The organism is Actinomycetospora cinnamomea (assembly GCF_003096675.1).
GTDB classification, from domain to species: domain Bacteria; phylum Actinomycetota; class Actinomycetes; order Mycobacteriales; family Pseudonocardiaceae; genus Actinomycetospora; species Actinomycetospora cinnamomea.
In genome coordinates, this window is the sequence record NZ_QEKW01000005.1 from 56,456 (window position 1) to 282,093 (window position 225,638).

General features: G+C 73.8%; 230 protein-coding genes, 7 tRNA genes and 1 pseudogene (2 of these 238 running past the window's edge). 156 read left to right on the forward strand and 82 right to left on the reverse strand.

What is annotated here, in order from left to right:
- From C8D89_RS11425 to C8D89_RS29160, 5 genes are all read left to right on the forward strand, one after another.
- Positions 1-1,367, forward strand: partial view of a glycosyltransferase family 2 protein gene (locus C8D89_RS11425; RefSeq protein WP_207787179.1) — the 3' portion only. The gene continues 604 nt to the left of window position 1, outside the view; the window shows 1,367 of its 1,971 coding nt (coding positions 605-1,971); its start codon lies beyond the left edge, outside the window; the stop codon is at positions 1,365-1,367.
- A complete protein-coding gene (locus C8D89_RS11430; protein ID WP_133251880.1) occupies positions 1,322-2,275 on the forward strand; it encodes a hypothetical protein in 954 nt (317 codons plus the stop codon). Before C8D89_RS11425 ends, C8D89_RS11430 begins: the two co-directional genes overlap by 46 nt.
- An 86-nt stretch (positions 2,276-2,361) precedes the next feature.
- Positions 2,362-3,735, forward strand: coding sequence for an NADP-specific glutamate dehydrogenase (gene gdhA, locus C8D89_RS11435; RefSeq protein ID WP_116708262.1), 1,374 nt, complete (start codon positions 2,362-2,364; stop codon positions 3,733-3,735).
- 10 nt (positions 3,736-3,745) lie between these two features.
- Positions 3,746-5,314, forward strand: a complete 1,569-nt coding sequence (locus C8D89_RS11440) for an acyl--CoA ligase family protein (protein WP_116708263.1) — start codon at positions 3,746-3,748, stop codon at positions 5,312-5,314.
- 89 nt (positions 5,315-5,403) lie between these two features.
- Entirely contained in the window at positions 5,404-5,928 is a 525-nt protein-coding gene (locus C8D89_RS29160) for a hypothetical protein (protein ID WP_165825659.1), read from the forward strand.
- 28 nt (positions 5,929-5,956) lie between these two features.
- On the opposite strand, the gene C8D89_RS11450 is transcribed toward C8D89_RS29160, so the two are convergent.
- Positions 5,957-6,340: a YbjQ family protein gene (locus tag C8D89_RS11450; RefSeq protein WP_243418031.1), complete on the reverse strand. Its 384-nt coding sequence runs from the start codon at positions 6,338-6,340 to the stop codon at positions 5,957-5,959.
- Between the two features lie 41 nt (positions 6,341-6,381).
- Positions 6,382-6,951: an SACE_7040 family transcriptional regulator gene (locus C8D89_RS11455; RefSeq protein ID WP_116708265.1), complete on the reverse strand. Its 570-nt coding sequence runs from the start codon at positions 6,949-6,951 to the stop codon at positions 6,382-6,384.
- Positions 6,952-7,002: 51 nt separating this feature from the next.
- On the opposite strand from C8D89_RS11455, the gene C8D89_RS11460 reads away from it, so the two are divergent.
- The 3 genes from C8D89_RS11460 to C8D89_RS11470 are packed head-to-tail and all read left to right on the forward strand — an operon-like array spanning position 7,003 to position 11,776.
- Positions 7,003-8,625 carry an acyl-CoA carboxylase subunit beta gene (locus C8D89_RS11460; RefSeq protein WP_116708266.1) on the forward strand — a complete coding sequence of 541 codons (1,623 nt, stop codon included), beginning with the start codon at positions 7,003-7,005 and terminating at the stop codon, positions 8,623-8,625.
- Positions 8,626-8,630: 5 nt separating this feature from the next.
- On the forward strand, positions 8,631-10,610 hold the full coding sequence (locus C8D89_RS11465; protein WP_116708267.1) for an acetyl/propionyl/methylcrotonyl-CoA carboxylase subunit alpha: 1,980 nt from the start codon (positions 8,631-8,633) through the stop codon (positions 10,608-10,610).
- Positions 10,607-11,776: an acyl-CoA dehydrogenase family protein gene (locus C8D89_RS11470; RefSeq protein WP_423716963.1), complete on the forward strand. Its 1,170-nt coding sequence runs from the start codon at positions 10,607-10,609 to the stop codon at positions 11,774-11,776. The genes C8D89_RS11465 and C8D89_RS11470 overlap by 4 nt, the downstream gene beginning before the upstream one ends.
- On the opposite strand, the gene C8D89_RS11475 is transcribed toward C8D89_RS11470, so the two are convergent.
- The gene (locus C8D89_RS11475) at positions 11,773-12,123 is read right to left on the reverse strand and encodes a DUF2834 domain-containing protein (protein ID WP_116708268.1); all 351 of its coding nucleotides are present in this window, start codon (positions 12,121-12,123) and stop codon (positions 11,773-11,775) included. The two genes, C8D89_RS11470 and C8D89_RS11475, sit on opposite strands and share 4 nt — an antisense overlap.
- Positions 12,120-13,106, reverse strand: coding sequence for a hypothetical protein (locus tag C8D89_RS11480; protein WP_243418032.1), 987 nt, complete (start codon positions 13,104-13,106; stop codon positions 12,120-12,122). The genes C8D89_RS11475 and C8D89_RS11480 overlap by 4 nt, the downstream gene beginning before the upstream one ends.
- A gap of 47 nt (positions 13,107-13,153) precedes the next feature.
- On the opposite strand from C8D89_RS11480, the gene C8D89_RS11485 reads away from it, so the two are divergent.
- Entirely contained in the window at positions 13,154-13,801 is a 648-nt protein-coding gene (locus C8D89_RS11485) for a MerR family transcriptional regulator (RefSeq protein WP_116708269.1), read from the forward strand.
- Positions 13,802-13,811: 10 nt separating this feature from the next.
- Positions 13,812-14,723 (forward strand): LLM class F420-dependent oxidoreductase, encoded by a 912-nt coding sequence (locus C8D89_RS11490; RefSeq protein ID WP_116708270.1) that lies wholly within the window; start codon positions 13,812-13,814, stop codon positions 14,721-14,723.
- Between the two features lie 35 nt (positions 14,724-14,758).
- Here C8D89_RS11490 and C8D89_RS11495 read toward each other — a convergent pair whose 3' ends face one another.
- Positions 14,759-15,130, reverse strand: a complete 372-nt coding sequence (locus C8D89_RS11495) for a VOC family protein (RefSeq protein ID WP_116708271.1) — start codon at positions 15,128-15,130, stop codon at positions 14,759-14,761.
- Between the two features lie 59 nt (positions 15,131-15,189).
- Between C8D89_RS11495 and C8D89_RS11500 the strand changes: the two genes are divergently transcribed.
- The gene (locus C8D89_RS11500; protein WP_207787180.1) at positions 15,190-16,980 is read left to right on the forward strand and encodes an MFS transporter; all 1,791 of its coding nucleotides are present in this window, start codon (positions 15,190-15,192) and stop codon (positions 16,978-16,980) included.
- 68 nt (positions 16,981-17,048) lie between these two features.
- A complete protein-coding gene (locus C8D89_RS11505; RefSeq protein ID WP_116708511.1) occupies positions 17,049-17,222 on the forward strand; it encodes a CsbD family protein in 174 nt (57 codons plus the stop codon).
- 53 nt (positions 17,223-17,275) lie between these two features.
- Here the strand turns inward: C8D89_RS11505 and C8D89_RS11510 are convergent, their stop codons facing one another.
- Complete coding sequence (locus C8D89_RS11510; RefSeq protein ID WP_116708272.1) at positions 17,276-18,136, reverse strand: hypothetical protein; 861 nt, start codon at positions 18,134-18,136, stop codon at positions 17,276-17,278.
- Between the two features lie 89 nt (positions 18,137-18,225).
- Between C8D89_RS11510 and C8D89_RS11515 the strand changes: the two genes are divergently transcribed.
- The 9 genes from C8D89_RS11515 to C8D89_RS11555 all read left to right on the forward strand — a co-directional run bounded on the left by C8D89_RS11515 (position 18,226) and on the right by C8D89_RS11555 (position 24,235).
- Entirely contained in the window at positions 18,226-19,020 is a 795-nt protein-coding gene (locus C8D89_RS11515) for a phosphatase PAP2 family protein (protein ID WP_116708273.1), read from the forward strand.
- A gap of 145 nt (positions 19,021-19,165) precedes the next feature.
- Positions 19,166-20,392 (forward strand): FAD-dependent monooxygenase, encoded by a 1,227-nt coding sequence (locus C8D89_RS11520; protein ID WP_116708274.1) that lies wholly within the window; start codon positions 19,166-19,168, stop codon positions 20,390-20,392.
- A gap of 27 nt (positions 20,393-20,419) precedes the next feature.
- Positions 20,420-21,289, forward strand: coding sequence for an alpha/beta fold hydrolase (locus tag C8D89_RS11525; protein WP_243418033.1), 870 nt, complete (start codon positions 20,420-20,422; stop codon positions 21,287-21,289).
- Between the two features lie 5 nt (positions 21,290-21,294).
- Positions 21,295-22,539 (forward strand): serine hydrolase domain-containing protein, encoded by a 1,245-nt coding sequence (locus C8D89_RS11530; RefSeq protein ID WP_116708513.1) that lies wholly within the window; start codon positions 21,295-21,297, stop codon positions 22,537-22,539.
- Between the two features lie 304 nt (positions 22,540-22,843).
- Positions 22,844-23,089, forward strand: coding sequence for a hypothetical protein (locus C8D89_RS11535; RefSeq protein ID WP_116708275.1), 246 nt, complete (start codon positions 22,844-22,846; stop codon positions 23,087-23,089).
- 79 nt (positions 23,090-23,168) lie between these two features.
- Positions 23,169-23,888 (forward strand): TetR/AcrR family transcriptional regulator, encoded by a 720-nt coding sequence (locus C8D89_RS11540; protein ID WP_116708276.1) that lies wholly within the window; start codon positions 23,169-23,171, stop codon positions 23,886-23,888.
- Positions 23,889-23,962: 74 nt separating this feature from the next.
- Positions 23,963-24,035, forward strand: a tRNA-Glu gene (locus C8D89_RS11545).
- A gap of 21 nt (positions 24,036-24,056) precedes the next feature.
- Positions 24,057-24,130: transfer RNA gene (locus C8D89_RS11550), tRNA-Asp, on the forward strand.
- 31 nt (positions 24,131-24,161) lie between these two features.
- Positions 24,162-24,235 (forward strand) — tRNA-Phe (locus C8D89_RS11555).
- Positions 24,236-24,314: 79 nt separating this feature from the next.
- On the opposite strand, the gene C8D89_RS11560 is transcribed toward C8D89_RS11555, so the two are convergent.
- The 8 genes from C8D89_RS11560 to C8D89_RS11595 form a co-directional block, all read right to left on the reverse strand.
- Positions 24,315-25,544: a tyrosine-type recombinase/integrase gene (locus C8D89_RS11560; protein WP_116708277.1), complete on the reverse strand. Its 1,230-nt coding sequence runs from the start codon at positions 25,542-25,544 to the stop codon at positions 24,315-24,317.
- Positions 25,544-25,729: a helix-turn-helix domain-containing protein gene (locus C8D89_RS11565; RefSeq protein ID WP_116708278.1), complete on the reverse strand. Its 186-nt coding sequence runs from the start codon at positions 25,727-25,729 to the stop codon at positions 25,544-25,546. Before C8D89_RS11565 ends, C8D89_RS11560 begins: the two co-directional genes overlap by 1 nt.
- A gap of 3 nt (positions 25,730-25,732) precedes the next feature.
- A complete protein-coding gene (locus tag C8D89_RS29165; protein ID WP_165825660.1) occupies positions 25,733-26,083 on the reverse strand; it encodes a hypothetical protein in 351 nt (116 codons plus the stop codon).
- Positions 26,080-26,310, reverse strand: a complete 231-nt coding sequence (locus C8D89_RS11575) for a hypothetical protein (protein ID WP_116708279.1) — start codon at positions 26,308-26,310, stop codon at positions 26,080-26,082. The genes C8D89_RS29165 and C8D89_RS11575 overlap by 4 nt, the downstream gene beginning before the upstream one ends.
- Entirely contained in the window at positions 26,310-27,572 is a 1,263-nt protein-coding gene (locus C8D89_RS11580; RefSeq protein ID WP_133251881.1) for a hypothetical protein, read from the reverse strand. The genes C8D89_RS11575 and C8D89_RS11580 overlap by 1 nt, the downstream gene beginning before the upstream one ends.
- Positions 27,569-27,928: a WhiB family transcriptional regulator gene (locus tag C8D89_RS30740; protein WP_116708281.1), complete on the reverse strand. Its 360-nt coding sequence runs from the start codon at positions 27,926-27,928 to the stop codon at positions 27,569-27,571. Before C8D89_RS30740 ends, C8D89_RS11580 begins: the two co-directional genes overlap by 4 nt.
- A complete protein-coding gene (locus C8D89_RS11590) occupies positions 27,925-28,335 on the reverse strand; it encodes a hypothetical protein (protein WP_116708282.1) in 411 nt (136 codons plus the stop codon). The genes C8D89_RS30740 and C8D89_RS11590 overlap by 4 nt, the downstream gene beginning before the upstream one ends.
- Positions 28,336-28,440: 105 nt before the next feature.
- Complete coding sequence (locus C8D89_RS11595) at positions 28,441-29,217, reverse strand: GntR family transcriptional regulator (protein WP_207787181.1); 777 nt, start codon at positions 29,215-29,217, stop codon at positions 28,441-28,443.
- 75 nt (positions 29,218-29,292) lie between these two features.
- On the opposite strand from C8D89_RS11595, the gene C8D89_RS11600 reads away from it, so the two are divergent.
- The 4 genes from C8D89_RS11600 to C8D89_RS11615 all read left to right on the forward strand — a co-directional run bounded on the left by C8D89_RS11600 (position 29,293) and on the right by C8D89_RS11615 (position 35,201).
- Entirely contained in the window at positions 29,293-29,742 is a 450-nt protein-coding gene (locus C8D89_RS11600) for an NUDIX hydrolase (RefSeq protein WP_116708284.1), read from the forward strand.
- 26 nt (positions 29,743-29,768) lie between these two features.
- Positions 29,769-30,443 carry a Shedu anti-phage system protein SduA domain-containing protein gene (locus C8D89_RS11605; protein WP_133251882.1) on the forward strand — a complete coding sequence of 225 codons (675 nt, stop codon included), beginning with the start codon at positions 29,769-29,771 and terminating at the stop codon, positions 30,441-30,443.
- 394 nt (positions 30,444-30,837) lie between these two features.
- On the forward strand, positions 30,838-31,515 hold the full coding sequence (locus C8D89_RS11610) for a hypothetical protein (RefSeq protein WP_165825661.1): 678 nt from the start codon (positions 30,838-30,840) through the stop codon (positions 31,513-31,515).
- A gap of 653 nt (positions 31,516-32,168) precedes the next feature.
- Positions 32,169-35,201, forward strand: a complete 3,033-nt coding sequence (locus tag C8D89_RS11615) for a DEAD/DEAH box helicase (protein ID WP_165825662.1) — start codon at positions 32,169-32,171, stop codon at positions 35,199-35,201.
- Here C8D89_RS11615 and C8D89_RS11620 read toward each other — a convergent pair.
- The 3 genes from C8D89_RS11620 to C8D89_RS11630 all read right to left on the reverse strand — a co-directional run bounded on the left by C8D89_RS11620 (position 35,130) and on the right by C8D89_RS11630 (position 37,932).
- Positions 35,130-36,263 (reverse strand): rolling circle replication-associated protein, encoded by a 1,134-nt coding sequence (locus tag C8D89_RS11620; RefSeq protein ID WP_133251883.1) that lies wholly within the window; start codon positions 36,261-36,263, stop codon positions 35,130-35,132. The genes C8D89_RS11615 and C8D89_RS11620 overlap by 72 nt on opposite strands.
- A gap of 1,039 nt (positions 36,264-37,302) precedes the next feature.
- Positions 37,303-37,569, reverse strand: a complete 267-nt coding sequence (locus tag C8D89_RS11625; protein ID WP_116708289.1) for a GlsB/YeaQ/YmgE family stress response membrane protein — start codon at positions 37,567-37,569, stop codon at positions 37,303-37,305.
- A 36-nt stretch (positions 37,570-37,605) separates the two neighbouring features.
- Positions 37,606-37,932 carry a DUF3040 domain-containing protein gene (locus C8D89_RS11630; protein ID WP_116708290.1) on the reverse strand — a complete coding sequence of 109 codons (327 nt, stop codon included), beginning with the start codon at positions 37,930-37,932 and terminating at the stop codon, positions 37,606-37,608.
- A gap of 160 nt (positions 37,933-38,092) precedes the next feature.
- On the opposite strand from C8D89_RS11630, the gene C8D89_RS11635 reads away from it, so the two are divergent.
- The 3 genes from C8D89_RS11635 (at position 38,093) to C8D89_RS11645 (ending at position 40,165) form a co-directional block, all read left to right on the forward strand.
- Entirely contained in the window at positions 38,093-39,289 is a 1,197-nt protein-coding gene (locus C8D89_RS11635; protein ID WP_116708291.1) for a MarP family serine protease, read from the forward strand.
- Positions 39,290-39,366: 77 nt separating this feature from the next.
- Positions 39,367-39,789: a hypothetical protein gene (locus tag C8D89_RS11640; RefSeq protein WP_116708292.1), complete on the forward strand. Its 423-nt coding sequence runs from the start codon at positions 39,367-39,369 to the stop codon at positions 39,787-39,789.
- Positions 39,790-39,949: 160 nt separating this feature from the next.
- On the forward strand, positions 39,950-40,165 hold the full coding sequence (locus C8D89_RS11645; RefSeq protein WP_116708293.1) for a hypothetical protein: 216 nt from the start codon (positions 39,950-39,952) through the stop codon (positions 40,163-40,165).
- On the opposite strand, the gene C8D89_RS11650 is transcribed toward C8D89_RS11645, so the two are convergent.
- From C8D89_RS11650 to C8D89_RS11660, 3 genes are all read right to left on the reverse strand, one after another.
- Positions 40,155-40,982: a serine protease gene (locus C8D89_RS11650; protein WP_116708294.1), complete on the reverse strand. Its 828-nt coding sequence runs from the start codon at positions 40,980-40,982 to the stop codon at positions 40,155-40,157. The two genes, C8D89_RS11645 and C8D89_RS11650, sit on opposite strands and share 11 nt — an antisense overlap.
- A gap of 82 nt (positions 40,983-41,064) precedes the next feature.
- Positions 41,065-41,838 carry a coniferyl-alcohol dehydrogenase gene (locus C8D89_RS11655; protein WP_116708295.1) on the reverse strand — a complete coding sequence of 258 codons (774 nt, stop codon included), beginning with the start codon at positions 41,836-41,838 and terminating at the stop codon, positions 41,065-41,067.
- A gap of 26 nt (positions 41,839-41,864) precedes the next feature.
- Positions 41,865-42,848, reverse strand: a complete 984-nt coding sequence (locus tag C8D89_RS11660; protein WP_116708296.1) for a Rossmann-fold NAD(P)-binding domain-containing protein — start codon at positions 42,846-42,848, stop codon at positions 41,865-41,867.
- A gap of 200 nt (positions 42,849-43,048) precedes the next feature.
- On the opposite strand from C8D89_RS11660, the gene C8D89_RS11665 reads away from it, so the two are divergent.
- Together C8D89_RS11665 and C8D89_RS11670 are read left to right on the forward strand one after the other, a co-directional pair.
- Complete coding sequence (locus C8D89_RS11665) at positions 43,049-43,861, forward strand: E3 ubiquitin ligase family protein (protein WP_165825663.1); 813 nt, start codon at positions 43,049-43,051, stop codon at positions 43,859-43,861.
- A gap of 41 nt (positions 43,862-43,902) precedes the next feature.
- On the forward strand, positions 43,903-44,742 hold the full coding sequence (locus C8D89_RS11670) for a PhzF family phenazine biosynthesis isomerase (RefSeq protein WP_116708514.1): 840 nt from the start codon (positions 43,903-43,905) through the stop codon (positions 44,740-44,742).
- 66 nt (positions 44,743-44,808) lie between these two features.
- On the opposite strand, the gene C8D89_RS11675 is transcribed toward C8D89_RS11670, so the two are convergent.
- Both C8D89_RS11675 and mycP read right to left on the reverse strand, forming a co-directional pair.
- Positions 44,809-45,666, reverse strand: a complete 858-nt coding sequence (locus tag C8D89_RS11675; RefSeq protein ID WP_116708298.1) for a nitrilase-related carbon-nitrogen hydrolase — start codon at positions 45,664-45,666, stop codon at positions 44,809-44,811.
- A gap of 70 nt (positions 45,667-45,736) precedes the next feature.
- A complete protein-coding gene (mycP, locus tag C8D89_RS11680; protein WP_243418034.1) occupies positions 45,737-47,191 on the reverse strand; it encodes a type VII secretion-associated serine protease mycosin in 1,455 nt (484 codons plus the stop codon).
- Between the two features lie 175 nt (positions 47,192-47,366).
- Here mycP and C8D89_RS11685 point away from each other — a divergent pair, with 175 nt between their 5' ends.
- The 4 genes from C8D89_RS11685 (at position 47,367) to C8D89_RS11700 (ending at position 52,472) form a co-directional block, all read left to right on the forward strand.
- A complete protein-coding gene (locus C8D89_RS11685; protein ID WP_116708299.1) occupies positions 47,367-48,335 on the forward strand; it encodes a hypothetical protein in 969 nt (322 codons plus the stop codon).
- On the forward strand, positions 48,332-49,279 hold the full coding sequence (locus tag C8D89_RS29170; RefSeq protein ID WP_165825652.1) for a hypothetical protein: 948 nt from the start codon (positions 48,332-48,334) through the stop codon (positions 49,277-49,279). Before C8D89_RS11685 ends, C8D89_RS29170 begins: the two co-directional genes overlap by 4 nt.
- An 80-nt stretch (positions 49,280-49,359) precedes the next feature.
- Positions 49,360-51,024 carry an FAD-dependent oxidoreductase gene (locus C8D89_RS11695; protein ID WP_207787183.1) on the forward strand — a complete coding sequence of 555 codons (1,665 nt, stop codon included), beginning with the start codon at positions 49,360-49,362 and terminating at the stop codon, positions 51,022-51,024.
- The gene (locus C8D89_RS11700; RefSeq protein WP_116708301.1) at positions 51,021-52,472 is read left to right on the forward strand and encodes an ATP-binding protein; all 1,452 of its coding nucleotides are present in this window, start codon (positions 51,021-51,023) and stop codon (positions 52,470-52,472) included. The genes C8D89_RS11695 and C8D89_RS11700 overlap by 4 nt, the downstream gene beginning before the upstream one ends.
- Before the next feature lie 13 nt (positions 52,473-52,485).
- On the opposite strand, the gene C8D89_RS11705 is transcribed toward C8D89_RS11700, so the two are convergent.
- The gene (locus C8D89_RS11705; RefSeq protein ID WP_116708302.1) at positions 52,486-53,895 is read right to left on the reverse strand and encodes an FAD-binding oxidoreductase; all 1,410 of its coding nucleotides are present in this window, start codon (positions 53,893-53,895) and stop codon (positions 52,486-52,488) included.
- A gap of 13 nt (positions 53,896-53,908) precedes the next feature.
- Entirely contained in the window at positions 53,909-56,953 is a 3,045-nt protein-coding gene (locus C8D89_RS11710; RefSeq protein WP_133251885.1) for an ATP-binding protein, read from the reverse strand.
- 596 nt (positions 56,954-57,549) lie between these two features.
- Here C8D89_RS11710 and C8D89_RS11715 point away from each other — a divergent pair.
- From C8D89_RS11715 to C8D89_RS11735, 5 genes are all read left to right on the forward strand, one after another.
- Positions 57,550-58,812, forward strand: coding sequence for a DUF445 domain-containing protein (locus tag C8D89_RS11715; protein ID WP_423716991.1), 1,263 nt, complete (start codon positions 57,550-57,552; stop codon positions 58,810-58,812).
- A gap of 123 nt (positions 58,813-58,935) precedes the next feature.
- Positions 58,936-59,418: a helix-turn-helix domain-containing protein gene (locus C8D89_RS11720; protein ID WP_116708304.1), complete on the forward strand. Its 483-nt coding sequence runs from the start codon at positions 58,936-58,938 to the stop codon at positions 59,416-59,418.
- A 39-nt stretch (positions 59,419-59,457) separates the two neighbouring features.
- The gene (locus C8D89_RS11725) at positions 59,458-60,180 is read left to right on the forward strand and encodes a hypothetical protein (protein ID WP_116708305.1); all 723 of its coding nucleotides are present in this window, start codon (positions 59,458-59,460) and stop codon (positions 60,178-60,180) included.
- Positions 60,181-60,310: 130 nt separating this feature from the next.
- On the forward strand, positions 60,311-60,610 hold the full coding sequence (locus tag C8D89_RS11730) for a DUF2516 family protein (protein WP_116708306.1): 300 nt from the start codon (positions 60,311-60,313) through the stop codon (positions 60,608-60,610).
- Positions 60,607-61,164, forward strand: a complete 558-nt coding sequence (locus C8D89_RS11735; protein ID WP_243418036.1) for a YbaK/EbsC family protein — start codon at positions 60,607-60,609, stop codon at positions 61,162-61,164. Before C8D89_RS11730 ends, C8D89_RS11735 begins: the two co-directional genes overlap by 4 nt.
- A 284-nt stretch (positions 61,165-61,448) precedes the next feature.
- Here the strand turns inward: C8D89_RS11735 and purU are convergent, their stop codons facing one another.
- Positions 61,449-62,345, reverse strand: coding sequence for a formyltetrahydrofolate deformylase (purU, locus tag C8D89_RS11740; protein WP_116708307.1), 897 nt, complete (start codon positions 62,343-62,345; stop codon positions 61,449-61,451).
- A gap of 2 nt (positions 62,346-62,347) precedes the next feature.
- Positions 62,348-62,848 carry a DUF2505 domain-containing protein gene (locus C8D89_RS11745; protein WP_165825664.1) on the reverse strand — a complete coding sequence of 167 codons (501 nt, stop codon included), beginning with the start codon at positions 62,846-62,848 and terminating at the stop codon, positions 62,348-62,350.
- A gap of 84 nt (positions 62,849-62,932) precedes the next feature.
- On the opposite strand from C8D89_RS11745, the gene C8D89_RS11750 reads away from it, so the two are divergent.
- Positions 62,933-64,003: a UDP-N-acetylmuramate dehydrogenase gene (locus tag C8D89_RS11750; protein ID WP_116708519.1), complete on the forward strand. Its 1,071-nt coding sequence runs from the start codon at positions 62,933-62,935 to the stop codon at positions 64,001-64,003.
- A gap of 9 nt (positions 64,004-64,012) precedes the next feature.
- Here C8D89_RS11750 and C8D89_RS11755 read toward each other — a convergent pair whose 3' ends face one another.
- From C8D89_RS11755 to C8D89_RS11765, 3 genes are read right to left on the reverse strand one after another with little or no spacing between them, the layout of a single operon-like run.
- Positions 64,013-67,030, reverse strand: coding sequence for an FtsW/RodA/SpoVE family cell cycle protein (locus C8D89_RS11755; RefSeq protein ID WP_116708308.1), 3,018 nt, complete (start codon positions 67,028-67,030; stop codon positions 64,013-64,015).
- The gene (locus C8D89_RS11760; RefSeq protein ID WP_116708309.1) at positions 67,024-67,680 is read right to left on the reverse strand and encodes a hypothetical protein; all 657 of its coding nucleotides are present in this window, start codon (positions 67,678-67,680) and stop codon (positions 67,024-67,026) included. Before C8D89_RS11760 ends, C8D89_RS11755 begins: the two co-directional genes overlap by 7 nt.
- 39 nt (positions 67,681-67,719) lie before the next feature.
- Positions 67,720-68,700, reverse strand: coding sequence for a rod shape-determining protein (locus C8D89_RS11765; protein ID WP_116708310.1), 981 nt, complete (start codon positions 68,698-68,700; stop codon positions 67,720-67,722).
- A 223-nt stretch (positions 68,701-68,923) separates the two neighbouring features.
- Between C8D89_RS11765 and C8D89_RS11770 the strand changes: the two genes are divergently transcribed.
- Positions 68,924-70,069, forward strand: a complete 1,146-nt coding sequence (locus C8D89_RS11770; RefSeq protein WP_116708311.1) for a L,D-transpeptidase — start codon at positions 68,924-68,926, stop codon at positions 70,067-70,069.
- Here C8D89_RS11770 and C8D89_RS11775 read toward each other — a convergent pair.
- Positions 70,058-70,843, reverse strand: coding sequence for an SDR family NAD(P)-dependent oxidoreductase (locus tag C8D89_RS11775; RefSeq protein ID WP_243418037.1), 786 nt, complete (start codon positions 70,841-70,843; stop codon positions 70,058-70,060). The two genes, C8D89_RS11770 and C8D89_RS11775, sit on opposite strands and share 12 nt — an antisense overlap.
- 153 nt (positions 70,844-70,996) lie before the next feature.
- Here C8D89_RS11775 and mshA point away from each other — a divergent pair, with 153 nt between their 5' ends.
- The 5 genes from mshA (at position 70,997) to C8D89_RS11800 (ending at position 75,587) form a co-directional block, all read left to right on the forward strand.
- Positions 70,997-72,286: a D-inositol-3-phosphate glycosyltransferase gene (gene mshA / locus C8D89_RS11780; protein WP_116708521.1), complete on the forward strand. Its 1,290-nt coding sequence runs from the start codon at positions 70,997-70,999 to the stop codon at positions 72,284-72,286.
- Positions 72,283-72,780, forward strand: coding sequence for a type III secretion system chaperone family protein (locus C8D89_RS11785; protein ID WP_116708312.1), 498 nt, complete (start codon positions 72,283-72,285; stop codon positions 72,778-72,780). Before mshA ends, C8D89_RS11785 begins: the two co-directional genes overlap by 4 nt.
- Before the next feature lie 290 nt (positions 72,781-73,070).
- Positions 73,071-74,657, forward strand: coding sequence for an AMP-binding protein (locus tag C8D89_RS11790; RefSeq protein WP_116708313.1), 1,587 nt, complete (start codon positions 73,071-73,073; stop codon positions 74,655-74,657).
- Between the two features lie 311 nt (positions 74,658-74,968).
- The gene (locus C8D89_RS11795) at positions 74,969-75,181 is read left to right on the forward strand and encodes a helix-hairpin-helix domain-containing protein (protein ID WP_116708522.1); all 213 of its coding nucleotides are present in this window, start codon (positions 74,969-74,971) and stop codon (positions 75,179-75,181) included.
- Between the two features lie 19 nt (positions 75,182-75,200).
- On the forward strand, positions 75,201-75,587 hold the full coding sequence (locus C8D89_RS11800) for a hypothetical protein (protein WP_116708314.1): 387 nt from the start codon (positions 75,201-75,203) through the stop codon (positions 75,585-75,587).
- A gap of 7 nt (positions 75,588-75,594) precedes the next feature.
- Here the strand turns inward: C8D89_RS11800 and C8D89_RS11805 are convergent, their stop codons facing one another.
- On the reverse strand, positions 75,595-76,266 hold the full coding sequence (locus C8D89_RS11805; RefSeq protein ID WP_116708315.1) for a DUF899 family protein: 672 nt from the start codon (positions 76,264-76,266) through the stop codon (positions 75,595-75,597).
- A gap of 83 nt (positions 76,267-76,349) precedes the next feature.
- Between C8D89_RS11805 and C8D89_RS11810 the strand changes: the two genes are divergently transcribed.
- Positions 76,350-76,778, forward strand: a complete 429-nt coding sequence (locus tag C8D89_RS11810; RefSeq protein WP_133251886.1) for a trypco2 family protein — start codon at positions 76,350-76,352, stop codon at positions 76,776-76,778.
- A gap of 5 nt (positions 76,779-76,783) precedes the next feature.
- Here the strand turns inward: C8D89_RS11810 and C8D89_RS11815 are convergent, their stop codons facing one another.
- The 8 genes from C8D89_RS11815 to C8D89_RS11850 form a co-directional block, all read right to left on the reverse strand.
- Positions 76,784-78,289, reverse strand: a complete 1,506-nt coding sequence (locus tag C8D89_RS11815; RefSeq protein WP_116708317.1) for a hypothetical protein — start codon at positions 78,287-78,289, stop codon at positions 76,784-76,786.
- A 21-nt stretch (positions 78,290-78,310) separates the two neighbouring features.
- Positions 78,311-78,508: a hypothetical protein gene (locus C8D89_RS11820; protein ID WP_116708318.1), complete on the reverse strand. Its 198-nt coding sequence runs from the start codon at positions 78,506-78,508 to the stop codon at positions 78,311-78,313.
- A 129-nt stretch (positions 78,509-78,637) separates the two neighbouring features.
- Positions 78,638-79,075 (reverse strand): OsmC family peroxiredoxin, encoded by a 438-nt coding sequence (locus C8D89_RS11825; RefSeq protein WP_116708319.1) that lies wholly within the window; start codon positions 79,073-79,075, stop codon positions 78,638-78,640.
- A 52-nt stretch (positions 79,076-79,127) separates the two neighbouring features.
- The gene (locus tag C8D89_RS11830) at positions 79,128-79,607 is read right to left on the reverse strand and encodes a MarR family winged helix-turn-helix transcriptional regulator (protein WP_116708320.1); all 480 of its coding nucleotides are present in this window, start codon (positions 79,605-79,607) and stop codon (positions 79,128-79,130) included.
- 44 nt (positions 79,608-79,651) lie between these two features.
- Positions 79,652-79,969: a GlsB/YeaQ/YmgE family stress response membrane protein gene (locus C8D89_RS11835; RefSeq protein WP_243418038.1), complete on the reverse strand. Its 318-nt coding sequence runs from the start codon at positions 79,967-79,969 to the stop codon at positions 79,652-79,654.
- Between the two features lie 69 nt (positions 79,970-80,038).
- Complete coding sequence (locus C8D89_RS11840) at positions 80,039-81,004, reverse strand: sucrase ferredoxin (RefSeq protein WP_133251887.1); 966 nt, start codon at positions 81,002-81,004, stop codon at positions 80,039-80,041.
- A 69-nt stretch (positions 81,005-81,073) separates the two neighbouring features.
- Positions 81,074-82,387 carry a cupin domain-containing protein gene (locus C8D89_RS11845; protein ID WP_116708322.1) on the reverse strand — a complete coding sequence of 438 codons (1,314 nt, stop codon included), beginning with the start codon at positions 82,385-82,387 and terminating at the stop codon, positions 81,074-81,076.
- A gap of 7 nt (positions 82,388-82,394) precedes the next feature.
- Entirely contained in the window at positions 82,395-82,844 is a 450-nt protein-coding gene (locus C8D89_RS11850; protein ID WP_116708323.1) for a BatC protein, read from the reverse strand.
- 199 nt (positions 82,845-83,043) lie between these two features.
- On the opposite strand from C8D89_RS11850, the gene C8D89_RS11855 reads away from it, so the two are divergent.
- The 11 genes from C8D89_RS11855 to C8D89_RS11910 all read left to right on the forward strand — a co-directional run bounded on the left by C8D89_RS11855 (position 83,044) and on the right by C8D89_RS11910 (position 93,167).
- Complete coding sequence (locus C8D89_RS11855) at positions 83,044-83,814, forward strand: phosphoglyceromutase (protein WP_116708324.1); 771 nt, start codon at positions 83,044-83,046, stop codon at positions 83,812-83,814.
- 155 nt (positions 83,815-83,969) lie between these two features.
- Positions 83,970-85,229, forward strand: coding sequence for a sensor histidine kinase (locus C8D89_RS11860; protein WP_116708325.1), 1,260 nt, complete (start codon positions 83,970-83,972; stop codon positions 85,227-85,229).
- Entirely contained in the window at positions 85,226-85,939 is a 714-nt protein-coding gene (locus tag C8D89_RS11865) for a response regulator transcription factor (RefSeq protein WP_116708326.1), read from the forward strand. Before C8D89_RS11860 ends, C8D89_RS11865 begins: the two co-directional genes overlap by 4 nt.
- 20 nt (positions 85,940-85,959) lie before the next feature.
- A complete protein-coding gene (locus C8D89_RS11870) occupies positions 85,960-86,952 on the forward strand; it encodes a Ppx/GppA family phosphatase (RefSeq protein WP_116708327.1) in 993 nt (330 codons plus the stop codon).
- A 5-nt stretch (positions 86,953-86,957) separates the two neighbouring features.
- On the forward strand, positions 86,958-88,220 hold the full coding sequence (locus C8D89_RS30745; RefSeq protein WP_165825665.1) for a hypothetical protein: 1,263 nt from the start codon (positions 86,958-86,960) through the stop codon (positions 88,218-88,220).
- Between the two features lie 46 nt (positions 88,221-88,266).
- Entirely contained in the window at positions 88,267-89,049 is a 783-nt protein-coding gene (locus C8D89_RS11885; protein ID WP_116708330.1) for a sugar phosphate isomerase/epimerase family protein, read from the forward strand.
- A 318-nt stretch (positions 89,050-89,367) separates the two neighbouring features.
- Entirely contained in the window at positions 89,368-90,261 is an 894-nt protein-coding gene (gene proC / locus C8D89_RS11890) for a pyrroline-5-carboxylate reductase (RefSeq protein WP_116708524.1), read from the forward strand.
- A 221-nt stretch (positions 90,262-90,482) separates the two neighbouring features.
- A complete protein-coding gene (locus tag C8D89_RS11895; protein ID WP_116708331.1) occupies positions 90,483-90,719 on the forward strand; it encodes a helix-turn-helix domain-containing protein in 237 nt (78 codons plus the stop codon).
- Positions 90,720-90,834: 115 nt separating this feature from the next.
- A complete protein-coding gene (locus C8D89_RS11900; protein WP_010241351.1) occupies positions 90,835-90,936 on the forward strand; it encodes a 30S ribosomal protein bS22 in 102 nt (33 codons plus the stop codon).
- Between the two features lie 58 nt (positions 90,937-90,994).
- Positions 90,995-92,047, forward strand: a complete 1,053-nt coding sequence (locus C8D89_RS11905) for an NAD-dependent epimerase/dehydratase family protein (protein ID WP_116708332.1) — start codon at positions 90,995-90,997, stop codon at positions 92,045-92,047.
- 64 nt (positions 92,048-92,111) lie between these two features.
- Positions 92,112-93,167 carry a lysophospholipid acyltransferase family protein gene (locus C8D89_RS11910; RefSeq protein ID WP_116708333.1) on the forward strand — a complete coding sequence of 352 codons (1,056 nt, stop codon included), beginning with the start codon at positions 92,112-92,114 and terminating at the stop codon, positions 93,165-93,167.
- A gap of 7 nt (positions 93,168-93,174) precedes the next feature.
- Here C8D89_RS11910 and C8D89_RS11915 read toward each other — a convergent pair whose 3' ends face one another.
- The 4 genes from C8D89_RS11915 to C8D89_RS30750 all read right to left on the reverse strand — a co-directional run bounded on the left by C8D89_RS11915 (position 93,175) and on the right by C8D89_RS30750 (position 97,014).
- Positions 93,175-94,245 carry an HAD family hydrolase gene (locus C8D89_RS11915; protein ID WP_423716992.1) on the reverse strand — a complete coding sequence of 357 codons (1,071 nt, stop codon included), beginning with the start codon at positions 94,243-94,245 and terminating at the stop codon, positions 93,175-93,177.
- Positions 94,246-94,410: 165 nt separating this feature from the next.
- Positions 94,411-95,709 (reverse strand): DUF5667 domain-containing protein, encoded by a 1,299-nt coding sequence (locus C8D89_RS11920; protein ID WP_116708334.1) that lies wholly within the window; start codon positions 95,707-95,709, stop codon positions 94,411-94,413.
- Positions 95,710-95,833: 124 nt separating this feature from the next.
- Positions 95,834-96,424, reverse strand: a complete 591-nt coding sequence (locus C8D89_RS11925) for a sigma-70 family RNA polymerase sigma factor (RefSeq protein WP_243418057.1) — start codon at positions 96,422-96,424, stop codon at positions 95,834-95,836.
- A 461-nt stretch (positions 96,425-96,885) separates the two neighbouring features.
- Positions 96,886-97,014, reverse strand: coding sequence for a hypothetical protein (locus tag C8D89_RS30750; protein ID WP_279323380.1), 129 nt, complete (start codon positions 97,012-97,014; stop codon positions 96,886-96,888).
- Between the two features lie 249 nt (positions 97,015-97,263).
- Between C8D89_RS30750 and C8D89_RS31105 the strand changes: the two genes are divergently transcribed.
- From C8D89_RS31105 to C8D89_RS12000, 15 genes are all read left to right on the forward strand, one after another.
- Positions 97,264-97,632, forward strand: a complete 369-nt coding sequence (locus C8D89_RS31105) for a glutaredoxin family protein (protein ID WP_423716978.1) — start codon at positions 97,264-97,266, stop codon at positions 97,630-97,632.
- Entirely contained in the window at positions 97,629-98,216 is a 588-nt protein-coding gene (locus C8D89_RS11935; RefSeq protein WP_116708335.1) for a ferritin-like domain-containing protein, read from the forward strand. The genes C8D89_RS31105 and C8D89_RS11935 overlap by 4 nt, the downstream gene beginning before the upstream one ends.
- Before the next feature lie 41 nt (positions 98,217-98,257).
- Positions 98,258-98,923: a ferritin-like domain-containing protein gene (locus C8D89_RS11940; protein ID WP_165825666.1), complete on the forward strand. Its 666-nt coding sequence runs from the start codon at positions 98,258-98,260 to the stop codon at positions 98,921-98,923.
- Between the two features lie 345 nt (positions 98,924-99,268).
- Positions 99,269-100,066, forward strand: a complete 798-nt coding sequence (locus tag C8D89_RS11945; protein ID WP_165825667.1) for a redox-sensing transcriptional repressor Rex — start codon at positions 99,269-99,271, stop codon at positions 100,064-100,066.
- Positions 100,063-101,460 carry a glutamyl-tRNA reductase gene (locus C8D89_RS11950; protein WP_116708338.1) on the forward strand — a complete coding sequence of 466 codons (1,398 nt, stop codon included), beginning with the start codon at positions 100,063-100,065 and terminating at the stop codon, positions 101,458-101,460. The genes C8D89_RS11945 and C8D89_RS11950 overlap by 4 nt, the downstream gene beginning before the upstream one ends.
- Positions 101,457-102,533, forward strand: a complete 1,077-nt coding sequence (hemC, locus tag C8D89_RS11955) for a hydroxymethylbilane synthase (RefSeq protein WP_116708339.1) — start codon at positions 101,457-101,459, stop codon at positions 102,531-102,533. The genes C8D89_RS11950 and hemC overlap by 4 nt, the downstream gene beginning before the upstream one ends.
- A 23-nt stretch (positions 102,534-102,556) precedes the next feature.
- Positions 102,557-104,203, forward strand: coding sequence for a bifunctional uroporphyrinogen-III C-methyltransferase/uroporphyrinogen-III synthase (locus C8D89_RS11960; protein ID WP_116708340.1), 1,647 nt, complete (start codon positions 102,557-102,559; stop codon positions 104,201-104,203).
- 98 nt (positions 104,204-104,301) lie between these two features.
- Positions 104,302-105,291 carry a porphobilinogen synthase gene (gene hemB / locus C8D89_RS11965; protein WP_116708341.1) on the forward strand — a complete coding sequence of 330 codons (990 nt, stop codon included), beginning with the start codon at positions 104,302-104,304 and terminating at the stop codon, positions 105,289-105,291.
- A gap of 2 nt (positions 105,292-105,293) precedes the next feature.
- On the forward strand, positions 105,294-105,725 hold the full coding sequence (locus C8D89_RS11970; protein ID WP_116708342.1) for a hypothetical protein: 432 nt from the start codon (positions 105,294-105,296) through the stop codon (positions 105,723-105,725).
- Positions 105,722-106,189, forward strand: a complete 468-nt coding sequence (locus tag C8D89_RS11975; RefSeq protein ID WP_116708343.1) for a DUF3093 family protein — start codon at positions 105,722-105,724, stop codon at positions 106,187-106,189. The genes C8D89_RS11970 and C8D89_RS11975 overlap by 4 nt, the downstream gene beginning before the upstream one ends.
- Positions 106,186-106,647 (forward strand): hypothetical protein, encoded by a 462-nt coding sequence (locus C8D89_RS11980; protein ID WP_116708344.1) that lies wholly within the window; start codon positions 106,186-106,188, stop codon positions 106,645-106,647. Before C8D89_RS11975 ends, C8D89_RS11980 begins: the two co-directional genes overlap by 4 nt.
- A 296-nt stretch (positions 106,648-106,943) precedes the next feature.
- A complete protein-coding gene (gene hemL, locus C8D89_RS11985; RefSeq protein WP_243418040.1) occupies positions 106,944-108,296 on the forward strand; it encodes a glutamate-1-semialdehyde 2,1-aminomutase in 1,353 nt (450 codons plus the stop codon).
- Entirely contained in the window at positions 108,293-108,928 is a 636-nt protein-coding gene (locus C8D89_RS11990) for a histidine phosphatase family protein (RefSeq protein ID WP_116708346.1), read from the forward strand. The genes hemL and C8D89_RS11990 overlap by 4 nt, the downstream gene beginning before the upstream one ends.
- 2 nt (positions 108,929-108,930) lie before the next feature.
- Positions 108,931-109,512: a TlpA family protein disulfide reductase gene (locus tag C8D89_RS11995; protein ID WP_243418059.1), complete on the forward strand. Its 582-nt coding sequence runs from the start codon at positions 108,931-108,933 to the stop codon at positions 109,510-109,512.
- Positions 109,513-109,538: 26 nt separating this feature from the next.
- Positions 109,539-109,904, forward strand: coding sequence for a zinc-ribbon domain-containing protein (locus tag C8D89_RS12000; protein ID WP_207787184.1), 366 nt, complete (start codon positions 109,539-109,541; stop codon positions 109,902-109,904).
- A 43-nt stretch (positions 109,905-109,947) separates the two neighbouring features.
- Here the strand turns inward: C8D89_RS12000 and C8D89_RS12005 are convergent, their stop codons facing one another.
- Positions 109,948-110,133, reverse strand: a complete 186-nt coding sequence (locus C8D89_RS12005) for a hypothetical protein (protein WP_116708347.1) — start codon at positions 110,131-110,133, stop codon at positions 109,948-109,950.
- Between the two features lie 375 nt (positions 110,134-110,508).
- Between C8D89_RS12005 and C8D89_RS12010 the strand changes: the two genes are divergently transcribed.
- From C8D89_RS12010 to C8D89_RS12025, 4 genes are all read left to right on the forward strand, one after another.
- Complete coding sequence (locus tag C8D89_RS12010; protein ID WP_116708348.1) at positions 110,509-111,348, forward strand: cytochrome c biogenesis CcdA family protein; 840 nt, start codon at positions 110,509-110,511, stop codon at positions 111,346-111,348.
- A 23-nt stretch (positions 111,349-111,371) separates the two neighbouring features.
- Positions 111,372-113,162, forward strand: a complete 1,791-nt coding sequence (resB, locus tag C8D89_RS12015; RefSeq protein ID WP_116708349.1) for a cytochrome c biogenesis protein ResB — start codon at positions 111,372-111,374, stop codon at positions 113,160-113,162.
- On the forward strand, positions 113,152-114,153 hold the full coding sequence (gene ccsB / locus C8D89_RS12020) for a c-type cytochrome biogenesis protein CcsB (protein ID WP_116708350.1): 1,002 nt from the start codon (positions 113,152-113,154) through the stop codon (positions 114,151-114,153). Before resB ends, ccsB begins: the two co-directional genes overlap by 11 nt.
- A 109-nt stretch (positions 114,154-114,262) precedes the next feature.
- Positions 114,263-115,675, forward strand: coding sequence for a MinD/ParA family ATP-binding protein (locus tag C8D89_RS12025; RefSeq protein ID WP_116708351.1), 1,413 nt, complete (start codon positions 114,263-114,265; stop codon positions 115,673-115,675).
- A gap of 74 nt (positions 115,676-115,749) precedes the next feature.
- On the opposite strand, the gene C8D89_RS12030 is transcribed toward C8D89_RS12025, so the two are convergent.
- Positions 115,750-116,013 carry a hypothetical protein gene (locus tag C8D89_RS12030; RefSeq protein ID WP_207787185.1) on the reverse strand — a complete coding sequence of 88 codons (264 nt, stop codon included), beginning with the start codon at positions 116,011-116,013 and terminating at the stop codon, positions 115,750-115,752.
- Between the two features lie 165 nt (positions 116,014-116,178).
- Positions 116,179-116,382: a BldC family transcriptional regulator gene (locus C8D89_RS12035; RefSeq protein WP_116708352.1), complete on the reverse strand. Its 204-nt coding sequence runs from the start codon at positions 116,380-116,382 to the stop codon at positions 116,179-116,181.
- A 243-nt stretch (positions 116,383-116,625) separates the two neighbouring features.
- Here C8D89_RS12035 and C8D89_RS12040 point away from each other — a divergent pair, with 243 nt between their 5' ends.
- Positions 116,626-116,988, forward strand: a complete 363-nt coding sequence (locus C8D89_RS12040; protein WP_243418041.1) for a DUF4229 domain-containing protein — start codon at positions 116,626-116,628, stop codon at positions 116,986-116,988.
- A 38-nt stretch (positions 116,989-117,026) separates the two neighbouring features.
- Here C8D89_RS12040 and C8D89_RS12045 read toward each other — a convergent pair whose 3' ends face one another.
- Together C8D89_RS12045 and C8D89_RS12050 are read right to left on the reverse strand one after the other, a co-directional pair.
- Positions 117,027-117,899: a 1,4-dihydroxy-2-naphthoate polyprenyltransferase gene (locus tag C8D89_RS12045; RefSeq protein ID WP_116708353.1), complete on the reverse strand. Its 873-nt coding sequence runs from the start codon at positions 117,897-117,899 to the stop codon at positions 117,027-117,029.
- A 21-nt stretch (positions 117,900-117,920) separates the two neighbouring features.
- Positions 117,921-119,183 (reverse strand): hypothetical protein, encoded by a 1,263-nt coding sequence (locus tag C8D89_RS12050; protein WP_116708354.1) that lies wholly within the window; start codon positions 119,181-119,183, stop codon positions 117,921-117,923.
- A gap of 413 nt (positions 119,184-119,596) precedes the next feature.
- On the opposite strand from C8D89_RS12050, the gene menD reads away from it, so the two are divergent.
- From menD to C8D89_RS12175, 25 genes are all read left to right on the forward strand, one after another.
- Positions 119,597-121,396: a 2-succinyl-5-enolpyruvyl-6-hydroxy-3-cyclohexene-1-carboxylic-acid synthase gene (menD, locus tag C8D89_RS12055; protein WP_116708355.1), complete on the forward strand. Its 1,800-nt coding sequence runs from the start codon at positions 119,597-119,599 to the stop codon at positions 121,394-121,396.
- Between the two features lie 83 nt (positions 121,397-121,479).
- Entirely contained in the window at positions 121,480-124,341 is a 2,862-nt protein-coding gene (locus C8D89_RS12060; protein ID WP_116708356.1) for a Na+/H+ antiporter subunit A, read from the forward strand.
- A complete protein-coding gene (locus C8D89_RS12065) occupies positions 124,338-124,859 on the forward strand; it encodes a Na(+)/H(+) antiporter subunit C (RefSeq protein WP_116708357.1) in 522 nt (173 codons plus the stop codon). The genes C8D89_RS12060 and C8D89_RS12065 overlap by 4 nt, the downstream gene beginning before the upstream one ends.
- Positions 124,856-126,688, forward strand: a complete 1,833-nt coding sequence (locus tag C8D89_RS12070) for a Na+/H+ antiporter subunit D (RefSeq protein ID WP_116708358.1) — start codon at positions 124,856-124,858, stop codon at positions 126,686-126,688. The genes C8D89_RS12065 and C8D89_RS12070 overlap by 4 nt, the downstream gene beginning before the upstream one ends.
- Complete coding sequence (locus C8D89_RS12075) at positions 126,685-127,263, forward strand: Na+/H+ antiporter subunit E (protein ID WP_116708359.1); 579 nt, start codon at positions 126,685-126,687, stop codon at positions 127,261-127,263. Before C8D89_RS12070 ends, C8D89_RS12075 begins: the two co-directional genes overlap by 4 nt.
- A complete protein-coding gene (locus C8D89_RS12080; protein WP_207787186.1) occupies positions 127,260-127,544 on the forward strand; it encodes a monovalent cation/H+ antiporter complex subunit F in 285 nt (94 codons plus the stop codon). Before C8D89_RS12075 ends, C8D89_RS12080 begins: the two co-directional genes overlap by 4 nt.
- On the forward strand, positions 127,541-128,095 hold the full coding sequence (mnhG, locus tag C8D89_RS12085; RefSeq protein WP_243418042.1) for a monovalent cation/H(+) antiporter subunit G: 555 nt from the start codon (positions 127,541-127,543) through the stop codon (positions 128,093-128,095). Before C8D89_RS12080 ends, mnhG begins: the two co-directional genes overlap by 4 nt.
- Positions 128,092-128,703 carry a DUF3592 domain-containing protein gene (locus C8D89_RS12090; RefSeq protein WP_133251890.1) on the forward strand — a complete coding sequence of 204 codons (612 nt, stop codon included), beginning with the start codon at positions 128,092-128,094 and terminating at the stop codon, positions 128,701-128,703. The genes mnhG and C8D89_RS12090 overlap by 4 nt, the downstream gene beginning before the upstream one ends.
- Positions 128,700-129,419 carry a demethylmenaquinone methyltransferase gene (locus tag C8D89_RS12095; protein WP_116708361.1) on the forward strand — a complete coding sequence of 240 codons (720 nt, stop codon included), beginning with the start codon at positions 128,700-128,702 and terminating at the stop codon, positions 129,417-129,419. Before C8D89_RS12090 ends, C8D89_RS12095 begins: the two co-directional genes overlap by 4 nt.
- 260 nt (positions 129,420-129,679) lie before the next feature.
- Complete coding sequence (locus tag C8D89_RS12100; RefSeq protein WP_243418043.1) at positions 129,680-131,029, forward strand: geranylgeranyl reductase family protein; 1,350 nt, start codon at positions 129,680-129,682, stop codon at positions 131,027-131,029.
- Between the two features lie 163 nt (positions 131,030-131,192).
- Complete coding sequence (locus tag C8D89_RS12105; protein WP_116708363.1) at positions 131,193-131,558, forward strand: NADH-quinone oxidoreductase subunit A; 366 nt, start codon at positions 131,193-131,195, stop codon at positions 131,556-131,558.
- 2 nt (positions 131,559-131,560) lie between these two features.
- Positions 131,561-132,154, forward strand: coding sequence for a NuoB/complex I 20 kDa subunit family protein (locus C8D89_RS12110; RefSeq protein WP_116708364.1), 594 nt, complete (start codon positions 131,561-131,563; stop codon positions 132,152-132,154).
- A complete protein-coding gene (locus tag C8D89_RS12115; protein WP_116708365.1) occupies positions 132,144-132,959 on the forward strand; it encodes an NADH-quinone oxidoreductase subunit C in 816 nt (271 codons plus the stop codon). The genes C8D89_RS12110 and C8D89_RS12115 overlap by 11 nt, the downstream gene beginning before the upstream one ends.
- Positions 132,956-134,317 (forward strand): NADH-quinone oxidoreductase subunit D, encoded by a 1,362-nt coding sequence (locus C8D89_RS12120; protein WP_116708366.1) that lies wholly within the window; start codon positions 132,956-132,958, stop codon positions 134,315-134,317. Before C8D89_RS12115 ends, C8D89_RS12120 begins: the two co-directional genes overlap by 4 nt.
- Positions 134,318-134,427: 110 nt before the next feature.
- On the forward strand, positions 134,428-135,117 hold the full coding sequence (gene nuoE, locus C8D89_RS12125; RefSeq protein WP_243418060.1) for an NADH-quinone oxidoreductase subunit NuoE: 690 nt from the start codon (positions 134,428-134,430) through the stop codon (positions 135,115-135,117).
- Positions 135,114-136,445: an NADH-quinone oxidoreductase subunit NuoF gene (gene nuoF / locus C8D89_RS12130; protein WP_116708368.1), complete on the forward strand. Its 1,332-nt coding sequence runs from the start codon at positions 135,114-135,116 to the stop codon at positions 136,443-136,445. Before nuoE ends, nuoF begins: the two co-directional genes overlap by 4 nt.
- The gene (gene nuoG, locus C8D89_RS12135) at positions 136,442-139,117 is read left to right on the forward strand and encodes an NADH-quinone oxidoreductase subunit NuoG (protein ID WP_116708369.1); all 2,676 of its coding nucleotides are present in this window, start codon (positions 136,442-136,444) and stop codon (positions 139,115-139,117) included. Before nuoF ends, nuoG begins: the two co-directional genes overlap by 4 nt.
- Entirely contained in the window at positions 139,114-140,436 is a 1,323-nt protein-coding gene (gene nuoH, locus C8D89_RS12140) for an NADH-quinone oxidoreductase subunit NuoH (protein WP_116708370.1), read from the forward strand. Before nuoG ends, nuoH begins: the two co-directional genes overlap by 4 nt.
- Positions 140,436-141,002, forward strand: coding sequence for an NADH-quinone oxidoreductase subunit NuoI (gene nuoI / locus C8D89_RS12145; protein ID WP_116708371.1), 567 nt, complete (start codon positions 140,436-140,438; stop codon positions 141,000-141,002). The genes nuoH and nuoI overlap by 1 nt, the downstream gene beginning before the upstream one ends.
- Positions 141,003-141,052: 50 nt before the next feature.
- Positions 141,053-141,949 carry an NADH-quinone oxidoreductase subunit J gene (locus tag C8D89_RS12150; protein WP_116708534.1) on the forward strand — a complete coding sequence of 299 codons (897 nt, stop codon included), beginning with the start codon at positions 141,053-141,055 and terminating at the stop codon, positions 141,947-141,949.
- Positions 141,946-142,245, forward strand: a complete 300-nt coding sequence (gene nuoK, locus C8D89_RS12155) for an NADH-quinone oxidoreductase subunit NuoK (RefSeq protein WP_116708372.1) — start codon at positions 141,946-141,948, stop codon at positions 142,243-142,245. The genes C8D89_RS12150 and nuoK overlap by 4 nt, the downstream gene beginning before the upstream one ends.
- A 16-nt stretch (positions 142,246-142,261) precedes the next feature.
- Positions 142,262-144,274, forward strand: coding sequence for an NADH-quinone oxidoreductase subunit L (gene nuoL, locus C8D89_RS12160; protein ID WP_423716982.1), 2,013 nt, complete (start codon positions 142,262-142,264; stop codon positions 144,272-144,274).
- Positions 144,271-145,908, forward strand: coding sequence for an NADH-quinone oxidoreductase subunit M (locus C8D89_RS12165; protein WP_116708373.1), 1,638 nt, complete (start codon positions 144,271-144,273; stop codon positions 145,906-145,908). Before nuoL ends, C8D89_RS12165 begins: the two co-directional genes overlap by 4 nt.
- The gene (nuoN, locus tag C8D89_RS12170; protein WP_116708374.1) at positions 145,905-147,527 is read left to right on the forward strand and encodes an NADH-quinone oxidoreductase subunit NuoN; all 1,623 of its coding nucleotides are present in this window, start codon (positions 145,905-145,907) and stop codon (positions 147,525-147,527) included. The genes C8D89_RS12165 and nuoN overlap by 4 nt, the downstream gene beginning before the upstream one ends.
- A complete protein-coding gene (locus C8D89_RS12175) occupies positions 147,527-148,537 on the forward strand; it encodes a polyprenyl synthetase family protein (protein WP_116708375.1) in 1,011 nt (336 codons plus the stop codon). The genes nuoN and C8D89_RS12175 overlap by 1 nt, the downstream gene beginning before the upstream one ends.
- A 37-nt stretch (positions 148,538-148,574) precedes the next feature.
- Here the strand turns inward: C8D89_RS12175 and rarD are convergent, their stop codons facing one another.
- The 5 genes from rarD to C8D89_RS12200 form a co-directional block, all read right to left on the reverse strand.
- A complete protein-coding gene (gene rarD / locus C8D89_RS12180) occupies positions 148,575-149,498 on the reverse strand; it encodes an EamA family transporter RarD (protein WP_243418044.1) in 924 nt (307 codons plus the stop codon).
- 79 nt (positions 149,499-149,577) lie between these two features.
- Entirely contained in the window at positions 149,578-150,627 is a 1,050-nt protein-coding gene (locus C8D89_RS12185) for an MBL fold metallo-hydrolase (protein WP_116708537.1), read from the reverse strand.
- A 143-nt stretch (positions 150,628-150,770) separates the two neighbouring features.
- Complete coding sequence (locus tag C8D89_RS12190; protein WP_116708376.1) at positions 150,771-151,877, reverse strand: 2-oxoacid:ferredoxin oxidoreductase subunit beta; 1,107 nt, start codon at positions 151,875-151,877, stop codon at positions 150,771-150,773.
- A complete protein-coding gene (locus C8D89_RS12195; RefSeq protein WP_116708377.1) occupies positions 151,874-153,760 on the reverse strand; it encodes a 2-oxoacid:acceptor oxidoreductase subunit alpha in 1,887 nt (628 codons plus the stop codon). The genes C8D89_RS12190 and C8D89_RS12195 overlap by 4 nt, the downstream gene beginning before the upstream one ends.
- Positions 153,761-153,928: 168 nt before the next feature.
- Complete coding sequence (locus tag C8D89_RS12200; RefSeq protein ID WP_243418045.1) at positions 153,929-154,735, reverse strand: enoyl-CoA hydratase-related protein; 807 nt, start codon at positions 154,733-154,735, stop codon at positions 153,929-153,931.
- A 52-nt stretch (positions 154,736-154,787) separates the two neighbouring features.
- Here C8D89_RS12200 and C8D89_RS12205 point away from each other — a divergent pair, with 52 nt between their 5' ends.
- The 7 genes from C8D89_RS12205 to C8D89_RS12235 all read left to right on the forward strand — a co-directional run bounded on the left by C8D89_RS12205 (position 154,788) and on the right by C8D89_RS12235 (position 159,564).
- Positions 154,788-155,375: a PaaI family thioesterase gene (locus tag C8D89_RS12205; RefSeq protein ID WP_116708379.1), complete on the forward strand. Its 588-nt coding sequence runs from the start codon at positions 154,788-154,790 to the stop codon at positions 155,373-155,375.
- A 65-nt stretch (positions 155,376-155,440) separates the two neighbouring features.
- Positions 155,441-156,274 carry a zinc metalloprotease HtpX gene (htpX, locus tag C8D89_RS12210; protein ID WP_116708380.1) on the forward strand — a complete coding sequence of 278 codons (834 nt, stop codon included), beginning with the start codon at positions 155,441-155,443 and terminating at the stop codon, positions 156,272-156,274.
- A gap of 352 nt (positions 156,275-156,626) precedes the next feature.
- Positions 156,627-157,424, forward strand: coding sequence for a hypothetical protein (locus tag C8D89_RS12215; protein ID WP_116708381.1), 798 nt, complete (start codon positions 156,627-156,629; stop codon positions 157,422-157,424).
- A gap of 82 nt (positions 157,425-157,506) precedes the next feature.
- Complete coding sequence (locus tag C8D89_RS12220) at positions 157,507-158,157, forward strand: class F sortase (protein WP_116708382.1); 651 nt, start codon at positions 157,507-157,509, stop codon at positions 158,155-158,157.
- A 115-nt stretch (positions 158,158-158,272) separates the two neighbouring features.
- Positions 158,273-158,656 carry a VOC family protein gene (locus C8D89_RS12225; RefSeq protein WP_116708383.1) on the forward strand — a complete coding sequence of 128 codons (384 nt, stop codon included), beginning with the start codon at positions 158,273-158,275 and terminating at the stop codon, positions 158,654-158,656.
- A complete protein-coding gene (locus tag C8D89_RS12230; RefSeq protein ID WP_116708384.1) occupies positions 158,649-159,104 on the forward strand; it encodes a GNAT family N-acetyltransferase in 456 nt (151 codons plus the stop codon). The genes C8D89_RS12225 and C8D89_RS12230 overlap by 8 nt, the downstream gene beginning before the upstream one ends.
- 34 nt (positions 159,105-159,138) lie before the next feature.
- Positions 159,139-159,564: a Clp protease N-terminal domain-containing protein gene (locus tag C8D89_RS12235; RefSeq protein WP_479731920.1), complete on the forward strand. Its 426-nt coding sequence runs from the start codon at positions 159,139-159,141 to the stop codon at positions 159,562-159,564.
- Positions 159,565-159,567: 3 nt separating this feature from the next.
- Here the strand turns inward: C8D89_RS12235 and C8D89_RS12240 are convergent, their stop codons facing one another.
- Positions 159,568-160,914, reverse strand: a complete 1,347-nt coding sequence (locus tag C8D89_RS12240; protein ID WP_116708386.1) for an NAD(P)/FAD-dependent oxidoreductase — start codon at positions 160,912-160,914, stop codon at positions 159,568-159,570.
- A gap of 102 nt (positions 160,915-161,016) precedes the next feature.
- Here C8D89_RS12240 and C8D89_RS12245 point away from each other — a divergent pair, with 102 nt between their 5' ends.
- Positions 161,017-161,457, forward strand: coding sequence for a VOC family protein (locus C8D89_RS12245; RefSeq protein ID WP_207787187.1), 441 nt, complete (start codon positions 161,017-161,019; stop codon positions 161,455-161,457).
- A gap of 11 nt (positions 161,458-161,468) precedes the next feature.
- On the opposite strand, the gene C8D89_RS12250 is transcribed toward C8D89_RS12245, so the two are convergent.
- Positions 161,469-161,984, reverse strand: a complete 516-nt coding sequence (locus C8D89_RS12250) for a GNAT family N-acetyltransferase (RefSeq protein WP_116708387.1) — start codon at positions 161,982-161,984, stop codon at positions 161,469-161,471.
- Positions 161,985-161,989: 5 nt separating this feature from the next.
- Positions 161,990-162,481, reverse strand: coding sequence for a YajQ family cyclic di-GMP-binding protein (locus tag C8D89_RS12255; RefSeq protein ID WP_116708388.1), 492 nt, complete (start codon positions 162,479-162,481; stop codon positions 161,990-161,992).
- 107 nt (positions 162,482-162,588) lie between these two features.
- On the opposite strand from C8D89_RS12255, the gene C8D89_RS12260 reads away from it, so the two are divergent.
- The 18 genes from C8D89_RS12260 to C8D89_RS12330 all read left to right on the forward strand — a co-directional run bounded on the left by C8D89_RS12260 (position 162,589) and on the right by C8D89_RS12330 (position 173,107).
- Positions 162,589-162,672: transfer RNA gene (locus tag C8D89_RS12260), tRNA-Tyr, on the forward strand.
- Between the two features lie 420 nt (positions 162,673-163,092).
- On the forward strand, positions 163,093-163,680 hold the full coding sequence (locus C8D89_RS12265; RefSeq protein WP_116708389.1) for a hypothetical protein: 588 nt from the start codon (positions 163,093-163,095) through the stop codon (positions 163,678-163,680).
- A 128-nt stretch (positions 163,681-163,808) separates the two neighbouring features.
- On the forward strand, positions 163,809-164,033 hold the full coding sequence (locus C8D89_RS28725) for a hypothetical protein (RefSeq protein WP_133251891.1): 225 nt from the start codon (positions 163,809-163,811) through the stop codon (positions 164,031-164,033).
- A gap of 98 nt (positions 164,034-164,131) precedes the next feature.
- Complete coding sequence (locus C8D89_RS12275) at positions 164,132-164,419, forward strand: hypothetical protein (protein ID WP_116708391.1); 288 nt, start codon at positions 164,132-164,134, stop codon at positions 164,417-164,419.
- Positions 164,419-164,595: a hypothetical protein gene (locus C8D89_RS29180; protein ID WP_165825668.1), complete on the forward strand. Its 177-nt coding sequence runs from the start codon at positions 164,419-164,421 to the stop codon at positions 164,593-164,595. Before C8D89_RS12275 ends, C8D89_RS29180 begins: the two co-directional genes overlap by 1 nt.
- Positions 164,588-164,767 carry a hypothetical protein gene (locus C8D89_RS28730; protein ID WP_133251892.1) on the forward strand — a complete coding sequence of 60 codons (180 nt, stop codon included), beginning with the start codon at positions 164,588-164,590 and terminating at the stop codon, positions 164,765-164,767. The genes C8D89_RS29180 and C8D89_RS28730 overlap by 8 nt, the downstream gene beginning before the upstream one ends.
- Complete coding sequence (locus C8D89_RS12280; protein WP_116708392.1) at positions 164,767-165,246, forward strand: hypothetical protein; 480 nt, start codon at positions 164,767-164,769, stop codon at positions 165,244-165,246. The genes C8D89_RS28730 and C8D89_RS12280 overlap by 1 nt, the downstream gene beginning before the upstream one ends.
- Before the next feature lie 119 nt (positions 165,247-165,365).
- Positions 165,366-165,869, forward strand: a complete 504-nt coding sequence (locus C8D89_RS12285) for a hypothetical protein (protein ID WP_133251893.1) — start codon at positions 165,366-165,368, stop codon at positions 165,867-165,869.
- Entirely contained in the window at positions 165,866-166,849 is a 984-nt protein-coding gene (locus C8D89_RS12290) for a hypothetical protein (protein ID WP_116708394.1), read from the forward strand. The genes C8D89_RS12285 and C8D89_RS12290 overlap by 4 nt, the downstream gene beginning before the upstream one ends.
- Positions 166,850-166,913: 64 nt before the next feature.
- Positions 166,914-167,120 (forward strand): hypothetical protein, encoded by a 207-nt coding sequence (locus C8D89_RS12295; RefSeq protein ID WP_116708395.1) that lies wholly within the window; start codon positions 166,914-166,916, stop codon positions 167,118-167,120.
- 222 nt (positions 167,121-167,342) lie between these two features.
- Complete coding sequence (locus tag C8D89_RS12300) at positions 167,343-168,536, forward strand: ATP-binding protein (RefSeq protein ID WP_165825669.1); 1,194 nt, start codon at positions 167,343-167,345, stop codon at positions 168,534-168,536.
- A 414-nt stretch (positions 168,537-168,950) separates the two neighbouring features.
- The gene (locus C8D89_RS12305) at positions 168,951-169,523 is read left to right on the forward strand and encodes a hypothetical protein (RefSeq protein WP_133251894.1); all 573 of its coding nucleotides are present in this window, start codon (positions 168,951-168,953) and stop codon (positions 169,521-169,523) included.
- A gap of 5 nt (positions 169,524-169,528) precedes the next feature.
- Entirely contained in the window at positions 169,529-169,870 is a 342-nt protein-coding gene (locus C8D89_RS12310) for a hypothetical protein (protein ID WP_116708398.1), read from the forward strand.
- Between the two features lie 126 nt (positions 169,871-169,996).
- The gene (locus C8D89_RS29185) at positions 169,997-170,257 is read left to right on the forward strand and encodes a hypothetical protein (protein WP_165825670.1); all 261 of its coding nucleotides are present in this window, start codon (positions 169,997-169,999) and stop codon (positions 170,255-170,257) included.
- 29 nt (positions 170,258-170,286) lie between these two features.
- Positions 170,287-171,027, forward strand: a complete 741-nt coding sequence (locus C8D89_RS29190) for a recombinase family protein (RefSeq protein ID WP_243418062.1) — start codon at positions 170,287-170,289, stop codon at positions 171,025-171,027.
- Complete coding sequence (locus tag C8D89_RS12320) at positions 171,027-172,358, forward strand: tyrosine-type recombinase/integrase (protein WP_116708400.1); 1,332 nt, start codon at positions 171,027-171,029, stop codon at positions 172,356-172,358. Before C8D89_RS29190 ends, C8D89_RS12320 begins: the two co-directional genes overlap by 1 nt.
- Positions 172,359-172,383: 25 nt before the next feature.
- Positions 172,384-172,587, forward strand: a complete 204-nt coding sequence (locus C8D89_RS12325; protein ID WP_116708401.1) for a hypothetical protein — start codon at positions 172,384-172,386, stop codon at positions 172,585-172,587.
- 160 nt (positions 172,588-172,747) lie between these two features.
- Positions 172,748-173,107, forward strand: a complete 360-nt coding sequence (locus C8D89_RS12330) for a hypothetical protein (RefSeq protein ID WP_116708402.1) — start codon at positions 172,748-172,750, stop codon at positions 173,105-173,107.
- A gap of 62 nt (positions 173,108-173,169) precedes the next feature.
- Here C8D89_RS12330 and C8D89_RS12335 read toward each other — a convergent pair whose 3' ends face one another.
- The gene (locus C8D89_RS12335; protein ID WP_207787188.1) at positions 173,170-174,846 is read right to left on the reverse strand and encodes a DNA methyltransferase; all 1,677 of its coding nucleotides are present in this window, start codon (positions 174,844-174,846) and stop codon (positions 173,170-173,172) included.
- A gap of 139 nt (positions 174,847-174,985) precedes the next feature.
- Complete coding sequence (locus C8D89_RS12340) at positions 174,986-175,504, reverse strand: hypothetical protein (protein WP_116708404.1); 519 nt, start codon at positions 175,502-175,504, stop codon at positions 174,986-174,988.
- A gap of 564 nt (positions 175,505-176,068) precedes the next feature.
- On the opposite strand from C8D89_RS12340, the gene C8D89_RS29195 reads away from it, so the two are divergent.
- Positions 176,069-176,161: transfer RNA gene (locus C8D89_RS29195), tRNA-OTHER, on the forward strand.
- Between the two features lie 56 nt (positions 176,162-176,217).
- Here C8D89_RS29195 and C8D89_RS12345 read toward each other — a convergent pair.
- The 4 genes from C8D89_RS12345 to C8D89_RS12360 all read right to left on the reverse strand — a co-directional run bounded on the left by C8D89_RS12345 (position 176,218) and on the right by C8D89_RS12360 (position 178,532).
- Positions 176,218-176,691, reverse strand: coding sequence for a DUF4188 domain-containing protein (locus tag C8D89_RS12345; protein WP_116708405.1), 474 nt, complete (start codon positions 176,689-176,691; stop codon positions 176,218-176,220).
- Between the two features lie 90 nt (positions 176,692-176,781).
- Positions 176,782-177,099 (reverse strand): hypothetical protein, encoded by a 318-nt coding sequence (locus tag C8D89_RS29200; protein ID WP_165825672.1) that lies wholly within the window; start codon positions 177,097-177,099, stop codon positions 176,782-176,784.
- A 10-nt stretch (positions 177,100-177,109) separates the two neighbouring features.
- On the reverse strand, positions 177,110-178,039 hold the full coding sequence (locus C8D89_RS12355) for a sensor histidine kinase (protein ID WP_165825673.1): 930 nt from the start codon (positions 178,037-178,039) through the stop codon (positions 177,110-177,112).
- A gap of 175 nt (positions 178,040-178,214) precedes the next feature.
- A complete protein-coding gene (locus C8D89_RS12360; protein ID WP_243418063.1) occupies positions 178,215-178,532 on the reverse strand; it encodes a P-II family nitrogen regulator in 318 nt (105 codons plus the stop codon).
- Between the two features lie 113 nt (positions 178,533-178,645).
- On the opposite strand from C8D89_RS12360, the gene dprE2 reads away from it, so the two are divergent.
- Positions 178,646-179,377: a decaprenylphospho-beta-D-erythro-pentofuranosid-2-ulose 2-reductase gene (gene dprE2 / locus C8D89_RS12365; protein WP_116708539.1), complete on the forward strand. Its 732-nt coding sequence runs from the start codon at positions 178,646-178,648 to the stop codon at positions 179,375-179,377.
- A 49-nt stretch (positions 179,378-179,426) separates the two neighbouring features.
- Here the strand turns inward: dprE2 and C8D89_RS12370 are convergent, their stop codons facing one another.
- On the reverse strand, positions 179,427-180,422 hold the full coding sequence (locus C8D89_RS12370) for an aldo/keto reductase family protein (protein ID WP_116708540.1): 996 nt from the start codon (positions 180,420-180,422) through the stop codon (positions 179,427-179,429).
- Positions 180,423-180,703: 281 nt separating this feature from the next.
- On the opposite strand from C8D89_RS12370, the gene C8D89_RS12375 reads away from it, so the two are divergent.
- Positions 180,704-180,895, forward strand: coding sequence for a hypothetical protein (locus C8D89_RS12375; RefSeq protein ID WP_116708409.1), 192 nt, complete (start codon positions 180,704-180,706; stop codon positions 180,893-180,895).
- Between the two features lie 6 nt (positions 180,896-180,901).
- On the opposite strand, the gene C8D89_RS12380 is transcribed toward C8D89_RS12375, so the two are convergent.
- The 10 genes from C8D89_RS12380 to C8D89_RS12425 all read right to left on the reverse strand — a co-directional run bounded on the left by C8D89_RS12380 (position 180,902) and on the right by C8D89_RS12425 (position 196,669).
- Positions 180,902-181,249 (reverse strand): helix-turn-helix domain-containing protein, encoded by a 348-nt coding sequence (locus C8D89_RS12380; RefSeq protein ID WP_133251896.1) that lies wholly within the window; start codon positions 181,247-181,249, stop codon positions 180,902-180,904.
- Between the two features lie 80 nt (positions 181,250-181,329).
- A complete protein-coding gene (locus C8D89_RS12385) occupies positions 181,330-182,736 on the reverse strand; it encodes an alpha/beta fold hydrolase (RefSeq protein ID WP_116708411.1) in 1,407 nt (468 codons plus the stop codon).
- A gap of 157 nt (positions 182,737-182,893) precedes the next feature.
- Entirely contained in the window at positions 182,894-184,090 is a 1,197-nt protein-coding gene (locus tag C8D89_RS12390) for a DUF2254 domain-containing protein (RefSeq protein WP_116708412.1), read from the reverse strand.
- A 70-nt stretch (positions 184,091-184,160) separates the two neighbouring features.
- Entirely contained in the window at positions 184,161-185,318 is a 1,158-nt protein-coding gene (locus C8D89_RS12395; protein ID WP_116708413.1) for a CaiB/BaiF CoA transferase family protein, read from the reverse strand.
- A gap of 83 nt (positions 185,319-185,401) precedes the next feature.
- A complete protein-coding gene (locus tag C8D89_RS12400) occupies positions 185,402-186,496 on the reverse strand; it encodes a CapA family protein (RefSeq protein WP_165825674.1) in 1,095 nt (364 codons plus the stop codon).
- A 115-nt stretch (positions 186,497-186,611) separates the two neighbouring features.
- Positions 186,612-191,444, reverse strand: a complete 4,833-nt coding sequence (locus tag C8D89_RS12405; protein ID WP_116708415.1) for a multicopper oxidase domain-containing protein — start codon at positions 191,442-191,444, stop codon at positions 186,612-186,614.
- A gap of 23 nt (positions 191,445-191,467) precedes the next feature.
- Positions 191,468-192,259 carry a DUF2182 domain-containing protein gene (locus C8D89_RS12410; RefSeq protein WP_116708416.1) on the reverse strand — a complete coding sequence of 264 codons (792 nt, stop codon included), beginning with the start codon at positions 192,257-192,259 and terminating at the stop codon, positions 191,468-191,470.
- Between the two features lie 14 nt (positions 192,260-192,273).
- The gene (locus C8D89_RS12415) at positions 192,274-192,942 is read right to left on the reverse strand and encodes a DUF1326 domain-containing protein (protein WP_165825675.1); all 669 of its coding nucleotides are present in this window, start codon (positions 192,940-192,942) and stop codon (positions 192,274-192,276) included.
- A gap of 291 nt (positions 192,943-193,233) precedes the next feature.
- The gene (locus C8D89_RS12420; RefSeq protein WP_116708541.1) at positions 193,234-195,390 is read right to left on the reverse strand and encodes a 3-hydroxyacyl-CoA dehydrogenase NAD-binding domain-containing protein; all 2,157 of its coding nucleotides are present in this window, start codon (positions 195,388-195,390) and stop codon (positions 193,234-193,236) included.
- A gap of 58 nt (positions 195,391-195,448) precedes the next feature.
- Positions 195,449-196,669 carry an acetyl-CoA C-acetyltransferase gene (locus tag C8D89_RS12425; RefSeq protein WP_116708418.1) on the reverse strand — a complete coding sequence of 407 codons (1,221 nt, stop codon included), beginning with the start codon at positions 196,667-196,669 and terminating at the stop codon, positions 195,449-195,451.
- Between the two features lie 199 nt (positions 196,670-196,868).
- On the opposite strand from C8D89_RS12425, the pseudogene C8D89_RS12430 reads away from it, so the two are divergent.
- The 4 genes and pseudogenes from C8D89_RS12430 to C8D89_RS12445 form a co-directional block, all read left to right on the forward strand.
- Positions 196,869-197,156: pseudogene (locus C8D89_RS12430) on the forward strand (GMC oxidoreductase); the annotation flags it as partial.
- Entirely contained in the window at positions 197,153-197,860 is a 708-nt protein-coding gene (locus C8D89_RS12435; RefSeq protein WP_207787190.1) for an acetoacetate decarboxylase family protein, read from the forward strand. The pseudogene C8D89_RS12430 and the gene C8D89_RS12435, both read left to right, overlap by 4 nt.
- Positions 197,857-198,444, forward strand: a complete 588-nt coding sequence (locus C8D89_RS12440; protein WP_116708419.1) for a TetR/AcrR family transcriptional regulator — start codon at positions 197,857-197,859, stop codon at positions 198,442-198,444. The genes C8D89_RS12435 and C8D89_RS12440 overlap by 4 nt, the downstream gene beginning before the upstream one ends.
- A 64-nt stretch (positions 198,445-198,508) precedes the next feature.
- Positions 198,509-199,156, forward strand: coding sequence for a TetR/AcrR family transcriptional regulator (locus C8D89_RS12445; protein ID WP_116708420.1), 648 nt, complete (start codon positions 198,509-198,511; stop codon positions 199,154-199,156).
- 33 nt (positions 199,157-199,189) lie between these two features.
- On the opposite strand, the gene C8D89_RS12450 is transcribed toward C8D89_RS12445, so the two are convergent.
- Complete coding sequence (locus tag C8D89_RS12450; protein ID WP_116708543.1) at positions 199,190-200,230, reverse strand: LLM class F420-dependent oxidoreductase; 1,041 nt, start codon at positions 200,228-200,230, stop codon at positions 199,190-199,192.
- Positions 200,231-200,235: 5 nt separating this feature from the next.
- Positions 200,236-201,378, reverse strand: a complete 1,143-nt coding sequence (locus tag C8D89_RS12455; protein WP_116708421.1) for an acyl-CoA dehydrogenase family protein — start codon at positions 201,376-201,378, stop codon at positions 200,236-200,238.
- A gap of 162 nt (positions 201,379-201,540) precedes the next feature.
- On the opposite strand from C8D89_RS12455, the gene C8D89_RS12460 reads away from it, so the two are divergent.
- Entirely contained in the window at positions 201,541-203,103 is a 1,563-nt protein-coding gene (locus tag C8D89_RS12460) for a long-chain-fatty-acid--CoA ligase (RefSeq protein ID WP_243418046.1), read from the forward strand.
- Positions 203,104-203,115: 12 nt separating this feature from the next.
- The gene (locus tag C8D89_RS12465) at positions 203,116-203,793 is read left to right on the forward strand and encodes a LysE family translocator (RefSeq protein ID WP_243418047.1); all 678 of its coding nucleotides are present in this window, start codon (positions 203,116-203,118) and stop codon (positions 203,791-203,793) included.
- 39 nt (positions 203,794-203,832) lie between these two features.
- On the opposite strand, the gene C8D89_RS12470 is transcribed toward C8D89_RS12465, so the two are convergent.
- The 3 genes from C8D89_RS12470 to C8D89_RS12480 form a co-directional block, all read right to left on the reverse strand.
- Positions 203,833-204,597 carry a hypothetical protein gene (locus C8D89_RS12470; protein ID WP_116708422.1) on the reverse strand — a complete coding sequence of 255 codons (765 nt, stop codon included), beginning with the start codon at positions 204,595-204,597 and terminating at the stop codon, positions 203,833-203,835.
- Positions 204,594-204,974 (reverse strand): hypothetical protein, encoded by a 381-nt coding sequence (locus tag C8D89_RS12475; RefSeq protein ID WP_116708423.1) that lies wholly within the window; start codon positions 204,972-204,974, stop codon positions 204,594-204,596. The genes C8D89_RS12470 and C8D89_RS12475 overlap by 4 nt, the downstream gene beginning before the upstream one ends.
- A 131-nt stretch (positions 204,975-205,105) precedes the next feature.
- Complete coding sequence (locus tag C8D89_RS12480) at positions 205,106-205,660, reverse strand: nitroreductase family deazaflavin-dependent oxidoreductase (RefSeq protein WP_165825676.1); 555 nt, start codon at positions 205,658-205,660, stop codon at positions 205,106-205,108.
- 187 nt (positions 205,661-205,847) lie between these two features.
- Here C8D89_RS12480 and C8D89_RS12485 point away from each other — a divergent pair, with 187 nt between their 5' ends.
- On the forward strand, positions 205,848-206,261 hold the full coding sequence (locus C8D89_RS12485; protein WP_133251897.1) for a hypothetical protein: 414 nt from the start codon (positions 205,848-205,850) through the stop codon (positions 206,259-206,261).
- Positions 206,258-206,629 carry a hypothetical protein gene (locus C8D89_RS12490; protein ID WP_116708426.1) on the forward strand — a complete coding sequence of 124 codons (372 nt, stop codon included), beginning with the start codon at positions 206,258-206,260 and terminating at the stop codon, positions 206,627-206,629. The genes C8D89_RS12485 and C8D89_RS12490 overlap by 4 nt, the downstream gene beginning before the upstream one ends.
- Before the next feature lie 138 nt (positions 206,630-206,767).
- Here C8D89_RS12490 and C8D89_RS12495 read toward each other — a convergent pair whose 3' ends face one another.
- The gene (locus C8D89_RS12495; RefSeq protein WP_243418048.1) at positions 206,768-207,613 is read right to left on the reverse strand and encodes an alpha/beta fold hydrolase; all 846 of its coding nucleotides are present in this window, start codon (positions 207,611-207,613) and stop codon (positions 206,768-206,770) included.
- 168 nt (positions 207,614-207,781) lie between these two features.
- On the opposite strand from C8D89_RS12495, the gene C8D89_RS29205 reads away from it, so the two are divergent.
- Positions 207,782-207,946, forward strand: coding sequence for a hypothetical protein (locus C8D89_RS29205; RefSeq protein ID WP_165825677.1), 165 nt, complete (start codon positions 207,782-207,784; stop codon positions 207,944-207,946).
- 6 nt (positions 207,947-207,952) lie between these two features.
- Here C8D89_RS29205 and C8D89_RS12505 read toward each other — a convergent pair whose 3' ends face one another.
- Positions 207,953-209,503, reverse strand: a complete 1,551-nt coding sequence (locus tag C8D89_RS12505) for an acyl-CoA synthetase (RefSeq protein ID WP_116708429.1) — start codon at positions 209,501-209,503, stop codon at positions 207,953-207,955.
- A 148-nt stretch (positions 209,504-209,651) separates the two neighbouring features.
- Here C8D89_RS12505 and C8D89_RS12510 point away from each other — a divergent pair, with 148 nt between their 5' ends.
- Both C8D89_RS12510 and C8D89_RS12515 read left to right on the forward strand, forming a co-directional pair.
- A complete protein-coding gene (locus tag C8D89_RS12510) occupies positions 209,652-210,257 on the forward strand; it encodes a TetR/AcrR family transcriptional regulator (RefSeq protein WP_116708430.1) in 606 nt (201 codons plus the stop codon).
- A 108-nt stretch (positions 210,258-210,365) separates the two neighbouring features.
- Positions 210,366-211,244, forward strand: a complete 879-nt coding sequence (locus tag C8D89_RS12515; RefSeq protein ID WP_207787191.1) for a universal stress protein — start codon at positions 210,366-210,368, stop codon at positions 211,242-211,244.
- 65 nt (positions 211,245-211,309) lie between these two features.
- On the opposite strand, the gene C8D89_RS12520 is transcribed toward C8D89_RS12515, so the two are convergent.
- Positions 211,310-212,152: a crotonase/enoyl-CoA hydratase family protein gene (locus C8D89_RS12520; protein ID WP_116708432.1), complete on the reverse strand. Its 843-nt coding sequence runs from the start codon at positions 212,150-212,152 to the stop codon at positions 211,310-211,312.
- Between the two features lie 181 nt (positions 212,153-212,333).
- On the opposite strand from C8D89_RS12520, the gene C8D89_RS12525 reads away from it, so the two are divergent.
- From C8D89_RS12525 to C8D89_RS12555, 7 genes are all read left to right on the forward strand, one after another.
- Complete coding sequence (locus C8D89_RS12525) at positions 212,334-212,537, forward strand: ferredoxin (protein ID WP_116708433.1); 204 nt, start codon at positions 212,334-212,336, stop codon at positions 212,535-212,537.
- Complete coding sequence (locus C8D89_RS12530) at positions 212,534-213,802, forward strand: NAD(P)/FAD-dependent oxidoreductase (RefSeq protein ID WP_116708434.1); 1,269 nt, start codon at positions 212,534-212,536, stop codon at positions 213,800-213,802. Before C8D89_RS12525 ends, C8D89_RS12530 begins: the two co-directional genes overlap by 4 nt.
- Complete coding sequence (locus C8D89_RS12535; RefSeq protein WP_243418049.1) at positions 213,799-215,073, forward strand: cytochrome P450; 1,275 nt, start codon at positions 213,799-213,801, stop codon at positions 215,071-215,073. The genes C8D89_RS12530 and C8D89_RS12535 overlap by 4 nt, the downstream gene beginning before the upstream one ends.
- A 42-nt stretch (positions 215,074-215,115) precedes the next feature.
- The gene (locus tag C8D89_RS12540) at positions 215,116-217,428 is read left to right on the forward strand and encodes a glycerol-3-phosphate 1-O-acyltransferase (protein ID WP_207787192.1); all 2,313 of its coding nucleotides are present in this window, start codon (positions 215,116-215,118) and stop codon (positions 217,426-217,428) included.
- The gene (locus tag C8D89_RS12545; RefSeq protein WP_116708435.1) at positions 217,409-218,845 is read left to right on the forward strand and encodes a 1-acylglycerol-3-phosphate O-acyltransferase; all 1,437 of its coding nucleotides are present in this window, start codon (positions 217,409-217,411) and stop codon (positions 218,843-218,845) included. The genes C8D89_RS12540 and C8D89_RS12545 overlap by 20 nt, the downstream gene beginning before the upstream one ends.
- Entirely contained in the window at positions 218,842-220,290 is a 1,449-nt protein-coding gene (locus C8D89_RS12550; protein WP_243418050.1) for a wax ester/triacylglycerol synthase domain-containing protein, read from the forward strand. The genes C8D89_RS12545 and C8D89_RS12550 overlap by 4 nt, the downstream gene beginning before the upstream one ends.
- A 61-nt stretch (positions 220,291-220,351) precedes the next feature.
- Positions 220,352-221,179 (forward strand): alpha/beta hydrolase, encoded by an 828-nt coding sequence (locus C8D89_RS12555; protein WP_116708436.1) that lies wholly within the window; start codon positions 220,352-220,354, stop codon positions 221,177-221,179.
- Here C8D89_RS12555 and C8D89_RS12560 read toward each other — a convergent pair.
- On the reverse strand, positions 221,166-222,476 hold the full coding sequence (locus C8D89_RS12560; RefSeq protein ID WP_207787193.1) for a competence/damage-inducible protein A: 1,311 nt from the start codon (positions 222,474-222,476) through the stop codon (positions 221,166-221,168). The genes C8D89_RS12555 and C8D89_RS12560 overlap by 14 nt on opposite strands.
- 343 nt (positions 222,477-222,819) lie before the next feature.
- Between C8D89_RS12560 and C8D89_RS12565 the strand changes: the two genes are divergently transcribed.
- The 6 genes from C8D89_RS12565 to C8D89_RS12590 form a co-directional block, all read left to right on the forward strand.
- Positions 222,820-224,343, forward strand: coding sequence for a putative bifunctional diguanylate cyclase/phosphodiesterase (locus C8D89_RS12565; protein ID WP_116708437.1), 1,524 nt, complete (start codon positions 222,820-222,822; stop codon positions 224,341-224,343).
- 36 nt (positions 224,344-224,379) lie between these two features.
- Positions 224,380-224,452 (forward strand) — tRNA-Thr (locus tag C8D89_RS12570).
- Positions 224,453-224,525: 73 nt separating this feature from the next.
- Positions 224,526-224,601: transfer RNA gene (locus C8D89_RS12575), tRNA-Met, on the forward strand.
- 60 nt (positions 224,602-224,661) lie between these two features.
- Positions 224,662-224,826 carry a 50S ribosomal protein L33 gene (gene rpmG / locus C8D89_RS12580; RefSeq protein WP_116708438.1) on the forward strand — a complete coding sequence of 55 codons (165 nt, stop codon included), beginning with the start codon at positions 224,662-224,664 and terminating at the stop codon, positions 224,824-224,826.
- A 12-nt stretch (positions 224,827-224,838) separates the two neighbouring features.
- Positions 224,839-225,288, forward strand: coding sequence for an FAS1-like dehydratase domain-containing protein (locus C8D89_RS12585; RefSeq protein WP_116708439.1), 450 nt, complete (start codon positions 224,839-224,841; stop codon positions 225,286-225,288).
- Positions 225,285-225,638 carry the 5' portion of a MaoC/PaaZ C-terminal domain-containing protein gene (locus tag C8D89_RS12590; RefSeq protein WP_116708440.1) on the forward strand. The gene runs 66 nt beyond the window's last position, so only the first 354 of its 420 coding nucleotides appear in the window; it begins with the start codon at positions 225,285-225,287; its stop codon lies off the right edge, out of view. The genes C8D89_RS12585 and C8D89_RS12590 overlap by 4 nt, the downstream gene beginning before the upstream one ends.

The window sequence follows — 225,638 nt, forward strand, 5'->3', positions numbered from 1 at the left end:
TGCGTTCGCACGGGCAACTGGTGACGATCTTCGACGCGGAGGACCGGCCGGAGCCGCTGCAGCTGCGCCGCGCGGTGGTGGCGTTCACCCGTCTCGGGCCGCGCGTGGCGTGCCTGCAGGCGCGGCTGACCTACCACAACGCCGAGCAGAACCTGCTGACGCGCTGGTTCACCGTCGAGTACGACACGTGGTTCCGCTGGTTGCTCCCCGGACTCATGGCCACCGGCGCCCCCATCCCGCTGGGCGGCACGTCCAACCACATCCGCCGCGAGGCCCTCGTGGCGGTCGGCGGCTGGGACCCGTGGAACGTCACCGAGGACGCGGACCTCGGGCTGCGCCTGGCGCGCTGCGGCTACGAGGTGGCGATGCTCGGCAGCACCACCGAGGAGGAGGCCAACTCCGACGCCATCAACTGGGTCAAGCAGCGGTCCCGCTGGTACAAGGGCTACCTGCAGAGCTTCGCCGTGCACGTCCGGCGCCCCGTCGCCCTCACCCGCGAGATCGGGCTCCGCGGTGTCCTCGGCCTCGTGCTCTTCGTCGCCGCGACCCCCGTGCTCGCCATGGTCAACCCGGTGTTCTGGGGCCTGACCGCCCTGTGGATCCTCGCGCGGCCACCGGCCGTCGCCGCCGTGTTCCCCCGGTCGTGTACTACCCGGGGCTCGCGGTGTGGATGGTCGGCGGGCTCGCCGCGATCCTCGCCGGCGTCGCCAACGCGCGCGCGGCCGGCAAGCCCCACCTCGCCGCCGCCGCGCTCGTCGCGCCCCTGTACTGGGTCCTCATGTCGCTCGCCGCGATCAAGGCCGGGGTGCAGCTCGTCGCCGCGCCCTCCTACTGGGAGAAGACCACCCACGGCCTCGACGTCGCGCCCGAGAAGCCCGAGCAGGAGGTGGCCGCGTGACCGACCTCGCGACCCGCCCGCTCCTGCCCGGAGCCCTGCCGCCGGCGGAACGGACCCGCCCGCCCCGCCGGCGTCCGGGTGCCGCCGGCGCCTGGTTCCTCGCCGCCCTGGCCCTCTACGTCGCCGCCGGCGTCGTACTGGTCGGGGTCCACGACGGGGTCATGGAGGACGCGCTCGCGCGGCTGTCCGCGGCCTCGTCGGTGTGGTCGTCGAGCGACCCCGAGCTCACCGCCATCGGGTACGTCTGGACCCCGCTGCCGGCGCTGCTGATGGTCCCGTTCACGCCGCTGCGCGTGCTGTGGCCGGCACTGGTGTCGCAGGGCTACCTCGCGGCGCTGCTCTCCGCCGTCGCGAGCGCCGCCGCCGTCGCCACCACCTGGGGGCTCCTGGGCGACGTCCGGGTCCGCCCGTTCCGTGGGGCTCGTGGCCGGCCCGGTGGCGGCGGCGTTCGTGCTCTGGGCGCTCGTGAGCTGGCTGGTGGTGGGCTCGCCGTTCGAGCAGTTCACCTCCGCCTACGGCAACGCGACCCTGCTCGCGAGCGCCGACGCCGCCGCGGTGTCCGTCGCCCTGCCCGCGCGCCAGCTGCTGTGGCTGGCGCCCGCGCTGCTGCCCGTGCTGGTCCTCGTCCTCGCGCGGGCCCTGGGGCGGACCCGGCCCGCAGGGCGGGGCCGCGCGCTCGCCCTGGTCGCGGTGCCCGTGGTGCTGTTCGGCACGGTGCTGGCGTTCGAGTGGGTCACCTACCTGTCCGGGAACCTGCTCGGCTTCCTGCGCTACCAGATCACGGCCATCCCGCTGGTGGTCGTGCTGCTCGGCCTGCTGCTCGCCCGCGACGACGAGGACCGGGGTCGGGAGAGCGGACTCCTGCGGGCGTCGGCCGGCGGGCTGGTCGTGGTGGCCGTGCTCGGCGCGGGCATCGTCACCTCCGCGCGGGCGATGGTCGCCGAGCCGGTGGACGCCACGCAGGAGTACCACCGGGTCGCCCCGCTGGTCGGGGCCGCGGGTCCGGACGTGTCGGCCCTGGGGATGTGGGCCGAGGACCGCGAGGTCGCCGCCCGGATCGACGGGATGGACCTCCCCCCGGCGAGCGTGCTCGTCGACTCCGGCAGCGGCTTCGCCGTGGTCGCCGCGAGCCGGCACCCCGAACGCTTCCTCATCACCTCGGACGACGGCTTCGCGGCGGCCCTCGCCGACCCGCCGGGGCACGGCATCCGTGTCGTCCTGCGCTCCGAGGCCGGCGGCGTCGACGCGGTGCGCACCCGCTGGGCCTCCCTCGGCACGCCCGGGGCGCCCGCGTGGGCGCGGTCGCTCGGCGCGGTCGCACCGGCCACGCCGTTCTCCCCCACCTGGACGCTCTGGGCGGTGACCGGGCGCCCCTGACGGAGCGGACTCGACTGATGCGCTCTACCGGCGGGTACACGACGGACCGCACCCGAACGGACGACGACGTCGGTGGGAGAACCCGGATGGCGCGAGCACGCAGGAACGACGACCGGCGGCCCCCGGCCGAGGTCACGGCGCAGGTCCGGGAAGTGTGGCGCGACGTGCTGCGCCGGGACCCGCACCAGCGGCTGTTCCACGGGGACGTGCGCGGTGTGCTGACCAGCATCGGCCCGGTGCTCGCCGAGCATCCCGAGTACGTCGACGTGGTCGGGCGTCTGTGCGAGCCCGAGCGCCAGATCGTCTTCCGGGTGCCGTGGGTCGACGACGCCGGGCGCACGCGTGTCAACCGCGGCTTCCGCGTCCAGTTCAACTCCGCGCTCGGCCCCTACAAGGGCGGCCTGCGGTTCGCGCCGTCGCTGGACCTCGACACGGTCAAGTTCCTCGGCTTCGAGCAGGTGTTCAAGAACGCGCTGACCGGCCAGGACATCGGCGGCGGCAAGGGCGGCGCCGACGTCGACCCCAAGACCTGCTCGCCGGGTGAGCTGATGCGCTTCTGCCAGGCGTTCGGGACCGAGCTCGCCGCCCACGTCGGGGCCGCCACCGACGTGCCCGCCGGCGACATGGGCGTCGGGCCGCGGGAGATCGGCTGGATCTACGGCCAGTACCAGCGCATCATCGGCTTCCACGAGCCCGGCGCGTTCACGGGCAAGCCGTTCGTGCTCGGCGGGTCGGCGCTGCGGCCCGAGGCCACCGGCTACGGCGTCGTCTACTTCACCCAGCGCATGCTCGCCGAGCAGGGCCGCGACCTCGACGGCGCCCGCGTCGTCGTCTCCGGCAGCGGCAACGTGGCGACCTACGCCATGGACCGGGCGATCACCGCGGGGGCGACCGTCGTGGGCTGCTCGGACTCGCGCGGCGCGATCTCCGAGCCCGACGGTGTCGACGTCGATGCGCTGCGCGAGGTCAAGGCCCGGGGCGGCTCGGTGGCCGACTACGCCGAGAAGCGCTCGGGCGCCACGACCTCCTCGGCGTCGCCGTTCACGCTGGAGTGCGACGTCGCCCTGCCGTGCGCGACGCAGAACGAGATCGGCCCCGCCGAGGCGCGCACCCTCGTGGAGAACGGGTGCTGGGTCGTCGTCGAGGGCGCCAACGGGCCGGTCACCCCGGCCGCGCGCGAGGTGCTGCGCGACGCCGGCGTCGGCTTCGGTCCCGGCAAGGCGGCCAACGCCGGCGGCGTGGCCGTCTCGGCCCTGGAGATGCAGCAGAACGCCGGCCGCGAGCGCTGGCGCGCCGAGGACGTCGACGAGAGCCTCTTCCGGATCATGAGCGACATCCACGACCGCGCCCGTCACGCCGGCGAGCGCTACTGCGGCGACCCCACCGACTACGAGAACGGCGCCAACGCCGCCGGCTTCCTGCGCGTCGCGGACGCGGTGCACAGCCTCGGTGTGGTGTAGGACGGCACCCATGGAGCGCGTCACACCGGCCCCCTTCAGCTTCACCGAGCTGACGCCCACGGCCTTCCTCGACCGGTCGGCGCACGCGTTCGCCTCCCGCGACGCGATCGTCGACGAGGGAGTCCGCTTCACCTACGCCGAGTTCGGGGCGCGCTCGCGGCGGCTCGCCGGCGCCCTGCACGAGCTCGGTATCGAGCCGGGTGACCGCGTCGCGGCGCTGTGCACGAACAGCCACGTGATGCTCGAGTGCCACCACGGCGTGCCCTACGCGGGCGCGGTGCTCGTGCCGCTGAACACCCGGCTCTCGGTCGACGAGATCGTCCACATCGTCGAGCACTCCGGCGCGCGCCTGCTGATCGTCACCCGCGAGCTCGTGACGCAGGCGCGGGCGGTCGCCGAGCGGACCGGCGTGGAGCTCGTCGAGGAGGGCGAGCGCTACGAATCGATCGTGGCCGAGGCCCCGGAGCGGGTCGTGCCCGTCGGCGACGAGCGCGGTCTGCTCGCGATCAACTACACCTCGGGCACGACCGGGCGACCCAAGGGCGTCATGTACCACCACCGGGGCGCGAACCTGCAGGCCCTGGCCATGGCGTTCCACCTGCGGCTCGAGCCCGCCTCGCGCTACCTGTGGACGCTGCCGATGTTCCACTGCGACGGCTGGTGCTTCCCCTGGGCGGTCACGGCGGCCGGCGCGCTGCACGTGTGCCTGCGGGCGATCGACGCCGAGGAGATCTGGCGTCTCATCCGCACCGAGGGCGTCACCCACTACTGCGCGGCGCCCACCGTGCTGACGATGATCGCCCACGCGCAGGCCGCGAAGGAGGGCCCGGCGCCCGAGCGCGTCACGGTCGCGACGGGCGGGGCCCCGCCCTCCCCGACGCTGCTGGCGCAGATGGACGAGCTCGGCATGTCGATCACCCACCTCTACGGCCTGACCGAGACCTACGGCCCGGCCGCGGTCAACGACTGGCAGCCGGAGTGGGACCACCTCGACGCGACCGAGCAGGCGCGGCTCAAGGCCCGTCAGGGGGTCGGCAACGTGATCGCGCAGCGGCTGCGCGTGCTCGACGAGCAGACCGGCGTGGAGGTGCCGTCCGACGGCGAGACGATGGGCGAGCTCGTGCTGCGCGGCAACGACGTCATGCTCGGCTACTACCGCGACCCCGAGGCCACCGCCGAGGTGGATGCCAGAATTCCGGGAGAGCATGCCGATAGGGGGTGGTTCCGGACCGGTGACCTCGGCGTCGTGCACCCCGACGGCTACGTGGAGATCCGCGACCGCAGCAAGGACGTGATCATCTCCGGTGGGGAGAACATCGCGTCGGTCGAGGTCGAGCGCGTGCTGGACAGCCACCCCGCGGTCATCGAGTCGGCGGTGGTCGGCGCCCCGGACGAGCGGTGGGGCGAGGTGCCCGTGGCGTACGTGGCGGTGCGCGAGGAGGTCGCCCCGGACGAGCTGATCGCGCACGTGCGCACCCACCTGGCCCGGTTCAAGGCCCCGAAGCGGATCGTGTTCGGCGAGCTGCCGAAGACGTCCACCGGGAAGATCCAGAAGAACGTGCTCCGCGATCAGGGGTGAGGGTCGGTCCGCGCTGCGGTGTCGGCTTCCGTCCGGTCCGAGACGGGTGCACAGTGAGGGGCGTCACGGCACGTGAGGAGGGGTGCGCCATGGCGACCTCACGATGGGGCCGGCTCTTCGGCCGCGGATCGAGGGCCGGTCGCGACGACCGGGCGACCGACACCACGCCGCCCGCGTACACGGGCATCGGTGCGCCCCGCCCCTACGACCCGCCGCCCGGGGCGCCCGGCCCCCCGCCGCCGGCCGGACCGGCCGCACCGCGGCTCGCCGACCCGGCGCCGACCCGCGTCGGCCCACCGGTGCCCGGCCCGCGTCCCGCCCCGTCCCCGTACGAGCACGCCTCGACGGTGACGCGCGCGCAGTACGACGAGGCGGTCCGGCGCCGCCGGGCGGCCGACCAGCAGGTGGGCGTGTTCGAGCGCTTCGAGGCCAAGCTGACCGAGCAGATCCACCACGCGACCGAGCAGGAGCGGCACGACTACGTGCGCGAGCTGCTGAGCCGGCGCATCGCCGTGCGGTCGCGGCTCGAGGAGGCGACCCTGCGGCGCAACCGGCTCCTCGAGCGCGAGCAGGAGCTCGGCGCGGGCCTCGCGCCGTCGGCGGGGTGGCGGTGACGTCCTGCGCCGTCCTGGCGCCGGCGTCCTACCGCTGGGCGGTGGGCACCACGTAGACCGCGGTGCCGTAGGCGGCGATCTCGCTCGCGGAGTTGGCGATCTCGTTGCAGTCGAAGCGCATCGCCAGCACCGCGTTCGCGCCGCGCGCCAGCGCCTCCTGCGACAGCCGCGCCAGGGCCTCGTGCCGCGAGTCCGACAGCAGCTTCGACAGCCCCTTGAGCTCGCCGCCCGCCATCGCCTTGAAGCCCGCACCCATGGTCGAGAACATGTTGCGGCTGCGGACGGTGAGGCCGAAGACCTCGCCGAAGACGCGGACGACCTGGTAGCCGGGCAGGTCGTTCATCGTCGAGAGCAGGATCGGGTACTGCTGCCCCCCGTACTGGAACTGTTGGTCCTGCTGCTGCGGCTGCACGGCGCGGAGCGTAGCGGCGCGCGATCGCGCCCCGGGCGACGTCACCCCGGGCGGGCGTGCAGGGCCGCGCGCGTCATGGCGACGAGCACCGGCGCGGCGACCGCGGCGCGGGTGTGGCCCGCGCTGCGGGGGGTCGAGTTCATCAGCCCGAACGCCGCGTGCGCACCGACCCGCGCGGTCTCCTCGCCGGCCGCGAGCCCCGCGCGCCGCAGCGCGTCCACCCAGATCTCGACGTACGCCCGCTGCAGCCCCCGCACGCGGCGCCGGGCGGCGTCGGGGAGGTTGGCGAGATCCCGGTCCTGCACGGTGATGAGCTCGGGCTGGCGCAGCGCGAAGTCGGTGTGGAACGCGATGAGCGCGTCGAGCAGCGCGTCCGGGTCGCCGTGCTCGGCGGCGAGCTCCTGTCCGCCGGCGAGCAGGTGCTCGCTGATGCCGACGAGCATCTCGGCGAGCAGGCCCTCCTTCGACGGGAAGTGGCGGTAAAGCGCCGGGCCGCTGACGCCCACCGCCGCGCCGATGCCGTCGATGGACACCCCGTGGAAGCCGTGGCGGGCGAACAGCCGCGCGGCCTCGGCGAGGATCTGCTCGCGGCGGGACGTCGTGACGGGCACGCTCGCACCCTACGACCCCTTGCCAGGGGACGTGAACGAACGCTAACGTGAATGAGCGTTAACACGACGAGGAGGTCGAGCGTGGCCGCGCCGAGCACCGACCACGTGCGTGATCTTTCGAGCTATAGCTCAGAAGATCACGCACATAGGGGCCACCGCGCGCTCGTCGCCGACCTGCGGGAGCGGCTGGCCGCCGCGCGGCTCGGCGGGCCGGAGCGCTCGCGGGAGCGCCACGTCGAGCGGGGCAAGCTCCTGCCGCGCGACCGGGTGGACGCGCTGCTCGACCCGTCGAGCCCGTTCCTGGAGCTCTCGCCGCTTGCGGCGACGGGGATGTACGGCGACGCCGCGCCGGGCGCGGGGATCATCACCGGGGTCGGGCGCATCGCCGGGCGCGAGTGCGTGGTCGTCGCCAACGACGCCACCGTCAAGGGCGGCACCTACTACCCGATGACGGTGAAGAAGCACCTGCGCGCCCAGGAGGTGGCGCTGCACAACCGGCTGCCGTGCGTCTATCTCGTCGACTCGGGCGGGGCGTTCCTGCCCGAACAGGACCAGGTGTTCCCCGACCGCGAGCACTTCGGGCGCATCTTCTACAACCAGGCGACGATGTCCGGGCTGGGCATCCCCCAGATCGCCGCGGTGCTGGGCTCGTGCACCGCCGGCGGCGCCTACGTCCCTGCGATGAGCGACGAGGCGATCATCGTCCGCGACCAGGGCACGATCTTCCTCGGCGGCCCGCCGCTGGTGAAGGCGGCGACGGGCGAGGAGGTCACCGCCGAGGAGCTCGGCGGCGGGGTGCTGCACGCGCGCACCTCCGGCGTCGTCGACCACCTCGCCGACGACGACGCGCACGCCCTGTCGATGGTGCGCGACATCGTCGAGACGCTCGGGCCGCGACGGAACGGTCAGCCGCCCCCGTGGGAGCGCCGCCCCACCGTGGAGCCGCGGCACGACCAGACGGAGCTCTACGACATCGTCCCCGTCGACGGGCGCACCGCCTACGACGTGCACGAGGTGATCACGCGGCTGGTCGACGGGCCCTCGGGATCCTCCGCAGCGTTCACCCCGTTCAAGCCCGACTACGGCACGACGCTGCTCACCGGGTTCGCGCGGCTGCACGGGCACCCGGTGGGGATCGTCGCGAACAACGGCGTGCTGTTCCGCGAGTCGGCGCTCAAGGGCGCGCACTTCGTGCAGCTGTGCGACCAGCGCGGCATCCCGCTGGTGTTCCTGCAGAACATCACCGGGTTCATGGTGGGCCGCGAGTACGAGGCCGGCGGGATCGCGAAGGACGGCGCCAAGATGGTCACCGCCGTGGCCACGACGCGCGTGCCCAAGCTGACCGTGGTGATCGGCGGGAGCTACGGCGCCGGCAACTACGCGATGAGCGGGCGGGCCTACTCGCCGCGCTTCCTGTGGATGTGGCCCAACGCGCGGATCAGCGTCATGGGCGCCGAACAGGCGGCGACCGTGCTCGGGACGGTCGGGTCCTCCGACGCCGAGGGCGTGCGGGAGCAGTACGAGCGCCAGGGCCACCCCTACTACTCCACCGCGCGGCTGTGGGACGACGGCGTCATCGACCCCGCCGACACCCGCACGGTCCTCGGGCTGGCCCTGTCGGCGTGCGCCAACGCGCCCCTCGACCCGCCGCACTTCGGCGTCTTCCGGATGTGAGGGGCATGTTCTCCAGCGTCCTCATCGCCAACCGCGGCGAGATCGCCGTGCGGATCACGCGGACCCTGCACGCGCGGGGCCTGCGGGCGGTGGCCGTGTACACCGATCCCGACGCCGGCGCGCCCCACGTGGCGGCCGCCGACGTCGCGGTCCGCGTGCCCGACTACCTCGACGGCGCCGCCATCCTCGCCGCCGGGCAGCAGGCCGGCGCCGAGGCCGTCCACCCCGGCTACGGCTTCCTCGCCGAGAACGCCGCGTTCGCCCGCCAGGTCGAGCAGGCGGGCCTGGTCTGGATCGGCCCGCCCGCGGCGGCCATCGAGGCCATGGGCGACAAGATCCGGGCCAAGGCCACGGTCGGGCCGGCGGGCGTCCCGCTCGTGCCCGGCTCGTCCTCAAACGCTGACGGCACCGGCCTCGACGACGCCGCCGTCGCCGCCGCGGCCCGCGACATCGGCTTCCCCGTGCTGCTCAAGCCCAGCGCGGGCGGGGGCGGCAAGGGCATGCACGTCGTCACGGGCGACGCCGACCTCGACGACGCCATCGCCGCCGCCCGCCGCGAGGCCCGCGGCTCCTTCGGCGACGACACGTTGCTCGTCGAGCGCTACGTCACCGACCCGCGGCACATCGAGATCCAGGTGCTCGCCGACGCCCACGGCACGGTCGTGCACCTCGGCGAGCGCGAGTGCTCGCTGCAGCGGCGTCACCAGAAGGTGGTCGAGGAGGCCCCGTCGGCGGTGCTCGACGGGCGGCAGCGCCACGCGATGGGGGAGGCCGCGGTCGAGGCCGCCCGCGCGTGCGGCTACGTCGGCGCCGGCACGGTCGAGTTCGTCACGAACGCCGACGCGAGCGAGTTCTTCTTCCTCGAGATGAACACGCGCCTGCAGGTGGAGCACCCGGTCACCGAGGAGGTCGTGCGCATCCGCGGCCGCCGGCTCGACCTCGTCGCCGAGCAGCTGCGCGTCGCCGCCGGCGAGCCCCTGGACTACGACCAGGGCGACATCCGGATCGAGGGCCACGCCGTCGAGGTGCGCCTCTACGCCGAGGACCCGGCGCGCGGGTTCCTGCCCACCGGCGGGCGTGTGCTGGATCTGGTGTGGCCGGACGACGCACGGGTGGACGCGGGCGTCGCGGTGGGCACGGAGGTCGGGTCGCGCTACGACCCGATGCTCGCGAAGATCATCACCAGCGGCCCGACCCGCGCCGCCGCCCTCGACCGTCTCGACGCCGCGCTGGCGTCCACCACGGTGCTCGGGCTGCGCACCAACCTCGCGTGGCTGCGCACGCTGCTGGCGCACCCCGACGTCCGCGCCGGCCGCCTCGACACCGGTCTCATCGGCCGCCTCGACGCGCCGGCCGACACCGTGCCCGGCGACGTCCTCGCCGCCGCGGCGCTCGCCGGCCTGCTCGACCTGCCCGCCGGCGACGCCCCCTTCGACCGGCTCGGCGGCTGGCGTCTCGGCGCCGACCCGGCGCCCGCCCGCTGGCGGCTCGCCCCCGCGGCCGGGGCGAGCGGAGACCCCGTCGACGTCGCCGTCGCCGGCCCGGCGGACCAGGCACTCGTCACCGTCGACGGGCGCGACCGGCGGGCCTCCGCCCACCGCGACGGGGCCACTCTCGTCGTCACGCTCGACGGCGCCACCCGCGGCTACCGCACCGCGGTGGCGGACGGGGTCCGGTGGCTCGCCCGCGACGGTGACGCCTGGGCGCTGCGCGAGCAGGAACGGCTGCGCGCCGCCCGCACCGCCGGCGGCCACGCCGACGGTCCGCTGACCGCGCCGATGCCGGGCACGGTCACCGCCGTCGAGGTCGCCGAGGGCGACCACGTCACCGCCGGCCAACGCCTCGTCGTCGTCGAGGCCATGAAGATGGAGCACGTCGTGTCGGCACCGGTCGACGGCGTCGTGAAGGACCTGGCCGCGAAGCCCGGCGCCGCCGTCGCCCTCGACGCGCCGCTGGTCACCGTGGTGCCCGAACCGGGAGAATGATCATGCTGTTGTCCGACGAGCACGAGGCCCTGCGCGCGACCGTCGAGGAGTTCGCGCAGAAGGAGGTCGCGCCCGTCATCGGCGACCTCTACATCAAGGAGCGCTTCCCGTACGACCTCGTCAAGACCATGGGCGAGATGGGCCTGTTCGGCCTGCCCGTGCCCGAGGAGTTCGGCGGGATGGGGGGCGACTACGTCGCGCTGTGCGTCGCGCTGGAGGAGCTCGGGCGGGTCGACCAGTCGGTGGCGATCACCCTCGAGGCAGGGGTGTCGCTGGGGATCATGCCGATCCTGCGCTTCGGGTCCGACGAGCAGCAGCAGCGGTGGCTGCCCGACCTCGCCGCCGGCCGGACGCTCGGGGCCTTCGGGCTGACCGAGGCCGGAGGCGGGTCCGACGCCGGCGCCACCCGCACCACCGCGAAGCTCGACGGCGGTTCAACTGAGCACGCCGATAGGGGCTGGGTGATCAACGGGACGAAGGCGTTCATCACCAACTCCGGCACCGACATCACCTCCCTGGTCACGGTCACGGCGGTCACCGACCGCGGCGAGGACGGGAAGAAGGAGATCTCGGCGATCCTCGTCCCGTCCGGCACGCCGGGGTTCACGGTCGCGCCGAGCTACTCGAAGGTCGGCTGGAACGCCTCGGACACCCACGAGCTCGCGTTCGACGACTGCCGGGTGCCGGAGGAGAACCTCGTCGGCCAGCGCGGGCGGGGCTACGCCCAGTTCCTGTCGATCCTCGACGAGGGCCGTGTCGCCATCGCCGCGCTGTCCACCGGCGCGGCGCAGGGCTGCGTCGACGAGTCGCTGCGCTACGCCCGCGAGCGCGAGGCCTTCGGGGCGACGATCGGGACCTACCAGGGCATCCAGTTCAAGATCGCCGAGATGGAGGCCCGCACCGTCTGCGCCCGCCTCGCGTGGCACGACGCGGCGGCGAAGATGGCTGCCGGTCGGCCGTTCAAGAAGGAGGCCGCCGTCGCCAAGCTGGTGAGCTCCAACGCGGCGATGGACAACGCCCGCGACGCGACCCAGATCTTTGGCGGCTACGGATTCATGAACGAGTACCCGGTGGCCCGGCACTACCGCGACTCGAAGATCCTCGAGATCGGCGAGGGCACCAGCGAGGTCCAGAAGATCCTCATCGCCCGTCACCTGGGGCTCTAGCCGCGGCGAAGCCGCACCTCTCGCAGGGCCAGGAACAGCGGGAACGTGAACGCCACGGCGATGACGAAGCTCAGCACGACCAGCAGCCCGATCGTGACGGGGCGGAAGCCGAGGCGGCGGCCCTCGACGACGATGAGCACGCAGGCCGCGGCGCCCGCGACGAGGATGTCGACGGCCGCGGAGGAGCTCGCGGCGTTGGCGAACCACCCGCCGAGGTAGTCGCCGCCGCCGCCGAGGAAGAACGCGAGGTTGAACCACCACGTCCCGACCAGCCCGACGAGCGACAGGACGAGGTACACGCCGACGAGGGCCGGGCTGCCGGTGCGGGTGCGGGATGCGGTCGTCATCGGGGCTCCAGGACGGTCGGGGCCGGGCGCTGCGAGCGACGCGCACCCGTCCGCAGGACGGCGAGGGCGGCGCCGGCCGTCGCGACGAGCAGGGCGGCCGCCGCAGCGAGGGTGACGCCGTCCGGGGCGATGATCGGCTGGCCGCGCAGGGCCTGCCACACGAGCAGGAGGGTCAGCCCCGCCCAGGCGGCACCGGCGACCCCGATCAGCCGCGCTCGCACACGGACGTCGCGGAGCACGGGCACGCGGGGCGCGAGGAGGAGGAGCGCGAGCGCCAGCAGGGGCAGTCCCTGCAGCGCGTGCAGGCCCACGAAGTGCCCGATGCGCAGGTCGCCGCCGGTGGTGCTCCAGCCGAGCAGCGGCAGGCCGGGTCCGCCGTCGGGCACACCGACCGCGTGCGCGCCGACCGTCGGCATCGTGCCGGTGGCCCGGGCCGCCGCGATCTGCGCCCCCGTCGGGCCGGTCATGAGGAAGGCCGTGCCCATCCCGAGCAGGGTCACCCCCAGGCCGAGCCGGACGGCCCACGCGGTGTCGGCGCGCAGCGTGCGCTCGCGCAGCAGCAGGACCCCGATGGCGGCGGTGGCGACCCAGAGCACCACGATCGTCGTGCCCATGACCGCCCATGCCGCCGTGTCCAGTGGCGTCGCGACGTTGAAGTGGCTGGCCCGGCCCCGCAGCACCTGCCCGACGATCGCGACCATCTCGATCGTCCCGGCCACCGCGACGACGGTGCCGGCGCCGCGGGCCCACCGGCGTGTCCGTGGTGCGGTGACGAGGGAGATCATCCAGGCGAGGGTGGCGGAGTAGAGGACGAGGCTGATCGAGAACTTGAGCGGCTTGGCCCAGATCGGCTGGCCGCCGAGCTGGCGTGGGTCGAGCGCGAGCCCGGCCAGGCACACGAGGGTGAGGACGGCCGTGGCCCCGGTGAACGCGGCGAGGGTGCGGTGGTCCCGAACGACCGAGCGGATAGTGGAAGTATCCATAGATGGAGAGTAGAACTATCCGCAGTGGTCGTCCAGAGGGGAGCGGGATGCGGGTCGCCGAGCTGAGCCGCCGGACCGGCGTGAGCGTCGCGTCGATCAAGTACTACCTGCGCGAGGGCCTGCTGCCGCCCGGCGAGCGCACGAGCCCCAACCAGGCCTCGTACGGCGAGGAGCACGTGCGCCGGCTGCGCCTGGTCCGGGCGCTCATCGACGTCGGCGGGCTCTCGGTCGCGGGCACCCGCGACGTGCTCGCGGCCGTCGACGCCGACGACGTCGCGCTGCACCACGTGCTCGGCGCGACCCAGGACGCGCTGCTCGGCGAGCCCGCCGCCACCGACGACGACGCCACCGAGCGGGCCGGGAAGCTCCTCGACGACCTCGTCGCGCGGCGGGGCTGGCGGGTCACACCGACCAACCCCGGGCGGCGCGCCGTCGTCGAGATCCTCGCGACCAGCGAGCGCCTGGGCACCGACGTGCTCGCCGGCCTGCTCGACACCTACGCCGAGACGCTGGAGCCCCTGGCCCGCCGGGAGGTCGGCGCCGTCGTCGCGCGCAGCGACCGCGAGGACGTCGTCGAGAGCGCGGTCCTGGGCACCGTACTGGGTGCGGGGCTCATCTCGGCGCTGCGCACCATGGCCCACGAGTCCGCGTCGGCGGAGCTGGCCTCCGGTGCGGCGCCGCCACCGGAGGGTTAGCGTCCGGGCCGTGGCCGCACAGATCGACTTCTCGTCCCGCATCGGCGTCTGGTGGACCAGCGACACCTGGGCGATCCAGGACGCGCAGCAGGTCGCCCGGGACATCGAGGCGATGGGCTACGGCTCGCTGTTCTACGGCGAGGCCTACGGCAAGGAGACGCTGACCCAGGCCGGGGCGTTCCTCGCCGCCACCGATCGGCTCGTCGTCGGCACCGGCATCGCCAACATCCACGCCCGCGACCCCATCGCCGCCGAGAGCGGCGGGCGCACGCTCACCGCGCTGCACCCGGGGCGGTTCGTGCTCGGGCTCGGGGTCAGCCACGCGCCGCTGGTCGAACGCGGGCGCGGCGGGCGCTACGAGAAGCCGCTGGCCACGATGCGCGACTACCTGCAGCGGATGGCCGCGGTGCCCGAGCAGGTCGAGCCCGGCGCCGGGCGTCCGGCGCGGCTCGTCGCCGCCCTGGGCCCGAAGATGATCGAGCTGGCGGGGTCGGAGACCGACGGGGTGCACCCCTACCTCGTCACCCCGGAGCAGACCGCCACGACCCGCAAGGCGCTGGGCCCGGACAAGTGGGTGGTCTCCGAGCAGGCCGTGGCGGTCGGCGACGACGCCGACGACGCGCTGCGCCGGGCCCACCAGCACCTCGAGATCTACTCGGGGCTGCCGAACTACCGGAACTCGTGGCTGCGCCACGGCTTCGAGGAGTCCGACCTGGTCCGCGGGGGCTCCGAGCGGCTCGCGAAGGCGCTGGTCGGCATGGGCGACCTCGACACGGTCGCGGCGTCGGTGACGGCGCACCTCGACGCGGGCGCGGACCACGTGCTGATCCAGGCCCTGGGTGACCGGGCGGGCGGGGGACCTATGGCCGACCCCCGCCCGGCGCTGAAGGAGCTGGCGGGCGCGCTCGACCTACGTGCGTGATCTTCTGAGCTATAGCTCAGAAGATCACGCACATGTCAGCGGGTGTCGGTGCGGATCGGGTGGCCCGGGGGGATCTCGACGAGGACGATCGCGCGGCCGTCGGGGTCGGCGATCCAGCACTCGTCGAGCCCCCACGGCTCGCGGCGCGGCTCCCGGGTGATCGTCACCCCGCGTCCGCGGAGCTCGGCCACCGTGTCCGGTAGCGACCGCACCTGCAGCCACAGCGCATCGTCGCCGATCGTCACCGCGCCGGCCTTCGACAGCTCCAGGTAGCCCGTGCCGAGGAAGAACACGACGCCGCCGGGGAACTCGCGGGCCACCGCGAGCCCGAGGACCTCGGCGTAGAACGCGCGGGAGACCTCCCAGTCGCGCGGGCGCACGAGGATGCGGCTCGACAGGATCTCCACGCCAGGTCCCTCCGTCCGGGGTCACGATTGACCCGGCGGTCGGCGGGAAGACCCACCGCGTGAGTTCTCCCGAGCCCGACCCGCGACGCTGGCGCGCCCTGGCGGTCTGCCTCATCGCCGGGTTCATGACGTTGCTCGACGTCAGCATCGTCAACGTCGCCCTGCCCGCCATGCAGCGGGGGGTCGGCGCGTCGTCCGCCGAGCTGTCCTGGGTCGTCTCCGGCTACGCGCTGACCTTCGGCCTCGTGCTCGTCGCGTCCGGGCGCCTCGGCGACGACCGTGGCCGCAAGAAGATGTTCCTCATCTCGCTGGCGCTGTTCACGCTGACCAGCGCCGCGGCCGGGATCGCACCGAACGCGGAGACGCTGGTCGCCGCCCGCCTCCTGCAGGGCGCGGCCGGCGGCATGCTGAACCCGCAGGTCATCGGGTTCATCCAGCAGCTGTTCCAGGGTCGCGAGCGGGGCCGGGCGTTCGGTCTGTTCGGCGCGGCGATCGGCGTCTCCACCGCGATCGGTCCCCTGCTCGGCGGCCTGCTGCTCGAGTGGGGCGGGGAGGCGGACGGCTGGCGCTGGGTCTTCTACGTCAACGTGCCGATCGGCGTCCTCGCCCTCGTGCTGGGCGCGCGCCTGCTGCCCCGCGACACCGTCACCGGGGGTGAGCGGCAGCCCCTCGACGCGGTCGGCGCGCTCCTGCTCGGCGGCGCGGTGGTCTCGCTGATGATCCCGCTCGTGCTCTCCGAGCGGGACCCGGCGAGCGCGCCGTGGTGGTTGCTCGCGGCGTTCGTCGTCCTGCTCGTCGCCTTCGTGTCCTGGGAGCGCCGCGCCCGCCGCGTCCACGGGCACCCGCTGGTCGACTTCGCGTTGCTGCGCACCCGCAGCTACGCGCTGGGCACCTCCCTGGGCCTGCTCTACTTCGCCGGCTTCACCGCGATCTTCTTCGTCACCACGCTCTTCCTCCAGACCGGCCGCGGCTACACGCCCCTGCAGGCCGGCCTCGCCCTCACCCCGTTCGCGCTCGGCTCGGCCGTGTCGTCGGCGATCGGGGGACGGCTCGTGTCGCGGCTGGGCAAGCCGCTGGTGGTGGGCGGCCTCGTCGCCGTCGCGGTCGGGCTGATCGCGGTCGACATCGTCCTGCGCCTCGACCCGGAGCAGGTCGGCTGGGCGATCGCCGGACCGCTGCTCGTCGCCGGTCTCGGCAGCGGGTTCGTCATCGCGCCGAACCAGACGCTGGCGCTCGAGGAGGTGCCCGCCCGCGAGGGCGGTACGGCCGCCGGCGTCCTCCAGACCGGGCAGCGCGTCGGGTCGGCGATCGGGATCTCCGCGGTCGGCGCCGTGTTCTTCGGCCAGCTCGCGAGTACGGGCGGCGACTGGTCGCGCGCCATCAGCCTCGGCCTGCTCGGCGCCGTCGGCTTCGTCGTCCTCGCCCTCGTGCTCGGGGTGGTCGACCTGCTCGTCGGGCGACGCCGTCAGCCGTCGCCCGGCGCGGCGCCCGACGCGGAGCCCGACGCTGAGACCGCCGCTGAGACCGCCGAGGTCGGCGACGCCGACGCCGACGCGACCGACCAGGCGGCGCTCCCGCCGGGGCTCCACGGGCGGGTGACCGACGCGCAGGGCGCGGCGGTCGGCGGCGCGACGCTGACGCTGGTGGGTCGCGACGGCGACGAGGCCGCCGTGGTGACGACCGGCGACGACGGCGTGTTCCGGCTGGTGCCGCCCGCGACCGGGACCTACCAGCTGGTCACGCGCGCGGGGGAGCACCGTCCGGACGTGGCGTGGGTGGACGTGTCCACCGGCGGCCGGGTCGTGCGCGACGTCGTGCTGGCCGGCCCGCAGCGGTCCACCGCGGGTTGACCCGGACCGCCGCGGGTATTCACCCGTTCGACAGCGTGCCGGCCGCGGCGCGCGGTGAGGAGGCGGTCATGGCGCAGGAGCACAAGGTCGACAACAAGGTCCAGGAGATGAAGGGCAAGGTCAAGGAGGGCGTCGGCCGGGCCGTCGGCAATGAGCGGCTCGAGGCCGAGGGCAAGAAGGACCAGACCGTCGGCAACCTCAAGAACGCCGGCGAGAAGGTCAAGGACGCGTTCCGCGACTGAGCCGCGGCGTGCCGGGGGTCGTCGGTGTCCGCGCCGACGACCCCCGCGCGGAGCTACAGCCGCTTCAGCGGCGGCGGGGCGACGCCGTCGTCACCGGCCAGCGACGCCTGCGCCGGCGACCGCGCCAGCAGCACGACGCTGCCCAGGGCGAGCACGAGCCCCAGGACGAACCCCCACATCCAGCCCGGCCGGATGCTGTCGCCCAGCGCCACGAGGCCCAGCAGGCCCGGCGCCAGGGTCTCCGTGACCGCCAGCACCGCCACCACGGGCCCGACGTGGCCCCGGCCCAGCGCCACGGTGTAGAGCGCGAGCCCCAGCACCGCGAAGCCGAGCAGCGCCCACACCGCCGGGTCGGCCATCAACTGTTGGGCCATGTCGCCGAGCGAGCCGTGCACGTCGATCAGCCGCACGGCCACCGCGGTTCCTCCGAACGCCAGCCCGGCGAGGAACGAGACGAGCATCGCCCGCCGGCTGCGGACGGCCACGGGGACGCCGACCGCGACCAGCACCCCGAAGGTCGCCAGCAGCGCCACCAACGCCCCGGTGGTCGGCACGAGCGGCTCCTCGTCGACGCTGGCGCTCGCCACCAGCAGCGCGAGCCCGACCACGTTCGCCACCGCGGCGGCGAGGTCGAGCCGGCGCAGCGGGGTGTCGAACACCCAGTGCGACGCCACGACCGTGATGGCCACCTGGCCGGCCACGATCGCCTGCACCGCCACGATCGGCATGAAGCGCAGCGCCACCACGGTGAGCACCCAGCCGCCGATGTCGAGGGCGAGACCCGAGAGGTACATGGGGTGCAGGACGACCGTCGCGGGCCGGCTCGCCCGCCGTGCGGCACTGGCCTCGAGCAGGGCGGCGCCGGCGTTGGCCCCCGCCGCGGCCAGCGCGGCGAGGAGCCCCAGGAGGAGCACGCTCCCAGTCTGCCTTGGGATGATCGCAGGGGTGGTGCCGCCGGGGATGGGCGCGTCGCCCGCCCGTCCCGCACCCCGCAGGAGGACTCGTGGCCCTCGACGCCACCGCCGTGTCGCTGCTGGTCCTCGGACTGCTCCTCGGGATGGCGGTGCTGGCCGACCGGCTCGCCGGCGGCGCGCTGTCGGCCGTGCCCGGGGCGCTGCGCGACACGGCCGTCGTGGCTGTCCTCGTCGCGGCGGCCGGCGCGGTGTTCGCGCTGGTCGCCACCGATCAGGCCCTCGTCGCCGCCGACTCCCCGGTGCTGTCGTGGGCGATCGCGCACCGCACACCCGGGCTGACCACGACCGCCGAGGTGGTCTCGCTGGTCGGGGGCACGGTCGGCACGGGCGGGCTCGCCGTGGTCTCGGCGGTGGTGCTCTTCGCGCGCGGTCACCGCCGCACGGCGGTCGTGTGGGTGGCCGGCGTCGCCGTCGGTGCGCTCACCATCCGCCTCGTCAAGCTGGCCGTGGAGCGCCCGCGGCCGCCGGAGGTGACGCGACTCGCGGAGGAGACCACCGCCTCGCTGCCGTCGGGGCACGCGCTGATGGCGGCGCTCGGGCTGGGCCTCACGGCCGCGGCGGTGAGCGCGCTGAGCGTGGGCACGCCGCGCGCGGGCGCGATCCGCGCGGTCGCGGTCGTGCTGGCCGTCGTCGGCGCCGCCGTCATCGGCGCCAGCCGCGTCTACCTGGGCGTCCACTGGACCACCGACGTCACCGCCGGCTGGCTGCTCGGTGCCGCCCTGGCCACGACCTGCGTCGCGCTCGCCCGTGTCCTCGACGCCCGCGCCCGCCTCGGGGACGCCCCTGACCACGAGCCCTCCGCCCGGCTCGGCGACGGTCCCTGACGGCACGGGGTCGTCGGTCGGTGAGCCCTCCACCACCCGAGGGAGTGGTCCGTCCGTCCGGCACCTCACCAACCGGCGCGTGATTGCTCCGTCCGTGATGATCTGCTTAGGCTTTCCTCGTCCGTTGAGGTGAACGAGGTGAGCCGTGGTTGCGGTACCGCTGCTCGTGCTGGGGTCACGCTTCTCCGGCCTCGTGACCGCACTCTTCCTCGCCCACCAGGGCTTCCCCGTGCACGTCCTCGAACGCGACCGGCCCGAGGACGTCGACGCCGGCCTCGCCGTGCTCACCCCGTCGGCGCTGCGCGAGCTCGCCGTCCTGGGTCTGGCCGACGCCGTGACCGCCGAGGCGTGGGAGCCGCGGCGCCTCGTGCACGCCGACGCACGGTCGGGCGCGGTCCTGCGCGTCGCCGACCTCGGGCCGGCGGTGCGCGCACGCTTCGGGCGTCCCTACGTGCTCGTCCCGCACGCCGTGCTGCGGGCGCTGCTGGTCGCCGCGTGCACGGCCGACGAGATGGTCACGGTCGAGTGGGGCCGCCGGGCCGCCGCCGTGGAGGACCTCGGCGACGCGGTGCTCGTCACCGACGAGGCGGGCGCCTCCTACCGCGCCGAGGCCCTCGTCGGCGCCGACGGTCCCGGCAGCCGCGTGCGCCCCCACCTTGGCGGCGGCCACGCCGTCTCCGGGCCCTACCTGCTGCACCGGGCCGCGGGGCCGCCCCCGCCCGACGACGTGCTGCGGCTGTGGTCGGCGCCGTCGCTGCACGTCACGCAGTCCGCGGTCCCCGACGGCACGGGGCACGTGTCGGTGACCGTGCGCGTCGACGCCCTCGACGAGGTCCACCGCGAGGGGATGCCCGCGCTGCTGACCCGGCTGCTCGACGGCACCGCGCCGGAGGTCCGCGCCACCGCCGGCCAGGCCGTCGGGACGCGACCGGTGGCCGTCCACCGCCACCACGCACCCCTGCAGCACGGCACGCGACACCGGATGACGGTGGTCGGCGGCGCGGCGCAGCCGATGCTGCCGCACACCGCCCAGGCGGTGGCCCTGGAGGTGCTCGACGCCGCGGCGCTGGGCCGGGCGTTCGACCACGCCGACGGGCGGATCGTGCCCGCGCTCGACGAGTACGCCCACGTCCGCGCGGCCCCGCGCGCCGCCGTCGCCGCGCGCGCCCACGACTTCGCCATCCTGTGCCACGGCGACGGCCTGCTCCGCCGCATGCGCGACCGGCTCTGGCGCGCCGACGCGATCGACGCCACCGCCGCGGTGGTCGACGCCACCGGGCGGGGGTCCTCCGGCGGCCCGTCGGCCCCGTCCGGCGGGCGGGCGCGGGCCCGCGCGGACCCGGCGGACCGGCCCGGGCCGATCGCGGGCTGAGCCCGGTCGCGGGCAGGATGCGGCCGCGTGAGCACCCCTGCGCTGACCGCCGACACCGCCGCCGTCAACGGGATCCGGCTGCACTTCCGCCGCGGCGGGGAGGGCCCGCCGGTGGTGCTCCTGCACGGCTGGCCGCAGACGGGGCACTGCTGGCGCCACGTGGCCGGCCCGCTCGCCGCCGACCACACGGTGATCGTCCCCGACCTGCGCGGCTACGGGGCCAGCGACAAGCCCACGAGCGGCTTCGACAAGCGCACCATGGCCGCGGACATCTCGGCGCTGGTACGCCACCTCGGGTTCGAGCGGACGGCGGTGGTGGGCCACGACCGGGGCGGGCGGGTCGCGCACCGGTGGGCGCTCGACCGCCCCGACGAGGTCTCGCGGCTCGCCGTCCTCGACATCGCCCCCACCCGCGCGACGTGGCAGCGCATGGACGCCGAGCTCGGCGCCAAGTACTGGCACTGGCTGTTCCACCTGCAGCCCGACCTGCCCGAGCGGCTCGCCGGCGCCGACGTCGAGGGCTACCTGCGCTACTTCCTCGAGAAGTGGACCTACGCCCGCGAGGGCCTCGAGCCGGCCGCAATCGCCGAGTACGTCCGCGCGTTCTCCCAGCCCGGTGCCCTGCGCTGCGGCTTCGACGACTACCGGGCCGACGCCGTGGACTCCCGGCACGACGAGGACGACCACGCGGCGGGCCGGCGCGTCGCGCAGCCGCTGCTGGCGCTGTGGGGCGCCGAAGGCGTGATGGGCACGACGCTGTCGCTGCTGGACCTGTGGCGCGAGTACGCCGCCGACGTGCGCGGGCGCGCGGTCGAGCGCTGCGGCCACTTCGTGCCCGAGGAGCGGCCCGAGGAGGTCGTCGACGAGTTGCGGGCGTTCCTCACGGAGGCAGGATGAGGGTGATGAGCAGCCCCCTGAAGGTCGACGCCGATCCCGAGGAGCTGGGTTTCGACCCGGCGCGCCTGGCCCGCATCGACCACCACTTCGCCCGCTACGTCGACGACGGCCGCCTCGCCGGCTGGCACACCGTGGTGGCCCGGGACGGCCGGGTCGTGCACTCGTCGGTGGCCGGGTACCGCGACGCGGAGGCCGGCCTGCCGGTCACCGACGACACCCGCTGGCGCATCTACTCGATGACCAAGCCGATCACCTCGGTGGCGGCGATGATCCTGTGGGAGCAGGGCCGGTTCGAGCTCACCGACCCGATCAGCCGCTGGCTGCCGGAGTTCGCCGAGCCCCGGGTCTACGTCAAGGGCTCGTCCACCAAGCCGCTGCTCGAGGCCGCGACCGAGCCGATCCGCGTCTGGCACCTGCTGACCCACACCGCCGGGCTGACCTACGGCTTCCACCACGCCCACCCCGTCGACGAGCTCTACCGGGCCGCGGGGTTCGAGTGGGCGGCCCCGGCCGGGATCGACCTCGCCGGCTGCGTCGAGGCCTGGGCACGCATGCCGCTGGTCTTCCAGCCCGGCACGGAGTGGAACTACAGCCACGCCACCGACGTCCTGGGCCGGCTGATCGAGGTCGTCTCGGGTCAGCGCCTCGACGCGTTCCTCGACGAGCACGTGCTCGGCCCGCTCGGGATGACCGCCACCCGGTTCGTCGTCGACGACCCCGACCGGCTCGCGACCCTCTACGTCGCCAACCCGGCCACGGGCCGCTACCTCAGCGCCGAGGCCGCCGGCATGGGCTCGATGGGCCGGGACGCGCTGGAGGACACGTGGCTCTCCGGCGGCGGCGGGCTGGTGTCGACCGCGGCGGACTACCACCGGTTCACGCAGATGCTGCTCGGTCGGGGCGAGGTCGACGGCGTGCGCATCCTCGGCAGCCGCACCGTCGACTACATGGCGCAGAACCACCTGCCCGGCGGCGCCGACCTCGAGCAGGTCGGCCGGCCCCTGTTCGCGGAGATGCCGTTCCACGGGGTCGGCTTCGGGCTCGGCGTCGCGACGGTGATCGACCCCGTCCGGTACCGCACGGTGTCCAGCCGCGGCGAGCTCTCGTGGGGCGGCGCGGCGAGCACGGCCTTCTGGGTCGATCCCGCCGAGCGCATCACCGCGATGTTCTTCACCCAGTTGCTGCCCTCGAGCGCCCACCCGATCCGCACGCAGCTGCGCGGGCTCGTGTACCAGGCCCTCGTCGACTGACTCTGCGTCGACCCCGTCGGCACGCAGCGTGTGCTCGCGCGACGGCGACGGTCCGGCCGGGCCAGGGAGCACCCGAGTGGTCGCTCCCCGTGACCGCCTCGCGGCTGGACCGTCACCTGGCGCACACCTCGTCCGTCACTCGGAGAGGGGGCTGCATCGATGGGGGCGGCTGGGTAGCGTCGTCGCGACTCGGACGAGGGACGGACTCGGGCACGTGGAGTGACCGGGGGCGTCGCTCTCGCGGGTGATCCCGCCGCGTGATGTGTTGCAGCGGGTCGGGACCAGGCGGCCACCGGGAGCCAGCATGAACGCCACGTCAGGACCTCGCCGACGACCGAACGGACCGCACCCCGAGCGCGCCTCGGCGGACGAACCAGCGGTCCCCACGCAGCGCACCGCCGCCGACGTCTACGGGGTCAGCGAGGAGCAGGTGCACCGGGCCCGCATCGCGGTCGCCCGCAACTCCCTCGACTCCGACGACTGCCGCGAGCTGCTCGACATGCTCGGGCTCATCGGCGAGGGCGGCGACCCGCCCCCGGTCCGCCGCTGACCGCACCCAGATCGTCCGTGGTCTGACGACCAGCGTGGGCACCTGGTCCCGCGGCGTGACCGCGCTACCGTGATCCCCGATGTCCGAGCCCGACTTCCCTCCCCGCGACCCCGGGCCGCGTCCGGGCGGGCACCGTCAGGCCCGGGCGCTGGCCACCCGCAGCGCGATCCTCGCCGCGGCCGCCGAGGAGTTCGCGACCGCGTCCTACCACGAGGCGTCGCTGTCGCGGATCCTCGAGCGCAGCAAGGTCACCAAGGGCGCGCTGTACTTCCACTTCGTCTCCAAGGAGAGCATCGCCTGCGCCGTCGTCGACGAGATGGAGATGCTCTGTCGGGCGATGGTCGACCGCTGCCGCGGGCTCGGGCTCGATCCGCTGCGGACCGCCACGCAGGTCGTGCGCGAGATGCAGGACGCCCTCGACGGTCCGGTGCTGCGTGCCGGACAGCGCCTGTGCTCGGACGGCTTCACCGGCCCCGATCGGTCGGGGTGGCCGTTCCGGTTCTGGCAGGAGGTGTTCACCGCGCTGTTCGTCGAGGCCGCGGCCGCCCGGCTGCTGGTGCCGCGGGTGGAGCCGGCCTCGTTGGCGCGGACCGTCGTCGACGTCTCCGGCGGGGCCTTCATCGCCTCGCTCGCCGTCTCGGAGCTGTCCGACCTCGCGCAGCGCGTCTGCGAGAACTGGGAGCTCCTGCTGGGTGCGGTCGCCGACCCGGCCTGGCTGGAGGGCTTCCGGGCCGAGGGCGGCATGGGTGCCGTGCTCGGGCCGCACCTCGGGCGAGGGGGGTGGGTGGCGGAGGCCTGAGGGCCGTCGCCTATGCTTGGCCTCGCTCCCAACGGGTCTGCCGTTGCGGGTAAGGTCCTCAGCCAGAGGGTCGCGCCCCCATCGTTCAGCGGCCTAGGACTCCGCCCTTTCAAGGCGGCAACGCGGGTTCGAATCCCGTTGGGGGTACGCTGTACCGAGTACGATCAAGGCCCAGTGGCGCAGTTGGTTAGCGCGTCGCCCTGTCACGGCGAAGGTCGCGGGTTCGAGTCCCGTCTGGGTCGCTCTCCGGTCGAGGTGGTCCCTCGACCGTCCGGCCAGGTAGCTCAGTTGGTACGAGCGATCGCCTGAAAAGCGATAGGTCGGCGGTTCGACCCCGCCCCTGGCCACCGTCGCCCACCAGCGGAAACGCTCGGTGGGCGTTGTGCTTTCCGGGCCGTCTGCACCAGTCCCTGCACCAACGGGGCATCACAGGTCCTTCCACTCGATGGCGTCGAGCGCCTGGCGCATGGCGTCGAGGTTGGTGTGGGCGTAGATCGCCATCGTGATGTCGACGTGCGCGTGCCGGGCGATGGCCTGGACCACGTGCGGCGGCGTCCCGAGGTCCAGCAGCAGGCTGACCACGGTGTGACGCAGGTCGTGAAGCCTGACGTCGGGCAGCCCGGCCGTGACGCGCAACCCGTCGAAGTGACGGTTGAGGTTCCGTGGCTCCAGCGGCTTACCGATCGTTGAGGGGAACACGAGGTCGTGGTCCTCCCACCGGGCCGTCTTGGCTCGGTTCGCGTCCTGACGCCGGCGGTGCTCCTCGAGGACGCGGCGGGTGACCTTGGGCAGCGGGATCGTCGCCTCCGAGGCGTCCGACTTGGCCGGCCCGACGTAGAGCTGACCGGCCGCTCTCGCGACCGTCTGCGCGACGGTGAGCGTGGCGCGCTCGAAGTCGATGTCCTGCCAGCGCAGGCCCAGCAGTTCGCCGTGACGTAGCCCGAGCGTGGCGGCGGTGACGTAGAGCGCGTACCAGCGCGTCCCCTTCGCCGCGTCGAGCAGGCGCTTGGCCTGGGCCACGGTCAGGCCCTTGCCGACCTTGTACTTCGGTGTCGGGACCTTCACGAGCTTGGCGACGTTGCGCATCACCAGCTCCTCGCGCTCGGCGTTGCTCAGCGCGTTCCGGAGCACGGCGTGGACGTACTGGACCTGACGGGCTGTGGCCCGGCGCTCGCAGCACCGCAGGCCGGGCCGGCAGCACGCCGGCTGCTTCGGCTTCCGTCTCGCGTGACGTCCGTTGGTGCAGCACAGGCACTTGGCGCGGACGGTGCTGATGAAGTGGCGGACGTCGGCGCCGGTGAGTCGGTCGAGTCGCTTCGTACCAAGGCTCGGGACGATGTGCAGCCGGACCACGGACTCGTATCCGTGGTAGGTGGTGAGCCGGCGCTCGACCTTGACGATCGCGAGCCAGTGCTCCATGTACTCGGCCACCGACATCGACTTGTCCGGTATCGGGATGCCCTGATCGTTGTTCGACTGCAGCCGGACGAGCTCAGCGCGAGCGTCGTCGAAGCTGCGGGCGTACTTGCGCTTGCGCTCCAGGCGGCCCGACGCCGTGTAGACGTACGCCGAGGCGACCCACAGGCCGTCGCTGGAGCGCTGGAAGATGCTGCCCTCGCCGTTGACCTTCCGGCCCTTCTTGCGCTCGCCGGCCATCACACGACCGCCTGGGCGTCGACGAGCCGCGCGACGTACTCCTCCAGCGAGGCGCGGGGGATGCGCCGAGAGCCGCCGATCTTCACCGAGCGGAGGTCGTGGTTGCGGAGCAGGTCGTAGACCTTGCAGCGGCTGATCTTGAGCAGCTCGGCCGCTTCCTCGGCCGTGAACAGCAGCGCGTCCATGGGTCAGTCCTCCGAGAGCCGGCGGCCGAGGTGGCCGAGGTGGGTGCGGGCGTGGTCGAGCTGGTGGGCGAGGTCGTCGACCAGGCCGCGCGCGTCGCTGAGGTGGCCGTGCGCGCGGCAGAGCGCGCCGGCCGGGTCGGCGCCGCGGTCGTCGTAATGCTCGGTCGGATCGGCGCGGCGCAGCGACCGGGTGAGGAAGTCGAGGACCTGGGGGAGCCGGCGGACCAGCTCGGCGAGGTCGCCGACGGCGGCGGAGGCTTCAAGACCGTCGAGCACGCCGCGCCCGGTCGCGTGGTTGGCGCTGCGGATGGCCTCGGCGGCGCGCTCGATGTCGCGGGCGACGAGGTTGCTCATCGCTGCACCCCCTGTGGCGAGACGTCGGCAGCGCGGTCGGTGGCGGCACCGAGCTGGTGGGCGAACTCGCCGGCGCTGCTCGACACCGCGGGCCCGAGGGTCGGGAAGGCGGCGAAGAGCAGCACGAGGGTCACGACTCCGGAGACGAGCGCCGGCGCGGCCTTGTGGCTCTTGATCAGCAGGGCGGTGACCAAGCCGGCGATGATCACGATCGCGATGAGGTTCATCAGTGCGCCCGCCGTCCGTGCGCGGCGATCCGGTCGCAGTACTCGCCGTAGTCGCCGAGGTAGGGCACGCGGATGCGCTGGCAGTCCCTGCCAAGTCCTGACAGGTAAGCCACGCCGGGGTCGGCGTTGGCGTGCTCCTGCCCGAGCGAGCGGGCGTCGGTGCCGTGGAGCATCTCCAGCGAGTCCGCCGGCACCCGGAAGCTGAGCCTCAGGGCGAACTGGTCGCGGGCGTAGCCGCCGCCGACGGCGGTGGCCTCGAAGCGCTGGGCGAGCATCAGCACCCGGAACGCGGCCTTGCGGCCCTCGGAGAGCAGCCTCAGCACGGCTATGCGGATGCGGTCGCCGACCGGGATGCCTTCGCCGCGCTTGGGCTTCGGGAGTCCGTCAGCGGCCCGTAGGAGGCCGGGGAACTCCTCCAGCACCACGAGGACCGTCGGTGTCTGCGGCGACGGCTCGACCTTGTCGCGGCGCGGCGGGATCGTCGCCAGCCGGCGGTCCATCTCGGCGACCAGGTCCTCCAGCAGCACCGCGTGAGCGGCGATGTCGTGCGTCCCGGTGACCTGGTGAGGCCGGTGCACCGTGTCGTCCCAGGCGCGGCCGAGCAGAAGACCGGTGATGTCCGAGCCGGTGACGAGGACGTCCGGGGCGGCGGCGAGCTGGGCCAGCAGCCCGTAGGTGAACACCGACTTCCCGGAGCCGTTCATGCCCTGCACCGCGAGGTGGGCGGGGTCGGTGAGGGCGTGTCCGAGGGTGGTGGCGTCCTCGGTGCGCCCGAGGATCACCGAGTCCGACCCGGTCTCGACGGTGACGGGTGGGAGGCCGAAGCCGCCGCGCAGCGGGTCGGCATCGAGCAGGTGCAGCCGTACCCAGCGGCCCGCGATCGGTTCGACGCGCAGGGCGTGGGCGCCGAGGGTGTGGGCGAGGCGGGCGCCGTTCTCGCCCTTGGTGAAGTCAGCCGGCTCCTGGCCGGCCATCAGTTCGACGGTGAACGAGGTGGGTGGGCCGAGGCGGACCTCCCCGACTCGCGGGGTGCGGATGGTGACGCCTGCCGCGACCTGGACGTATTGGCAGAGGGCGATGCCGGTGCAGGCCTCCCGGAAGGCCGCCTTGAGCGAGGCGGCGAACGCCAGGACCGATGCTTCGTAGTCGCGACGGGCGCGCTCGGCGCGGAGCCGGGCGAACAGCCCGGGCCGGTGCGCGCCGGGCCCGCGGGTGCGCCCGGAGCGGTGCTCGAGGCGGCGCGTGTGCTCGAGGGCGGTCATCGGATGGTCCTCTCCGTGCAGGCGGCGCACAGCTGGCCGTCCACGGCGGGCATGGGGAACAGCAGCGCGCACCCGGGACACATGGGTTCGGCGTCGGCGACCGGGTCGGGGATGCCGGCCAGGCGAGCGCGGCGGATGGCGCGGCGGTCGGTGGGAGTGGTGGCCGCCCACAGGCCGTAGTCCTGGCCGGTGTCCAGCGCCCAGCGCAGGCACTCGGTGGCGACCGGGCAGCGCCCGCAGATGGGGGCGACGGCGATGCGGTGGCGGGCGACGACCGTGCTGGTGTCGTCCTCGGACGGCGGAAAGAACAGCTCCGGGTCGGCGTCACGGCACGCCGCGTCGCGCTGCCAGCTCATGACGCCGCCGCCTCGGACTGCGCAACCTCACCGCGACGAGGACGCGGAGCCGTGGACGCGGTCGTGCGGACCTCCTGGCAGCGGTACCAGACCTGCGCGCCGGCGACGTTGCCGTCGCGGTCGCGCTTGTCCATGACGCCGATCTCGAACCCGACGAGCTCCACCGGGGTAGCCGGCGCGATGTCCTCGACGGGCTGCCGCTCGGACGTCATGCCGACCTTGATGATTTCGTTGGTGGCCCGGCCGAACTGACGGAACCTGGCGACGAACTGGGCCTCCCACTTCGGGGTGCCGTCTTTGGTCGTCTCCTGTCGGTAGCTGTCGCCGAAGGCGGTCTTGGGCTCGCAGGACAGGAACAGGAGCGACTCAAAGGTCGCGGCCTGGTCGATGGCGAAGTTCTGGATCACTGCATCTCCTCACTCGTACTCCTCTAGACGACTCGACCTTAGCAGCGGTGAGATAGACGTCTAGAGGACTAGCAGGAGGCGTTATGGACCCGTTGCTCTCGCGGGTCAGCGTGCCGGGACCTCGTACTCGAGCACGTACGCCGGCGCGGCCTTGAGGGTGTCGCAGACCTCCAGCGGGCGGCCGGTCGTGTCGTAGGCGGTGCGAACGAGGACGACGACGGGCACGCCATCGGTGAGCTGGAGCCGGCGGCGCTCCTCGGCGGACGGCATCCGGGCTGAGACCTCTTCGGTGAAGTGGTCCAGCTCGAAGCCCATGTCCTCCAGGCGCGCGTAGATGCCGCCGGGGCCGGTGTCCGCCTCGACGATGCGCGACCCGGCGGCGACGGAGGCGGGCAGGTAGGAGACCGCGGTCTCGACCGGCTGCCCATCGGCGAGGTAGCGCCGGGACCGCACGACAACCTCCTCGCCGTCGCCGAGGCGCAGCCGGTCGCGAATCTCCGGGGTAGCGGGCCCGGTCGACACCTCTAGCTGATCGACGTTCGGCGTGAACCCGGTCTTCTGGGCCTCGACGCTGAACGCCGCCAGCCCCGCCTCCCGGTGGCGTCGGGCGAAGCGCTCCGACGCGAGCCGACGCACCTGAACGGGCTGGCGAACGAACGTGCCGCGCCCGTGCTCGGCGACCACACGACCCTCGTTGCGCAGCTCCTGGACGGCCTGGCGCACGGTCATGCGAGCGACGCCGTAGTGCTCGATGAGCACGGCCTCGCTCGGAAGCTTGTCGCCGGCCGCCAGGTCGCCACGGTCGATCGCGGCCCGGAGGTGGTCGGCGATCTGCCGATACGGCGGCCGGTCGTCTGCGCGGTCGATGGCCCCGAGCTGCACGACTCCTCCAGACGACTGGACATCTACCATCAATGCCGAACGCTACCGAACGGTCACGAACGTCAGGAGGCGACAGTGGCAGACACGCCCAAGCACTCGGTCAGCGTCGCCGGCATCGTCATCGACGACCGTGACCGCGTGCTCGTCATCCAACGCCGCGACAACGGCCAATGGGAGCCACCCGGAGGTGTGCTCGAGCTACACGAAACCCCAGCGGCAGGCGTTGCGCGGGAGGTCTTCGAGGAAACGGGCGTTGAGGCAGCGGTGGACCGCCTCACAGGTGCCTACAAGAATATGCCGCGCGGGATCATCTCCCTTGTTTTCCGCTGCCATCCATTGTCGACCTCCACGACTTCGTCGGATGAGGCTACTGAAGCGCGCTGGGTACACCGAAGCGAGATTCCACAGATGATGACAGAAGCTTATGCAATTCGGGTCAGCGACGCCTTCCTCGAAGGCGCTCCCGCTGTACGCGCTCATGACGGGAAGAGCCTCGTAAATTCGTCAGAACCAGCTGACGCTTAGACTCCCAGTGGGATAGGTTCTGGCGCGTGTCTGAGATTGACAGGTACTTAGCAGCTGCTCGTGATGCGCTGAACGCCGACGGAGTTGCGCGCGTTTGTTCGAGCGATCCAGGGAGCGAAGCGACCGAGGATGAGATCGAAGAGTATGAGCAGGTCCTAGCTGCGGCGTCCGATGAGCGTCCAATCCAGCAGTTCCTAGAACGGCATCCCGGGATGCTGACGGCAGAGTACGGCGGCCAATGCCGTTGGATTATCCCGCAACCGCGCCTCGGAAATCAGTGGATACCAGACTTCGCTGTCGCTCGTCTAGATAGCACGGGCGTTGTTTGGACGCTTGTGGAACTGCAAAGCCCCACCGCGTCCCCGTTTAATTCGAGAGGCGTACCCGGACGTCATCTGAACGAGGCAATTACGCAGTTAGCGGACTGGCGCCAATGGTTGTTGCGAAACGCAGACTACGCCGAACGTCCAGCAGCAGCCAACGGTCTCGGCATGATTGGTTTGACCTACCAAGTGAGGGGATTGATTCTCGTCGGGCGGCAATCGCAACGGGACGACACGACGAGAGAGAAGTTGGCCTACTTCATGTGGGAGCACCGGGTTGCAATCCACTCTTATGACTGGCTTGCACGAGAAGCCGCCGGGCGTCTCCGCGAGATAAGGGACTTCCCTCGCGAAGCCCCATGCGACTGTGCGAGCTAGGCAGTCGGGACTGGCCGCGTCATCGAAAGGCGCCCAGCGTCCACGGCCCTCAAGCGACTTGTAACGAGAAGCAGCACTCAAGCGACATGCAGTCGAACTAGTAGCCCGACGGACCCGGAGAGCGCAGGCGTTGACCACTCAGGAGACAGAAGCGCTTCCACCTCAAATTGATCCCCTCGACCTCTTTCCCGGGTTTGCGCCAGCTTGTCGGTGCCATCGGCAGGGACAGGTACACCGAACCTTCACAGACCTACTCCAACCTGTGTCCTATGTCGATAAGAATGGATGCCGCTGGACTAGAGCTGTTTTGGAAGCCGACCGAGGGGCGGATGTGACCGAGGCAGCTTGTCGGCTCGCCGACTTATCGATGCGCTGGCGGTGCGCTGGATCGAATGTGGCCTACCCTTTGTGGCGGGAGGCCGTCCAAGCAGGCGCGACTCTAGACCTGCGGGACCAGAAGCGAATCACCCCGTTCATTGGCACTGGTTTCGGCACCCCAGCGACCCCAAAGCCCGACTCTCACGTTTGCGGTTGGGTCGCCGAGTTCCTCTGGTATTGCATCAGCGCGGAAGAGCGACATCGCGAAGGTCGATCGTTGGCACGGCTTGAAGGACCCGGTTTGCACGCCACGGAACCGGGCGGCGATGGACTGGCGATCTGGCGCAAAGAGCACGGCGGCGAGCTCAGCTTCTGCCTGTGGGAGATTAAGAATAGCGTCGGCAGCGCTGCCGTCTCCGCAACAGTCAAGAGGGCTTACGACCAACTCGGCGATAGGGCAACCGAGTATTTGGCGAAGATGACCGCAATCGCAGCGTCGCTCGACTACGACCCGCAGATGCAGCAGCTATACGCCGGACTAGTAGATCTATGGGTCGACGACGACGAACAGTCTGCTGCCGGAATCGCAGTGGGAACTCATAGCGCGAAGGCGCCGCAACAATGCTTCTCTACCATGCACCAATACTTCCCAGGTAAGCGGCGAGATTGGCAGCTTGAGGGCCTCGTCGTGGCGATCTCGGACTTCGAAAGCTTCTCCGAGGAGGTTCGAGCTAACGTATGGAGCGTGCTCTAGACATTGAGCTTGTCGAGAACGCTTTGGGTCCTCACCCCACGCTAACTCAAAATTCGACGAACCCCTATCAACGCGTTCAATGGTTCGACCCATCTACAGCTCCTAGGTGGCCAGAGACCGCGGATGACTGGACGTCGGCCTTGCCGACTGCTGTGGAACTCCAGGCTCAAATAGCTCGCACTGAAGTGACCCTTTTTCTTCACCAGCATGACTTCCCGGAAGAACTCCTGCGCTCCGCGTGGTATTTGCACGGAGTCGCGAGTTCAGACGCGGCGGCACAACTCTACACTGTTGATCGGCAACGTAACGCCTTCGCCTTGAGTGCTCACATCTTCGATCTGGCCACAATCTCGAGCGATCGTCCGACTCGAGAACGATTGAAGCTGGCGTTCGGTGCTCAAGTTGGATACCACAGAAGCGACCGAGAGCCGAACGCGATTGCGCTCGAGAGGCGATTTAGGATCACGCCCGCTCCATCTGAGTCTCTCGCTGAACCGTCTGTCGCCGGCCCGACCCCAGTTCTCGACTTTGAATCGCTCGCACTTGATGCTGGTGTATCGTTTCTTGGACTCGACACAGGTCGGACACGGCAACGTCTCGGGCGCTGGCGCGCTGAGTTGCGTCAGCTGCAAGGCGACACAGGTATCGACGACATGGCTCGCACGATATTCGGTCCAACTTATTGCGTAGTCGAGGCGATTCACCACCTCTTGCAGTATCTAGCTTTGGGGGATACTGAGGACTTCGACGCAGCGCTTCAGCTGATCGATCAGGCGTTGACATCACCAGAAGGACTGGGAGACCACGACGCACGATGGGTGGCCTCCCACCTAAGGTTCCTGGCGGACGAAATGGGCGCCGGTAGCGTTTGGTCACTGCTGCCGCCAGACCTACCCGCGAGCGCGAAGCAAGCATTCACACTCTCGTCTCCCCCGATCCTTGCGCTTTGGAAGCCGCAACGCGAGCTCCTCCGCCCCGAAACGACGAACGAGGACGGTCAGGCACTCGACGCCCTCCACGAAAATGTCCGTCGGATCGTGTTATCGGTACCGACCAGTGCCGGGAAGACACTGATATCCCAGCTCCTGACGGTTTCTTTCTTAGCGAGATCAGACTCCAGTGTGTGTTACGTTGTGCCACAACGGAGTCTCGGGCGGGAGATTCGCAGAGATCTTAATTCGCGACTCTTGCTGTTGGGTAAGTCCCTTTCCCGCGAACTGCCGGAATTCGCAGCGAGCGTCGACCAGTTCTTCCGTGAAGTCTTTGGAGAAGATGAAATCTTCCCGATCTCCTTTGATCGAGCCCTCGGCGATGTTTCCATCATGACGCCGGAAGGTCTCGACCAAGCTTTGAGACGGGACCCGGACGACGTGCTCAAGCAGTATGGAATGTTCGTCTTCGACGAAGTGCATTTGATAAAGGAGAAGTCTCGCGGCTTCAAGCTCGAGTCGGTGCTCTCATTCTTGCACTTGCATACAAGGGACACGGAGCACAAGATCGTCTTACTGTCTGCCGCTCTCGGGAATGCCGGGCAGCTTGCGGCGTGGATGTCGTCGGACGGACCTGCAAAGCTACTTGAATCCGACTGGCGAGGACCTCGAAGGCTGCACGCGGTCTTTAATACCGATATCAGGTGGAATGACTATACAGTTCAGGACGTGCCACGGGCCAGGGGGAACCTCTCGAAGAGACTTGTTTACGATACCTACGGAAGAGTCAGACTTCGGCCCGCTCATGGGCAATCACAGGCCGTAGAGACAACAGAGCCGATTGGGCAAACTGTCTTCCGCGCCACAGCCCAGCTGGAGAGGGACAGCAGTCCGGAAGGGCCGAAGAGTACACCTAGCTACCGCATGCTTGCCGATATCGTGCGACATGTTGGACAAGCCGGACCCGTGCTTGTATTCCGGTCGACTCGAGCGGGCGCGGTCGCAATGGCCAATGCAGTTGGAGAGGGCCTAGAAGCTCTGCAACAGTGTGAAGACTTGGCCGAGATGGCTCGGGAGAAGCTTAGCGAGAAGCATCCCTTACCTGGGCTATTAGCCAAGGGTGTGGCGTTCCACCACGCAGGCTTGCCAATCGATATACAGGAAGCGATTGAAGATGGTCTGCGGGCCGGTCTGCTGAACTACGTGACGGCCACAACTACCCTCGCTGAGGGTGTCAATCTGCCCGTACGGACAGTTGTACTCGCAGAAAATTCCTACCCTGGACAGTCGCCAGAAACTCACCTCACGGGCTCGCGGCTTGTTAACGCCGTTGGACGCGCTGGTCGGGCGACGAAAGAGACGGAGGGGTGGGTAATCCTTGCGCGCAACGCGGCCCCCACCGAATCTGATTTTGACCTATTTGAGCCCGCGGAAGATGACCTTCGGGTTTCGTCAGTCCTGCTGGAGGCGTCCGCGCTCGAAGCGTTGGCGGTGTTCGAGGAAGCTCTTCGCGCCGGCGAGGATGCGGTACTGAGCGCCCACGACGAATTGGCGGAGTTCACGAAGTACGTGTGGTTTATTCTTGCCGCCCAAGAAGAGCTGACTAGTGCCGAGCGATCGCCCGACCCGATGACGGCATTCGCTGGAACATTGGCCTATCGGCAACTGGACGCCGAGCTCAGAGCGCGCTATGAATCGGTCGTCGAGGCAGTTACGAGTAGGTATGCACAGCTAGATCGAGAGTCTCGAATCCGCTGGTCGCGAACGGGCGCAGGGCTCCAGACATCGAGACGTCTCGACGACCTTGCTCGACGCGTCGCGGATACCTGGTCGCTGACCGACCTCACAAGCGAGGCGGACCCCGGTAGCGTGCTGACCTTTCTGGAGGAAGTAGGGGTACTAGACGCGATGCTCGACTTCAACGAGTGTCCTCGTACTGGTCTTCAGTTTCAATCGAAGCAGGGAAAGAATGGCCAGACCTTCACGGTCTCTCCGGGTGACCTCCTTGCTGAGTGGGTGTCAGGCGCTAGCCTTCTAGGAATATCGGAGCGACTCTTCTCGCGTATTGAGTCCGAAACGAAGCGCATCGAGCAAGCTGTTGATACTGTCACGGACTTTTGTGAGCACTACTTCGCATGGATGCTCGCGGCGTTGGCGGCCCTTGTAAATGCACATCTTGAGGCTGATCGAGCTGAGGCGGAGTTTCCCACAAACTTGGCGACGTTGGTTAGATACGGCGTACGTTCGAAGCACGCCGTTGAACTGTTGACGTCTGGGGTGCACTCCAGGGACGTTGCCAACAGCATTGCTGAGGCTTTTGAGTATGAGGGTGTTGATCCAAACGGCACGGTCGCATGGCTAAGCGCTGTGGGGATCGACGGGTGGCGCGAGAGGTTTTCTGCTACCAACCTCGACGCTAGGGAGCTTCTCGAATATTGTCGTGATCAAGATAGGTCGATCTTGCAGGAGCTCCTTGGAAGCGGAGTGACCTCGTTCCGACTTGAGGGATGGAAAGAGGCGGCATCAGACGGCCGCCTTGAGCTTGCCTGTGACGATCTGTCTTCTTCTCCAGCACCTGTGGTAGTGCATGAGATTGCAGGTGGTGAGCGCCGCTCGCTCGGAGCCGTACCCATCATGAGGCACATCGAAGTGCAGGCACTGATGTCGGCCGGGCTTGAGATGAATCTAGAGTTGAGAGGTGGGGAGCTCTCGATTTCCCTCATGGGGTTCAGAGGCGACGTACCGGGCGACCTGTAGGGCGTAAGATGTGCCGTCGTTTACTGCGATCCAGCCGCGGTTGCCGTTTGACATGAGGCGCACGCGGGAGCGCGACCGGCGGAAGCGCACGCGACCGGTCGTCTGGTCGACGCGGGGCTTCCAGGTGTGTTGGGCGCGGCGCTGGGCCTTCGCCCAGCGACGGGCCACGCGGCCGGCGCGGATGCCATCGTCGGGCGAGACGCGGACGGTGCGTATGGCGCGGTGGAGGGCCCACACGCCCCAGAAGCGGCCGGGGCCGGTGCCGGGCTCGGACCACTCAGGCGGGACGTGGTGCTGGTACTCCTTCGCAGCCATCAGCCCATGCTTGGTGAAGTACGCGGCGACCCGTCGCGGGTCGGGGGCGCGCAGGCCCTCGGCGTAGTCCAGCGCGGTGCCAGCGCGTTCGTGACGGCGGCGCTGCTCGGGGTCGGGGTGATCGACAACGTCGGCCCACGCCGCAGAGAGCCACACGGCGAACGTCTCGCCGGTCGTACGGGCGCGGCCGTGGGGCGGGGTGCAGAGCATGTGCACGTGCGGGGCGCCGCGGCGCTGGAACTCCAGCTTCCACACGCACGCCCATTCCTCGCCCCAGGCGCGGGCGTAGCGCTTGCGCAGCGCCTTCATGTGCCGCTTGAGCACCTGCCCGGTGGGGACGACAGTGAGCCAGTCGCCGGGGTAGGTCAGCGTGACCATCGCCGGGAGTCGACCCGAGGCGTAAAGCGGCGTGTAGTCCAGCTCGCAGAGCCGCCGCACCATGTTCGCCCTGCTCTTGCGCGACCACGAGGTGATCGCCGTCCGCGGCGTCGGGGGCTCGGGCCACTCGTCGGTCGCGATGTGCGCGGCCACCGCGGCATCGACGTCCTTCACGTGCGCGGCGCGCGCCCGCTCCTCGGTGCGTTCCCGCCGAGCCCAGTCCCGGCAGGCGACCGCGAACACGCCCGGCCCGACGGTCAGCTCCCACCGCGGACCCTCCGCCAAGGTGCCGGGCTCCTCGCGGATCGCGGGCAGCATCGCGGCCGCCGCGTCGACGAGCTCCGGAGAGGGGAACGCCGGGGTCCACAACCCCGCGATCGAGTCCGGGACCGACGTCTCGTCGAGGCCGTCAGACTCGGTGTCGACGTGGTCGCTGGGCCCGCGGCCCGATATGGCACATAGAACAAGCCCAGGCGGCCGGCCCTCGGCTGGCGCCGGGGCGGCGGCCGGGTCCGTCGCGACCGGCTTACGCCGGTCGCTCCTGTCTTCGACCCGCTGCGGCGTGCCGGCCACTCCTGCCCCGGCCGCCCACGACGACAGCGAGGAGGCGGGCGCCGGCGTGTACGTGCGCCAGGGATCAGGCAGGGCGGGCAGCGACCGTCGCGACGACCGAGTCGACGACAACGCCGAGGACGAGCGGGACCGGGTGCTCAAGGTGGGGGAGTGGGACACGGCGAGACCTCTCGGCGAGGTCGTCTCGCGGCGTCTGACCGGATGCGGACGCGCGGCATCGCCGCAGGACCCGGTGGGGTCTGCGGTGGGCGCGTCAGATGGGCCGTCTCGCGGCCCTGGCGGTCAGAGCGGCGAGACGGCGGCGGACGGGATCAGCGGACGAATGGGTGCGAGCCTTCGGCGACCAGGCGCTCCGCCCTGGACCAGGACACCGACCTGAGGAGACGAGGCGCGAGCGTCGAGCGGGTCGGGAGTGTGGTGGTGGTCGGGACGGGGTCTCGCCCCCGTCGGCGCTTCCGGGGTCTGACAGCCCGCTCGCACCACCGCAAGGGCCACGCTGAGCACGAAGGTCCAGAGGGTCGACGGTGTGGCCCTTGCCCCGGCACGAGCGACCTGTCCGAGGCGACCCCGCGCCGCCGAGGGAGAGACCCCGAGGCCGTGCCGTGCGGCGTGGGTGCACTGCACCAGCCCTGCACCAGCGGGACGAGACTCGGGAGTGTCCGGCCCCGTCTGCTCCTGTCGTTCGCCCTGCTCAGCAGACTCACCTAGACGAGTTGTGGCGTGTTCCGGGCCCCTGAAAAGCGATAGGTCGGCGGTTCGACCCCGCCCCTGGCCACAGCCAGAGCCCACCGAGCGCGGACGCTCGGTGGGCTCCGTTCTCCCGGTCAGGGTGTGGTCAGACCCGGCTCTTGCGCCCGGTGACCTTGTTGTAGACCACCAGCACGATGATCGCGCCGATGATCGAGCCGATCCAACCGGTCGGCTCGAAGCCACGGATGCCCACCGTGAGCAGCCCGAAGACCAGGCCACCGACGACCGACCCGGCGATGCCGAGCAGGATCGTGCGCAGGATGCCGATGTCGTCCTTGCCGGGCACCAGCGCCCGCGCGATGAAGCCCGCGATGAGGCCGAAGACGATCCAGCCGAGGATGGTCAGGATCACGAGATCACTCCTTCTGTGGTGGACGTCCCGGCGCGATCAGCGCTGGGAGTCCCGGTGGATCGACCAGACGGCGAGCAGGGCGGGGAGCAGCGCGAGGGCGAGCCCGATCAGCACGCCCGCCGCGGGACGCGGCAGCACGACGATGGCCAGGACGTAGACGACGGCGACCTGGACGATCGTGTTGTAGGTGCGCGACGAGATCCCCGAGTTCCAGCGCGGCGTCGCGCGCCGCAGCCGCATGCTCAGGCCGGGGTCGGTCTCGGTGGCGTGGGCCTCGAGCTCGCGGAGCGCCTGCTGCTCGTGCTCGGAAAGGGGCCGCCGCTCGGGCGGCTGCGCATCGTGGCCGGCGGGCGTGGCGGTCATGGACGACCCCTCCGTGGGCGGCGGACAACACGACGCCGACCAGGCTTCCCGGCACTCCGCTGACGACGATGTCAGTTGGAGCTGAGCAGGCCCTGAGAGGGAGCTGACGATCGCAGCAGGGGCCCGTCCGCTCCGCCGGCTCGCCCGTAGCGTCGGTCAGGTGAACAGCACAGGAGCGCCGAACCTGCTGGACGCGGTGCTCGTCCTGCTGCTGTTCCTCGCCGTGTTCCGCGGCTGGCGCCAGGGTGCGCTGTCCCAGCTCACCGCGTTCGCCGGTCTCGCCCTCGGTCTGCTCGCCGGCATGTGGTTGGCGCCGCGTGTCGCCGACGCGATCGTCGACGGGCCCGGAGCGGCCCTGCTGACCCTCGGCCTGCTCCTCGTTGCGGGGTTGGTCGGACAGGGTGTGGGGATCGCCGTGGGTCTCCGCCTGCGCCGCGGCGCCGACCGCGTCGGGGTCGGTCCGGTCGATCGCGTGGCCGGCATCGGTGTCGGCGTCGCCATCACGCTGTTCGTGGTCTGGCTGCTCGCCGGGGCGCTGGTGCAGGGCCCGTCGGCCGCGATCTCCCAGCAGATCCGCGGATCGGCCGTCGTCGACGTCCTCGACCGCGCGTTGCCCTCACCGCCGGACGTCGTCGGGAGCGTCGCCGCCCATCTCGACCGTCAGGGCTTCCCGCAGGTGTTCGCCGACCTCGGTGGCGGCGTCACCGCGGCGCCGGTGCCGGAGACGGCCGACGCGTCGGTGCGGGCGGCTGCCGCGGCCGGACAGCCGAGCACCGTGATGGTCCGCGGTGTGGGGTGCGGCGGCCGGATCGGAACGGGCTCGGGGTTCGTGACCCGCCCCGGTGTCGTCGTGACCAACGCGCACGTCGTGGCCGGCTTCGAGCGACTCACCGTGCAGGACACCGACGGCACGCACCCCGCCGTGGCGATCGGGGTCGACCCGGACCTCGACCTGGCCGTCCTCGCGGTTCCCGACACAGAGGCGCCCCCGATCGCGTGGGCCGACACGGCGCTGAGCCGCGGCACCGAGGGAGCCGTCCTCGGCTTCCCGGGAGGCCGGACGGACCTCGTCGTGGAACCGGCGACGGTGCGGACGCGGATCGACGCCGTCGGGCGGGACATCTACGGCGAGGATCAGGTCCGTCGCGAGGTCCTCGTCCTCGCGAGCTCCGTCGAGCGCGGGAACTCCGGCGGTCCCTTCGTCACCGCGGACGGTCGCGTCGGCGGTGTGGTGTTCGCCGGCGACGCGGCGGGCGGCGACACCGCCTACGCCCTCACCCCCGACGAGGTCCGCCCCGTGGTGGAGGACGCGGTCGCCCGCGACGAGGAGGCCCCGGTCGGCGCCTGCCGCCCGTGAGCGGCGGCGTCGCGCGGGGTGTCGGTGGGGCGGCGTAGGGTCACCGTTGAAGGTTGAACCGATGAGAAGAGGCCGCCGTGAAGCTGCGGGTCAAGAAGCGCCACCTGCCCGGACGGATCGCCACCGGGGCGTTCATCCTGAACTCGGGGATCGAGAAGGCCCGCGGGGACGACGAGACCGCGCAGGCGATGCACGGCATGGCGTCCGGGACCTATCCGTTCCTCGGCAAGATGAAGCCCGCCGACTTCCTCAAGGCGCTGTCGGCCACCGAGATCGCGCTGGGCACCGCGCTGCTGCTGCCCGTCGTCCCCACGGCCGTGGCCGGCGCGGGCCTCGCGGCGTTCTCCGCCGGACTGCTCGGGCTGTACCTGCGCACGCCCGGGATGCGCAAGGAGGGCAGCCTGGCGCCGTCGCCGCAGGGCCTGACGATCGCCAAGGACGTCTGGATGCTCGGCATCGCCACGGGCCTGGTGCTCGACGAGGTGCTCGACGAGGACTGACCCCGCGCGACCCCGGAGCCGATCGACCGCCCGCCCCGTGGCCGGCACCGGACGGCGAGGGACACGGACGCTCGGCGAGATCCCGGCGACGATCCCGTAACACCGTCACCCGATCGTGCGACTCCGAGCGCGAGGTGGCGGACGCAGGGGGTCGGTGCGCGTGGAGTGGATCGTGGCGGTCGGGGCGTTCCTGGTGGTCTCGGTGCTGGTCATCGGTGTGCCGTTGTACCTGGCGACGTGCCGGTGGTCGTCGCGCCAGGAGCGTCGGGCCGCGGAGGCCCGGCGCCGTGCGGCGTCGGCCCACCCCGCGGTCCCGTCGGCCCCTGCGCCGCCGCGGGCCCCGAGCGGGCGTCGTCGCCGGGCCGTCAGTCGCTGACCGACCCGTCCGTCACGAGACGGACGTCCTCGATCCCGTGGTCGCGGGCGTAGTCCAGCATCTTCGCGAGGTCGCTGACCCCGTTGCTCGCGGGCAGCGGCGCGAACTGCAGCGTCGACAGGACGCCGAGCGCGGAGCCGTCGGGGGAGAGGAACGCGCTGCCCGAGTCGCCCGGGACGCCCGGCGTGGCGGTGAGGACGTCGTGGCTCCAGCCGCCGCCCCGCGACGCGACGACCGTGCCGACCTTCGGGCTCAGGAGCGTGACCCCGCCGCGCAGCTCGGAGTTGCCGTAGCTGCGCACGACCTCGCCGGGGCGCGCGCCGTCGGAGTCGACCCCGGTGGGCCCGCCGAACACCGGCACCGCGGCGGAGACCGCCGCGACGTCGGCGGGGTCGATCCGCACGAGGGCGAAGTCGTTGAAGGCGCAGGCGTCGGGGTCGGTCTCGTCGGCGGCCTGCATGGCCAGCCACGAGTTGTAGGCCAGCGTGCCGGGCCGGCTGGCGCCCGCGATCTCGACGGGCGTGCCGAGTGGCAGCGAGCCCGCCCGGCAGCCGTCGACGTCGGTCGACGTGCCGGTCCCCGAGCAGTGGGCGGCCTGCCCCAGGTAGGTGTCGGCGCCGTCGGTGAAGACGAAGTTCGCGGTGCACTGCGCGCCGTCGGTGCGGGTCTGCACGCCGGGGTGGACGCCCGGTGCGGTCGCGACCGGCCCGTCGCCCGGGGCGGCGACCGCGGCGGGGCCGCCCAGCCACGCGGCGGCCGCGACGGCCGCCCCCGTCGCCACCGCGACCATCAGCCGACGCACCGAGCGTGCTGCCATCCGTCACTCCCCGAGCCAGGAACCGTACCGACCACTCCGTCGTGTGCAACGGCTCGGTCACGCCCGGGTGACGGGCGAACGCTCAGCGCGTCTGCAGGGCGGCCCAGGTGGTGGCGGCGGCGACACCACCGTCGGCGGCGAGGGTCTGGCCGTTGACCCACCGGCTCTCGTTGGACATGAGGAACGCGACGACCGAGGCGATCTCCGAGGCCTCGGCGTCGCGGCCGGCGGTCGAGCGGGAGCGGGTGAGGCGGCGCGGGTCGGTGGAGCGCTCGACCTCGGGCAGCGACGGCGTGCGCACCGGGCCCGGCGCCACGGCGTTCATCCGCACGCCGTCGGCCCAGGTCAGCGTCGACGACGCGGTCGTGTACGCGAGCACGGCCTCCTTGGAGACGTCGTAGACCGGGCGGTCGGGCCGCTGCTCGCGGCACCAGCGCAGTCCCTCGGCGAAGGTGCGGGTGGCCAGCAGCGGACGCAGCTCGGCGAGGTGGGCCACCCAGTGCCGGCCCTCCGACGAGGACACGTTGACCACCGAGCCGCCACGACGGATGCGTCCCACGAGCGCCTCGGTGAGGTGGCGCAGGCCCAGGAAGTTCACGGCGAGCACGGTCTCGGCGGGTGCGGTGCCGGCGACGCCGGCCACGTTCGCCAGCGCGTCGACCTGGCCGTCGAGGCTCTCGACCGCGGCGTCGATCGAGGTGGGGTCGGCGAGGTCGCAGCGCACGTGCGACACCTCGCGGTCCGGCGGCTCGCGCCGGTCGAGCCCGATCACCGACACGTGGTGGCGCGCGAGGAACTGCGCCAGCGCGCGGCCCACCCCGGACGACGCACCCGTCACGAGGAAGACCGTGCTCATGGCGGGAGACGGTAGCGGCGGTCCCCTCACCCCCTCGGGGCAGTCCCGGTGGCGCAGCGTCGTACCAGGTCGGCCTCGCGGGCGCGGTCGAGGCCGGCGGCGAGCGCGGGGCTCCCCCGGCCGCGGTGCCACGCCAGCACGTCGCGGGCGGTCTCGAGGGCGGGGCGGAAGCGCAGTCCGGCGGCCAGGGCCCGCGAGGAGTCGATCGCGTCCTGCGGGATCTGGTCCTCCGGGAACCACAGCGGGCGTGCCTCCTCCTCGACGTCGCCGAGCTCCGCGCGCAGCGCGTCCTCGCCCGCCCACGCCCAGGTCACGTCGCCGGGGCGCCCGCCCGCGGCCTCGAGGCAGGCGTCGAGCACCGCCGACAGCGGCTGCGCACGTCCGGGGCCCACGGTGTCGAAGGTCCCGTCGTACCCGCAGGCCAGCGCGTGCAGGGCGAAGGCGGCGATGTCGCGGGCGTCGCTGTACTGCACCGCCCGTGTCGGATCGCCCGGGGCGAGCACGGTGCGTGACGCCTCGCCCGCGAGCGCCCGGGCCAGGCGGACCGGCCACCAGGTGAAGCGGTCCGACGGGTCGCGCGGCCCGACCATGATCCCCACGCGCAGCACGCTCACCGGGCCGTCGAACGCGGCCAGGGCGTCCTCGGCGGCGAGCTTGGCGACGGAGCGTTCCTGCAGACGGTCCTCCCCGCCCGCCCCGTCCCCGCCCGCCCCCTCGTGGGTGGCCTCGCCCTCACGGCGGACCGGGTCGCCGGCGGACGGCACGGCGGGGCCGTCGGGGTGGTAGACGCTCATCCCCGAGACGTAGCCGTACGCGCCGACGGCCCCGGAGAGGAGGCCGGCGGCACGCCCGACCGCGTCGGGGTCGGAGAACGTGTCCAGGGCGGCGTCGAACGCGCGACCTCGCAGGCCGGAGAGATCGCCGTACCGGTCGACGGCGAGGGCGTCGACGCCCTCGAGCGGCGCGTCCCCGGACCGGCTCGCGACCGTCACCGCGTGGCCGGCGCGCACCGCCTCGGCCGCGACGTGGAACCCCGAGGAAACCGCCGCCGCCGAGCACGAGCAGTCGCATCCGCCGGGCTACCCGGGCGCCACCGCGCGACACCTCAGACGCGCAGAGTGACGACGAGCGCGCTCACCATGCCCTGATGGTCGGATGGTGGAGATCGGCGACGATCTGTGTGACGCTCTGTGAACAAGCAGCGGCCCGCGTGGCCGCCGACCGTGACGGGAGAGAGCTCATCATGTGGATCGTCGGCCTCGTCCTGCTCGCCCTGGGGGTCGCGGGCTTCTTCGCGGCCCACGGCGCCCGCGCCCGGCGGCACGCCATGATCGCGGCCGAGACCCTGCCGATCGCCGAGCTCGAGGAGCACCGGAGCACGCTCGCCGACCTCGGGGGGAACGGGGGCTTCCGCAAGGTCTGCGAGGTCGTCGGCACGGCGCACCCGCACCCCGACGGTCCGTTGCGCGCCCCGCAGAGCGGCGTCGAATGCGTCTGGTACCGCCAGACCGTCGCCCACAAGTACACCGAGCACTACCGCGACTCGCACGGCCACTGGCGGCGCCGCGAGCGCACCGACACCGTCCTCGACCAGACCTCGCACCAGGGCTACGCCCTCGTCGACGCCACCGGGATCATCGGCGTCGACCCGAACGGGACCGCGCCCGACGGGCCCGAGAAGGTCCACGAGAACTTCGTCCCGGGCGGGCCGGAGCGGGCGTCGGGTTTCGCCGCGGTGGTGCAGGGCTTCATGGGCCACGGCAGCGACACGCTGGGCATGGTCTACACCGAGTGGGTCATCCGTCCCGGCCGGCCGCTCTACATCCTCGGCGAGGTCCACGACAGGATCGGGCCTCTGGTCATCGGCAAGCCGGAGTCGTCCTCCGACCCCTTCATCGTCTCGACCCGTTCCGAGGACGAACTGCGCGCGGACGCGGTCGGCAGCCAGCGCTGGTTCGCCTGGGGCGGCGCGGCCCTCGCCGTCGTCGGGCTGGTGCTGACCGTCGTCGATCTGCTGACGTGAACCCGGCGCCGCGCACCACCGACGCCGCCGCGCACGGCACCATGGGGAGCGTGCAGCTCCACCTGGTCGACGCGTTCACGTCCTCGCCCTTCACCGGCAACCCGGCCGGCGTGTGCCTCACCGACGCGACCGACGCCGCCTGGATGCAGGCCGTCGCGGCGGAGGTGAACGTCTCCGAGACGGCGTTCGTCGACCTGTCGACCCTCGAGGCGACGGGCGAGGTCGGGCTGCGGTGGTTCACGCCCAAGGTCGAGGTGGAGATCTGCGGGCACGCGACGCTGGCCAGCGCGCACGTGCTCTTCGAGCAGGGGCTGGCGCCCTCGCCGATCGCGTTCCGCACCGCATCGGGCGTGCTGCGCGCCGAGCGCCTGCCCGGCGGGGGCATCCAGCTCGACTTCCCCGTCGACGTGCCGGTCTCGGCGCTGCCCGACGGGCACCTCGCCGACGAGTTCGCCGACGCGCTCGGCGCCGCGGTGGTCGAGCTCGCGCGCTGCCGCTACGACGTCCTCGTCGAGATCCCCTCGGCGGAGGAGGTCCGTGACCTCGAGCCCGACCTGTCGGTGCTGCGCGCGGCCAGCGGGCGCGGCGTCATCGTCACCGCCCGCGCCGAGGAGGACCCGGCGCCGGGCGCGCCCGATTTCGTCTCGCGCTTCTTCGCCCCCGCGGTGGGCATCGACGAGGACCCGGTGACCGGCTCGGCACACTGCTGCCTGGCGCCCTACTGGGCCGAGCGCCTGGGCCGCGAGCGCCTCGTCGGCGCCCAGCTCTCCCCGCGCGGCGGCGAGGTGGGCGTCGAGCTGGCCGGCGACCGCGTCTACCTGCGCGGCGACGCCGTCACCGTGACCCGGGGCGAGCTGCTCGCCGAGGCGACGAAGATCTAGTCGCCCTGCGGGCGTGTGAGCGCCTGTCCGTGCCCCAGCACGGACAAGCACGCACGAGAGCGCAGCTCAAAGGTCGCCGCCCTCGTCCAGCAGGCGGTCGATCTCGCGGCGCAGCAGGCCCAGGCGGGCCTCGCGCACCAGCGGGATGTCGCGGCGGCGCCGGCGGACGTCGGCCAGGTCGATGTCGATCGTGCAGATCTCCTCGGCCTCGGCGCCCTCGCCGCACTCGCCGACGACCTCGCCCCACGGGTCGACGATGTGGCTGCCGCCCCAGAACGTCAGGCCGCCCTCGACGCCCACGCGGTTCACGAACACGACGAACAGCTGGTAGATGCGCCCGTAGAACGTGGTGATGTTGCGCCAGTACTCCTTGGAGTCGTAGCGCTCGGGCGTCATCGACTGCGCCGAGTTGGCGGGGACGAGCAGCAGGTGCGCGCCGTCCTGCACCGACAGGAAGGCCACCTGGGGCTGCCAGGCGTCGTTGCAGATGAGCGTGGCCGCGCGGTGGCGCCCGCCCCGGACCCCGTAGGCGCGGGAGTGCTGGCCGGGCAGGAAGTGCTTGCGCTCCTCGAACGTCGAGTACGTCGGCAGGTAGAGCTTGCGGTGGGTGTGCACGAGGTGCCCGTCCTCGTAGTAGCCCGCGCTGTTGTAGGTGTGCAGACCGTGGCTGCCGGCCTCGGGGAACCCGAGCAGCACGCCCGCCCCGCCCGCACGCTGCGAGACGCGCAGCAGCCGCGGGTCGTCGGGCGCCATCGAGAGGTCGTGGGGCACGTCGCCGACCTGGTAGCCCGAGAGCGCCAGCTCGGGGAACACCACGAGGTCGGAGTCGGAGTCCACGGCCTCGGCGACCACCCGTTCGACCCGCTTGAGGTTGCCGTCGACGTCGCCGAGCGTGGCGTCGGTCTGGGCGAGCGTGATGCGCACCGCGGGCTCCTCGGGGGCTCGGCGCCGCGCACGGCGTCGGGGACAGGACGGCGGCGCGCGGCAGCGGACCTCAGCGCGGCCGGCGTGCCCGGCGCGCGACGAGGACGGCGAGACCGGCTCCCCCCAGCAGCGCCATTGCCCCCGCGGACCCGATCAGCGCCACCGTGCGCGATCCGGAGTGTGCATCCCGGGTGTTGCTCAGGTCGACCCGCCCCGCCTCGGCGGGCGACGCCGTCGCCGGATCGGTGCCGGTGAACTCGTCGGGGCGCACGTCGGCCACCGCGGCGACGGGGTCGACCGTGCCCGCGCCCACCGCGTCGTCGTGGCCCGCGGCGGGAGAGGCGGCGGGGCGGTCGGCCGAGGACGTCACGCGCGCCATGACCTGGCGGGCGTCGAGCCCGGGGTAGCGCGCCCGGACCAGGGCGACCACGCCACTGACGTAGGGCGCGGAGAAGCTCGTGCCCTCGACGGGGATCGCCTGGTCGGCGCCGATCGGGACGATGCGGTCGACCACGCCCGGGCCGGCCGGGTCGAGCGAGACGATCTCCGAACCCGGCGCGGCGAGCGAGACCCACGGCCCGCGCAGACTCTGCGGCGCGGGCAGGCCGTCGCGGCGCGTGTAGCCGACCGAGAGCACGTCGTCACCGAACCAGGCCGGCGCCACCACCTGCCCGGAGCTCTCGCCCGCGGGTCCCTGGACGCACGCGCCCGACCCGGCGTTGCCCGCGGCCGCCACGACGACGACGTCGGCGTCGACCGCGGCGCGCACCGCGGCCCGCAGCCCCGCGAGCGCCCGGGGCGCGTCGGCCGTCGGCACGCAGGCAGCCTCGGAGATGTTGATGACTCCTGCGCCGAGCCGGACGGCGCGCAGCACCGCCTCGGCGAGGGTCGCGACGTTGCCGCCGCCGGCGGTGGTCGAGCCGTCGGGCGCCGTGGTCGCCACGGTGGCGCTGGACTGGCGGATCGAGAGCACCCGCGCGTCCGGGGCGACACCGACGAAGCCGGTCGCCGGGTCCGGCGCCGCGGCGATGATCCCGGCGACGAGGGTGCCGTGGCCGTCGCAGTCGCGCAGCCCGGTCTCGTCGGCCACGAAGTCGCCGCCGTCGACGAGGCGCCCGGCGAGCCGCGGGTGGCGGCTGACGCCCGTGTCGATCACGGCCACGGTCTGGCCGGCCCCGCGGGTGAAGCGCCAGGCGTCGGTGAAGCGCAGGCGCTGCTGCGACCAGGGCGCGCCGGGGATGACGGCGTCGCCCCCGCCGACCGAGGTCACGCACGCCACCCGGGGCCGCACGCCGGGCAACGGTCGGGGCTCGGGGTCGAGGCCCGCGAGCGCGGCGGGGTCCGGCGGCGGGGGCACGGGGGCTTCGCCGGGCGCGGTGGGCGCGGTGGGCGCGGTGGGCGCGGTGGGCGCGGTGGGCGCGGCGACCGCCGCCGGGACGACGGGCACGAGCAGCGCGAGCACCACCGCGACCGCCACCGTGACCACCGTGGCCACCACGGCCACCCGGCGCCCGCGGATCTCCACGCGCCGATCGTAGGTCGCGCGGCGGGCGCCGGGGGCCCGTTCGGGCGCACCGGTGCGTGTGGCGCACGGTCGCCGTGGCACAGCCGACCGCGGGGTGCGTCCACCCTTCTGGCTCAGCGTTCCGACTTGTCGTCTCTCTCCGTCACCGCAAAGCTGACCTCGGGAGGAGGAGACGATGACCGCGACGACGACGCGTGACGCGAACCTGCCCGGGGGCGGACCGGTGTCACGCTGGTCCCCCCGCCGGTGGGCCCACCACCGCTACCTCTGGTGGGCGGGCGCGCTCCTGGTCGGTGCGCTCGCCGCGGCCGTCGCCATCGCCCGGGACACCTCGCCCGAGCCGGGCATCCACGACACCGGCGCCCTCGCGGTGCTGGCCACGGTCGGCCTGCTCTCGCCGTTCCTGCTGGTGGGGCTGTGCATGAGCCTCTCGTCCGCGGTGCGACGGCGCGTGCACGACGACGTCCGCACCCACGGGGTCGGCCGGCCCGTGCGCAGCGAGGTGCCGCGGCGCGAGCCCGGCGCCCCGGCGTGGCCCCCGCCCCGCGAGGAGGTCCTGCTGCGCGTCGAGGTCGACCGCGTGCCCGACGCCGCCCGGGTGGTCGAGCGTGCCGTGCGGAGCGGGCGCCACCGCAGGATCGAGAGCTCCGCCGGGGATCTGCGCCTGCGCTCGGGGCGGGGGTGGCTGACGGCCACCGCCCGCGACGGCACGGTGCGCCACCGGGCCGAGCGCCGGGGGCTGCCCGAGCCCTACCGCGCCCGGTGGGAGCTCGTGCTCGACGGGCGCCGCCTGCACGTCGACGTGCGGGGCCTGCAGGACCCGCCGCGGCGCACGCTGCTCGAGCCCGACGGCACGGCGTGGCTGCTGCAGATGGGCATCCCCTCCCTCGTCGACCAGGTCCGGGGGCGACGCGCGGCCCGGCTCCACCCGCACGGACGCCTGCCCGAGGAGCTCGCCCCGGACGCGGCCGCCTTCGTCCTCTGGTTCGTCTGCGAGCTCGAGGAGCACCTGGCGCGCGTACGCAGCTACGGCCAGGAGGTCGGTGCGATGCGCCGCGACGAGGTCGCCGAGGCCTGGGCCGGCTGGCCGCCCCCCGGCCGAGCCGCCGAGACCGTCCCCGACGACGAACGGGCGAACGCATGACCACGACCCTCGGCCCCCTCCGCCCCGTTCACGGCGGACCCGCGCCCCGCTGGTCGCCGCGACGCCTCGGGCACCACCGCTACCTGTGGTGGCTCGGTGCCCTCGTGCTCGCCGCGGTCGCGGCCGCGATCGCGGTCGGTCTCGACGCCTCGCCGGAGCCCGGGATCCCCGACGACGGCGCGGTCAACGTGCTGACCGCCGTCATCCTCGTGAGCCCGTTCCTGCTCTGGGGCCTGATCCACCAGTTCGTCTCGGCGGTGCGGCGGCGGGTGCGCGACGACGTCCGCGAGTACGGCGTCGGGCAGCCGGTGCGGTTCCGCCCGCCCGGGGCGGACGACGCCGCGGCGGGGGTCCGCTACCTGATCGACGTCGACCACGCGCCGGCGGCCGTCCTCGTCCGCGACTCCCGCGAGCGCGGCGGGCCCGTCGCGCGTCTCGAGCACGGCGAGCGGCGGCTGCGGCTGCGGATGCGGGCGGGCGTGATGACGGCGGGCGACTCCTCCGGCCCGGTCTTCACGGCCCGCCGCTCGGGACCCGCCGGACGCCGCTCCTGGGAGATCACCGCCGACGGTGCACGCCTGCGTTTCGAGGTGCGCGGCGGCCACCCCGTCCCGCGCCGCACGCTGGTCGACGCCGAGGGCGTGGCCTGGCTCGTGCGGATCGGGCGGCCCCGGGCCGGCGGGCGCGGGCGCGTCCACCCCGACGCCCGCGTGCCCGAGCGTCTCTCGCCCGCCGGGGCCGCGTTCTGCGTCCTCGTGCTCGCCGAGCTCGACGCGAAGATCCGGGCCGCGCGCGACGCTCCCCTCACCGGCGGCAGCGGGGACGGGGACTCGTCGTGGACGGACACCGGCAGTTCCGACTCCGGCGGTGGAGACGGCGGGGGCGGCGGTGGCTCCGGCGGGGACGGTGGCGGAGGAGGCGGCGGAGGAGGTGGCGGTGACTGACCGCGCGGGGCCGGTCCCGGTGCGTCACGGGCTGATTCGATCGAGACGCCTCCGGCCTGCGATCGCCTAGGCTCGTCGCCGTGACCCGTCCGGTGATCCTGACCGTCGACGACGACCCCGGCGTCTCCCGCGCCGTCGCGCGCGATCTGCGCCGCGAGTACGGCGAGCACCACCGCATCGTGCGCGCCGAATCCGGGCCCGCGGCGCTCGAGGCGCTGCGCGAGATCGCGCTGCGCGGCGAGCAGGTGGCGGTGATCCTCGCCGACCAGCGCATGCCGCGAATGACCGGCGTCGAGTTCCTCGAGCGGGCGATGGACCTGTTCCCGCGGGCCCGCCGCGTGCTGCTCACGGCCTACGCCGACACCGACGCCGCGATCACCGCGATCAACGTCGTCGACCTCGACCACTACCTGCTCAAGCCCTGGGACCCGCCGGAGGAGAAGCTCTACCCGGTGGTCGACGCGCTGCTCGCCGCGTGGCGGGAGGCGCCCGACCGGCCGGCGGCCTCGATCCGCATCGTCGGGCACCGCTGGTCGTCCCGCTCCTACGAGCTGCGCGACCTCGTGGCGCGAAACCAGCTCGCCTACGAGTTCCTGCGCGTCGACGAGCCCGAGGGCGCCCGCCTGCTCGAGGCCGCGGGTGTCGGCGCCGATCGCCTGCCGGTCGTCGTCACCGCGGACGGGCAGGCGCTGGTGGAGCCCAGTGACGGGGAGGTCGTCGCGGCGGCGGGGCTCGCGACCAGCGCGACGCAGGCCGTGTACGACCTCGTCGTGGTCGGTGGCGGGCCGGCCGGGCTCGGCGCCAGCGTCTACGGCGGCTCCGAGGGGCTGCGCACGGTGCTGGTCGAGTCGCGCGCCACGGGAGGACAGGCGGGCACGTCGAGCCGCATCGAGAACTACCTGGGCTTCCCCAACGGCGTCTCCGGCGACCAGCTGACCACACGTGCGCGACTGCAGGCCGAGAAGTTCGGCACCGAGGTCATCACCACGCGCACGGTCACGGCGCTCGAGCCGCGCGGGCGGGCCCGGGTGGTGCGCTTCGACGACGGCACCGAGATCACCGCGCACGCCGTGGTGCTGGCCACCGGCGTCTCGTACCGGATGCTGGACTGCCCGGGCCTCGACGAGCACACCGGGCAGGGCGTCTTCTACGGCGCCGCGGCCACCGAGGCCAGCGCGTGCGCGAACCAGGACGTCTACGTGGTCGGCGGCGCGAACTCCGCGGGGCAGGCGGCGATGAACTTCTCCCGGCACGCCCGCCGGGTGGTGATGCTCGTGCGCGGGCCGTCGCTCGAGGCGTCGATGTCGAGCTACCTCATCGACCAGATCCGGGCCAACCCGCGCATCGAGGTGCGCACCTGCACCGAGGTCGTGGGGGCTTCCGGCACCGACCACCTCGAGAAGCTGACGTTGCGTGACAGGAACAGCGGTGACGAGGAGACGGTCGAGGCCTCGTGGCTCTTCGTCTTCATCGGCGCCGCGCCGCGCACCGACTGGCTCGAGGGCGTGGTGGCCCGCGACGGTCGCGGGTTCGTCCTCACCGGGTCCGACCTGCCGCGGCGGCCCGAGGAGAAGGGCCCGCCGGGATGGGAACCGGAGCGCGATCCGTTCCACCTGGAGACCTCCGTGCCCGGGGTGTTCGCCGTCGGCGACGTCCGGGCCGAGTCGGTCAAACGCGTGGCGTCCGCGGTGGGTGAGGGCGCGATGGCGGTGAGTCTGGTGCACCGATGGTTGGAGAACGGATGACCACGTCCACCCCGGACAAGCTGACCCGCGACGAGCTGCGCGGGCTGTTCCTGTTCGAGTCGCTCTCCGACGACCAGCTCGACTGGCTCGCCGGGCACGGCGACGTCGTCGCGTTCTCCGCCGGCGAGGACGTCTGCCGCGAGGGCGACCCGGCCCGCTGTTTCTGGGTGCTGCTCACCGGCGAGCTCGCGATGATCCAGCGCATCCGCGGTGACGAGGTCGAGACCACCCGCACCTCCCAGCGTGGCGCCTACGGCGGGTCGATGCAGGCCTACATCCCGAGCGCCGACCAGACCTACCAGGCCACGCTGCGCGCCACGCGGGACTCGACGTTCCTCGCGCTGCCGGCCACCGAGTGGGCCGAGGCGCTCCGCAGCTGGTTCCCGCTGCCGATCCACCTGCTCGAGGGGCTCGTGGTCGGCATGCGCCGCACCTCGACGATCACCAGCGAGCGCGAGCGCCTGCTCGCGCTGGGGCAGCTCTCGGCGGGCCTGACCCACGAGCTGAACAATCCGGCGGCGGCCGCCCAGCGGGCCACCGAGTCGCTGCGCAGCCGCGTCGCCGGCATGCGCCACAAGCTGGGGCTGCTGGCCTGCGGCAAGCTGGACGGCGAGATGGTCGCGCAGCTCGTCGAGCTGCAGGAGGACGCGGTCAACCGGGCCGAGACCGCGCCGGAGCTCTCGGCGCTGGAGGCCTCGGACGCCGAGGACGAGCTGGGTGACTGGCTCGACGAGCGCGGCGTCGGAGGTGCCTGGGACCTCGCGCCGGTGCTGGTCGCGGGCGGGCTCGACGCCGAGTGGCTCGACAAGGTCGAGCGCGCCGTGCCCGCGGGCTCGATCGAGGCGGCGGTGCGCTGGATCGCCTACGCCGTGGAGACCGAGACGCTCATGGGCGAGATCACCGACGCCACCGGGCGGATCGCGACGCTGGTCGGTGCCGCGCGGCAGTACTCCCAGCTCGACCGCGCACCGTTCCAGGAGGTCGACCTGCGTGACCTGCTGAAGTCGACGCTGGTGATGATGAACCGCAAGCTCGAGGGCATCCGCGTGGTCAAGGAGCTCGACCCCGACCTGCCGCGGATCCCGGCCTACGCCGCCGAGCTCAACCAGGTGTGGACCAACGTCATCGACAACGCCGTGGCCGCCATGCGGTCGCACGGCGACGGCTCCGGGACGCTGACCATCCGTACGCGGCGCGACGGGCCGAACGCCATCGTCGAGATCAGCGACACGGGGCCCGGCATCCCGCCCGACGTGCGCCCACGGATCTTCGAGCCGTTCTTCACCACGAAGGACGTCGGCGAGGGCACGGGCCTGGGGCTGGACATCTCCTGGCGGATCGTGGTCAAGAAGCACCACGGCGACATCCGCGTCCGCACCGGTCCCGAGGGGACGACGTTCGAGATCTGCCTGCCGCTCGAGGGCCCGGCGCGCGAGCCGGGGCCGTAGCGGCCCGGGGCGTTCACGCCGGGCGCGGCGCCGGCACGATGTTCGCGTTGCGGTGCAGCACGTTGTCCGGGTCGTACTCGGCCTTGATGCTCGCGAGGCGCTCGTACTTGCGGGCTCCGTAGGACGCGCGCACCCGGTCGGGCTCGGGGTCGGTCATGAAGTTGACGTAGCTCCCGGCGTCGGCGGCGAACGGCCGCAGGTCGCGCCAGAGCGACCGCACCCAGGCGCGGTCGGCGGCCATGCCCTCGGCGTCCGGGGCGATCGCGTCCATGTTGACCGCGTAGCGGCTGCTGCGGCGCCCGCCGAAGGCGGTGGCGTCGTCGTCCACGTCCGCGAACGCACCCCCCAGGGGGAAGATCGGGACGAGGCTCAGGGGCGAGGTCCGGGCGGGCAGGGCCCCGGTGAGGACGTCGATCGCCTCGTCGGTGAGCTCGTCGAGGAAGAGCGCCTTGTTGTAGGCGTGCACCACGCCGTAGGGGGCCGCCTCGTCGAGCATCGACTGCAACCCGATGTAGGGCAGCTCGGCGACGGACTCGCACAACGGCGGCAGCGCGTCCCGGGCCGGCGCGAGCAGCTCCGCGTGCGCTCGCGCCCCGGCGAACCCGGCGACGAGCAGGGCGATCCCCGGGGTGAAGTGGTGGGCCTCCGGGACGAACGGCGCGGGCGGTGCGTCCAGGGCGGCGATGAGGGCACCGGCGTCACGGGGCAGGCCGTCGGCCACGTCCCGCGCCACCCGCAGAGCCGGTCCCCCGCGCGCCAGCTCCCAGAAGAGGAAACCGAGCTGCACCGTCGGCCCGACGGCGTGGAGGCGGAACTCGAACTCGGTGACGACGCCGAAGCTGCCGCCGCCACCGGTGAGCGCCCAGAACAGGTCGGGATGCTCGTCCGGGGCGGCCCGCACGGTACGCCCGTCGGGGAGCACCACCTGCGCGGCCGCGAGGTTGTCGATCGCCAGCCCGCACCGGTGGGTCAGCCAGCCCATCCCCCCGCCGAGGGTCAGTCCCCCCACCCCGGTGTGGCTGACGGTCCCCCCGGTGACCGCGAGACCGTGACGCTGGGTCGCGGCGTCCAGGTCGGCCTGCCGGGCGCCGCCTCCGCACCGGACCCGGCGGCCGACCGGGTCGACGACGGCGTGGACCATCGGTGAGAGGTCGATGGTCAGCCCGCCGTCCGGCACCGCGTTGCCCGCGTAGTTGTGCCCCCCGCCGCGCACGCCGACCTCCAGACCGGACTCCCGGGCATGGCGCAGGGCGGCCGCGACGTCGTCGGCCGTGCGGCACCGGGCGATCAGGGCGGGCCGGTGATCGACGGCCGCGTTCCAGACCGAGCGCGCGCTGTCGTAGTCCGGGTCTCCCGGCCGGACGACGTGCCCGCCGAAGCGGCGGGCGAACGTGCCGTGATCGGGGCAAATCGTGCTGGTCATGGCTCCTCCTGCCTCACCTCGCGATGGGGCGCGGAGCGTGCTCCGTAGGGCGTTCCGCCGCCGTTCCACGGACCAGCTCGTCGTGCACGGCCCGGGCCACCGGTGCCCACAGCCGGCCCGGACCCCCCATGGCGAGCAGGTGGTCGGCGGCCGCCCGGGCACCGCCGGTGTCGCCGGCCGCGAGGCAGGAGGCGAGGAGGACACGGACGAGCAAGGCGTGCTGCCCCGGTGCCGTGCCCACGGGCCCGGTGGCGGCCACGGCGGCCCGGACCCGGGCCAGCCCGTCGCCCGTGTGGCCGTCGAGCACCGCCACGTGACCGCGGAAGGCCTCGGTCACGTGCCCGCTCACGGTCCTCTCCGCCGTGGCGAGGAGACCGGCCGTGTGCTCGCGGAACGCCCGCTCGTCGCCCATGTCGAGGGCGAGCAGGGCGGCGAAGGTCAGGGCGATCGTGCGGCTGAAGGGGTGCTCGAGCCGTCGCGCCCACGCCAGCGCCTCCGATGCCGCCCGGCCGGCCTCGTCGGGTTCCCCGAGGAACCAGAGCGTGTTGGCGAGCCGGCCCAGACACACCACCTTGGGGTCCTGCGCGTAGTGCAGCTGGTGGGTCGTCGCGAGCGCCGGGTCGTAGCGCGCGACGGCGCGCCGGAAGTGGTCGCGCGCAGGCTCCAGATCGGCCTGCCAGAACGCCGACACGCCGAGGACGTAGGCGGCCTCGACCTCGAGCACGCGGTCGCCGGAGCGGTCGGCCAGCCGGGCGAGCCGGTGGCCGAAACCGGTGGCCGCCGCGAAGTCGGACCGGGTCAGGGCGCTGAGCGCGAGCGAGCGCACCAGCAGCGGCGACGGCTCCGTGGCGAGGACGCGGCCCAGCTCGGCCACGCGCTCCTGGGTCGCCCGCATCCGCGGTGACTCGTAGGCGGCGACGGACACGAGCGGGGCGAGCAGGTCGGTCCGCAGCGCGAGCTCCCGCCGGTCGCGCGAGGTCGTGGCGGGCTGGTCGGCGAGCAGCGCGAGGGCACGCTCGAGGAGCCGGACCGCCTCGTGGTGGGCGTGCAGGGCCCGCGCGACACGGGCCGCGCGCCGGCACCACCCGACGGCCCGCTCCGTGTCCCCGGCACCTTCGAGGTGCGCGGCGACGCGGGCGCTCACGCGGTCGACCTCGGTGGTGTGCCCGCTCACGAGGGCGGCCGCGATCCTCGCGTGCAGTCGGCGCCGGTGTGCCGGCCCCGTCCCGTCCACCACGACCTGACGGATCTTCCCGTGGCTGAACTCGTAGGACCCGCCGTGCCCGACACCACCGGCGCGCTCCCGGACGAGGCGTCGGCGCCAGAGCTCGTCGAGCGCGCGAACGAGCGTGTCCTCGTCGACCTCGGCCGCCGCGCGCAGGACGCCGACGTCGAACTCCCGCCCGATGGTGGCGGCCAGGGTCGCGAGCTCGCGGGTCCGTGGGTCGAGCCGGCCGAGTCGGAGCTCGACCGCCGACTGCACGCGTGCGGTCGTCCCCGTGCGCTGCGTCCATCCGGCGCGGACCGCCTCCACGACGAACAACGGGTTGCCCTCGGTGTCGTCGACCAGACGGTCCGCCTCCGCGGCCGTCAGTGTCGAGCCCGCGAGCCGGCGCGCGAGCACGACGGTCTCCCGGGGGCTCAGGGGGCCCAGTTCGATCTCCTCGAGGGCGCCTCGGGCGTTCGTCCCCAGGAGCAGGTCGTGGGCGGGGTCGCCGCCCTCCATCTCCTCGTGGCGCCCGGTGGCGAGGACGAGCAGGCCGGGACCGGGCCGCTCGCGCACCAGGTAGTGCAGGAGTCGCGCGGATTCCCGGTCGACGGCGTGGACGTCGTCGACCACGAGGAGCGTGGGGCGCACCGGGGACAGCACCGCGGCGGCGACGGCCTCGAAGAGCCGGCGGCGCTGCTCGGCCTCGCCGAGCGCCACCGGCGGCGCGGCGTCCGGACGCTCGGTGAGGACCTCGGGCACGAGGCGCGCGACCTCCGAGACGTGGGCGGGCTCCATCCGCAGGACCGAGGGCCACACCGTGTCCGCCCGCAGCCAGGTGGTCACGAGGCCGTACGCCAGCGGCCCGTCGGCGGGATGACAGCGAGCGTCGGCGACACGAGCCCCGCGTCGGCGGCACCACGTCCCGAGCTCCTCGGCGAGCCGGGTCTTGCCGATGCCCGGGTCGCCGCTGAGCAGGACGAGCCGTGAGCCACCGGCTTCGACGGCGTGCCACACGGCCTCCAGCCGCACCTGCTCGCGCCGGCGCCCGACGAGCGGGCCGGGGTCCGCCGTCGCCGCGGCCGGAACCTGGGGGCGGGCGGGCGCGGGCGCCGGCAGGAGGGCGTCGTAGGCCGCGCGGGTCTCGGCCGAGGGCGCGACACCGAGTTCCTGCTCGAGCGTCGTGGCGCACAGGTGGTAGACCCGCACCGCCCGCGCCCGGTCGCCGCGTGCCACGTGCAGTCGCATGAGGAGCCGGTAGGCGTCCTCCCGCAACGGGTCCGCGCGCTGCAGCCGTTCGGCGTGGCGGATCGCCTCCGTGAGGGCGCCCGACCGCTCGCACCGCGTCGCGAGCTCGGCGAGGGCGTCGTGGATCCGGTGCCGGAGGCGCTCGCGGGGCTCCCGGAGCCACTCGTCGTCGTGGTCCTCGAGCAGTTCCCCCGTGCCGAGGGCCACGGCCTCCTGCAGCTCCTGCCGCCGCGCGGCGTCGCGGTCGCTCGTGTCCCTCGCGCGGCCGGTGAGCAGGTCCTCGAGGAGCGCCACGTCGCTGCGCAGCGGCCGGTCGCGGTGCAGCCGCAGGGCGTGCGGGCCGACCTCGAGGTACCGGTCGATCGCCGGGAGGCCGCGGCGGAGGTCGTGCAGGACGTGGCGCAGGTTGGTCCGCGCCTGGGCCTCGGTCGAGTCGGGCCAGATCGCCGACGCGATCGAGGCCCGGGGGAGCGGCCCGCCGCCCTCGAGCAGGAGCAGGGCGAGCACCGACTCGGCCCGTGCGGACGCGAGGAGCGTCGGGTCCTCGCCGTCGAGGCGCAGTGCGAAGCGGCCGAGCAGGCGGACCGTCACGTCCGGGTCCACCGGAACAGTGTCCCGGGTCACACGAGCGAGGTCGAGGCCCGCCGGCAGGGGCGCCCCCCGGTCGCCGTGGGGCAGCACGGCGACCGAGGGACGCGAGACCCCGTGCGGCCGGGCGCGGTCGGTCGCACGGGGGACCGGGTCGTCCCCGGGGGGACGGCTCGGGTGGTCGGGCCGTGACGGCCTCGCGGCGGCTCCGGCGCGAACTGCGGCGACAACGGCATCTGTCCAACGAACGAGGTCTCCCCCGCGATACGCACTCTCGCCGTCCCGCCGGGGATTCGCGCCGACCGGTCGCCCGGTTCACCCCCGTGGGCGACGAGCGGGGCGCGACGGGCGGCCCGGGCGGCCCTGCCCCGGCTCCCGGTCCGCGGGCGGTCGCGTTCCGGGGGTCGCGCCCCGACGGTGGGACACTGGAATCCGTGCAGACCGCCCAGGGCCCCGACCGCGGCGCCGGGACACGCAGCGACGCGGGCCCCGACGAGCCGATCGACCCACCCACCGACCCGCTCGGCCGTGACGTACCCGCCGTGGGACCCGCTCCCGAGGACCGTACGACGTCCGGAGCCCGGTCGGCGACCCGCACGTCGTCGGTCGGCATGAGCATGGTGGGCCTGACCGACGACGCCGACAAGCGCGCCCGCCTGCGACGGATGAAGGCCGTGGCGCTGTCGTTCCTGCTCGGCGCCGCGGTCATCTGGGTGATCTTCCGCCTCTGGGAGGGCAACGGCGGACCCGCGTTCACCGGCTACGTCCGCGCCGCCGCCGAGGCCGGCATGATCGGCGGGCTCGCCGACTGGTTCGCCATCACGGCCCTCTTCCGCCACCCGCTCGGCATCAAGGTTCCGCACACGGCGCTCATCCCGCGCAAGAAGGACCAGCTCGGCCAGAGTCTGTCCGGCTTCGTCGGCGACAACTTCCTGGCGCCGGCCGTCGTCGCCGACAAGCTGCGCACCGCGCAGGTCACCGCGCGCGTCGGCAGCTGGCTCGCGTCCCCGGGCAACGCCGCGCGCGTCACGGCCGAGCTCGCCACGGTGGTGCGCGGCGCGGTCACGGTGCTGCGGGACGACGAGATCCAGGCCGTGGTCGACCAGGCCGTCACACGCCGCGTCGTGGCCCAGCCCTGGGGGCCACCGCTGGGCCGCCTGCTGGCCGGTGTGCTGGCCGACGGCTCGCACCGCAGGCTCGTCGACCTCATCTGCGACCGTGCCTACGACTGGGTGCGCAACAACCACGAGACCGTGATGGCCCTGGTCAGCCGGCAGGCGCCGAGCTGGTCGCCGCGGTTCGTCGACGGCCTGATCGCCGACCGTATCTACGCGGAGGCGCTGTCCTTCGCATGGGCGGTGAAGGCCGACCCGGACCACCCGCTGCGCAAGGCCATCGACCGCTTCCTCGTCTCCTTCGCCGGCGACCTCCAGGACGACCCGGAGACCGGCGAGCGGGTGGAGGCCATCAAGCGCCAGCTCCTCGAGCACCCCGACGTCCAGGCGCTCATCTCGCGAGCTTGGGCGACGGGCAAGGCGATGCTGCTCGACGCCGCCGAGGACCCGTCCTCGCAGCTGCGGCTGCGCGTCACCGACGGCGTCACCCGCTTCGGCGAGCGCCTCGACACCGACGCCGAGCTGCGCGACAAGATCGACGGCTGGATCGTCGACGCGGCGGGCTACGTCGTGGGCCGCTACTCGCGCGAGATCACCACCCTGATCTCCGACACGGTCGAGCGCTGGGACGGGCACGAGGCGTCCCGCAAGATCGAGCTGCAGGTGGGGCGCGACCTGCAGTTCATCCGTATCAACGGCACGCTCGTCGGGGCACTCGTGGGGCTCGCCATCTACTCGGTCGGCGAGCTGCTCGTCTGACCCCGGGAGGACGCCGCCCAGCAACGTCCCGGTGGCCACCGCGTCACCCGTCCGTGTGTGCGTGAGGCCACGCCATCAGCGCTAGCAGAGTGCTTGCACCAGCTAGCACTCGTGTTAGCGTGGATGTCAGCGAGATCGGAGGAGGTGGTTCCGGTGGCCACGGACGGGGTCGAGAAGATCGGCCAGGCCGTCGAGGACATCGGGGCCTACATCCGCCGGCAGCGCGAGGGCGCGGAGGTCTCCCTCCGTCAGCTCGCCAAGGTCGCGGGGATCAGCAACCCGTACCTGAGCCAGATCGAGCGGGGCCTGCGCAAGCCCTCGGCCGAGATCCTGGCCCAGATCGCGACCGGCCTGCGGATCTCCGCCGAGGCGTTGTACGTCCGCGCCGGGATCCTCGAGCCCCGGGAGTACTCCCCGGTGCTCGACGCCCTCGCCGCGGACCCGGACCTGACCGAGCGCCAGAAGCAGGTGCTCACCGACATCTACGAGTCGTTCCGCCGCGGCAACAGCGCGGGGGACGCGACGGGGTCCCGCCCCGCCGGTGTCGGCGAGGACGCCGTCATCGCCGTGCCCGACGTCGAGCACGTCGGCGACGGCACCGCCTAACGCTCACGCACGACCACCGAGACACGAGTGAGGACACCCATGGCTGTCACCTTCCCGACCAAGTTCGACGTCCGCGAGGCCCGCGACCAGGCCAGCAAGGCCGTCTCGGACGCCATCGACCCCCTGCGCCAGCCGGCCCTGGCCGTGCTCGGCCTCGGCGACGTGGCCGTCGCCGCCGGCCGGGACGCCGTCGCCCGCGTGCAGGCCGGCGCCACCGAGGTGCAGGCCCGCGTCGAGGACCTGCCCGCCGAGCTGCAGGAGCTGCGCACCAAGCTGACCGCGGAGGACTTCCGCCGCCTGGTCGACAGCTACCTCGCCGCCGTCCGCAGCGTCTACAACGACCTCATCAAGCGCGGCGAGGTCACCTACCACGGGATCAAGGCGCAGCCGCAGGTCAAGCAGGCGCTCGACACCGTCGACCAGGTCCAGAGCGAGATCGAGCACCGTCTCGAGGACGCCGTCGAGGGCTTCCGCGTCCGCGGCGAGGCCGGCCTGGCCGAGGTCACCAAGCAGACCCGCTCGGTCGGTGAGCGCGCCGCCCGCGCGACCCAGCGCTTCAGCGCGCAGGCCGCCGAGGAGGTCGCCGAGACCGGCGCCGAGCTCTCCGAGGAGATCAAGGAGGCCGGCGACGAGGTCGCGGCGGAGACCCGCAGCGCCACCCGCAGGGCCGCCGCGCGCACCGCGCCGAAGAAGCAGGGCCCGAAGAACGCGCCGAAGTCCGCGGCCACCACGGGCGGCGCCAAGAAGGCCCCGAAGGCCTGACACCGGTCACCCCACGGGTGACGCTCTGCACCGTACGGCCCCGGGACGCTCCGCCGTCCCGGGGCCGTCGTACGTCGTCCGCCGGACGCGTGGCTGTCGCGGCGGCAGCGGGGGGACGTACTCTGATGGTGTGTCGGTGCTCTACAACCTCGACTCCTACGTGCTGCTGGTGCTGTGGCTGCTCGGGATCCCGGTCGGCCTCTACGCCTTCGTGCACGCCCTGATGCAGCGCTCCGACGCGTTCACGGCCGCCGACAAGCTGACCAAGCCCGTCTGGTGCGCCATCACCGGCGTGGGACTCGCGATCCTCGCGATCTCCACCAGCGGGCCGTACAGCTTCCTCTGGCTGATCGGCATCATCGCCGTCCTCATCTACATCGTCGACGTCCGTCCGCGGGTCGTGGAGATCCAGCAGGGGCCGCGCTGGTGACCTCACCGGCCGTGCACGTCGCCGGGTCGCTGCGCCCGGAGCCGGCCCTCGATCGACCCGAGCTCCTCGCCGCGCCGGTGCTCGACGCGCTGCGCGGGCTGCCCGCCGACCGCGCCACCGCCTGCCTCGTCGCCGCCATCGACCCGGAGCTCGCCGACACCGCCGCCTTCTGCGACGCCTACGGCTCCCCGCTCGAGGCCTCGGCCAACTGCGTCGTCGTCGCCGGGGCACGCTCCGGCGAGCGGCGCTTCGCGGCGTGCGTCGTCCTCGCCACGACCCGCGCGGACGTCAACACCGTCGTGCGCAAGCGCCTGGACGTCCGCAAGGCGTCGTTCGCGCCGATGGACGAGGCCGTCGAGCTCACGGGTATGGCCCACGGCGGCATCACCCCGTTCGGCCTACCCGCGGGCTGGCCGCTGCTGGTCGACACCGCCGTCCTCGCGGCGCCCGCCGTCGTCGTCGGCAGCGGACGGCGGGAGAGCAAGCTGTTCGTGCCGGGCGCGGTGCTCGGCGAGCTGCCGGGCGCGGAGCCGGTGGACGGCCTCGGCCGCTGAGCGGGAGAAGGCCGGCCGGGGGCCGCGAGCTAGGCTCAAGATCGCGTCGAGCCCGACCAGCACCGGCCGCTCGAGGGCCGCGAGCTAGGTGCAAGATCGCGCCGAGACCGACCAGCACCGGCGGGGCGAGGCCCGCGACCTCGGCGCGGGATCACGTCGATCGCTCCGATCCGAGCGGGAGCGCGCCGCTGCGGCGGCGTCGGCCGCGGGAGGCCCCTCGTCGGCCTCGATGCGATCTTGTGCCTACGTCACCGGTGCGTTCCCACGTCGCCCCCGGCCCGCACCTAGCGGAACACGACGGTGCGGCCCGCGTGCACCTGGACGCGGTCCTCGAGGTGGGCCCGCAGCCCGCGGGCGAGCACCAGCTTCTCGACGTCGCGGCCCCGGCGGACCATGTCGTCGGCGCTGTCGGCGTGGTCCACGCGGCTGACGTCCTGCTCGATGATCGGGCCGGCGTCGAGGTCCGGCGTCACGTAGTGGCAGGTGGCGCCGACGAGCTTCACCCCGCGGGCGTGCGCCTGGTGGTAGGGCCGGGCGCCGACGAACGAGGGCAGGAAGCTGTGGTGGATGTTGATGGCCCGGCCGGCCCAGCGCTCGCACAGCTCGGGCGTCAGCACCTGCATGAAACGCGCCAGGACGACCGCCGCCGGCTCGTGCGCGTCGACGAGCTCGGCGACCTGCGCGAACGCGGCGTCGCGACCGGTGCGGGCCTCGTCGTCCTCCTCCCGGGACGGGAACGGGACGTGGTGGAACGGCACGCCGTGGGCCTCCGCGACCGGGCGCAGCACCTCGTGGTTGCCGACGACCGCCCGCACGTCCATGTCGAGCTCTCCGCCCCAGACCCGGCCCAGCAGGTCGTGCAGGCAGTGCGACTCCTTGCTCACGAGCAGCACCACCCGCGGGGTCTCCGCGGTGTCGCGGACCCGCCACTGCACGGGCTCGCCGCCGGGCTCCTCGAGCTCGGCGGCCACCTGCCCCACCACCACCCGCAGCACGTCGGCGCCGCCGGGCACCGACGCGGAGTCCACGACCTGGCGCGTGACGAACCAGCCCGCGGCGATGTCCGCGTGGTACGCGGCCTCGGTGATCGACGCCCCGATCGCGGCCAGCCGCCCGGTGATGGCGGCGACGATGCCGGTGCGGTCCGGGCAGCTCAGGGTGATGACCAGGCGTCTGCTCACGCCTACCCCTGCGCCAGCCGGCGGCGGGTGAACTCGTCCTCGGTGTCGAGCAGCCCGTTCACCTGCTCGTTCACGATCCCCTCGATGCGCCCACCGACGAGCGGGACCGGAACGTCGGCTTCCCCCTCGACCTCGGTGACCGCGCCGTCGCCGGCGTCGGTGAGGCGCTGGGTCCCGGTCAGCGAACCCGGGAGCCCCCGCACCGTGACCTCGAACGTGCCGTCGTAGCCGCCCCCGTCACGCGGACGCCAGGTCTCGACGCGGTCGAGCACCAGGTCGTCGCCGGTGAAGCGGCGGATCACCGACGGCAGGAACTGGACGGGCACGGCCTGCCGCAGCCGCACGCGGGCGCCGGAGCCGTCGACGGCGTGCTCGAGCAGGGCGGGGTCGTTGCCGCCCATCTCCTGCAGCCGGGCGCGGAGGTGGTCTTCGTCGACCAGCAACGAGTAGACGTCCCGCGCCGGGGCGTCCCAGGTGGCGCGGTGGGTGATGCGGCGGGGCACGGGCCGGAGGCTACCGTCGGGGTCGTGCCACCCGGTCCGCCCACGGGGACGACGCCGGCGCAGGACGCGCGCGCCGACCCCACCGTGCCCCCCGACACCTCTCTCCTCGCTCCGCACACCACCCTCGGGCTCGGGGGCCCGGCGCGGCGGCTGGTGCGCGCGACCACGGCCGACGAGGTCGTGGCGCGGGCCCGGGCGGCGGACGGGGCGGACGAGCCGTTGCTGCTGGTCGGCGGCGGCTCGAACCTCGTCATCGGGGACGCGGGGTTCGCCGGCACGGCGCTGCTCATCGACAACACCGGCCACCACGTCGTCGCGAGCGACGACGGGTCGGTCGTGCTGCACGTCGAGGCGGGCACCGACTGGGACGCGCTGGTCGCCGACACGGTGGCCGACGGGCTCGGCGGTCTCGAGTGCCTCTCGGGCATCCCCGGGCGCACGGGCGCCACGCCGGTGCAGAACGTCGGCGCGTACGGGGTGGAGGTCGCCGACGTGCTCGTCGACGTCGACCTCTACGCCCGCCGGACCGGCCGGCGCGGCAGCGTCCCCGCCGCCGACCTGGGTCTGGGCTACCGCACCAGCCGCCTCAAGGGCGACCGCAACGTCGACGGCGAGATCGTGCTCGGCGTGCGGTTCCGGCTCACCACCGACGGGCTCTCGGCCCCGGTCCGCTACATCGAGCTCGCCCGCGCGCTCGGCGTCGAGCCCGGCGCGCGGGTGCCCGTCGCGGACGCCCGCGAGGCCGTGCTCGGCCTGCGTCGCGGCAAGGGCATGGTGACCGAGGCGGGCGACCCCGACAGTCGCAGCGCCGGCTCCTTCTTCATGAACCCCGTCGTCGACGAGGCCACCGCGGCCCGCGTCGCGCAGCGGGTGGAGGCCGCGGGCCAGGTGCCGGTCACGGCCTGGCCGCAGCCCGACGGGCGGGTCAAGCTCTCGGCGGCGGCCCTGATCGAGCGCGCCGGCGTGCCCCGGGGCCATCCGGGCCCGCAGGCGCCCGTCCGCGTCTCGACCAAGCACACCCTGGCGCTGACCCATCGTGGTGGCGGCACCACCGACGACCTGCTCGCCCTGGCCCGCGACGTGCGCGACCGCGTCGACGACGCCTTCGGTCTCCTGCTGCAGCCGGAGCCGGTGCTGGTCTCCTGCGCGTTGTGAGGGCCGCGGCTACGGCGCGCCCGCCCCGTGGGCCCGCATCGTGGCCGCCACGACGGCCGCGGTCCGGGAGGTGCCGGTCTCGGGGCGCTGCGCGAGCGCGGTGACCACGAGATCCGGGGAGTCGGCGGGCGCCACGGCGGTCATCCAGTCGTCCACCCCACCCCCGGGGACCGAGGGGTCCTCGGCGGTCCCGGACTTCGCCGCGACCGGGACGCCGACGTCGGCCAGCGCTCGGCCGGTCCCCGAGGTCACCACCGCCCGCATCCCCTCCCGGACCGGCCCGAGCCGGTCGGCGAAGGGCAGCGGGGTGGGTGCAGGGTGCGGCAGGGCGATCGCGCCGGGGCCGGTACCCACGGCCATCCCGACGTACGGCGTCGGCAGGGCGCCGGTGGCGACCGCGGCCGTCCACCGCGCGCTCTGGAGCGGGGTCACCTGGAGGGGTCCCTGCCCGATGCCGAGGATGACGGTCGTGCCCGGGTACCAGGTGCCGCCGGCCGCCTCGACACTCGCGGGCGTACCGAGGTAACCGGCGCTCTCCCCCGGCAGGTCGATGCCCGTCGGGCTGCCGACGCCCAGCGCCCGGGCAGTGTCGATCATGGTCTCCGGGCCCAGGGCCAGCGCGAGCTGGTAGAAGTACACGTCGTTCGACCAGGCGAGGGCGTCCACGAGGTTCTGAGCGGGCAGCACCCGCCAGTTGCCGAAGGAGTGGCCGCCGTAGGTGAAGCTGCCGCCGCCGGGGAGGACCCGTTCCGGCGGGATCGTCGAGGTGATCATGTTCGCCGTGGCGTTGACGAGCTTGAAGGTGGAGCCCGGCGGCAGGGCCGAGCCGATGGCATGGTTGATCATCGGCGTGCCGGGCGCCCGCGACGTGGCCCTCAGGGCGGCGGTGTCGAGCGGCGGCCCGTACAGGGCGTTGTCGTGGCTGGGCCAGCTGGCCATGGCGAGCACCGCACCGGTGCGGGGGTCCATGGCCACCGCGCCGCCGACCGCGCCGCGCGCGCTCCCGGAGAGGGACGCGGCGACGTCGGCCACGAGGCGCTGCTGCATACCGAGGTCGATGGTCAGGGCGAGCGTCGCCCCGGGCACCGGGTCCCGCCGCGCGGCGGCGCTCATCGGGCGGCCGACGGGATCGACCCAGTAGCACTGCTCGCCCGGCACCCCGCGCAGGACAGCGTCGTAGCTCTGCTCCACCCCGGCGCGCCCCGTGGTGCCCCGGGGGTCGAGGTCGGGATGCAGGGCGGTCTGCCTCGGCGTCGCGAGGCCGACCCATCCGAGGACGGGGGCGAGCACCGGGCCGGTGGGGTAGGAGCGGCGGGGCGCCGGCACGACGACGACGCCCGGCAGCCCGGCGCGGGCCACGGTCTCGCCGACCGGCCCGGGCACCGTCCCGGCGTCGAGCCCGACGACGGTGTCGGGCGCCGGGTCCACCAAGGCGTGCAGCTCACCGGGCGGGCGGCCGAGCAGCGCGGCGAGACGGTCGACGGCCGCCGGATCGCGGCGCAGCAACGCCGGCGCGACGCGGATGCCGCGGTCCCCGGCGTCGGCCGCGAGGAGCGCTCCGTGCCGGTCGACCACGGCACCGCGCGGCGCCGGGATCGTGACGCACCGTGTCATCTGGTCCACGCTCGCCGCGGCCGCCACCGGGTCGCGCACCACTCCCGCTCCGAACGACGCGAACGCGACGAGCACGACGGTGAGGGCCGCCACCGTGGTCCGGGCCAGCCGGGGACTGCTCCGGGCGGCGGGCGTCCACAGCTGGCGGCGCGCGCCGTCGCGGCGGGCGCTGAGCGCGAGGCCGAGCGCCGCGAGGTGCACGACGGTCGCGGTGCCGCCGCCCGACAGGATCGGGAAGGGCACGCCGGCGACGGGCAGCAGGCCCAGGTTGCCGCCGGTCGAGACGACGAGCTCGACGGCGAGCAGGACGGCGAAGCCGGCGCACAGCAGGCGGCCGGTGGCGCTGCGCGGGGCCCTCGCCCCGAGCACGCACCGCCACACGATCACGAGCCCGGCGAGCAGCGCGAGGGCCGCCGCGACCGCGCCCCAGCCCGAGGCGAGCGAGGCGAGGGCGAGGTCGGTCTGGCGCTCGGGCAGGTAGCGGGCGGCCAGGAGGTGGACGGGGTCGGTCCGGTCGCCCCACCAACCGCCCCGGGCGATCGCGAGCCGGGCCTGGCGCACGGCCCACCCCGGCCCCTCGGCGGACTGGGACCCGGTGAGGAAGGTCCCGAGACGGGCGGCCTGGTAGTCGCGCAGGAGCCCGACCGCGAGCGGGGCCGCCACGACCGCCGCGGCGAGCACCGGCAGCAGGTAGCGGGTGGGGACCCGGGCGATCACGAGCACGGCCGCCGTGGTGAGGGTCAGCAGCGTGGCCGTGGAGAGGTCGGGCTGGTCGGCGACGAGCACGATCGGCACGGCGGCGAGCGGGAGCGCCACGGCGAAGCGCCGCCAGGTGGGGCGGCCCCGGGTGAGCACCGCGGCCAGCACGAGGGGGACGGCGATCTTCGCGAGCTCGGACGGCTGCAGGGTGATCCCCCCGACGGCGAGCCAGCGCAGGGCGCCGTTCACCTCGCGTCCGACGACGAGCACGGCGAGCAGCAACGCCAGCGTCGTGCCGTAGACCGTCCAGGCCAGCGCCGGCGTGACCGCGATGCGTCGCGCGGCGAGCAGGAACAGGAGCGCGAGGCCCAGCCCGCCGGTCGCGAGCTTCGTGGTGGTCGCCCCCACGTCGCCCATGGCCGCCAGGTTGGCCGCGCCCAGGACGACCAGCACGACCGCCGCCAGCAGCGCGAGGATGTCGCCCCACGCCGCGCGCGGTGGCTCGAGCCCGCGCTCGTCGCGGGCGCGGGCGCGGGCCCGGCGCTGCTCCGCGCGGTCCGCCCTGCTCGGGCGGCCCGGGCGGTGGGTGAGCCGGCGCAGCGCACGGCGCAGCCGGACGCCGGGCCGCCGCCGGTCCCGGTCCCAGCCGTCACCGGGCGCCGGCCCGCGCGGTGCGGGTTCGTCCCAGCCGTCCGTGCTGCCGCCGCTCAGCACGGTCCCGCTCCGATCGGCACGGGCGCGGAGGCGGCTCGGGAGGGCGCGTCGGTGACGGCGAGGAGCGCGAGCGCGCGGCCGGGCGGCACGACGACGGTGGTGGTCCCCCAGGCGCCGGCCGGACTCGTCCCCGACCCGAGGGGCACGACCCCGCCGCGGCAGCGGTCGGCGACGACGAGCGTCCACGGTGAGGCCACCGCGGCGGCGCCGGGGTGAGGGTCGATCCCGACGAGGACGGAGCAGGCGCCGCCCGGGTCGCACGGGGGATCGACCACACGGAGCCGGACGGCGTCGACGTCGCCGGCGGCCGGGGGCGCGATCACCGGGACCGGGGGCAGCGCCGGGGCCGCGACGGTGGTGGTCGGGGCCCCGCCCGCGGCGTGCAGGCGCGCCAGGTCGGCCTCGATACGGCCCCGGAGCAGGGCGAGCTCCGTGGCCACCACCAGGACGACCGCGGCGACCGCGGCGAGCCAGGGCCAGGACCGGCGCCACATCCGGGCGCCGGTGGCGCGGACGTCGCGGGGTGGGCGCGGCGGCGGGAACGACGGCGCCCGCACCACCCGGTCCGTGGGGATCGCGGGGGCGGGGCGGTCGGCCTCGTCGGGGGCGGGAGTGGGTGGGCCGGGAGGGCGGCCGAGGGCAGGGGTCACCGTGGCGTCCGGGGCGGGTCGTGTCGGGTCGGGGGTGGGTCAGGCGGGACGGGCGCGCAGCTCGGGGCGCCCGCCGGCGAGGGCCAGGCCCTCGGCGACGCAGGTCCGCGGCCGGTCGGGCACCTTGACCGGGACGCCGAGCGCGGCCTCGAGCTCGTCGCGCAGGTGGGGCGCCGGCGCGCTGCCGCCCGCGAGCACGACGCCGCCGGCGAGCAGGTCCGGGATGCCGGCGACGGGGACGTCGTCGAGGAAGTCGGCGAGGGCGCCCACCGCGCGGCGCACGACGGGCGCCAGGGCCGCCTCGATCTCGGCGACCTCGACGGTGACCACCCGGGGCCGTCCGGTCGCGACGTCCCGCCCCTCGGCCGCGAGGGGCTCGCGGGCCGCGGAGGCCCGGACCTTGAGCGCGTCGGCGGCCGCCTCGGAGAGGTGCAGCCCGTGGTGCTCGCGCAGGTGCGTCCGGACGGCGGCCGTCATCTCGTCGCCGGCGTGGCGGCAGGAGCGGCGGGTCAGCACGGTGCCGCGGCAGAACACCGCGATCTCCGCGGTACCCGCGCCGACGTCGGCCACGGCCTGGACGCGGGCGTCGGCGAGGTCGAGGCCGCACCCGAGGGCGCCGGCCAGGGGCGCCGGGAGCAGGTCGGCGTGGCCGAGCCCGGCCTCCTCCGCCGCCTCGAGCAGCGCCCGGCGCTCCAGGGGTGTCGCGTCGACGGGGCAGCTCAGCACGGCGTGCGGGCGCCGGACGCGCCACCGGTTGCGGGACGTGCGCCGCAGGAGCTCGTGCAGGTAGGTCCGGACGAGCGAGAGGTCGGTGACCGCGCCCCCGCGGACGGGACGGCCGGTCCGCGCGCCGGGGGGTGTCCGGCCGTCGAGGGCCGCGGCGTCGTTGCCGAGGATCAGCTCCCGGCCGCGACGTGCCGGCCACTCCACGAGCAGTGACGGCTCGTCGTACACCACCCCGTCCCGCGGGTGGCACACCACCGTCGTCCCCGTCCCCAGATCGATGCCGATGTCCGCCACCCCGACCCCCCTCGCCCCACGCTGGCTGCTGCCCGGCGACGCTCGACGCTAGGAGCCCGGACCGGGGGTCGGGCAGGGCCCATGCTCCTCATGGCGGAGTCCGAAGGTCCCGATTCGTCCGCGCCGGCGGGGTGCCGGCCCCTGGGCCGACGCGGGTGCGCGCCCGGCGCGTGTCGGGGGTGGGTGCCACGATGGGGCGACGGGCACGAGGTTGAGGGGACGTATGGGTCGGGCGCTGGTCGCCGTGCTGGGTGGACTGCTGCTGGTCCTGGTGACGGCCTGCGGATCGGGTTCCACGCCGGCGGTCCCGTCCGCGCCGCTGCCCGTGCCCGTCGCGGTGGAGCCGGCGGCCAGCGCGACGGACGTGGCCCCGCGGGCCCCGGTCGCGGCCACCACGCAGGGCACCTTCACCGACGTCACGCTCACGGCGTCACCGGGTGGGCCCGTCGCCGGCACGCTCTCGTCCGACCGCACGCGGTGGACGCCGAACGGGCCACTGGCCTACGGCACCACCTACACCTGGGGCGGCACGGCGACGGGGCCCGAGGGGGCGTCCTCACCGGTCAGCGGCTCGTTCACCACGGTGGCGCCGGCGGAGACGGTGCGCGCCACGCTGAACATCGGTGACGACCGGGAGGTCGGGGTCGCCGCGCCGATCACCATCCAGTTCTCGGCGCCGGTGCAGGACAAGGCGGCGGTCGAGCGGGCGCTGCGGGTGCGCACGTCGGTGCCCACCGAGGGGTCGTGGGCCTGGCTGCCGGACCAGGACGGCGGCTCGCGGGTGCACTGGCGGCCCAGGGAGTACTGGCGCCCGGGCACCCAGGTCGACGTCGCGGCGGACCTGCTCGGCGTCCCCTTCGGCGGTGGCGAGTGGGGCCGGGAGGACCTCACCACGTCGTTCCGCATCGGTCGCTCCCAGATCGTGCGCGCCGACGTCAACAGCTTCCGCATGGTGGTCGAGCGCGACGGCCGGCAGGTGATGGACGTGCCCGCGAGCTACGGGCTGGACTCCGACCCGAACCGCACCACGCGCTCGGGCATCCATGTCATCACCGAAAAGTTCACGAACAAGCGGATGACCAGCGCGCAGTACGGCTACGACCTCATCGAGCGCTGGGCCGTGCGCATCAGCAACAACGGCGAGTTCATCCACGCCAACCCGGCGTCCACGGGCGCCCAGGGCTCCAGCAACGTCACCCACGGCTGCATCAATCTCTCCGAGGCCGACGCCCGCGCCTACTACGACACCGCGCTCTACGGCGATCCCGTCGAGGTCACCGGCTCCGGGGTCGACTACTCCGCCCGGGACGGCGACATCTACGACTGGGCCGTCCCCTGGGACCAGTGGCAGGCGATGTCAGCCCTGTGATCCCTCGCGGTGGAAGCGCATCCCCGTGGCCTGGGCGCGGGGCTTGAGCACGATGGTGTCGAGGTTGACGTGCGACGGCCGGTTCATGGCGAAAGCGACGACCTCGGCGACGTCCTCGGCCACCAGCGGCTCCAGGCCCTCGTAGACCTTGGCCGCGCGGGTCTCGTCGCCCCCGAAGCGCACCAGCGAGAACTCGGTCTCCACCGCGCCGGGCGCGATCTCGGTGAGGCGCACCGGCTGCCCGAGCAGCTCGCCGCGCAGCGTGCGGTGCAGCGCGCCCTCGGCGTGCTTGGCCGACGTGTAGCCCGAGCCGCCGTCGTACACCTCGAGGGCCGCGATCGACGTGATCGTCACGATGTGGCCGTCGCCGGAGTCGAGCAGGAGGGGCAGGAGGGCCTTGGTGACCCGCATGGTGCCGAGGACGTTGGACTCCCACATCCAGCGCCACTTCTCCTCGTCGGCCTCGGCCACCGTCTCGGTGCCCTGCGCGCCGCCGGCGTTGTTCACCAGGCCGCGCAGGGGGCGGGTCGGCCCGACGAGCTCGCGGACGGCCGCGGCGAACGCGGCGACCGAGTCGGCGCGGGTGACGTCGAGCTCGAGCGCGGTGGCGCCGATCTCGTCGGCGAGCTGCTCGAGGCGTTCGAGGCGGCGCGCACCGAGCACCGGGTGCCAGCCGTCGGCGGCGAGGGCCCGCGCGGACGCGGCGCCGATGCCCGAGCTGGCGCCGGTGACGACGACGAGGGGACGGTCGTTTCCGGGGTCAGGCGTGCTCACACCCCGAACCCTAGGTCCGTCGCCCACACGCGGTCGCGGAGGCTGCGCCGTGGCCGTGGACCTTAAGGTGGCGGGGTGACCCGGGCGGCGACGACGGCATCGGCGGCTCGACTGGCAACCCCGGCGACCCGTTCCCGGCCCCCCGATTCGGTCATCCGTCACCATCCCGGGCGTCCCCGCCGCGTCGCGGTCATCTCGCTGCACACCTCGCCGCTGGCCCAGCCCGGCACCGGGGACGCGGGCGGCATGAACGTCTACGTCGTCGAGACCGCTCGCCGGATGGCCCAGCGCGGGGTGCAGGTCGAGATCTTCACGCGCGCGACGTCGTCGGACCTGCCGCCGGTCGCGGAGCTCGCACCCGGCGTCCTCGTCCGGCACGTCACGGCCGGGCCGTACGGCGGGCTGGGCAAGGAGGACCTGCCGAGCCAGCTCTGTGCGTTCACCGCCGGGGTGCTGCGCGACGAGGCCCGTCACGAGCCGGGCTGGTACGACGTGGTGCACAGCCACTACTGGCTCTCGGGCCAGGTCGGCTGGCTGGTGCGCGACCGCTGGGGCGTGCCGTTGGTGCACACCGCCCACACCCTGGCCAAGGTCAAGAACGCCTCGCTCGCGGCGGGTGACCGCCCGGAGCCCCTGTCGCGCGTGGTCGGCGAGGAGCAGGTGGTCGCCGAGGCGGACCGCCTGGTCACGTCCACCCAGGCCGAGACCGACGACCTGGTCACCGCCTACGGCGCCTGTCCCGACCGCATCCGCACGATCGCGCCGGGCGTCGACCTGCGGACCTTCACCCCCGACGCCGACCGGGACGCCGCCCGGGCGGCGCTGGGCATCGGGCCCGACGACGTGGCGCTCGCGTTCGTGGGCCGCATCCAGCCGCTCAAGGCCCCGGACGTGCTGCTGCGCGCGGCCGCCGCGCTGCTCGGGCGCCGGCCCGGTCTGCGGGGGCGTCTCGTCGTCCTCGTCGTCGGCGGACCGTCGGGCTCCGGGCTCGCCGAGCCGGAGTCCCTGGTGTCGCTGGCGCGCGAGCTGGGCATCGCCGACGTCGTGCGCTTCCTCCCGCCCCGCGCCGGCGACGAGCTCGCCCGGGTCTACCGTGCGGCCGACGCCGTCGCCGTGCCCAGCCATTCGGAGTCCTTCGGGCTCGTCGCCCTCGAGGCGCAGGCCTGCGGCACGCCCGTGGTGGCCGCGGCGGTGGGCGGCCTGCCCACCGCGGTCGCCCATGACCGCTCCGGCCTGCTCGTGCACGACCACGACCCCGGCCACTGGGCCGACGCCCTGGCGCGCGTGGCCTGTGACCCCGCCGAGCGCCAGCGCCTCGCCGCCGGCGCCGTCGAGCACGCGACGATGTTCTCCTGGGAGCGAACGGCCGACGCGCTGCTCGCCACCTACGCCGAGGCCTCGCGTGCGCAGGCCCGCGACCGGACGCGGGGGGTGGCGGTGTGAGTGATCTCGAAGAGCTCGAGAAGACGCTGGTCGACGCGCTCGACGAGCGCGAGCTGCACTACCTGCGGCGCGGGCCGGGCCGGCTGTTCGTCACGCTGCCCGGCACGAAGAAGCTGGCCACGCACTGCTGGCTCGTGCTGACGCCGCACGCGCTGCTGGTCGAGGCGTTCGTCTGCCGCCACCCGGATGAGAACCTCGAGGAGGTCTACCGCTTCCTCCTGCAGCGCAACGCCCGGCTCTACGGCGTGCACTACACGATCGACCGGGCGGGCGACATCCACCTCGTCGGGCGGGTGGCGCTGCACGCGGTGACCGACGAGGAGATCGACCGGATCCTCGGCCAGGTGCTCGAGGCCGCCGACGGCGACTTCAACACCCTGCTGGAGCTGGGCTTCGTCACCTCGATCCGCCGCGAGTGGGCGTGGCGCGAGTCGCGGGGGGAGTCGCTGGCCAACCTCTCGGCGTTCGCGCACCTCGTCGACGACGAGCGGTGAGGGCCACGCCGCCGGCGTGGGACGGGGGGCATCCGACGCCGGCGGCGGGCGTTCGAGGGGCGCTCGGGACCGAGCGCGGGCCGACGACGCGTTGCGGACGCGTCCCCCCTCAGACCGCTCACTGTCCCACCACGGAGGAGGGATAACAAGGCTTCCTTCTGCTCCGGACGGGTGACCCCAGCATCCCTGGACGTCGCTGCCCATCACGCAGGGGCCGCACGTTCTGGTACCGGCAGGTAGGTTCCGGGTCACAATCGCCCGATCCGTCCGGCTCGACGAGGAGTTCACGCATGATCGTCCGCAGTCCCTACGACGACATCGACATCCCCGACGTGGGGCTGCCCGACTTCCTCTTCGGCGACCTGGGCGACGCCGCCGACCGCGTGGCGATCATCGACGGCCCCTCGGGCCGCCAGGTGACCTTCCGGGAGCTGGCGGGCGCGGTCGACCGCTTCGCCGCCGCGCTCGGCGAGCGCGGACTCGGGCGCGGCGACGTCCTCGCCCTGTTCGCGCCCAACAACCCGTACTACCCGGTGGTCTTCCACGGGGCCCTCGCCGCCGGCCTGGCGGTCACCACCGTCAACTCGCTCTACACCCCCGACGAGCTGGCCTACCAGCTGCGCGACTCGGGCGCGAAGATCCTCGTCACGGTCTCGCCCTTCCTCGACCGGGCCCGGGCGGCCCTGCGCGAGGAGGGGGTGGCGGTCCGGGAGACGATCCTGCTCGACGACGCCCGTGACGACGCCACCACGCCGATGCCGGAGAGCACCCTGGCCGACGCGCTCTCCACCACCGCCGAGCGCCCCCAGGTGACCGTGACCGGCGACGACGTGGCGGCGCTGCCCTACTCGTCGGGCACCACCGGCCGGGCCAAGGGCGTCGTGCTCACCCACCGCAACCTCGTCGCGAACCTCGTGCAGATCGACGAGGTCTTCTCGGTCTCGCCCGACACGCGGATCATGGCCGTCCTGCCGTTCTTCCACATCTACGGCATGACCGTGATGATGAACCAGGGCATCCACGCGCGGGCGGCAGTGGTGACGCTGCCGAAGTTCGACCTCGCCGAGTTCCTGCGGGTGATCCAGGAGCACCGGATCGACCGGGTCTACATCGCGCCGCCGGTCGCCGTCGCGCTGGCGAAGCACCCGATGGTCGAGCAGTACGACATCGACTGCATCGACGTCATCTTCTCGGGCGCCGCAGCGCTCGACGCCGAGCTCGGGCACGCGGTGGGCCGCCGCCTGAACTGCAAGGTGCTGCAGGGTTACGGCATGACCGAGCTCAGCCCGGTCAGCCACGCGATGCCCGACGACCGCCCCGACCTCGACCTGAGCTCGATCGGCTACGCGCTGCCCAACGTGGAGTGCAAGCTCGTCGACCCGGAGACGGGCGAGGAGGGCGTCGAGCGCGGCGAGCTGTGGGTGCGTGGACCCAACGTCATGCGCGAGTACCTCAACAACCCCGAGGCCACGGCGGCGACCCTCGACGCCGACGGCTTCCTGCACACCGGCGACGTCGCCACCGTCACCGACGACGGCGTCTTCTCCATCGTCGACCGGGTCAAGGAGCTGATCAAGTACAAGGGCTACCAGGTCCCGCCGGCCGAGCTCGAGGCGCTGCTGCTGACCAACGACCGCATTGCGGACGCGGCGGTCATCGGGATCAAGGACGCCGAGGGCGAGGAGGTGCCCAAGGCGTTCGTCGTGCTCCAGCAGGGCGCGGACCTCTCGGCCGACGACGTCATGTCCTTCGTCGCCGACCGCATCGCCCCGCACAAGAAGGTGCGCGCCGTCGAGTTCGTCGAGCAGATCCCGAAGTCGGCGTCGGGGAAGATCCTGCGCAAGGATCTCCGCGCCCGCGAGACGGCGAACGCCTGACGGCTGCGCCAGGCCTCGGCGCCGCGTGCTGCTGATGGGGGACGCGCCAGGCCCGTCCTCAGCAACCGCTCGGCGACGGACGGTGGCTCGGCGCAGCGGGCCCTGGTGTGCGCCGCGTCGCTGTGGGGACAATCGCTTCGCTCGGGGATCGCTTCGACCTCCGGGTCAGCTGGCCCCGGTGCGCTCCCCTCCCCCCAGGAGCGCGCCGGGGCCTCGCCCGTCCCGGGGCGACGCACACGACGTCCGGCGCGGTGCTCCGGCGGCGGAGCTCCCGGACCCACCTCCGGCTCGGTAGGCCCTACGGTGCCGGCATGGACGAGGACGCCGAGACCGACTTCCCCCGCGGCATCGGACGACGCATCGGACGACCGGCCACCGCAGCCCTCGTCCACGCCGGCTACACACGGATGAGCCAGCTGGACGGGGTGCCGGCGCGGGACGTCCTTTCGCTCCACGGTGTCGGACCGAAGGCGGTCCGGGTGCTCCAGGAGGCCCTCGAGGCGCAGGGCATGCGCATGGTCTGACCCTCGTACCGTGGTGGGCGTGCCCGATCCCGAGCGGACCGCCGCCCGCACGGTCGCCGCGGTCGCCGCCGCGACGGGCGTGGTCGTGACGATGCTCCTCGCCGGCAGCGGCGTCGTGACCGTGGTCGTCACCGCGGTGCTCGCCGTCGGGCAGGCGCTCCTGCTGCGCGGGGGTGGGGCGCGGCGCGCGCGGCGGTTCCTGCTCGCGGCGTCGGCGCAGGCCGGGCTGACCTTCGCGGTGGCCGGTGACCCGACCGTCGCCTCGGCGCTGGTCTACCTGGGGGTCGGCGTGGTGTTCGGGCTGGTCGTGGTGGTGGCGCTGGGCCTCCTCGACCGCCACGGGGACGACCTCGCCGACGACGAGCCGCGCGTCGACACCCGGCCGCTGCCGGTGGCCGACGAGTGAGTGGCGCTCAGGGGCGGGCGCCTGCGGGCTCGTACTCGTCGTGGCGGCGCCACCAGACGTACGGGTCGGACTGCGGCGTGCCCTCGGGGGAGTCCTCCCACGTCTCTTGACGCCCGAACGGCGTGAGGTCGAGGAACGACCAGACGCTGCCGAGCTTCTCGACGCCGCGCCCGTCGACGGTGTAGGTGCGGTAGACGTCCTCGCCGTCGCGGAGGAAGACGTCGAGCGCGAACCCTCCGTCGTGTCCGAGGTCGGCGTACAGGTCGCTGCCGGCCGTGGAGTACCAGGGCACGGTCCAGCCCATCCGCTCGCGGTAGGGCAGCGTCTCGGCCAGCGGACCCGAGCTGATGACCACGCGCGTGACGTCGCGGGCGTGGAGGTGCGCCGGGTGCCCGAACTGGTCGACGAACATCGAGCAGCCCTCGCAGGGGCGTTCGGGGTCGTGCCACATGAACGTGTAGGCGACGAGCTGGCGGCGGCCCTCGAACACGTCGACCAGGCGGACCGGGCCGTCGACGCCCTGAAGCACGTGGTCGGACATCCGCTGCACCGGCATCCGTCGCCGCGCCGCGGCGAGGGCGTCGGCGGCGCGCGTCAGCTCCTTCTCGCGCACGAGCAGCTCCTGGCGGGCCTGCTCCCACTCGGTGGCGGGGACGACGCGGCGCGGGCTGGGTTCCATGCATCGATCCTAGAGAGATACGAGGAAGTCCTGTCAAGAGAACGATGACCTCGCTGTCGGGGGTGCTCGCTACCGTCGACGCCGTGACCGACCAGGGGGACGTGCCGGTGGACGGGCCGGTGGGTGAGGACGAGGGGCTGGGGCTGGACGAGGTGCTGCTCGCGCTGCGGCGGGACCTCGTCGCCGCTCGCGGCCGCCGCGGCGAGGGCTACGGGCTCGGAGTGCGCGAGGTGGAGATCGAGCTCGCCGTCGAGGTCCGTCGGCGCCGCGAGGCGCAGGGCTCGGTGGGCGCGAAGTGGTTCGTGCTCTCGGGGGACGTGTCGGGCGGCGGCGAGCGCGAGCGCACCGACACCCACCGCATCCGCCTCACGCTCGGCCCGGTGCTGCCCTCCGCCGCGGACGGCGCCGACGCCGACCCGCCGCCCGGGAACGACGACCCGGCGGGCGGGGAGACCGCAGCGGGCGTGGTCGGGCCGGCGATCGCGGGGGCGCTGCCCGACGACGCGCGCTGAGCGGCTCAACGGCGGCCCGGCCGCCCCGTGCGGTAGTGGCCGGGGTCGGCGAGGTGCAGGTCGCGCCGTGTGCCGTGGTCGGGCCCGATGCGGTGGGCCAGGCGCCCGCCGTGCAGGGCGACGAGGCCCTCCTGCAGTGGCTCGTGGTGGGTGGACGCCGTGGCGTCGACCAGCGCCTCGCCCACCACGTCCGGCCGGTCGGCCCGGCGCTCCACGCGGTCCACGGCCTCGACGACCCACACGTGCTCGGGCAGCGCGGCGAGGCGGTAGAGGTCGGCCAGCGCCGGGTCCACACCCCGGGCGGAGAGGCCCTCGAGGTACGCGTCGCTGCGCACCGCGTAGGTGCGGAACGCCAGCTCGCCGGCCGCGGCGGCGCGGGCCACCGGCTCGTCGTCGTCGGCGCGACGCAGGTAGCCGGCGAACCACAGCCGCCCGGCGGCCTCGGCACGCTCGGCCGTCACGTAGATCGCGGGCAGCAGCGGCAGGATCGCGGTCTGCCAGGGGCGGTGGACGTCCTCGGGCTCGGCGAACGGGTCGGCGACCTCGAGGTAGGGCCCGCGGGCGTCGTCGTGGCGCCACAGCGTCAGCCGGCGGTCGTGCGCCGGGTCGCGGCGGTAGGCGACCACGACCCAGGCGTGGTTCGAGGAGATCACCAGCGGCGGGAGCTGGCTGTTGACGTAGCGGCACAGCACCGCCCGCAGCGAGAGCAGGCCGCCCCGCGGGTCGGCGCGCCCCGCCGCGTCGACCGGCTCCGTGGCGGGACCGGCGGCGTCGGCGGCGGCGTCCTCCTCGGGCGTGGCGGGCAGGTGCATCAGCCCGGGGGAGAGGCCGAGCCGCGTCGCACCGGAGAGCATCTGCTGCACCGAGAGCCCCTCGCTGGGCACCTGACGCCCGACGATGACCCCGCCCAACGCGGCGTCGTGCACCTCCGCGGTGAGCCGGCGGGGGAGGCCGTGGGCGAGGTGGGCGTGGCGCAGCACCATCCACAGCACGGCGTGGGCGCACCGCAGGTACTCGGCGTCCTGGCTGAGGAACGGCATCGCCGTGATCCACAGCGGGTGGCCGAACAGCGACACGCGCTCGGTGGCCTCGCAGCGCACCGCGCCGTCGAGGCCGGGCGGCGGGGCGATCATCGTGCGCCCGACCGGCGTCGAGGCCAGCGGGCGCAGGACGACGTAGCCGCGGTAGGCCTCGGGGCGCAGCCGCGAGAGGTCGGCGCGGACGTCGTCGGTGAAGAGATGCCAGCGGTGGCACACCGAGGGCCGGCGGCGGAACAGCCGGCCGTGGAACGCGCCGTGCTCGCTGCGCCAGTCGGGGTCGAGATGGCGCTGCTCGACGACGACACTGCGCACCCCGTGCTCGCGGGCGATGGCGACGATGCGCTCGAGCGGTCGGCTGCGGTCACCGCCGGCGTAGAAGTCGAGCAGCTCCTCCCACGCGCCGGGCACCGTGACGTCGTAGACCGCACCCGCGGAGTCGTCGGGCGACCAGGCCAGGAACGACCAGGTCATCCGCGCCCCGGAGCGGACCGTTCAGTGCAGGCGGACGCCCTCGGTGTCGACCTCCGCGCGCAGCTCGGCGTCGCGGACGCGGTCGAGGTCGGCGCGGTAGCGGCGCTGGAGCGCCGGGTCGTCGAGGTGGAGCCGCTCGGCGAGATCGTCCGCCGGCTCGCCTGGCTCGACGATGCGTCGGCGCCCCGTGCGGGCAGCTCGGGCTGGTCCGTCGGCCATGACGCCTCCCGGGTCGTGCCGTCGGCACCCAGGCTACCGGCGCGCGACCCGGACGGCCCTCTCGCGAGGCAGCACGGCATAGGGGGGCGTGGCACGGCGTCACCGTAACCACGCCCCCCGACACCGGGCTCAGCTCGCGAGCGCTGCGTCGAGGCTGATCGTCGTGCCGGCAAGGGCCTTGGACACCGGGCAGGTCTCCTCGGCGGTCCGGGCCAGCTCCTGGAAGCGCCCCTCCTCGAGGCCGTCGACCTCGGCGCGCAGCGTGATCGCGATGCCGCTGATCTCGAAGCCGCCACCCCGGGCGGGCGACAGCGTCACCTCGGCGCTCACGTCGATCGAGCGCGCGGTGTGCCCCTCGCCGCCGAGCACGCCCGAGAGGTTCATCGCGAGGCAGGAGGAGTGCGCCGCAGCGATCAGCTCCTCGGGGCTGGTCTGCCCGTGGGGGTCCTCGGCGCGCGTCGGGAACGAGACGTTGAACTGCCCCGCGTTGGACGAGTCCAGGGTGACCTGGCCCTTCCCGTCCTGCAGGCCGCCCTCCCAGTGGGTGGTCGCGTCGCGGCTCGGCATCGTGGCCTCCTGCTCCTCCGGCCCGTGACGGCCGGTCGGTCGTGGTCGACGGTCAGCTCGCGGACGTCGCGCCGTCGACGCCGCGGAACGCGACGGTCGAGGCCGTGAGGGTCCGCAGGAGCACGATGAGCTCGCGACGGGCCCGGTCGTCGAGACCGAGCGCGCAGCCGACGGTGCGGGGCACGTGGGCGACGCGGGAGCGCAGCGCGCGCCCCTCGTCGGTCAGGTGCACCGTCACCGTCCGCTCGTCGCGGGGATTCCGGCGCCGTGCGATCCACCCGGCGGATTCCAGCCGCTTGAGCAGCGGCGAGACCGTGCCGTAGTCGAGCGCGAGCGCGGCACCGACGTCGCGGACCGTCCGCGGCTCGGACTCCCAGAGCACCAGGAGCACGAGGTACTGCGGATAGGTCAGCCCCAGCTCGGCGAGCAGGGGACGGTAGACGTCGGTGACCGCGCGGGACGCCGAGTAGAGCGCGAAGCAGGCCTGCTCCGACAGCAGCAGGTCGTCCTCCGTCCCCTCGTCCGTGCTCACGACGCGAACCTAGCGCGCGATCACATCGTGCACAATTGAAAGGCTCAGCGTCGGACTCTGCTGCGTCGGCCCACGATCACCCGGTAGATCCCGAGCAGGATGAGCGACCCGATGATGCCGAAGATCCACGTCCAGACGTTCCAGAAGCCGGTGGCGTCCACCCCGAAGACGCTGCTGGCGAGAAAGCTCCCGAGGAACGCCCCGACGATGCCGAGGAGCGTCGTGACGATGATTCCGCCCGGGTCGTCGCCCGGCATGATCAGCTTTGCGAGGGCTCCGACGATGAGCCCGAGGACGATTGCCCCGATGATGCCCGTGCCCATTTCCACGCCTCCAGTGCTCACTGCGCGGCTTTCGCGCATGCGCAACGTGCCCCACTCGGCGGCACATCATGCGTACGGGCAGTCACGATTGCGACCATCGCCGGGTGTCTATCCGGCGGTGCCCGCCACCGAGACGTCGAGACCGTGCACGCCGGACACGGAGGTCACCCCGACCAGGTCGTAGACGCGCATCGACGCCGCGCGCCCGGCGGAGCACGTCAGCGGAGTCGGCGAGGCGACCCAGCGCTCGCGGACGACGACGGCGATCGTCCCGCGCTCCGGTCCGCCGTCGAGCGTCACCTCGGTGACGCCCTGCTCGCGGGCCTCGGCGCCGAGGACGCGCAGCGCGTCCACGCCCGGCTCGTCGTACGCCAGGCGCGCGTGGTGCTGCGCGGCCTGCGCGGGCGCGGAGAGGAACGAGCGGCCGCGCACCCAGGTGGTGTCGACCTCACCGGCGGCGTAGCGCTCGACCACCGCGACGGCCTCGGTGGCCGGCACCCGGCCGAGCACCAGCCCGTGAGGCAGGAGGACGAGGTTGGCCGCGAAGCGGTCACCGCCCGTGTGCGTGGTCTCCCACGTGCGGTCGGGGTGGGTCATGCTCAGCGCGGCGGCCACGGGCCGCCCGCGCATGGCGCAGCACGCGTCGTGGCGGCCGTGGGCGCACACGAGGTAGACGGGCTCCGACGACGGGGTCGTCACGGCCTCGACATCGGCCAGCGCCGCGGGCAGCTCGTCGGCCGAGGCGACCCGGCCCCAACGGACGGACTCGGCCCCCGGGGTGGTGTCCACCAGCGCGAAGCGGCCGCGGTCGGCCGCGGGCTCCCCGCGGGCGCGGGAGCGGCGGATGAGCTGGAAGCGGGCGCCGCGGCGGCGGCAGAACGCGTCGATCGCCTCGACGACCTCGGGCGCGTAGCCCGCGTCGCCGAGCGCCTGGTGACCCCACGGCCCCGGGTGCTCGACGAGCAGCCAGCACCGTGCCGGCGGCGCGGTCGCGACGAACGGGTCGTCGCGCTCGCGGGCGGCCTCCGAGCAGCGGAACGTCACTGCGGGGACTGCCGGGTCCGACGTGGTCATCTCCCCGTCATACCCCGCGCGGGCGCGGACGGACACCACCCCGTGCGGGCAAGTGAGGTGAGGCTGACCTCACTCCGCGACCAGCACGCCCTCCTTGAGCAGCCGGCGGACGACGACCGCGCCGTCGTCGGGCGGCAGGCCGGGCAGGCCCCCGGCGGCCACGGGGCCGCCGTCGAGCAGGCGCTCGCAGGCCGCCCGCGTGCCCGCGGGCAGGGTGATGGTGCGGTCGGGGAGCTCGAGGACCACGGCCGTGTCGCCGGCGCCGGGCCGGAGTCGGTGGTGCAGGCCCCGGCGCACGCGCACGACCGTGTCGGCGTCGGCCGCCGTGGCCGCCGCGGCCTGGGCCAGCGGGGCGACGGCCTCCGGGCGGTTGCCGTGCCACACGCGCCGGCGCAGGCTGCGCGCGACGCGCTCGGTGCGCTGCGCGTCGGGCGCGGCGAGGGTCTCGGCCAGGCGCGCGGCGACGGCCTCGACGTGAGGCGCGAGCGCTGCAGGATCGGCCGCGTCGATCCCCAGCGGCAGCGAACCGCGCAGCTCGGGGTCGGTCGTCAGGGCGTTCAGCAGCGCGTCGACGACCGCCCAGCGGGTGAGGACGTGGACGCCGATCGTCAGGTGCGCGCTGACCTCGCCCTGCGCCGTGGCCGAGTGCAGGTAGCCGCGCGGGAGGTAGAGCGCGTCGCCCGGCTCGAGGACCTCGTCGATCAGTGGCTCCTCCGCGGCCCGGGCGGCCACGGCGTCGGCGTGGTCGTTCCAGGGCTGGGAGCGCAGGGGATCGGGGTGCACCGGCGCGTGGACGTGCCAGCGCTTGGCGCCCGCGACCTGCAGCACGAAGACGTCGTGCACGTCGTAGTGCGCCGAGAAGCCCTGGGACGACGCCGGCGTGATGTAGGCGTTGGTCTGGACCGGGTGGCCGAGCTCCGCGGCCAGGTCGGTGACGAGGTCGGCCACCGGCGCCCAGGTGCGGTGCACGCCCTGGAGCACGACGGTGTGGCCGTCGGCGAACAGCGCGGCGACGCGGTCGTCGCGCACCTGGTCGGACACCTCGGCGCCGACACCGCCCTCGCCGGTGAAGTGGCGAGAGTCGACCACTGTGCCCTGCTTCGCGATGCGCAGGAACGGCGTGCGCAATCCGCGCCGTGAGAGCAGCTCGTCGACGGCGGCGAGGTCGAACAGGTCGCCGAACGCCGCCGGCTGGTCGGCCTCGGCGTGCTTGGCGAGGTCCGCGGCCCGGGAGAGCCGCGCCTCCCGGCCCCACGCCGCCGAGGCGAAATCGTCGAGGTCGCCGGCGACGACGCGCCGCAGCGCCGGACGGTCGGACCGCCCGGCGCCGCGGTCCCGCCCGCGATCCGGGGACCGGTCGGCCCCGGGGCTCACGGTGGTCATCGGGTGCTCAGGCCCCGCCGTCCGCGCCGCCGTCGGAGCCGCCGCCGCGGGCGCCGCCGTCGGCGGGGCCGTGGCCGGCCGACCCGTCCGCGCCGCCGTCGGCCGAGTTGCCGAACGCGCCACCGTCCGCCGGGCCGTGGGCCCCACCGTCGGCACCACCGTCCGCACCGCCGTCGGCACCACCGTCCGCACCGCCGTCGGCACCGCCGCCGGCCGCGCCACCGTCGGCCGGACCGTGACCGGCACTGCCGTCGGCGCCACCGTCGGCCCCGCCGTCGGCACCGCCGTCGGCCCCGCCGTCGGCACCGCCGTCGGCACCGCCGCCGGCCGCGCCACCGTCCGCCGGGCCGTGACCCGCCGCGCCGTCGGCGCCGCCGTCGGCACCCTGGCCGCTGGCCCCGCCGTCGGCCGGACCGTGCCCGCCGCTGCCGCTCGTGGTGATGTCGTCGTCGTTCACGTCGGATGCCTCCGTGTCGTCGCTGATCCGGGTCCGTCCCCGCGGGTCGCGCGTGGTGGTGCGGCGCCGCGGGAGCCCGAAGGGTGCTCGGCAGTGTCCTCCGCCGATGCCGCCAGCCGTACCCGGCACGAGGTGATCTCACGCCAAACGGTGGCCGGTGGCGTGGCCTCCGCGCCGAGCCGCTGGCAGGGTCCCCGCCATGAACCCGGAGGGAACGATCGGCACGCTCGTGCTCCTGCGCCACGGGCAGAGCGACTGGAACGAGAAGAACCTGTTCACGGGCTGGGTGGACGTGCCGCTGTCACCCCTCGGCGAGCAGGAGGCCCGCCGGGGCGGGGAGCTGCTCGCCGAGGCGGGGCTGCTGCCCGACGTGCTGCACACCTCGTTGCTGCGCCGGGCCATCGCCACCGTGCAGATCGCCCTCGACGTCTGCGACCGGCACTGGATCCCGGTGCAGCGCAGCTGGCGGCTGAACGAGCGGCACTACGGGGCCCTCCAGGGCAAGGACAAGAAGCAGACGATGGAGGAGTACGGCGAGGAGCAGTTCCAGATCTGGCGCCGGTCCTACGACACCCCGCCGCCGCCCATCGACCCCGACGACGAGTACGCCCAGACCGGCGACCCGCGTTACGCCGACCTCGGCGACGCCCTGCCGCGCACGGAGTGCCTCGCCGACGTGCTCGAGCGGATGCTGCCGTACTGGCAGACGTCGATCGTCCCGGACCTGCGGGCGGGTCGCACCGTGCTCGTCGGCGCCCACGGGAACTCGCTGCGCGCGCTGGTCAAGCACCTCGACGGCATCGACGAGCAGACGATTCCCGGGCTCAACATCCCCACCGGGATCCCGCTGCGCTACGACCTCGAGACGGCCGACGACGGCGACCTGCGCCCGACCAACCCCGGCGGCACCTACCTCGACCCCGACGCCGCGCAGGACGCCATCGCCGCCGTCGCCAACCAGGGACGCTGACGCGGGAACCGCATCACGTGGGCCGTCGGGAGGCGGCGCCCACGGGCTGTGGGTGAACGGGGACCGAACAGCGGGCCAAGACTGTCCCCCGGAGGCGTCGGACAGGTCACGGAGAGCGCCACGGCAGGTGGTCGGTCGCCCTACCATCGGTAGACGTGACCGCTTCGGTGCTGGTGACCGTCGTCGTGGCCCTGGTGGCCGCGACGCTCGGCGCCGTCGTCGGGGCCGCCGCCGTCCGCCGCCGGGCGGGTGCCGGGCCGGAGCGCTCGCGCGGCCCCACGGTGGCCGAGCTGCTCGCACGGCTGGTCCGCCGCTCGCAGTCGGGCATCGCCGTCATCAACCGTTTCGGCGACGTCGTGCTGTCCAACGAGCGCGCCGAGGCCCTGGGGGCCGTCGTGGACGCCCGCCCCGCCCCGCGGCTCGCCGCCGCCGCCGAGAAGGTCGCCGCGGGTGGCGAGGCGTGCGAGGTCGACCTGTCGCCGGCGTCGCACCCGCCCGGCTCGACGCCGCAGACGATCGTCGCGCACGTCCGGTCGCTGGGGGACGGGTTCGTCGTCGTCGACGCGACCGACACCTCGGCGGCGGTGCGGTTGGAGGCGGTCCGCCGCGACTTCGTCGCCAACGTGGGCCACGAGCTCAAGACGCCGGTGGGCGCGCTGGCCGTGCTCGCCGAGGCCGTGCTCGACGCGGACGACCCCGACGAGGTCGCGCACTTCGCCACCCGCATCCTCAACGAGTCCCACCGCCTCGGGGCGCTCGTCACCGAGCTGATCTCGCTGTCGCGGCTCCAGGGCGCCGACCGGTTGCCCGAGCTGGTGCGTGTCGACGTCGACGAGGTGCTCGCCGAGGCGATCCACCGCGTCCGGGTGCCGGCCGAGGCCGCCGCCAGCGCGGGCGGCGACGACGCGGGGTCCGACCCCCGGGGACGCTTCCTGCTCGACGAGCCCAGCGGGCTCGAGGTGGCCGGCGACCGCACCCTGCTGGTCACGGCACTGGCGAACCTGTTGGAGAACGCGGTGGCCTACTCGCCGGAGGGCACGCCGGTGTCGGTGCGTCGGCGCCGGCAGGGCGACCGCGTCGAGATCTCGGTGACCGACCGGGGCATCGGCATCGCCCCGGAACACCAGCAGCGGGTCTTCGAGCGCTTCTTCCGCGTCGACCCCGCCCGCTCCCGCGCCACCGGTGGCACGGGGCTCGGGCTCGCCATCGTCAAGCACGTCGCGGCCAACCACGGCGGCGAGGTCCGGTTGTGGAGCGAGCCCGGGGTGGGTTCGACGTTCACCCTCCGGGTCCCGGCCGCCCCCGCCGAGGACGAGCCCGAGACCCCGTTGCACGGCCTGGAGGCCGGACTCGCCCTCACCACGGCGGGGCCGGGCACGCACCCGACCCCGTCGGTCACCGGAGGTACGACATGACCCGCGTGCTCATCGTCGAGGACGAGGAGTCCTTCGCCGACCCGCTGGCCTACCTGCTGCGCAAGGAGGGGTTCGAGACCTCGGTGGCGGGCACCGGTGCCGCCGCCCTCGACGACTTCGAGCGCCACGGCGCGGACATCGTCCTGCTCGACCTCATGCTGCCCGGGATGAGCGGCACGGACGTGTGCAAGGCGCTGCGCCAGCGATCCTCGGTCCCGGTGATCATGGTGACCGCGCGCGACGCGGAGATCGACAAGGTGGTCGGCCTCGAGCTCGGCGCCGACGACTACGTCACCAAGCCCTACTCGGCCCGCGAGCTGATCGCGCGCGTCCGCGCCGTGCTGCGCCGCGGCCAGGACAGCGAGGCCGACGGCGCCGCGCCGGCGGGCGGCGAGCGCCAGGTCCTCGAGGCCGGCCCGATCCGCATGGACGTCGACCGGCACGTCGTCTCCGTCGTCTCCGACGGCGGCAGCACCGAGGTGCCGCTGCCGCTCAAGGAGTTCGACCTCCTCGAGTACCTCATGCGCAACGTCGGACGGGTGCTCACCCGCGCCCAGCTCATCGACCGCGTGTGGGGCGCGGACTACGTCGGCGACACCAAGACCCTCGACGTCCACGTCAAGCGCCTGCGGGCCAAGCTCGAGCCCGAGCCCTCGGCGCCTCGTCACCTCGTGACCGTCCGGGGCCTGGGCTACAAGCTCGACGCGTAGGGCCCGTTAGACTCCCGACCGTGCGACTCGGGGTCCTCGACGTCGGCTCGAACACCGTGCACCTGCTGGTGGTCGACGCCCAACGCGGTGGGCACCCCACGCCCACGCACTCCACCAAGACGGCGCTGCGCCTCGCGGAGCACGTGCGCGACGGCCGGCTCGGGGACGAGGGCGCCGACGCGCTGGTGGAGGCCGTAGCCTCGGCCCGTCGCCAGGCGCTCGACCTCGGGTGCGAGGACCTGCTGGCGTTCGCCACGTCCGCGGTGCGCGACGCGTCCAACTCACCGGCCGTGCTGGAGCGCGTCCGCGACGAGGCCCAGGTCGACCTGCAGGTGCTCTCCGGCCCGGACGAGGCGGCGCTGACGTTCCTCGCGGTGCGCCGCTGGCTCGGGTGGTCGGCGGGCCACCTCATGGTGCTCGACATCGGTGGCGGCTCGCTGGAGATGGCGGTGGGCCGCGACGAGGCGCCGGTGCACGCCATCTCGGTGCCGCTCGGGGCCGGGCGCCTGACCCGCGACTGGTTCACCGCCGACCCCCCGCAGCGCCGCGAGCTCAAGGCCCTGGGTGAGTACGCGCACGAGGTGCTCGCGTCACCCGCGCAGACGCTGCTCGGCGAGGGCCCGCCCGACCGCGCGGTGGTCACGTCCAAGACGTTCCGCTCGCTCGCGCGCCTCACCGGCGCGGCGCCGCGCAGCGCCGGCCCGCGGGTGCGTCGCACGCTCACCGCCACGGGGCTGCGCCAGGTCGTGGCGTTCATCTCCCGCATGAGCTCCGCCGACCTCGCCGAGCTCGAGGGGGTCAGCGCCAGCCGCAGCCACCAGCTCGTCGCCGGGGCGGTCGTCGCCCACGAGGCGATGACCGCGCTGGGCCTCGAGCAGGTCGAGGTGTGCCCGTGGGCCCTGCGCGAGGGGATCATCCTGGGTCGTCTCGACCAGCTGCAGCCGGGCGGTGGGATGCTGTCGGTCGGCGGCCCCCTCGCGACTGGACGGCCGACACTGCACGAGGCACGGTAGGCGGCGTGAACAGGGACGACGGGCCTCGCCAGGGCACCCAGCGCAGCGTGGCCGAGCTCCTGGCCGCGTACAGCGCCGAGTCCCAGCAGACCCGGCGTCGCCGCAGCGCCGAGCCCGACGAGCCGCCCGCGCCGGCCGCGCCGCCCCTGGCGGACGACCGGTACGACGACGGCCCCGACGAGCGCTACGACGCCGGGTACGACGCCGGGTACGACGCCGGCTACGACCCCGGCTCGGGCTACGACACCGGAGGGTACGAGCGCGGTCACGACACCGGGGGCTACGAGACCGGTGGGTACGACCGCGGGTACGACCCCGGCAGCTACGACACCAGGAGTCACGACCGCCGGTACGACGCCGGGGACCGCGACACCGGCCAGAACCGCGGCCTCTACGGCCCCGCCCACGGGCGCGGCCCTCACGACGGACCGGGGCACCACGGCTACGGCGTCGCGGGCGGTGGCTGGGGGCCGACGGAGCCGCCCCGGCGGGATCCCTGGGCCGCCCAGCCGCCCGGACCGCCGCCCGGACCGCCGCCCGGACGCCCGCCCGGCCCGCCTCCCACGGGGACGCAGGCGTTCGGCGCCCCGCCCGCACGGCCCGCCGGTCCGCCCGGCCCGCCGCCTCCCGGTCCCCGCGCGGTGCCCACCGCGGGTCCGACCGTCATCCCCACCGTCCGCGTCGGCGACGCCGGGCCCACCACCGCCGCCTCGCCGGCCGCGCGTCCGGCGGGCGCGCCTCCGCCCCGGGGCGGCGACGACGACCGCGGCGGACCGTCGACCGCCGCCTCGCCGCTGGCCCGCCCGGACCTGGACGACGACGAGTCCGACGACCTCGACGACCTCGACGACCTCGACGACGGGGTGGACGACGACCGGGACGCGCCCGCCGGCCTCGGGCGCGCTCCGCGGCGCACGCACGTCGACGACCGGGACCTCGAGGACGACCTCGACGTCGAGGACGACGAGGAGTACGACGAGGACCTCGACGACGAGCCCCGCCCCACGTCCGCCCGGGACTGGCTGGTCATGATCGTCCAGCTCGTCGTCGGCGCCCTGCTGGGCGCCGTGCTGTGGACCGTCTTCTCCTACCTCTGGCAGGAGCAGCCGGTGGTCGCGCTCGTGCTCGCGGCCGCCGCGACCACCGGGCTGGTGTTCGGTGTGCGGGCCCTGCGGCGCTCCGACGACCTGCAGACCACGGTGCTCGCCGTGGTCGTCGGCCTCGTCGTCACCGTCTCACCGGCCGCGATCGTGCTGTTGAGCCGCTGACCCGGTGACCTCCCGCCCCGTCCCCTCCGGGGGTCCTCCGGTCGCCATGTCCACCGCCTCGGTGTTCCCCGAGCCGATGGACTCGGCCTTCGAGGTCGCCGCCGAGCTGGGCTACGACGGCGTCGAGCTCATGGTGTGGACCGACCCGGACAGCCAGCACCTCGCCTCGGTCGCCCGCGCCTCCGAGCGCACCGGGATGCCGGTCCTCGCCGTGCACGCCCCCTGCCTGGCGATCACCCAGCGGGTGTGGAGCCCGGACCCCGTCGAGCGCCTGCGCCGCAGCGCCGTCCTCGCGGCGAGCCTCGGCGCTCCCACCGTGGTGCTGCACCCGCCGTTCCGCTGGCAGCGCCGCTACGCCCACGGGGTCGGCCGTCAGGCCGAGGAGCTCGAGCGTGCCCACGGCGTGCGGATCGCCATGGAGAACATGTTCCCGCTGCGCCGGGGGCGCCTGCGCTGGTCGAGCTACACGCCCGGCCACGACCCCACGACCCCTGGCGCCCGCTGGTACACCCTCGACCTCTCGCACACCGCCACCGCGGGCGACGACGCGCTCGCCCTGCTCGACCGCATGGGCGAGCGGCTCGTCCACCTCCACCTCGCCGACGGAACAGGCCTGTCCCGCGACGAGCACCTCGTGCCCGGGCGCGGTACGCAGCCCTGTGCCGAGGTCTGCCGACGCCTCGGCGCGTCCGGCTTCGACGGCGCCGTCGTCGTCGAGATCAGCACCCGCCGCGCCCGCTCCCGCAACGAACGCCTCGACATGCTCGCCGAGTCGCTGCTGTTCGCCCGCCTGCACCTGGGCACCGACCTGCCGCGATCGCCCGTCTGAACCGCGGAGACATCGGCCTCCTCCCTAGAACGGTGGGGGTCGTCGGTGGTGTCGTCGGTGGCGGGGGTGGGGGTCGGCGTCTGGTGGTGTTGCTCGGGCGTGGTCCTCCAGACCCTCCACCCAGGTCACAGAGGAGTAACGATCGCCCGGCCGCCGTTGGGCTCGTTCCGTGGTCGTGGCGAGCTACGGCGTGGTGAGCCGGTCGGGGACGGTCCGCGGGCGGGGCGGGTGACGCCCGCACACCGCCTGGAGCGGCCGGCCCCCGACCGGCCGCCTGCCGCCGGAGCGATGATCGAGTACGTCGAGGAGGATCGCCCCATGGCGAGCGACGCGGAGCGCGGCGGAGCCGGCGCCGGACGGACGGTGGCGGTCCTGGGCGGCGGGAAGATCGGTGAGGCGCTCCTGGGCGGGCTGGTCGCCGCCGGACGCGAGCCGGCGAGGCTGCTCGTCGTCGAACCCGTCGCGACGCGGGCCCGGGAGCTGACCTCGCGCCTGGGGGTGCGGGCCGTCGACGCGGCCGGGGCGGCCCGCGAGGCGGATGTGCTGGTGATCGCGGTGAAGCCCGCCGACGTGCCGGGCGCCCTCGACGCGGTGCACGACGTCCTCGCCGGCCGCGCGCCCGGGGAGGACCGGCCCACCGTCGTCTCGCTCGCCGCCGGCATCCCGACCACGGCGCTCGAGACCCGCCTGCCCGTCGACACGGCCGTCGTCCGGGTCATGCCCAACACCCCGATGCTCGTCGGGCGGGCGATGTGCGTGCTGTCGGCCGGCGCGGCGGCGGGGGAGCCGGAGCTCGCGGCGGCCGAGGAGCTCCTCGCGGCCGTCGGGCGCACGGTGCGCGTGCCGGAGGCCCAGCAGGACCTCGCGACGGCCCTCTCGGGGTCGGGACCCGCCTACGTCTTCCTGCTCGCCGAGGCGATGGTCGACGCCGGCGTCGCCCTCGGCCTGCCGCGGCCCGTGGCCACGGAGCTGGTGAGCGCCACCGTCGACGGGGCGGGCGGCCTGCTCACCACGCCCGGCAGCGACGGCCGCGGCGACAGCGACGGTGGGGCGCCGCACCCGGGCCTGCTGCGCGAGGCCGTCACCTCGCCCGGCGGCACCACCGCGGCCGCGCTGTCCGCCCTCGAGGCCGACGGCCTGCGCGCGGCGCTCGCCCGCGCCGTGGGCGCCGCCCGGGACCGCTCGGCCGCGCTCGGACGCCAGTACGGCTGACGAGCGCCGGGCGGACGGAGAGCCCCGTTCGTCGTGACGGGATCGTTCCCCGGCGCCGCGGCGTGGACGCTTGACGCGCCTCGACGCGCGGCCACCGCACGAGAGGGTGGAGTCGAACCAGACGTCACACCCGTCCCGCTACCCTCACCCGCACAGCACGGCGTGTCGAACCGTCGGGAGGGGAAGCCCGGCGGCACGGCCTGTGCACGGGAGTGAGACCCATGCCCCAGAACAACACGACGGGCGCCGGCCCTCGGCGGGCCGAGGGCGACAACCTGGCGAGGGTGCAGTTCCTGACCGTCGCCGAGGTGGCCGCCGCCATGCGCGTGTCGAAGATGACCGTCTACCGGCTGGTGCACAACGGGGAGCTGCCCGCGGTGCGCGTCGGCCGCAGCTTCCGGGTGCCCGAGGACGCCGTCCACGAGTACCTCCGGGGCTCGTACTTCGACGCCGGCTGACCCGCGCGGCTCCCCGGAGCCGTACCCCTCCACACCGGCCGTCCACGCGGCGGCCGGTACGGTGGTGTGTCCGCGACCGTCCGGTCGCCCTCCTGCCTCCACGAAAGGTTCGCCCGTGGGTTCGGTCATCAAGAAGCGTCGCAAGCGGATGTCGAAGAAGAAGCACCGTAAGCTGCTGCGCAAGACCCGGGTGCAGCGCCGCAAGCTCGGCAAGTAGCCCCCGGCCGGCGCGGCCGGGACCGCACGTCCGCTCGACCGCAGGAGATGTCCAGGCCATGTCCGAGGCGCCGTCCGTCGTCCTCGTCACCGGGGTGAGCCGCTTCCTCGGCGGCCACCTCGCGGCCCGACTGGCGTCCGACCCGTCGGTCGAACGGGTCCTCGGGGTCGACACCACGCCCCCGTCGCGGGAGATGCGCCGGCGGATGGGCCGCGCCGAGTTCGTGCGCGTGGACATCCGCAACCCGCTCATCGGCAAGGTCATCTCCACCGCGAAGGTCGACACCGTCGTCCACGCGTCGCTCTCGGGCAACCCCGGCCAGTCCGGGGGGCGCTCGATGATGATGGAGATGAACGTCATCGGGACGATGCAGCTGCTCGCGGCGTGCCAGCGGTCGGACACGGTGCGTCGGCTGGTGGTCAAGTCGACGTCCGCGGTCTACGGCGCGAGCTCGCGCGACCCGGCGGTGTTCACCGAACAGACCGAGCCGAAGGCCATCCCGCCCGGCGGGTACGCCAAGGACGCGGTCGAGATCGAGGGCTACGTCCGCAGCTTCTCGCGCCGTCGCCCGGACATCCCGGTGACCACGCTGCGGTTCGTCAACCTCATCGGCCCGCGGATCGACACCTCGTTCGTGCGGTACTTCTCCCTGCCCGTCGTGCCGGTGGTGCTGGGCTACGACGCACGCGTGCAGCTGCTGCACGAGGAGGACGCGGTGGCGGTGCTCGAGCGCGCCGCGGCGCACGACCTGCCCGGGGTGTTCAACGTCGGCGGCGACGGGGTGCTCATGCTCTCCCAGGCGATCCGGCGCGCCGGGCGCGTACCGCTGCCGATCCCGCAGCCCGCAGTGCCCCTGGTCGGCCGCTTCACCCGCCGGGCCCGCCTCGTCGACTTCTCGCCGGAGCAGATGCGGCTGCTCAACTTCGGTCGCGTGGTGGACACCACGAAGCTGCGCACCGAGTTCGGCTTCGCGCCACGCTGGACGACGGTGCAGGCGTTCGACGACTTCGTGGCCGGGCGCGGACTGCGCCCGATCATCGACCCCGCGCGGCTGGGCCGGGTGCAGGACGCGGCGCTCGCCGTCGCCCGCGCCCTGCCCTCCGGCACCTGATCGACCGACACCCGGACGAGAGCAGCCCCGTCCGGGCGACCGCCACCTGCGGAGAGGAGACGTCATGCCCGAGGCCCGGGTCATCCCGTTGCGGTCCGACGGCGGGCGTCCCCGCTCCCGTCAGCGGCCGGCGCCCCGCCGGGCGAGCCGCCCCGGCGTCGGACCGCTGACCGAGCGCACCGCGGCGGCCCGCGGGCTCACCGAGGACGGGGAGGCCACCGAGGCCGTGCCGAGCACCGGTGGCGAGCTCGCCACCCTCCCGCGGCCCGAGAGCTCGACCGAGCTGGAGGAGCGGGTCGCCGAGGTCGGCGAGTTCCTGCAGCGCCGCCTCACCGGCCGGTACACGGTCGACGACTTCGGCTTCGACCGGGACCTCACCGAGCACGTCGTCATGCCGCTGCTGCGCCCTCTCTACGAGCGCTGGTTCCGCGTCGAGACGATCGGCACCGAGAACGTCCCGCTCTCCGGCGGCGCGCTGCTCGTGGCCAACCACTCCGGCACGCTGCCCCTCGACGCGCTGATGACCACGGTCGCGGTGCACGACGACCTGGCCGTGCCGCGCTACCTGCGCATGCTGGCCGCCGACCTCGTGTTCGGGCTGCCCGGGGTCGGTGCCGCGGCGCGCAAGGCCGGGCACACACTGGCCTGCAACGCCGACGCCGAGGCGCTGCTGGGCGCCGGCGAGCTGGTGGGCGTGTGGCCCGAGGGCTTCAAGGGCATCGGCAAGGACTTCGCCGACCGCTACAAGCTGCAGCGCTTCGGCCGTGGCGGCTTCGTCTCCGCCGCCCTGCGCTCCGGGGTGCCGATCATCCCGTGCTCGATCGTCGGCGCCGAGGAGACCTACCCCAAGATCGCCGACATCGGCCCGCTCGCCCGCCTGCTCGGCGTCCCGTACTTCCCGGTGACGCCCACCTGGCCGCTGCTCGGCCCGCTGGGCCTCGTGCCGCTGCCCTCGAAGTGGTACATCGAGTTCGGCGAGCCCATCCCGACCGATGCGTACGAGCCGGGGTCGGCCGACGACCCGATGCTGGTCTTCAACCTGACCGACCAGGTGCGCGAGACGATCCAGCAGACGCTCTACCGCCTGCTCGCGGGCCGGCGGAACGCGTTCCTGGGCTGAGCGACGGTCAACCGACGAGCCGGCGGCGGTACGCCAGGCCACCGACGACGGCGCCGGCGACCGCGCCGGCGCCGAGCACCGAGGGCACGCCGATGCGTGCGGCCTTGCGCCCGGAGCGGAAGTCGCGGATCTCCCAGCCCCGCTGGCGGGCCATCTGCCGAAGGTCCGAATCGGGGTTGACGGCCACGGCCGTGCCGACCACGGACAGCATCGGGGCGTCGTTGACCGAGTCCGAGTACGCCGCGCAGCGACGCAGGTCGAGGCCCTCGCGGGCGGCCAGCGCCCGCACCGCGTGGGCCTTGGCCGGGCCGTGCAGCAGCTCGCCGACGAGCCGCCCGGTGTAGACGCCGTCCTCGCTCTCGGCCACCGTGCCCAGCGCGCCGGTGAGCCCCAGCCGTCGGGCGATGATGCGGGCGAGCTCGAGCGGCGTGGCGGTCACCAGCCACACCCGCTGCCCGGCGTCGAGGTGCATCTGCGCCAGCGCGCGCGTGCCCTCCCAGATGCGGTCGGCCATGAGCTCGTCGTAGATCTCCTCGCCGAGCCGGACGAGCTCGGCCACCGACTGCCCGGCGACGAACGAGAGCGCCTGCTCGCGGTGAGCCCGCACGTCGTCGGGGGTGCCCTCGCCACCGAGGCGGAACTTGAGCTGCTGCCAGACGAAGCCGCGCAGGTCGGAGCCGGAGAAGAAGTTGCGCGCGGCCAGGCCGCGGGCGAAGTGGAAGATCGACGCGCCCATCATCATCGTGTTGTCCACGTCGAAGAACGCGGCGGCGGTGAGGTCGGGCGGGACCCGCGGCGACGGCGGCGCGCGGTGGATGTCCGGGGCGTCCGCCGCCGCGGCGGCGGCCGCCGGGCCCCCGCCCGCCAGTTCGCCGTCCGGCGCGCCCTCGGGTGCGCCCGCGGGGGCGGTGACGATGCCGGCCGAGGTCTCCCCGCTGCTCGGGTCGGTGGTCGGCCCCGCGCTCTCGGGCACGGTCTCGAGGAGTTCGGAGGCGGTGGGCGCCACGGCCGGGTCGCGGAGCGCCGCCTCGGCCGACGCCTCACCCGCGCGGAGCGCGGCCTCGCGCTCCGCCTGCATCCGGCGCTCGCGCCGTCGTCCCACCGCCGCGCCCTCCCGTCGTGTCCGTCCCGGAGCCGTGCCGCCGGGCGCGGGACCGGTGGACCCGCCGACGGTGCGGCTCACCCTAGTCGGCACCCCCGACCGCCGGGGTCCGCGCAGCGGCCTCGCCGGCCGCCCCCGCGATCACCCGAGGCTGAGACCGGGCAGGCCGGGCAGCAGCGGCGGGACGTCGACCTGCGGCAGCAGCGGCACCGGCAGCGGCACCTGCACCGGGTCGGGCTGCGACGTGCGCTCCTCGCGCGTCTCCGAGGTGGACCGGGCGGAGTTCTCGTCGCCGGTGCCGGTCGAGCTCTCCTCCGACCGGGTGGTGGTCGTGGTGGTCGTGGTCGTCGTCGTGCTGGAGGTCGTCGACGTCGACGTCTCGGTGGGCGTCACCGGGGCGGCGGTCGTCGCGTCCGTGCCCTCCTCGCAGTCGCCGGTGGGCAGCGGGCCGAGGTCGTCGGACGCCGTGCCGGCCTCACAGCGCTCCGGTCCGCCGAGGACGGTGGCGCGCTGGCTGAGGCGCTGGAGCATCTGCTGGGAGCCGGCGGCGGCGGTGCGCCCGTCCTCGTCCAGCGAGGGGCGGAGCGTGTCGAGGCGGGCCGACTGCGTCCGTGCCCACTCCGCGAGCTCGGCGGGCGACGGGCCCGTGGGCTGGGCCGCGAGCGGCAGGATCAGCCGCGACCCGGTGCGCGCCTGCTCGTCGAAGCTGCGCAGGTTCTCCAGCACGAGGCCGGCCTGGTCGGTGTCGAGGCCCGCGGCCACCGGCCCGGCCCCCGCCGCCGTGGTGCCGCTGCGGCCGACGAGGTCGGAGACCTCCTCGAGGCGGATGGCGGCGAACTCGAGGTGCTTGAGGCCCTTGGCCTCCTGCCCGCTGGTGAGGCCGAGCTCGGCGGACTCGGACGCGCGCTTGATGCCGTAGAGCATCTCGCCGGGCAGCGCGCCCCGGCTGAGCAGCACGGTCAGCGCGCCGAGCAGGAGCACCGCGCACGCGCCGGTGACCAGCGAGGACAGCAGCCTCGTGGCGGGCCGCCGCGAGGACGCGCGGGCGGCGGGACGGGCGTCGGCGGGACGGTTGCTCCCGCGCCGGGCGGGGCGGCGCGCGCCCTCACCGGTCCGGCCGGCCCCCCGACCGCCGGCCGGACCGGAGTCCGTGGCGGAACGCAGCACCCGGGTGCGCTCGCGCGGGGCGTCCGCGTCGGCGGCACCGCCCGTGATCTCCGCCATCACCGCGGCGCGCATGCGGGCGCTCGCGGCGGCGTCGGGCCCCGGGGTGTCGCGGCCGGCGGAGCGCAGGGCCGCGGCGACGTCGAGGACGCGGGCGAGCTCGGGGTCACCGGCCCGGGGATCGGGGTGCGCCGGACGCACTGGGTGACCAGTGGCGTCCCGCTGCTCCCAGACGCGAGCGAACAGCTCGTCGTCCCCGTCGTGCCCGCTCGACATGCCGCCCGTCCTCACCGTCCGCGCGTCACCTTGCGTGCGCGCCGTGCTCGTCGCAGAGGGAAACGACCGGACGGGCGACCGGTTACGTCTCTGCGGTGTGCGGTTCGAACCACAACGATGTGACTCACCGCAGGCCCTCGGGCAACAGTTGAGCGAGGCGGCGCACCGCGCGGTGCTGCAGCGCCTTCACCGCGCCCTCGTTGCGGCCCATGATCTCGGCGGTCTCGGCCACCGAGAGCCCCTGCAGGAAGCGCAGCGCGATGCACTCCTGCTGGTCCTCGCCCAGCTTCGCGACGCATCGCAGCAGCTCCGCGTGGGTGGCGCCGGCGATGACCTCGTTCTCCGGACCCGGACGCAGGGTCGCCGGCGCGACGTCGGCCACCTCGGCGTGCGAGCTCTCGAGCCGGTAGCGGCTGGACTTGACGTGGTCGAGCACGAGGTTGCGCGCGATGGTGACGAACCACGCACCGATGTCGCGGCCCTGGTAGCTCACCGAGGCGATCCGGCGGTAGGCGCGGACGAACGTCTCCTGCGTGAGGTCCTCGGCCGCGGGGCGGTCCCCGAGACGGAAGAGCACGAACCGGAAGACCGTGTCGTGGTAGCGGTCGAACAGCTGCCCGAACGCCTGGGTGTCCCCGTCCTGGGCGGCGCGGACCAGCGCCCAGCCCTCGGCGGTGTCGTCGTCGGGGATCGCGTCGGCGATGTCGTCGGGCAGCCCGTCCTCGGGCTCGTCCGCCGCGCCGGGAGCGGCGGGACGGGCGGGCTCGACGGCGGGCACGAGCGGCACGGCCGCGGTGGGCGCGGCGGCGAGGGCGTCGCCGGCGGCGTGCCCGTCCACGGGAGCGCCGGGAGCCGGGGGCGCGGTCGGCGGCAGCGGGCCCGACCCGGCACGGGGCGCCGGCGCGCCGACGCCGGGGTCGACCTCGTCGAGCGGCGGTCCGCGGCGGGCCGCCCGCGCGTCGACGGCGGGCGTCGCGTCCGCGGGCGTCGGGGGCCAGGTGTCCTCGCGGCGGCGCTGGGCGGGGTAGAGCGGCGCGGTGGGCGGCGCCGCCGGCCCGTGCCCGTCGAGCACCCGCCCCGGCGGGGTGTCGGTGCCGGTGGCGCCGTGGCGGGCGCCGCCCCGGGCCGCGGTGCGGCCGGGACCGGGCTCGTCGCCGGGGTCGGGTGCCGCGCGCCTCACGGCGCTCCGGGCGGTCGCGGGTCGCCGGGCACGGGCCGACGGCCGGGGGCGGGGGAGACGGCGACGAGGGTGCCGACGACGGCCCGCGCGCACACGCGGTCGCGACGTCCGGCAACGTCGGACATGCCCTCTCCCTCGATCGACTCCGAGAAGGATCCCCCGGCGAGGGGGCGTCGTCGGGGGAGCATACGTGCGGCGTGAGGACCCCTGTCACCGGCGCGGGCAGCGGGGGGCGCACCCTCTCCGACCTGCACCGACGGTGCGACGAGCGGCTGTTCAGGGGCCGCCGACCACGCCGTCGGCGGGTCCGCGCCGCGTGGGAGACTGCCGCCGGACGGGGCGCGGAGCGACGTCGGGAAGGGGGCGACGAGCCGGTGGCGGACGAGCGGTCCGACGAGCGGGCGACGGCGTCGGTGGGCGGTGCGACGGGCGGTCGTCCCGGCGCCCGTCCGGGTGGCGTGTCACCCGGGGAGCCGGAGCAGGACCCCGCTGCGCGCGTCCTCGTCCTCGTGCGGGCCCACTGCCGGACCTGCGACCGGATGGAGGGCGTGGTGCGCGAGATCTGCGGGCGGCTCGGCGAGGAGCACGTCGTCGTGGACGTCGACGGCCCGGAGGTCGACCCCGAGTGGCGCGCCGAGTACGGCGACCGGATCCCGGTCACGCTGGTCGACGGCGTGGAGGTCGGGTCGTGGCGCCTCGAGCCCGCCGACCTGGTGCGCGCCCTGGACGGGCCGACCCCGTGACCGCACCCGCGCCGGCCGACGTGCCGATCCTGCAGACCGCGTCGTCGCTGGTCGTGCTCACCGCCGACACCTACACGTCGCTCCGCGCGCTGCCCTACGGCGGCGGTGCCACGGCGCTCGCCCCCGTCCGTGACCTGCTCGTCGCCGCGGTCGACGCCCTCGACCGCGCCCGCGCCGACCTGGCCGACGCGACGCGGGCCGCCGGCGGGCGGGTGCAGACCGAGCCGGACCCCCGGTACGCCCCGGTGGTCGAGCAGGCGCTGCCCACCGTGCGCGGGCCCGGGGACGTCGTCGGCCTCGCGCTCACCCTCGAGGACGTCCTCGCCCAGACGCTCGTGGCCGACGTCGTCGACCTCTCCGCGCCCGGCGTGCGGCGCACCGTCGCGGGTCACGCGGCCGCGTCCGCGCAGCGCAAGGCTCTGCTGCTGACCCTCCAGACGCTGCTGTCCACCGGGCGAGCCGAGCTGGCGGCGGTGCCCCCGGACCTGCTCGCGCTGCCCCCGGCGGCGGGCACGGTCGGCTTCCCCGACGTCCTCTTCCCCACCGAGAAGGCGTCCCCGGCCACCGAGGGGGCCGTGCGATGAGGGACCGGGCGATGGGGGACGGGGCGATGGGGGACGGGGCGATGAGGCCGGGGCTGCCCCGCCGCCGCTTCCTCGCCGGGCTCGGCGCACTGGCCGGCACCGCGGCGCTCGCCGCGTGCGCCGACACCGCGCCCGGCGCGCCGGCACCCTCGGGGACCCCGGCCGGGCCGCCGCCCCCCACGACCACCACGGCCGCCGCGCCGGCCTACACCGGCGAGGCGGCGCTGCTGGCCCTCGGTGCGGCGGTGTCCGGACTGGCCGGCGACGTCCTCGGCCAGGCCGCGGCCGGCGCGGGCCAGGGCCGGTACGGGGCGGTGCCGGCGGTGGTGTCGTCCTTCCTGTCCGGCGCGGCGGCCCAGCACGTCGCCCACGCCGAGGCGTGGAACCGGCTGCTCGCCGCCGGCGGGCGCCCCGAGGTCAGCGGCTCCCCCCTCACCGCCGCGCCGGCGGTGCGGGAGCGCCTCGACGCCGCGCTCGCCCCGGTGGACCTGCTGGGCCTGGCCGCCGACCTCACCGGGACGGTCGCGGCCACCGTCACCGCGCTCACCGGCGAGCTCACCGAGGCCGGCGCGATCGCCCTCGCGGCGGGGGTGGCCCCGGTCGCGGCGATGCACGGCGCCACCGCCGGGTTCCTGCTCGGCCGGCCGCCCACCGCGCCGGCGGACCCCACCGCCGGAGCGCTGGGCACCGACGCCCTCACCGTCTGAGCCCGCGGGTCGGCCGGACGGCGCACGGGAACGGCCGGGCACCGCGTGGTGCTGTTCCACACGTGGCGGCGCAGCGCGGGCCGGCGCGCCGACTGGCAGACTGGGAGCCACCGCCGGTCGGTGCACGACGCGGCGCGGTCCGCGTCGGCGCGGCGGGTGGTCGAGCCCACGGCCGAGGCGGTCCGCGGCGATTTTGTGCGTGCGTTCACGAGCGCTAGCGTTGGTGACGATCCAGGGCGTCCCCATGGTGGGACGCCCCTCGTGCCCCGGGCACCCGCGGTGGGCGGGGCCCGACCACACAGGGCCGTGCGGGCAGTGAGCAGGCACGACAGGAGGCGCCGGGAAGTGACGGTCGATCGCGGCACCCGCCCCACCCGGCGTGCGGTGCCCTCGACCCGGCCGCCCGGGGAGGGCCTGGCGACCGCCGACGCCGGCGGCGCCGCGCGTCCCGTCCCCGCCGCCACCGTCGCCCGCCTGGCGGTCTACCTGCGCGTGCTGACCACCCTTCTCGACGAGGGGCGCACCGTGGTGTCCAGCGAGGAACTGGCCGCGGCCGCGGGCGTGAACTCCGCGAAGCTGCGCAAGGACCTCTCGCACATCGGCTCGTCCGGGGTGCGCGGGGTGGGCTACGAGGTCTCCCGCCTCACCGCCGAGGTCGAGGCCACGCTGGGCCTCACGCAGCCCCACGCGGTGGCGCTGGTCGGGGTGGGCAACCTCGGGCACGCGCTCGCGGGCTACGGCGGGTTCGCCCAGCGGGGCTTCCCCGTCGCCGCGCTCTTCGACGTCGACCCCGCGCTGGTCGGCACCGAGATCGGCGGGGTCGAGGTCGTCCACGCGTCCGAGATCCCGCGGGTGTGCGCTGAGCGCGGGGTGACCATCGGGGTGGTGGCGACGCCCGCCCGGGCCGCCCAGGAGGTGTGCGACCACCTCGTGGCCGCCGGCGTACGCAGCATCCTCAACTTCGCGCCGACCGTGCTGGCGGTGCCCGCCGGCGTGGAGGTGCGCAAGGTCGACCTCGCCGTGGAGATGCAGGTGCTCTCGTTCCACGTCGCCCGCCGGCACGGCAGCGTGCCGGCCGCCGGGCCCGTGACCGGCACGACCGCCCCGACCGCACCGACCCCGCGAGAGGCGGTCACCCGATGAGCCTGCTGCTGGTCGGCGTCTCGCACCGCACCGCCGAGGTGCCGGTGCTCGAGCGGGTCGCCGTCTCCGCCGACGACACCCGCAAGGTCCTCGACGACCTGCTCACCGGCGAGCACGTCACCGAGGCGATGCTCGTCTCCACCTGCAACCGCGTCGAGATCTACGCGGTGGTCGAGACCTTCCACGGCGGGCTGACCGAGGTCTCGACCGTCCTCGCCCGCCACGCGCACGCCGAGGTCTCCGACCTCACCGACCACCTCTACGTGCACTACGCCGGCTCGGCGGTGGAGCACCTGTTCTCGGTGGCCGCGGGGCTCGACTCGATGGTCGTCGGCGAGGCCCAGATCCTCGGCCAGCTCCGGGCCGCCTACAACGACGCCCGCGAGCTGGGCTCGGCCGGCCGCGTGCTGCACGAGCTCGCCCAGCAGGCGCTGCGCGTGGGCAAGCGGGCCCACGCCGAGACCGGCATCGACGCCGCCGGCGCCTCGGTGGTCAGCGAGGCCCTCGCCGACGCCGAGGTGGCGCTCGGGGGCCTGGCCGGCCGCCGCGCGCTGGTGGTCGGCGCCGGGTCGATGGGTGCGCTGTCCGCCGCGCACCTGCGCCGCAGCGGCGTCGCCGACATCGTGCTGGCCAACCGTTCGGAGGAGAACGCGGAGCGCCTCGCGGTCGCCCTGCGCACCGAGGGCGCCACCGCCCGTGCGGCCGGCCTCGACGCCCTGGCCACCGAGATGGCCACCGCCGACGTCGTCGTGGCCTGCACCGGGGCGATCGGCACGGTGATCGGGCTGGACGACGTGCGGAGCGCGCTGGCCGGGCGGGACACCTCGGCGACCCGGCTCGTGGTCTGTGACCTCGGCCTGCCCCGCGACGTCGACGCCCGCGTCGGCGACCACGACGGGGTCACGGTGGTCGACCTCGCCGCCCTCGGCGAGCGGCTGCGATCGGCGAGCGCGGGCCGGGCGGTCGCCGAGGCCCGCGCCGTCGTCGCCGAGGAGGTGCGCGCCTACTTCGCCGCGCAGCGCACCGCCGAGGTCACGCCCACCGTCACGGCCCTGCGCCGGCGTGCCGCCGAGGTGGTCGACGCCGAGCTGCTGCGCCTGGCCGGGCGCCTGCCCGAGCTCGACGACCACTCCCGCGGCGAGGTCGCCCAGACCGTGCGCCGCGTGGTCGACAAGCTGCTGCACACCCCGACCGTGCAGGTCAAGCGCCTCGCGCAGTCGCCCGGCGGCGACACCTACGCCGAGGCGCTGCGCGAGCTGTTCGAGCTCGACCCCCAGACCCCGGCGGCCCTGGCGGCCACCGAGACCGTCGACCCGCGCGCGAGCGTCGAGCCCGGCGAGCCCGTGGACCAGGCGCTGGCCGTGGACACCCGCACACCCGGGGGGCGTCGATGACCGCCGCCCCGGGCACGACCGACGCGCTGACCGGCGCCGGTGCGCGCACCATCCGGATCGGCACCCGGGCGAGCCTGCTCGCCCGGACGCAGACCGACATCGTGGCCTCGGCGCTGACCGCCGCCGGGGCGACGGTCGAGATCGTCACGATCTCCACGTCGGGCGACCGCAGCCAGGCGGCGGGCACCCCGATCGCGCAGACCGGCGTCGGCGTGTTCGTCACCGCCCTGCGCGAGGCCCTGCTCGCCGACGAGATCGACGTCGCCGTGCACTCCTACAAGGACCTGCCGACCGCCGGTGTGCCCGGGCTGGTGCTCGCGGCCGTGCCGGCCCGGGAGGACCCGCGGGACGCGCTGGTGGCCCGCGACGGCATGGTGCTGGGGGAGCTGCCGCCCGGCGCGGTGGTCGGCACCGGGTCGCCGCGGCGCATCACGCAGATCGGCGCGCTGGGCCTGGGCCTGGAGCTCGTGCCGATCCGCGGCAACGTCGACACCCGGATCGGGAAGGTCACCCGCGGCGAGCTGGACGCCGTGGTGCTGGCCCGGGCCGGGCTGGCCCGCCTCGGGCGCGCGGGCGAGGTCACCGAGGTGCTCGACCCCCTGCAGGTGCTGCCCGCCCCAGCCCAGGGCGCGCTGGCCTGCGAATGCCGCGCCGCCGACCCTGCGGCACGGAGCGAAGCGGAGCTGTCGCGCCAGAGGCAAGATGCAGCGCTCGCCGCGCTGCTGCGCGACACGCTGCACGACGCCTCCGTCGCGACCGCCGTGACCGCCGAGCGCGCGGTGCTCGCCGGTCTCGGCTCGCCGTGCAACGCCCCCGTCGGGGCGCTCGCGGAGGTCGTCGAGGACCTGGACGACGACGGGCGCGTCGTCGAACGGCTGTCGCTGCGCGCGGTGGCCGCCACCGCGGACGGCGCGCTGGTACGCGCGTCCGCCACCGGGGAGACCGAGGACGCCGAGCGGATCGGCCGGGAGCTGGCCGACGAGCTGCTCGCCGACGGGGCGGAACCGAAGGGGGTCGCGGGAGACGCAGCGCAGCCCGTGCGCGACGCACCGCACCCCCCGCCCGCCTCCTGAACACCACGATGGGAACGGAAGACATGACAGCACCCTCGACGACCGCCGGCCGGGTCGCCTTCGTCGGCAGCGGACCCGGGGACCCCGGCCTGCTGACCGTGCGCGCCCGCGACGCCCTCGCCGCCGCGACGCTGGTCGTGGCCGACCGCGGCGTCCCCGCGGACGTCCTCGGCCTGCTGCCGTCGTCGGTGACGGTGCGCCCGGTCGGCCAGGCGGGCGACGACCCCACGGCCGGTGGCCCCGCCACCGACGCCGTGGTGGCGCCCGGCTTCGCCGCGGACGACCCCGCCGCCACCGGCGCGGGCCCCGCGCCGGCCGACCCCGACACGCTGGCGAGCACGGTCGTCCAGGAGGCCCGTGGCGGCGCCTCGGTGGTGCGCCTGGTCCTGGGCGACCCGCTGACGCGCCCCGACGTGGTCACCGAGGTCCGAGCCGTCGCCGCGGCCGGCGTACCGTTCGACGTCGTGCCCGGCATGCCCGCCGACACCGCGGTGCCGACCTACGCCGGGGTGGCGCTCGGCCCGGCCCACACCACGGTCGACCTCACCGCCGGCGACGCCGTCGACTGGGCCGCCCTGTCGGTCGCGCCCGGCCCGCTCGTGCTGGCTGCCACCGCCGACGACCTGGCCACCGCGTCGGCCCAGCTCGTCGAGAACGGCTGGAAGCCCGGCACCCCGGCGCTCGTCACCACCGCGGGCACCGGCTCGCGCCAGCGCACCGTCGAGACCAGCCTCGACAAGCTCGCCGCCGACGGCGCCGAGCTCGAGGGCCCGCTCGTGGTGACCCTCGGCGACGCCGTCACCGACCGCGCCACGCTCTCCTGGTGGGAGTCCCGCGCGCTGTACGGCTGGCGGGTGCTCGTGCCGCGGACCAAGGACCAGGCCGGCGCGATGAGCGACCGCCTGCGCGTCCACGGTGCGGTGCCCGAGGAGGTGCCGACGATCGCCGTCGAGCCGCCGCGCAGCCCGGCGCAGATGGAGCGCGCGGTCAAGGGCCTGGTCGACGGGCGCTACCAGTGGGTGGTGTTCACCTCGGCCAACGCCGTGCGCGCGATATGGGAGAAGTTCGCCGAGTTCGGGCTCGACGCCCGCGCGTTCTCCGGCGTCAAGATCGCCTGCGTCGGTGAGGCCACCGCGGACGTGGTGCGCTCCTTCGGTGTGCACCCCGAGCTCGTCCCGGGCGAGGAGACCGAGCAGTCCTCCGAGGGCCTGCTCGAGGTCTTCCCGCCGCACGACGACGTCCTCGACCCCGTCGACCGCGTGCTCCTGCCCCGTGCGGACATCGCCACCGAGACCCTCGCCGAAGGCCTGCAGCAGCGCGGCTGGGAGATCGACGACATCACCGCGTACCGCACCGTGCGCGCGGCCCCGCCGCCCGCGCCGGTCCGCGAGGCCATCAAGACCGGCGGGTTCGACGCGGTCTGCTTCACCTCGTCGTCCACGGTGCGCAACCTCGTCGGGATCGCGGGCAAGCCGCACGCCCGCACGATCGTGGCCTGCATCGGCCCGAAGACCGCCGAGACCGCGACGGAGTTCGGGCTGCGCGTCGACGTCAAGCCCGACGTCGCCGAGGTGCCCGCGCTGGTCGAGGCCCTCGCCGCCCACGCGAACAAGCTTCGTGCCGAAGGCGCCCTGCCCCCGCCGCGCAAGACGAAGGCCCGCAAGCGCTAGCTTGGCGCTCCGCGCTCGTGCGTGCCCTACCGGCGTGCTGTATCGGATCCGTGCCAAAGGGCACGGGAAAGCTCGCACAAGACCGAAGGTCAAAGGTCATGTTCACCCCCCGATCCTTCCCGGTTGACCGGCCCCGCCGGCTGCGGGCGACACACGGGCTGCGCCGGCTCGTCGCCGAGACCGACGTGCGCCCGCGGCACCTCGTGCTGCCCGTGTTCGTCGCCGAGGGTCTCGACGCCCCCCGTCCGATCACGTCGATGCCCGGGGTCGTCCAGCACACCCGCGACTCCCTGCGCAAGGCGGCCGCGGAGGCCGCGGCCGCCGGGGTCGGCGGGATCATGCTGTTCGGCGTGCCCGCGCGGCGGGACGCCGTGGGCTCCGGGGCCACCGATCCGGAGGGCATCCTCAACGTCGCGCTGCGCGACGTGCGGGCGGAGGTCGGCGACGCGCTGCCGGTCATGGCCGACACCTGTCTCGACGAGTTCACCGACCACGGCCACTGCGGCGTGCTCGACGAGCGCGGCGGCGTCGACAACGACGCGACGCTGCCGATCTACGGCACCATGGCGGTCGCGCAGGCCGAGGCGGGCGCCCACGTCGTCTCTCCCAGCGGGATGATGGACGGGCAGGTCGGGGTCATCCGCGCCGCGCTGGACGAGGCCGGGTTCCGCGACACCGCGATCCTCGCCTACTCGGCGAAGTACGCGAGCGCGTTCTACGGCCCGTTCCGCGAGGCCGTCGACTCGCAGCTGCAGGGCGACCGGCGCGCCTACCAGCAGGACCCGGGCAACGCGCGAGAGGCCGCCCGCGAGGTGGCGCTCGACCTCGACGAGGGCGCCGACATGGTGATGGTCAAGCCGGCCATGGCCTACCTGGACGTGCTGCGGCGGGTGGCCGACTCCGCCGACGTGCCGGTCGCGGCCTACCAGGTGTCGGGGGAGTACGCGATGATCTCCGCCGCCGTCGAGCGGGGCTGGCTCGACCGCGAGCGCACGATCCTCGAGTCGCTCACCGGCATCCGCCGGGCCGGCGCCGACCTCGTCCTCACCTACTGGGCCACCGAGGCCGCCGTCTGGCTGGACCGCTGAGCGTGACCGACCGAGCCGGTGACCGGACCGCGGTCACCCCGCCCCAGGGGGAACCGGGGCGCCCGGGCGTCGTCACGGCGGCCGTCGTGCTGTGGAGCGTGCTCGGTGTCCTGATGATCGGGACCGCGCTGCTGTTCGGCCTCGGGCTCGTGCTCGGGAGCACCGAGGCGGACACCGGGCCGGTGGCGGTGGTCGCCGCGATGGTGGTGCTCGCCGCGGCGGGGATCGGCACGCTGGTCGCCGCCCGCCGGCTCGTCGGCGGCTCCCGCGCGGCGCGGGCGGGCCTGACGGTGCTCGGCGCCGTGCTCGCGATCGCCGGGTTGGTGCAGGTCACGTTCCTCGGGGTCGGCGGCGTGTGGTTCGTCGCGTTCGTGGTGGGCGCGGTGCTGCTGCACCTGCCGGCCGCGCGGGCCCACTTCCGGCGGCGGCCGTGAGCACGCCGGAGGGGGCCGCCGAGCCCGTCCTGTTCGCCGAGGACGGCTCGCGTCCCTGGGTGCTGCTGTTCGGGCCCGTGCTCGCCGGCGTCGGGATCGCCCTGGAGAGCCTCGCGCCGGGCGGGGCGTCGGTGCCGCTGTGGCTCGGCGTGGGCCTGCTGGTCTTCCTCTACACCCTCGTGCTCGTCCGCAGCCGGCGGCGCTTCCTGCGGGTGGAGCTCACCCCGTCGACGCTCGTGCAGGGCAGCACGCGCCTGCCGATGTCGCACGTCAGCTCGCTGCGCCCGGTCGACGAGGAGCACCACGGCATCCGCGTGCTCGGCGACGGCCCGGTGGTGCCGCGCCGGTTCGGTGCGGTCGTGCTGCGGCTGACCGACGGGACGCGGGCCGTGGCGTGGGCCCGCGACGCAGCGGGGCTGCGCCGCGCGCTCGACGACCTCCTGCGCGCACGGGCCACCTCGTGAGCGGTCCCCGTCGCCGCGCCGTCGTGCTGGCCGCGGTGACCGTCGTGCTCGCCGTCGCGGCGACCGTGCTGCTCGTCGCGGGCGTCGAGGTGCGCGAGACCACGGGCGGCCTGCTCGTCACCCCGATCCGCCAGCTGCGGCTCGTCGGGGGTCTCCTGCTCGCCGGGACCGCGGCGGGCGTCGCCGCCGTGCTGACCGCCCTGGCCGCCGTGTCCGCGGCCCGGCGGGCGCGCCCGGCGCGCGGGGATGCGCCGCCGGACTCCTCGCCGGACTCCTCGCCGTCACCGGCGGTCGCCGGGGCGGCGCCCGCCCCGGACCACGAGTCCCCCGACGACCACGGGGACCACGGGGACCACGGCAGGGAGGACACCGTCGCGGACGACCCCGCGCCGGACGGCGGCCACTCCGCGGACACGACACCCGCCGCGAGCTCGCCGGGTCCCGATCGCCGAGGGTGATCGCTTCGGCGGGCCCTGCCGCCGTCCTGGCCGAGGCCGCCCGGGCGGCGCTGGACGGGCGCACGGCCCGCGCCGTGCCCGCGCCACCCCCGGCCCCCGCAGCACCGGCCGCAGGGCGGCCCCCGAGCGTCACCGGGAGACGTGGGCGCCCGGCGTCCCGCCGCCGGCCGGGTACGGCGGCGGGTATGGCTCGACCCCCGTGCGTTGGCGGACCGGTGCCGGTCCGACCACGGCCGACCCACCGGCCCCGCGCCCGGCCACGGCGCCGTCACCGCGCGGCTGGGACACTGGGTTCCGTGACCAGCACAGCGACGACGAGCGCGGGCACGGCGGGCGCCGGCCACACCCCCGAACGCAGCGCCGAGCTCTTCGCCCGCGCCGAGCAGGTGGTCCCGGGTGGGGTCAACTCCCCGGTGCGCGCGTTCCGGTCGGTCGGCGGCACGCCGCGGTTCATGGTGTCCGGGCAGGGCGCCTGGCTCACCGACGCCGACGGCAACCGCTACGTCGACCTGGTCAGTTCCTGGGGTCCGATGATCCTCGGGCACGCCCACCCCGCGGTGGTCGAGGCCGTGCGCGAGGCGGCGTCGGCGGGCCTGAGCTTCGGTACGCCGACGGCCGGGGAGGTCGACCTCGCCGAGGAGCTCGTGCGCCGGGTCGAGCCGGTCGAGCAGGTGCGCCTGGTCAACTCGGGCACCGAGGCGACGATGAGCGCGATCCGGCTGGCCCGCGGGTTCACCGGGCGCAGCGTGGTGGTCAAGTTCGCCGGCTGCTACCACGGCCACGTCGACGCACTGCTCGCCGAGGCGGGCTCGGGCCTTGCGACCTTCGGGCTGCCGTCCACGCCGGGCGTCACCGGCGCCCAGGCCACCGACACGATCGTGCTGCCCTACAACGACCTCGACGCCGTCGCCGCCGCCTTCTCCGAGCGCGGGCAGGAGATCGCGTGCGTCATCACGGAGGCCGCCGCCGGCAACATGGGCGCGGTCGCGCCCGACGACGGCTTCAACGCCGGGCTCAAGCGGCTGTGCCAGGCCCACGGCGCCCTGCTGGTGATCGACGAGGTGATGACGGGCTTCCGCGTCTCGTCGGCCGGCTGGTACGGCCTCGAGGGTGTCGCCGGCGACCTGTACTGCTTCGGCAAGGTGATGTCCGGCGGGCTGCCCGCCGCGGCCTTCGGCGGCCGGGCCGACGTCATGGCCCACCTCGCGCCGGCCGGCCCCGTCTACCAGGCGGGGACGCTGGCCGGGAACCCCGTCGCGGTCGCCGCCGGGCTGACCACCCTGCGCCACGCGACGCCCGAGGTGTACACCGCGCTCGACGCGAACGCCGACCGGCTGCACGGGCTGGTCGGTGACGCCCTCACGCAGGCCGGGGTCGTCCATACGATCCAGCGGGCGGGCTCGCTCATCTCGGTCCGCTTCGCGGCCGAGCCCGGGCGGGACTACGCCGACATGAAGTCCGCCGAGACCTGGCGCTTCCCGCCCTTCTTCCACACCCTGCTCGAGCGCGGGGTGTACTGGCCGCCGAGCGTGTTCGAGGCGTGCTTCATCTCCGCCGCGCTCGACGACGACGCGTTCGCGGTGATCGCCGACGCGCTGCCCGCCGCGGCGGAGGCGGCCGCCGCCGCGACGCCGCCGGAGGGCTCGTGACACCGGTCCGCACCACCGTCCACCTCGTCCGCCACGGCGAGGTGCACAACCCCGAGAAGGTCCTCTACGGCCGCCTGCCCGGGTTCGGGCTGTCCGACGAGGGGCGGGTACAGGCCAAGCGGGCGGCGGAGCACCTCGCGCGGGCCGACGTCACCGCCCTGCTCGTCTCGCCGATGCAGCGCGCCCAGGAGACCGCGGAGCCGATCGCCGCGGCGCTGGGCGTCGACCCGGTGACCGAGGAGCGGCTCATCGAGGCCGGCAACGCGTTCGAGGGCCTGCACGTGTCGGTCGGCGACGGGGCGCTGCGCCGTCCCGAGTACTGGCCGCTGCTGCGCAACCCGTTCCGCCCCTCCTGGGGCGAGCCGTACCTGGAGATCGCGCACCGGATGCTCGGTGCGACGCACCGGGCCCGAGAGCTCGCGGCGGGCCACGAGGCCGTGTGCGTGTCGCACCAACTGCCGATCTGGACGCTGCGCCGCTTCCTCGCGGGCCAGCGGCTGTGGCACGACCCCCGCAAGCGGGAGTGCTCGCTGGGCTCGGTGACCAGCTTCGTCTTCGACGACGAGACGCTCGTCGACATCGCCTACGCCGAGCCGGGCGGCGCGAGCGACCCCGCGGCGACGGGGGCGTGACCGTGCGGGCCGTGCTGGTGCTGCTCGCCGGGCTCCTGCTCGTCGCCGGGTGCTCCCTGTCGTCGGGGCCGGCGGACGGGGCGTTCGTGTTCGGCGGCACCGGCGGGCGCACGACGGTCACCTACGACCCGCCCGCGAGCCGCGGCGTGCTGCCCCCCGTCAGCGGGGAGAGCCTGCTCGAGCCCGGCCGGCAGCTCTCGACCGCGGATTACCGGGGGCAGGTCGTGGTGCTCAACGTGTGGGGCTCGTGGTGCGGGCCGTGCCGAGCGGAGGCCGACGCGCTGGACCAGGTGGCGCTGGCCTCGGCGCCGCAGGGTGTGCAGTTCCTCGGCATCGACGTGCGTGACCAGCGCCAGGCCGCGGCGGATTTCGTGCGGGACCGGGGCGTCGTCTACCCGTCCATCTACGACCCGCCGGGGCGCTCGCTGCTCGCGCTGCGCGGCTACCCGCGCAACGCCGTGCCGTCGACGATCGTGCTCGACCGCTCGCACCGCGTGGCGGCGGTCTTCCTCACCGCGGTGCTGGCCTCGGACCTGCAGCCGGTGGTCGACCGGGTCGCCGCCGAGCCCGTGCCGGCGAGCTGAGCGGGCCGAGGGGGTGAGCGGGGCACATGCTGTTCGTCTTCGGGACACGCCGGACGGTCACGCAGCTGGCGATGGTCGTCCTGACCTGCGCGAACTGCCACCGCTCGGCGGCGAACGCGGTGCTGAAGCTGGTCACGAGGTTCACGCTGTTCTTCATCCCGCTCTTCCCGATCCGCACCCGGTACGCCACCCGGTGCACGGCCTGCGGGTTCAGCGCCACCGTCGGGAAGGGCCGGGTCGAGCGGCTGCGCCAGATGCCTCCCGCCGGGTCGGCGCCCCCGCGGCCGGCCTATGGGCAGCCCTGGTCGGCGCCCTGGCCGGGTGCCGCGGGCGGTGGCACCAACGGACACACCGCCCCCGGGCCGCACCAGCCCGGCGCCCGCGGCGGGTGACGCTCCCGCCCGGCCCGACGTGCGGACCGGGCGGGACGACGGATCACCCGCCGCGGCGGGCGACGAAGTCGGTACGGGCGTGCACGGGCTTCGTGTGCTCGGGAGGGCCGGTGCGGCGCGGGGCCCGGGCGGCGGGGACGCCGCCGATGGTGGCGGACTTGCCGCGGGCCGCGGCCCGGCGCTCGGCGCGGTTCGTCGGACGGGCGGGCGTGTCGAGGGTGGTTCGCATGCGTGACCTCCTGGGGGGGTGCGGGCGGACGCCGCCGACATCGGGAGATCCGGGAGTGCGGACGGCCGGGATGGAGATCGACATGGAGATCGACACCGGCCGCACGCAGTCCCCGACCGTTGCCCGGGGTGCACGAGCACCGCGCCGGGCGGCGGGAGGGGCGGCGGAGGGGCGCCGGGACCGGAACGGGTCCCGGGCCGTCAGGAGTCGATGTCCACGGCGAGGACGCTAGGAGCACCCCTCGTCGGCACGCCACCGATTTTCGGGGCGTCCGTGCCGCGTCCCCAGCTCAGCGGCACGATCTACGACACATCGTCGGAGATGGAGGCCCGCGCTCACGCGCGCGCGACCGGCGCGTCCTACCCTGGTCGGCGTATGAACCTGACCGAGGTGGCCACGTCCGGCCCCGTGCTGCTCGCCGTGCTGCTGTCCGTGGCGGCCGGGGCGGTCAGCTTCGCGTCCCCGTGCGTGGTGCCGCTGGTGCCGGGCTACCTCGCGTACCTGGCCGGGCTGGTCGGCGCCGACGCCCCGGCCGTCACCGAGGACGAGGTCCGGGTCCAGGACGCGGAGCGGCGGGCGGCGGTCACCGGCGAGCTGCCCGTGGCCACGGCGACGCGGCGTCCGCTGCGGCGCTGGCGCATCGCGGGTGCCGCGGCCCTGTTCGTGCTCGGGTTCACCGTCGTGTTCGTCGTCGGGCTCGGCTCGATCGTCTGGCTGGCCGACGCCCTGCTCACCAACGAGGCGGTCCTCCAGCGGATCGGCGGCGTGGTCACGGTCGCGATGGGCCTGGTCTTCCTCGGCCTGGTACCCGCCCTGCAGCGCGACACCCGCCCGCACCGCGTGCCCCAGGTCGGCCTCGCCGGCGCCCCGCTGCTCGGGGCGACGTTCGGGCTCGGCTGGACGCCGTGCCTCGGCCCGACCCTCGCCGGGGTCGTCGCCCTGGCCAGTGGCACCGATGCCGGCAGCGCCGGTGTCCGCGGGGTCGTGCTGCTGCTCGCCTACTGCGTCGGGCTGGGCGTGCCGTTCGTGCTCATCGCCCTCGGGGCCGGCCGGGCGGTGCGCGCCACGGCCTGGCTGCGCACCCACAGCCGGCGCATCCAGATCGTCGGCGGCGTCGCGCTGATCGTGGTCGGCCTGTTGCTCGCCACCGGGCTGTGGGCCGAGATCGTCGCCCTGCTGCGTGGTCCCGTCGCCGGCTTCACCACCCCGCTCTAGAGCTCAGACATGACCACCACGCGATGACCTCCACGCTCCCGCAGGCGTCCGCCGGCGACGCCGGCCCGCCGCCACCGTCGCGGCCCGGCCGCCTCCGCCGCGCGCTCGCGCTGGCCCGCAACACCTGGCGCGGGCTGACCAGCATGCGCACGGCACTGATCCTGCTGTTCCTGCTGGCCGTGGCCGCGCTGCCCGGCGCGGTGCTGCCCCAGCGCACGCCGAGCCCCAACGCCGTCGACGACTACTTCGGGCAGCACCCGACGCTGGCGCCGGTCCTCGACGACCTCGGGATGTTCGACGTCTTCGCCACCCCGTGGTTCGCGGCGATCTACCTGCTGCTGTTCGTCTCGCTCATCGGCTGCCTGGTGCCGCGCTCGATCGAGCACCTGCGCGGGATCCGCACCGAGCCCGTGGCCGTGCCCCGCAACCTCGCCCGGCTGCCGCACCATGCGGAGAGCACGTCGGACGAGGACCCCGACGCCGTGGTCGCGCGGGCTCGCCGGCGGCTGCGCGGCTGGCGGGTGGCGGTGCGCTCGGAACCGGGCGGGGTGCGGACGCTGTCGGCGGAGAAGGGCGCGCTGCGCGAGGTCGGCAACCTCGTGTTCCACCTGAGCCTCGTGGCCCTGCTCGGCGGCATCGCCGCCGGCGAGCTGTTCGGCTACGAGGGTCAGGTCATCGTGATGGCCGACGGCAGCGAGTTCTGCAACTCCGGCATCTACGCCTACGACTCGTTCCGCCCGGGCCTGCAGGTCGACGGCACGGGCCTCGACCCCTTCTGCCTCACCGTCGACGGCTTCCGGGCGACGTTCCGCCCGGACGGCCAGCCGGACTCGTTCGAGGCCGACGTGCGCTACCAGGACACCGCGGCCGTCCAACGCGGCGACGGCGTCTGGCAGGAGCACGACCTGGCCGTCAACGATCCCCTGCGCATCGACGGCGAGCGGGTCTACCTGCTCGGGCACGGGTACGCGCCGCGGTTCACCGTGACGTTCCCCGACGGGCAGCAGCGCGTCGGGCTGGTGCAGTGGCGCCCGGTCGACCAGGCCACGCTGCTGTCCGAGGGCGCCACCAAGATCGACCCGCCGGGCGTCACCGACGAGGCGCAGCGCCGCCGCTCGCAGCTCGCCATCACCGGGCTCTTCGCCCCCACCTCCTCGGGCGGCGGGCTCGTGACGTCGGTCTTCCCCGCGCTGAACAACCCCGAGGTGGCCGTCGACGTGCTGCGCGGCGACCTCGGGCTGGACTCGGGCCGCGCCCAGTCGATCTTCTCGGTGGACCAGGGCATGGTCGAGCAGGGCCGGCTCGTGCGCGTCGCGCGGGAGAACCTGCGGCCCGGCGAGGAGATCACGCTCGACGACGGCACCCGCGTGCGCTTCGACGACGTGCAGAACTGGGTGTCGCTGCAGGTGTCCCACGACCCGGCGCAGACCGCGGTGCTCCTCGCCGCGATCGCCCTGCTCGGCGGGCTGACCCTCTCGCTGACCGTCCGGCGGCGACGCTTCTGGGTGCGCGCCGTCCCCGCGGGCCCCACCGTGCCGTCTACGACAGATGGTCGTACGGTGGTGATGCTCGGAGGTCTCGCCCGCACCGACCGTGCGGGCTACGGCGAGGAGTTCGGCCGGCTGGCCGCGGAGCTCGCGCCGCGTCGGACGGGGGACGCCGGGGAGCCCGACACCGAGGTGACGGGCCGGACGGTGCCCGATCCGGCGGTGCCCGAGGAGGTCGCCGGGGACGTCCCCGCGGTGGCCGACGATCGCACCGCACCCGCCCGCGAGGCGCGGGACGACGACGGAGAGGACGACGATGGTCGTTGACGCGCAGCTGGGCCAGTGGGGGGATTGGCTGTTCGGGTCGGCGCTGGCCGTCTACGTGCTGGCCATGGTCCTGCACGCGGTGGAGCACGGGTTGCTGCGCCGTCCCGAGGCCGCCACCGAGCAGGCCCGCGTCCCGGTCGCCGCCGCCGGGGCGGCGGGCACCGGCACCCCGGGCACCCCGGGCACCGACACTCCCGCGACGACCGACGACGGCGGCCCCGCCCGGCCGCCGCGGTCCCGCGCCGAGCGCTTCGGGCGCATGGGCGTCTCGCTCACCGTGCTCGGCTTCGGCCTGCACCTCGCGATGCTCGTGGTGCGCGGGTTCGCCGCGCAGCGGGTGCCGTGGGGCAACATGTACGAGTTCACCGCGGCGATCTGCCTGGTCGCGGTGGGCGCCTGGCTGGTCGTGCTGCGCCGCCGCCCCGAACTGCGCCGCCTGGGCGTGTTCGTGCTGCTCCCGGTGATCGTGCTGATGTTCCTCGCCGGCACGGTGCTCTACACCCGGACCGCCCCGGTCGTCCCCGCGCTGCGCTCGTACTGGTTGACCATCCACGTCTCGGCGGCGGTCATCGCCTCGGGCATCCTGCTGCTCGCCGGCGTCGCGAGCTGCCTCTACCTGCTCCGCGCGGCCCACGAGACGAACCCGGCCCGGCTGGCGTGGACGTCGCGGCTGCCCGGCGCCGACGTGCTCGACCGCGTCGCCTACCGCGCCACGGCGCTCGCCTTCCCGATCTGGACGTTCGCGGTGATCACGGGCGCCATCTGGGCCGAGGCCGCGTGGGGCCGCTACTGGGGCTGGGACCCCAAGGAGACGACGGCCTTCGTCGCGTGGGTGGTCTACGCGGGCTACCTGCACGCGCGGTCGACCGCGGGCTGGCGCGGGCGGCGTGCCGCGGTGATCAACGTCGTCGGCTTCGCAGTGATGATCTTCAACCTGTTCTTCGTCAACCTCGTGGTGACGGGCCTGCACTCCTACGCCGGCGTCGGCTGAGCCCGACGCCGCAGCGCCGCAGAGCGCGACCCGACGGACCGTTCCGGGTCGTCCGGATCTCCGCGAGGGGATACGGTCTCCGCGCCGTCGACGAGGGAGGGGCCGTCACATGGAAGCCAGGGACGACGCCGGCGCGGAGCGCGAGGGCGGCCCGGTCCGCAGCGCCGACGCCCCGTCCGGCGCCTCCCCGTCGGAGGCGGAGCACACCGCTCCCGCCGCCGAGGCCGTGTCGAGCCCGCCGACCTCTCCGCCCGCGTCCGAGGGCGGCGGCCCGCCCTCGTCCCCGTCCTCGTCCGCCTCGTCCCCGTCGGGGAGCGACGGGTCGTCCGTCGCCGCCCCCGCGGACTCGCCGGACACCACCCGGCGGGTCGACACGGCCGAGGCCGCCCGCGGCGACGCCGCCCAGCCCCGCCACCCCGGCGTCGACCCCCGCCTCGGCGCCGCCGGCCCCACCGGGCGCGTCGCCGGGCCGCCCGGGAGCGCCGCGCCGGGCGACCGCGCGCCCGTGGCCGGCCGCTACACCACGCCCGGCCGCGGCGCCGGTACACCGGCGCCGGGGTCGCACGGGCCCGCCTCGTACGACCTGTCGTCGGCGCACCTGCTGCGCCCCAGCAAGCGCGCGCCGCAGACCGGCTGGCGGCGGGCTCTGTTCGTCGGGACGGGCGGGCTGGTCAACCCCGGCGAGAGCCCCGGGGACGCCGCGCGCCGGGAGCTGATCGCGCGGGTCAACCAGCCGCTGCACGGCTGCTACAAGATCGCCATGCTGAGCCTCAAGGGCGGGGTCGGCAAGACGACGACCACCACCACGCTGGGCTCGACGTTCGCGTCGCTGCGCGGCGACCGTGTGATCGCCGTCGACGCGAACCCGGACCGGGGGACGCTCAGCCAGAAGATCCCGCTCGAGACCACGGCCACGGTGCGGCACCTGCTGCGCGACGCCACCCGCGTGCGCCGCTACTCCGACGTGCGCGCCTACACCTCGCAGGGCCCCTCGCGGCTGGAGATCCTCGCCAGCGAGCAGGACCCGGCAGTGTCCGAGGCGTTCAGCGAGGTGGACTACCGGCGCACCGTCACCCTGCTCGAGCACTTCTACAACGTCGTGCTCACCGACTGCGGCACCGGGCTGATGCATTCGGCGATGAAGGGCGTGCTCGACGTCGCGGACTCGCTGCTCATCGTCTCGTCGGCCTCGATCGACGGGGCCCGCAGCGCCTCGGCGACCCTGGACTGGCTCGACGCCCACGGCTACCGCGACCTCGTGTCCCGGTCGGTGGCCGTCATCAACTACGTGCGCCGCTCCTCGGGCAACGTCGACCTCGACCGCGTGTCCGACCACTTCGCGGCGCGCTGCCGGGCCGTGGTGCGCATGCCGTTCGACGCGCACCTCGAGGAGGGCGCCGAGATCGAGCTGGACAAGCTCGCCGGGCGCACCCGCTCCGCGTTGCTCGAGCTCGCCGCGACGGTGGCCGACGACTTCGGCCGGGCGGGCTCCCGCGTGCGGCGTCCCGTCATCCCGCGCTGAGGTCCTCCGGAGACGACGGCGGGGCGCCCCCGGTGAACCGGGAACGCCCCTCCGTGCTGATCCGCGCGGATGCTTCAGGTCGAGGGCGGGTCCTCGCGCTGGATCTTCTCGTCGAGCGACCGCAGGAACTCCGGGTCGTCGTCGGGGGCGACCGGGCGGCGGGGCCGCTGCGGGCGTCGCGGCGAGGCCGCCCGCGTGGGTCCGGTGGGGGCGTCCTCGGCCGTGCCGCCGGGACCGCCGTCGTGTCCGGCCTGGGCCGCCTGCGCGGCCATCACCTTCCACAGCAACGTCCCCACGACGACCAGGACCAGCACGGCCACGAGGAACGGGATCACCACTGGGACGCCTCCAGCCTCTCGACGTCGCCGACCGCGGGTGGTCCACGGACCGGTTGGGCACCACGCTACCGGTCGCGTGTGGAGTCCGCGTGGCGTGCGTCGGGCGGCCGTCGGGTGGCGGTCGGGTGGCCGGGGTGAGCGGAGGTGAGCGGAGGCGCCCGGCCCCTACCGGTGCGCCTCGCTGGTCAGGCCGTCGAGCAGGGTGCGCACCTCGGACTCGCGGAAACGCCGGTGGCCGCCGGGCGTGCGGATGGAGCCGATGCGTCCCGCCGACGCCCAGCGCGTGACGGTCTTGGGGTCGACGCGGAACATCGCGGCGACCTCGCCCGGGGTCATGAGCCGCTCGTTCGCCTCGTGAGCGACGGACATGTCGGTCCACCTTCCCTCTCTCGCCCGTGGGCCCGCGCCGTCGGCCGTGCAGGGACCGGCTCCGAGTGGCACTCGGAGTACCGGGCACCCGCCGTCGGGCGGAGCGGACGTGACACGACGATCGTGACACCCGCCCCCTCACGTACTCGAACGCTTGTATCCAGGTAAAGGGACCACAAAGGACGAAACGGGACACGTCCGGCGCCGGGGGTGGGTCGCCGCGATGATGCCTACCCTGGTGGCGTGACCTCCGAGGAACCGCGCCCCGGCGAGGGCGTCCGGACCGATCCGGGCGCGCCGTCCACCACGGGCGCCACCGGATCGCCGGGACGCGTCGCGCTGGCGATCGTGCTGTACGTCGGGGTGCGCCTGCTGATCGTCGCCGTGCTCACCGGGGTGCTCGTCGCCGTGGGGCTGCCCCTGCTCGTGGCCATGCTCGTGGCGCTGGTCGTGGCCCTGCCGCTGTCCGTCGTGCTGTTCCGCGGTCTGCGGGCCCGCCTCAACGCCGAGATCGACGCGGCCACCTCCGCGCGTCGCGAGCGTCGCGAGCGGCTGCGGGCCGAACTGCGCGGGGAGACCGGGCCGGACGCGGGGGAGGGTTCGTGACCGGGCCGGCGACGGACGCGCCCCGGGTGCGGTGACCCTCACGTCAGCGCCAGCCCCAGCGCCGTCGCCGCCCCCCACACGAGCAGCCCGAGCGCGGTGTCGCGCAGCACCGGGATCAGCTGCGGACCCGTCGCCCCCGAGAGGACCCGGCGCAGCCCGGGCACGAGCAGGATCAGGGCCAGCAGTCCCAGCAACGCGCCCCACGCGCGCAGGCTGAGCACCAGCGTCATGCCCAGCGGCACGACGACGAGCGCGGCGTAGAGCACGCGGGTGTCCCGGTCGCCGAGCACCACCGCCAGCGTGCGCTTGCCCGTCTCGGCGTCGGAGCCGACGTCGCGCAGGTTGTTCGCCACGAGCACCGCGCACGCCAGCAGGCCCACGCCCACCGACGCCCCGATCCCGAGCCCGCTGGCCCGGCCCGTCTGCACGTACTCGGTGCCCAGCACGGCGACGGGCCCGAAGAACACGAACACCGCGACCTCGCCCAGCCCGCGGTAGCCGTAGGGCCGCGAGCCGCCGGTGTAGAACCACGCGCCGAGCAGGCAGACCGCGCCGACGACGATCAGCCACCAGTAGCCGCTGTAGAGCGAGAGCGCGACGCCGGCCGCCGCGGCGAGCCCGAGGCAGAGCATCGCCGCCCGCTTGACCTTGTAGGGCTGGGCCGCGCCCGACCCGACGAGGCGCAGCGGCCCCACGCGGTCGTCGTCGGTGCCGCGCACGCCGTCGGAGTAGTCGTTCGCGTAGTTGACCCCCACGACGAGCGACACGGACACGACGAGGGCCAGCACCGCGGCCAGGGGGTCGAAGCCGCCGACCCCGGCGGCCGCCCCGGTGCCCGCGAGGACCGGCGCGACCGCGGTGGGCAGCGTGCGCGGCCGAGCCCCCTCCACCCACTCCGTCACCGTCGCCACGCCCCGCGAGCCTAGTGCCGGCTAGGCGCAGGGCGGCAGCGGCGGCGCGCCCTGGATGGAGGCCGCGGGCACGTAGCGGTCGGGTCGTGTGCGCAGCCAGAGGTTGCTCGTGCCCTGGCTCCCGGTGACGGGCGTGCCGACGACCTGGCACTGCAGCTCCACCTGCGCGCCGTCGCCCACCAGCCCGGAGTCGACGCCCGCCGCGTCGGGCGTCGCCCGTTCGATCACGGGCCCGGCACCGCCGGTGACCGCGCGGCCGAGGGCCCCGCCGCGAGCGGTCCAGAGGTAGTCGACGGTGACGAACGCGTTGTCGCGCAGGCCCAGGCCCCAGAAGGTGCCGTCGGCGAGATCGATGCCCGCGCCGTTCTTCACCTGCCGGCCGAAGCCGTCCCGGCCGCCGTTGTACTCGTCCTCGAACGCGGCCTGGGCCTGCGGGCGGCCCTGGGGCAGGTCCTTCCACGACTGCCGCTGCGCGGGCGGGTTCCAGTAGTCGTCGGTGGTGTTCCACGGCCCGACGTCCCAGACGGGCACGGTGGCGCAGCGCCCGGCGTCGGTGCAGACGCGCACGCTGTAGTCCCCGCGGCCCCGGGGCGAGAGGGCGCGGCGCGAGGGGAGGGCGACGAACTGGTCGTGGGGCACGATCCGGTGCCCGTTGGCGGTGGTGCCGCCGACGAGGCCCTCGCGCGTGGCGAACACCCGGTAGCTCGCGCGCGGCTCGACGGTGCGCGGCCCGGTCGGGACCGCGTCGGCGAGCACCTCGAGCCCGCGCACCGTGGGCCCGGCCGACCCCGTGGGTGCGACGAGGGCGAGGCGCACCGCCACGGTGCGCGTCGGCTCGGGCAGCATCGCCGGCGCGCCGGGCTCGGCGGGGACCCACTCGCTCCACTGCCCGTCCGCGCCCTGCCCGCGCACGTCGACGGCCACCGCGGAGCCGGGCGGCACGTCGCCGGTCACCGGGGCGTCGATGCGGTTCACGGGGGTCGCGAACCGGTGGGCGCCGAGGTCGAGCAGGCCCTGGCGCTGGGCGCCGCGCAGGGCGGCCGGCCCGGTCTCGGTGCCGTCCCGGGTCGTGCTCAGGCGCGCCGTGCCCTCGACGACCTTGACGCCGGTGGTCGTCCCGGCCAGCGGCGGCACCCAGCGTTGGGGTCCCTCGGCGGCGGCGGCGGCCGCGGGCGTCGGGGCCGTCGGCGGCGGGCCGGGCTCGGCCCGTGCCGGGATGGTGGCGGCGGTGGTCGTGGCGGTCAGGGCGACGGCGAGCGCGGCCGTGGCCACGACGAGACCCACCCGTCGCGTCCGCCGGCCCGCGACGCCGTCCGCCGGGCGCGGGGACGGGTGAGGTCCAGCCGTGTCGGTGTGCACGTCGCCGCCAACGGTGCGGTCCCCGGGCGCGGTGCCGGTCCGGTGCGGGATCCGCTCGATGGCGTGTCATCCGGTCGAGCGTTTCGCCCCCCGTCCGGCGCGTCGGCTCGACCTCCCGCCGTGCGTGGTGCAGACGCACGGGACCCCCGGTGCTCCTGTGGGGGAGCAGCGGGGGTCGGAGGCGACCTCGGCGTGAGCGTCGCAGACCGGGCGGCGACCACCGCCGGTCCCCGGCAGCCACGCGGGGTGAGGCTGCGCCGCCCGCGCGACCGGGCAGGACGAGGTGACCCGCGTCCTCCCAGCGGGCTGAGCGGCCGCGACGTCTCCATACTCGGGTCGTGACCCCCTCGACGGCGCAGGCCCACGTCGTCGTCGACGAGTGGGTGCGCGCGGGGGTCACCGACGCCGTCGCCTGCCCGGGTTCGCGCAACGCGCCGCTGCTGGTGGCCCTCCACGCCGCCGACCGGGAGGGCCGGCTGCGGCTGCACGTGCGCATCGACGAGCGTGGCGCGGGGTTCCTCGCCGTCGGGCTGGGCGCGGTGTCCGGACGGATCGTGCCGGTGGTCGTGACCTCGGGTACCGCCGTCGCGAACCTGCACCCCGCGGTCCTCGAGGCCTCCCGCGCCGGCGTGGGCCTGCTGGTCGTCAGCGCCGACCGTCCCGTCGAGCTCGTGGGCAGCGGGGCCAACCAGACGATCGACCAGGTGGGAATCTTCGGCGCCGCGGTCCGGGCGACGGTGGTGATGCCGCTGGCCGAGGACCGTCCGGGCGCCGCCCGCACCTGGCGGGCGGTGGTGGCGCGCGCCCTCGACCGCGCGGCGGGCACCAGCGGCGGCGACCCCGGGCCGGTGCAGCTGAACGTGCCGTTGCGCGAGCCGCTGCTCGACCCGACCGACCACGCGCCGCCCGAGCCGGACCCGGCGCTGTCGGGCCGCGCCGACGGCGCCCCGTGGACCCGTACGACGGCCGCGCCCCCGGCCTCGGCGCTCGCCCCGCTGTCCCCGCGTCCCGGGGCGCGCACGCTCGTCGTCGCCGGGTACGGCGGCACCCCCGTCCCGGACGCGACGCGGCTGCCCGACGGCGTGCCCGTGCTCGCCGAGCCGACGTCGCCGCTGTGGTCGGACCCGGCCGGCGGGCGGGCGCTGCGCGCGGGGACCTGGGTGCTGCCCGCCGCGCTCGACGGTCTGCGCGACGACCTGCGCCCCGAGCAGGTCGTGGTCCTCGGGCGCCCGACCCTGCACCGCGCGGTGTCGCGCCTGCTCGCCGACCCGTGCGTCACCGTGCTCGCCGTGCCCTCGGTGGCCCCGACCGGTGGCCGCCCGCGCCCGGGGTGGACCGACGTCGCGGGCGCGGTCACCGCGGTCGGCGCGCTCCCCCCGCCCGACGACTGGAAGCCCGACCCCGACTTCGCGCGGGCCTGGGCCGAGGCCGACGACCGGGTGTCCGCGGTCGTCGCCGGCGCCGTCACGGCGGCGGGCGCCGCCGCGGGGGAGCGCACCCGGGGCTCGACCGATCGTCGGGGCACCGGCCCCGCCCTGGCCGCCGCGACCGTCGCCGCCCTGCCGTCGGGCGCGCACGTCGTGGTCGGCGCGTCGGCCCCGATCCGTGACGTCGCGCTGGCCGCGACCCCGCGCGCCGACGTCACCGTGCTCTCCGCGCGCGGCGTCTCGGGCATCGACGGCGCGGTGTCGCTGGCCGTCGGCGTCTCGCTCGCCCACCCCGGGCCGACGTACGCGCTGCTCGGCGACCTGACATTCCTGCACGACACGAACGGTCTGCTGCTCGGGCCGGAGGAACCCCGCGGCGAGCTGACGATCGTGGTCGCCAACGACGACGGCGGCGGCATCTTCACCACCCTCGAGCAGGGCGCGCCCCGGTACGCGGCCGCCTTCGAGCGGGTCTTCGGCACCCCGCACGGCACCGACCTCGCCGCCCTGTGCTCGGCCCACCGCGTGCCGCACCGCCGTGCCGCGCTCGACGAGCTGCCCACCGCGCTCGCCCCGGTGGGACGGCCCGGGATCCGCGTCGTCGAGGTCGCCGTCGACCGCGCCGAGCGCCGGTCGGCGGGCGAGCGGACCAGCGCCGCGGTCCGCGCGGCGCTCGCCGAGGGGACGGACGGACCCGAGACCCGGCAGTGACCTGACCGTCACCGCACGCGGCCACCACGGCTCGTCCGGGACACTGGTGCCGGACGCCGGGCGGGACGAGAGGAGCGCAGCGGGTGCTGGTGCTGGTGGCGGCGCACGCCCTCGCGGCGCTCGCCGCGCCCGCCCTCGTCCGGGCCCTCGACCGACGCGCCTTCGCGCTGCTGGCCGTCGTGCCCGCCGCGGCCGTCGTCTGGATCGTCCTGCAGCTCCCCGCCGTGCTCGCCGGCGCGGCGCCGACCGAGGTGCTGCCGTGGATCCCGGTGCTCGGCGTCGACCTCGCGCTGCGCCTCGACCCCCTCGCCGCCACCGTGTCCCTGCTGGTCACCGGGGTCGGTGCGCTCGTGCTGGTCTACTGCACGCGCTACTTCCCGCCCGGGGCGCGCGGGATGGGCCGGTTCGCGGCGGTCCTCACGGCCTTCGCCGGCGCCATGCTCGCGCTCGTCTGGTCCGACGACGTCTTCGTGCTGTACGTGTGCTGGGAGCTCACGACCGTCTTCTCGTTCCTGCTCGTGGGCCAGGACTCCCACAAGAGGGCGAGCCGCGCCGCCGCGGTGCAGGCGCTCGTGGTCACCGCCGCCGGCGGGCTGACCATGCTCGTCGGGCTGGTCGTGCTCGCCCAGGCGGCCGGGACGAGCCGGCTCTCCGGGCTGGTCGCGTACTTCACCGGCCCGGCGGCGACCTCGGCCGCGATCACGGCGGGCGTCGTCTGCGTGCTGGTGGGCGCGATCACCAAGTCGGCGCTCGTGCCGTTCCACTTCTGGCTGCCCTCGGCGATGGCCGCCCCGACCCCGGTCAGCGCCTACCTGCACGCCGCGGCGATGGTGAAGGCCGGCGTCTACCTCGTCCTGCGCCTCGCGCCCGGCCTCGCCGACGTCGAGCCCTGGCGCCCCCTCGTCGCCGCCGCCGCGGTGACGACGATGCTGCTCGGCGGGGTGCAGGCGCTGCGCCAGCACGACCTCAAGCTCGTCCTGGCCCACGGCACGGTCTCCCAGCTCGGCCTCATGATCCTGCTCGCCGGTGCCGGCACCCGGGACGCGGCGCTGGCCGCGGTCGGCCTCGTGGTCGCCCACGCGCTGTTCAAGGCGTGCCTGTTCCTCGTGGTCGGCGTCATCGACCGCCGCGCGGGCACCCGCGACCTGCGCGAGCTCTCGGGACTGGGCCGGCGCGCCCCGGTGCTCGCGACCGCGGGCGTGCTCGGGGCCTCGTCGATGGCCGGGCTGCCACCGCTGCTGGGTTTCGTGACCAAGGAGGGCGCGTTCGAGGCCTTCCTGCACGAGGCCTACGGCGCGGCGGCGGTCCCGCTGCTCGTCCTGGTCGTGCTCGGCTCGGTCCTCACGGTCGGCTACAGCGCCCGGTTCGTCTGGGGCGCGTTCTGGCGCAAGCCGGGCGTCGAGCCCGTCGAGTGGCGCCCGGCCGGCGTGCTCTTCCCGACCGCACCGGTCGTCCTCGCCGGGGCGGGCCTCGCCGCCGGCGTCGGCGTCGCGTTCCTCGCGCCGCTGCTGGTCGCCTACGCCGACACCCTGCCGGCGAGCTACCCCGTGCTGCTCGAGCTGAAGGTCGTGCCCTCGATCGGCACGGCCCTCGGGCTCTCGGTGCTCGCGGTGGCCCTCGGCCTCGTCGTGGGCCTGCCCCGCGTGAGCGACCTCCTCACCGCGCGCCACCCGCTGGCGCCGGTCCGGGCGGAGATCACGTGGCGCGGGGTGATCCACGCGCTGGAGAACGCCGCGCTGCGGGTCACGGTGTCCACCCAGCGCGGCTCGCTGTCGTGGATGCTCACCGTGATCTTCGTGGTCCTCGTGCTCGGTCCGGGCGCGGCGCTGCTCCTCGCCGCGGACCTCGGCGCGATCCGCGTGGACCGCCTCGCCGACTCCCCGTTCCAGGTGCTCGCGGCCGTCATCGGGGCGGCGTGCGCGATCGTCGCCACCCGGGTGCGTCGCCGGCTCGGCGCGGTGATCGTCGTCGGCGGGCTCGGCTACGCCACCGCCCTGATCTTCGCGCTCGCGGGGGCGCCGGACGTCGCCCTCACCCAGGCGCTCGTCGAGACGGCGACGCTCGTCGTCGTGGTGCTCGTGCTGCGCACCCTGCCGCGCGACATCTCCGACCGGCACACGCCCCGGGAGCGCGCCCGCCGCCTGCTGGTCGCGGTCCCGGTCGGGGTGCTGATGACCGGCCTCGGCGCGGTCGCGCTGGCCGCGCGCCAGGCGCCGCCGGTGTCCGCGGCGTTCCCCGCCCAGGCCTACGGCTTCGGGGCCGGCCAGAACGTCGTCAACGTGACGCTGGTCGACATCCGGGCCTGGGACACGATGGGCGAGCTGTCCGTGATCGTCGCCGCGGCCACGGGGGTGGCGAGCCTGGTGTTCCTGCACCGCCGCTCGGGCGTCCCGCCCCGCAGCGAGGTGCAGCCGGTGGTGACGCCGTCGACGCGGGCCGGGGGCTGGCTGCGGTCCGCGCGCCGGAACGACGGCGACCGGGTGCTCCTCCTCGAGGTGGTCGCCCGCCTGGTCTTCCCGACGATGATGGTCGTCTCGCTCTACTTCCTGTTCGCCGGCCACAACGCGCCGGGCGGGGGGTTCGCCGGCGGCCTCGTCGCGGGGCTCGCGCTCGTGGTCCGCTACGTGGCGGGCGGCCGCCACGAGCTCGGCGAGGCCGTCCCCGTCGATGCGGGCCTCCTGCTCGGCCTGGGGCTGCTCTGCGCGGGCGGCACCGGGATCGGGGCGCTGCTGCTGGGCGGCGAGGTCCTGCAGTCCGCGGTGATCGAGGGCTACGTCCCGGTCCTGGGCAACGTCAAGTTCGTGACGTCGCTGATCTTCGACGTGGGCGTGTACCTCATCGTCGTCGGCCTCGTCCTCGACGTGCTGCGCAGCCTCGGCGCCGAGCTGGACCGGCGGCGGGCCCGGGTCACGGAGGTCGCGCGCAGGCAGGAGGTCCCGTCGTGACGTCACCGATCGTGCTGCTCGCGCTCGTCGGCGTGCTCTACACCACCGGGGTCTACCTCATCCTCGAGCGCAGCCTGACCCGCATCCTGCTGGGCGTCCTGGTGCTCGGGAACGCCACCAACATCCTGGTGATCGTCTCCGGCGGGCCGACCGGGGCCGCGCCACTGGTGGGCCGGGCGCCGGACGCGGAGATGAGCGACGCGCTCGTCCAGGCCCTGGTGCTCACGGCCATCGTCATCACCCTGGGCGTCACGGCGTTCCTCCTCGCGCTGATCCACCGCACCTGGACCCTGGAGCGGGAGGACGACCTGACCGAGGACGTCGAGGACCGTTCGGTGCGCCGGCGCCTGCTCCGCGGCGAGCAGGAGGACGAGGAGGAGCTGGACACCACCGGCTGCGAGAACGTGGCCGACACCGACCCCGAGGACGACGTCGGTGGCGCGGCCGGGGGCACCGACACGGAGTCGGGCCCCGACCCCGCCCGTGCCGGTGCCACGAGCGGGGAGGGCGAGCGGTGAACCCCGGCTCCACGTTGCTCGCGACGATCATCCCGCTGCCGGTGCTGCTGCCCCTTCTCGGCGCGGGGGCCACGCTCGTGCTCTCCCGGCGCCCGACGCTGCAGCGCATCACGAGCGTCACCGTGCTCGCGGCCGTGGTCGTCATCGCCGCGCTGCTGCTGGTGGCGGCGGCGCGGTCCGGGCCGATCGTCATCACCCTCGGCTCGTGGCCGGTGCCGCTGGGCATCACGCTCGTCGTCGACCCGCTGTCGGCGCTGATGCTGCTCACGTCGATGTCGGTGACCCTGGCCGTGCTGGTCTACGCCATCGGGCAGGGCGTCTACGACCGCGACGAGGCCACCCCGATCACGATCTTCCACCCGACCTACCTCGTGCTCGCGGCGGGCGTCGCCAACGCGTTCCTCTCCGGCGACCTGTTCAACCTCTACGTCGGCTTCGAGGTCCTGCTCGTGGCCAGCTACGTGCTCCTGACCCTGGGCGGGAGCCGCTCCCGGGTGCGCGCGGGTGTGACCTACGTGATCGTCAACGTGGTGTCGTCGCTGATCTTCCTCGTCGGCATCGCGCTGGTCTACGCCGCGGTGGGCACGCTCAACCTGGCGCAGATCTCGGTGCGGATGGCCGACGTGTCCCCGGGGACGGCGCTCGCCATCCACCTCGTGCTGCTCACCGCGTTCGGCATCAAGGCCGCGGTGTTCCCGCTCTCGGCCTGGCTGCCCGACAGCTACCCGACGGCCGCGGCGCCGGTCACGGCGGTGTTCGCGGGCCTGCTCACCAAGGTCGGCGTCTACTCGATCATCCGCACCGAGCTGCTGCTCTTCCCCGGCTCCGAGGTGGCCCACACGATCCTGCTGGTGGCCGCCGCGCTGACCATGCTCGTGGGCGCGCTGGGCGCGATCGCCCAGTCCGACATCAAGCGCGTCCTGTCGTTCACATTGGTCAGCCACATCGGCTACATGATCTTCGGGATCGCGCTGGCGACCCCGCTCGGCGTGGGCGGTGCGGTGTTCTACGTCGTCCACCACATCACCGTGCAGGCGACGCTGTTCTGCGTCGTCGGACTGGTCGAGGGAGTCGGGGGCTCGACGTCGGTCACCCGCCTCGGCGGGCTGGCCCGCGCCTCGCCGCTGCTCGCGATCCTGTGGTTCGTGCCGGCGGTGAACCTCGGGGGCATCCCGCCGCTGTCGGGGTTCGTCGGCAAGCTCGGGCTGCTGCAGGCCGGCGTCGCCGACGGTGCGGTGCTGGCGTGGGTGCTCGTCGTGGTCTCGGTGCTCACCAGCCTGCTGACGCTCTACGCGGTCACCAAGGTGTGGGTGCTGGCCTTCTGGCGGCCCGCCGAGCAGGTCCCCGTGGCCGAGACGCCGGAGAGCGAGCAGGAGGACGAGTCGCCGGTCGACCCGGACGAGGAGGACGAGCGGGACGCGGCCCACCCCGAGGACGCCGGGGAGGCGCGCGCCGGGCTGCCGGGCGCGCCGTCGCCCCGGGGCGGGGCGATGACCGCCGTGCGCCCCGGCACGGCCCGGACGCTGGCCGGCCAGGACGCCAACACCGGCGCGGAGGTCGACTGGCCGGTCGCCCGCCTCGCGCCCGCCGACGGCGCGCCCGCCCTCAGCGGGCGGTTCCTCGGTGCCCCCGGTGGGCAGGTGTCGCCCCGGCTGCCCCGCGTGATGGCCGCGGCCACCGGCGCGCTCGTGGCCGTCGGCGTGGCGCTGACCGTCGTGGCCGGGCCGCTCTACGCCGTCGCCGACCAGGCCGCCGACGACCTCGTCGCCCGCACGCCCTACATCCAGGCCGTGTTCGCCCAGACCGTGGACAACCGGGTGTCGCGATGAACGAGCCGGGGACCGACGCTCAGGGCCCTGCCCCGCCCGACACGGCCGGCCTGCTGCGCCGCGCGGTGCCGGTGGTGTGGCTCGTGCTGGTCTGGGTGCTGCTGTGGGGCACCTTCTCGTGGGCCAACGTGCTCGGCGGGCTGGTCGTCGCGCTCGTGGTGCTCACGCTGTTCCCGCTGCCGCCGGCGCCCGGGCGCGGGTGGGTGCGTCCGCTCGCGGCGCTGCGCCTGGTGGCCCGCTTCGCCGCCGACCTCGCCGTCTCGAGCGTGCAGGTCGCCGTGCAGTCGCTGCAGGCGGTGCGGCCCGGGCCGGAGATCCGCAGCTCAGTCATCGCCGTCCGGCTCGCGTCGTCGTCGGAGTTCGTGATGGCGATGATCGTCGAGATGCTCTCGCTCGTCCCCGGCAGCGTGGTCATCGAGGCCCGTCCCGAGCAGCGCACCATCTACGCGCACGTGCTCGACGCCGACGACGACGCCGCGGTGGCGGCGTTCCGCGCTCGGGTCGCCCGGCTCGAGGCCGACCTCGTCGCCGCCCTCGGGCGGCCCACGGCACCGCACACCGAGGAGACCGTGTGAGCTCGCTCCCCGCCCTGCTCGACACCGTCCTCGGCGTCGTGCTGGTCGTGCTCGGGCTCTCGGCGGCGCTCGTCGCCGTGCGGCTGCTGCGCGGTCCCTCGGGACTCGACCGGCTCGTCGCGCTCGACGTGCTCGTCGCCGAGTTCCTCGTCGGCCTCGTCGTCTACATCGCCCTGACCGGTGACTCGTCGCTGGTGCCGGTGGTGGTCGCGATCAGCCTCGTCGGCTTCCTGGGGTCGACGACCGTGGCGCGGTTCGTGCGGCGGGGAACGGGACGGTGAGCGCGCTGCGCGCGGCGCCCCCGCCCGACCCGGACGGCACGCTGGGTGTCGTCCTCGACGCCGTCGGCACGGTGAGCATCGTGCTCGGCGCCGTGCTGACGCTCGTCGCCTCGGTCGGCCTGCTCTCGCTGCCCGACGTCCTGAGCCGCATGCACGCGGCGACGAAGCCGCAGGTCCTGGGCCTGCTGCTCGTGGTGATCGGCGGTGCGCTGCACCTGCGCACCAGCGTCGACGTGTGGATGCTCGTGCTCGTCGGGGCGTTCCAGCTCGTCACCGCGCCGGTCACCGCCCACGTCGTCGGCCGGCTCGCCCACCGCGGTGACGGGGTGCGCAGCGACCTCCTGCACGTCGACGAGCTCGTCGACAGCGCCGACGAGACCGACCCGGGACCGGACAGCCCGGAGACCGACGAGGACGGGGACGACGGGGCGGAGGGCCGCGGCGACCGGGCCGGCGCGGGTTCGGCCCACCGCCCGCAGCGGGCCGCCGGGCGCAGCCGCGACGGGCGGAACGGCTCGTCCCCGGGCGGGTCCCTAGACTCGGGCGAATGACAGGCCTGCGCGAGGCGGCTCGTCGAGCCCGCGAGCGGATCCGGCCGGTCCTCGACGAGGCCGTGGCCATGCTGCGCCCCGCCGGGCGGCGTGCTCCCGAGATCGTCGTCGGCGTCGGGGTGGTGATCACCGTCCTGCTGGCCCTCGTCCTCGTCGGCGCCGCCCGCAACGACGCGCACATCGACGCGGCCACGGGCCGGGCGATCGGCGAGGTCCTCGAGGGCGGCTCACGCCCCCACGTGTTCGTCCGCTTCACCACCGACGAGGGCGCGGTGCTGACGCCGGAGAAGGGCGTGTTCTACCCGCTGGGTCTCGAACCCGGCCAGCTGGTGCGGGTCGAGTACGACCGCACCGACCCCGAGCTCGTCCGCGTCGCCGGGCGCACGTGGACCCAGGGCCTCGTGCCGGTGGCCCTCGGTGCGCTCGGGCTGTGGACGGTGGTGGGGGCGACGGCCTGGGCGCTGGCCCGGCGTCGTCACCGGCGCCGGCTGACGGCTGCGGCGGCGCGGTGGCAGACCGGATCCGGCACCGACGCCGGCACCGACACCGCGACGTCCGACGAGCGCGAGGGCGGCGAGCCGGAGATGGCGGGGGCCGCGCCGCGATGACGGGCACCCGCGCGCAGCTCGACCGCGATCCGCACGCCGTCGCGCGCATGTTCGACGGCGTCGCCGCCCGCTACGACGTCACCAACACCGTGCTGTCGTTCGCCCAGGACGTGCGCTGGCGCCGCGCCACCCGCGCCGCCCTCGCCGTCGGCCCGGGCGACACGGTGCTCGACGTCGCCGCCGGCACCGGCGTCTCCACCGTCGAGCTCGCCCGCAGCGGCGCCCGCTGCCTGGCGACGGACTTCTCCCTCGGGATGCTGCGCACCGGGCGCTCGCGGCTCGTGGCCCGCACGGGGTCGAGCCCGGTGCCGTTCGTGGCCGCCGACGCGCTGCACCTGCCGCTGCGCGACGCGTCGGTGGACGCCGTGGTGATCTCGTTCGGCCTGCGGAACACCGTCGACCCCGACGCCGCGCTCGCCGAGTTCGCCCGCGTCACCCGCCCCGGCGGCACGCTCGCGGTCTGCGAGTTCTCCCGGCCGACCTGGGCGCCGTTCCGCCGCGCGTACACCGACTACCTGATGCGGGCCCTGCCCCGCGTCGCCCGCGCGGTCAGCTCGAACCCCGACGCCTACGTCTACCTCGCCGAGTCGATCCGGGCCTGGCCCGACCAGGCCGCTCTCGCGGACCGCATCGCCGCCGCCGGCTGGCGCTCGGTGGCGTGGCGCGACCTCACCGGCGGCATCGTCGCCCTCCACACCGCCACCCGCCCCACCTGACCCGACGCCAGCCCGAGCCGAGTCGCACACGGGGTGTGCGAGCAATGCGGCTTTGCTGGCGTTCAACGCCAGGATCGCCACACCCTCGCTCGTGCGACACGCCGAGAGGCGCCCGCGCCGACCCCGCTCGCGACGCGGAACCTCATCAGGTGGCCGCTGGCCGCGCCCTCCAAACCACCCTGAGCGGGCGATCACGCTCCACGGCTCCTAGACTCCTCGGTGCCGAGCTAGTGAACGCTTTCACAAGGAGCCGTCCGCCCGTGTCCGCCACCACCGGAGCGCGCCGCAGCCCCGACACCGACGCCGACGTCGTCGTCGTGGGCGCGGGTCCGTCGGGGTCGACGGTCGCGACGTACCTGGCGCGCGCCGGCCTCGACGTCGTCGTGCTGGAGAAGGCGACGTTCCCCCGCGAGAAGGTGTGCGGTGACGGCGTCACCCCGCGGGGCGTGAAGCAGCTCGTCGACCTCGGCGTCGACACCCGCGAGGAGGCCGGCTGGCGCCACCAGCGCGGGCTGCGCGTCGTCGGCGGCGGGTCGGTCCTCGAGCTCGACTGGCCCGAGCTCACGAGCTTCCCCGGCTACGGCCTCGTGCGTCCCCGCCGCGACTTCGACCAGATGCTCGCCGACCACGCCCGGGCCGCCGGCGCGCGCGTCGAGGAGGGCGTCTCGGTCTCCGGCGCCACGGTCGACGAGCGCACCGGCCGCGTCACCGGCGTCGCGGCGCGCCGCGGGCCGGAGCGCACGCCGGCGACGTACCGCGCCCCGCTCGTCGTCGCCTGCGACGGCGTCGGCGCCCGCACGGCGCTGTCCGTCGGCATCGGCAAGCGCGACGACCGCCCGCTCGGCGTCGCCGTGCGCCGCTACTACACCAGCCCGCGCCACGACGACGACTACCTCGAGACCCACCTCGGCCTCCACGACCGCCCGGGCGTCGGCCCCGACCTGCACGGCGGCTACGGCTGGGTCTTCGGCATGGGCGACGGAACGGCCAACGTCGGGCTCGGGGTCCTCGCCACGCGGCAGGGCGACCGCCGCGACTACCGGGCGCTGCTGCGCTCGTGGACCCACGGCCTGCCGCCGGAGTGGGGGCTGATCGAGGAGAACGCCACCGGGCCGATCGGCGGCGCGGCCCTGCCCATGGGCCTGTCCCGCACCCCGATCTACCGCGACGGTCTGGTGCTCGTCGGTGACGCGGGCGGCATGGTCAACCCGTTCAGCGGCGAGGGCATCGCGTACGCGATGCAGTCCGCGGCCCTGGCCGCCGAGTGCGTCGTGCAGGCCATGGCGCGCCCCGAGGGGCCGAGCCGCGAGCGCGCGCTCGCCGGTTACCCCGCGGCGGTCCGGCACGAGCTGGGCCGGTGGTACCGGGTGGGCAACCGCGCGGCCGGCGCGCTCGGTCGGCCCCGGTTCATGCACCACGCGCTGCGTCTCGGGCTGCCCCGGCACCGGCTGATGGGCGCCGCGCTCAAGCTGTTCGCCGGCCTGTCCGACGGGCGGGACGGGAGCGCGGGCGACCGCGCCCTCGACCTCGCGCTGCGGCTCGTGCCGCCGCTGCGGGACGACGCGCCCCGCGGGACGGCCACACGGAAGGAGGGCATCGTGGCGGCCTGAGCCGCCTCCGGCCAGCACGGGTAAGGGCGCCCTGCCCACGGGCTGCTCCGTCCGGCCTCATTAGGGTCGTGCCCGCCCGTCTGGCGTGATCCACTGCACGGCCCCGCTCGCGGGTCGCTCCACCACGTGATCCCCGACGCTCCCGGGAGGAAAGGAGACGGCGATGCTGGACCCCTACGTCCCGCTGGTCGTCATGTTCGCGCTCGCCGCCGCGTTCGGGCTGTTCTCCGTGGCGGTGGCCCCGCTGGTGGGTCCGCGTCGCTACAACCGCGCGAAGCTCGACTCCTACGAGTGCGGCATCGAGCCGTCGCCCCAGCCGATCGCCGGCGGCGGCCGCATCCCGGTGGCGTACTACCTCACCGCGATGATGTTCATCCTCTTCGACGTCGAGATCGTCTTCCTCTACCCCTACGCGGTGAACATCGACGCGCTCGGCCTCTACGGCCTCGTGGTGGTGCTGGTGTTCCTCGCGCCCATCGTGCTCGCCTACGCCTACGAGTGGCGCCGCGGCGGGCTGGACTGGAGCTAGACATGGGACTGGAAGAGAAGCTCCCGAACGGGATCGTCCTGGCCAGCGTCGAGAGCCTGGTCAACTGGACCCGCAAGGCGTCGCTGTGGCCGGCCACCTTCGGGCTGGCGTGCTGCGCCATCGAGATGATGACCTCGGGCGCCCCCCGCTACGACCTCGGCCGCTTCGGCATGGAGGTGTTCCGCCCGAGCCCCCGCCAGGCCGACCTGATGATCGTCGCGGGCCGTGTCACCAACAAGATGGCCCCGGTCCTGCGCCAGATCTACGACCAGATGGCCGAGCCGCGCTGGGTGCTGGCCATGGGCGTCTGCGCCTCGTCGGGCGGGATGTTCAACAACTACGCGGTCGTGCAGGGCGTCGACCACGTCGTGCCCGTCGACATGTACCTGCCGGGCTGCCCGCCGCGCCCGGAGATGCTCATCGACGCGATCCTCAAGCTCCACCAGAAGATCCAGAACGAGCCGCTCGGGCCGGTCCGCGCCGAGCTCGCCGCGCAGCGGCGCGCCCAGGGCGAGAAGCTCGAGCTGCTGCCCTCCTCGGAGAAGTACGGCAAGACGACGAAGAGCGGGGAGGTGCAGGCCGAGCATGTCTGGTGAGGACGAGAAGCCGAGGACCACGCCGGAGACGCCCGGCACCGGCGCCGGCGGCGCGAGCGGGCCGACCGGCGCGTCCAACGTCTCCTCGGCCGGCGCGGTCGCGTTCGGCCCGCAGGAGATCCGCCGCCCCGACGTCAGCGGCGCCGTGGCCGGCCGCGCGCGGGAGGGCATGTTCGGCGTCACCGACTCCGGCGACACGTCGGGCTTCTCCGGCCTGCGCCTGCCGGCGTACTCGCCGCCGCCCGCCGAGCGCCCCTACGGCGGGTGGTTCGACGAGGTCGCCGACGAGACCACTGCGGCCCTGGCCGACGACGGCGGCGCCGACTTCGCCACGTGCGTCCAGCAGGTCACCGTCGACCGCGGCGAGATGACCTGGTACGTCGACCGCGAGCACCTCGTGCGGCTCGCCCGCACGCTGCGCGACGACCCGGCGCTGCGCTTCGAGTTCTGCTCGGGCGTCTCCGGCGTCGACTACGGCGACGGTGTCCCGCAGCAGCTCCACGTCGTCGTGCACCTGCTGTCGATGACCTACCGGCGCCGGCTGCGCCTGGAGGTCGCCCTCGACGTCGCCGACGCGCACTGCCCGTCGCTGGTCGAGGTGTACCCGACGGCCGACTGGCACGAGCGGGAGACCTGGGACATGTTCGGGATCGTCTTCGACGGCCACCCGAGCCTGACCCGGATCCTCATGCCGGACGACTGGAACGGCCACCCGCAGCGCAAGAGCTACCCGCTCGGCGGCATCCCCGTGGAGTACCACGACGCGGAGATCCCGCCGCCCGACCAGCGGAGGGCCTACACGTGACCGGTCCTGGCAACACGACCGAGACCCGCACCGACCCGTACGCCGCGTCGGATCCCTATGCGGCGACCAGCCGCGAGACCACCGAGGGCACCGTCTACACGGTCACCGGTGGCGACTGGGACGAGATGGTCGACCAGACCGCGGGCGACGAGCGCATCGTCATCAACATGGGTCCGCAGCACCCGTCGACCCACGGCGTGCTGCGCCTCGTGCTCGAGCTCTCCGGCGAGACCGTCACCGACGCCCGGCTGGTCATCGGCTACCTGCACACGGGCATCGAGAAGAACTGCGAGTACCGGACCTGGACCCAGGGCGTCACGTTCGTGACGCGCATGGACTATCTGGCGCCGCTGTTCAACGAGGCCGCCTTCTGCCTGTCGACCGAGCGGCTGCTGGGCATCGACGTGCCCGACCGGGCGGCGACGATCCGCGTGCTCCTCATGGAGATCAACCGGATCGGCTCGCACCTCGTCGCGCTGGCCACCGGCGGCATGGAGCTCGGCGCGCTGACCGGCATGACCAACGGCTTCCGGGAGCGCGAGGAGGTCCTGCACCTGCTCGAGTTCCTCACCGGCCTGCGCATGAACCACGCGTTCATCCGTCCCGGCGGCGTCGTGCAGGACCTGCCGACCGGCCACGAGGAGCGCATCCGGGCGTTCGTCAAGGTGATGCGCGAGCGGATGCCCGGCTTCCACAAGCTGCTCACGGGCAACCGCATCTGGCGCCAGCGCCTCCAGGGCGTCGGCTACCTGCCCCTCGACGGCTGCCTCGCGCTCGGCGTCACCGGGCCGATCCTGCGCTCGGCGGGCCTGGCCTGGGACCTGCGCCAGGTCGACCCGTACCTCGGCTACGAGCACTACGACTTCGAGGTGCCCACCGACACCGCCGCCGACAGCTTCGCCCGCTACGTGCTGCGGGTGGAGGAGATGAACCAGTCGTTGCGGATCATCGAGCAGGCGCTCGAGCGCCTCGAGCCCGGCCCGGTGATGGTCGAGGACGCCAAGATCGCGTGGCCGGCGCGGCTGTCGATCGGCGCGGACGGCATGGGCAACTCCCTCGAGCACGTCCGCAAGATCATGGGGCAGTCGATGGAGTCCCTGATCCACCACTTCAAGCTGGTCACCGAGGGCTTCAAGGTGCCGCCGGGCCAGGCGTACGTCCCGATCGAGTCGCCCCGCGGGGAGCTCGGCGCCCACCTGGTCTCCGACGGCGGCACCCGCCCGCTGCGCGTGCACGTGCGCGACCCCAGCTTCGTCAACCTGCAGGCGGCCCCGGCGATGTCCGAGGGCGGGATGGTCTCCGACGTCATCGCCGCGCTGGCCAGCCTCGATCCCGTGATGGGGGGTTGTGACCGTTGAGCCCGACTCCGCTCCCGCCCGAGGCGCCGCCGGTGGAGCCCGAGCACGCCATCGACGAGGCGGGCGGCACCACCGCCCAGCACGCCGAGCTCTCGAGGGTCGACACGAGCGTGTTCGACGGGGTGCGCGAGCGCGCCGCGGCGATCCTCGCCCGCTACCCGCAGCCCCGCTCGGCGCTGCTGCCGCTGCTGCACCTCGTCCAGCACGTCGAGGGCCACGTCTCGCGTGCCGGCATCGCGTTCTGCGCGGAGGTCCTCGAGATCACGACGGCCGAGGTCTCGGCGGTCGCGACCTTCTACACGATGTACAAGCGCGAGCCCGTCGGCCGCCACCTGGTCAGCGTGTGCACCAACACGCTGTGCGCAGCGCTGGGTGGTGACGACATCTACGCGGCCGTGCGCGAGCGTCTCGGCGGGCCGGATCAGCCCCTGGGCCACGAGCAGACCGCCGCCGACGGGTCGGTGACGATCGAGCACGCCGAGTGCCTGGCGGCGTGCGACCTCGCCCCGGTGCTGACCGTCGACTACGAGTTCTTCGACAAGCAGACCGTCGACTCCGCGCTCGAGATCATCGACGCGCTGCGGCGCGGGGAGAAGCCGCACCCGACGCGCGGGGCCCCGCTGACCGACTTCCGCTCGGTGGAGCTGCTGCTCGCCGGGTTCTTCGACGACCCGGCCGTCGGTGGCCTCGAGGCCGTCGCCGGCCCGTCCGCGGCCGTGGAGAGCCTGCGCGGCGCCCGGCTCGCCGAGGAACGCGGCTGGACCGCGCCGCCCGTGCCCGACGAGGGAGCGCACACATGACCGACCCGCTCACCCCCGTGCTCACCAAGCACTGGCTCGGCCCCGAGTCGTGGACCCTGCGCCACTACACCGAGCTCGGCGGCTACTCCGCCCTGCGCACGGCGTTCGACACCCCGCCGGACGACCTCGTCGCCCTGGTCAAGGACGCGGGCCTGCGCGGCCGCGGCGGCGCCGGGTTCCCGACGGGCATGAAGTGGAGCTTCATCCCGCAGGCCAAACCGGGGGAGGAGCCCACCGGCCCCGCGGCCAAGCCCAAGTACCTCGTCATCAACGCCGACGAGGGCGAGCCGGGGACCTGCAAGGACACCCCGCTGATGATGGCCGACCCGCACTCGCTCATCGAGGGCTGCATCATCACCGCGTACGCGATCCGCGCCCACTTCTGCGCGATCTACGTGCGCGGCGAGATCGTGCACTGCATCCGGCGCCTGCACGCCGCGGTGCGCGAGGCCTACGAGGCCGGCCACCTCGGCAAGGACATCCACGGCACCGGGTTCGATCTCGACATCGTCGTCCACGCCGGCGCCGGCGCGTACATCTGCGGGGAGGAGACCGCGCTGCTCGACTCGCTCGAGGGCCGGCGCGGGCAGCCGCGTCTCAAGCCGCCGTTCCCCGCGACCGCGGGGCTCTACGCGGCCCCGACGGTGGTCAACAACGTCGAGACCATCGCGACCGTCCCCTCGATCGTGGCGGGCGGCAAGGACTGGTTCCGGACGATGGGGCGCGAGCGCTCGCCCGGCCCGAAGATCTACTCGCTGTCCGGGCACGTCGAGCGCCCCGGCCAGTACGAGGCGCCGCTGGGCACCACGCTGCGCCAGCTGCTCGAGCTCGCGGGCGGTATGAAGGACGGCATCCCGCTGAAGTTCTGGACGCCCGGCGGGTCGTCGACGCCGCTGCTCACGGCCGAGCACCTCGACGTCCCCTTGGACTTCGAGGGCGCCACCGAGGCCGGCTCGATGCTCGGCACCACCGCGCTCATGATCTTCAACGAGACCGTCTCGGTGCCGTGGGCGGTCATGAAGTGGACCGAGTTCTACGAGCACGAGAGCTGCGGCAAGTGCACCCCGTGCCGCGAGGGCTGCTACTGGATGGCCGGCATCCTGCGCCGCATGGTCGACGGCGAGGGCACCGAGGCCGACATCGACACCCTGCTCGACGTCTGCGACAACGTGCTCGGCCGCTCGTTCTGCGCCCTCGGCGACGGCGCGGTCTCGCCGATCACCAGCGGCATCAAGTACTTCCGTGACGAGTTCGTCGCCCTCTGCGGTGCCCAGCGCCGGCACCCCGAGGTGGAGCGGATCGTCGAGCTGAGCGGAGCCAGCGCATGACCGCCGCGTCTGAGAGGGCCCCGGAGCGGACCACCCAGGACGAGGACCTGCCCCCCGTGCCCGAGGGGCACGTCCGCCTCACGATCGACGACCGGATCGTCGACGCCCCGCAGGGCGAGCTGATCATCCGGACGTGCGAGCGGCTGGGGATCGTCGTCCCGCGCTTCTGCGACCACCCCCTGCTCGACCCGGCCGGCGCGTGCCGCCAGTGCCTGGTCGAGGTGGAGATGAACGGGCGCCCGATGCCCAAGCCGCAGGCCAGCTGCACGATGACCGTCGCCGACGGCATGGTCGTGAAGACGCAGATGACCTCGGCGGTCGCCGACAAGGCGCAGCAGGGCGTCATGGAGCTCCTGCTGATCAACCACCCGCTCGACTGCCCGGTCTGCGACAAGGGCGGCGAGTGCCCGCTGCAGAACCAGGCGATGTCGTCGGGGCGCGCCGAGTCGCGGTTCGTCGAGGAGAAGCGGACCTTCGCCAAGCCGCTGCCGATCTCCGACGAGGTGCTGCTCGACCGCGAGCGCTGCGTGCTCTGCCAGCGCTGCACGCGCTTCTCCCGCCAGATCGCCGGCGACCAGTTCATCGAGCTGCTCGAGCGGGGCGCGCACCAGCAGATCGGCACCGAGGAGACCGCCTTCGGCGAGGGCGAGGACTTCCAGTCCTACTACTCGGGCAACACCATCCAGATCTGCCCGGTCGGGGCGCTGACCTCGGCGTCCTACCGTTTCCGCTCGCGCCCGTTCGACCTCGTCTCCACGCCGGGCGTGGCCGAGCACGACAGCTCGGGCGCCTCGGTGCGCCGTGACTGGCGCCGCGGGGCGGTCCAGCGCGTGCTGGCCGGCGAGGACCCCGAGGTCAACGAGGAGTGGATCGACGACAAGACCCGCTTCGCGTTCCGCTACACCCAGGCCGCCGACCGCATCACCCGCCCGCTCGTGCGCGGTGCCGACGGTGCGCTGCACGACGCGTCGTGGACCGAGGCCCTCGAACGCGCCGCCTCCCTCCTGATCGCAGCCCGTGACGGCCTCGGTGTCAGCGGTGGGCCATCGCAGACACTGGATGACAGCGATGCCACACCGCTGACACCGGGCGAGGGCGAGGAGGACACGGAGCGTGAGCCCAAGCGCGGGGTCGGCGTGCTGCCCGGCGGCCGGTTGACCGTCGAGGACGCGTACGCGTACGGCAAGTTCGCCCGCCTGGCGCTGGGCACCAACGACGTCGACGCCCGCGCGCGGGTGTCCTCGGACGAGGAGCTGGACTTCCTCGCTGCGCATGTCGTCGGCACCGGGCCCGGGCACGTCTGGGCTCCGTCCGTCACCTATGGGGCGCTGGAGTCCGCGCGCACCGTGCTGTGCGTGGCCCTCGAGCCCGAGGAGGAGGCGCCGATCGTCCTGCTGCGGCTGCGCAAGGCCGCGCGGGCGGGGACGCGGGTGCACCACCTCGGGCAGTGGTCGACGCCGGCGGTGGTCAAGACCGGCGGGCACCTCGTGCGGGCCGTGCCGGGCGAGGAGCCGGTCGCGCTCGACGCGCTGCCCGACGAGCTCGACGCCGCCCTGGCCGCGCCGGGTGCGGTGATCCTGGTCGGCGAGCGGGCCGCGGACGTGCCCGGCCTCTACGACGCGGTCGGCGCGCTGGCCAACCGCACCGGGGCCAAGGTCGCGTGGGTGCCGCGACGGGCGGGCGAGCGCGGGGCGCTCGACGCCGGCCTCGTGCCGGGCCTGCTGCCCGGCGGCGGGGCCGTCGCCGACGCCGGGGCCCGCGCGGCGCTCGCGTCGGCGTGGGGCCTCGCCGGGACCGAGCTCCCCGCCACCCCGGGGCGCGACCTCACCGGCATCCTGCGGGCGGCGGCCGACGGCGAGCTCGCCGGCCTCGTGGTCGGCGGCGTCGAGCTCGACGACCTGCCCGACCCGGCGCTGGCGCGCGCGGCGCTGCGCGAGGCCGACGTCGTGGTGAGCCTCGAGCAGCGGCACAGCGAGGTCACCGAGCTCGCCGACGTCGTGCTGCCCGTGGCCCCGGTGATCCACAAGTCCGGCACCTTCCGCAACTGGGAGGGCCGCGACCGGCGCTTCGCCACGACGATCGACCCCTCCGGGGGGTCGGCCGGGCACGTCGGGGGCCGGGCGGCGATCACGCTGCCGGACTGCCGCGTGCTCGACACCCTGGCCGTCGAGATGGACGTCGACCTGTTCACGCAGACCCCCGACGTCGCGGCCGCCGAGTTCACCCGCGTCGCCGCGGCCCTGACCGACGCCCGGAGCGCCGCGCACGGGCACCTCGCGGCCGCCCGGCAGACCCCGGCCGAGGAGCGCGGCGGCGAGCCGGCCCTGCGCCTCGCGAGCTGGCGCCAGCTGCTCGACGGCGGGCGGCTGCTGGTCGACGAGCCCGAGCTGGCGGGCACCGCGCGCCCGCCGCGGATCCGGGTCTCGCCCACCACGGCCACCCGGCTGGGCCTGGTGGAGGGTGCGATGGCCGGGCTCGAGGGCCCGCGCGGTGCCCTGCACCTGCCCGTCGAGCTCGCCGATCTGCCCGACGACGTGGTCTGGGCGCCGGCCCGGGTGCCGCAGCCGGACGGCGGCGTCGTCACCCTGGCCGCGCTCGGCCTCACCCACGGCGGCCCCGTCGCGGTGACGGGCGGGCAGCGGGACCTGACCATCGAGGAGAGCCCGGCGTGAACCCGGTTCCGCCCCCACCGGGGTACTACCAGACCCTCATCGCCGACGACCCGTTCTGGCTGACCCTGATCAAGGTCGTCATCGTGTTCGCGGCGCTCATGCTCGTGACCCTGTTCATGATCTGGTTCGAGCGCCGGGTCGTGGGTCGGATGCAGCAACGCCCCGGCCCGAACTGGAACGGCCCGTTCGGCCTGCTCCAGTCGCTGGCCGACGGCCTCAAGCTGGCGTTCAAGGAGGACGTCCTGCCGGCCGCGCGGGACCGCGCGGTGTTCTTCCTCGCCCCCGTGCTCTCGGTGGTCCCGGCGTTCGTGGCCTGGTCGGTCATCCCGCTGGGGCCCGAGGTGTCGATCTTCGGTGAGGCGACGGCGCTCCAGCTCACCGACGTGCCCGTCGGCATCCTGGTCGTGCTGGCGTGCTCGTCGGTCGGCGTCTACGGGATCGTGCTCGCGGGCTGGGCGTCCGGCTCGCCCTACCCGCTGCTCGGCAGCCTGCGCAGCGCCGCCCAGGTGATCTCCTACGAGCTCGCCCTCGGCCTGTCGATCATCGGGGTGGTGCTCTACGCGGGCTCGCTGTCCACCGCCGACATCGTCTCCGCTCAGCAGACCGGGTGGTACATCTGGCTGCTCCCGGTCAGCTTCCTCATCTTCGCGGTGTCGATGGTCGGCGAGACCAACCGTGCCCCGTTCGACCTGCCCGAGGCCGAGTCGGAGCTGGTCGGCGGCTTCCACACCGAGTACTCGTCGCTGAAGTTCGCGCTGTTCTTCCTCGCCGAGTACGTCAACATGGTCACGCTCTCCGCCGTGGCCACCACGCTGTTCCTCGGCGGCTGGATGGCGCCGTGGCCGCTCTCGCTGATCCCGGGGGTCAACGAGGGCTGGCTGCCTCTGCTGTGGTTCTTCGGCAAGACGCTGGCGTTCCTGTTCGTCTACGTCTGGCTGCGCGGCACGCTCCCCCGCCAGCGCTACGACCAGTTCATGCGGCTGGGCTGGAAGCTGCTCATCCCGGTCGGCCTGCTCTGGCTGGTGCTCGTGGCCGCCCTGCGGGTGCTGCGCACCGAGCTGACCACCGGGCAGATCCTCATCGCCGGCGGCGTGGCGCTGGTCGTGCTCGTCGGCGCGGCGCTGCTGCTGCCCGACCAGGCGCCGCCCGAGGAGGACCCCGAGCCCCCGGTCGTCGCCGACTACCCCGTGCCCCCGCTCGACCTCGCGGTCCCGCCCACCCCGAAGCGGCGCCGCCGCGCGGTGACGGCGGCGCGCGAGGAGCCCGAGCAGGGCGGCGAGACCGTCACCGCCGGCGCGAGCCGGGAGGGAGATCGCTGATGGGCCTGTTCGACGGTGTCGCCGGTTTCGGCGTCACCTTCTCGACCATGTTCCGCAAGGTCGTCACCGAGGACTACCCGCGGGTGAAGAAGGTGACCGCCCCGCGGTACCACGGGCGGCACCAGCTCAACCGCCACCCGGACGGCCTCGAGAAGTGCGTCGGCTGCGAGCTGTGCGCCTGGGCCTGTCCGGCCGACGCGATCTACGTCGAGGGCGGCGACAACACCGACGAGGAGCGCTACTCGCCGGGCGAGCGCTACGGCGCGATCTACCAGATCAACTACCTGCGCTGCATCGGCTGCGGCCTGTGCATCGAGGCGTGCCCGACGCGCTCGTTGACGATGACCAACGAGTACGAGCTCGCCGACGACGACCGCCAGGACCTGATCTACGACAAGGAGCGGCTGCTCGCCCCGCTGCTGCCGGGGATGGAGCAGCCGCCGCACCCCATGCGGCTGGGCGAGGACGAGCAGGACTACTACGTCCAGGGCCCGGAGATGGCCCGCCGCCGCGACGTCCACGACTCCACCAGCGACGAGATCGACATCTCCGGGGCGGCACGGTGAGCGCCGCCGGCCTGGTGCTGTCCGCCGCCCCGGTGACCGGCGGCGGGGAGATGACGACCGGCGAGGCCGTCGTCTTCTGGATCCTCGGCCCGCTCGCCCTCGCCGGCGGGCTGGGCATGATCTTCAGCCGCAACGCCGTGCACTCGGCGCTCTGGCTCGTGATGACGATGCTGAGCCTCGGCGTGCTCTACGTCGTGCAGCAGGCGCCGTTCCTGGGCGTCACCCAGATCATCGTCTACACCGGCGCGATCATGATGCTGTTCGTCTTCGTGCTCATGATGGTCGGCCGGGACGCCTCGGACTCGCTGGTCGAGGTGCTGCGCGGCCAGCGTCTGGCCGCCGCCGTGCTGGGCGTCGGTCTCGGCGGGCTGGCCGTGGCCGCGGTGGCCGACACGTTGACCGCCGGCGGTCCGGTGGGGCTGGGTCCGGGTTACGGGCCCGAGGCCCGCGGCAACGTCGTGCTGCTGGGCAGCAGCATCTTCCTGGACTACGTGCTCGCCGTGGCGCTCAGCTCCTTCCTGCTCACCGCGGCGGCGCTCGGGGCGCTGGTCTACGCCTTCGCCGGCCGTCCCCGGCGGGCCGCGTCGTCGCAGCGGGCCCGGGTCACCGAGCGCCTGCGCGGGCCGCTGTCGGGCTACGGCTCGCGCTCCGGGCCCGGTGTCTTCGCCACCGCCGACTCGGTGGCCACGCCGGCGCTGCTGCCCGACGGGTCGGTGGCCCCGGCGTCGTTGTCGAACATCATCGAGGCGACCCGCCGCGAGCGCCTGGACGCCGACATCGCCGACGTGCAGTCGGAGAGCGGGCCGGCCGGGGACGTGGACGCCCGGGCCCTGCGGGGCGACGGGGACGGCGGCGGCGAGAGCGGCGGGGACAGCGGTGCCGGCAGCACCCACGACCGCCTCAGCGCCGGCGACCACGGGAGCACCGAGAGCGAGACCACCCGATGAGCCCCACGGCCTACCTGCTGCTCTCCGCGCTGCTGTTCGCCATCGGCGCGGTCGGCGTGCTGGTCCGGCGCAACGCGATCATCGTCTTCATGTGCGTCGAGCTGATGCTCAACGCGGTGAACCTGACGCTCGTCACGTTCTCGCGGATCAACGGCTCGCTGGACGGCCAGATCATGGCCTTCTTCGTGATCGTCGTGGCGGCCGCGGAGGTCGTCGTCGGCCTCTCGATCATCATGGCCATCTTCCGCACCCGTCGGACCACCTCGGTCGACGACGCCAACCTGCTGAAGTACTGAGGGGGGACACCGAGTCGTGTCGCTGATCTCGTCGGCGCTCCCGGCCTCCGCGCCGCTCCCCGAGGTGCTCCCGGCCGAGGGCACCGGGAGCGTGGCCTGGCTGCTCGTCGCGCTGCCCGCGCTGGGCGCGCTCGTGCTGTTCGTCGGAGGGCGCCGCACCGACCGCTGGGGCCACGTGCTCGGCGTGCTGACGGTCGTCGCGTCGTTCGCCGTCGCGGTCGTGCTCTTCGCCGGGTCGCTGGCGCTGCCCGCGGAGGAGCGGGTGCGCGAGCTGCCGCTCTACGAGTGGTTCGCCGTGGGCGCGCTGGACGTCGAGTTCGGGCTGCGGATCGACCCGCTGTCGCTGACGTTCGCGCTGCTCATCACCGGCGTCGGGTCGCTGATCCACATCTATTCGGTGGGCTACATGGCCCACGACCCGGACCGGCGGAAGTTCTTCGCCCAGCTCAACCTGTTCGTCGCGGCGATGCTCGTGCTCGTCCTCGGCAACGGGTTCGTGACGCTCTACCTCGGATGGGAGGGCGTCGGCCTCGCGTCCTACCTGCTCATCGGCTTCTACACCGGACGCCGCTCGGCGGGCAGCGCGGCGAAGAAGGCGTTCCTCATGAACCGTGTGGGCGACGTCGGGCTCGCGCTGGCGATCTTCCTGCTGTTCGTCGAGCTGGGCACGACCCAGTACGCCGAGGTGTTCGCCCGCGCCGGGGAGATCTCGCCGGGCGCGCTCACGGCGATCACGCTGCTCCTGCTGCTCGGCGCGTGCGGCAAGTCCGGCCAGTTCCCGCTGCAGTCCTGGCTCCCCGACGCCATGGAGGGCCCGACCCCGGTCTCCGCGCTCATCCACGCGGCGACGATGGTCACCGCCGGCGTCTACCTCATCGCCCGGGCCAACCCGCTCTACGACCTCGCGCCCGTCGGCCAGCTCGTCGTCACGATCGTCGGGGCGATCACCCTGGTGCTCGGCGCGATCATCGGGTGCGCCTACGACGACATCAAGAAGGTCCTGGCCTACTCCACGGTCAGCCAGATCGGCTACATGATGCTCGCCGTCGGGCTCGGACCGGTCGGCTACGCCGCCGCGCTGGCCCACCTGCTGGCCCACGGCTTCTTCAAGGCCGGCCTGTTCCTCGGCGCCGGCTCGGTGATGCACGGGATGGCCGACGAGACCGACATGCGCCGCTTCGGCGGGCTCTGGCGCCACATGCCGGTGACGTTCTGGACGTTCACCTTCGGCTACCTGGCACTGATCGGCTTCCCGTTCCTCTCCGGCTTCTACACGAAGGACCTGATCATCGAGGCGTCGCTGACCGCGGGGCCGATCGCCGGCTGGATCCTCGGTGTGGCCGCCCTGCTGGCCGCGGGGCTGACCGCCTTCTACATGACCCGCCTCATGCTCATGACCTTCTTCGGGCCCGAGCGCTGGCGTGACCTGCAACCGCGGCGGATCGACGCCGCGGACCTCGAGGACCCGCCGGAGCACTACCACCCGCACGAGTCGACCGCCTCGATGACCGCGCCGATGGTGCTGCTGGCGATCGGCTCGATCGGCGCCGGGGCGTTCCTCGTCGGCGGCGAGCGCCTCGCCCACTACCTCGAGGCCTCGATCGGTCCGACGATCGAGCCGTACGACGTCCCGGCCGTGTTCTACGTGGGGCTGGTCCCCTACGTCGCCACAGTGCTGATGCTCGCCGGCGCCGGTGTCGCGTACCTCCTCGTGGGCCGCCGGCCGGTGCCGGTCGAGCGCCCGCAGCGGGTGAGCCTGCCGGTGCGGGCCGCGCGAGCCGACCTCTACGCCAACGCGATCAACGAGGGCGTCATCGCCCGCCCGGGCATCTGGCTCTCGCGCGCGCTGGTCTACCTCGACAACCGCGGCGTGGACGGGGCCGTCAACGGCACCGCCGCCCTGCTCGGCGGCACGTCGGGCCGGCTGCGGCGCACGCAGACCGGCTTCGTCCGCTCCTACGCCCTGACCATCCTGGGAGGCTCCGTCGTGCTCGTCGCGGCCCTGCTCACCGTGGGCGGGCTCGGATGAGCGCGCTGCTGCTGGCCCTGCTGCTGGTCCCGCTCGTCGGCGCCGCCGTCTGCGGCGTGATGGCCACGCGGGAACACCTGGACCGCGCGGGCAAGGCGGTCGGCCTCGCGTTCTCCGCGGTCTCGCTCGTGCTCGTCGCGATCGTCTGGGCGCAGTTCCGCACCGGCCCCGGGGTGCCCCGCTTCCAGGGCAGGCTGTCGGTGGAGTGGATCCCGGCGTTCGGGACGCGCTTCGCCCTCGGTCTCGATGGCATCGCGCTGACGATGATCGCGCTGCTCGCGGTGCTGGTGCCGATCGTGCTGGGCTTCGGCTGGGCCGAGAAGCTGCCGCCCGGGCGCACCGGCGCCGGCTTCACCGCGCTGATGCTCGCCACCCAGGGCGTGCTCGTCGGCGTGTTCGCCGCCACCGACGTGTTCCTGTTCTACGTCCTGTTCGAGGCGATGCTCGTCCCGATGTACTTCCTCATCGGGCGCTTCGGCGGGCCGCGCCGCCAGTACGCCGCGGTGAAGTTCTTCCTGTACTCGTTCCTCGGCGGCCTCATCATGCTGGCGTCGGTGATCGGGCTGTACGTGGCCAGCGACGCCCGGCTCGGCGAGGGCACCTTCGACTGGACGGCGCTGCAGGGCATGGCCGCGCAGCTGCCGCTCGAGACCCAGATCTGGCTCTTCCTCGGGTTCTTCGCGGCGTTCGCCATCAAGGCGCCGCTCGTGCCGCTGCACACGTGGCTGCCCGACGCCGGTGCCGAGGCGCCGGTGGCCGGAGCCGTCATCCTGGTCGGCCTGCTCGACAAGGTCGGCGTGTTCGGGTTCCTGCGCTACTCGCTGCCGCTGTTCCCCGCCGCGTCCCGCGAGCTCGCCCCGCTGGTGCTCACGCTCGCCGTGATCGGGGTGCTGTACGGGGCGCTGCTCGCCGCGGCGCAGACCGACATGAAGCGCTTCGTCGCCTACACCTCCATCGCGCACTTCGGCTACATCGCGCTGGGCATCTTCGCCTTCACGTCCCAGTCGATCGCCGGGGCCTCGCTGTACATGGTCAACCACGGCATCGCGACGGCGATGCTCTTCCTCGCGGTCGGCCTGCTGATCCGCCGCGGCGGCACGGCGTCGATGACCGAGTACGGCGGCGTCGGGCGCGCGGCCCCGCTGCTCGCCGGGATGTTCCTGATCGCCGGGCTCTCGACGCTGTCCTTGCCGGGGACGAACTCGTTCGTCAGCGAGTTCCTCGTGCTCATCGGCGCGTTCTCGACGCGACCGGTGTTCACGGTCGTGGCGACGGTGGGCATCGTGTTCGCCGCGCTGTACGTGCTGTGGGTCTACCAGCGGGTCTTCACCGGCCCGCTGCGCGGCGCGGCCGTGGTCGGCGACGGTCCGGGCGCGGCGTCGGCCGCGACCATGTCCGGCACCGACGACACCGGCGACGGCTCCTGGGCGCGGCGGACGACGGCCCGCTTCGGTGACCTCACCCGCGGCGAGGTCGCGGTGATGGCCCCGCTGGTCGCCCTGGTCCTCGTGCTCGGCTTCTTCCCCGGCCCGGTCCTCGAGGTCCTCGAGCCGGCCGTGTCGGCGACCATGGCCGAGGTCGGCGCGACCGACCCCGTCGGCCCGCCCACCCCGATCAACGGAGTCCCGCGATGACCGCGCCGACCTTCCCGAGCATCGACTACGCCGCGCTCGCCCCCGTGCTCGTCGTGTTCGGCGCGGCGTGCCTGGCGGTGCTGTTCGAGGCCGTGCTGCCCCTGCGGGGCCGGAGCCGCGTCCAGCTCGGGCTGACCCTCGTCGCCGTGGTCGCGGCCCTGGTCGCCGTCGTGGCCCGCGCGACGTCGGGCGCCCCCGCGGTCTCGACGCTGGCGGAGGCCCTCGCCGTCGACGGGCCCGCGCTGTTCCTGTGGGGCACGCTGCTCGCCCTCGCCCTGCCCAGCGTGCTGTTGATGGCCGACCGGTCGGTGGAGCCGGGCGGCGCGTTCGTCGCCGACCCCGTGGCGCTGGCCGAGGTCGAGGCCGAGAGCCGGGTCGGCGTCGGCGCGTCCCGCGGCGGGAGCCGGTCCGCCGGAACCTCGGGCGGGTCGGCGGGAGGCGGCGGGCGAGGGGCCCGCGACGCGGCCCGCGCCGAGGGCCACACCGAGATCTACCCGCTGCTGCTCTTCGCCCTCGGCGGCATGATGGTGTTCTGCGCGGCCGACGACCTGCTGACGATGTTCGTCGCGCTCGAGGTGCTCAGCATCCCGCTGTACCTGCTGTGCGGGCTCGCGCGGCGCCGGCGGCTGATGAGCCAGGAGTCGGCGGTCAAGTACTTCCTGCTCGGCGCCTTCTCCTCGGCGTTCTTCCTCTACGGGCTCGCCCTGCTCTACGGCTACGCGGACTCGGTGAAGCTCTCGGACATCTCGCTCGCCGCCGCGGGCTCGCTGCGCCCGGACTCGCTGCTGTTCGCCGGGATCGCGCTCGTCGTGGTCGGGCTGATGTTCAAGGCGTCGGTGGGCCCGTTCCACACGTGGACCCCCGACGTCTACCAGGGCGCACCCACGTCGGTGACCGCGTTCATGGCCGCGTGCACCAAGGTCGCCGCGTTCGGCGCGATCCTGCGCGTCTTCACCGTCGCGTTCGGGTCGACGGTGTGGGAGTGGCGCGGCGTGCTCTGGGTGGTCGCGATCATCTCGATGGTCGTCGGCGCGGTGCTGGGCCTGACCCAGACCGACGTCAAGCGCATGATCGCGTACTCGTCGGTCGCCCACGCCGGCTTCCTGCTGCTCGGCGCCATGGCGATCACGCCGGCCGGGCTGTCGGCGACGCTGTTCTACCTGCTGGCCTACGGCTTCACCACCGTCGCGCTGTTCGGGCTGGTGTCGCTGGTGCGCGGGCCGGAGGGGGAGGCGACCCACCTCTCGGCGTGGGCGGGGCTCGCGAAGCGGGCACCGGTGGCCGCGGCCGCGGTGACGTTCCTCATGCTGGCGCTGGCCGGGATCCCCCTGACGAGCGGCTTCACCGCGAAGTTCGCGGTGTTCTCCGCGGCCCTGGCCGACGGCATGACGCCGCTGGTCATCGTGGCCCTCGTGGTCAGTGCGGTGGCCGCGTTCTTCTACCTGCGGCTCATCGTGCTCATGTACTTCTCGGAGCCGGCCGCGGACGGACCGACCGTGAGCGTGCCTGGCCCGTTCACGACGGTGGCGATCACACTGGGGGTCGTGGTGACCCTGCTGCTCGGCGTCGTGCCGACCGCCGTCCTCGGATGGGTCGAGGGCCTGTCCTTCCTCACCTGATGTCCGGACCCCGACTGACGCAGGTCGCGGGACTGCCGATCTCCGACCCGGAGCTCGCGGCCGCGGTCGGCGACGGCCTCGACCGTGTGGAGGACCTGCTGCGCCGCGAGGTGCACAGCGACTACCGGTTCGTGACCGACACGTCGCTGCACCTCATCGAGGCCGGCGGGAAGCGGTTCCGTCCGCTGCTGACGCTGCTGGCGGCGCAGCTCGCGGGCGGCACGTCGGAGGACGTGGTGGTCGCGGCGACGTCGGTGGAGCTGGTGCACCTGGCGACGCTGTACCACGACGACGTCATGGACGAGGCGACGATGCGTCGCGGCGCCGAGAGCGCCAACGCCCGCTGGGACAACACCGTCGCGATCCTCACCGGCGACTACCTGTTCGCCCACGCCTCGCGGCTGGTCTCGCAGCTGGGGCCGGATGCGGTGCGGATCATCGCCGAGACGTTCGCCGAGCTCGTGACGGGGCAGATGCGCGAGACCCGGGGCCCGCGCGACGGCGAGGACGCCGTGGAGCACTACCTCGCCGTGGTGGCCGAGAAGACGGGCTCGCTGATCGCGACCTCGGGGCGCTTCGGGGCCATGTTCGCGGGGGCGCCGCCGGAGCACGTGACCGCGATGAGCCGGTTCTCCGAGATCATCGGGACCGCGTTCCAGCTCTCCGACGACATCATCGACATCGCCTCGCCGTCCGGGGACTCGGGCAAGACCCCGGGGACCGACCTGCGCGAGGGCGTGGCGACGCTGCCGGTGCTCTACACGCTCGCCGGCGACGGGCCGGAGGTCGCGCGGCTGCGCGCGCTGGGCGTCGGGAGCCGGGAGCTGGCCGACGACGAGGTCGACGAGGCGCTCGAGCTGCTGCGGGGATCGGCGGGGCTGCAGGAGGCCCGCGCGGCCCTCGACGCCCGCGCCGACGCCGCCCGCGCCGAGCTCGCCGCCCTCCCCGAGGGCCCCGCCCGCCAGGCCCTCGCCGCCCTCCTCGACTACACCGTCGCGCGCACCGGCTGACCCATGTGCGTGATCTTCTGACCTATAGGTCAGAAGATCACGCACGTAGGGGGCGGGCGCGGAGGGCGTCGGCCGTGAAGATCACGAGAGCGGCCCAGATCAGCGAGACACCGATCCACCGCGACACCGGCATGGCCTCGCCGGCGACGATCACGCCCCACAGGAACTGCAGGGTCGGGTTGATGTACTGCAGCACCCCGAGGGTGGCCAGCGGCAGCCGCCGGGCGCCCGCGGCGAAGAGCAGGAGCGGCACCATCGTCACCGGGCCCGCGGCCATCAGCAGCAACGCGTGCCCCACGCCGTGGCCGGTGAACGTGCCCGTGCCGGCGACCTGGAGCCCGATCAGGAAGACGATCGCGAGCGGGCCGAGCAGGAACCCCTCCGCGGTCAGCCCGGGGATCGGGTCCAGCGGCACACGGTTCTTCACCAGCCCGTAGACCCCGAAGCTCACGGCCAGGACCAGGGTGATCCACGGCAGCCGCCCGGTGCCGACGGTCAGGACGACGACCGCGGCGGCCGCCAGCCCGATCGCCGCCCACTGCACCGGGCGCAGGCGCTCGCGGAGCACGACCACCGCGAGCAGCACCGACACCAGTGGCGTGGCGTAGTACCCCAGCGCGGCATCGACGACGTGGGCGTTCGTCGTCGCCCAGATGTAGGTGCCCCAGTTCACCGCGATCAGCGCCGACCCGGCCGTGATCAGCGCCCACGTCCGCCACGGGAGGCCCCGCAGGTCCGACCACCGCCGCGCGACGGTGATCACCAGGAGCATCCCGACGAGCGTCCACGCCACCCGGTGCGCCACCGACTCGACGGCGTCGGCCGGCGCGAGCAGCGGCCAGAAGGCGGGCGAGAGACCCCAGAGGGCGTACGCGCCGACCGCGGCGGTGTAGCCGCGACCGGTGCCGCCGGCGCGTCCCTCCGCGCCGACCGCCGTCACGGTCGGGTCGGCGGTGGCCACCACCGCACTCCACCACGACCCGCCGGTCGCCGCCCACCTCCGCCGGACGTGACCCGTGCCGCAGCCGCCGTGTCGAGCCTCAGGCGACGAGCCGGAACGACGAGCCGGAGCTGCCCTGCGTCCACGCGGCGGGCAGCGCGGCGGCGAGCGCGTGCTGGGCGCGCCAGCCGGTGCAGTGCCCCGGGACGACGAGGGACGGGTCGAGCTCGGTCAGGGCCGAGACGGTCGGCCCGATCACCGGCTCGAACGCCGGCCCGCTCAGGTGCAGCCCGCCGAGCAGACCGTGCAGCGTGCGCACGCCGGTGAGCCGCTGGGCGTGCCGGACGATGTTGACCACGCCGGCGTGCCCGCACCCGGTCACGACGACCAGGCCGCGGCCGCGGACGTGCACGACCAGCGCCTGGTCGTCGATCACCAGAGGGTCGTGCTCCCACGCGCTGCCGGTCCACGCCTGGTGGGCGGGCGGCATGCCGCGCTCGAACTCGGTGGTCCGGTCCACCTCGCCGGTGATCAGGACACAGCCGTCGACCAGGAGCGACGGTTCACGACGCTCGACGAGGGAGAACCCCTCGCCGTCGAGGGCGCGCGGGCTCAGGGTGGGCAGCTCGTGGGGCTCGTGCTGCGGCGGGGCGAGGCGCCGGCGCGTCCAGGCCCGGGGGTGCAGCACCATCGGCATCCGGCGCGCGCCGAGCCGCCGCGCCAGCCCGGCCAGCCCGCCGGCGTGGTCGAAGTGCCCGTGGCTGAGGACGACGCCCTGGACCGCGGCGAGGTCCACCTCCAGCCGGTCGGCGTTGGTGACGACGGCGTCCGGGGAGAGCCCGGTGTCGAAGAGCAGCGAGGTCGTGGTGCGGCCGCGGCGGACGGTGACCAGGGCGGCGAACCCGTGCTCGGCGACCAGGCCGACCGCCGTCTCGCGGCCCTCGAACTGGGGTGCCACGGCCCGGCCCGCGGTGAAGTCCGCCCGCCGGGTGCGCTCGTCGTCCACGAGCAGGGCGTCGTAGACGTTGTCGACGAGGGTGGTCACCTCGACCTCGTCGACGGGCTCCAGCGCGACGGGGTCGACGGCCTCACCCGGCGCGGGCCGTGGCAGCGCCTGCCCGACCCCGGGGTCCGATCCGTCCTCGCACATGTCGGCCTCCCCGGATCCGGTGGACCGGGGCATGGTCGGACGTCCGGGGACGCAGCGGAAGGGCCGGAGGTCACCACCGCGGGTGTGCGCGCGTGCCCGTGCTCCAGCACGGGCAAGCGCGCACGAGCGCGGAGCGCAAAGTGCTACTGCTCGTTCTCGGGCTCCGGCAGGACCGCCCAGGTGTCCTTGCCCCGCAGCAGGGCGCCGAGCGAGTCGCCGCGGTCGGTCGCCTGCTGCTTCGCCGCCGCGACCTGGGCGCGGGCGCCGTCGTCGTAGGTCGGGCGGTCGACCTTGCGGAAGATCCCGGTGACGGTGTGGGTCAGGTCCTGGTCGGACAGGCGCGACAGCGCGAACGACTGCGTCGGGTCCTCCTCGCCGGCGCGGTGGATCACGACGTCGTCCTCGGCCACCCCGCCAGGTCCGCCGACGGCAGCCACCTCGAGGCCCCCCGTCGCCGAGCGCACGACCCCGTACTCGCCGTCGTTGCCGAACCGGATCGGCTCGCCGTCGACCAGCGGGATCAGCCGCTCGGCCACGCCGTCGCCCTTGCGCAGGACGTCGAACGAGCCGTCGTTGAAGATCGGGCAGTCCTGGAAGATCTCAACGAGCGAGGCGCCGCGGTGCGCCGCCGCCTGGCGGAGCACCTCGGTGAGGCCCTTGCGGTCGGAGTCGAGCGCGCGCCCGACGAACGTCGCCTCCGCACCGAGGGCCAGCGAGACCGGGTTGAACGGGGCGTCGATCGAACCCATCGGCGTCGACTTGGTGACCTTGCCGGTCTCCGAGGTCGGCGAGTACTGGCCCTTGGTCAGCCCGTAGATCCTGTTGTTGAACAGCAGGATCGTGATGTTCATGTTGCGGCGCAGCGCGTGGATCAGGTGGTTGCCCCCGATCGACAGCGCGTCGCCGTCGCCGGTGACGACCCAGACCGAGAGGTCGGGGCGCGTCACCGCCAGCCCGGTGGCGATCGTCGGCGCGCGCCCGTGGATCGAGTGCATGCCGTACGTGTCGAGGTAGTACGGGAAGCGCGACGAGCAGCCGATGCCCGAGACGAACACGATGTTCTCGCGCTTGAGCCCGAGCTCGGGCAGGAAGCCGCGCACCGACGCGAGGACCGCGTAGTCGCCGCAGCCCGGGCACCAGCGCACCTCCTGGTCGGAGGTGAAGTCCTTGGCCTTCTGCGGCTCGTCGGTGGTCGGCACGAGGTCGAGCCCGCCCCCGAAGGACGGCTGACCCAGCTCCACAGCGCTCATGCGGGCAGATCCCCCTTGACGGCATCGGTGAGGACGCCGGCGAGCTCCTCGGCCTGGAACGGCAGGCCGGCGACCTTGGTGTAGGAGTGCGCGTCGACCAGGTACCGGGCGCGCAGCAGCATCGCGAGCTGCCCGAGGTTCATCTCGGGCACGACGACGCGACGGTAGGACCGGAGCACGTCGCCGAGGTTGCGCGGCAGCGGGTTGAGGTGGCGCAGGTGCGCCTGGGCCACCGTGAGCCCCGCCGCGCGGACCCGGCGGCAGGCGGCCCCGATCGGCCCGTACGACGAGCCCCAGCCGACGACGAGCACCTCGGCCTCACCCGACGGGTCGTCCACGTCGATGTCGGGCACCGGGATGCCGTCGATCTTGGCCTGGCGCAGCCGGACCATGCGGTCGTGGTTGTCCGGGTCGTAGGAGATCGTCCCGCGGCCGTCGGCCTTCTCCAGGCCGCCGATGCGGTGCTCGAGCCCGGCGGTCCCGGGGATCGCCCAGGGCCGGGCGAGGGTGTCGGCGTCGCGCAGGTAGGGCCAGAACTCGTCGGACCCGTCGGGGGCGTTCGGCTCGGTGGCGAACGTGACCGACAGGTCGGGGAGCTCGTCGACGTCCGGGACCCGCCACGGCTCCGAGCCGTTGGCGATCGCGCCGTCGGAGAGCAGGAACACCGGGGTGCGGTAGGTCAGCGCGATCCGCGCGGCCTCGAGGGCGGCGTCGAAGCAGTCCGACGGCGACTGCGGGGCGATGATCGGCACCGGCGCCTCGCCGTTGCGCCCGTACATGGCCTGCAGGAGGTCGGCCTGCTCGGTCTTGGTGGGCAGGCCGGTCGACGGGCCGCCGCGCTGGACGTCGAGGATCAGCAGTGGCAGCTCGAGCGCCACCGCGAGCCCGATCGTCTCGGACTTCAGCGCGACACCGGGGCCCGAGGTCGACGTGACGCCGAGCGAGCCGCCGAACGACGCGCCGAGCGCGGCGCCGATGCCCGCGATCTCGTCCTCGGCCTGGAAGGTCGTGACGCCGAAGCCCTTGTGCTTGGAGAGCTCGTGCAGCACGTCGGAGGCCGGGGTGATCGGGTAGGTGCCCAGGAACACCGGCAGCTTCGCCTGCTGGCCGGCGGCGACGACGCCGTAGGCGAGCGCCAGGTTGCCGGTGATCTGCCGGTAGGTGCCCTCGGCGAGCCGCGCGGGCGCGACCTCGTAGGTGACCGCGAAGCTCTCGGTGGTCTCGCCGTAGTTCCACCCGGCGCGGAAGGCCAGGATGTTGGCCTCGGCGAGGTCGGGCTTCTTCGCGAACTTCTCGCGGAGGAACTGCTCGGTGCCCTCGGTGCCGCGGTGGTACATCCACGACAGCAGGCCCAGCGCGAACATGTTCTTCGCGCGCTCGGCGTCCTTCTTGCTCATCCCGGTCGGCTCGAGCGCCCCGCGGGTGAGCGTCGCCATCGCGACCTCGTGGACGGTGTAGGGTTCCAGCGAGTCGTCGGATAGCGGGTTGGCCTCGTAGCCGACCTTCGCGAGGTTCCGCTTGGTGAACTCGTCGGTGTTGACGATGAGGATCCCGCCGTGCGGCAGGTCCTTCAGGTTCGCCTTCAGCGCCGCCGGGTTCATCGCCACGAGGACGTCGGGACGGTCGCCGGGGGTGAGGATGTCGTAGTCGGCGAAGTGGAGCTGGAAGCTCGACACTCCGGGGAGCGTCCCGGCGGGGGCGCGGATCTCGGCGGGGAAGTTCGGCAGCGTGGCCAGGTCGTTGCCGAACGCCGCAGCCTCCGACGTGAACCGATCACCGGTCAGCTGCATGCCGTCACCCGAGTCACCCGCGAAGCGGATCACCACGCGGTGGGTCTGGCGCACTTCCCGACCGGCCGGCCCGACGGCGGTGTCAGTGCTCATCGGAGCGATCGCGTCCCTTCGCGTCCTCGTGGGTCATCCCTTGGTGAAGAGCGGACCACCCAGGCTAACCTCACCGACGAGCCGATCACCGGCGGCTGGTCGCGGGTCACACGCTGGACCGAACAAGCCGGTGGCGCACCCCCACCGTTCCCCCTGGCGGACCAGTGCTCAGCGCTTCCCGGTGGAGGCGCGGACGCGCGCGAGCCCCTCGCGGAACCCCTCCGAGCGCAGCGACTCCAGCTGCGGGCCGACCTCGACGGCGACGGCGTCGTGGTGCCGGTCGAGCTGTCCCGTCGCGCGGATGCTGGCCCTGGTGGCGACGACCAGCGCGCGCGGGGCGGCCGCCGAGGTCGCGGCCATGCGCAGCGCCTCGGCCACCGCGGGGGAGCGCCCGTCGGCGCCGTCGCCGGTGGCCACCTTCAGCGCCAGACCCAGCTCGACGGCCCGCGCGGCGTCGAGACCCTCGCCACCGAGCAGCATCGCGGTCGTGGCCTGCGGGCCGACGATCCGCTGCGCCATCCACGTCATCCCGCCACCGGGGTGCACGCCCAGGCGCAGGAAGCCCGGCTCGAAGCGGGCGGTCTCGCCGGCGATGCGCACGTCGGCGGCCAGGGCGAGGTTGAGCCCGGCCCCGACGGCGGGCCCGTCGACGGCGGCGAACGTCGGCAGCGGGCACTCGGCCAGCGCCAGAAACCCGGCGTAGATCCGCTGCAGCGCGTCGGGGCCGGCCTCGCCGGCCGCGGCCAGCTCGTCGAGGTCACCGCCGGCGCAGAACGCGGGCTTGGGGTCGTCGTCGCCCGTGACGACCACCGCGTGCACCGACTCGTCGGCGGCGACCTCGTCGAGCACGGCGACGAGACGGTCCGACAGCGCGCCGGTCATGGCGTTGCGGCGCTTCGGGTCGGACACGGTGAGGAGCGCGGTGGCCCCGACGGGGCCGTCGAGGCGCTCCAGACGGACATCGGGCTCGGCCATGGGCGACAGCATGCCGTGGGGTGACGCGGCTCGCGGCCCGGAGGTCGTTGGCATGGGTAACGTGCGGCGGGTGCCGACCTCCACCATCGAGCCGCCCGCCGACGCGGAGGCGCCCCGGCGTCACCCCAAGGCGCCCGGACCCGGCGAGCGCACCCGCGAGCACCACAGCCAGTGCCGGGGCTGCGCCGACGTGCCCGGCAGCCTGCGCATCCGCTCGTGGGTGGAGGACGACGGGGTGTCGGTGCGCAGCCGCTTCGACGTCCTCGACGAGCACCAGGGCGGGCCGGGTCTGCTGCACGGCGGCTTGTTGATGACCGCGTTCGACGACGCGCTCGGCACCGCGCACACGCAGGTCGTGCGGGCCGCGGTCACGGCGCGGATGGAGACCGACTTCCGCCGCCCCGTGCCGGTCGGGACGACGCTGTGGCTGCGCTCCCGGGTCGACGCGGTGGTGGGGCGCAAGGTCTACACCTCGGGTGTCGCCTACCTCGGCGAGCTCGACGGCGAGGTCGCGGGCACCGCCCGGGCGCTCTTCGTCAAGGTCGGCGCGGAGCACTTCCTCAAGCACAGCCGCCCCGAGGACCTCGAGGCCCTCGGCGCCAGCCGCGAGGTGATCGAGGCCGCGCGCGCGGCGCCGTAGACGCGGGAACGGCGACCCGTCCCCCGACGTTGATCCGGACAACGGATCCCGTCGAGGAGGAGCACGTGCGCAACGGCCTGAAGACCGCGATGCTGCTGGGCGCGCTCAGCGCGATCGTGCTGGTCCTCGGCTCGCTGTTCGGCCGCGGGGGGCTGCTGATCGCCCTGCTGGTCGCGCTCGGCGTCAACGGCTACGCCTACTTCAACTCCGACAAGCTCGCGTTGCGGGCCATGCGCGCCTACCCGGTGAGCGAGGCCGAGCAGCCGGCGATGTACCGCATCGTGCGCGAGCTGGCGACCGATGCGCACCAGCCGATGCCGCGCCTCTACGTCAGCCCCACCGAGGCGCCCAACGCCTTCGCCACCGGCCGCAACCCGCGCAACGCGGCGGTGTGCGCGACCACCGGCATCCTGACGCTGCTCGACGAGCGCGAGCTGCGCGGCGTCCTCGGGCACGAGCTCTCCCACGTCTACAACCGCGACATCCTGATCTCGTCCGTGGCCGGCGCGCTGTCGAGCGTCGTGTCCTACCTGGTGCTCGCGGCCCAGCTCTTCGGCGGCAACCGCAACCTCCTCGCCACCCTGGCGGTCGCGATCATCGGGCCCGTCGCGGCGGGGATCATCCAGATGTCGATCAGCCGGTCGCGGGAGTACCAGGCCGACGCCAGCGGCGCGGCGCTGACCGACGACCCGCTGGCCCTGGCCTCGGCGCTGCGCAAGCTGCAGTACGGCACGGCCGCCGCCCCGCTGCCGCCGGACCCGAAGCTGGTCAGCCAGTCGCACCTGATGATCGCCAACCCGTTCCGCCCGGGCGAGGGCCTCTCGCGGATGTTCTCCACCCACCCGCCGCTCGACGACCGCATCGCCCGCCTGGAGGCCATGGCCGCCGGCGGTCGCTGACCCCTGGGGACCGCCCTCCACCGCCGTGCCCCGCGCCGGCCCGACCGCTCCGCGTCACCTGTACGAGTCGCACACGGGGTGTGCGAGCAATGCGGCTTTGCTGGCGTTCGACGCCAGGATCGCCACATCCTCGCTCGCGCGACACGCCGGTGTGGGATCGTCGTGAGGTTCCGCCGACGTTCCCCTGACGAATTCGCGTCCTCGGCGGAGTCGAGGCCGGTATTCGTGCGAGCGCGCATTCCGGTTCGATTTTCCCCCCTTCCGGAAACGGGCGAACCCCGATGCGGCGGAGCGCGGAGAACGAGGCGGGAGATGCCGGCGGCGAGGCCGGTGTCGTGTGGAAAGGCCTCCGATGAGGACATCCAGGAAGATCGCCGGGCTGGTCGTGTCGGGCGTCGCCGCGCTCGCTCTGAGCGGGTTCACGACAGGGGTCGCGATCGCGGCCGAGCCGGTCGCCGAGATCCCCGACCTCACCGGCCGGTCGTCGTCGGTCGCGCTCGACGAGGGCTTCACCGGCGCCCTCGAGTCGCTCGAGGTCACGCCGGGGACCATCGGCGGCGCGTCCCTCGAGGACGGCAGCGTCTCGTTCCCGATCACCGGGGGGAACGTCACCGTGTACGAGCCCGGAACGGTGAACCCCTACGTCCAGGGACGCATCGAGCACGACGGCAGCGGGCTGAGCCTGACCAAGGGCGACACCCGGGTCGAGCTCACCGACTTCGTCATCGACCCGGGCAACCCGGCGACCCTGTCGGGCACCGTCACCGCGAACGGCGAGACGGTGGCCGACTCGGCGGTGCTGTTCGACCTCGACGGCTCCACCCTGGAGCCGATCCAGACCGACGCCGCGGCGGGCACCGCGACCCTCACCGGGACGACGGTCCGTCTCTCGGGTGCCGCGGCGGACGCGCTGAACCAGGCGTTCAGCACCGACGCGGTCCAGGGCGGCCTGACCGTCGGTGTCGCGACGATCGTGGTCGACCTGCCGGGCCAGGTGTCCGCGATGCCCGAGGGCGGCGTCGACACCGGCGGCGGTTCGACCGCGGGCGGCGTGGACCTGGTGCTGGTCTCCGGCGGTGCACTGGCGCTGACGGCCGCGGGCGGTCTGGCCCTCGCCGCACGGCGACGCGCTGCCGGCACCCGCAGCTGACCCCACCCGCGCCGTGGGCCGTCCGCACCGCGGGCGGCCCACGGCGCGGGACACGTCCCCGCTGCCACGACGGGAGGCCCCGATGACCCGCACGACCCGCCGCGGGCTGTTGGTCGCCGCGTCCGCCCTCGCCCTGCTCGGGGTCGTGCTGGCCGCGGTCGGCCTCGGCGGAGACCCCGGCCCGCCGCGCGCGGCCGCGCCGACCGGGTCCGAGGCGGCGCCGTTCCTCCCGACTCCGGAGCCGCCGACGCCGGCCGCGTCCTCTCCCGGGTCGGGAGCCCCGCCGGCCGGCCTGGAGCTCCCCGCGATCGGGGTCTCCACGCCCGTCCACGCGGTGGGACTGGACCCGGACGGGACCCTCGAGGTCCCGGCGCCGGGGCCGCGCTACGACGAGGCCGCCTGGTACCGGGGCTCGCCGACGCCCGGCCGCGCCGGCTCGTCGGTGATCATCGGCCACGTCGACTCGGCCCGGGACGGGCCCTCGGTGTTCTACGACCTCGGTCGCCTGCGCCCCGGCGACCGCGCCATCGTGACGCTGGCCGACGGCACGCGGCCCACCTTCGTCGTAGAGGACGTGCGGACCGTGCCCAAGGCCGATTTCCCGCGGCTCGAGGTATACGGCGCGACGCTCGGCCCCGAGCTGCGTCTCATCACCTGCGGCGGCGCCTTCGACCCGGCCGCCGGGCACTACGAGGACAACACCATCGTCTTCGCCCGCCTGGTCGCGGGCTGACCCCGGCCGGCCTTGACCGGGAAGCCTGTGCGGGCCAGGGTCACGAGCAGCGTCGCGTCCGGGCCGGTGTCAGGCCGGCGGATGGAGGCGCGGGAGCCCTGGAGTGACCCACCCCATGGCCGTTCGCATCGATCACCTCGCGCTCGCCGCCCACGACGCCCGCGAGTCCGCCCAGTTCCTCGCCGACGTCCTCGGCCTGCCCGCGCCCTACGAGGCCGGGCCGTTCGTCGCCGTCGACGTCGACGAGACGTTCACGATCGACTACGCCGCCCCGCCGATCGACTTCCCCGGGCAGCACGTCGCGTTCCTCGTCGGCGAGGACGACTTCGACGTGATCCTCGCCCGCCTGCAGCACCGCGGCATCATCTACTGGGCCGACCCCGGGCAGCGGTGGGTCGGGCAGTACAACACCCACGACGGCGGCCGCGGGCTGTACTTCGACGACCCCGCGGGTCACCACCTCGAAATCATCACCCGCCGGTACGGCTCCGGTGGGTGAGGTCCGGCGTGGCGGGGTCGACGACGCCCCCGTCGTCGCGGCGCTGCTGCACGACTTCAACACCGAGTTCGACACCCCGACGCCCGGCGCCGCCGTCCTGACCGAGCGCCTGCGGACGCTCCTGGCCCGCGACGACCTCGTCGCCCTGCTCCACGGCGACCCGCCGGACGCCCTGGCCGTCGTGTCGTTCCGGCCCAACGTCTGGTTCGACGCCCCGGTGGCCCTGCTCGACGAGCTCTACGTCCGCCCGGACCTGCGCGGGCGCAGGATCGGGCACGCCCTGATCGAGGCCGTCGAGGCGCTGGTCGCGGCGCGCGGCGGGCGGGTGGTCGAGGTGAACGTCGACGGCGAGGACGTCGACGCCCGGCGCTTCTACGTCGCCCACGGCTACAGCCACACCGAGCCCGGCGCGACCGAGCCGAGCTACTACTACGTGAAGGAGTGGTGAGCGACCCCGACGGACCTCCGGGCCCGACCCCGAGGTGCCTCGCCGGCCGGGCCACGACGGTGGGTCCATGCAGCTCACCGCCCGCCAGACCGAGCGCGTCGCGCGCGTCCTCCTCCTCGCCGACGAGGAGGCGGCCCGCAACGGCGACGCGCGCGTCGGCACCGCCCACCTCCTGCTCGCCCTCCTGCGCGACGAGCGCGACCACGACGGCGGCCCGCTCGACGGCGTCGACGTGGACGACGTCCGCGCGGAGCTCGCCCGCCGCCGTGGCACCCACCGCACGGCGTCCCGGTACCGCCCCTGGACGCCGGGCGCCGTCGCGGCTCTGGACACCGCGGTCCGCGTCGCGGGCGACGAGCCGGTCGGTGTCCGCCACCTCCTGCGCGGCGTCCTCGCCGACCGCGCCGACGACGCCGCCCAGGTCCTGCGCCGCTTCGGTGTCGGTGTGGCCGCCTGCTGATCGTCAGCTCGACCGCGCCGCCGCCACCGCTGCCCGGACCTCCGCCGGCTCGAGGTAGTCGTCGGTGTGCTCGAACTCGGCGAGCCGGCCGCTGGCCCCGGTGAGGAACCCGAGCCGGACGGCGCTCTGACCCTGGACCGCGTGCAGCGCCCAGTTCGTCGCGACCCGCGCCATCGCCGCCGGCACGTGCAGGGCCCAGAGGTGGTACGCGGCGGTGACGGCGGCGGCGGGCGTCCCGGCGAGCCCGATCCCGAAGGGCTTGGCGACGGCGTTCCTCCCGCCGAGGTCGACGACCATGCCGAGGTCACGGTGGCGGTAGCGCCGCGTCGGACGGCCGGCGAGGCTCGCAACGACGTTGTCGGCGGCGACGGGCGCCTGGCGCGAGGCGTGCTGGGCGGTCGGCGGGCAGACCGCACCGTCTCCGGTCGCGAGGTCGGGCACCGCGGCGGCGTCGCCGAGGGCGGACACCTCGGGCCGGCCGGGCACCGACAGGTCGGGCTCGACGACCAGCCGCCCATGGGCCGTCTCGGCGTCGAGTCGGCCGACCAGCGGGCTCGGGGCCACACCCGCCGTCCAGATCAGCGTCGAGGTGGCCAGGCGCCGCCCGTCGGACAGCGTCACCGAGGTGTCGTCGGCCCCGACCAGGCTCGTGTGCAGGTCGACGTGCACGCCGCGGGAGACCAGGACGCGCCGGGTGTCCTCGCTGAGACGCGCGCCGAGTCCCGGCATGAGCTCACCGCCGTGCTGGACGACGTGCCAGCGGATCAGCGAGGGGTCGAGGCGGGGGAGGCGCCGGGCGAGCGCGACGGCGGTTCGTTGCAGGTTGGCGGCCGTCTCGACGCCGGCGTAACCGCCGCCGACCACCACGAAGCGGCAGCGTCGTGCGCGCTCCTCGGGGTCGGTCGAGGCGTGGGCGATCTCGAGCTGGCCGAGCACGTGGTCGCGCAGGAACGCCGCCTCGGCGAGGGTCTTGGCGCCGCGCCCGAACTCCCGCAGCCCCGGGACGTCCATGACCCTGGTGACGCTGCCGGGCGCAAGGACGAGCCGGTCGTAGGGCAGCACCTCGTGCTCGCCGGTGATGCTGCGGACGAGCACCCGCCGCGTGTCGAGGTCGACGCCGATCGCCCGGCCCGGCACGAGCAGGGTGCGCCGGAGCAGACGCGACAGCGACAGCACCGCGGCCCGCGGCGTCAGCACCCCGGCGGCGACCTGCGGCAGCAGGGGCAGGTAGAGCATGTGGTCGTCGGGCGAGACGAGCCGGATGTCGGCCTGCGGGACGAGCTTCTCCAGCCGCCGCGCGACGCCCGTGCCCGCGAAGCCGCCACCGACCACGACGATCCGCGCGCTCATGCGCTCTGCCTACCGCACCCGACGGGTGTCGAGAACGCGTCGCCGGCTCCGTCCCCGGGACGTGATCGGCCGTGCCGCGGCCGCACCGGACGAGGAGGACCCATGACGATCCAGCGGATGGACCACGTCGGCGTCGTCGTCGACGATCTCGAGGGCGCGCTCGCGTTCTTCGTCGACCTCGGCATGGAGAAGGTCGGCGAGGTGACGCCGGCCGAGGGACGGTGGGTCGACCAGGTCGTCGGGCTCGACGACGTGCGCGTCGAGATCGTGTTCGTGCAGACCCCGGACGGCCACGGCCGTCTCGAGCTGACGAGGTTCCTCCACCCGACGGCCACCACCGCCGAGCCGGACGCCCCGGCCCACACGATCGGGCTGCGCCGCCTCATGTTCGCGGTCGACGACATCGACGCCACCGTGGACCGGCTGCGCGCCCGCGGCCACGAGCTCGTCGGCGCGATCGCGCAGTACGAGGACGTCTACCGGCTCTGCTACGTGCGCGGCCCCGAGGGGATCCTCGTCGCGCTGGCCGAGGAGCTCCGCTGAGCCGCCGCCGGTCAGTGGAGCGGCGCGGGGCTGACGTAGAGGTACGCCGGGACCTGCGTGCCGTGGCCGGTGTCGTGCATCGCCGTCCCGATCCGCTGCCAGCCGAGGCGCTCGTAGGCCGCGATGGCGGCGCTGTCCTTGGTCATGACGTCGCCGACGAGGTCGAGGCAGTGGTGGGCGGCCCAGTCGGTCATGGTGCGGGCGAGAAGGAGCCCCAGCCGGTGGCCCCGTCCGGCGGGAGCGACGAACAGGCGCCCGCCCACGATCGTCGTGGCCGGGTCCCCGCCGTGGGCGACCCACGCGTCGACCGCGGCGACGCCGGGCTGCGCCGTCGTCGTGAGCGCGTGCCCGACGACGTGGTCGCCGACGACGGCGACCCACGCGTGCAGCAGGCCCGGCGGGTTCAGCCAGGCGTGCGGGTCGTCGACGCCCTCGACGGGATAGCCGTCGACCCGGTGGACCTCGACCAGCGCGGACGCGACGGCGTCGAGGTCCTCGGGCCGGCGGTCGCGGACCAGGCCCGCCATCGACGTCAGCGGTAGTTGACGAACTGCAGCGCGATGTCGAAGTCCCGCTCCTTGAGCAGGGAGATCACGGCCTGCAGGTCGTCCTTCTTCTTGCCCGTGACGCGCAGCTGGTCGTCCTGCATCTGCGCCTGGACGCCCTTGGGGCCCTCGTCACGGATGACCTTCGAGATCTCCTTGCCCTTGTCCTTGCTGATGCCCTGCACCAGCGAGCCGGTGACCTTGTAGGCCTTGCCCGACAGCGAGGGGTCGCCGACGTCGAAGGCCTTCAGCGAGATGCCACGCTTGATCAGCTTCTCCTTGAAGACGTCGATCGCGGCGGTGCAGCGTTCCTCGGTCTCGGCGCTGATGGTGATGGCCTCCTCGCCGGCCCACGAGACGTCGGCGCCGGTCCCGCGGAAGTCGAAGCGCTGCGAGAGCTCCTTGCTCGCCTGGTTGAGCGCGTTGTCGACCTCCTGGCGGTCGACCTTGCTCACGACGTCGAACGAGGGGTTGGCCATCGTCGTCCTCCCTGACGTGCCGGCGGGCATCCCGGGTACCCGGCTGCACGGCCGCCGGGCCCCGGTCTGTAGTCTTCCCGACGCCGTCCTGCGGGGCGGCACGCCCTGGCGGGTTGCCCGAGTGGCCAAAGGGAGCGGACTGTAAATCCGTCGCGAAAGCTTCGAAGGTTCGAATCCTTCACCCGCCACCAAGCCCCTGACCAGCACGAACGGTCGGGGGCCTTGTAGTACCAGGGGCGGCGACCAAGATCGTTGCCCCCTACGCGCCCCCTACAGGTCGCGCCGTCGCCCCCGACGCGTGGGCGCGGACCGATTCGGGCGGGGGTGGACCGGAGCGGCCAACGTTGCCCTACGCGGGTGACGCTGGGACGCTCTACCTGTCGCTGTTCGCGCCAGCGCTGGACCGGTCTTCACGGAGTCGACCAACTCCCAAGATCGACGCTCCGGGTTGGACGACGAGCGCGCTACGCGCGCGAGTGGCCGGGAGATGGGCGCTTCGAGCCTCCCGCCCGGCCGAGCAACGGCATCACGAAGGACGACACACGTGTGTCGCCGAGTGGTGCCCGCTCGCGCGTCGGCTTCCTCTCGGCGACCAACCCGAGAGGACGATCATGTACGACCCGCTCGACCCGGCCGAGCACATCGGCCCGACGACGCCCGACGAGGCACACGAGGCAGCAGGCCTGTTCGATCAGCTCCACGCGCTCGGCGGCTGGGGTAAGGCAGCTATCGCCTACGCCTGCACGACCAACGAGGGGCGCGGCGGGGACAACCGCCGGACCAATGAGGACTCGTCCCCATTCCCCATGTCGGCGGCGGAGTTCGCGCGGCTGGAGGTCCCAGGGTTGTCCGACCGGAAGACCATCCGGAAGTACCGGCTCGCGTGGGAGTGGGCGATCCGCGAGGGTCACGCAGCCCACGTCGAGCCCGGCGAGCCCTACGCGCTCCCGTCGTTGTCGTGGGACGAGTACCGACAGGGACGCGCGGCTGTAGCCAACGCGGAGCCTGCACCGGCGGACGGGCCCGCGACGACCGGCGAGTTGTTCGAGGGGATGGACGCGGCCCTCGACGCGATCGAGCACCAGATCAAGGGCGAACGCGACGCACAGCGGCGGGAGGCGCTGGCGGTCCACTTCCGCGAGCGTGTCGCCCGGATCGCGCTGCTGCTCGACGCCCCCGACATCGACAGCGCGGCGTGATGGTTGACCCCCACCCCTCCCTCAACAGGCGTCTCTGTACGCGCGGCGACGCGGAGATAGAGGCGCGCGGGTTGTCGGCCCGGCTCATCAAGTCGCTACAGAACGCCGGGTACCTCTCGCGGGTCCGGGTGAGCGCGAGCCTGACGCTGGTGGACCTCGACGAACTGGACCGCTACCTCGACGCGTGCACGGACCCGGCGGTGTACGGGCCTCTGGCTGGCGAGGGCGGGGACCTGGACGCGCTCGCGCGGCGGTGGGCCGAGGACCGGGACCCGGAAGCGCATTCAGCCCTCATTGCCATCGGACAGATTGTCGATTCCGCGCTATGGGATGACGACCCGGGCGACCTCTAGCAGCGGAAACGCCGTGCGCTAATGCATTCGAGCGCGAGTAATCGTCCGGCCGTATTCGAGTCGCGTAACGTTCTCGACGACTCGGAAACGGAGGTCTCATGGATTTCGAACAGCGACGCGAGAGTGAGCCGTCGCAGTCGGCTGGGGTGGGGGATGGCGTCGCCGAGATACTGGCGGCGTACGGCGTCGAGCCTTCGCAGAAGGGCGCCCGACCGGAAGTCGAGGACGACGAGGACGAGAACAAGGGCTGGACCCCGCCAATCGGGTCATCGGGGGTGGGCGGAGGTTCCAACTACAAGTATCGGGCCGCTTTCCGCGAGGGCGGTGAGTCGCGAGAAGCGCTTATCAACAAGTACCCGGCCCTACAGAACGGACTGATCCGCTGATGGGACGACCCAAGAAGTTCGAGCGGACTCTGAAGATTGCGCTCACCGAGGAGCAGTGGGAACGGCTCGACCTCGAAGCAATCATCATGCGAGTCCCGATTGCGGAAGCGGTCCGGATGAACATCGAAGTCGGCCTGATGAGTACGACGACACGAGAGGAGACGAGCGATGCCTAATCGCGTGAAGGTGGCGACGCTCGCCAAGGGCGCCGACGCGGCGGAACAGGCGATCATGGAGGCGCGGCGAGCGCTCTCCGATCAGGAGGACGACAGCGCCCGCGCACAGCGCCGATCGCAGCGGAAGCGCGACCGCCTGGAGAGCCGCTACATGCCGAGGGGGAACGGCTGATGCCCGGGAAGCTGGCGAACTACAAGGCAATCTGGGCCGCTCGCCCGCCGGGAGCGCAGGCCGAGGAGTACCAGCGAGAGGTCGCTGTCGGACGCGTCGAGCAGCAGCTCCAGACGCAAGGTCTGCGAATGGTCGAAGGCGAGCGAGAGCGCCTGGCCGGCGTGGCCGAGACAGTGACTCGATCGGCCGCCGACATCCAGGCTGCGGCCCGCGCGATCACGAAGGCGTGCCAGTCGCGGATCGTGAACGTGGAGGAAGTCGCGGATCAGCTCGACGAGTTGGAGAAGCAGGCCCGCAAGAACCGCGCGGCCATCGCCCGCATCGAGGAGATGCAGGCCGCGAACGAGTCGCGCGCGCAGGACCCGGTGGAGCTGATGGAGCGGATGTACAACAAGTACCCCCAGCTCCCGCATCCGGCCGATGACCTGCCCGCCTTCCGCACGGACTCGGAGCAGTCGTCGCCCGCCGTACGGCGCTAGACATTCGGCCGCGCCGGACCGGGGAGATACAAGTTTTGGCCGACTCTGTTTCCCCGGTCCGGCGCTCGACGGGCCCTCGAAAGGGCCGCTAGGAAGTATACCTAATGAGCGTTAGACGGATGATCCACGACAAGATGATGGGCCCGCACTTCCTGCGGCAGGCCTTCGAGGAAGGGCCCGACGCGGTCCTGTGGTGTGTCGAGTCGCAGGAGGACTTCTACGCACTGCGCGAAGCCCGGCAGAGCGTCACCGGGTCGTTCGGCGAGTTCAGCCACAAGCACGCCGCGCAGTTGCGGCCGTTCTCCGGACTACTGCTGATCGGCGTGACGCTGGACGATGCGGGCGCCTTCGAGGCGCGGCGCCGGTGGCTCCTGGTGACGGAGGTCCTGTCCGCGCGCCAGGTCCAGTTCCGGGCTCCCGCCCGCGACCTGTGGGAGGGCGCGACCTTCGCCGACCACTTCGCCGAGGGCTACACGCTGGACGAGACGCGGCGGGTGTCGCTGCGGGACATGCGCTCCGCGATCGAGCGCGAGGAGGACCGGCGGCGCACGCAAGACGTCGCAATCGACCTTCAGGCAGCAATCGCTCGCGCGCCAAAGGTCCGAACCGGGGTCGCGTCGTGACCGTCGAGCTGTGGCGCGACGACGAGCGCGAGGCGTGGGCGGTCCGGGGCGGCGACGGCGCGGTCCGGCTGTGCGAGCGCTACGTGGAGGCGGCGGAGCTGTTCCACGAGTTCCAGCGGCGCGCGACCACCCCGCGCAAGGTCCCCGCCGGGCAGGTCGAGTATCGGTCGCCGCTCGGCTCGCGGGTCCGGTTCCGCAAGGCGCGCTTCAACCTCGTGCTGCCGTCCGGGGAGGTCGTGAACAAGGCGTTCCGGTACGAGCACCAGCCGCAGCCGCCCGACGGCCAGTGGCTCCGCAAGAAGCCCGCGTGCGCGGACCGGACGTTGTATCGGTTGCCGGAGCTGAGGGCGGCCCTGGCTGGGGGGCGGGGTGCGGTCGTCTACTGGTGCGAGGGGGAGAGCGACGCGGACGCCGTCGCCGCAGAGCTCCACCTACCAACCCCACCCCCAGGCCAGGACCTCGCCAGCCTCCGCACGGCCGAGATGCGGCGCGGGAAGGGTATGGACGCGTACCGGCGCGCGGTCGAGTCTGAGCGTCGGCGGATCGCGCGGTGGTGGAAGGCGACGCAGACCGAGGGTTGGCCGGCCGCCGCGACCTCGCACCACGGCGGCGCCGCGCACGTGACCGCCGAGCAGGCGGCGCTGTTCCGAGGGTTCCGGGGCCGCGTTGTCGTCGTCGCAGACCTCGACGCGCCGGGCGCGGCTGACGCGGTCCTCCGGCGGGGGCTTCTCGTGGACGTAGCGGGCCTGGACGCCCGGAGGGTGACCGTCGCCGCCCCGGCGGCCGGGAAGGACGCGAGGGACCACCTCCGGGCCGGGAAGGGCCTGGATCGGCTCAGGGAGGCGCGAGAGCGGGACCTACGCCGGACCGCGCGCGAGTACATCGCCGAGAAGAACACCGCCGCAGAAGCGCGCGGCTACCTCCGCACGAGGGCAGCCCTGTCGTTGGTCGAGCGGTATTCGCAGAAGCGCAAGAAGTAAGCGCAGGAATCGCTATCCGGTAGCGTATTCGGCGTTCGACCGCTATTCCGAGAAGGGGATACCTATGCCCACGTCACTGACCGAGAAGCCGCCCACGTTGAGTGAGACGTTGGTCGTCCGCTTCACCGAAGCAGAAGTGGAGCGCTTGCGGGCGCTCGCGGACGAGCACGAAGTGTCGATGGCTCGTGTAGTCCGAGTGGCGGTCGCCGACTTGTTCGAACGGATGGACGAGGAAGCGCCCGCCCCAACTAAGAAGAAGCGCAAGAAGTAGGGGGTGCCCTCTCCCCGGTGAACCGCGCCACCGAGGAGAGGGCTGGGAGGCGGTGACGAGCCGCTCCACTAGTTGTCCCCTAACGACGTTCTCCGCCTAGGCGCCCTCCTGTTTGACCGCCTAGGCGAGACACCCGACCTCCCCGAGAGGAACCGAATGCCTAGCAAGAACCCTACTCCAAGTAGGCGCGGTGAACGGAGTGCATACGAGCAGCAGCGTCGAATGCAGGAAGCGCTGGATCGGGGCGAGGATCCAACAGAGGGGAGAGACTCGGGAGACCGGCATCGGGAAGAGGTCGAACGACAGAAAGCGCGACTCAAGGCGGCCGAGCAAGCGAAGCGGGAGGTAGTCGAGGAGCATTGGGAGCCGCCCCCGTCGTTCGGGTCAATGCGGTATCAGCTCGACAACCCCCTGCCCGAGAACGGCTTTGTCGTGAAGGAACTGGCCGGCACCGGCATGACGATCCTCTTTATCGCGCAGTGGAAGGCGGGGAAGACCACCGCTGGCTTCAACCTCGCCGTCGCGCTCGCGGACGGCGGCGAGTTCCTGGGCCGGTTCGGAACGGAGCTGCGCGAGGACACGAGCGTCGCATACTGGAACTTCGAGCTGGACGGACGTCGAGCGCAGGACTGGGTCCGGGACCTCGACCCGCAGCATCCGGAACGGCTCTACGTCGAGCACTGGCGCGGCTACGGCATCCCGATCGAGACGCCAGCGGGTGAGGACTTCGCCGTCGGACACCTCATCGAGCAAGCCGCGTCCGTCCTCATCATTGACCCGTCGAGCAGCGCGCACGACCACGACGAGAACAGCGCGCAAGAGATGGGCCGCTGGTACAAGGCGGTCGAGCGGATCAAGCGTCGAGCCGGGCTCGACCTCGTGGTGATCGTCGCGCACGCCGGCCATGGCGGCGTCGGGGAGAACGGCGATGGACTCCCGCGTGTTCGAGGTAACTCGAAACAGATGGGCGACGCGGACGCCTTCTGGTTCTACCAGCACGGCGGCGAGCACGGCCAGATCGCGCCCGACTCGCGCCGCTACTTCACCGCCTACGGCCGCGACATCGACACCGGCCAGATCACGCTCGACTACGACAGCACCTCGCGGCGGCTCGAAGTGGTGAGCGGAGTAACGGGCCGGGCGGAGGATCGCGCCCTTAACACGGGGAAGGAAGTCTGGCGAATCCTCGACAACTACTACAGCAGCAACACCAAGACCTTCGCAGGCAAGAGCAAGTTGGAGAAGCTCATCAGGACGGCCGGTAAGAGCGACTACAAGCGGGAGGGGATCGAGTACGCGGACAGGATGGGGTGGATCGAGATCGAGGAGCAGGGCGACGGTCGTCCGATTCTCTACAGGCTGGGAAAGACGCAACCGGAAGACGACAAGTGCATCCGGCTTCCACCGCTGAAGTAGGTACCTCGCCCCACCTCGCCCCTACCTCGCCCCAGCCGTCGGGGCGAGGTCCCCCGAACCACCTCGCCCCGCCCTCTTAGGGGGCGGGGGTGGTCGGGGATCGCCGGTCGAACTAACCCGTACCCCGCCCCTATCGAGAGGGGCGAGGTTCGCTGGAGGAGGAGCAAATGTCGGACAGTGTGAAGGATCAAGAGATTGCTGCGAGCGGTCTGATTAAGGTCCGGGCCGAGTGCGGGCTCACGACATACCGATGCCCGGCGTGCGGCGAGGAGTCGGTGTTCAGCGTCGAGCTAGACCGATGCTTCCACGTCGACGGAAGCGACAACCGCTCATGCTGGCGGGCGATTCTGCGGGAACGAGATAAGTACAGACCGGATCACGTCCGACGGGTTCGTGAGGGGAACGGGGCTCGCAATGGCTAAGAACACAGCAAAGAAGAACCGCGAGTTGGTGTTTGCGGAGGAGTCGTCAGAACAACCAATCGTCAGCAACAAGAAGGGTCGACGCGTCGATTACACGAAGCCTGATCCCAAGAGCGGGAAGCTGCGCCCTTACGGCGGGACCGGCGAAGGCAACCCGTCGCACGCCAACGTGCCGCTGGAGGACCGATGCACCGCCAACCGGGCCAAGGACGGGCAGCGGTGCACGAAGCTCAAGATCAGGGGTGCGGAGGTCTGCGGTACCCACGGGGGCCGGGCGCCGCAGGTGATGCGGAAGGCGATGGCCCGGCTACAGAACAGCACGGATCGTCTTGTGCAGGCCCTCCTGGAGATCGCACTCGACCCGGAGCGTCCGGACGCGGTGCGGCTCGTGGCGTTGCGCGACGCGCTCGACCGCGCGGGCGTGAAGTCCGCCGACAAGGTCGACATCATGCACTCGGCGAAGCCGTACGAAGCGCTCGCGACGAAGATCATGCGGGCGCCGTCGGAGCGTGTGGACGAGGAGTACACGGCTCGCGCTGTCGACATGGACGACGAGCGGTACTGACGGCGATGCGGAGCTACGGACGCGGGTTCGTCACCGCCGTCGACCCGTACCGCGACAACCCGCCCGACGAGGACGGCGACGTCGTGTGTGCGGGGTGCGGCGCCGTCTTCCCGGGGCTCGACGCGCTCGCGGCCGCCGGGCTGCTCGCCTACCCGGAGCGGTGCCGCGAGTGCCGGGCCACGGAGCGCGAGCAGGTGGCGTCGAGCGCGGGCCTGCTGTCGGTCCCGGGCGACCCGTCGCGGGTGCAGCGCTCCACCCTCGCCGACCGCGAGGAGGCGAGGCGCCGGGCGCGGATCAGCGCCGGTGTGCGAGCCGCGAAGGCCCGGCGCGAGGCAGCCCGCTCATGATCAACACGACCCATCTGGACGACGCCATCGCACAGCTCGTGGCGAACCGTCGCGGTTGCAATACGGGGATGACGGGCGTCAAGCCCCCAGTTAACCCCGTTCCCTTCGCAACCGAGGAGCGGACCCATGACCCCCACCCCAACCCCGACGGGCGCGCCTGCGATCGAGGTGGTCCCGGTCGCCTGGCTCGACGCGGGCGACCGGATCACCGAGCACGACCCGGCGCTGTCGGACGAGGAGAGCGCGAGCGCGAACGATTGGCGGACCGTCGAGTCGGTCGAACGCCGGGTGACTGCGTGCCGGGTCGTCGTGCACTTCGAGGACGGGGACCGGGCGACCGGCTACCCGGAACAGCTCGTGGTCCGGGTCGTCGGGAGTGCGTCGTGAGCGCGCCCACGGAGATCCACGGAGAGCCGATGGACCGGCCGACCCCCGGCCGGGCGACGCGGAAGCCCCGTCAACGCGGGAGCGGTGGAACGGGCCACGGGAACGGGCCGTCCTCGACGGCGTCGACCGGCCTCCGGCTCGTCGGGTACGTCCGGGTGTCGACGGCGGCTCAGGCGACGGATCGGAGCCACGGGCTGAACGCACAGTGGGACGCGCTCGACCGCTGGTGCCGGGCGAACGGCCATGAGCTTGTGACTGTCGTTCCGGAGGTCGCGAGCACCCGGGACCCGGAGCGGATGTATGGCCGGCTGGCGGTCGAAGCGCTGTTGCGGGCCGGGCTCGCGGATGCGATGGCGGTGCGGGACCTGGACCGGGCGAGCCGGGGGACGCTCGACGGCGCGGAGATGCTGAGCCGCGCCGTGCGCCACGGCTGGCGGGTCGTCGGGACCGACGGGCTCGACAGCTCCGACCCGGAGCAGGAGCTGATGATCAACATTCGGCTCGCCGTCGCCCAGGAGGAACGCCGCAAGATCGCCCGCCGGACCCGCGAGGGCCTGGCGGCGGCGCGGAGCAAGGGCGCGGTGCTTGGCCGGCCACGCACCATCCCCGACGCGGTGGTGCGCCGGATGAAGAAGCTGCGGACCGAGGGGCTGTCGTGCGCCCGAATCGCTGCGGCGCTGGACCGAGGGAAGACGCCCCCGCCGAGCGGCGGTGCGAACTGGAGCCCGGCGACCGTGCGGACGGTGCTGCGCCGAGAAGGAGCCCTGTAATGGCCTACGTCCAGAAGCGCGGTGCGTCGTACAAGGTGCGTGGGAAGGAGCCCGCGTACGACGAGACGACCGGCGCTGTCCTCCGGGACCGACGCGGCCGGATCGTGATGCGGGACGTGTCGTTCGGGACCTTCGACAACTGGACCGACGCCGATAAGCACCGCAAGAAGATCGACGGCGAGTTGGTGACGACCGGGCGGACCCTCGACCACGCCGCCGGGCGCGAGACGTTCGGGACGTTCGCTGCGGACTGGATGGAGACGAAGCGGAGCGCGGTGGCGAATGGGCGGCTGAAGGAGCGCACGGCCGACGACTACGCGGACCTGTTGCGCCGGTACGTCCTGCCGGTGTTCGCGGCCCGCCCAATCGGCTCGATCACGCCGCACGACGCCGAGAAGTTCCACGCCGCGCTCGTGAAGCGCGGGCTGGCCCGCTCGACCGTGAAGCACGGGTACGACGTGTTCCGGTGGGCCCTGGCGTACGCGGCCCGACGACACGCGATCGGTATTAATCCGGCCGAGGGCATCGACACCTCCGGCCACGCCGACGGCTACCGCTTCGAGGGGACGCCGCTGTCTCGGGATCAGGTCGCGGCGGTCGTCGCTGCGGTAGGGGAGCGGTCGGAGGTGTACGCGCTCGCCGTGCGGTTCCTCGCGTCGACCGGGCTGCGTGCCGCGGAGTTTGCGGGGCTCGAGGTTGCGGACCTACGGCTAGTGGCCCGGGCTGGGGGTGGGGCAAAGGGCTCGGTGCGCGTCGCGCGGACGAAGCGCTGGAAGGCGGGCGAGTGCATCGAGGGGACGCCGAAGAGCAAGAAGTCCCGGCGGACGGTCCCGCTCCCGCCGGGGCTCGCGGGCGACCTCCGGGCGTACCTCGACGACGTGCACCCCGACGGCTCCGACCCGGCGGCGCCGTTGTTCCCCGGGCGGGTCGAGTCGCGGGGCGGGGCGAAGGCGAAGGGCCAGCGCGGAACCCTCGCGCCGGTCGTCCTCGACTGGTCCCGGCCGGTCAACCCGTCGGCGCTCTACAAGTCCGTCGTGCTGCCCGCGTACGCGGCTGCGGGTCTGCCCGACGGGACGCGGCTCCACGACCTCCGACACACATACGCGACGCTCCAGCTGATGGCCGGCGAGCCGTACCAGAAGGTCTCGCGCTGGCTCGGGCACGCGTCGTTCGTGGTGACGTTGACGATCTACGCCCACTGGATCGAGGACGAGGACGAGGAGTCGTCGTTGGACTTCGCCCCCTCCTCAGCTAGCGCCGAGCAAGCGCGTGAGAAGACTACAAATCGGACTACAGACGACAATGTCATTCCGATCCGCGCGGCTCAGTAGAATCGACGCGAGGAAAGGAGGAATCATGGCGAAGATTCTGCGAGGCCTGAACGGCCGCGAGTACCCGGTGGAGCTCCAGGCGGACTTCACGCCGCACAACCGGTTCGGCGACGGCGTCCGGACGAACACCCCGGCGGCTGTCGAGTCGCGTGCTGTTCTCGCGCGGCGTTTGCGCGGGCACGCGCTCGGCCCGGTGCGACTGGTGCCGAAGGACCCGGCCCAGCCGTAGGACAACGTCCGGGCACCCACTGGCCAGTTCCGCCCGGACTGCATAACGACACCCCCGGTACCCCTTCGCCTCCTTGCGGGTATCGGGGGTGTCGTGTCTATGCAGAAGTTCGCCCATCTGCTGTGAGCCATTTCCACGGTTCGCAACTAACGTAGGTTACATGATCAACACCGTGAAGACCGACTGGCTCGCCGTTGCGTCGTGGGCGTACCTCTCGAATGGTGAGGCGCCCGCCGGATATACCGCGATTCCGGGTGTCTCCGCTGGCGCGTACGTCCGCGAGGGCTCGACCCCGCCCCCGTCGGCCCTGGCCCGCCGCGCGGCGCTCTCGGCGCTGGAGGACGAGAACGGGTGCCCGACCGACGGCGGCGAGGCCCTGCTGTTCGACGGCTCGACCGTCGAGCGCGAGGGCCGCGTCTGGTGGCGCTTCGAGACGCTGAGCTCGATGCCGATGCGCGGTCTCGTCGCCCCGCTCCACGACTGGATCGCGGTGGAGGAGGACGACGCCGAGGACTGGTGACCCCCTCTCCCCTCAACGACCGACGCCCCGGCTCTCTTGTGGAGACCGGGGCGTTGTCGCGTCTAGGAAGGGTCGATCTCGAACATCCCTTGAGGTTCCGAGTAGTCCATCATCACCTGGCCGACACCCTTGCTCGATCGCTTCTGCGCCTGAAGGTAGGGCAGCAGCGTCACCGGGAGCTTGGGATGCTCCTCGTTCAGCAGCTGTTCGACGGTCATGATCTGGACCTTTGGGTACTGCTTGCCGTCGCCCGGATGCTTGTAGATGCCGCTGTGGTTCGCCGCGTCGAGCATCGCCTTGGTGGGCTTCTTCATGCAGATGAACACGCCCATGGCCGCCTTCTGCGATTGGACCGTACCGATCAGGTCCCGCACATGGCCCGGGTTCGTGGTTCCACCCTTGACGGACACCAGCACGCGATCCGACTTGCCCTTTGCGTCGATGAGGAAGCGGATCACGCCATCAATGCCCTTGTCGCCGACTTGCTTCTCGTTCGGCGTGCCGTCGACCAGCATCACACACCAACGCTCGAACTCGAATGGCGAGTACTTGAAGAGCGCGTGCGCACCATCCATGTCTCGCGGAATGCCGTGGATGCTGTAGGAGTCGCGGACCGTTTCGCCGTAGGTGTGGCGCAAGCGTGCGTCGATCAAGTCGATGGCGATAGTAGTAACGTCGATGCCTATCCAGCGGCGGTCGAGCTTCTGTGCAGCGTCCACGGTCGTCCCGCAGCCAGCGAAGGGGTCGAGGACTATGTCGCCCTTGTCGGAGCCAATCTCTACAATTCGTTCGAGAAGAGAAAGCGGCTTTTGGGTCGGATAACCAAGGCGCTCGGCTGCCATCGGGTTGATCGAGATCAGGTCCGTCCAGAGCGATTGGATAGCGGAGCCCTTGGCCTCGTCGAGGTAGAACTTGCGCTCAGGCACGGCACCGGGTTTGGATTGGACGACCCGATCTGCCTCGATCATCTCCTGCATCCGCTCCTGCGAGTACCGCCAGTAGCGAGTCACCCCCATGACTTCGTAGCTGGGGTTGCCCTTCGCAGCACCGCCGGGGCCGATCATGCTGATCGTGCGATAGCGCCTTCCGGTGCTCGGCTCGACATGCTTGAAGCGCTTGAGATAGTCCTCGTCGTACTCGCCGAACAGCTGATTGAACTTGTAGTTCTCCGACTTTCCGAAGACAAGGATCGTGTCTGTCGCTCGGCCAAGGTGTCGCGCGCCCTGGCCTGAGTTGCCCTTCACTGTGTGGGCGCGCTGCCAGATGACTTCATTGATGAACCTGCGAGGCCCGAACGTCGCGTCCAAAATGATCTTCAAGTAGTGGCTTGCGGTCGGATCGCAGTGTAGCCAGAGGGTTGCGGTCGGTTTCATTACGCGATGAAGTTCGACGAGGCGCGCAGTCATCATCACGAGGTAGGCCAGGACGTCGTTCTCGCCGAGAAGCTTGTGCATCGCTTCCAGTGCGTCCTGGACCGCCATCGGAGCCCCACCGTTTACCAGGCTGTAGAAGAGCTGCTCTGTGTCCTGGTTCCACACCCACGTGTCGTCGAAGGCTTCGATCTGGGCCTGTGACTCCTCACCCGACTTGTCCTGAAAGAGGACGTTGTATGAGCGATTGGAGTTGAACGGTGGATCGAGGTAGACGAGGTCCACCGACTCGCTAGCGATGTTCTCCCGAAGAACTTCGAGGTTGTCGCCGTAGTAGAGCTGGTTACGCCATGAGGTATCCCCCGCCACTGCCGCAGCCTCGCACACGGTTCGCGCGTCGGTCGCGGCGACGGGCCGTCTCTCGTGGACGCTCGCGGGCTCGACCGGGGTGGGGGTGAGTCGACCCTGGGCCCGGTCGTCTCGCATGGCGAGCGTCCACGAGAGGGCGTTAGGCGGCCGCTCGGACGTCGCGGTTCAGCACCAGCGACCCCGCCGTCCACCCGATCACGTCAGCGAGCCGGCCACGCCAGTACATCCCCTCGCCCGGTGCCATCGAGAAGCCGGTGAGGATGCGAGCCTCCCTGAGGTGGATGTACTCGGGCTCGGTGGCGCGGTGCAACTCGGTCATAGTCCGGCTGGCCTCGTCGCCCAGCTCGTCGAGCTTGCTCTCAACTGTGGCGAGTTCGTCGCGCAGCTTGCGGAGGTCGGCGGCCTCGTCGACGAGCCAGTTGGGGTCGCCCGCGTCGTTGCGCGGTCCGAGCTGCTGGCCCTGCTCCTCGAACCACTGATGAGCCGGAACGATCGTTCCGGTGACGATGAGGCCGGGGAGAGTCAGCGTGATTGCGGCGCTGGCGCTCGATTCCATCTTGTTCACGGACTGGACCATCAGCGTCAGGCTCGGGTCGACGCGGGGGCGATCGGACATCACGTTCTCCTTGGGGAGCGACTCGTGCTCGTACTCGAACACGTGTGCCCATTGGAGCACGCCGTGACCGGATCGTGTCCGAAAGACTGACCGGTCGGGTATGGACAGCGCCGAGTGGAACAGGTAATGCGCCGAGCGGCAGGGGCCGCGGTTCGCGGCCACGAGGGCGCGGCTCGGACCGGGGCTGGAGGGGTCAACCGGTCCGGGCCTGGGACCGGAGGTACGCGTACGCCATCCCGGCCGTGCCTTCCCGGCTGACCAGTCTCGGCGGGGGCGCAAACCTCAGCGACCGCGACGCCGGTCCCTCATCGACCACTCGCGCCCACCCCCGGTCGAGCGGTGGCGCCCTGGCCGGCCACGGCCGAGGAGTCGCCGCACGAGCCGTCGGACGAAGTTGATCACGACGGCGAACGCTAGGGCGGTGCATGGGGGATGAGTAGGTATCCCGTTCACACCATAAGCACGAAGGCGGTTGTTGTGGATCTCTGTTCAAGATCGTCGCCCCCTACGCGCCCCCTACACACCCCAGGTCGGAGCGGTTCGGAGCCGTCCGGAGCGGTCCACTTTGTACGCGCGATCGGTGCGCTGACCAGCTCTTATGTAGTCGCGGGAACGCCGTTTTCAACGGCACCAGATTTCAACTCGAACGGACTGTAAATCCGTCGCGCAAGCTTCCCAGGTTCGAATCCTGGACCCGCCACCACAGGCCCGTCGCCCCACGGACGACGGGCCTTCGTCGTCGTGCGGGGCGCCGTCTACGTCGGTACCGGCGTCCGCGCGGCACGTCCGAGGCGGCGTCGCGCGGAGCTCGCCTCCGCGAGCGGCACGCACCGCCCGGCCTTGCCCAGGCCGAACTCCGGCATGTGGCCGTAGATGGCCTCGTACTCCCCGGCGCGCACCAGGTACGTCTCGTGCCAGATCCCGGTCTCCCCGTTGCGGCGGTAGTAGTTGCGCCACGCCGCCAGGTGGGGATCGTCGCGGTCCCGTGCGAACGCCTCGAGGTGCTCGAACGAGCGCCAGTACTGGACGATCACGGGGAAGCCCATGGTGTAGCCGAGTAGGCCCTTCTCCGGACGCTCGCTGAGGTACTTCAGCATGTGGGTCATCCCGCGCCGGCCTCCCAGGTCCCGGAACGTCCGGACCGGGTGCCGCAGGTCCCAGCGCGCGCCGATGAGGAACACGACGAAATCGCCGTCGATCTCGGCGGTCCGCAGGTGAGTGGTGGACATCGCGCACTCCTGGCTCGAACTACAGAGAGTCACAGAGTAGACGGTGACCAGGGGTGATGGACCCCCATAAGAGTGGCGCGCGAGGATTCATCATCGCACTTGGTGCATCTTCCGCACAGTTGTTGGCGTATCCTGGGCCAATCGGGCGAGGAGCTCGTCGACGCCGTCCCCCTCGAGCGCCGCCAGCCCCGCGGGCCGGCCCGTCGCGACGAGCAGCAGCTCGCCCGCCGGGCCGCGCAGGTCGCGGTCGGCGTCGCCGAAGGTCCGGTCCGCGTCGGTCGCGACGAGTCGATGACCGTCGAGACGCTTCCGCGCGCCGTAGAACCGCGATCCCCACGCCTGCTCGAGCGCGGGCACGACGAGCGCGGCGGGCATCGGCCGCGACCGCCCGAGTCGGCACCCGTCCACGGGACGGAAGCTAGCGCCCGCCCTGGTCCAGGTACATCGTGATCCGCACCGTCGTCCCTCCATCGCGGGTGCTGTGCAGCCGTACGAGGTCGCAGAGCCGGTGGGTGAGGTAGAGCCCGTAGCCCCGGCCGTCGGCCGGCCCCGGCGGGTGGCGCCCGACCAGCGGGTCCTCGACGTGGCCGCCGTCCTGGATCTCCGCGACCACACGGTCGTCGGTGTGCCAGAGCGAGAGGATGCCCCGCCCCTCGGTGTGCACGACGGTGTTGACCGCGACCTCGTGCACCGCGAGGCACAGATCGGCCACGCGGTCGGGGCGCATCCCCGCGGCCGCCGCGTGCTCGGCGACGGCGAGACGGACGGCGCGGGGACCGTACGGCGCGCCGTAGACGAGCGTCTCGCCCTCGTCCGGCGGGTCGGGCAGCGGACCGACGATCGCCTCGGCGAGCTTGAGCGGGTCGCCGTACGTCGGGTTGGGGACGGCGACCCCGTCCTCGGTGACGAGCGGGTGCGCGGCGCGCGCGTCCGCGGTCGCGGCGGAGCCGAGCCGCGCGGTGTCGTACGGGCACAGCAGCGACACGGGGCGGTCGGCGAAGGCGAGGTTGGCCAGCGCGTCGTGCTGCAGGCAGGCGGCGCGCTCGTCGTCCGGCCGGTCGGGCGTCCAGGCCTGCGACACGGCACGGACCCGGCGACCGGGTCGCTCGTCGACGAACCGGTGCAACGCCGGCAGCAGCCGCGCGGGGTTCCGGCCGAGCCGCGCCACGTCCTGCAGCAGCACGTCGTCGACCCGGTCGCCGAGCGCGGCGCCGACCAGCTCGAGGTGGGCCGCCGGCAGGGCCACGACCACGGCCTCGTGGGCCTCGAGCCCGGCGCGCACGTGCGCGACGACCCCGGCGACGAGCCCCTCCTCGCCCTCGTGGAAGAGCGCTGCGTGCTCGAGCACCGTGTCCGGGCCACGGTGGTGACGACCGGCGGAATCCGACGACCTCACTCCTCACCACCTCGGGCTCGACGGTTCCGGTTCGCATCCTGGCCGGTTCGCCTCGCGCGAGGACAGCCGGCTCCGCTCAGTGGAGCAGGCGGTGCGACAGGCGGTCCCGTCCCCTGCTCACGCGCCGTCACACGGCGTCGGCCCCGCGTTCACCCGTCCGGACGCGTGTCACCAGCTCGAGCGGCACCACCCACAGCCGGCCCTCGGGGTGCACGGCGGCCGCGACCTCATCGACGACCCGCTCGATGACCTCGTCGTGGACGATGGACTCGATGCGCAGGCACGGGACCATCTGGTCCACCACGACAGCGCCCCGGTGCACCGACCGGTGACCGTCCGTAGCCGGACCGAGCACCTCCGCGACCGTCATCCCGAGCACGGCGTGGCGCTCGAACGCCCGGCGGACGCCGTCGAGTGCGTGGGGCGGGACGAGCGCGTGCAGCATCTTCACCGGCCCGAGCCCTCCCGTCGTCCGCTGCGCGGGACGCTACGGGCCCGGGACCCGGCTGGCGAGCATGCGCTGCCTACGCTGCCGCCGTGCCCTCCCCGTCCCCGGTCGTGCTCGTCCTCGGTGGCCGCAGCGAGATCGGGGTGGCGCTCGCGTGCCGCCTCGCGGGCACGGGACGCGCCGGCACGGTGGTGCTCGCCGCGCGCCGTGCCCACGACCTCGCCGACGAGACCGCGGCCCTCCGCGCGGCCGGCGCGCGGGTCGCCGCCGTCGAGTTCGACGCCGACGACGTGGCCGGCCAGCCCGCGGTGCTCGACGCCGTCGAGGCCGAGCACGGGGTGCCCGACACGGTCGTCGTGGCGTTCGGTGTGCTCGGCGACCAGGCCCGCGCCGAGCGCGACGCCGCCCACGCCGTGGCCGTCGTGCACACCGACTACGTCGCGCAGGTCGCGGTGCTCACCGAGGTCGCGGCGCGGCTGCGGGCCCGCGGGCGGGGCGAGATCGTCGTGTTCTCGTCGGTCGCGGGCGTGCGTGTGCGGCGGGCCAACTACGTCTACGGCAGTGCGAAGGCCGGGCTCGACGGTTTCGCCTCGGGCCTCGCGGACGCGCTGCACGGCAGCGGGGTGCACCTCACGCTCGTGCGCCCCGGCTTCGTCATCGGCCGCATGACGGCCGACAGCGGCCTGTCCCCGGCGCCGCTGTCGTCGACACCGGAGCAGGTGGCCGAGGCGACGGCACGCGGGATGGGCCGCGACGTGGTCTGGGTCCCGGGCGCGCTGCGCCTGCTCTTCACGGCGATGCGCCTGCTGCCCCGCTGGGCCTGGCGGCGCCTGCCGCGCTGACCACGTGCGTGATCTTCTGAGTGATAGCTCAGAAGATCACGCACGTAGGTCAACGATGGGTGATGCCGGCCGAGGCGCCGGGGGCGAGCTGCGGGCCGGTGACCGGGACGTCGCCGAGCGCCTCGTCGATGGCCGCCAGGGTGTCGGCGGAGAGCTCCTTGCCGGCGGCGGCGGCGTTGGCGTGCACCTGCTCGGGACGCGAGGCCCCGACGATCGCCGACGCCAGTTCCGGGCGGCGCAGCACCCAGGCCAGCGCCATCTCGGCCATCGACAGGCCGGCGCCCTCGGCGATCGGCACCAGACGCTGCACGGCCTCGAGGGTCCGGTCGGTGAGCTTCTGCTTGATGAAGCCGTTCATCTCGTCGCTCGCCGCCCGCGAGTCGACGGGCACGGGCTCACCGGGGCGGTACTTGCCCGTGAGCACGCCCTCGGCCATCGGCGACCAGACGATGTTCGAGATGCCGTGCTCGGCGGTGACGCCGAAGACCTCGGCCTCCGGTGCGCGCCACAGCATCGAGTACTGGGGCTGCGACGACACCAGCGCCACGTCGTCCGGGCACGCCGCGAGGCCCGCACGGATCTGGTTTGGGGTCCACTCGCTGAACCCGAGGCACCGGGCCTTGCCCGCGCGGACGACCTCGGCGAGCGCCTCCATCGTGTCCTCGATCGGCACGTCCGCGTCGAAGCGGTGGCACTGGTAGAGGTCGACGTGGTCGGTCTTGAGCCGCCGCAGGGAGGCGTCGATCTGCTTGCTGATCTGCGCGGGCGACAGGCCGCGGTCGCTGTTCGACATCGGGAAGTAGACCTTGGTCGCGAGCACGTAGTCCTCGCGCCGGTGGTCGGTGAGGATGCGGCCCCACGCCTCCTCCGCCGCGCCGCGGCCGTAGACGTTGGCGGTGTCGAAGAAGGTGATCCCGGCGTCGAAGGCGGCGCGCGTGCACGCGGCGGTCGCGTCCGCCTCGACGCCGCCCGAGTAGGTCAACCAGGACCCCAGGGAGATCTCCGAGACCTGCAGGTCGCTCGAACCGAGCTGGCGGTAGCGCATCTCCGCCACCGTAGGGCGCGGCGCCCGGGACGTCCTGCCCAGTGATCGGTACTGCCGGTGACCGGAAGGACACGGCCGATCGGCGCATCACGTCGACCGGCCGACGCAGTTCCCTGGGGCTCGAGTGTGAATCTGCACGACGCCGGGTTCCGCGTGCACGCCCTGCTGGCACGATGGTGTCACGAGCTCGCGAGAGGCCCCCGTGTGGGGCGGCGCCGCTGCCGCCGATGCCGTGCGGGTCCTCGCCCCGGTTCTCCACCGACGAACGCCCTAGGGGTTTCGTGAACGTGTTCCTGGCGCCGCTGCGCCCTCTCGCCGATGTCCTCGACCTGACCGCGGAGGCCGTCGCCGCCGTCGGCACCGTCTCGGTCACCGCCCTCGGGCTGGTGCTCACCCGGCACGTCGAGACGGGGGAGCAGCCGTCGCACCTGCGCGTGGTGGACACCGCGCCACCGCTGACGACGCAGCGCTGACGGGCCTCAGCCGCGGGGCGCCGGCTCGTCGCGCCGCTGGTCGCGCAGCAGGGCGTTCAGTTCGCGCAGCTCGTCGCGGATCTCGGTGAGCAGCCCGGGGATCTCGTGGCTGCGCTCCCAGTGCGGCGTGACGTCGATACCCAGCTCGCCGAGCTCGCGCTCGTAGAGCTCCGCGAGCAACGTGCGGTAGGGCTCGTCGGGAACGGTGCCGTTCTCCCAGCGCGACAGCTGGGTCTTCAGGCTGGCGGCGCTGGCGACGTCGACCTGACCGCGCTCGGCCAGCTCGCGCAGCCGCGCCACGGCCGTCGTCTGCGACCACCCTCGATCACGGCGGGCATCGCGCAACGAAACCACGCCGTCACAGTAGACGACGCGCCCGTGACGCAGGCCGCACCCACGGGGTGGGTCGTGCACGACCCGATCGGACCCGCCCCTCAGCGGGTGCGCGGAGTCCGTGACGCGCGCTTCGGCGCGGGCCGCTTCGCGGGCCGGCGCGCCGGGCGGGGTCGAGCGGCCCCCTGCTCGTCGGTGTCCGGGTCCTGCGGGTCCGCCGACTCCCTCTCCGCGTCCTCGGACGGTGGGAGCGCGGACGGCGAGCCGGTGTCGGTGTCGGCGGGGGGCAGCGCCGGCGGCCGCACGGGCTCGCCGGCGCGGCGGCGGGGGACGCTGGCGGGGCGCAGGGCACGGCGGCTGGTCGGGCTGCTGCCCTCCACGGTCGCCGGGGCGTCGTGGCGGTCGAGGAAGGCGCACAGCCGCGCCCAGGTCGTGACCCTCGCGGAGCGTCCGGCCAGCACGCCCAGGTGGCCGCCGGGCGCCGTCGTCAAGCGGGTCTCGGTGCCGGTGAGGAGACGCGCGCCCGCCCGCACCGCGCGCGGCGGGACGACGCGGTCGTTCTCGCCGGCGACGAGCAGCACGGGACGACGCAGGTCCCCGAGATCGATCACCCGGTGTCCCACCGGGACCCGCCCGGACGCGAGGTCCCCGGGCGAGACCATCGCGCGGAAGTACGTGCCGACGAGCCGCGCCTGCTCCCCGATGATCGCCCGGAGGTCGTCGACGGCCTCGAGCTGGGCGAGGAAGTCGCGGTCGTCGAGCCGCGCGAGCACCGTGAGCGGTGCGGTGAGCAGCTCGTCGAGGGAGCCCAGGCGCAGCGCGCGCAGCAGCGCCGGCAGCGGCATGAGCGCGAGCAGGGTCTGCAGCGTCGCGAGCACCGGGCCTCCCGCGGCCACGGCCAGCGGGCGCGCGCGGACCACCGGCGGCACCTCGTCCAGGGAGAACGGTGTCGCGATGGCGGTGACCGACGCCAGCGGGAGGTCCGGGTGCCCGGCCGCGCTGAGCACGGCGTGCAGGCCCCCGATCGACCAGCCGACCAGGTGCACCGGTGCGCCCTCGTGGTGCGCGCTGACCGTGCGCACGACGTGGGGGAGGATCTCGTCGACCCACCGCTCGAGGTCCGCCGGCCCGGGCGAGATCGCGCCGCCGTGGCCGACGAGGTCCTCGTCGTCGACCTGGTGCACCGAGCGGCCCTCGCCGACGAGGTGCTCGACGAGGCTGTTGCCGCGCCGCAGGTCGAACGCGACGCCGCACGCCCCGAGCGGCGAGACGAGCAGCACCGGCGAGCCCCGCAGCCGCGCGGTGGGGTGCACGGCGTAGCGGTAGGTGCTGACCGAGCCGGAGCGCGCGAGCCCGTGCGCGCGCCCGAGCCCGGCGGCCGCCGGGTCGCCGGGCCCGGTGTCGAACGCCGCGCGCGGCATGCGGCGCAGGTCGGCGAGCGGACCCTCGAGGACGCGGTCGCGCACGTTGCCCAGCGCGCGCCACGCCCCGGCGGGGGTCAGGATCACGGGCCCTCCCGTTTGCACTGCGTGCTCGTGAGTGCTTCCCCGTGCCCTGGCACGGACAACCGCTCACGCGGCCGAAGGCCAAAGCCTAGGCGCCGCACCCGGTGGGCAGCATGATCGACGGGCCGCACTGCCCACGGCCGTGGCCGGGCGCCCGTCCTCAGCCGTGGAGCCCCGCCGCCCGGCGCCCCGCGGCGACGGCCTCGCGATGCTCGGGGAGGGCGGCGTCGGCGAGGTCGTCGAGCATCCGTGCGAGCCGCGCCGGGATCTGGGGCATGTCGGCCCCGAAATGGGCGATCTCCTCCACCGTGAGCACCACCAGCTCTCCGACCGACCAGGAGGGCACCTCGAGCCGGGTGACGCCGTTCCGATCGCCGTGCCGACCGGGTCGCCACGGGCGCGTGACGAGGCGACGCAGCAGGTCGTGGAGCGCGTCGACGGCCTGGGCGCACGTCGTCGGGTCGTTGATGCTGGGCGAGAGCGCCTTGATCGCGATGTCGACCAGCTGGCGGAAGCCGAAGGCGAGGTCCTGGTCCATCGACCGCTCGATCCCCTGGGTCACGCTCCGGGCGTAGCCGGCGGCGTCCACCTCCGGGGCGGACGGGCCGCGGTAGATCGTCATCAGCGAGGCGCCGACCGGCACGAAGTCCCCGACCCGGACGGCCAGGGCCGCGCCGACGCCGTCGCGCTCGGCGCGGCGGACCAGCGCGTCCTCGTCGATCCGCAGCAGGGGCCCGGCCTGCGGCGCCACCACCACCTGCTCGCGCCCCGTCCGGTCCAGCGGGGCGGCCGGTGGCGACGGCTCCCGGGGGACGCGGACCTCGATGAGTCGGCGGGCCTCGTCCGAGGTCCGGCGGATGATCGACGAGACCTGGATGAAGTGGATGATGTGGTGGATGTAGTAGATGAACTGCGCGACCGAGGCCAGCACCAGCAGGAACGAGCCGGTGACGGCGATCCGCGGGACGAACGCGTCCGCGGTGTTCGTGCCCTGGACCTCGCGGAGGGTGAACAGCGCGTAGACGAACGTCGCGATGAACAGCCCCAGCGACCACTGGATGGCGCGATCGCGCAGGAACTGGCGCAGCACCCGGGGCGAGAACTGCCCGCTCGTCAGGACGAGCACGACGACCGTGATCGAGAAGACCAACCCGGTGAACGAGATCATCGCCGTGATGACCGCGCCGAGGAAGCTTCGCGCGCCCTCGGGGGGACCGGGGAAGAGGAGCCGCGTGGCCGCGTCGCCGGCCGCCCGGTCGACCGCGGTGAGGGCGAACGCGGCCACGATCGCGGCGAGACCGCACGCCGCGGGGCGTATCCAGAAGGTCCGGTCGGGGCGTCGCACCAGGCGTCTCACGCCTCGATGAGATCAGGCGGGCGGCTCGCGAGGTGTCCTCCCGCCCGCACCGCCGTTCGCGCCCCCGACGTCACGCCTCCGCCTGGTGGACGACCCCCGCCTCCCGCAGCCGCGCGATGCGGTCGGGGTCGAGACCCCAGCCGGCGAGCGCCTCCGCCGAGTGCTCGCCGGGCGACGCGGGCGGGGTCGGCGTGGCGCTCGGGGTGCGGCTGAAGCGCGGCGCCGGCGCCGGCTGGCGCACGCCGAAGGCGTCGATGTGCAGCCCGCGGGCCTTGTTGTGCGGGTGCTCGGCGGCCTCGTCCATGTCGAGCACGGCGGCCACCACCGCGTCGGTGGGCTCGAGGTCGGCGGCCCACTCGTCGCGGGTGCGGGTCGCGAACACCTCCGCGAGCCGGGCCCGGAACTCCGGCCAGCGGGCCATGTCCCACTGGTGCGTCGCGATGTCCTCGCCCTCGAGGCCGAGACCCGCCATGAGCTCGGCGTAGAACTGCGGCTCGAGCGCGCCGACGGCGACCCAGCCGCCGTCGCGGCAGCGGTAGTGCTCGTAGAACGGGGCGCCGCCGTCGAGGATGTTGCCCCCGCGGGGGTTCGGCCACATGCCGCCCGCGCGCATGCCGTAGACCATGGCCATCTGCAGGGCGGCGCCGTCGACGATGGCCGCGTCGACGACCTGCCCGCGCCCGGAGGCCGCCCGCTCCACCAGCGCGCCGAGCACGCCGACGACCAGCAGCATCCCGCCCCCGCCGAAGTCCCCGACGAGGTTGATCGGGATGCCGGGCGCGCCGTCGGGGCCCTCGATGTGCGCGACGACGCCGGCCGTCGACAGGTAGGTCAGGTCGTGCCCGGCGCGCGCGGCGTTCGGGCCGTCCTGGCCCCAGCCGGTCATGCGCCCGTAGACGAGGCGCTCGTTGCGCCCGTGGCAGACGTCGGGCCCGAACCCGAGCCGCTCGGCGACCCCGGGGCGGTAGCCCTCGAGCAGCACGTCGGCGCCCTCGACGAGCTCGAGCAGCACCTCCAGGCCCTCGGACGACTTCAGGTCCAGCGCCACCGACCGCCGTCCGCGCGCGAGGACGTCCTTGCTCGCGTTGCCCAGGGAGAGCCCCCGGCCGCCCGCCGGGCGGTCGATGCGCAGCACGTCGGCGCCCATGTCCGCGAGCATCATCGCCGCGAACGGTCCGGGCCCGATGCCCGCGACCTCGATGACCTTGACGCCGTCCAGCACACCCATGCCGTCTCGCTCTCCTCGCGGTCCCGTCTGCGCGCCGGAGCCTACGAGACAGTCAGCGCTGACGGTATGGGTGCACGAGCGCCTCACCCCCGGGTGAGACCGGCGGCGACGGCGCCCCGGCCGGCGACACGGGCGTCGGTGCGGTCCCGGGCTGCCGCGGCGGGCGACCCCGGCGGGGCGGCGCTGACGTCGCGGACGCGGATCGGCGGGCCGGCGTCGATCCACGTGGGCAGGTACTCCGCGCGGTTCACATGCCACCGTCCGTCGGCACCCGGCGTGAAGGTGAAGCGGGCCAGCGCGCCGTCGTCGGTGCCGGGGGTCTCCTGGTCGGCGAGCTGGTTGCCGAGCCCATAGGCCACCCACTCGTCGCCGATCCGCTCGAAGGGCTGCACGACGTGGGCGTGGTGGCCGATGATCAGGTCGACGTCGGGGCTCGCGAGCAGCTCGGGGGCCAGGCGGAGCTGCTGAAAGTCCGGCTCCGGGTCGTTCTCGGTGCCCCAGTGCGCGGACAGCACGACGACCTGCGCCCCGGCCGCCCGGGCGCGGGCCGCCGCCGAGAGCACCGTCGCGGGATCGAGCAGCGACACGCTCCAGGGCCGGTCGGCGGGCACCGTCTGGCCGTTGAGGCCGTAGGTCGCGGACAGGTGCGCGACACGGACGCCGCGGACGTCGTACATCGTGGTCGCCCCGGCCTCATCCGGTGTCCGGGCCGTGCCCGCGTGACGCAGGCCGGCCGCGTCGAGGGTGCCCAGCGTGCGGTCCAGCCCCTCGGCTCCCTGGTCGAGCGCGTGATTCGAGGCCGTGCTGCAGCCGTCGTAGCCGATCCCGGCCAGCCCGCGGGCGAGTTCCGGCGGCGCGTTGAACGACGGGTAGCCGGCGTACGGGCCGCCCGGGCGCGCGAGGGGGACCTCGAGGTGGCAGAGCGCGAGGTCGGCGCCCGAGACCGGCGGGGCGAGCGCGGCGAGCTGCGGACCGAAGTCCGGGACCCCGCCGCCGTCGGCCACGGCCTGGTCGGTGACCGTCGAGTGGATCAGGACGTCGCCGCCGGCCACGAGCGTGAACGACGGCGGCGGGGGTGGCGGCCCGGCCGGCGACCCCGGCGCCGGGGCGCCCGACGCACAGGCGACGAGCGCGACGACGCAGGCGATCACGGTCGTGGCGCGACGCAGCAGGGACACGGGCCCAGCGTGGGGAGCGGCCCCCGCCCGCGCCAGCGGGCGCGCCGCCCGGTCGACGGGCAGTGGTGTCCCGTGGGCGGGCATCGGTCAGCCGACGTTCCGCTCGCCCGCCTCGTCAGTGGACCCTCACGAACCCCCACATCCCCTGCGTGACGGCCCAGCGGAAGGCGCCGCTGCGGTAGGCGTGGTCGCCCGGGTGGCCCGCCGCCATGGCGATGTCGTGAACGACATCCGCGGTGAGGCCCGAGAGGCCGCCGATCTGCGGCGAGGTGCCGCCCAGCCACGGCCCCATCGCCCACTGCTGCCCGTGGGCGGTGAACGTGTGGTTCCTGGGCTTGTCGCACGCTCCGACGAGCCGGAGCCACAGCGTGTCGCCCTGCCGGGCCTCCCACATGGGTGTCGGCGGGATGTCGTGGAGCCGGGTCCGCGGATGGACCGGACGGCACCGGTAGTTGATGCCCTTCTGGCCGGCGTCCTCGGGGTCGTCGCCGGGCTCGACGTCCGCGACGGGTGAGGTCAGGTCGCCGTACGCGTAGTGCCGAAGGCCGTCCTGCCAGAAGAGCACCTGCTCGTTCGCGGACTCGCCGTGCTCGCCGTGAGGGCGGCGCACGGTCGTCCGCGTGCCCGTCCAGTCGTCGGGCACCCACCCCTCGGGCTCGACGACGAGCGCGCCGACGAGGCCGTGGTGCCGGTGGTTGCGGATGTCGGCCATGTCGTGGAGGAAGCAGACCTGCCCCACGCCCTTGCCGAGCTCCGGGTCCGCGTACCACCAGTAGCAGCGCCAGTTCTGCCGGTCGTGCCCGTGGCCGTCATGGTCGGCGACCGCGCCGTCGTCGGGTCCGTGCCCGTGGTCGTCCTCGAGCGGCAGAGGCCGCACGGTCGAGTCACGGTTGGCGCCGACGTGGGCGCCGTCGTCGGCCACGACGTCGTACCGCAGCAGCGCGGGGTGCAGCGAGACGCGGGGGCTGACCGTGCGCCGGTTCTCGTCGAGGGGCAGCGCCGGAGGGTGTGGCTCCGGGCCGAAGCGGGGGAGCAGCGGGTCCTCGTAGCGCCCCGTCCAGCCGTCCCGCGCCTCGAAGCCGTCGCGGGGCAGCCTCACCTCGTTGACGAGGCAGACCCGCACCCATTCGCCGGGCCGGCACCGGAGGACCAAGGGCTCGGGCGCGTCGTCCGGGGGCTCCGGTCCGACGCGCCAGTCGCCCTCGACCCACGGGTGCGCCACGGGCTCGGCACCGCGCTCACGGACCTCCGGCGGCGCGAACGGTGAGCCCGTCCCGTCGGCGTCCTCCCGCTCGTCCTCCCGCTCGTCCCCCCGCGTGGTCTCACCGTGGGCGAGCACCTCGTACACGAGACCGTAGGGGTCGGTGAGCCGCCGGCCGTCGTACTCGTGCTCGACGCGTCGGGCGCGAACGGTGAACCAGCGGTACCGCTCCCCGGGGCCAGGACGCTCCAACGGCTCCGACAGGGCCTCGTCCGTGTCGAGGCGTGGGAGTGCGGAGCCGGGCACGAGGACGCGGACGAGGCCCCAGCACCCCAGCCACAGGTCGTCCATCGCGCTGAAGCGCCAGAGGTGGTCACCCACGCCGTACGGCGACGTCCCGTCCCCGTTGACGTCGAGGGTGAAGGCCTCGGAGATGCCGAGCGTCTGCTGGTTGACCAGCGTCGATGCGGTCTTCTGCCACTCACGTCGCCACCGCAGGCCGTGGGTGACGAAGCTGTGCTGCTCCTCGTGACTCCCCTGGATGAGGCGGATCCGCAGCCGCTCACCGGGGTAGGTCGGGATGATCGGGGTCTCGGGGTCGCGCAGCCAGGAGGAGCGCGTCAGCTCGCCGGCGTGGCCGGGTTCCGGCCGGTCCGCACGACGTCGACGTCCGTGGTCGGTGGCAAACCAGGCGGACGGATCCGGACCGCGCGCCGTGAGGGGCGCACAGCGATGGTTGACGGCCATCGTGCCCGGGTCGTCGTCGCCACCGAGCTCGCCCGGCGGGTTCAGCGGGCGTTCCTCGCGGTCGTAGAGCGGGACGAAGTCGCCCATGCCGAGGCAGGCCTCGCGGAAGGCGCCGATCGCGCTCTCGCGGCGAGGGGTCACCACGGCGCTCGTCCCGCTCCAGGCGACCCCGCCGGGACTGTTCCCGAGGGCGCTCTCGTCGAACTCGTCGTCCCCGTCGTCCACCTCGTCCGCCCTCGGGAGGGCGCGGACCAGCGGGGGACCGGGTGCCCAGGTGGCGCCGGGCGGCTCCGCGATCAGCGCGGCGAAGAGGCCCCGCTTCTGGCGGTAGTTCGCCAGCAGGTGGTCGTGGAAGAAGCAGGGCCCGAACTCCTCGTCGACCACCCACCGGTGGAGGCTCACGTTGGCGGGCAGGGGGACGTCGCCCACGCCCGGCACCGCCTCGCGGCAGCTCGCTCCGGAGAGGTAGTTCCAGCCGGTGGAGGAGCCGTCGGCCGCGAGCACGTCGAACTTCACGAGGTGGACGTGCAGGCCGCACTCGACGGGCAGCTGGGTCAGGTCGAAGTGGTCGGCGCCGATCGTGCCGAGCTCGTTGTGCAGGCGGAGCTCGACGACGTCGCCGTGGTTCGCCCGGACGAAGAACGGCTCGCGAGGATCGCGATCGACCGGCAGCGGGTGCTCCGTGCGCCGACCGTTCACGACCGTGCTGACGCCGCGCAGCGCGTAGAAGTGGCCGTGGTGATCGTGCCAGCCGATGCGGTTGTAGGTGATCTGCTCCTCGGCGACGTCCACGTCGTAGGAGATGACGCGATTCGCGGCCGGGACGCCCGCCGTGGCGTTCCATGTGCGTGCTTGTGTGTCGAGGGCGACGAAGGGCGCGCCCGGTCGCTGGGCGGCGCCCGGTGCGAAGGCCGCCGTCTCGGCGGCCGAGGCGGGCGGGAGCTCGAGGAGCCGGCGTCGCCCTCCGACCTGACCCGGGGCGGCGGCCGGGGGCGGCGGAGCCTTCTGCGGGACGGCCGCGTCGACGAACCACGGGAAGCCGACGCGGCGTCCGGCCGGGAGGGGGAAGGCGGGGTGGCCGGGACGCGGTGCGTCCTCCGGCCCGCGCCCGGGCAGCGGCTTCAGCGCAGGGCAGGGCGTGCCGTCGGGAAGGGGCGTCGCGCCGTCCACGACCGTGTCGAAGCTGCGCCACAGCCCCCACATGCCGTGGTGGAAGTGGGGGTAGAGGTGGCAGTGCCAGATGATGTCGCCGAACGAGTGCTGGCGGCTGCCGGACCCGTAGAGCGGGTCGATCGTGAACCCGGCCTGGGGACCGATGGAGATGGAGTCGAGCAGCTGCGAGCCGCGCTCCGCGCCCGGGCGCCACGCGCTCGGGGCGGCGGTGTCGGTCGGGATCGCATGCCACTGGTGGACGTGCAGGTGGAAGACGTGGGTCTCCTTGACGCCGGCATGCACCAGCCGCACCCGGCAGGGGTCGCCGCGGTAGGCCCGCAGGATCGGTGTCGCGGGGTCGCCGAAGAGCCAGGAGCTGTGGTGCTGCTCCTCGCCGGCCACCCGCTCGATCCACGTGCCGTCGGAGCGCCGCCCGATCCAGAACTCCTCGGCGAGCGTGTGGGGGTCGATCGCGCGCTTCACCGCCCGCAGGTCGTGGGGACTCGAGGAGGGCGTCGTGCCGGGGATCGCCGCGCTGCCGGTCCTCCGGGTCTGGTCCGCGTACTCCCGCATCCGGTGCGGGAGGCGGTTCGGCATCGGCTCGGCGCGATACGACAGCGGCATCACGGTGTGCTCGCCGCCTCCGATGTGCAGCGCGCTGTGCACCTCGGGCTCGTCGTGGATGAAGATCGTGAACTCGCGGTGCGGGCGCCAGCGCTCGCCGTCGGTCGCGAGGTCGACGTACTCCTCGGTGGCGGCCTGACCGCTCCTCCGGTGGATGTCCACGTCGAGGGCGCAGCCCAGGTCGGAGTCGGTGACGTCGTCGCCGGTCACCGGGTCGTGCCAGGTGGCCTGCTCGGGCTCGACGAGCAGCACGCCGAAGAGGCCGTGGGCGTTCGTCCCGTCCTGGGTGCCGCGGACGTCGGCGAGGTCGTTGAGCGGCCACACGCCCTCGGTGTCAGCCTTCCACCGGTAGGTGATCGTCCGACCTGTCGCTGCCGTCGTGTCGGGGTTGGCGCCCACGTGTGCGCCGTCGGCCTCGCGCACGCCGCCGACGAGCCCGGCGCCCTGACGGTGGAGGCCCACCCGCCGTCCCCGCACCTCGTTCCGGAGGGTCACCTCGACCGTCTCCCCGGCGCGGGCGCGCAGGACGAGTGGACGTGCCGCCGGGAGTGGGCGCAGGGGGTTGACGCGGTTGTACGAGGTCGCCCGCGCACCGACGGAGGGGATGACGTCGTTGAGGGCGAGCTGCTCGAGCTGCGGCCGGGTGAGGCCGGTCTCCCGCAGGAGCCGGGGAAGCTCGCCGAGCCACTCCTTGTGGATGCCGGCAAGGCGCTGCGCGATCGCGTCCTCGAGGACGGAACGGGCGGACCCCCACCGCCAGCGCCAGCGCCGGCGGACCTCCGGATCACGGTGGACCTCGTCGATCTCGCCGCCGGTGAGCTCGTCGAGGATCGACGTCAGCTCGTTCACCGTCGTCCGGTAGTGCTGCTCGATCTCGCGGCGTCCGGGCCGGATGGACGGGTCGGGGGCCTCCTCGGCCGCGTCGGCGGCGATCACCTCGCCGCGATGCACCAGGAGGTCGGCGTGGGCGGCGAGCGTGGTCCGCAGGAGCCGCTCCATCTCCTCGTAGCGGTCGAGGCCGTCGAGCAGCATGGTGATCAGCTGCCGCCGCCGGTGCGCCTCGGGGAGCCACTCATCGTCGCGCCGCCACTGGTCGCGCACCCAGCGCAGGAGCGGGACGACGCTGCTCGGCGCGTAGAGCAGACCGTTGCGGTCGTGGTCGCCGTCGTGGGTGTAGACGATCGGGAACTCGAGCGCCGTGACGTCGTAGGAGCGGACGGACATGGGGGCCTCCGACGGGTACGGCGTCAGGCGCCGAGGAGCGGGTGGACCAGAGCGGGTGGAAGGAAGCCGGCGAGCAGCGCCGTGCCGAGCAGGAGGAGGACGACGCCGGTGGTCCGGGCGATCACGTGCGCCCTGGGGACGAGGCGTTCGGCCGCCATGACGGCGGTCAGCACGACCATCACGGGCAGCGCGAGCGCCCCCGTGCCGAGGCAGAGGAGCATCAGCGCCCAGCAGCAGCCGACGCAGGAGACGCCGTAGGCGCTCGCCACCGTGGCGGCGTCGAGTGTCGGACTGCGACGCCCCCAGAAACGCAGGGCGAACCATCGCGGCGTCCGGCAGGCGGTCAGGCAGGCGTTCTTGACCGGGGTGAACTGGTAGGCGCCGGCGAGGACCACGAGGCCTCCGGCGACCCGCAGGTGCGTCGCGGGCGCGACCGAGCCGGAGAGCACGGTCTCGATCACGAAGCCGCCGGTGACGAGCACGACCCCCACGGCGAGCCACACCCCGACGAACGCGGCGAGGGCCACGGCGAGACGCCACGCCACGTGGCCTCGTCGGCTCAGCAGCGCCCGGAGCAGACCGACGAGGGGAAGGGCGGGCGGCAGCATCATCGCCAGGACCATGAGCGCCCACCCCGCGAGGGTCGTCAGCAGGGCGGCGACGTCCGCGGGCGCGTCGGCGTGGTGCGCGTGCGGTGTCCCGCCGGTATGGCTGACGACGACCCCGACCCAGGCGGCCGCGGCGACACCGAGCACGGCCGTGGTGACGGAGGGCGTCGGGGCCCGGCGAGTCCGGCGTGGGGCCAGGACCGACATCGGACGTCCGCCTGTCAGCCGGAGGCGCTGTTGCGCGGATGGCGGTAGTGGAACTCGCCGCACATCCCCGACCGCGCCCGTGCCTCGATGTACCCGCCGCCGCGCAGGGCTGGGACCGCGAGGCTGATCGACTCACTGCGCTGGGCCACGGATTCGTTCTTGATCTGCAGCTCGTGATGAAGTGCTGAATGGTTCAGGGTGAGTGGGTGCGACTCTTCCTCGAACGTGATCGGCGTGCCCTCGGCGTGCACCGTCGCGCACTCGTCGTTGCCCACCCTGACGGTCCAGGAACCATTCTTCTGTTCGATCGTGATGGGCTGATCGAAAATTGTCTCGAGGACGATGCCGTTGACGGTCGACAGAGCGGCGAGGGGATCCTCGCGGGCGGCGAGGCCCTCCTCGTCGGGGGCGAACGCGGCTTCCAGGACCCGCTGCTGTGCGGCTTCATCGGCGTCGACGTGCAGGACCGTCGTGGCGCCGCGATCGCGCCGCCCGCTTCCGTGGCTGGTGACGGCGACGACCCTGGTGCCCGCCACCCCGACACCGTCGATCTCGCCGCGGGTCAGGTCCCAGGCGACGAGGCCCGTGCAATGGCCTTCGTCCGGCTGGTCGTCGACCCAGCACGGGCACAGTTCGAAACAGTCGCAGGCCTCGATGAAAAGACCCTCGAAATCGTAGTTCACGCGTCGACCCCCCGGAGCCGATCGGACAATGCCTGACCGTCGACGACGTGACGATTGTGGCGCGCGGGAAGTGAGTGGTTCCAGGCGCCGATCGGGGGACTATTCCGAGAATTGCCAGATCAATGTCGCATCGCGTACGCGATCTGTTTCCGCGCGTGACGGGCCCTCACCGGGACCGCTTGTTCGGGCACGCATCGGACAGGTCGTCGCGGACACACGAAAGGGCACCTCCGCTCGAGGGATCGAGCGGAGGTGCCCTCGGTCGGGACGGGCCGGGCTACGCCACCACGCTCACTCTCCTCGCAGCGACTCGCCCTTCTCGGCCTTCTCCACCAGCGAGGCCGGCGGCTGGAAGCGGTCGCCGTAGGCCTTGGCGAGGATGCGGGCACGCTCGACGAACCCGGGCAGGCCGCCGGGGTAGCCGTCGATGTACTGGGCCACGCCGCCGGTCCAGGCCGGGAAGCCGATACCCATGATCGAGCCGATGTTCGCGTCGGCGATGGTGTGCAGGACACCCTCGTCGAAGCACTTCACGGTCTCGAGGGCCTCGGCGAAGAGCATGCGCTCCTGCATGTCCTCGAAGGGCAGGTCGCCCCGGGCCGCACCGAACTCCTCGGACAGACCCTGCCACAGGCGCGTGCGCTTGCCCGACTCGTCGTACTCGTAGAACCCGGCGCCCGACGAGCGGCCCTTGCGGCCGAGCTCGACCATACGGTCGATGATCGCCTCGGAGGGGTGCGGCGTCCACGTGCCGCCGGCCTCCTCCACGCCGCGGCGGGTCTCCTGACGGATCTTCTGCGGCAGCGTGAGCGTCAGCTCGTCCATCAGCTGCAGCGGCGGCGCCGGGTAGCCGGCCTGCGACCCGGCCTGCTCGATCGACGACGGCGCCGCGCCCTCGCCGAGCATGGCCACGGCCTCGTTGATGAACGTGCCGATGACCCGGCTGGTGAAGAACCCGCGGCTGTCGGAGACGACGATCGGGGTCTTCTTGATCTGCAGCGCGATGTCGATCGCCTTGGCCAGCGTGGCGTCGCTGGTCCTCTCGCCGCGGATGATCTCCAGGAGGGGCATCTTGTCGACCGGCGAGAAGAAGTGCAGCCCGACGAAGTCCTCGGGCCGGTCGACGCCCTCGGCGAGGCCCGTGATCGGCAGCGTCGAGGTGTTCGAGCCCAGCACGGCGTCGGGCGCGAGGTGCGGCATGATCTCGGCGAAGACCTGCTTCTTGAGGTCCGGGCTCTCGAAGACGGCCTCGATGACGAGGTCGGCGCCCGCGGCGGCCGAGGCGTCGGCGGTCGGGGTGATACGCGCGAGCACCTCGTCGGCCTTCTCCTGGCTCTGCTTCCCGCGCGAGACGGCCTTGTCCAGGAGCTTCTGCGAGTACGCCTTGCCCTTCTCGGCGTTCTCACTGCTGACGTCCTTGAGCACGACCTCCAGGCCCGCCATCGCGCAGGAGTAGGCGATGCCCGCGCCCATCATCCCGGCGCCGAGGACGACCACCTTGCGGGCCGTGTGCTTCTCGTACCCGTCGGGGCGCGACGCGCCCTTGTTGATGGCCTGCAGGTCGAAGAAGAAGGCGCGCGTCATGTTCGTCGACACCTGCCCGCAGGCGAGGTCGGCGAAGTAGCGCGACTCGATCTGCGCGGCGTTGTCGATGTCGACCTGCGAGCCCTCGACCGCGGCGCACATGATGTTGTACGGCGCCGGCATCGGGGCGTTCTTGAGCTGCTTGCGCAGGTTGGCCGGGAACGCGGGGAGGTTGGCGGCGAACTTCGGCGTCGACGGCGTGCCGCCGGGGATCTTGTAGCCCTTCTCGTCCCACGGCTGCACGGCCTCGGGGTTGTCCTTCACCCACTGCTTCGCGCGCGTGACGAGCTCGTCGGGGGTGTCGACGACCTCGTGCACGAGACCGGCCTCGAGCGCGGCCCTCGGGTTGCGCTGCTGGCCCTGCAGCAGCACGTTCATCAGGCCGTCGGCCAGGCCGAGCAGGCGCACGACGCGCACGACGCCGCCACCGCCGGGCAGCAGGCCGAGGGTCACCTCGGGGAGCCCGATCTTCGAGCCCTTCGCGTCGAGGGCGATGCGGTGGTGGCAGGCCAGCGCGATCTCGAGCCCGCCGCCGAGGGCGGCGCCGTTGACGGCGGCGACGACCGGCCGGCCCAGGGTCTCGAGCCGCCGCAGCAGCCTCTTGATCCCCTGCGTCTGGTCGAAGACCTTCTGCGCGTCGGCGCGGGTGTACTTGACGAGGTCGTCGAGGTTGCCGCCGGCGAAGAACGTCTTCTTCGCCGAGGTCAGCACGACGCCGGTGATCGAGTCCTTCTCGCTCTCGAGGCGGTCCAGCGTGGCGGCGAGGTCGTCGCCGAAGCGCTGGTTCATCGTGTTGGCCGAAGCGTCGGGGTCGTCCATCGTCAGGGTGACGATGCCGTCGCCGTCGGCCTCCCACCGGAACATGTTGTCGGACACTGCTGTGATCGCTCCTACGGTCTGGTCGGTGTCGTTCCGGGGAGCGTCAGACGCGCTCGATGATGGTGGCGACGCCCATGCCGCCGCCGATGCACAGCGTGACCAGCGCGCGACGCAGGTCGCGGCGCTCGAGCTCGTCGAGGACGGTGCCCAGGATCATCGCGCCGGTGGCGCCCAGCGGGTGGCCCAGCGCGATGGCGCCGCCGGCGACGTTGGTGCGCTCGTGCGGGAAGCCCAGGTCGCGCATCAGCTTCATCGGCACGGCGGCGAACGCCTCGTTGATCTCGAGGAGATCGATGTCGGCGGTGGTCATGCCGGCCTTGGCCAGGACCTTCTCGCACGCCGGCGTCGGGCCGGTCAGCATGATCGTCGGGTCGGCGCCGGAGACGGCGGTGGCGACGACGCGCCCGCGCGGGGTGAGGCCGTTCTGCCTGCCGGCCTCCTCGGTGCCGAGCAGCACCAGGGCGGCGCCGTCGACGATGCCGGAGCTGTTGCCCGCGTGGTGGACGTGGTCGATCTTCTCGACCCAGTGGTACTTCTGGAGCGCGACCGCGTCGAAGCCGCCCATGTCGCCGATGCCGGCGAACGAGGGCTTGAGCCCGCCGAGGCTCTCCATGGTGGTCTCGCGGACGTGCTCGTCGTGGTCGAGCACCACCAGGCCGTTGCGGTCGACCACCGGGACGATCGAGCGGTCGAACGCCCCGTCGGCCTGCGACTTCGCGGCGCGGGTCTGCGACTCGACCGCGTAGGCGTCGACGTCCTCGCGGCTGAAGCCCTCGAGGGTGGCGATGAGGTCGGCCCCGATGCCCTGCGGCACGAACGAGGTCTTGAAGTTCGTCTCCGGGTCCATCGCCCAGGCGCCGCCGTCGGAGGCCATGGGGACGCGGGACATCGACTCGACGCCGCCGGCGAGGATGAGGTCCTCCCAGCCGGAGCGCACGCGCTGCGAGGCCTGGTTGACGGCCTCGAGCCCGGAGGCGCAGAAGCGGTTGAGCTGGACGCCGCCGACGTGGTCGGGCAGGCCCGCCGCGATGGCCGCGGTCTTGGCGATGTCGCCGCCCTGGTCGCCGATGGGCGTCACGCAGCCGAGGACGACGTCCTCGATGCGGTCGGGGTCCAGGGAGGGGTTGCGCTTGCGCAGCTCGTCGATCAGGCCGACGACCAGCGACACCGGCTTGGTCGCGTGCAGCGACCCGCTCGCCTTGCCCCGGCCGCGCGGGGTGCGGAGGGCGTCGTAGATGAATGCCTCGGACGCAGAGGAGGTCACGGGTGGGGGTCCCTTCGCGCGGGTGTGAGCCGACTGCTCTCAACAGTCATGATGGACTGTTTCGCCCACGTGTCAACGTGCGCCCGACCTCGGCGTTACTCCCCGGTAGCGTGCGCGGAGTGTCGTTGACACGCTGCCAACGAGCGGTGAGGCTGTGGCCCGTGGGTGAGCCGGACTACGACGTGCTGGTGGTGGGCTCTACCACCGCCTGCACGGGCACCCGGGCGTCCACGTCGTCGACGGCTCGACGATCCCGGCCAACCTGGGCGTGAACCCGTCACTGACGATCACCGCGCTCGCCGAGCGGGCGATGTCGCTGTGGCCCAACCGCGGCGAGCCCGATCCGCGGCCCGCGCCCGGCGAGCCCTACCGGCGCCTCGACCCCGTCGCGCCGCACCGCCCCGCGGTGCCCGCGGACGCCCCGGCCGCCCTGCGGACCGCGAGGACGATCGACCTGCCGGACCCGAGGATCGGAGCGCGCACGTGACCACCTACCCGCCCGAGCCCTGGACGCTCGCCGGTCGGATGGACCTGTCGACGTTCCTCGTGCCCCCCGAGGAGCTGCCCGCCGCGACCTGGCCCGACGGCTGGCGCCCGCTCGTCATCGGCGGGCGCACGCCCGTCGGTGCCGCGTGGGTCGACTACGCCGAGGGCGGCATGCTGAGCTACCACGAGCTGCTCGTCGCGGTCGCCGGTCGCGTGGGCGCCCGCGTGCGCCCGCACGTCGTCGCCATCTGGGTGGACAGCCCGGCCTCGCGGGACGGCGGGCGGGAGCTGTGGGGCATCCCCAAGGACCTGGCGACGTTCGCCGGCCTCGCCGAGGGCCGGCCCGCGATGACCCTCGAGGGCGCCGACCGGCCCGCCGCGAGCGCGGTGCTGACCCGCGGCGCCCGCCTGCCCGGGCGCCCGCGCGTGCGGTTCACGCTGGCCCAGGACCGCGACGGCGCGCGGATCGAGAGCCCGGTGGCGAGCCGCAACGGGCTCGGGCTGCTGCACGCGGACTGGACGTTCGACCCCGACGGGCCCCTGCGCTTCCTCGCCGGCCGCCGCCCCGTGCTCTCGGCGACCCTGCACGACTTCGCCATGCTCTTCGGCATGACGCCGCACGACCGCGCGATCGACGAGCAATGCGGCTTTGCTGGCACCAGACGCCAGGATCGCCACATCCTCGGTGCGGCGACACGCCGATGAGCGCCCCGGTCCGGGGCCGGCGCCTCGATCCCGACGCGCGGCGCGAGGAGATCGTCGCCGGCGCGTTGCGGCTGTTCGCCGAGCACCCGTACGCCGCGGTCTCGACCACCGACCTCGCCCGCGAGGCCGGCGTCGCCCGCGGGCTCATCAACCACTACTTCGGCACCAAGCGCGCGCTCTACCTCGAGGTGGTGCGCCGGCTGACGACGATCCCCGAGGTCGCGGTCTCCGAGCTCCCCCCGGGCACCGTGGACGTGCGCGCCGGCGCGGCGGTCGACTGGTTCCTCGACGCCGTCGAGCGGCACCGCGGGCTGTGGCTCTCGGTGGGCACCGGCGCGGCCGGCGACATCGACGTCGACGCGATCCTGGCCGAGGCCGACGAGATCGCCGCCGACCGCGTGCTCGCCGCCCTCGCGCCCGACGCGCCCGACGACCCCTACCGCGCGCGGGTCCGGTCGTTCTTCGGTCTCGTGCGCTCCGCGTCCCGGGAGTGGTTGGTGCGCGGCACGCTCGACCGCGCCGGCACGCGGGCGCTCCTCGTCGACGTGCTCCTGAGCGTGCTGCGCCGCGACAGTCAGGTTTGACCGTCCGCGTTCGCGACGGCACGATCGCAGGGCACCGCACGGCACGGGGGAGGGAGGCGTCAGCGTGAGCACCCGTTCGGCCGCCGAGCCGGAGCGGCGGTCCCGCGAGCAGCGGACCTCCGACAGCCGCACCCGCATCCTCGATGCGGCGGTCGCGTGCCTCGTCGAGTCGGGCTACGCCGGTACGACGACGCTGACCATCCAGAACCGCGCCGGGGTCTCGCGGGGGCGGCTGCTGCACCACTTCCCGTCGAAGGAGAACCTCCTCGTCGCCGCGGCGCAGCACCTCGCGACCAGCCGGTTCGCCGAGGACGGCCTCGCGCACGCCGACCTGCCCGACGCCGACGTCGACCCCGGCACCCGTCTCGACCGCGCCGTCGAGGTCATGTGGTGGACCTACCAGCAGGCCTACTTCTGGGCCTCGGTCGAGCTGTGGACCGCGGCGCGGACCGACCCGGCGCTGGCGTCGGCCCTGCTGCCCGCCGAGCGGCGCCTGGGCGCGGCGATCCGCCAGACCGTCGACGCGTTCTTCGAGGACTACGCCGAGCCCCAGCGCGCCGCGCTGCTGCGCGAGACGCTGCTGACCAGCATGCGCGGGGTCGCGCTGACCTACGGCTTCGATCCCCGCGACCCGCAGACGGACCCGCACCTCGCGCAGTGGAAGCAGCTCGCGCGGGTGCTGCTCATGCCCGAGGGCGGGTCCGACGCGTAGGGCGCGCAGCAGGGGGGCTCACCTGCAGCGGGCTCACAGCAGCGACTTCAGCGTCTCCAGCGACGACTTCACCGCGTCGTGGTCGGGGTCCAGCGGCTGGATGTTGAGCTGCGTGACCCCGGCCGCGGCGAACTCGCGGACCTGCTCGGCGACCTCGTCCTCGCTGCCGATGAGCGACACGGCGTGCACCAGCTCCTCGGGCACCTTCTCGGCCGCCTCCTCCTTGCGGCCCGCGAGGTAGAGGTCCTGGATCTCCGACGCCTCGTCGGCGAAGCCGTAGCGGGCGGCGAGCCGGGCGTAGAAGTTCTGGTCCTTCGCGCCCATCCCCCCGACGTAGAGCGCGAGCTGCGGGCGGACGTGCTCGCGCAGCTCGCCCGCCCCGGGGCCGACCGCGAACGGCACGTTGACCGAGATCTGCAGCTCGCCCAGCGACGGGTCCCGCTTGGCATTGCCGGCCTCCAGCGACGGGCCCCAGACCTCGTGCGCCTTGCCCGGGTGGAACCAGATCGGCTCCCAGATCTCCGCCAGCTCGGCGGCGGTCTCGACGTTCTTCGGCCCGAGCGCCGCGAGCATGACCGGGATCTGTGCGCGCACCGGGTGATTGATGATCTTCAGTGGCTTGCCCAGGCCCGTGCCCTGGTCGGCGGGCAGCGGCACCGTGTAGTACTTGCCCGCGTACTCGAGCCGCTCCCGGCGCCAGATCTTGCGGCAGATCTCCACGATCTCCCGCGTGCGCCCCACCGGGGCGTCGTAGCGCACGCCGTGGAAGCCCTCGATGACCTGCGGCCCCGAGGCGCCCATGCCGAGGACGAAGCGCCCGTCCGACACGTGGTCGAGGCCGGCCGCGGTCATCGCCGTCAGCGACGGCGTCCGCGTGTAGATCTGGACTATGCCGGACTCGATCTGCACCCGCGAGGTGCGCGCCGCGAGGTAGCCGAGCTGGCTGACCGCGTCGAAGCTGTACAGCTCGGCGACGCTGACGGCGTCGAGCCCGATCTCCTCGAGCTCGACGAGCTTCTCGACGGTCTCGCGGAACCCGCCCTGCGCGTAGGCGAGACCCATGCCCACCCGCATCGCGCTCATCCGAGCACCACGCGACCGATGATCTCCTTCATGATCTCGGTCGTGCCGCCGTAGATCGTCTGGACGCGGGTGTCGAGGTACGCCTTGGCCACCGGGTACTCCTTCATGTACCCGTAGCCACCGTGCAGCTGGAGGCACGAGTCGATGACCTCCTTGGCCGTCTCGCTGGCCCAGTACTTGGCCATCGAGGCGTCGGCCGGCCCGAGCTTGCCCTCGCCGAGCTCGGTGATGCAGCGGTCGACGAACTGCCGGGTGACGGCAAGCTTGGTCGCCATCTCGGCGACGGAGAACCGGACGGTCTGGAGCTTCGCGATCGGCTTGCCGAACGCCGTGCGCTCCTTGACATAGGTGATCGTCTCCTCGAGGACCTTCTCGGCGCCGGCGATGGCCGCCACGGCGATGGACAGGCGCTCGCGGGGCAGGTTCTGCATCAGGTAGATGAAGCCCTTGCCCTCTTCGCCGAGGAGGTTCGACGCGGGCACGCGGACGTCGGTGAACGACAGCTCCGCGGTGTCCTGGGCCGACATGCCGATCTTCTCGAGGTTGCGGCCGCGCTCGAAGCCCGGGGTGTCGCGCTCGACGACGATGAGGCTGAAGCCGTGGGCCCCGGCGTCGGGGTCGGTCTTGCAGACCACGATCACCAGGTCGCTCATGATGCCGTTGGTGATGAAGGTCTTCTGACCGTTGATCACCCACTCGTCGCCGTCGCGCACCGCGCGGGTCTGTATGCCCTGCAGGTCCGAGCCGGTGCCGGGCTCGGTCATGGCGATCGCCGAGATCATCTCGCCGGTGCAGAAGCGCGGCAGCCAGCGCTGCTTCTGCTCGTCGGTGGTCAGCTCGATGAGGTAGGGCGCCACCACGTCGTTGTGCAGCGTGAAGCCGAGCCCGCTGGTGCCGGCGCGCGCGACCTCCTCGGTGACGATCCACTGGAAGCGCAGATCGGGCGTCCCGCCGCCGCCGTACTCCTCGGGGGCGTCCATGGCCAGCAGGCCGGTCTTGCCCGCGGCCAGCCAGACCTCGCGGCTGACGTGGCCCTGCTTCTCCCACTCGGGGTGGTGCGGGACCGCCTCCTTCTCCAGGAAGTCCCGGACCATCTGCCGGAAGTCGGTGTGCTCGTCGGAGAAGATCGTGCGCTCCACCGGGTGGCCCCTCCTCGTGGGGACGTGCTCGTGCAGGTGAGGACCAGCGTGGCCGCACCGGCCGGTAACAGTCAACCCTGACTCTTCCGTGCTTCCGTATGAGTGGTTACGGTCTCGTCGTCCCTGTGGTCCGCATCACCACAGGTCCCCGATCAGGCCCCCGTGGAGGTCCCCGTGCCGTTCCGGCTCACCGACGTCGTCCGCCAGCACGTCCGTGACGACCCCCGGGACCCCGACCTGGTGGCGATGACGTTCGAGGGTGGGAACACGACGTACGCCGAGCTCGACCGCCGTGCCGGTCTCGCGGGTCGGGCGATGGCCGCCGAGGGTCTGGGCGCCGGGGCGCGGGTGGTGTGGCTCGGCAAGAACCGGCCCGAGTTCTTCGACCTGCTCTTCGGCGCTCCCCGCGTGCGCGGCGCCACCGCCCCGCTCAACAACCGGCTCACCCCGGACGAGCTGCTCGCGATCATCGAGGACTCCGCCGCGCCGCTGGTCGTGCTCGGGCCCGACTTCGCCGAGATGCGCGACGACGTCGACAAGATCGACGCGGTCCGGCGGGTGCTGGTGATCGGCGACGACTACGAGTCGTGGCTGACCGCGTCCGACGAGGTGCTCGACCCGCCCGACGACGCCGAGGACGACGACTGCGTCCTGCAGCTCTACACGTCGGGCACGACGGGCCTGCCCAAGGGCGTCGTGCTGGCCCACACCCAGTTCGCGGCGCTGCTCTCGGTCGGCGACCACTGGGGCTTCGACACCGAGTCGGTCGGCCTCGTCGCGATGCCGCTGTTCCACATCGGCGGGTCGGGCTTCGCGCTGGTCTGTATGTCCTTCGGGGCCCGCGTGGTGCTCGTCGCCGACATCGTGCCCGACCAGCTGCTGGCGACGATGGCCGACGAGGGCGTCACCAACGCCTTCCTCGTGCCCGCGGTGCTGCAGTTCCTCGTGCAGGTGCCCGGTGCCGCCGACCGCGACTGGTCGAAGCTGCGCGCCATCGCCTACGGCGCCTCGCCGATCACGAGCGCGGTGCTGGGCCGCGTGCTGCAGACGTTCCGGGCGCCGCTGTTCCAGGTCTACGGGTCGACCGAGACGACGGGTGCGATCACCCAGCTCGACCCGGAGGACCACGACCCGGACGGGCCGCGCGCCCACCTCATGCGCTCGGCCGGCAAGGCCTACCCGTGGGTCGAGCTCAAGACCGTCGACCCGGCGACCGGCGACGACGCCCCGCCCGGCGAGGTCGGCGAGGTCTGGATCCGCTCGAGCCAGGTGACGCCGGGCTACTGGGGGCGTCCCGAGGAGAGCGCGCAGGTGCTCACCGACGGCTGGTTCCACACGGGGGACGCGGGCTACCTCGACTCCGACGGCTACCTCTTCCTCACCGACCGCATCAAGGACATGATCGTCACCGGTGCCGAGAACGTGTACCCCATCGAGGTCGAGAACGTCATCTCCGGACACCCGGACGTCGCCGACGTCGCGGTCATCGGCGTCCCCGACGAGCGGTGGGGCGAGTCGGTCAAGGCCGTCGTCGTGCCGCGCGAGGGCGCCGACATCGACAGCGACGCGTTCCTCGACTGGTGCAAGGAGCGCATGGCCGGCTTCAAGCGCCCGCGCTCGGTCGACGTGATCGACGCCCTCCCGCGCAACCCCAGCGGGAAGATCCTCAAGAAGGACCTCCGCAAGCCCTACTGGGAGAACGCCGAAGGCCGGCAGATCGGCTAGACGGAGCGGGCGTTGAGCACCTCCGCAGCGACGGTCACCGTGGAGGGCGTGCACTCGTTCTCGTGGCCCACCTACGGCGCGTTCGCCGCCTTCGCGTTGCTGCTCGTCATCGCGCCGGGGCCCGACTTCGCGGTCGTCGTGAAGAACGCCCTCGTCGGAGGCCGGCGCTATGGACGGTGGACAAGCGTGGGGGTGACGGCGAGCAACGCCGTGCAGGGCACCGCGGCGGCGCTCGGCGTCGGCGCGCTCATCGTGGCGTCACAGCCGCTGTTCGAGGCCGTCCGCTGGGCCGGCGTCGTCTACCTCTGCTGGCTCGGCGTCCAGGCGCTGCGTTCCGCGTGGCGAGGACCGGCGGCGGTCCCGGAGGACGGGGAGCCGGTCGGCGACGTCGCGAGTCGCTGGGTGCGTTGGCGGCAGGGTTTCCTGTCCAACATCACCAACCCCAAGGTGCTGGTGTTCTACCTGTCGGTCCTGCCCCAGTTCCTGCAGCCCGGGTCGTCGGTCGTGCATGGTCTCGCGCTCGCGTACACGCACGCGGCGATGAGCCTGGCGTGGCTGTTCCTGCTCGTGGCGACGCTGCACACCCTGCGCGCGTGGCTCGCGCGCCGCCGGGTTCGCCGGAGCCTCGACACCCTGACCGGCGTGGCGCTGTTCGGATTCGCGGGACGGCTCGCCACGGACAGCCACTGAGGACGGCGGCGGTCGCGGCTCGTGCTCCGGCGGGCGGGACTACTCGGGTCGGGCCGGGCTCGAACGAGTCGGTGCCGACCCCTCGGCCGTCGCCTGCACGATCCGGTCCGCCCTCTCACGGAAGACGCGCCAGCGACGTTCGTTGTCGTGCACGAGACGGGACGACTCGCAACAGAGATCGGCTGCCCGAGAGACCACCTCGGCCGTCGAGTGCAGACGTCGAGGGCTGATCCGAGCACCCGCCAGGTCGGCGCGCAGGGCGGCGGGGGTGAAGTCGACGTGCTCGAGCATCTCCGCGGCCCGCAACAGCATGTGCGACATCACCGACTGCATGTGCGCCGCCAGCCAGTCGTTGGTGATGATGCGGTGCCGCTCCCCCAGGACGTCGGCGAGCTCGTCGATCTCCAACGTCGCAGCCGCGACCTTCCAGCTGCTCTCCATGGCGTTGCCGAGCCATTCGCCCCCGGCGGCGAACCCCTGGGCATCGGTCCGCAGCTCGGCGATCATCGCAGTGATCTCCGCGGGGCGACCTTCTCCCTCCATGAACAGCGCCCCGTCGAGGGCGATGGCGGCTTCGCTGTTGAGGTCCTCGGCGCCCTCGTAGGGATTCATCGCGGTGCGGGTGGAGGGCGCGACCTCCGCCCATCGGTCCGCGAGTGCCTGCAGCGTTCGCGCGTGGCGCTGCAACCGGATCGCGGTCTCGAGCGGGGAGGAGGAGTAGAACCGCTCGTGCTCCTTGTGGAAACGGGAGAGGTTGAGGATCGCCTCCAGCAGAGGCGGTGCGGAGGGCGGGTCCGGGCTCATCGCGGTGGCTCCTTCGAGGTGGCGCCAGCCCCGGCAGCCGACCCGACGTCGGTACGGGCCTGGATGGACAGCGCGGCGACGACGAGCACGGCGGTCATGACGACGAAGACCGCGAGCACAGCCCTGCTGCCGGTCATCGCGGCAACGATGCCGAGCCCGAGCGTCGCGAAGTTGCCCACGACCGCCGGCCATCGCGGGTGGAAGGCCTCCCGCCCACCGATGAGACGGCTCAGGAGGCCACCGACCAGCACGACGATCGCCATCTCACGCACGGTGTCGATGAACCACACGCGGCCGATGGCGAGGAAGACGAGATAGAGGACGAGGACGACGGCGACCGACAGTGTTGCTGCGACGTCGTTGCCGGTGACCTTCATCCTGCCCACCGTGGGTGCGGCCCCGACCTCTCGGGAGGGACGTTGGACCCTCGCCGTCCGGTCCAATCGGTCTCGGCCGGAGTCCACGCTTCGGCGGCGCTCCTCGCTCACAGGGGAGCGGTCGCTCGGCATCATGCTTCCGGCGCGCCGTGGGGCCCGGGCGTCGGTCCTCCCACCGGGCGGAAGGCGACGAAGGGGTGGCCCCTGATGAACTCCCGTGCGGCGGCGTCGTCGCGCAGGTCGCCCCACCCGAGGACGGCGCCGATCAGACGAGCCCGGTACGGATGCTCCCGCCGGAATCGCGCCACGACGTCGAACGCCTCGTCATCGGTGAGGAACCGCTGGTGCGGGGTGAAGGTCTCGCCGCCGAGCTGAACCCTGACTGCCGGCCGCGCCCGGATGTTGCGGTACCAGTCCGTTCGCGGTCCCCATCCGGCACAGATGACGACCTCGCCCGAGGCTCGGTCGTCTCGGAGGACCATGGCGACCGTCTGGTGCGGCTGGCCAGTCACCCGACCGAGGTGGGTGAACGCCACGAACGTGCGCCCCACCGCCGGTCCGGCGTTGTGCTGGTATGCCTTGAGCGGCAGCCGGAACACCGCGAGCGCCAGTCGGCCCGGCCGACGACGTAGGCCGAGGAGCCGCCGGGAGGTGGCACCGGGGTGACGGTCATCCGGGACGCTCATCTCTGCCTCCTCCCCCGGCGCCGTGCCCGGGACACCGTTCGGAGATTCGAGGCTCCGGCAGCTCGGCACCAGAGGACCTTCGGGCACGGTCGGGGGACCGCCGCCTCGTGCCGGCGCTCTCCGCGGCGCAGGTCCGGCCCGGTGCGGATGGCGGGACCCCACTTGCGGCCCGGAGCACACTGACCAGGTGGATGGTGCCGCGCTCATCGGCCTCGTCCTGAACCTGGGCGTGATCCTCGTACTCCTGGTGCCGGGCCTCGCGGCCCTGTTCGTGAGGGTGCGTGGTCGCCCCGGCGGGCGGGCGGGACGAGCCGGAGAACGCGCGGCGGAGATCGTGGACGTCTTCGACCCCGGGCAGCGTCGTCGGGTCGAGCAGCTGGAGGTCTCGGACTCGGTGCGCGTCGACGCCGAGTCCGGCGACGAAGACCCTCTGCGGAGCTTCCCCGATCCCCGCGGCCTGCGTCACCAGCTCGACCCGGAGAAGCTCGACCGACGGCGGCAGTCCGGAGGACGCCCGCTCTGGGCCGGACGGGCCGCCGCGTTCGATCGTGCGCGATCGACCGCGTCGTCCGACCGGCGGGCGGGTACAGCGAGGTCGTGACGGTTGAGAACACAGGCGTCGCGCTCGCCCGGCAAGCGATCGAAGCGCTGCGACGTCTCGACGACGAGGGCCGATCGCTCCGGCCGGACGACGTCGACCCCTTCACGTGGTCGGCCGACGTGCTCGACGAGCTCGCGCGTCTGGCCGAGACGATCGGCCGCGCGGTGGAGCGTGTGTCGGGCGAGAGCGCACCGGGTGCCGAGGCCCACGCCCAGGCCCTGGCGACGGCGATCGTGGCGCACCGCAACTCGCTCCTGCGGCACGGGAGCGGCGGCCGCCACCCTTTCCCGGATGGCGGTGACCCGATCCCCGAGGCCACCGCCATGCTGGCACCCGGGGGACGCACGAGGCCGGTCGCCGCGGGCTGAACGCGGCACCGCGAGGACCGGGTGTCGTGGATCGCACCCGGCCACGCTCACTCGTCAGTAACATGGACGGAGTCGGCCGCGCCCCCCTCGGCCGACCATGGTTCCGGGAGCGCATCCCCCCGCGCTCCCGGAACCCCCTTAACCGACGACGTGCTCGAGCACGAGGTCGGCCAGACGGTCGGGCACCTCGTCCGGGATCCAGTGGCTCACCCCGGGCAGCACCTCCAGGCGGTACGGCCCGCGCATCCACGCTCCGTTGCCGTGCACCGCTTCGAGCGAGACCGCGGAGTCGCCGTCGCTGCCGACCATCAGCGCGGGGACCTCGACCGGCACCGGCAGCCCTCGGTGCTCCCAGTGCGGCACGGCCCGGTACCAACCCATGCCGCCGGAGAGGGCCGGCCGCAGCCCCCCGCGGGCGGCGAGGGCGGCCTCGTCGCGGCGCGCGCGCTGCGGTGTCTGCCCGGTGCGGCGCAGGGCCGCGGCCAGCGCGCCCGGGCGGCTCAGGTAGCGGTCCGCGAGGCCGGGGACCTGGAAGACGTAGGTGTACCAGGACAGCAGCGCCTGGCGGCTCGACCGCATCGCGCGGAAGAACGCCGCCGGGTGGGGCACCGACACGCCCGTCACGGTGCGCACCCGCGCAGGGTCCAGAGCGGCGAGAGCCCAGGCGACGATCGCGCCCCAGTCGTGGCCGACGACGTGGACGGGCTCTCCGCCGGCCGCGTCGATCAGCGCGGCGACGTCGGCGACGAGCTCCTCGATGCGGTAGTCGCGGCGCGCGGCAGGCCGCGCGCCCGGTGAATAGCCACGCTGGTCGGGGGCGAGCACCCGGTGGCCGGCGCCGGCCAGCCGGCGCGCGACCGGCTCCCAGCTGATCGCGGTCTGCGGGAAGCCGTGCAGCAGCAGCACGGGCGGCCCGCCGTCGATCGGGCCGGGATCGTGGTCGGTGACGTCGAAGCGCAGGCCGTCACGGGTGAAGGAGTCCACGACGGCGATCGTGCCGCGCATGCCGCGTCGCGTCGATCTTGTCGCGGGTCACGACACTCCCCGCGAATGGGGCCTCCGAGCGCGGCGGTCGCGTTACGGTCGGTGCGCACCGCGCCCACCCACCGAGCACGGCGCGCCGACGGCCACGACGGGAGCAGCGGGAGCGCGATGTCCAAGGGGTTGAGGCGGTTCCTGATCTTCGTCGTGGTGGCCGTCCTGCTGTTCTTCGTGATCTCGCAGCCGGAGGGCGCGGCCGACGTCGTCCTGTCGATCGTGGCGATCATCGGGGACGCGCTGGCCTCGATCGCGACGTTCTTCCGGTCGCTGTTCTGACGGGCCCTACGCGGGCGCGAACTCACCCGCAGCGTGGCGCTCGCGGAGCCGGTGCTTGACCAGCTTGCCGGTCGGCGTGCGGGGCAGGTCGTCGGTGAACACCAGCCGTCGCGGCGTCTTGTACCGCGCGATGCACGCGCGGACGTGCTCGAGCAGCTCCTCGGCGAGGGCGTCGGACGGCTCGTGGCCGGGCGCGGGCTGGACGACGGCGAGCACCGACTCGCCCATCTCCTCGTCGGGCACGCCGACGACGGCGACGTCGAGCACCGCGTCGTGCAGCGTGAGCACGTCCTCGATCTCCTGCGGGTAGATGTTCACCCCACCTGAGATGATCATGAAGCTCTTGCGGTCGGTGAGGTACAGGAAGCCCTCGTCGTCGACGTGGCCCAGATCGCCGGTGGTCGTCCACGTCCCGTGCCCGGGGTGCTGTGCCGACCGCGTCTTGTCCGGGTCGTTGTGGTACCGGAACGGCACGATGTCGCGCTCGAAGTAGACGGTGCCGACCTCGCCCGCCGGGAGCTCGCGGCCCTCGTCGTCGCAGACGTGGATCGTGCCCAGCCCCGCGAGCCCGACCGAGCCGGGGTGCTCGAGCCACTGCTGCGGGCTGATGAACGTGATGCCGTTGGCCTCGCTCGAGCTGTAGTACTCGTAGAGCACCGGACCCCACCAGTCGATCATCGCCCGCTTCACCTCGACGGGGCACGGCGCGGCGGCGTGGACGGCGACGCGCAGGCTGGAGACGTCGTAGCGCGCCCGGACCTCCTCGGGCAGCTTGAGCATCCGCACGAACATCGTCGGCACCCACTGGCTGTGGGTGACGCGATGGCGCTCGATCGCGGCGAGGGCCGCCTCGGGGTCGAAGCGGTGCATCATCACGACGGTGCCGCCGGTCGACTGGATCGTGGCGCCGAAGCGCAGCGGCGCCGCATGGTAGATCGGCGCCGGCGAGAGGTAGACGGTGTCCTCGCCGAAGCCGTACATCGGCTTGAACACCGCGATGTAGAGGTCGCCCGGCTCGTCGATCTGCCGGTCGGGCAGGTTCGGCTTGATGCCCTTCGGGCGGCCGGTGGTGCCCGAGCTGTAGAGCATGTCGCCGCCGCGGGGCTGGTCGGCCAGCGGCTCGGTGCTCTGCGCGCCCACGACCTCGTCGTAGTCCCGGTGGCCGGCGACGGGTCCGCCGAAGGCGAGGCGGAGGGTGACCCCCGGGGTGCCCTCGACGATGGCCGTCGCCAGCCCGTCCTTCGCGGCCGAGACGACCAGTGCCCGGGCGCCGCAGTCGTCGACGATGTAGGCCGCCTCGTCGGGGGAGAGGTGATGGTTGACCGCGGTGACGAGGAGCCCGGCGCGCTGGGCCGCCCAGTAGACCTCGAAGGCGCGCGGGTGGTTGTCGGTGAGCAGGGCGACGACGTCACCGCGCCGCAGCCCGTGCTCGACCAGCGTGCGGGCCAGGCGGATCGAGCCGTCCTCGAGCTCGCGGTAGGTCAGGCCCTCGCCGGTCTCCGCCATGATCACCGCGGGGCGGTCGGGGTGGGTGGCGGCGAAGGTGCCCGGATACATCAAGGTCTCCTTTGTGCTGCGCACTCGTGAGTGCTCGTCCGTGCCCTGGCACGGACGAGCACGCACACGACCGGAGGTCAAACGCGCCGTAGAGTAGATTACGTTCTGGCGCAGGGGAACGGGCGCGAGCAGGGGGAGGTCGGGAGCCATGCCGACGGCCACCCCGCGGTCCTACTTCGACGAGGCGCTGCGTCTGCTCGCGCGGGAGGGCCGCAACGGCCTGCGCATCGGGCGCCTGTGCGCGGCCCTCGGCGTCACCAGCGGCTCCTTCTACCACCACTTCGGCAGCTGGGAGGGCTTCGTCGCCGCGCTGCTGGAGCACTGGGAGCGCGAGGAGGTCGGGCGCATCGTCGAGCTGGTCAACGCCAGCGACGACCCGGTCGAGCGCGTGACGCGGATGAAGTATCTGGCGCTGACGGTGCCCCACGAGGCCGAGACCGCGATCCGCGCCTGGGCCACCGTCGACCCCGTCGTCGACGCCGCGCAGCGCGCCGTCGACCGCGGGCGGCTGCGGGCGCTCGCCGACGTCCTCGCGCCGGTGATCGACGACGCCGAGCGGCGCGAGCGCCTCGCCGCGCTGGGGGTCGCCGTGCTCGCGGGGCACCAGCAGATCGCCGGGGTGGCGAGCGTCGACCTGTCGTCGCTGCTGGACGAGTTCGACCTGCTCGTGCGCGCTCACTCCTCGGGGATTTGGGATCCGACGGTCCCCGACGACGCGCCGTGGCACGAGCAACCGGCGCGCGAGGACCGGTGATCGGCGAGGTTCCCGACCCGGCCTGCACGCCGCGCCGAGGGGCCGCCCGCCCCGTCGTTCGTCCCGCCCTCGTGGTCGCTGGTGCGCAGGGAACGGCATACTCGCGCCGTGGCTGCGGAGGGACAGAGCGGACAGGTGGCCGGTTCGGTCGTCCTGGTCGGATTCGACGGCTCGCGGGAAGCGGCCGGAGCGATCGCGGTCGGCGCACGGGTCCTGCCCGGCGTGACCGCGCGCGTGGTCACCGTGTGGGCGCCACCGGGCGCGGACCAGGTGCTGCGTCGCCGGATCACCCGCGACGCCCGCACCCTCGACGAGCTCAGCGCGCGGATCGAGCAGGAGTGCGCCGCCGCGGCGGAGGACGTCGCCGCGGACGGAGCGGCGCTGGCCCGGGCCGCGGGCTGGCGTGGGGAACCGGCCACCCACCGCGGCTTCGGCGACGCGGGGGCCGTGCTCGCCCGGCTCGCCGGGGAGATCCCCGCGGCGGCGCTGGTGGTCGGCTCACGGGGGCTGGGAGGCACGGCCGCGCTGCTGGGCAGCGTCTCCGATCTCGCGGTGCACCACAGCCCGGTCCCCGTGCTCGTCGTGCCCCCGCTGCTCCGCGGGGAACGCGCCGCCGCGGCCACGGGCCCGGTCCTCGTCGGGCACGACGGCTCGGCGGGCGCCGAGCACGCGCAGAGAACGGCGAGCGCCCTGCTGCCCGGGCGTGAGCAGATCGCCGTCCACGTCACCGACGACCGCCGCGCAGGGGCCGAGGCCGCCGAGCCCGGCCCGCCGGACGCCGTCACCGTGTCCGCGCGCGGGTGGGGGGCGCGGGCGATCGCCGATGCCCTGGACGCGGAGGCCGCGGCGCGGGACGCCGGTGTGGTCGTGGTGGGCTCGCGCGGGCGCACGGCCCTGCGCGAGGTGCTGCTGGGGAGCACGGCGATGGCGGTGCTCCACCGCGTGCACCGACCGATCCTGGTGGTGCCGACGCCCGCGGAGCGGTGATCGATGCGGCGTTGCTGGCGTCTGACGCCAGCAACGCCGCATTGCTCGCACCGCAGGTGCGTCGGTCAGTCGGCGTAGCGGGGCGCGCGCTGTTCGGCGAAGGCGGTGACGGCCTCGGTCAGGTCGTCCGAGAGCAGTGCCGAGGCGTTCCACGTCGCGATCTGGTCGAGGCCGTCGGCGACGGTGTGGTCGCGGGCGTAGGTGATCGCGTGCTTCGTGCCGCGCAGGGCCAGCGGGGACTTCGCCGCGAGGCCCCGGGCGACGTCCTGGACGTGGGCGACGAGCTCGTCGGCGTCCTCGGTGTCGACGACGGCGTTGACCAGGCCCCACGCCTCGGCCTCGGGTCCGCGCACGTCGCGGCAGGTGTAGGCCATCTCGCGCGCCCGGCCCTCGCCGACGATCCGGGGCAGGCGCTGGAGCACACCGACGTCGGCGGCGAGCCCCATGTCCACCTCCTTGAGCGAGAACCTGGTGCGCGGGGTGGCGTAGCGCAGGTCGCAGGCGACGACGAGGTCGAGCCCCGCGCCCACGCACACGCCCTGGACCGCCGCGAGCACGGGCACCCGGCAGCGCTCGACGGTGGTGAGCACGTCCTGCAGGTCGAGGATCAGTCGGCGCAGGGCCTCCCGGGCGCGCCCCCCGTCGGCGTCGGCGGGGGCCATCCCCTGGATCTCCGCGAGCATCGACAGGTCGATGCCGGCGCAGAAGTGCTTGCCGGCACCCGCCAGCACGACCGCGCGCACGCCGGCCTCGGCGTCCAGCGTCCGGAACGTGTCGCGCAGTTCGCGCCACAGCGTGCGGTCCAGCGCGTTCGCGGCCTGCGGGCGCTCGAGGCGCACTGTCGCGACGCCGCCGTCGCGGCTGACGGAGAGGGCCGTCGGCGCCGCCGGGGCGTCGAGGTCGAGCATGCTCACGTCCGTGGCTCCCTTCGAGCTGGTGGTTCGCGCCGGACGCCGGCGTGGCCGTCAGGCTGGCACTCCCGGGCACCACACGAAGGGTGATCGGGCGGTGACGCAGGTCTCGCCTCCGTAGCATGACGCACGTTACGGTGGCCGCCGCTGCGGTCGCCGGAGGACGAGGAGGTCACCGATGAGGATCGTCGTGGATTGGGACAAGTGCACCGGCATGGGCATGTGCGAGTCCCTCGCGCCGGACGTCTTCGAGGTGGACGACGACGGGTCGCTGATCCTGCACACCGAGGAGGTGTCGCAGGACCAGGAGGCCGAGGTCCGCGAGGCCGTCGCCGCGTGCCCCACCGAGGCGCTGTCGCTCGAAGGGCCGATCGACGCGTGACGCACCTCGTGGTGGTCGGCGCGTCGCTCGCCGGCCTCCGGGCGGTCGAGGCCGTCCGGCGCGACGGGTTCGACGGCGAGGTGACCCTGATCGGGGCCGAGGAGCACCTGCCCTACGACCGCCCCCCGCTGTCCAAGGAGTACCTGGCCGCCGAGGAGTGCCCCGACCCGCGCTATCGCGAGGAGGAGACCTTCGCCGGCGACCTCGACGTCGAGCTCCTGCTCGGCACGCCGGCGTCGGCGCTGGACACGGCGGCGCGGACGGTCACCGTCGGCGACCGCACGGTGTCCTACGACGGGCTGGTCATCGCCACCGGCGCGCACGCGCGGACCCTGCCGGGCACCGAGGGCCTCGAGGGCGTGCACACCGTGCGCACCCTCGACGACGCGATCGCCCTGCGCGCCGCCCTGCGCGGGGGAACCTCGCGGTTGACGGTCGTCGGGGCCGGCTTCATCGGCTCCGAGGTGGCCTCGGTGGGCCGCAGGCTCGGGCTCGAGGTGACGATCCTCGAGGCGCTGGAGACCCCGCTGGCCCGCGCCGTCGGCGAGCGGATGGGCCGCGCGCTGACCCACCTGCACCGCCGCCACGGCACCGAGGTGCACACCGGCGTCGCCGTCGAGGAGGTCGTCTCCCGGGACGGCCGGGTGCGCGCGGTGCGGCTGGGCGACGGCACCGAGATCACGACCGACGTGCTGGTCGTCGGCATCGGCGCCCGGCCCGCGACCGACTGGCTGGAGGGCTCGGGCCTGACCCTCGACGACGGTGTGGTCGCCGACGAGACCCTCGCCGCCGCGCCGGGCGTGTACGTCGCCGGTGACGTCGCCCGCTGGCCGAACGCGCTGTTCACCGACGTCGCCCCGGGCACCATGCGCCTCGAGCACTGGACCTCGGCGGCCGATCAGGGCGGCCGGGCCGCGCGCCACGCGGTCGACCCGGCGAGCGCGAGGCCCTACGAGACCGTCCCGTACTTCTGGTCGGACTGGTACGACGGCCGCGTCCAGTTCGTGGGGATCGCGGCCGGCGACCACGTCGAGGTCGTGGCCGGCGACGACGCCGAGGGCGGGCCGTTCACGGCGATCTACCGGGCGGGCGGGCGCATCGTCGGTGCCCTCGCCGTCGACATGCCCGCCGAGGTCATGAAGTACCGGCGCCTCATCGGGGCGCGCAAGAGCTGGGACGACGCCCTGGAGCTCGCCGAGCAGCGTCGGCAGCAGCGGGCCGAGAAGGCGCGGCAGGCCGCCGAGCAGCAGGGAGCCAGTGCGTGACCACCACGCCGGTCGCGGTCGACCCGGTCGACCTCTCCACCCTGGACTTCTGGGGCCGGCCGATGGCCGTCCGCGACGCCTCGTTCGCCGAGCTCCGTACCGAACGCCCGGTCTCGTGGCACCGGTCGCCGCAGGGCATGCTCATGCCGTCCGAGGACGACGCCGGCTTCTGGGCCGTCGTGCGCCACGCCGACATCGGCTACGTCAGCAGGAACCCCCAGCTCTTCTGCTCGGGGCAGGGCGTGCAGTTCCAGGACGCACCCCCGGAGCTGCTCGAGGCGACGCAGTCGTTCCTGGCGATGGACGCCCCGCGGCACACGCAGCTACGCAAGATCGTGAGCGCGGCGTTCACCCCGAAGCAGGTGCGTCGCGTGGAGGACCGCATCGCCCACCGCGCCGAGCGGATCGTCGGTGACCTGATCGAGCACCTCGCGGACGGCACCGGGGGCGACTTCGTCGCGCTCGTGGCCAAGCGGCTGCCGATGGGCACGATCTACGACCTCATGGGCGCGCCCGAGGAGCACCAGGACGCGCTGGCCGAGGCCGCCGACCTGCTGGTCGCCATCAACGACCCCGACGTGCTGGAGAACCTGGGGCTCTCCGATCCGCTGCAGGCGGCGGGCCAGGCCCTCATGGCGCTCCTCGGGCCGGCGCTGGAGCTCGCGGAGGCCCGGCGGAACGCCCCGCAGGACGACCTCATGACCAACCTCGTGCAGGCCGAGGTGGACGGTCAGCGCCTCACCGACGACGAGATCGGTGCGTTCTTCGTGCTGCTCTCGGTGGCGGGCAACGACACCACGCGCAACACCATCGCGCACTCGATGCGCCGCCTGGTCGAGCACCCCGACCAGCGGGCGTGGCTGGCCGAGGACCTCGAGGCACGGATGCCGGCGGCCGTGGAGGAGTTCGTGCGCCACGCCAGCCCGGTGCTGACGTTCCGGCGCACCGCCACCCGGGACACCGAGCTCGGCGGGCAGCGCGTCGCCGCCGGGGACAAGGTCGTCATGTTCTACGAGTCGGGCAATCGGGACGCCGACGTCTTCGTCGACCCCCTGCGCTTCGATCTCTCCCGCGACCCCAACCCCCACGTCGGGTTCGGGGGTGGCGGACCCCACTTCTGCATGGGCAACATGCTCGCGCGCACCCAGTTGCGGCAGATCTTCACGCAGCTCCTGAGGCGGGTCCCGGACCTGACCGTCGGCGAGGGCGAGATGCTGCGCAGCAACTTCGTGCACGCGGTGAAGACCATGCCCTGCTCGATCGGGGGCTGAGCTCGTTCCGGAGACGGGACGCGGTGACCCAGGGGGCACGACGTGGTGCAGCCGGTACGGGAGGAGGCCCGCCGCGACGGGTCCTCCCCGTCGACGATCGTGCTCTCCGGGGCGCGCTCGCGGGCCGAGCGCGAGCTGGTGCGTCGGTGGGCGGCCTCGACCTACGGTGACGACGCGGCGCGGATCGTGGCCGACGACGCGCGCGAGCTGTCCGGTGCGCTCGAGGGTGCGGGCCCGGACACCGCGGTGGTGCCGGTCCGTGTCGTGTGGCCGCCCGCCGAGCGGAGCTCGGCCGACGCGCCGTCGGCCGCCGACCTGCTCTCGCTGTCGGCCCGACGTCGCGGCCTGCGCCACCTGCACGCGCGGCTACGGGGCTGGTCGGCGGAGAAGGCCCGGGTGGTGGCCGGCGAGGCCGCGACGCTCGCCGAGCTGCGCCGCGACGGCGACCGCGAGGTCGGGACGGCCGACGGGACGGGGTTCGTCGCGTTCGTGCGACGGCGGGCGACGCTGGCCTGCGACCGCGCCGAGCGCCGGCTGACCGGGGACCGCTACAAGGTGCCGCGGCTGATGGCCGAGCAGATCGTCGCGTCGGCGGCGGTCCGCCGGCGCGCGGGGGCGGTGGCCGACGAGCTGGGCCTGTCCACCGACGAGGTGCTCGCCCACACCGCCCGCTGCCTCGAGGAGATGGCCGCGGTACAGAGCCCGCCGGCGATCGAGGCGTTCCGCTCCGTGATGAGCCCGCTGCACCGCCGCGCGTGGGATCTCGACGTGGACGACGCGGGCCTGGAGGCGCTGCGCGAGGAGGGGCGGCGGCGCCCGCTGGTGTTCCTGCCCTCGCATCGCAGCTACGCCGACCCGCTCGTCCTCGCCGAGGTGCTGCACGCGCACGACTTCCCCCGCAACCACGTGCTCGGCGGCAACAACCTCGCGTTCTGGCCCCTGGGCGCGCTGGGGCGCCGCGCGGGCATCGTGTTCATCCGGCGCAGCTTCGGCGACGACACGATCTACAAGTTCGCCGTCCGCGAGTACTTCGGGCACCTGCTCGACAAGCGGTTCAACCTCGAGTGGTACATCGAGGGCGGCCGCACCCGCACCGGCAAGCTGCGCCCGCCGCGCTACGGGCTGTTGCGCTACCTCGTCGACGCCGCCGACCAGCTCGACGAGGCCTCGGCCGGCGCCGACCCGCTGCTCGTCCCGGTCTCGATCAACTACGACCAGCTCCACGAGGTCGGGGCGCTGGCCGCCGAGCAGGGCGGCACGGGCAAGAAGGCCGAGGGCCTGGCGTGGCTCGCGGGCTACATGCGCGACCAGCAGCGGCGCATCGGTTCGGCGCGCATCCGCTTCGGCGAGCCGATCGGCCTGCGCGACGCCCTCGCCGAGGCCGGGGAGGGCCCGTCGCAGCTGGAGAAGGTGGCGTTCCGGGTCGCGGTCGGCATCAACCGGGCCGCGCCCGCGACGCCGACCGGAGTGGTCACGTTCGCCCTGCTCGGCGCCTGCGGACGCGCCCTGACCCTCGACCAGGTGCGCGCCGTGGTGGCGCCCGTGCGCGGGCTGCTCGGCGACGAGCCGGCGATCGGCACGCTCGACACCGACGAAGGCCTCGTCGACACGCTCTGCCGGCTCGTGTCGGTGGGCGTGGTCGAGTGCTTCGAGGGCGGGCCCGAGCCCGTGTGGTCGATCGGCCCCGACCGCCACCACGTGGCCGCGTTCTACCGCAACGGCCTGCTGCACCACCTGCTCACCCGGGCGGTGCTGGAGATGGCGCTGTTCGCCGTGGTCGACGGGGGTCGCGAGCTCGCCGGAGACCGGGTCCTCGAGGCGTGCTGGGAGGCCGCGCTGGCCCTGCGCGACCTGCTCAAGTACGAGTTCTTCTTCTCCCGCAAGCGCGACTTCCGCGACGAGCTGCTCGCCGAGCTCGACCGCCTGGCGCCGGGCTACCGGTCGGCGCCCGCGTCCGCCCGCGGGGCCGCGGAACTGCTCTCCCGCGCCGAGCTGCTCGTCGCGCCCCGCACCCTGCTGCCGTTCGTCGAGGCGCAGTGGGTGGTGGCGACGGTGCTGGCCGCGCACGAGGGCGCCCTCGACGACCGCGCGTCGTTCCTCGACGCATGCACCGGGCTCGGCCGGCAGTGGTGGCGCCAGCAGCTCCTGCACGGTGCCGACGTGGTCTCCCGCGAGCTGTTCACCTCGGCGCTGCGGGCGGCGGAGAATCGCGCTCTGCTGGGCGCGGACGCGGATCCGGCCGCGCGGGCGGCGTGGCGCGACGAGGTCGCGGCGGTGCGCAACCGCCTGCGCCGGGCCGGGGAGCGGGAGCAGGCGCTGCGGGCGGAGGTGTTCGATGACGACGGCCGGCACTGAGCCGGCGGTGCTGGACGCCCGACGCGCGGCGATCCGCGCCGCCCCGGCGGGCAGCGTGGCGATCGTCGACGAGACCGCCCTGCTGGAGCGGTCGGCGGTCGCCGCCCACGTCGGCGAGGCGTTGCGCGCGGGGCGGACGGCGTGGCGCGCGCTGCCCGGCGACGTCGCGCTCCTTGCTAGTGCCGGTGCCGGTGCCGCTGCCGGCGCCGGGGACGACGAGGCGGCGGTGCGACGCCTCGTGGCGTCGTGGGCCGGCGAGGACGCCGCGACCGTGGCGCAGCGCGCGCGGGCGGTCCTGCGCGACGACCTCGGCGCCGCCCTCCGGCCGCCGGTCTGGTCGCTCGTCGCCGAGCACCGGCGCGCCGGGCACCGCGTCGTGGTCACCGGGCACGCGCCCCGACCCGTGCTCGAGGCGCTGGCCGAGGACCTCGGCGTCGACGAGCTGGTCGCCACCGAGGTCGAGGTCCGCGACGGCGTGCTCACCGGCGAGGTCGACGGCCCGGTGCTGCTCGGCCCGCGCGGCGAGGCGAAGGCCGCGGCCGTGGTCGCCCTCGGCGCACGACCCGCCTTCGTGATGGCCGGGCCGTGCTCCGAGGCGTTGCTGGCCGCCGGTGACGGCCCGCTCGTGGTGACCTCCGGGAGCGCGGCGACGTGCGGCGGCCACCCGGTGCTGCCCGTGCCCCCGCGCAGCGGCGCGCTCCCGGGCCCGCTCGACGTCGGGCGCACCGCGGCGTTCTACGGCGCGCTGCTCGGGGCGGCGAGCACGGCGGCGGCGGTCGGGCTCGCCCGGCGCTCGCGGCGGCAGATGGTCGACCTGACGTGCTCGGTCACGGGCGACCTCGGGCTCGCCCTCGCCGGCATCGACGTCGAGGTCCGCGGCGCGGAGCACCTGTGGTCGTCGCGCCCGTGCGTGTTCGTGTTCAACCACCAGTCCAAGGTCGACGTCGCGCTGCTGATGAAGCTGCTGCGCGGCGGCTTCACCGGCGTCGCCAAGGCCGAGGCGGCGTCGATCCCGCTGTGGGGCGCGATGTTCAAGCTGGCAGGGGTCGCGTTCGTCGACCGCGGCAACACCCGCCAGGCCCGCGAGGCGCTGGAACCCGCGGTGCGCAAGCTCCGCGACGAGGGCTGGTCGCTGGCCATCGCCCCGGAGGGCACCCGCTCGCCGACGCCCCGGCTCGGGCGGTTCAAGAAGGGCGCGTTCCACATCGCGCTGCAGGCCGGCGTGCCGATGGTGCCGATCGTCATCCACGACGCCGGCGAGGTGATGTGGCGCGGGCACCAGACGCTGCGTGCGGGCACGGTGCACGTCGACGTCCTGCCCCCGATCGACACCTCGGGGTGGAGCACGGCCACGCTCGACGAGCACGTCGCGGACGTGCGCGAGCAGTTCGTCCGGACCCTGGAGGGCGGCCCGTGAGCACCACCGCGATGCCCGACCCCACCCCGCCGCGGGGCGACGACGGACGCCTGCTCTGGTCCCGCTCGGAGGAGCTCACCGGTTTCGAGGCGCTGATGTGGCGCGTCGAGGCCGACCCGCGGATGCGCTCCACCGTGGTCATCGTCGAGACTCTCGACCTCGAGCCTGACTGGGACCGGTTCGTCGCGGCCACCGACTGGGCCTCGCGCGTGGTCCCGCGCTTCCGCGAGCGGATCGTCACGCCCTTCCTCGGTGCCGGGACGCCGCACTGGGCGCTCGACCCCGACTTCGACCTGCACTACCACCTGCGCCGTCTGCGACTGCCCGAGGGCGCGGGGTTGCCCGACCTGTTCACGCTGGCCGAGCAGACCGCGATGACCCCGCTCGACCCGTCCCGCCCGCTGTGGGAGGCGACGCTGGTGGGTGGGCTGCCCGACGGCGGGGCGGCGCTGCTGTTCAAGCTGTCCCACGTCCTCTCCGACGGCATGGGCCTGGCGCAGCTGCTGGCCGGGCTGCACTCGCGCACCCGCGAGCCGATGACCGACAAGCCGCAGCCCCCGCCCCCCACGGGTCCGCCGGCGACCCTGGGCCGCGAGCTGGCACGCCAGGTCCGCAGCGACCTCGGCCTCGTCGGTGGCGCCGCGCGGGGGGTGCTCGGGGCCGCCGCCTCGCTGGTGCGTCCCGACCGCGCGGTCCGCGACGCCGCCGCGTACGTGGCCTCGGCCGCCCGGGTGCTCTCGCCGCCGCCCGCGCCGCCGCTGCCGGTGCTCGCGCACCGCAGCCCGTCGTGGCGCTTCCGCACGCTCGACGTGCCGTTCGCCGCCCTGCGCGCGGCCGGGAAGTCGGTCGGCGGGTCGGTCAACGACGCCTACCTCGCGTCGTTGCTCGGCGCGTTCCGCCGCTACTCCGCGCGGCGCGGCGACCCGCTGCCGTCCGACCGGCTCATGCCCGTGACGCTGCCGGTGTCGGTGCGCCGCGAGGAGCACGAGCCGGGCGGCAACCACTTCGCGCCCGCGCGGCTCTCGGCGCCGGTCGGGATCGTCGACCCTGCGGCTCGGGTCGTCGACGTGCGCCGGCGGATGAAGGCCGCGCTCGCCGAGCCCGCGCTGGAGAGCGTCGAGGTCGTCACGCCGTGGCTCGCGCGCCTGCCCGGCGCGCTCGTCGCCACCTTCGGCGGCGGCGCCACCCGAAGCAACGACCTGCAGGCGAGCAACATCCCCGGCCTGCGGCGCGACGCGTTCCTGGCCGGGGCGAAGATCGTGCGCAGCTACCCCTTCGCGCCGCTGCCCGGGTGCGCCGCGATGATCGCGATGGTCACCCACGGCGACACCTGCTGCGTGGCCGCCAACCTCGACGCGGCGTCGTTCGACGACCTGGCGGGGTTCGAGCAGGATCTCGCCGACGGGTTCGCCGAGGTGCTCGCCCTCGTGCCGGGGACGGCGTGACCCCTCCGGCCCCTCCCGCGCCGTTGCCCGCCGACCACCCCGTCCCCGAGGAGGCGCCCGCATGACGAGCACCGAAACCGACCTGGAGATCGACGGCCGCCGCGGGCGCGTCGTCGTCCGGCGACGCGAGCCCGACGGCGCGCCGCGGCGGGTCGTGCTGCTCGCGCACGGGTACGGCGAGCACTCCGGGCGGTACGCCCACGTCGTCGACCACCTCGCCGCGGGCGGTGCCGTCGTCTACGCGCCCGACCACCTCGGGCACGGGCGCTCCGAGGGCGAGCGCGTGCTGGTCGACGACGTCGACGAGATCGTCGACGACCTCGACCAGGTGCGGCGCACGGCGCGCAACGAGCACCCGGACCTGCCGATCGTGCTGCTCGGGCACTCCATGGGTGGGCTCATCGCCACCCGCTACGCCCAGCGCTTCCCCGACGTCCTCGCCGGCCTCGTGCTCACCGGACCGATCGTCGGCGGGAGCCCGGCGATCGCGGGCCTGCTCGAGTACGACGAGATCCCCGATGTGCCCATCGACCCCGCGGTGCTCTCCCGCGACCCCGCCGTCGGCGAGGCCTACGCCGAGGACCCGCTGGTGTGGCACGGGCCGTTCAAGCGCCCGACCCTCGAGGCGCTCGTGCGCTCGGTCGAGGACGTCGGCGCGGGTCCGGGGTTCGGCGAGCTGCCCGTGCTGTGGGTGCACGGCGAGGACGACCAGCTCGTCCCGCTCGAGCCGACACGGGCGATGATCGAGCGCCTGCGCGGCAGCGACCTCACCGAGCGCATCGACCCCGGCGCCCGCCACGAGGTGCTGAACGAGACCCACCGCGACGAGGTCCTCGCCGACGTCTCGACCTTCCTCGACCGCGTGTGCAGCGCACCTACTCCCCGGTGAGCACCCGGCGCACGAGGTGCATCGCGAGCACGACCGAGCGCTCGCGGATGTCGCCCCGCGACCCCGGCAGCACGGGGTCGCGGGCGATCGTGCGCCCGTCGGCGGTCCGCACACAGAAGCACACGTAGCCCACCGGCTTGGCGTCGGTGCCGCCGCCGGGCCCCGCGACGCCGGTGACGGCCACGGCGACCGTGGCCCCGAACCGGGCGAGCGCACCGTCGGCCATCGCCTCGGCCACCTGCGGCGACACCGCGCCGTGGGCCTCGATCAGCTCCCGGGGCACGCCGAGCAGGTCGGCCTTCGCGTCGTTCGAGTACGACACGACGCCGCCCGCCACGTGCGCGGACGCGCCGGCGGGCGCGGTCAGCCGCCCGGCGAGCAGGCCGCCGGTGCACGACTCGGCGGTGGCGATCACCTGCCCGTCGAGCAGGTCGAACAGCAGCTCGTCGATCGTCTGCCCCGTGCGGGAGAACACCGCGCGCCCGTGCCGACGGTCGATCTCCTCGACCACCGCGTCACGCGCCGCCGCAGCCTTCCCCGACCCGGGTGCGTGGCGCAGGTCGACCTCGAGGGCGAAGTCGCGCAGGCAGGTCGTGATCTCGAGCGGTGCGAGGTCCGTGCGCTCGCCGACGTCGCGCAACGTCGCCGCGATCTCGGACTCGGGCACACCGAAGAGCCGTAGGTGGGTCTCGGTGTACGGCGACGTGCGGGCGAGCACCTCGCGCACGGGCTCCGTGGCCAGCGCGTCCTCCCACATCGCGCCGAGCTCGCGCGGCGGGCCGGGCAGCACGAGGATCGTCGGGCCGCCGCGCTCGGGGTGCGGCGGCACGGCCAGCCCGGGCGCGGTGCCGGCGGGGCTGATCGGCGTGGCCCCGTGCGGCACCATCGCCTGCTTGCGGTTGGCCGCGGCCAGCGCGTCGGCGTCCCAGCGGAGTCGATCGGCGAACTTGGCGATGATGTCGCCGACGACCTTCTCCATGTGCTCGTCGAGCTCGAGCGGGCGCCCGGTCGCGGTGGCGACGACCTCGGCGGTCAGATCGTCCGCGGTCGGTCCCAGCCCACCGGTGGTGACGACGAGGTCGACGCCGTCGGAGGCGAGGAAGCGCAGCGCGGCGGCCATGTCCTCGCCGCGGTCGCCGACGAGCAGCAGGTGCGAGACCTCGACCCCGAGCTCGCCGAGCCGTTCGGCCACCCAGGGCCCGTTGCGGTCCGTGATGCGGCCGGTGAGCAGCTCGCTGCCCGTCGCCACGATCCCGGCCCGCACGCCCGCGCGCGCCCCGTGCCCGTCGTCGGTCACACCGCACTCCCGCCCTCGATCCACCGACGAGCTCCGTCTCCGGAGCCGTCGTGGTCATCCCACCAGAGCGACCGCGTCCCGGCCGACCGACCGCCACGCGTCCCCCGACCGGCCCGTTCGGCCCTCCACGCCACGGTCGGGGTGCCATGCTGGCCGCACCCGTTTCACTGGGTGTTCGTTGTGCGGAGGAGCGGGTAAATGATGGGCCGGAGGAGTGAATCACCCTCCGGTCGGTTGGCCACGATTTGTTGCGTAGGGTGAACGAGACGACGATGAGGCGGGCGGTGGCGCGGCGACGGGCCGGCGGCCGTCGCGGGGGGCGAGCGGGAAGGGATGTGGTGCCGTGACACCGATCCGGGTCGCTTCCGCCGCCACCGGCTCCGCCCTCGGTACGGGGTTCCTCGTCCTCGCCACCCTGCTCGTCCTGCTGCTGGCCGCCTCGGTCGTGGCCCTGCTCGTCCAGCGGGTCCGGCGCCGGCGTCACGACGCCGAGGCGCGCGCCCTCGCCGAGCGCCTGCGGCGCGACGCCTACCACGACGCGCTGACCGGCCTGCTCAACCGCGAGGGCTTCCTGCACGTGGCCGCCGAGCCGCTCGCCGACGGCGGGGCGGTCGCGGTGGTCGACCTCGTGCTGCTCGGCGCGGTCAACGACACCCTCGGGCACGCCCGCGGCGAGCTCTTCGTGCGCCTGGCCGCCGAGCGGCTCACGGGCGCCGGTGCGGGGGTGGCCGGCGACGGGTTCGTCGCCGCGCGTCTCGAGGGCGACACGTTCGCCGTCGTGCTGCCCCGCGTCGACGGCCGCGACGCGCACCGCGCCGCCGAGGTCCTGCGTGAGCTCCTCCTCCCGCCCTACCTCGTCGAGGGCGTGCGCTTCGAGGCGCCGGTGGTCGTCGGGGTCGCCGCCGACGGACCGTGGCTCGCCGACGTCCCCGCCGGGCCCGAGCGCACGTCGGCCCTGCTGCGCCGCGCCGACGTCGCGCTCGCCGCCACCCGCGACGGGGGCGAGCCGGTGCGCTGCTACGAGCCGAGCATGGGGGAGCGGGCGGCCCGGCGCCTGCGCCTCATCCGTGGCTTCTCGGCCGCGGTCGCGCGCCGCGACGTCCGCGTCGACTTCCAGCCCGTCGTCTCGCTGGGCGAGCGCACGGTGATCGGGGTCGAGGCCCTGGCCCGCTGGGACCACCCCGAGCTGGGTCTGCTGCTGCCCGACGAGTTCGTCCCCGTCCTCGAGGCCACCGGCCAGATCGGCGAGCTCACCTCGTTCGTGCTCGGCGAGGCGCTCGCCGCCGCCCGCCGGTGGCTCGACCGCGGGATGCGCCTGTCGGTGGCCGTCAACGTCGCGGTGGCCAACCTCGGCAACCCCGGCTTCCCCGACGAGGTGGCGAGCCTGCTCGTCGCCCACCGCGTGCCCGCCGAGCTGCTCACCCTCGAGCTCACCGAGTCCGGCGTGTCCTCCGAGCGGGAGGTCGCGCTGCCCGTCCTGCGCCGCCTGCACGGGCTGGGCTGCCGGATCGCGGTCGACGACTTCGGCACGGGGCAGTCGTCCCTGGCCCACCTGCGCCGGCTGCCCGTCGACCAGGTCAAGATCGACAAGAGCTTCGTGCTGGGCATGGGCACCGAGTGCGGCGACGTGGCCGTGGTCCGGGCGATCGTCGAGATGGGGCACACGCTCGGCCTGCAGGTGGTCGCCGAGGGCGTCGAGCGGGCCGCGGTGCGCGCCGCGCTCGCCGAGATGGGCTGCGACGTCGCGCAGGGCTACCTCGTGTCGCGTCCGCTGCCCGCCGGCTGCTTCGACGCCTGGCTGGACTCCCTCGACGTGCGCCCCCGCGAGCCGGGCACCGCGGCGGGACCCCGGACGCTCATCGCGTGAGGCGGGGGGTAGTCTGGTGCACGCCCCCCGGGGCAGGCCCCTTTAGCTCAGTCGGCAGAGCGTCTCCATGGTAAGGAGAAGGTCTACGGTTCGATTCCGTAAAGGGGCTCTCGGTGAGCAGCCGGCGGACCTCGGTTCGCCGGCTTCGTGGTGTGACGGGTCCGTCGCACATCGCTCACCGCGGCGGTGTAGCTCAGTCGGTAGAGCAAGCGGCTCATAATCGCTGTGTCGCCGGTTCAAGTCCGGCCACCGCTACCACCCAGGCCCCACGGGTGCGCCCGTGGACGCCGCTGCACGATCGTGACGAGAGGAACCTCCGTGGCCACCACCGACATCCGTCCGAAGATCACGCTGGCCTGCGAGGAGTGCAAGAACCGCAACTACATCACGCGGAAGAACCGGCGGAACGATCCCGACCGCCTGACGATCAAGAAGTTCTGCCCGCACTGCGGCACCCACCGCGGCCACCGCGAGACCCGCTGACGCGCGCGCCCCGTGCCGCTCGACGCCTCCTTCGTGGGCCGGACGTGGCCCGCGGAGAACTACGAGGTCTCGCTGGAGAAGATTCGCGAGTTCGCCACGGCCGTGGGCGCGGAGCACCCGCTGCACCACGACCGTGAGGCGGCCCGGGCGGCGGGCCACCCCGACGTCGTCGCGCCGACGACGTTCCCGGTGGTCTTCACCTGGCCGGCCACCAAGCGGGTCGTCGACGACCCCGCGCTCGGGCTCGACTTCTCCCGCGTGGTCCACCGCGACCAGGCGTTCGAGCTGGCGCGGCCGCTGTACGCGGGCGACGTCGTGACCACCGTTGTGTCCGTCGACGAGGTCCGCGAGCTCGCGGGCAACGACGTCGTCACCTTCCGCTGCGACGTCACCGACGCCGAGGGGTCGGCCGTGCTCACCACCACGGCCACCCTCGTCGGGCGCGCGGGGGACGACGCGTGACCGCGCTGGCCGACGCCGCGCCGGGCGACGCGCTCGAGCCGCGCACCGCGACGATCACCCGTGCCGACCTCGTCCGCTACGCCGGCGCGTCGGGCGACCTCAACCCCATCCACTGGAACGAGCGCGTCGCCACCGAGGTCGGGCTGCCGGGCGTCATCGCCCACGGCATGTTCACCATGGCCCTCGCCGCGCGCTACGTCGCCGACCTCGCCGGCGACCCCACTGCGGTCGTCGCGTTCTCCACGCGCTTCACCCGCCCCGTGGTCGTCCCGGACGACGACACCGGCGCCGCGGTCGAGCTCGGCGGCAAGGTGACCGACGTCGCCGACGACGGCACCCGCACGGTGAGC

Coding starts and splice junctions, on each gene's coding strand:
- gdhA (WP_116708262.1), top strand. CDS start 2,362: ATGGCGCGAGCACGCAGGAACGACGACCGGCGGCCCCCGGCCGAGGTC.
- C8D89_RS11440 (WP_116708263.1), top strand. CDS start 3,746: ATGGAGCGCGTCACACCGGCCCCCTTCAGCTTCACCGAGCTGACGCCC.
- C8D89_RS29160 (WP_165825659.1), top strand. CDS start 5,404: ATGGCGACCTCACGATGGGGCCGGCTCTTCGGCCGCGGATCGAGGGCC.
- C8D89_RS11460 (WP_116708266.1), top strand. CDS start 7,003: ATGAGCGTTAACACGACGAGGAGGTCGAGCGTGGCCGCGCCGAGCACC.
- C8D89_RS11465 (WP_116708267.1), top strand. CDS start 8,631: ATGTTCTCCAGCGTCCTCATCGCCAACCGCGGCGAGATCGCCGTGCGG.
- C8D89_RS11470 (WP_423716963.1), top strand. CDS start 10,607: ATGATCATGCTGTTGTCCGACGAGCACGAGGCCCTGCGCGCGACCGTC.
- C8D89_RS11475 (WP_116708268.1), bottom strand. CDS start 12,123: ATGACGACCGCATCCCGCACCCGCACCGGCAGCCCGGCCCTCGTCGGC.
- C8D89_RS11480 (WP_243418032.1), bottom strand. CDS start 13,106: ATGGATACTTCCACTATCCGCTCGGTCGTTCGGGACCACCGCACCCTC.
- C8D89_RS11485 (WP_116708269.1), top strand. CDS start 13,154: ATGCGGGTCGCCGAGCTGAGCCGCCGGACCGGCGTGAGCGTCGCGTCG.
- C8D89_RS11505 (WP_116708511.1), top strand. CDS start 17,049: ATGGCGCAGGAGCACAAGGTCGACAACAAGGTCCAGGAGATGAAGGGC.
- C8D89_RS11530 (WP_116708513.1), top strand. CDS start 21,295: ATGAGCAGCCCCCTGAAGGTCGACGCCGATCCCGAGGAGCTGGGTTTC.
- C8D89_RS11535 (WP_116708275.1), top strand. CDS start 22,844: ATGAACGCCACGTCAGGACCTCGCCGACGACCGAACGGACCGCACCCC.
- C8D89_RS11540 (WP_116708276.1), top strand. CDS start 23,169: ATGTCCGAGCCCGACTTCCCTCCCCGCGACCCCGGGCCGCGTCCGGGC.
- C8D89_RS11560 (WP_116708277.1), bottom strand. CDS start 25,544: ATGGCCGGCGAGCGCAAGAAGGGCCGGAAGGTCAACGGCGAGGGCAGC.
- C8D89_RS11565 (WP_116708278.1), bottom strand. CDS start 25,729: ATGGACGCGCTGCTGTTCACGGCCGAGGAAGCGGCCGAGCTGCTCAAG.
- C8D89_RS29165 (WP_165825660.1), bottom strand. CDS start 26,083: ATGAGCAACCTCGTCGCCCGCGACATCGAGCGCGCCGCCGAGGCCATC.
- C8D89_RS11575 (WP_116708279.1), bottom strand. CDS start 26,310: ATGAACCTCATCGCGATCGTGATCATCGCCGGCTTGGTCACCGCCCTG.
- C8D89_RS11580 (WP_133251881.1), bottom strand. CDS start 27,572: ATGACCGCCCTCGAGCACACGCGCCGCCTCGAGCACCGCTCCGGGCGC.
- C8D89_RS30740 (WP_116708281.1), bottom strand. CDS start 27,928: ATGAGCTGGCAGCGCGACGCGGCGTGCCGTGACGCCGACCCGGAGCTG.
- C8D89_RS11615 (WP_165825662.1), top strand. CDS start 32,169: ATGGCTCGCACGATATTCGGTCCAACTTATTGCGTAGTCGAGGCGATT.
- C8D89_RS11630 (WP_116708290.1), bottom strand. CDS start 37,932: ATGACCGCCACGCCCGCCGGCCACGATGCGCAGCCGCCCGAGCGGCGG.
- C8D89_RS11650 (WP_116708294.1), bottom strand. CDS start 40,982: ATGGCAGCACGCTCGGTGCGTCGGCTGATGGTCGCGGTGGCGACGGGG.
- C8D89_RS11655 (WP_116708295.1), bottom strand. CDS start 41,838: ATGAGCACGGTCTTCCTCGTGACGGGTGCGTCGTCCGGGGTGGGCCGC.
- C8D89_RS11670 (WP_116708514.1), top strand. CDS start 43,903: ATGGGGAGCGTGCAGCTCCACCTGGTCGACGCGTTCACGTCCTCGCCC.
- C8D89_RS11685 (WP_116708299.1), top strand. CDS start 47,367: ATGACCGCGACGACGACGCGTGACGCGAACCTGCCCGGGGGCGGACCG.
- C8D89_RS29170 (WP_165825652.1), top strand. CDS start 48,332: ATGACCACGACCCTCGGCCCCCTCCGCCCCGTTCACGGCGGACCCGCG.
- C8D89_RS11700 (WP_116708301.1), top strand. CDS start 51,021: ATGACCACGTCCACCCCGGACAAGCTGACCCGCGACGAGCTGCGCGGG.
- C8D89_RS11705 (WP_116708302.1), bottom strand. CDS start 53,895: ATGACCAGCACGATTTGCCCCGATCACGGCACGTTCGCCCGCCGCTTC.
- C8D89_RS11715 (WP_423716991.1), top strand. CDS start 57,550: ATGAGCATGGTGGGCCTGACCGACGACGCCGACAAGCGCGCCCGCCTG.
- C8D89_RS11720 (WP_116708304.1), top strand. CDS start 58,936: ATGTCAGCGAGATCGGAGGAGGTGGTTCCGGTGGCCACGGACGGGGTC.
- C8D89_RS11725 (WP_116708305.1), top strand. CDS start 59,458: ATGGCTGTCACCTTCCCGACCAAGTTCGACGTCCGCGAGGCCCGCGAC.
- C8D89_RS11770 (WP_116708311.1), top strand. CDS start 68,924: ATGGGTCGGGCGCTGGTCGCCGTGCTGGGTGGACTGCTGCTGGTCCTG.
- C8D89_RS11790 (WP_116708313.1), top strand. CDS start 73,071: ATGATCGTCCGCAGTCCCTACGACGACATCGACATCCCCGACGTGGGG.
- C8D89_RS11795 (WP_116708522.1), top strand. CDS start 74,969: ATGGACGAGGACGCCGAGACCGACTTCCCCCGCGGCATCGGACGACGC.
- C8D89_RS11805 (WP_116708315.1), bottom strand. CDS start 76,266: ATGGAACCCAGCCCGCGCCGCGTCGTCCCCGCCACCGAGTGGGAGCAG.
- C8D89_RS11815 (WP_116708317.1), bottom strand. CDS start 78,289: ATGACCTGGTCGTTCCTGGCCTGGTCGCCCGACGACTCCGCGGGTGCG.
- C8D89_RS11820 (WP_116708318.1), bottom strand. CDS start 78,508: ATGGCCGACGGACCAGCCCGAGCTGCCCGCACGGGGCGCCGACGCATC.
- C8D89_RS11825 (WP_116708319.1), bottom strand. CDS start 79,075: ATGCCGAGCCGCGACGCGACCACCCACTGGGAGGGCGGCCTGCAGGAC.
- C8D89_RS11835 (WP_243418038.1), bottom strand. CDS start 79,969: ATGCGCGAAAGCCGCGCAGTGAGCACTGGAGGCGTGGAAATGGGCACG.
- C8D89_RS11840 (WP_133251887.1), bottom strand. CDS start 81,004: ATGACCACGTCGGACCCGGCAGTCCCCGCAGTGACGTTCCGCTGCTCG.
- C8D89_RS11845 (WP_116708322.1), bottom strand. CDS start 82,387: ATGACCACCGTGAGCCCCGGGGCCGACCGGTCCCCGGATCGCGGGCGG.
- C8D89_RS11855 (WP_116708324.1), top strand. CDS start 83,044: ATGAACCCGGAGGGAACGATCGGCACGCTCGTGCTCCTGCGCCACGGG.
- C8D89_RS11865 (WP_116708326.1), top strand. CDS start 85,226: ATGACCCGCGTGCTCATCGTCGAGGACGAGGAGTCCTTCGCCGACCCG.
- C8D89_RS11885 (WP_116708330.1), top strand. CDS start 88,267: ATGTCCACCGCCTCGGTGTTCCCCGAGCCGATGGACTCGGCCTTCGAG.
- proC (WP_116708524.1), top strand. CDS start 89,368: ATGGCGAGCGACGCGGAGCGCGGCGGAGCCGGCGCCGGACGGACGGTG.
- C8D89_RS11895 (WP_116708331.1), top strand. CDS start 90,483: ATGCCCCAGAACAACACGACGGGCGCCGGCCCTCGGCGGGCCGAGGGC.
- C8D89_RS11905 (WP_116708332.1), top strand. CDS start 90,995: ATGTCCGAGGCGCCGTCCGTCGTCCTCGTCACCGGGGTGAGCCGCTTC.
- C8D89_RS11910 (WP_116708333.1), top strand. CDS start 92,112: ATGCCCGAGGCCCGGGTCATCCCGTTGCGGTCCGACGGCGGGCGTCCC.
- C8D89_RS11915 (WP_423716992.1), bottom strand. CDS start 94,245: ATGCAGGCGGAGCGCGAGGCCGCGCTCCGCGCGGGTGAGGCGTCGGCC.
- C8D89_RS11920 (WP_116708334.1), bottom strand. CDS start 95,709: ATGTCGAGCGGGCACGACGGGGACGACGAGCTGTTCGCTCGCGTCTGG.
- C8D89_RS30750 (WP_279323380.1), bottom strand. CDS start 97,014: ATGTCCGACGTTGCCGGACGTCGCGACCGCGTGTGCGCGCGGGCCGTC.
- C8D89_RS11940 (WP_165825666.1), top strand. CDS start 98,258: ATGAGGCCGGGGCTGCCCCGCCGCCGCTTCCTCGCCGGGCTCGGCGCA.
- C8D89_RS11950 (WP_116708338.1), top strand. CDS start 100,063: ATGAGCCTGCTGCTGGTCGGCGTCTCGCACCGCACCGCCGAGGTGCCG.
- hemC (WP_116708339.1), top strand. CDS start 101,457: ATGACCGCCGCCCCGGGCACGACCGACGCGCTGACCGGCGCCGGTGCG.
- C8D89_RS11960 (WP_116708340.1), top strand. CDS start 102,557: ATGACAGCACCCTCGACGACCGCCGGCCGGGTCGCCTTCGTCGGCAGC.
- hemB (WP_116708341.1), top strand. CDS start 104,302: ATGTTCACCCCCCGATCCTTCCCGGTTGACCGGCCCCGCCGGCTGCGG.
- C8D89_RS12000 (WP_207787184.1), top strand. CDS start 109,539: ATGCTGTTCGTCTTCGGGACACGCCGGACGGTCACGCAGCTGGCGATG.
- C8D89_RS12005 (WP_116708347.1), bottom strand. CDS start 110,133: ATGCGAACCACCCTCGACACGCCCGCCCGTCCGACGAACCGCGCCGAG.
- C8D89_RS12010 (WP_116708348.1), top strand. CDS start 110,509: ATGAACCTGACCGAGGTGGCCACGTCCGGCCCCGTGCTGCTCGCCGTG.
- resB (WP_116708349.1), top strand. CDS start 111,372: ATGACCTCCACGCTCCCGCAGGCGTCCGCCGGCGACGCCGGCCCGCCG.
- ccsB (WP_116708350.1), top strand. CDS start 113,152: ATGGTCGTTGACGCGCAGCTGGGCCAGTGGGGGGATTGGCTGTTCGGG.
- C8D89_RS12025 (WP_116708351.1), top strand. CDS start 114,263: ATGGAAGCCAGGGACGACGCCGGCGCGGAGCGCGAGGGCGGCCCGGTC.
- C8D89_RS12035 (WP_116708352.1), bottom strand. CDS start 116,382: ATGTCCGTCGCTCACGAGGCGAACGAGCGGCTCATGACCCCGGGCGAG.
- C8D89_RS12075 (WP_116708359.1), top strand. CDS start 126,685: ATGAACGAGCCGGGGACCGACGCTCAGGGCCCTGCCCCGCCCGACACG.
- C8D89_RS12090 (WP_133251890.1), top strand. CDS start 128,092: ATGACAGGCCTGCGCGAGGCGGCTCGTCGAGCCCGCGAGCGGATCCGG.
- C8D89_RS12095 (WP_116708361.1), top strand. CDS start 128,700: ATGACGGGCACCCGCGCGCAGCTCGACCGCGATCCGCACGCCGTCGCG.
- C8D89_RS12105 (WP_116708363.1), top strand. CDS start 131,193: ATGCTGGACCCCTACGTCCCGCTGGTCGTCATGTTCGCGCTCGCCGCC.
- C8D89_RS12110 (WP_116708364.1), top strand. CDS start 131,561: ATGGGACTGGAAGAGAAGCTCCCGAACGGGATCGTCCTGGCCAGCGTC.
- C8D89_RS12115 (WP_116708365.1), top strand. CDS start 132,144: ATGTCTGGTGAGGACGAGAAGCCGAGGACCACGCCGGAGACGCCCGGC.
- nuoF (WP_116708368.1), top strand. CDS start 135,114: ATGACCGACCCGCTCACCCCCGTGCTCACCAAGCACTGGCTCGGCCCC.
- nuoG (WP_116708369.1), top strand. CDS start 136,442: ATGACCGCCGCGTCTGAGAGGGCCCCGGAGCGGACCACCCAGGACGAG.
- nuoI (WP_116708371.1), top strand. CDS start 140,436: ATGGGCCTGTTCGACGGTGTCGCCGGTTTCGGCGTCACCTTCTCGACC.
- C8D89_RS12150 (WP_116708534.1), top strand. CDS start 141,053: ATGACGACCGGCGAGGCCGTCGTCTTCTGGATCCTCGGCCCGCTCGCC.
- nuoK (WP_116708372.1), top strand. CDS start 141,946: ATGAGCCCCACGGCCTACCTGCTGCTCTCCGCGCTGCTGTTCGCCATC.
- C8D89_RS12165 (WP_116708373.1), top strand. CDS start 144,271: ATGAGCGCGCTGCTGCTGGCCCTGCTGCTGGTCCCGCTCGTCGGCGCC.
- nuoN (WP_116708374.1), top strand. CDS start 145,905: ATGACCGCGCCGACCTTCCCGAGCATCGACTACGCCGCGCTCGCCCCC.
- C8D89_RS12175 (WP_116708375.1), top strand. CDS start 147,527: ATGTCCGGACCCCGACTGACGCAGGTCGCGGGACTGCCGATCTCCGAC.
- C8D89_RS12185 (WP_116708537.1), bottom strand. CDS start 150,627: ATGTGCGAGGACGGATCGGACCCCGGGGTCGGGCAGGCGCTGCCACGG.
- C8D89_RS12190 (WP_116708376.1), bottom strand. CDS start 151,877: ATGAGCGCTGTGGAGCTGGGTCAGCCGTCCTTCGGGGGCGGGCTCGAC.
- C8D89_RS12195 (WP_116708377.1), bottom strand. CDS start 153,760: ATGAGCACTGACACCGCCGTCGGGCCGGCCGGTCGGGAAGTGCGCCAG.
- C8D89_RS12200 (WP_243418045.1), bottom strand. CDS start 154,735: ATGGCCGAGCCCGATGTCCGTCTGGAGCGCCTCGACGGCCCCGTCGGG.
- C8D89_RS12205 (WP_116708379.1), top strand. CDS start 154,788: ATGGGTAACGTGCGGCGGGTGCCGACCTCCACCATCGAGCCGCCCGCC.
- C8D89_RS12215 (WP_116708381.1), top strand. CDS start 156,627: ATGAGGACATCCAGGAAGATCGCCGGGCTGGTCGTGTCGGGCGTCGCC.
- C8D89_RS12220 (WP_116708382.1), top strand. CDS start 157,507: ATGACCCGCACGACCCGCCGCGGGCTGTTGGTCGCCGCGTCCGCCCTC.
- C8D89_RS12225 (WP_116708383.1), top strand. CDS start 158,273: ATGGCCGTTCGCATCGATCACCTCGCGCTCGCCGCCCACGACGCCCGC.
- C8D89_RS12240 (WP_116708386.1), bottom strand. CDS start 160,914: ATGAGCGCGCGGATCGTCGTGGTCGGTGGCGGCTTCGCGGGCACGGGC.
- C8D89_RS12245 (WP_207787187.1), top strand. CDS start 161,017: ATGACGATCCAGCGGATGGACCACGTCGGCGTCGTCGTCGACGATCTC.
- C8D89_RS12250 (WP_116708387.1), bottom strand. CDS start 161,984: ATGGCGGGCCTGGTCCGCGACCGCCGGCCCGAGGACCTCGACGCCGTC.
- C8D89_RS12255 (WP_116708388.1), bottom strand. CDS start 162,481: ATGGCCAACCCCTCGTTCGACGTCGTGAGCAAGGTCGACCGCCAGGAG.
- C8D89_RS12265 (WP_116708389.1), top strand. CDS start 163,093: ATGTACGACCCGCTCGACCCGGCCGAGCACATCGGCCCGACGACGCCC.
- C8D89_RS12275 (WP_116708391.1), top strand. CDS start 164,132: ATGGATTTCGAACAGCGACGCGAGAGTGAGCCGTCGCAGTCGGCTGGG.
- C8D89_RS29180 (WP_165825668.1), top strand. CDS start 164,419: ATGGGACGACCCAAGAAGTTCGAGCGGACTCTGAAGATTGCGCTCACC.
- C8D89_RS28730 (WP_133251892.1), top strand. CDS start 164,588: ATGCCTAATCGCGTGAAGGTGGCGACGCTCGCCAAGGGCGCCGACGCG.
- C8D89_RS12280 (WP_116708392.1), top strand. CDS start 164,767: ATGCCCGGGAAGCTGGCGAACTACAAGGCAATCTGGGCCGCTCGCCCG.
- C8D89_RS12285 (WP_133251893.1), top strand. CDS start 165,366: ATGATCCACGACAAGATGATGGGCCCGCACTTCCTGCGGCAGGCCTTC.
- C8D89_RS12295 (WP_116708395.1), top strand. CDS start 166,914: ATGCCCACGTCACTGACCGAGAAGCCGCCCACGTTGAGTGAGACGTTG.
- C8D89_RS12300 (WP_165825669.1), top strand. CDS start 167,343: ATGCAGGAAGCGCTGGATCGGGGCGAGGATCCAACAGAGGGGAGAGAC.
- C8D89_RS12305 (WP_133251894.1), top strand. CDS start 168,951: ATGGCTAAGAACACAGCAAAGAAGAACCGCGAGTTGGTGTTTGCGGAG.
- C8D89_RS12310 (WP_116708398.1), top strand. CDS start 169,529: ATGCGGAGCTACGGACGCGGGTTCGTCACCGCCGTCGACCCGTACCGC.
- C8D89_RS29185 (WP_165825670.1), top strand. CDS start 169,997: ATGACCCCCACCCCAACCCCGACGGGCGCGCCTGCGATCGAGGTGGTC.
- C8D89_RS29190 (WP_243418062.1), top strand. CDS start 170,287: ATGGACCGGCCGACCCCCGGCCGGGCGACGCGGAAGCCCCGTCAACGC.
- C8D89_RS12320 (WP_116708400.1), top strand. CDS start 171,027: ATGGCCTACGTCCAGAAGCGCGGTGCGTCGTACAAGGTGCGTGGGAAG.
- C8D89_RS12325 (WP_116708401.1), top strand. CDS start 172,384: ATGGCGAAGATTCTGCGAGGCCTGAACGGCCGCGAGTACCCGGTGGAG.
- C8D89_RS12330 (WP_116708402.1), top strand. CDS start 172,748: ATGATCAACACCGTGAAGACCGACTGGCTCGCCGTTGCGTCGTGGGCG.
- C8D89_RS12345 (WP_116708405.1), bottom strand. CDS start 176,691: ATGTCCACCACTCACCTGCGGACCGCCGAGATCGACGGCGATTTCGTC.
- C8D89_RS12360 (WP_243418063.1), bottom strand. CDS start 178,532: ATGCTGCACGCGCTCGTCCCGCCCCACGCACTCGACGGCGTCCGCCGG.
- C8D89_RS12370 (WP_116708540.1), bottom strand. CDS start 180,422: ATGCGCTACCGCCAGCTCGGTTCGAGCGACCTGCAGGTCTCGGAGATC.
- C8D89_RS12395 (WP_116708413.1), bottom strand. CDS start 185,318: ATGGGTGTGCTGGACGGCGTCAAGGTCATCGAGGTCGCGGGCATCGGG.
- C8D89_RS12405 (WP_116708415.1), bottom strand. CDS start 191,444: ATGTCCGTCCGCTCCTACGACGTCACGGCGCTCGAGTTCCCGATCGTC.
- C8D89_RS12410 (WP_116708416.1), bottom strand. CDS start 192,259: ATGTCGGTCCTGGCCCCACGCCGGACTCGCCGGGCCCCGACGCCCTCC.
- C8D89_RS12420 (WP_116708541.1), bottom strand. CDS start 195,390: ATGTTCCGGTGGGAGGCCGACGGCGACGGCATCGTCACCCTGACGATG.
- C8D89_RS12440 (WP_116708419.1), top strand. CDS start 197,857: ATGAGCGCCCCGGTCCGGGGCCGGCGCCTCGATCCCGACGCGCGGCGC.
- C8D89_RS12450 (WP_116708543.1), bottom strand. CDS start 200,230: ATGCGGGTGGGCATGGGTCTCGCCTACGCGCAGGGCGGGTTCCGCGAG.
- C8D89_RS12470 (WP_116708422.1), bottom strand. CDS start 204,597: ATGAGCCCGGACCCGCCCTCCGCACCGCCTCTGCTGGAGGCGATCCTC.
- C8D89_RS12475 (WP_116708423.1), bottom strand. CDS start 204,974: ATGAAGGTCACCGGCAACGACGTCGCAGCAACACTGTCGGTCGCCGTC.
- C8D89_RS12480 (WP_165825676.1), bottom strand. CDS start 205,660: ATGAGCGTCCCGGATGACCGTCACCCCGGTGCCACCTCCCGGCGGCTC.
- C8D89_RS29205 (WP_165825677.1), top strand. CDS start 207,782: ATGTCCAAGGGGTTGAGGCGGTTCCTGATCTTCGTCGTGGTGGCCGTC.
- C8D89_RS12505 (WP_116708429.1), bottom strand. CDS start 209,503: ATGTATCCGGGCACCTTCGCCGCCACCCACCCCGACCGCCCCGCGGTG.
- C8D89_RS12510 (WP_116708430.1), top strand. CDS start 209,652: ATGCCGACGGCCACCCCGCGGTCCTACTTCGACGAGGCGCTGCGTCTG.
- C8D89_RS12520 (WP_116708432.1), bottom strand. CDS start 212,152: ATGCTCGACCTCGACGCCCCGGCGGCGCCGACGGCCCTCTCCGTCAGC.
- C8D89_RS12525 (WP_116708433.1), top strand. CDS start 212,334: ATGAGGATCGTCGTGGATTGGGACAAGTGCACCGGCATGGGCATGTGC.
- C8D89_RS12545 (WP_116708435.1), top strand. CDS start 217,409: ATGACGACGGCCGGCACTGAGCCGGCGGTGCTGGACGCCCGACGCGCG.
- C8D89_RS12555 (WP_116708436.1), top strand. CDS start 220,352: ATGACGAGCACCGAAACCGACCTGGAGATCGACGGCCGCCGCGGGCGC.